This window comes from Pacificimonas aurantium (genome assembly GCF_020092905.1).
Classification (GTDB): domain Bacteria; phylum Pseudomonadota; class Alphaproteobacteria; order Sphingomonadales; family Sphingomonadaceae; genus Pacificimonas; species Pacificimonas aurantium.
The window spans coordinates 510196-737990 of record NZ_JAGSGB010000002.1 but is presented as its reverse complement, the minus strand read 5'-3'; the positions used below and the strand labels follow the sequence as shown (position 1 = coordinate 737990).

The 227795-nt window shown below is 63.0% G+C and carries 221 protein-coding genes, 1 tRNA gene and 1 pseudogene (2 of these 223 only partly in view); 137 read left to right on the top strand and 86 right to left on the bottom strand.

Going from position 1 to position 227795, the window contains the following annotated elements:
* Together mrdA and KCN53_RS10360 are read right to left on the bottom strand one after the other, a co-directional pair.
* Positions 1–799 carry the 5' end (the start) of a penicillin-binding protein 2 gene (gene mrdA, locus KCN53_RS10365; protein WP_224199598.1) on the bottom strand. 1079 nt of this gene lie to the left of the window's left edge, so 799 of the gene's 1878 nt are visible here — the first part of the coding sequence; its start codon is at positions 797–799; its stop codon lies beyond the left edge, outside the window.
* 285 nt (positions 800–1084) lie between these two features.
* Entirely contained in the window at positions 1085–1807 is a 723-nt protein-coding gene (locus KCN53_RS10360; protein ID WP_047822097.1) for a lysophospholipid acyltransferase family protein, read from the bottom strand.
* A 207-nt stretch (positions 1808–2014) separates the two neighbouring features.
* Here KCN53_RS10360 and KCN53_RS10355 point away from each other — a divergent pair, with 207 nt between their 5' ends.
* Together KCN53_RS10355 and cls are read left to right on the top strand one after the other, a co-directional pair.
* Positions 2015–2608 (top strand): RNA polymerase sigma factor, encoded by a 594-nt coding sequence (locus tag KCN53_RS10355; protein ID WP_088712497.1) that lies wholly within the window; start codon positions 2015–2017, stop codon positions 2606–2608.
* A gap of 288 nt (positions 2609–2896) precedes the next feature.
* Positions 2897–4318, top strand: coding sequence for a cardiolipin synthase (gene cls, locus KCN53_RS10350; RefSeq protein WP_172406228.1), 1422 nt, complete (start codon positions 2897–2899; stop codon positions 4316–4318).
* 109 nt (positions 4319–4427) lie between these two features.
* Here cls and KCN53_RS10345 read toward each other — a convergent pair whose 3' ends face one another.
* The 6 genes from KCN53_RS10345 to KCN53_RS10320 form a co-directional block, all read right to left on the bottom strand.
* Positions 4428–12647: a GH36-type glycosyl hydrolase domain-containing protein gene (locus KCN53_RS10345; protein ID WP_224199596.1), complete on the bottom strand. Its 8220-nt coding sequence runs from the start codon at positions 12645–12647 to the stop codon at positions 4428–4430.
* Positions 12647–13558 (bottom strand): universal stress protein, encoded by a 912-nt coding sequence (locus KCN53_RS10340; RefSeq protein WP_224199594.1) that lies wholly within the window; start codon positions 13556–13558, stop codon positions 12647–12649. The genes KCN53_RS10345 and KCN53_RS10340 overlap by 1 nt, the downstream gene beginning before the upstream one ends.
* A 474-nt stretch (positions 13559–14032) precedes the next feature.
* Positions 14033–14218 carry a YHS domain-containing protein gene (locus KCN53_RS16255; RefSeq protein WP_046904089.1) on the bottom strand — a complete coding sequence of 62 codons (186 nt, stop codon included), beginning with the start codon at positions 14216–14218 and terminating at the stop codon, positions 14033–14035.
* A gap of 2 nt (positions 14219–14220) precedes the next feature.
* Positions 14221–15336: an NAD(P)/FAD-dependent oxidoreductase gene (locus tag KCN53_RS10330; protein ID WP_082134958.1), complete on the bottom strand. Its 1116-nt coding sequence runs from the start codon at positions 15334–15336 to the stop codon at positions 14221–14223.
* A gap of 52 nt (positions 15337–15388) precedes the next feature.
* Positions 15389–16042 (bottom strand): methyltransferase family protein, encoded by a 654-nt coding sequence (locus KCN53_RS10325; protein WP_046904092.1) that lies wholly within the window; start codon positions 16040–16042, stop codon positions 15389–15391.
* Positions 16043–16044: 2 nt separating this feature from the next.
* Positions 16045–16326 carry a DUF2933 domain-containing protein gene (locus tag KCN53_RS10320; protein ID WP_224199591.1) on the bottom strand — a complete coding sequence of 94 codons (282 nt, stop codon included), beginning with the start codon at positions 16324–16326 and terminating at the stop codon, positions 16045–16047.
* Between the two features lie 249 nt (positions 16327–16575).
* On the opposite strand from KCN53_RS10320, the gene KCN53_RS10315 reads away from it, so the two are divergent.
* Positions 16576–17949 (top strand): SAM-dependent methyltransferase, encoded by a 1374-nt coding sequence (locus KCN53_RS10315; protein ID WP_082134960.1) that lies wholly within the window; start codon positions 16576–16578, stop codon positions 17947–17949.
* 260 nt (positions 17950–18209) lie between these two features.
* Here the strand turns inward: KCN53_RS10315 and KCN53_RS10310 are convergent, their stop codons facing one another.
* From KCN53_RS10310 to KCN53_RS10290, 5 genes are all read right to left on the bottom strand, one after another.
* Positions 18210–18860: a Bax inhibitor-1/YccA family protein gene (locus tag KCN53_RS10310; protein WP_082134961.1), complete on the bottom strand. Its 651-nt coding sequence runs from the start codon at positions 18858–18860 to the stop codon at positions 18210–18212.
* A gap of 141 nt (positions 18861–19001) precedes the next feature.
* Positions 19002–19529 (bottom strand): hypothetical protein, encoded by a 528-nt coding sequence (locus tag KCN53_RS10305; protein WP_047824225.1) that lies wholly within the window; start codon positions 19527–19529, stop codon positions 19002–19004.
* A 138-nt stretch (positions 19530–19667) separates the two neighbouring features.
* The gene (locus tag KCN53_RS10300) at positions 19668–21302 is read right to left on the bottom strand and encodes an alpha-D-glucose phosphate-specific phosphoglucomutase (RefSeq protein WP_088712499.1); all 1635 of its coding nucleotides are present in this window, start codon (positions 21300–21302) and stop codon (positions 19668–19670) included.
* A gap of 72 nt (positions 21303–21374) precedes the next feature.
* Positions 21375–23189, bottom strand: coding sequence for a phosphogluconate dehydratase (gene edd / locus KCN53_RS10295; RefSeq protein WP_088712500.1), 1815 nt, complete (start codon positions 23187–23189; stop codon positions 21375–21377).
* Between the two features lie 70 nt (positions 23190–23259).
* Positions 23260–24837: an ABC1 kinase family protein gene (locus tag KCN53_RS10290; RefSeq protein WP_207790607.1), complete on the bottom strand. Its 1578-nt coding sequence runs from the start codon at positions 24835–24837 to the stop codon at positions 23260–23262.
* Positions 24838–25125: 288 nt separating this feature from the next.
* Between KCN53_RS10290 and KCN53_RS10285 the strand changes: the two genes are divergently transcribed.
* Positions 25126–26031 (top strand): fructose bisphosphate aldolase, encoded by a 906-nt coding sequence (locus KCN53_RS10285; RefSeq protein ID WP_047822114.1) that lies wholly within the window; start codon positions 25126–25128, stop codon positions 26029–26031.
* 48 nt (positions 26032–26079) lie between these two features.
* Here the strand turns inward: KCN53_RS10285 and KCN53_RS10280 are convergent, their stop codons facing one another.
* The gene (locus tag KCN53_RS10280) at positions 26080–26895 is read right to left on the bottom strand and encodes a universal stress protein (RefSeq protein ID WP_158246583.1); all 816 of its coding nucleotides are present in this window, start codon (positions 26893–26895) and stop codon (positions 26080–26082) included.
* Positions 26896–27182: 287 nt separating this feature from the next.
* On the opposite strand from KCN53_RS10280, the gene KCN53_RS10275 reads away from it, so the two are divergent.
* A complete protein-coding gene (locus tag KCN53_RS10275) occupies positions 27183–28382 on the top strand; it encodes a phosphoglycerate kinase (RefSeq protein WP_047822117.1) in 1200 nt (399 codons plus the stop codon).
* A gap of 105 nt (positions 28383–28487) precedes the next feature.
* Entirely contained in the window at positions 28488–29000 is a 513-nt protein-coding gene (petA, locus tag KCN53_RS10270) for a ubiquinol-cytochrome c reductase iron-sulfur subunit (protein ID WP_199797721.1), read from the top strand.
* A gap of 256 nt (positions 29001–29256) precedes the next feature.
* Here petA and KCN53_RS10265 read toward each other — a convergent pair whose 3' ends face one another.
* Positions 29257–29925 (bottom strand): DUF6629 family protein, encoded by a 669-nt coding sequence (locus KCN53_RS10265; protein WP_088712504.1) that lies wholly within the window; start codon positions 29923–29925, stop codon positions 29257–29259.
* A 355-nt stretch (positions 29926–30280) separates the two neighbouring features.
* Between KCN53_RS10265 and KCN53_RS10260 the strand changes: the two genes are divergently transcribed.
* Positions 30281–31189, top strand: a complete 909-nt coding sequence (locus KCN53_RS10260; protein WP_047822741.1) for a DMT family transporter — start codon at positions 30281–30283, stop codon at positions 31187–31189.
* A gap of 80 nt (positions 31190–31269) precedes the next feature.
* On the opposite strand, the gene KCN53_RS10255 is transcribed toward KCN53_RS10260, so the two are convergent.
* From KCN53_RS10255 to KCN53_RS10215, 9 genes are all read right to left on the bottom strand, one after another.
* Positions 31270–32598: a type II toxin-antitoxin system HipA family toxin gene (locus KCN53_RS10255; RefSeq protein WP_047822743.1), complete on the bottom strand. Its 1329-nt coding sequence runs from the start codon at positions 32596–32598 to the stop codon at positions 31270–31272.
* The gene (locus KCN53_RS10250; RefSeq protein WP_046904105.1) at positions 32599–32847 is read right to left on the bottom strand and encodes a helix-turn-helix domain-containing protein; all 249 of its coding nucleotides are present in this window, start codon (positions 32845–32847) and stop codon (positions 32599–32601) included.
* Positions 32848–33042: 195 nt separating this feature from the next.
* Positions 33043–33750 carry a PepSY domain-containing protein gene (locus KCN53_RS10245; RefSeq protein WP_263435097.1) on the bottom strand — a complete coding sequence of 236 codons (708 nt, stop codon included), beginning with the start codon at positions 33748–33750 and terminating at the stop codon, positions 33043–33045.
* Positions 33751–33800: 50 nt separating this feature from the next.
* Positions 33801–34322 carry a YybH family protein gene (locus tag KCN53_RS10240; protein WP_082134994.1) on the bottom strand — a complete coding sequence of 174 codons (522 nt, stop codon included), beginning with the start codon at positions 34320–34322 and terminating at the stop codon, positions 33801–33803.
* A 21-nt stretch (positions 34323–34343) separates the two neighbouring features.
* Complete coding sequence (locus tag KCN53_RS10235) at positions 34344–35459, bottom strand: copper resistance protein B (RefSeq protein ID WP_046904107.1); 1116 nt, start codon at positions 35457–35459, stop codon at positions 34344–34346.
* Positions 35459–37297, bottom strand: a complete 1839-nt coding sequence (locus KCN53_RS10230; protein ID WP_047822751.1) for a copper resistance system multicopper oxidase — start codon at positions 37295–37297, stop codon at positions 35459–35461. The genes KCN53_RS10235 and KCN53_RS10230 overlap by 1 nt, the downstream gene beginning before the upstream one ends.
* Positions 37298–37353: 56 nt before the next feature.
* Positions 37354–37914, bottom strand: coding sequence for an RNA polymerase sigma factor (locus KCN53_RS10225; protein WP_047822753.1), 561 nt, complete (start codon positions 37912–37914; stop codon positions 37354–37356).
* Positions 37915–37920: 6 nt separating this feature from the next.
* On the bottom strand, positions 37921–38355 hold the full coding sequence (locus tag KCN53_RS10220; protein ID WP_047822755.1) for a periplasmic heavy metal sensor: 435 nt from the start codon (positions 38353–38355) through the stop codon (positions 37921–37923).
* A 3-nt stretch (positions 38356–38358) separates the two neighbouring features.
* Positions 38359–38655, bottom strand: coding sequence for a hypothetical protein (locus KCN53_RS10215; RefSeq protein ID WP_046904111.1), 297 nt, complete (start codon positions 38653–38655; stop codon positions 38359–38361).
* Between the two features lie 99 nt (positions 38656–38754).
* Between KCN53_RS10215 and KCN53_RS10210 the strand changes: the two genes are divergently transcribed.
* The 4 genes from KCN53_RS10210 to KCN53_RS10195 are packed head-to-tail and all read left to right on the top strand — an operon-like array spanning position 38755 to position 40897.
* Positions 38755–39429, top strand: coding sequence for a DUF2231 domain-containing protein (locus KCN53_RS10210; RefSeq protein ID WP_053059237.1), 675 nt, complete (start codon positions 38755–38757; stop codon positions 39427–39429).
* The gene (locus KCN53_RS10205) at positions 39430–40116 is read left to right on the top strand and encodes a class I SAM-dependent methyltransferase (protein ID WP_047822756.1); all 687 of its coding nucleotides are present in this window, start codon (positions 39430–39432) and stop codon (positions 40114–40116) included.
* Positions 40113–40580, top strand: coding sequence for a DUF411 domain-containing protein (locus KCN53_RS10200; RefSeq protein ID WP_046904113.1), 468 nt, complete (start codon positions 40113–40115; stop codon positions 40578–40580). The genes KCN53_RS10205 and KCN53_RS10200 overlap by 4 nt, the downstream gene beginning before the upstream one ends.
* 38 nt (positions 40581–40618) lie before the next feature.
* Positions 40619–40897, top strand: a complete 279-nt coding sequence (locus KCN53_RS10195; RefSeq protein WP_143712227.1) for a hypothetical protein — start codon at positions 40619–40621, stop codon at positions 40895–40897.
* 47 nt (positions 40898–40944) lie between these two features.
* Here the strand turns inward: KCN53_RS10195 and KCN53_RS10190 are convergent, their stop codons facing one another.
* Positions 40945–41229, bottom strand: a complete 285-nt coding sequence (locus KCN53_RS10190; RefSeq protein ID WP_047824403.1) for a metal-sensitive transcriptional regulator — start codon at positions 41227–41229, stop codon at positions 40945–40947.
* A gap of 104 nt (positions 41230–41333) precedes the next feature.
* On the opposite strand from KCN53_RS10190, the gene KCN53_RS10185 reads away from it, so the two are divergent.
* The 10 genes from KCN53_RS10185 to KCN53_RS10140 all read left to right on the top strand — a co-directional run bounded on the left by KCN53_RS10185 (position 41334) and on the right by KCN53_RS10140 (position 51035).
* Complete coding sequence (locus KCN53_RS10185; protein ID WP_047822760.1) at positions 41334–41606, top strand: hypothetical protein; 273 nt, start codon at positions 41334–41336, stop codon at positions 41604–41606.
* Positions 41607–41663: 57 nt separating this feature from the next.
* On the top strand, positions 41664–42503 hold the full coding sequence (locus KCN53_RS10180; protein ID WP_224199587.1) for an AlbA family DNA-binding domain-containing protein: 840 nt from the start codon (positions 41664–41666) through the stop codon (positions 42501–42503).
* 149 nt (positions 42504–42652) lie between these two features.
* Positions 42653–44863, top strand: coding sequence for a copper-transporting P-type ATPase (locus tag KCN53_RS10175; RefSeq protein ID WP_172406309.1), 2211 nt, complete (start codon positions 42653–42655; stop codon positions 44861–44863).
* A 118-nt stretch (positions 44864–44981) separates the two neighbouring features.
* Positions 44982–46355 carry an APC family permease gene (locus tag KCN53_RS10170; RefSeq protein ID WP_047822764.1) on the top strand — a complete coding sequence of 458 codons (1374 nt, stop codon included), beginning with the start codon at positions 44982–44984 and terminating at the stop codon, positions 46353–46355.
* Between the two features lie 295 nt (positions 46356–46650).
* Positions 46651–47394: a glutaredoxin family protein gene (locus KCN53_RS10165; RefSeq protein WP_047822768.1), complete on the top strand. Its 744-nt coding sequence runs from the start codon at positions 46651–46653 to the stop codon at positions 47392–47394.
* Positions 47391–47804 (top strand): ion channel, encoded by a 414-nt coding sequence (locus KCN53_RS10160; RefSeq protein WP_047822771.1) that lies wholly within the window; start codon positions 47391–47393, stop codon positions 47802–47804. The genes KCN53_RS10165 and KCN53_RS10160 overlap by 4 nt, the downstream gene beginning before the upstream one ends.
* Positions 47801–48328, top strand: a complete 528-nt coding sequence (locus tag KCN53_RS10155; protein ID WP_047822772.1) for a DUF305 domain-containing protein — start codon at positions 47801–47803, stop codon at positions 48326–48328. The genes KCN53_RS10160 and KCN53_RS10155 overlap by 4 nt, the downstream gene beginning before the upstream one ends.
* Entirely contained in the window at positions 48325–48813 is a 489-nt protein-coding gene (locus KCN53_RS10150) for a DUF6692 family protein (protein WP_088712507.1), read from the top strand. The genes KCN53_RS10155 and KCN53_RS10150 overlap by 4 nt, the downstream gene beginning before the upstream one ends.
* 93 nt (positions 48814–48906) lie before the next feature.
* On the top strand, positions 48907–49611 hold the full coding sequence (locus tag KCN53_RS10145) for an NAD(P)-dependent oxidoreductase (RefSeq protein ID WP_046904122.1): 705 nt from the start codon (positions 48907–48909) through the stop codon (positions 49609–49611).
* 71 nt (positions 49612–49682) lie between these two features.
* Positions 49683–51035, top strand: a complete 1353-nt coding sequence (locus tag KCN53_RS10140) for an MBL fold metallo-hydrolase (protein WP_047822776.1) — start codon at positions 49683–49685, stop codon at positions 51033–51035.
* 326 nt (positions 51036–51361) lie between these two features.
* Here the strand turns inward: KCN53_RS10140 and KCN53_RS10135 are convergent, their stop codons facing one another.
* Positions 51362–51586, bottom strand: a complete 225-nt coding sequence (locus tag KCN53_RS10135) for a hypothetical protein (RefSeq protein ID WP_156170874.1) — start codon at positions 51584–51586, stop codon at positions 51362–51364.
* A gap of 170 nt (positions 51587–51756) precedes the next feature.
* Here KCN53_RS10135 and KCN53_RS10130 point away from each other — a divergent pair, with 170 nt between their 5' ends.
* The 6 genes and pseudogenes from KCN53_RS10130 to KCN53_RS10105 form a co-directional block, all read left to right on the top strand.
* Entirely contained in the window at positions 51757–52992 is a 1236-nt protein-coding gene (locus KCN53_RS10130) for a TolC family protein (protein ID WP_088712508.1), read from the top strand.
* Positions 52989–54482, top strand: a complete 1494-nt coding sequence (locus KCN53_RS10125; RefSeq protein WP_047822781.1) for an efflux RND transporter periplasmic adaptor subunit — start codon at positions 52989–52991, stop codon at positions 54480–54482. The genes KCN53_RS10130 and KCN53_RS10125 overlap by 4 nt, the downstream gene beginning before the upstream one ends.
* The gene (locus KCN53_RS10120) at positions 54479–57646 is read left to right on the top strand and encodes an efflux RND transporter permease subunit (RefSeq protein ID WP_088712509.1); all 3168 of its coding nucleotides are present in this window, start codon (positions 54479–54481) and stop codon (positions 57644–57646) included. Before KCN53_RS10125 ends, KCN53_RS10120 begins: the two co-directional genes overlap by 4 nt.
* Positions 57625–58008, top strand: a complete 384-nt coding sequence (locus tag KCN53_RS10115) for a copper-binding protein (RefSeq protein WP_224199585.1) — start codon at positions 57625–57627, stop codon at positions 58006–58008. The genes KCN53_RS10120 and KCN53_RS10115 overlap by 22 nt, the downstream gene beginning before the upstream one ends.
* Positions 58009–58193: 185 nt before the next feature.
* Positions 58194–59594 carry a multicopper oxidase family protein gene (locus tag KCN53_RS10110; protein WP_224199581.1) on the top strand — a complete coding sequence of 467 codons (1401 nt, stop codon included), beginning with the start codon at positions 58194–58196 and terminating at the stop codon, positions 59592–59594.
* A 12-nt stretch (positions 59595–59606) separates the two neighbouring features.
* A pseudogene (locus KCN53_RS10105) lies at positions 59607–59822 on the top strand (YHS domain-containing protein); the annotation flags it as partial.
* Positions 59823–59858: 36 nt separating this feature from the next.
* On the opposite strand, the gene KCN53_RS10100 reads toward KCN53_RS10105, so the two are convergent.
* Together KCN53_RS10100 and KCN53_RS10095 are read right to left on the bottom strand one after the other, a co-directional pair.
* On the bottom strand, positions 59859–60365 hold the full coding sequence (locus KCN53_RS10100; protein ID WP_224199579.1) for a hypothetical protein: 507 nt from the start codon (positions 60363–60365) through the stop codon (positions 59859–59861).
* A 27-nt stretch (positions 60366–60392) separates the two neighbouring features.
* Complete coding sequence (locus tag KCN53_RS10095; RefSeq protein WP_047822791.1) at positions 60393–60680, bottom strand: hypothetical protein; 288 nt, start codon at positions 60678–60680, stop codon at positions 60393–60395.
* A 224-nt stretch (positions 60681–60904) separates the two neighbouring features.
* Between KCN53_RS10095 and KCN53_RS10090 the strand changes: the two genes are divergently transcribed.
* From KCN53_RS10090 to arsB, 15 genes are all read left to right on the top strand, one after another.
* Positions 60905–61294, top strand: coding sequence for a hypothetical protein (locus KCN53_RS10090; RefSeq protein ID WP_224199577.1), 390 nt, complete (start codon positions 60905–60907; stop codon positions 61292–61294).
* Between the two features lie 1074 nt (positions 61295–62368).
* Positions 62369–62707, top strand: coding sequence for a hypothetical protein (locus tag KCN53_RS10085; RefSeq protein WP_088712510.1), 339 nt, complete (start codon positions 62369–62371; stop codon positions 62705–62707).
* Positions 62708–62908: 201 nt separating this feature from the next.
* The gene (locus KCN53_RS10080) at positions 62909–63634 is read left to right on the top strand and encodes a helix-turn-helix domain-containing protein (RefSeq protein WP_088712511.1); all 726 of its coding nucleotides are present in this window, start codon (positions 62909–62911) and stop codon (positions 63632–63634) included.
* Between the two features lie 75 nt (positions 63635–63709).
* Positions 63710–64594, top strand: a complete 885-nt coding sequence (locus tag KCN53_RS10075) for a sterol desaturase family protein (protein WP_172406230.1) — start codon at positions 63710–63712, stop codon at positions 64592–64594.
* Positions 64594–65268: a class I SAM-dependent methyltransferase gene (locus KCN53_RS10070; RefSeq protein ID WP_088712513.1), complete on the top strand. Its 675-nt coding sequence runs from the start codon at positions 64594–64596 to the stop codon at positions 65266–65268. The genes KCN53_RS10075 and KCN53_RS10070 overlap by 1 nt, the downstream gene beginning before the upstream one ends.
* 74 nt (positions 65269–65342) lie before the next feature.
* Positions 65343–65705: a hypothetical protein gene (locus tag KCN53_RS10065; protein ID WP_143712228.1), complete on the top strand. Its 363-nt coding sequence runs from the start codon at positions 65343–65345 to the stop codon at positions 65703–65705.
* 354 nt (positions 65706–66059) lie between these two features.
* Positions 66060–66446, top strand: a complete 387-nt coding sequence (locus tag KCN53_RS10060; protein WP_088713434.1) for a single-stranded DNA-binding protein — start codon at positions 66060–66062, stop codon at positions 66444–66446.
* 400 nt (positions 66447–66846) lie between these two features.
* Positions 66847–67068, top strand: coding sequence for a hypothetical protein (locus KCN53_RS10055; RefSeq protein ID WP_010240235.1), 222 nt, complete (start codon positions 66847–66849; stop codon positions 67066–67068).
* Between the two features lie 571 nt (positions 67069–67639).
* The gene (locus tag KCN53_RS10050) at positions 67640–67912 is read left to right on the top strand and encodes a helix-turn-helix transcriptional regulator (protein WP_010240237.1); all 273 of its coding nucleotides are present in this window, start codon (positions 67640–67642) and stop codon (positions 67910–67912) included.
* A 9-nt stretch (positions 67913–67921) separates the two neighbouring features.
* Positions 67922–68803: a replication initiator protein A gene (locus KCN53_RS10045; protein WP_088712515.1), complete on the top strand. Its 882-nt coding sequence runs from the start codon at positions 67922–67924 to the stop codon at positions 68801–68803.
* 143 nt (positions 68804–68946) lie between these two features.
* A complete protein-coding gene (locus KCN53_RS10040) occupies positions 68947–69492 on the top strand; it encodes a DUF2840 domain-containing protein (RefSeq protein ID WP_369815381.1) in 546 nt (181 codons plus the stop codon).
* On the top strand, positions 69489–70070 hold the full coding sequence (locus KCN53_RS10035) for a S26 family signal peptidase (RefSeq protein ID WP_047822804.1): 582 nt from the start codon (positions 69489–69491) through the stop codon (positions 70068–70070). The genes KCN53_RS10040 and KCN53_RS10035 overlap by 4 nt, the downstream gene beginning before the upstream one ends.
* Complete coding sequence (locus tag KCN53_RS10030; RefSeq protein ID WP_047822807.1) at positions 70067–70399, top strand: DUF736 domain-containing protein; 333 nt, start codon at positions 70067–70069, stop codon at positions 70397–70399. Before KCN53_RS10035 ends, KCN53_RS10030 begins: the two co-directional genes overlap by 4 nt.
* A gap of 43 nt (positions 70400–70442) precedes the next feature.
* A complete protein-coding gene (locus KCN53_RS10025) occupies positions 70443–71084 on the top strand; it encodes a lytic transglycosylase domain-containing protein (RefSeq protein WP_053059304.1) in 642 nt (213 codons plus the stop codon).
* A gap of 240 nt (positions 71085–71324) precedes the next feature.
* On the top strand, positions 71325–73679 hold the full coding sequence (gene arsB, locus KCN53_RS10020) for an ACR3 family arsenite efflux transporter (protein WP_224199575.1): 2355 nt from the start codon (positions 71325–71327) through the stop codon (positions 73677–73679).
* A 9-nt stretch (positions 73680–73688) separates the two neighbouring features.
* Here the strand turns inward: arsB and KCN53_RS10015 are convergent, their stop codons facing one another.
* From KCN53_RS10015 to KCN53_RS10000, 5 genes are all read right to left on the bottom strand, one after another.
* A complete protein-coding gene (locus KCN53_RS10015) occupies positions 73689–74015 on the bottom strand; it encodes a YnfA family protein (RefSeq protein WP_088712516.1) in 327 nt (108 codons plus the stop codon).
* 80 nt (positions 74016–74095) lie between these two features.
* Complete coding sequence (locus KCN53_RS10010) at positions 74096–75493, bottom strand: dihydrolipoyl dehydrogenase family protein (RefSeq protein ID WP_088712517.1); 1398 nt, start codon at positions 75491–75493, stop codon at positions 74096–74098.
* Positions 75459–75689 (bottom strand): GDCCVxC domain-containing (seleno)protein, encoded by a 231-nt coding sequence (locus KCN53_RS16175; RefSeq protein WP_279379586.1) that lies wholly within the window; start codon positions 75687–75689, stop codon positions 75459–75461. Before KCN53_RS16175 ends, KCN53_RS10010 begins: the two co-directional genes overlap by 35 nt.
* Complete coding sequence (locus KCN53_RS10005; protein ID WP_088712518.1) at positions 75686–76027, bottom strand: heavy-metal-associated domain-containing protein; 342 nt, start codon at positions 76025–76027, stop codon at positions 75686–75688. The genes KCN53_RS16175 and KCN53_RS10005 overlap by 4 nt, the downstream gene beginning before the upstream one ends.
* A gap of 11 nt (positions 76028–76038) precedes the next feature.
* Complete coding sequence (locus KCN53_RS10000; RefSeq protein WP_088712519.1) at positions 76039–76401, bottom strand: mercuric transporter MerT family protein; 363 nt, start codon at positions 76399–76401, stop codon at positions 76039–76041.
* A 59-nt stretch (positions 76402–76460) separates the two neighbouring features.
* Between KCN53_RS10000 and KCN53_RS09995 the strand changes: the two genes are divergently transcribed.
* On the top strand, positions 76461–76886 hold the full coding sequence (locus KCN53_RS09995) for a MerR family transcriptional regulator (RefSeq protein ID WP_088712520.1): 426 nt from the start codon (positions 76461–76463) through the stop codon (positions 76884–76886).
* 136 nt (positions 76887–77022) lie between these two features.
* Complete coding sequence (locus tag KCN53_RS09990; protein WP_010240358.1) at positions 77023–77427, top strand: response regulator; 405 nt, start codon at positions 77023–77025, stop codon at positions 77425–77427.
* Here KCN53_RS09990 and KCN53_RS09985 read toward each other — a convergent pair.
* Positions 77420–78499, bottom strand: a complete 1080-nt coding sequence (locus KCN53_RS09985; protein ID WP_088712521.1) for a sensor histidine kinase — start codon at positions 78497–78499, stop codon at positions 77420–77422. The genes KCN53_RS09990 and KCN53_RS09985 overlap by 8 nt on opposite strands.
* 23 nt (positions 78500–78522) lie before the next feature.
* On the opposite strand from KCN53_RS09985, the gene KCN53_RS09980 reads away from it, so the two are divergent.
* The 3 genes from KCN53_RS09980 to KCN53_RS09970 are packed head-to-tail and all read left to right on the top strand — an operon-like array spanning position 78523 to position 80809.
* On the top strand, positions 78523–79344 hold the full coding sequence (locus KCN53_RS09980; protein ID WP_224199573.1) for an acyl-homoserine-lactone synthase: 822 nt from the start codon (positions 78523–78525) through the stop codon (positions 79342–79344).
* Positions 79341–80207 carry a phytanoyl-CoA dioxygenase family protein gene (locus tag KCN53_RS09975; protein ID WP_088712523.1) on the top strand — a complete coding sequence of 289 codons (867 nt, stop codon included), beginning with the start codon at positions 79341–79343 and terminating at the stop codon, positions 80205–80207. The genes KCN53_RS09980 and KCN53_RS09975 overlap by 4 nt, the downstream gene beginning before the upstream one ends.
* Positions 80204–80809 carry a GntR family transcriptional regulator gene (locus tag KCN53_RS09970; RefSeq protein ID WP_088712524.1) on the top strand — a complete coding sequence of 202 codons (606 nt, stop codon included), beginning with the start codon at positions 80204–80206 and terminating at the stop codon, positions 80807–80809. The genes KCN53_RS09975 and KCN53_RS09970 overlap by 4 nt, the downstream gene beginning before the upstream one ends.
* Before the next feature lie 14 nt (positions 80810–80823).
* Here the strand turns inward: KCN53_RS09970 and KCN53_RS09965 are convergent, their stop codons facing one another.
* Positions 80824–82038, bottom strand: coding sequence for a tyrosine-type recombinase/integrase (locus KCN53_RS09965; RefSeq protein ID WP_088712525.1), 1215 nt, complete (start codon positions 82036–82038; stop codon positions 80824–80826).
* 191 nt (positions 82039–82229) lie between these two features.
* Between KCN53_RS09965 and KCN53_RS09960 the strand changes: the two genes are divergently transcribed.
* The gene (locus KCN53_RS09960; protein WP_224199571.1) at positions 82230–82799 is read left to right on the top strand and encodes an ankyrin repeat domain-containing protein; all 570 of its coding nucleotides are present in this window, start codon (positions 82230–82232) and stop codon (positions 82797–82799) included.
* Positions 82800–82881: 82 nt separating this feature from the next.
* Positions 82882–84096 carry a 5-aminolevulinate synthase gene (gene hemA, locus KCN53_RS09955; protein ID WP_088713437.1) on the top strand — a complete coding sequence of 405 codons (1215 nt, stop codon included), beginning with the start codon at positions 82882–82884 and terminating at the stop codon, positions 84094–84096.
* An 11-nt stretch (positions 84097–84107) separates the two neighbouring features.
* Here the strand turns inward: hemA and KCN53_RS09950 are convergent, their stop codons facing one another.
* On the bottom strand, positions 84108–84974 hold the full coding sequence (locus KCN53_RS09950) for a DUF5694 domain-containing protein (protein ID WP_143712229.1): 867 nt from the start codon (positions 84972–84974) through the stop codon (positions 84108–84110).
* A gap of 120 nt (positions 84975–85094) precedes the next feature.
* Here KCN53_RS09950 and KCN53_RS09945 point away from each other — a divergent pair, with 120 nt between their 5' ends.
* From KCN53_RS09945 to KCN53_RS09925, 5 genes are all read left to right on the top strand, one after another.
* Positions 85095–86216: a phospholipase D-like domain-containing protein gene (locus tag KCN53_RS09945; protein ID WP_088712528.1), complete on the top strand. Its 1122-nt coding sequence runs from the start codon at positions 85095–85097 to the stop codon at positions 86214–86216.
* A gap of 64 nt (positions 86217–86280) precedes the next feature.
* Positions 86281–86721: a ribose 5-phosphate isomerase B gene (gene rpiB / locus KCN53_RS09940; protein WP_088712529.1), complete on the top strand. Its 441-nt coding sequence runs from the start codon at positions 86281–86283 to the stop codon at positions 86719–86721.
* Complete coding sequence (gene glyA / locus KCN53_RS09935; protein ID WP_088712530.1) at positions 86721–88025, top strand: serine hydroxymethyltransferase; 1305 nt, start codon at positions 86721–86723, stop codon at positions 88023–88025. The genes rpiB and glyA overlap by 1 nt, the downstream gene beginning before the upstream one ends.
* A 34-nt stretch (positions 88026–88059) precedes the next feature.
* The gene (gene nrdR / locus KCN53_RS09930; protein ID WP_088712531.1) at positions 88060–88554 is read left to right on the top strand and encodes a transcriptional regulator NrdR; all 495 of its coding nucleotides are present in this window, start codon (positions 88060–88062) and stop codon (positions 88552–88554) included.
* A 20-nt stretch (positions 88555–88574) separates the two neighbouring features.
* A complete protein-coding gene (locus KCN53_RS09925) occupies positions 88575–89264 on the top strand; it encodes an RNA methyltransferase (protein WP_243444646.1) in 690 nt (229 codons plus the stop codon).
* Here the strand turns inward: KCN53_RS09925 and KCN53_RS09920 are convergent.
* Complete coding sequence (locus KCN53_RS09920; RefSeq protein ID WP_143712230.1) at positions 89261–91246, bottom strand: alpha/beta hydrolase family protein; 1986 nt, start codon at positions 91244–91246, stop codon at positions 89261–89263. The two genes, KCN53_RS09925 and KCN53_RS09920, sit on opposite strands and share 4 nt — an antisense overlap.
* A 212-nt stretch (positions 91247–91458) precedes the next feature.
* On the opposite strand from KCN53_RS09920, the gene rpsD reads away from it, so the two are divergent.
* The gene (rpsD, locus tag KCN53_RS09915) at positions 91459–92073 is read left to right on the top strand and encodes a 30S ribosomal protein S4 (RefSeq protein ID WP_088712534.1); all 615 of its coding nucleotides are present in this window, start codon (positions 91459–91461) and stop codon (positions 92071–92073) included.
* Positions 92074–92167: 94 nt separating this feature from the next.
* Here the strand turns inward: rpsD and KCN53_RS09910 are convergent, their stop codons facing one another.
* Both KCN53_RS09910 and leuA read right to left on the bottom strand, forming a co-directional pair.
* Complete coding sequence (locus KCN53_RS09910; RefSeq protein ID WP_088712535.1) at positions 92168–92944, bottom strand: hypothetical protein; 777 nt, start codon at positions 92942–92944, stop codon at positions 92168–92170.
* Positions 92945–93029: 85 nt separating this feature from the next.
* Positions 93030–94691, bottom strand: coding sequence for a 2-isopropylmalate synthase (gene leuA / locus KCN53_RS09905; protein ID WP_088712536.1), 1662 nt, complete (start codon positions 94689–94691; stop codon positions 93030–93032).
* Positions 94692–95021: 330 nt separating this feature from the next.
* Here leuA and KCN53_RS09900 point away from each other — a divergent pair, with 330 nt between their 5' ends.
* Positions 95022–96083, top strand: coding sequence for a bifunctional transcriptional activator/DNA repair enzyme AdaA (locus KCN53_RS09900; RefSeq protein ID WP_224199569.1), 1062 nt, complete (start codon positions 95022–95024; stop codon positions 96081–96083).
* Positions 96080–96832: an isocitrate lyase/PEP mutase family protein gene (locus KCN53_RS09895; protein ID WP_088712538.1), complete on the top strand. Its 753-nt coding sequence runs from the start codon at positions 96080–96082 to the stop codon at positions 96830–96832. Before KCN53_RS09900 ends, KCN53_RS09895 begins: the two co-directional genes overlap by 4 nt.
* Before the next feature lie 101 nt (positions 96833–96933).
* Here KCN53_RS09895 and ctrA read toward each other — a convergent pair whose 3' ends face one another.
* On the bottom strand, positions 96934–97653 hold the full coding sequence (gene ctrA, locus KCN53_RS09890; RefSeq protein WP_088712539.1) for a response regulator transcription factor CtrA: 720 nt from the start codon (positions 97651–97653) through the stop codon (positions 96934–96936).
* A 361-nt stretch (positions 97654–98014) separates the two neighbouring features.
* Here ctrA and ruvB point away from each other — a divergent pair, with 361 nt between their 5' ends.
* The 7 genes from ruvB (at position 98015) to pal (ending at position 103416) form a co-directional block, all read left to right on the top strand.
* Complete coding sequence (ruvB, locus tag KCN53_RS09885; RefSeq protein ID WP_088712540.1) at positions 98015–99043, top strand: Holliday junction branch migration DNA helicase RuvB; 1029 nt, start codon at positions 98015–98017, stop codon at positions 99041–99043.
* Positions 99040–99504, top strand: a complete 465-nt coding sequence (locus KCN53_RS09880) for a YbgC/FadM family acyl-CoA thioesterase (RefSeq protein WP_088712541.1) — start codon at positions 99040–99042, stop codon at positions 99502–99504. The genes ruvB and KCN53_RS09880 overlap by 4 nt, the downstream gene beginning before the upstream one ends.
* 16 nt (positions 99505–99520) lie before the next feature.
* Positions 99521–100201, top strand: coding sequence for a protein TolQ (tolQ, locus tag KCN53_RS09875; RefSeq protein ID WP_224199567.1), 681 nt, complete (start codon positions 99521–99523; stop codon positions 100199–100201).
* Positions 100202–100207: 6 nt separating this feature from the next.
* On the top strand, positions 100208–100678 hold the full coding sequence (gene tolR / locus KCN53_RS09870) for a protein TolR (RefSeq protein ID WP_088712543.1): 471 nt from the start codon (positions 100208–100210) through the stop codon (positions 100676–100678).
* Positions 100675–101457: a hypothetical protein gene (locus KCN53_RS09865; protein ID WP_088712544.1), complete on the top strand. Its 783-nt coding sequence runs from the start codon at positions 100675–100677 to the stop codon at positions 101455–101457. The genes tolR and KCN53_RS09865 overlap by 4 nt, the downstream gene beginning before the upstream one ends.
* Positions 101458–102789, top strand: a complete 1332-nt coding sequence (tolB, locus tag KCN53_RS09860; RefSeq protein WP_088712545.1) for a Tol-Pal system beta propeller repeat protein TolB — start codon at positions 101458–101460, stop codon at positions 102787–102789.
* An 84-nt stretch (positions 102790–102873) separates the two neighbouring features.
* Positions 102874–103416 (top strand): peptidoglycan-associated lipoprotein Pal, encoded by a 543-nt coding sequence (gene pal, locus KCN53_RS09855; protein ID WP_088713438.1) that lies wholly within the window; start codon positions 102874–102876, stop codon positions 103414–103416.
* Positions 103417–103567: 151 nt separating this feature from the next.
* Here the strand turns inward: pal and KCN53_RS09850 are convergent, their stop codons facing one another.
* Entirely contained in the window at positions 103568–103948 is a 381-nt protein-coding gene (locus KCN53_RS09850) for a DUF1842 domain-containing protein (RefSeq protein ID WP_088712546.1), read from the bottom strand.
* Positions 103949–104139: 191 nt separating this feature from the next.
* On the opposite strand from KCN53_RS09850, the gene KCN53_RS09845 reads away from it, so the two are divergent.
* Together KCN53_RS09845 and ispG are read left to right on the top strand one after the other, a co-directional pair.
* Entirely contained in the window at positions 104140–104601 is a 462-nt protein-coding gene (locus KCN53_RS09845) for a GNAT family N-acetyltransferase (protein ID WP_088713439.1), read from the top strand.
* A gap of 315 nt (positions 104602–104916) precedes the next feature.
* Positions 104917–106047, top strand: a complete 1131-nt coding sequence (gene ispG / locus KCN53_RS09840; RefSeq protein WP_088712547.1) for a flavodoxin-dependent (E)-4-hydroxy-3-methylbut-2-enyl-diphosphate synthase — start codon at positions 104917–104919, stop codon at positions 106045–106047.
* A 132-nt stretch (positions 106048–106179) separates the two neighbouring features.
* Here the strand turns inward: ispG and KCN53_RS09835 are convergent, their stop codons facing one another.
* Both KCN53_RS09835 and ppa read right to left on the bottom strand, forming a co-directional pair.
* Positions 106180–107709, bottom strand: coding sequence for an amidase (locus tag KCN53_RS09835; RefSeq protein WP_088713440.1), 1530 nt, complete (start codon positions 107707–107709; stop codon positions 106180–106182).
* A 73-nt stretch (positions 107710–107782) separates the two neighbouring features.
* Complete coding sequence (ppa, locus tag KCN53_RS09830; protein WP_088713441.1) at positions 107783–108319, bottom strand: inorganic diphosphatase; 537 nt, start codon at positions 108317–108319, stop codon at positions 107783–107785.
* 102 nt (positions 108320–108421) lie between these two features.
* Between ppa and KCN53_RS09825 the strand changes: the two genes are divergently transcribed.
* The 4 genes from KCN53_RS09825 to KCN53_RS09810 are packed head-to-tail and all read left to right on the top strand — an operon-like array spanning position 108422 to position 113319.
* A complete protein-coding gene (locus KCN53_RS09825; RefSeq protein WP_088712548.1) occupies positions 108422–110608 on the top strand; it encodes a TonB-dependent receptor in 2187 nt (728 codons plus the stop codon).
* A gap of 53 nt (positions 110609–110661) precedes the next feature.
* The gene (locus KCN53_RS09820) at positions 110662–111408 is read left to right on the top strand and encodes a 3'-5' exonuclease (protein WP_088712549.1); all 747 of its coding nucleotides are present in this window, start codon (positions 110662–110664) and stop codon (positions 111406–111408) included.
* Between the two features lie 50 nt (positions 111409–111458).
* Positions 111459–112871 (top strand): magnesium transporter, encoded by a 1413-nt coding sequence (mgtE, locus tag KCN53_RS09815; RefSeq protein WP_088712550.1) that lies wholly within the window; start codon positions 111459–111461, stop codon positions 112869–112871.
* A 28-nt stretch (positions 112872–112899) separates the two neighbouring features.
* The gene (locus tag KCN53_RS09810; protein WP_088712551.1) at positions 112900–113319 is read left to right on the top strand and encodes a DUF1489 family protein; all 420 of its coding nucleotides are present in this window, start codon (positions 112900–112902) and stop codon (positions 113317–113319) included.
* On the opposite strand, the gene KCN53_RS09805 is transcribed toward KCN53_RS09810, so the two are convergent.
* Together KCN53_RS09805 and KCN53_RS09800 are read right to left on the bottom strand one after the other, a co-directional pair.
* Positions 113320–114033, bottom strand: coding sequence for a head GIN domain-containing protein (locus KCN53_RS09805; protein WP_088712552.1), 714 nt, complete (start codon positions 114031–114033; stop codon positions 113320–113322).
* Between the two features lie 50 nt (positions 114034–114083).
* Positions 114084–115175, bottom strand: a complete 1092-nt coding sequence (locus KCN53_RS09800) for a 6-phosphofructokinase (RefSeq protein ID WP_088712553.1) — start codon at positions 115173–115175, stop codon at positions 114084–114086.
* Positions 115176–115296: 121 nt separating this feature from the next.
* Here KCN53_RS09800 and KCN53_RS09795 point away from each other — a divergent pair, with 121 nt between their 5' ends.
* A complete protein-coding gene (locus KCN53_RS09795; protein ID WP_143712231.1) occupies positions 115297–116199 on the top strand; it encodes a TraB/GumN family protein in 903 nt (300 codons plus the stop codon).
* A gap of 21 nt (positions 116200–116220) precedes the next feature.
* Here the strand turns inward: KCN53_RS09795 and KCN53_RS09790 are convergent, their stop codons facing one another.
* Both KCN53_RS09790 and KCN53_RS09785 read right to left on the bottom strand, forming a co-directional pair.
* Complete coding sequence (locus KCN53_RS09790; RefSeq protein ID WP_088712555.1) at positions 116221–117735, bottom strand: acetyl-CoA acetyltransferase; 1515 nt, start codon at positions 117733–117735, stop codon at positions 116221–116223.
* A 155-nt stretch (positions 117736–117890) separates the two neighbouring features.
* Positions 117891–119174, bottom strand: a complete 1284-nt coding sequence (locus KCN53_RS09785) for an acyl-CoA dehydrogenase family protein (RefSeq protein ID WP_088712556.1) — start codon at positions 119172–119174, stop codon at positions 117891–117893.
* Positions 119175–119318: 144 nt separating this feature from the next.
* Between KCN53_RS09785 and KCN53_RS09780 the strand changes: the two genes are divergently transcribed.
* From KCN53_RS09780 to KCN53_RS09695, 18 genes are all read left to right on the top strand, one after another.
* A complete protein-coding gene (locus KCN53_RS09780) occupies positions 119319–119660 on the top strand; it encodes a hypothetical protein (RefSeq protein WP_088712557.1) in 342 nt (113 codons plus the stop codon).
* Between the two features lie 426 nt (positions 119661–120086).
* Positions 120087–120503, top strand: a complete 417-nt coding sequence (locus KCN53_RS09775; RefSeq protein ID WP_143712232.1) for a division/cell wall cluster transcriptional repressor MraZ — start codon at positions 120087–120089, stop codon at positions 120501–120503.
* Positions 120500–121444: a 16S rRNA (cytosine(1402)-N(4))-methyltransferase RsmH gene (gene rsmH, locus KCN53_RS09770; protein WP_088712559.1), complete on the top strand. Its 945-nt coding sequence runs from the start codon at positions 120500–120502 to the stop codon at positions 121442–121444. Before KCN53_RS09775 ends, rsmH begins: the two co-directional genes overlap by 4 nt.
* Positions 121441–122079, top strand: coding sequence for a hypothetical protein (locus KCN53_RS09765; protein WP_088712560.1), 639 nt, complete (start codon positions 121441–121443; stop codon positions 122077–122079). The genes rsmH and KCN53_RS09765 overlap by 4 nt, the downstream gene beginning before the upstream one ends.
* Positions 122076–123776, top strand: coding sequence for a peptidoglycan D,D-transpeptidase FtsI family protein (locus KCN53_RS09760; RefSeq protein WP_088712561.1), 1701 nt, complete (start codon positions 122076–122078; stop codon positions 123774–123776). Before KCN53_RS09765 ends, KCN53_RS09760 begins: the two co-directional genes overlap by 4 nt.
* A 12-nt stretch (positions 123777–123788) precedes the next feature.
* A complete protein-coding gene (locus tag KCN53_RS09755; RefSeq protein WP_088712562.1) occupies positions 123789–125216 on the top strand; it encodes a UDP-N-acetylmuramoyl-L-alanyl-D-glutamate--2,6-diaminopimelate ligase in 1428 nt (475 codons plus the stop codon).
* Positions 125213–126580, top strand: coding sequence for a UDP-N-acetylmuramoyl-tripeptide--D-alanyl-D-alanine ligase (locus KCN53_RS09750; protein WP_088712563.1), 1368 nt, complete (start codon positions 125213–125215; stop codon positions 126578–126580). Before KCN53_RS09755 ends, KCN53_RS09750 begins: the two co-directional genes overlap by 4 nt.
* A 1-nt stretch (position 126581) precedes the next feature.
* Entirely contained in the window at positions 126582–127652 is a 1071-nt protein-coding gene (mraY, locus tag KCN53_RS09745) for a phospho-N-acetylmuramoyl-pentapeptide-transferase (protein WP_088712564.1), read from the top strand.
* Complete coding sequence (gene murD / locus KCN53_RS09740) at positions 127649–128923, top strand: UDP-N-acetylmuramoyl-L-alanine--D-glutamate ligase (protein WP_088712565.1); 1275 nt, start codon at positions 127649–127651, stop codon at positions 128921–128923. Before mraY ends, murD begins: the two co-directional genes overlap by 4 nt.
* A 2-nt stretch (positions 128924–128925) precedes the next feature.
* On the top strand, positions 128926–130083 hold the full coding sequence (locus tag KCN53_RS09735; protein ID WP_317988417.1) for an FtsW/RodA/SpoVE family cell cycle protein: 1158 nt from the start codon (positions 128926–128928) through the stop codon (positions 130081–130083).
* Entirely contained in the window at positions 130080–131207 is a 1128-nt protein-coding gene (gene murG / locus KCN53_RS09730) for an undecaprenyldiphospho-muramoylpentapeptide beta-N-acetylglucosaminyltransferase (protein ID WP_088712567.1), read from the top strand. The genes KCN53_RS09735 and murG overlap by 4 nt, the downstream gene beginning before the upstream one ends.
* On the top strand, positions 131204–132637 hold the full coding sequence (murC, locus tag KCN53_RS09725; protein WP_088712568.1) for a UDP-N-acetylmuramate--L-alanine ligase: 1434 nt from the start codon (positions 131204–131206) through the stop codon (positions 132635–132637). Before murG ends, murC begins: the two co-directional genes overlap by 4 nt.
* A complete protein-coding gene (murB, locus tag KCN53_RS09720) occupies positions 132637–133533 on the top strand; it encodes a UDP-N-acetylmuramate dehydrogenase (protein ID WP_088712569.1) in 897 nt (298 codons plus the stop codon). The genes murC and murB overlap by 1 nt, the downstream gene beginning before the upstream one ends.
* Entirely contained in the window at positions 133530–134453 is a 924-nt protein-coding gene (locus KCN53_RS09715; protein WP_088712570.1) for a D-alanine--D-alanine ligase, read from the top strand. The genes murB and KCN53_RS09715 overlap by 4 nt, the downstream gene beginning before the upstream one ends.
* Positions 134454–134455: 2 nt before the next feature.
* Positions 134456–135316 carry a cell division protein FtsQ/DivIB gene (locus tag KCN53_RS09710; RefSeq protein WP_088712571.1) on the top strand — a complete coding sequence of 287 codons (861 nt, stop codon included), beginning with the start codon at positions 134456–134458 and terminating at the stop codon, positions 135314–135316.
* A gap of 2 nt (positions 135317–135318) precedes the next feature.
* On the top strand, positions 135319–136587 hold the full coding sequence (gene ftsA / locus KCN53_RS09705) for a cell division protein FtsA (protein WP_088712572.1): 1269 nt from the start codon (positions 135319–135321) through the stop codon (positions 136585–136587).
* Between the two features lie 111 nt (positions 136588–136698).
* The gene (ftsZ, locus tag KCN53_RS09700) at positions 136699–138324 is read left to right on the top strand and encodes a cell division protein FtsZ (RefSeq protein ID WP_088712573.1); all 1626 of its coding nucleotides are present in this window, start codon (positions 136699–136701) and stop codon (positions 138322–138324) included.
* A 128-nt stretch (positions 138325–138452) separates the two neighbouring features.
* Positions 138453–139574 carry a CaiB/BaiF CoA transferase family protein gene (locus tag KCN53_RS09695; protein WP_088712574.1) on the top strand — a complete coding sequence of 374 codons (1122 nt, stop codon included), beginning with the start codon at positions 138453–138455 and terminating at the stop codon, positions 139572–139574.
* On the opposite strand, the gene KCN53_RS09690 is transcribed toward KCN53_RS09695, so the two are convergent.
* From KCN53_RS09690 to KCN53_RS09650, 9 genes are all read right to left on the bottom strand, one after another.
* Positions 139571–140260, bottom strand: a complete 690-nt coding sequence (locus tag KCN53_RS09690; RefSeq protein ID WP_088712575.1) for an ATP12 family chaperone protein — start codon at positions 140258–140260, stop codon at positions 139571–139573. The genes KCN53_RS09695 and KCN53_RS09690 overlap by 4 nt on opposite strands.
* Positions 140257–140478, bottom strand: a complete 222-nt coding sequence (locus KCN53_RS09685) for a hypothetical protein (protein WP_088712576.1) — start codon at positions 140476–140478, stop codon at positions 140257–140259. The genes KCN53_RS09690 and KCN53_RS09685 overlap by 4 nt, the downstream gene beginning before the upstream one ends.
* A complete protein-coding gene (locus KCN53_RS09680) occupies positions 140471–141136 on the bottom strand; it encodes an HAD-IA family hydrolase (protein ID WP_088712577.1) in 666 nt (221 codons plus the stop codon). Before KCN53_RS09680 ends, KCN53_RS09685 begins: the two co-directional genes overlap by 8 nt.
* Positions 141133–142230 carry an RluA family pseudouridine synthase gene (locus KCN53_RS09675; RefSeq protein ID WP_088712578.1) on the bottom strand — a complete coding sequence of 366 codons (1098 nt, stop codon included), beginning with the start codon at positions 142228–142230 and terminating at the stop codon, positions 141133–141135. The genes KCN53_RS09680 and KCN53_RS09675 overlap by 4 nt, the downstream gene beginning before the upstream one ends.
* Positions 142231–142241: 11 nt before the next feature.
* Positions 142242–142649 carry a fluoride efflux transporter CrcB gene (gene crcB / locus KCN53_RS09670; protein WP_088712579.1) on the bottom strand — a complete coding sequence of 136 codons (408 nt, stop codon included), beginning with the start codon at positions 142647–142649 and terminating at the stop codon, positions 142242–142244.
* Between the two features lie 37 nt (positions 142650–142686).
* On the bottom strand, positions 142687–143574 hold the full coding sequence (locus KCN53_RS09665) for a hypothetical protein (RefSeq protein WP_088712580.1): 888 nt from the start codon (positions 143572–143574) through the stop codon (positions 142687–142689).
* Between the two features lie 10 nt (positions 143575–143584).
* A complete protein-coding gene (locus KCN53_RS09660; protein ID WP_224199563.1) occupies positions 143585–144949 on the bottom strand; it encodes a serine hydrolase domain-containing protein in 1365 nt (454 codons plus the stop codon).
* Between the two features lie 32 nt (positions 144950–144981).
* Positions 144982–145827: an AAA family ATPase gene (locus KCN53_RS09655; protein WP_088712581.1), complete on the bottom strand. Its 846-nt coding sequence runs from the start codon at positions 145825–145827 to the stop codon at positions 144982–144984.
* A 96-nt stretch (positions 145828–145923) separates the two neighbouring features.
* Positions 145924–146616 (bottom strand): DUF6975 family protein, encoded by a 693-nt coding sequence (locus KCN53_RS09650; protein WP_143712233.1) that lies wholly within the window; start codon positions 146614–146616, stop codon positions 145924–145926.
* A 127-nt stretch (positions 146617–146743) separates the two neighbouring features.
* On the opposite strand from KCN53_RS09650, the gene KCN53_RS09645 reads away from it, so the two are divergent.
* Entirely contained in the window at positions 146744–148423 is a 1680-nt protein-coding gene (locus KCN53_RS09645) for a M20/M25/M40 family metallo-hydrolase (RefSeq protein WP_088712583.1), read from the top strand.
* Positions 148424–148452: 29 nt separating this feature from the next.
* On the opposite strand, the gene rpoD is transcribed toward KCN53_RS09645, so the two are convergent.
* From rpoD to KCN53_RS09630, 3 genes are read right to left on the bottom strand one after another with little or no spacing between them, the layout of a single operon-like run.
* Entirely contained in the window at positions 148453–150444 is a 1992-nt protein-coding gene (rpoD, locus tag KCN53_RS09640) for an RNA polymerase sigma factor RpoD (RefSeq protein ID WP_088712584.1), read from the bottom strand.
* Between the two features lie 28 nt (positions 150445–150472).
* The gene (dnaG, locus tag KCN53_RS09635) at positions 150473–152296 is read right to left on the bottom strand and encodes a DNA primase (protein WP_088712585.1); all 1824 of its coding nucleotides are present in this window, start codon (positions 152294–152296) and stop codon (positions 150473–150475) included.
* Between the two features lie 26 nt (positions 152297–152322).
* Positions 152323–152775, bottom strand: coding sequence for a GatB/YqeY domain-containing protein (locus KCN53_RS09630; RefSeq protein WP_088712586.1), 453 nt, complete (start codon positions 152773–152775; stop codon positions 152323–152325).
* 181 nt (positions 152776–152956) lie between these two features.
* Here KCN53_RS09630 and carA point away from each other — a divergent pair, with 181 nt between their 5' ends.
* The 5 genes from carA to KCN53_RS09605 all read left to right on the top strand — a co-directional run bounded on the left by carA (position 152957) and on the right by KCN53_RS09605 (position 158950).
* Positions 152957–154090: a glutamine-hydrolyzing carbamoyl-phosphate synthase small subunit gene (gene carA / locus KCN53_RS09625; protein ID WP_224199561.1), complete on the top strand. Its 1134-nt coding sequence runs from the start codon at positions 152957–152959 to the stop codon at positions 154088–154090.
* Complete coding sequence (locus KCN53_RS09620) at positions 154087–154485, top strand: hypothetical protein (protein ID WP_088712587.1); 399 nt, start codon at positions 154087–154089, stop codon at positions 154483–154485. The genes carA and KCN53_RS09620 overlap by 4 nt, the downstream gene beginning before the upstream one ends.
* Entirely contained in the window at positions 154485–157742 is a 3258-nt protein-coding gene (carB, locus tag KCN53_RS09615; RefSeq protein ID WP_088712588.1) for a carbamoyl-phosphate synthase large subunit, read from the top strand. Before KCN53_RS09620 ends, carB begins: the two co-directional genes overlap by 1 nt.
* Positions 157743–157830: 88 nt before the next feature.
* A complete protein-coding gene (gene greA, locus KCN53_RS09610; RefSeq protein WP_088712589.1) occupies positions 157831–158310 on the top strand; it encodes a transcription elongation factor GreA in 480 nt (159 codons plus the stop codon).
* Positions 158297–158950, top strand: a complete 654-nt coding sequence (locus KCN53_RS09605; protein WP_143712234.1) for a rhomboid family intramembrane serine protease — start codon at positions 158297–158299, stop codon at positions 158948–158950. The genes greA and KCN53_RS09605 overlap by 14 nt, the downstream gene beginning before the upstream one ends.
* 19 nt (positions 158951–158969) lie before the next feature.
* Here the strand turns inward: KCN53_RS09605 and cysK are convergent, their stop codons facing one another.
* From cysK to KCN53_RS09580, 5 genes are read right to left on the bottom strand one after another with little or no spacing between them, the layout of a single operon-like run.
* Entirely contained in the window at positions 158970–159893 is a 924-nt protein-coding gene (cysK, locus tag KCN53_RS09600) for a cysteine synthase A (protein WP_088712591.1), read from the bottom strand.
* The gene (locus tag KCN53_RS09595; protein ID WP_088712592.1) at positions 159890–161203 is read right to left on the bottom strand and encodes an MFS transporter; all 1314 of its coding nucleotides are present in this window, start codon (positions 161201–161203) and stop codon (positions 159890–159892) included. The genes cysK and KCN53_RS09595 overlap by 4 nt, the downstream gene beginning before the upstream one ends.
* Before the next feature lie 57 nt (positions 161204–161260).
* On the bottom strand, positions 161261–161443 hold the full coding sequence (locus KCN53_RS09590) for a hypothetical protein (protein WP_088712593.1): 183 nt from the start codon (positions 161441–161443) through the stop codon (positions 161261–161263).
* Positions 161440–161646 (bottom strand): helix-turn-helix domain-containing protein, encoded by a 207-nt coding sequence (locus KCN53_RS09585; protein WP_088712594.1) that lies wholly within the window; start codon positions 161644–161646, stop codon positions 161440–161442. Before KCN53_RS09585 ends, KCN53_RS09590 begins: the two co-directional genes overlap by 4 nt.
* The gene (locus KCN53_RS09580; protein ID WP_088712595.1) at positions 161646–162182 is read right to left on the bottom strand and encodes a hypothetical protein; all 537 of its coding nucleotides are present in this window, start codon (positions 162180–162182) and stop codon (positions 161646–161648) included. The genes KCN53_RS09585 and KCN53_RS09580 overlap by 1 nt, the downstream gene beginning before the upstream one ends.
* Positions 162183–162284: 102 nt before the next feature.
* Here KCN53_RS09580 and KCN53_RS09575 point away from each other — a divergent pair, with 102 nt between their 5' ends.
* Positions 162285–162671, top strand: coding sequence for a hypothetical protein (locus KCN53_RS09575; protein WP_088712596.1), 387 nt, complete (start codon positions 162285–162287; stop codon positions 162669–162671).
* Positions 162672–162695: 24 nt separating this feature from the next.
* On the opposite strand, the gene phhA is transcribed toward KCN53_RS09575, so the two are convergent.
* Together phhA and KCN53_RS09565 are read right to left on the bottom strand one after the other, a co-directional pair.
* The gene (gene phhA, locus KCN53_RS09570) at positions 162696–163568 is read right to left on the bottom strand and encodes a phenylalanine 4-monooxygenase (protein ID WP_088712597.1); all 873 of its coding nucleotides are present in this window, start codon (positions 163566–163568) and stop codon (positions 162696–162698) included.
* A gap of 65 nt (positions 163569–163633) precedes the next feature.
* A complete protein-coding gene (locus KCN53_RS09565) occupies positions 163634–163918 on the bottom strand; it encodes a chorismate mutase (RefSeq protein ID WP_172406233.1) in 285 nt (94 codons plus the stop codon).
* Between the two features lie 94 nt (positions 163919–164012).
* Here KCN53_RS09565 and KCN53_RS09560 point away from each other — a divergent pair, with 94 nt between their 5' ends.
* From KCN53_RS09560 to KCN53_RS09520, 9 genes are all read left to right on the top strand, one after another.
* On the top strand, positions 164013–165029 hold the full coding sequence (locus tag KCN53_RS09560) for a polyprenyl synthetase family protein (protein ID WP_088712598.1): 1017 nt from the start codon (positions 164013–164015) through the stop codon (positions 165027–165029).
* A gap of 43 nt (positions 165030–165072) precedes the next feature.
* Positions 165073–165351: an ETC complex I subunit gene (locus tag KCN53_RS09555; protein ID WP_088712599.1), complete on the top strand. Its 279-nt coding sequence runs from the start codon at positions 165073–165075 to the stop codon at positions 165349–165351.
* A 64-nt stretch (positions 165352–165415) separates the two neighbouring features.
* Complete coding sequence (locus KCN53_RS09550; protein WP_088712600.1) at positions 165416–166957, top strand: class I adenylate-forming enzyme family protein; 1542 nt, start codon at positions 165416–165418, stop codon at positions 166955–166957.
* Between the two features lie 320 nt (positions 166958–167277).
* The gene (locus tag KCN53_RS09545; RefSeq protein WP_088712601.1) at positions 167278–169002 is read left to right on the top strand and encodes a cadherin-like domain-containing protein; all 1725 of its coding nucleotides are present in this window, start codon (positions 167278–167280) and stop codon (positions 169000–169002) included.
* Positions 169003–169039: 37 nt separating this feature from the next.
* Positions 169040–174013, top strand: a complete 4974-nt coding sequence (locus KCN53_RS09540) for a beta strand repeat-containing protein (protein WP_088712602.1) — start codon at positions 169040–169042, stop codon at positions 174011–174013.
* A gap of 99 nt (positions 174014–174112) precedes the next feature.
* Positions 174113–175480 carry a TolC family protein gene (locus tag KCN53_RS09535; protein ID WP_088712603.1) on the top strand — a complete coding sequence of 456 codons (1368 nt, stop codon included), beginning with the start codon at positions 174113–174115 and terminating at the stop codon, positions 175478–175480.
* Positions 175477–177573, top strand: coding sequence for an ATP-binding cassette domain-containing protein (locus KCN53_RS09530; RefSeq protein WP_088712604.1), 2097 nt, complete (start codon positions 175477–175479; stop codon positions 177571–177573). The genes KCN53_RS09535 and KCN53_RS09530 overlap by 4 nt, the downstream gene beginning before the upstream one ends.
* Positions 177574–177587: 14 nt before the next feature.
* Positions 177588–178739, top strand: coding sequence for an HlyD family type I secretion periplasmic adaptor subunit (locus KCN53_RS09525; protein WP_088712605.1), 1152 nt, complete (start codon positions 177588–177590; stop codon positions 178737–178739).
* Positions 178740–178788: 49 nt separating this feature from the next.
* Positions 178789–178865 (top strand) — tRNA-Arg (locus KCN53_RS09520).
* On the opposite strand, the gene KCN53_RS09515 is transcribed toward KCN53_RS09520, so the two are convergent.
* The 3 genes from KCN53_RS09515 to KCN53_RS09505 form a co-directional block, all read right to left on the bottom strand.
* Complete coding sequence (locus tag KCN53_RS09515) at positions 178824–180521, bottom strand: recombinase family protein (RefSeq protein ID WP_088713445.1); 1698 nt, start codon at positions 180519–180521, stop codon at positions 178824–178826. The genes KCN53_RS09520 and KCN53_RS09515 overlap by 42 nt on opposite strands.
* Positions 180522–180867: 346 nt before the next feature.
* Positions 180868–181290 carry a type II toxin-antitoxin system VapC family toxin gene (locus KCN53_RS09510; RefSeq protein WP_088712607.1) on the bottom strand — a complete coding sequence of 141 codons (423 nt, stop codon included), beginning with the start codon at positions 181288–181290 and terminating at the stop codon, positions 180868–180870.
* Positions 181287–181532: a FitA-like ribbon-helix-helix domain-containing protein gene (locus KCN53_RS09505; protein ID WP_088712608.1), complete on the bottom strand. Its 246-nt coding sequence runs from the start codon at positions 181530–181532 to the stop codon at positions 181287–181289. Before KCN53_RS09505 ends, KCN53_RS09510 begins: the two co-directional genes overlap by 4 nt.
* Before the next feature lie 458 nt (positions 181533–181990).
* On the opposite strand from KCN53_RS09505, the gene KCN53_RS09500 reads away from it, so the two are divergent.
* From KCN53_RS09500 to KCN53_RS09485, 4 genes are all read left to right on the top strand, one after another.
* Positions 181991–184051 carry a ParB/RepB/Spo0J family partition protein gene (locus KCN53_RS09500; protein WP_088712609.1) on the top strand — a complete coding sequence of 687 codons (2061 nt, stop codon included), beginning with the start codon at positions 181991–181993 and terminating at the stop codon, positions 184049–184051.
* 161 nt (positions 184052–184212) lie between these two features.
* Positions 184213–184956, top strand: coding sequence for a DCL family protein (locus KCN53_RS09495; protein WP_088712610.1), 744 nt, complete (start codon positions 184213–184215; stop codon positions 184954–184956).
* Positions 184957–185034: 78 nt separating this feature from the next.
* Positions 185035–187332, top strand: coding sequence for an AAA family ATPase (locus KCN53_RS09490; protein WP_088712611.1), 2298 nt, complete (start codon positions 185035–185037; stop codon positions 187330–187332).
* Between the two features lie 208 nt (positions 187333–187540).
* Positions 187541–187981, top strand: coding sequence for a DUF736 domain-containing protein (locus tag KCN53_RS09485; RefSeq protein ID WP_431768021.1), 441 nt, complete (start codon positions 187541–187543; stop codon positions 187979–187981).
* Between the two features lie 55 nt (positions 187982–188036).
* On the opposite strand, the gene KCN53_RS09480 is transcribed toward KCN53_RS09485, so the two are convergent.
* On the bottom strand, positions 188037–188366 hold the full coding sequence (locus KCN53_RS09480; RefSeq protein WP_088712612.1) for a hypothetical protein: 330 nt from the start codon (positions 188364–188366) through the stop codon (positions 188037–188039).
* Between the two features lie 257 nt (positions 188367–188623).
* Between KCN53_RS09480 and KCN53_RS09475 the strand changes: the two genes are divergently transcribed.
* The 23 genes from KCN53_RS09475 to KCN53_RS09365 all read left to right on the top strand — a co-directional run bounded on the left by KCN53_RS09475 (position 188624) and on the right by KCN53_RS09365 (position 207927).
* Positions 188624–189466, top strand: coding sequence for a DUF932 domain-containing protein (locus KCN53_RS09475; RefSeq protein WP_088712613.1), 843 nt, complete (start codon positions 188624–188626; stop codon positions 189464–189466).
* Between the two features lie 521 nt (positions 189467–189987).
* Positions 189988–190260 carry a DNA -binding domain-containing protein gene (locus KCN53_RS09470; RefSeq protein ID WP_088713447.1) on the top strand — a complete coding sequence of 91 codons (273 nt, stop codon included), beginning with the start codon at positions 189988–189990 and terminating at the stop codon, positions 190258–190260.
* Between the two features lie 133 nt (positions 190261–190393).
* Positions 190394–190615 (top strand): transcriptional regulator domain-containing protein, encoded by a 222-nt coding sequence (locus KCN53_RS09465; protein WP_088712614.1) that lies wholly within the window; start codon positions 190394–190396, stop codon positions 190613–190615.
* Positions 190554–191177, top strand: a complete 624-nt coding sequence (locus KCN53_RS09460; protein WP_210308524.1) for a DUF2285 domain-containing protein — start codon at positions 190554–190556, stop codon at positions 191175–191177. Before KCN53_RS09465 ends, KCN53_RS09460 begins: the two co-directional genes overlap by 62 nt.
* 128 nt (positions 191178–191305) lie before the next feature.
* On the top strand, positions 191306–191572 hold the full coding sequence (locus tag KCN53_RS09455; RefSeq protein WP_015459426.1) for a helix-turn-helix transcriptional regulator: 267 nt from the start codon (positions 191306–191308) through the stop codon (positions 191570–191572).
* Positions 191569–192075, top strand: coding sequence for a DUF2840 domain-containing protein (locus KCN53_RS09450; protein WP_088712615.1), 507 nt, complete (start codon positions 191569–191571; stop codon positions 192073–192075). The genes KCN53_RS09455 and KCN53_RS09450 overlap by 4 nt, the downstream gene beginning before the upstream one ends.
* Complete coding sequence (locus KCN53_RS09445; protein ID WP_088712616.1) at positions 192072–192617, top strand: S26 family signal peptidase; 546 nt, start codon at positions 192072–192074, stop codon at positions 192615–192617. The genes KCN53_RS09450 and KCN53_RS09445 overlap by 4 nt, the downstream gene beginning before the upstream one ends.
* A 35-nt stretch (positions 192618–192652) precedes the next feature.
* Complete coding sequence (locus KCN53_RS09440) at positions 192653–192988, top strand: DUF736 domain-containing protein (protein ID WP_088712617.1); 336 nt, start codon at positions 192653–192655, stop codon at positions 192986–192988.
* A gap of 133 nt (positions 192989–193121) precedes the next feature.
* A complete protein-coding gene (locus KCN53_RS09435) occupies positions 193122–193904 on the top strand; it encodes a lytic transglycosylase domain-containing protein (protein WP_224199559.1) in 783 nt (260 codons plus the stop codon).
* Between the two features lie 238 nt (positions 193905–194142).
* Positions 194143–195900 (top strand): relaxase/mobilization nuclease domain-containing protein, encoded by a 1758-nt coding sequence (locus KCN53_RS09430; RefSeq protein WP_054725789.1) that lies wholly within the window; start codon positions 194143–194145, stop codon positions 195898–195900.
* Between the two features lie 13 nt (positions 195901–195913).
* Positions 195914–197887 (top strand): conjugal transfer protein TraG, encoded by a 1974-nt coding sequence (locus tag KCN53_RS09425; RefSeq protein ID WP_054725794.1) that lies wholly within the window; start codon positions 195914–195916, stop codon positions 197885–197887.
* Between the two features lie 9 nt (positions 197888–197896).
* On the top strand, positions 197897–198325 hold the full coding sequence (locus tag KCN53_RS09420) for a ribbon-helix-helix domain-containing protein (RefSeq protein ID WP_054725797.1): 429 nt from the start codon (positions 197897–197899) through the stop codon (positions 198323–198325).
* Positions 198326–198497: 172 nt separating this feature from the next.
* Complete coding sequence (trbB, locus tag KCN53_RS09415; RefSeq protein WP_054725800.1) at positions 198498–199484, top strand: P-type conjugative transfer ATPase TrbB; 987 nt, start codon at positions 198498–198500, stop codon at positions 199482–199484.
* Entirely contained in the window at positions 199481–199813 is a 333-nt protein-coding gene (locus tag KCN53_RS09410; RefSeq protein ID WP_054725809.1) for a TrbC/VirB2 family protein, read from the top strand. The genes trbB and KCN53_RS09410 overlap by 4 nt, the downstream gene beginning before the upstream one ends.
* Positions 199813–200085, top strand: a complete 273-nt coding sequence (locus tag KCN53_RS09405) for a VirB3 family type IV secretion system protein (RefSeq protein ID WP_054725812.1) — start codon at positions 199813–199815, stop codon at positions 200083–200085. The genes KCN53_RS09410 and KCN53_RS09405 overlap by 1 nt, the downstream gene beginning before the upstream one ends.
* Complete coding sequence (trbE, locus tag KCN53_RS09400) at positions 200082–202517, top strand: conjugal transfer protein TrbE (protein WP_054725815.1); 2436 nt, start codon at positions 200082–200084, stop codon at positions 202515–202517. The genes KCN53_RS09405 and trbE overlap by 4 nt, the downstream gene beginning before the upstream one ends.
* The gene (gene trbJ / locus KCN53_RS09395) at positions 202514–203230 is read left to right on the top strand and encodes a P-type conjugative transfer protein TrbJ (RefSeq protein ID WP_054725818.1); all 717 of its coding nucleotides are present in this window, start codon (positions 202514–202516) and stop codon (positions 203228–203230) included. Before trbE ends, trbJ begins: the two co-directional genes overlap by 4 nt.
* A 4-nt stretch (positions 203231–203234) precedes the next feature.
* Positions 203235–203486, top strand: a complete 252-nt coding sequence (gene trbK-alt / locus KCN53_RS09390; protein ID WP_054725821.1) for a putative entry exclusion protein TrbK-alt — start codon at positions 203235–203237, stop codon at positions 203484–203486.
* Positions 203483–204787 (top strand): P-type conjugative transfer protein TrbL, encoded by a 1305-nt coding sequence (gene trbL, locus KCN53_RS09385; protein ID WP_088712619.1) that lies wholly within the window; start codon positions 203483–203485, stop codon positions 204785–204787. Before trbK-alt ends, trbL begins: the two co-directional genes overlap by 4 nt.
* A gap of 5 nt (positions 204788–204792) precedes the next feature.
* Complete coding sequence (trbF, locus tag KCN53_RS09380) at positions 204793–205476, top strand: conjugal transfer protein TrbF (protein ID WP_054725827.1); 684 nt, start codon at positions 204793–204795, stop codon at positions 205474–205476.
* Positions 205473–206489 (top strand): P-type conjugative transfer protein TrbG, encoded by a 1017-nt coding sequence (gene trbG / locus KCN53_RS09375; protein WP_054725830.1) that lies wholly within the window; start codon positions 205473–205475, stop codon positions 206487–206489. Before trbF ends, trbG begins: the two co-directional genes overlap by 4 nt.
* The gene (locus KCN53_RS09370) at positions 206486–207709 is read left to right on the top strand and encodes a TrbI/VirB10 family protein (RefSeq protein WP_088712620.1); all 1224 of its coding nucleotides are present in this window, start codon (positions 206486–206488) and stop codon (positions 207707–207709) included. The genes trbG and KCN53_RS09370 overlap by 4 nt, the downstream gene beginning before the upstream one ends.
* Positions 207706–207927, top strand: coding sequence for a DUF2274 domain-containing protein (locus tag KCN53_RS09365; RefSeq protein WP_054725836.1), 222 nt, complete (start codon positions 207706–207708; stop codon positions 207925–207927). Before KCN53_RS09370 ends, KCN53_RS09365 begins: the two co-directional genes overlap by 4 nt.
* Positions 207928–207942: 15 nt before the next feature.
* On the opposite strand, the gene KCN53_RS09360 is transcribed toward KCN53_RS09365, so the two are convergent.
* The 5 genes from KCN53_RS09360 to KCN53_RS09340 form a co-directional block, all read right to left on the bottom strand.
* On the bottom strand, positions 207943–208251 hold the full coding sequence (locus KCN53_RS09360; protein WP_054725841.1) for a hypothetical protein: 309 nt from the start codon (positions 208249–208251) through the stop codon (positions 207943–207945).
* Between the two features lie 32 nt (positions 208252–208283).
* Entirely contained in the window at positions 208284–209207 is a 924-nt protein-coding gene (locus tag KCN53_RS09355; RefSeq protein WP_158514424.1) for a LysR family transcriptional regulator, read from the bottom strand.
* 98 nt (positions 209208–209305) lie between these two features.
* On the bottom strand, positions 209306–209647 hold the full coding sequence (locus tag KCN53_RS16250; protein ID WP_224199557.1) for a Rap1a/Tai family immunity protein: 342 nt from the start codon (positions 209645–209647) through the stop codon (positions 209306–209308).
* Between the two features lie 72 nt (positions 209648–209719).
* Positions 209720–210067: a hypothetical protein gene (locus KCN53_RS09345; protein ID WP_054725844.1), complete on the bottom strand. Its 348-nt coding sequence runs from the start codon at positions 210065–210067 to the stop codon at positions 209720–209722.
* A gap of 74 nt (positions 210068–210141) precedes the next feature.
* Complete coding sequence (locus tag KCN53_RS09340; RefSeq protein WP_054725847.1) at positions 210142–211023, bottom strand: DUF1259 domain-containing protein; 882 nt, start codon at positions 211021–211023, stop codon at positions 210142–210144.
* Between the two features lie 259 nt (positions 211024–211282).
* Here KCN53_RS09340 and KCN53_RS09335 point away from each other — a divergent pair, with 259 nt between their 5' ends.
* Positions 211283–211951: a response regulator transcription factor gene (locus KCN53_RS09335; RefSeq protein WP_054733083.1), complete on the top strand. Its 669-nt coding sequence runs from the start codon at positions 211283–211285 to the stop codon at positions 211949–211951.
* Positions 211932–213332 (top strand): sensor histidine kinase, encoded by a 1401-nt coding sequence (locus tag KCN53_RS09330; protein WP_054725851.1) that lies wholly within the window; start codon positions 211932–211934, stop codon positions 213330–213332. Before KCN53_RS09335 ends, KCN53_RS09330 begins: the two co-directional genes overlap by 20 nt.
* Before the next feature lie 63 nt (positions 213333–213395).
* On the opposite strand, the gene KCN53_RS09325 is transcribed toward KCN53_RS09330, so the two are convergent.
* The 9 genes from KCN53_RS09325 to KCN53_RS09285 all read right to left on the bottom strand — a co-directional run bounded on the left by KCN53_RS09325 (position 213396) and on the right by KCN53_RS09285 (position 224050).
* Positions 213396–214484: a Cj0069 family protein gene (locus tag KCN53_RS09325; RefSeq protein WP_207790608.1), complete on the bottom strand. Its 1089-nt coding sequence runs from the start codon at positions 214482–214484 to the stop codon at positions 213396–213398.
* A gap of 41 nt (positions 214485–214525) precedes the next feature.
* Positions 214526–215197 (bottom strand): superoxide dismutase, encoded by a 672-nt coding sequence (locus tag KCN53_RS09320; RefSeq protein ID WP_153876138.1) that lies wholly within the window; start codon positions 215195–215197, stop codon positions 214526–214528.
* A gap of 120 nt (positions 215198–215317) precedes the next feature.
* A complete protein-coding gene (gene chrA / locus KCN53_RS09315) occupies positions 215318–216565 on the bottom strand; it encodes a chromate efflux transporter (protein WP_082395458.1) in 1248 nt (415 codons plus the stop codon).
* A gap of 71 nt (positions 216566–216636) precedes the next feature.
* The gene (locus KCN53_RS09310; protein ID WP_054725861.1) at positions 216637–217590 is read right to left on the bottom strand and encodes a chromate resistance protein ChrB domain-containing protein; all 954 of its coding nucleotides are present in this window, start codon (positions 217588–217590) and stop codon (positions 216637–216639) included.
* 337 nt (positions 217591–217927) lie between these two features.
* Entirely contained in the window at positions 217928–219343 is a 1416-nt protein-coding gene (locus KCN53_RS09305; protein ID WP_088712621.1) for an argonaute/piwi family protein, read from the bottom strand.
* Complete coding sequence (locus tag KCN53_RS09300; RefSeq protein ID WP_054725867.1) at positions 219340–221073, bottom strand: SIR2 family protein; 1734 nt, start codon at positions 221071–221073, stop codon at positions 219340–219342. Before KCN53_RS09300 ends, KCN53_RS09305 begins: the two co-directional genes overlap by 4 nt.
* A gap of 144 nt (positions 221074–221217) precedes the next feature.
* The gene (locus tag KCN53_RS09295) at positions 221218–221832 is read right to left on the bottom strand and encodes a hypothetical protein (protein ID WP_054725869.1); all 615 of its coding nucleotides are present in this window, start codon (positions 221830–221832) and stop codon (positions 221218–221220) included.
* A 3-nt stretch (positions 221833–221835) separates the two neighbouring features.
* Positions 221836–222768, bottom strand: coding sequence for a hypothetical protein (locus KCN53_RS09290; RefSeq protein ID WP_143712236.1), 933 nt, complete (start codon positions 222766–222768; stop codon positions 221836–221838).
* Positions 222769–223060: 292 nt separating this feature from the next.
* Entirely contained in the window at positions 223061–224050 is a 990-nt protein-coding gene (locus tag KCN53_RS09285) for a glucokinase (protein WP_088712623.1), read from the bottom strand.
* 115 nt (positions 224051–224165) lie between these two features.
* On the opposite strand from KCN53_RS09285, the gene KCN53_RS09280 reads away from it, so the two are divergent.
* Entirely contained in the window at positions 224166–224693 is a 528-nt protein-coding gene (locus KCN53_RS09280; RefSeq protein ID WP_088713449.1) for a gamma carbonic anhydrase family protein, read from the top strand.
* 15 nt (positions 224694–224708) lie between these two features.
* On the opposite strand, the gene hmgA is transcribed toward KCN53_RS09280, so the two are convergent.
* Both hmgA and hppD read right to left on the bottom strand, forming a co-directional pair.
* Positions 224709–226001: a homogentisate 1,2-dioxygenase gene (gene hmgA / locus KCN53_RS09275; RefSeq protein ID WP_088712624.1), complete on the bottom strand. Its 1293-nt coding sequence runs from the start codon at positions 225999–226001 to the stop codon at positions 224709–224711.
* Positions 225998–227095 carry a 4-hydroxyphenylpyruvate dioxygenase gene (gene hppD / locus KCN53_RS09270; RefSeq protein WP_088712625.1) on the bottom strand — a complete coding sequence of 366 codons (1098 nt, stop codon included), beginning with the start codon at positions 227093–227095 and terminating at the stop codon, positions 225998–226000. The genes hmgA and hppD overlap by 4 nt, the downstream gene beginning before the upstream one ends.
* A gap of 85 nt (positions 227096–227180) precedes the next feature.
* Between hppD and KCN53_RS09265 the strand changes: the two genes are divergently transcribed.
* Entirely contained in the window at positions 227181–227657 is a 477-nt protein-coding gene (locus KCN53_RS09265; protein ID WP_088712626.1) for a MarR family winged helix-turn-helix transcriptional regulator, read from the top strand.
* Positions 227654–227795, top strand: the 5' portion of a protein-coding gene (locus tag KCN53_RS09260; protein WP_224199554.1) for an SDR family NAD(P)-dependent oxidoreductase. Its footprint extends 641 nt past the window's final position; the window shows 142 of its 783 coding nt (coding positions 1–142); its start codon is at positions 227654–227656; its stop codon lies off the right edge, out of view. The genes KCN53_RS09265 and KCN53_RS09260 overlap by 4 nt, the downstream gene beginning before the upstream one ends.

The following is a 227795-nucleotide window of genomic DNA, read 5'->3' as shown; positions in this document are numbered from 1 at the left end:
CGCCGGTGACCGCGTCGAGCACCACGACCGAGCCGGACTGGGTGCCCAGTCGCCGCGACGCATAGGTTTGAAGCCCACCATCAATGGTCAATTGTACGCTTTTACCTATAGTGTCGGATCGGACCTCTAGCGCGCGTACGACCTTGCCCGTGGCTGTCACTTCGGCCCGGCGCGCGCCGGGCTTGCCCGTCAAATGCTCGTCGAGCGTCTTCTCGAGCATATCCTTGCCGACTTGCATGCCCGGAACCATTAGCAAGGGATCGCCGGTTTTTTCATACTCCTCGCGGCTTGGGGCTCCGACATAGCCGAGCAAGTGAGCTGTCGCGGCTCCTGCTGGATAGTGCCGCGAAAACCCTCTCATCGGGGATACGCCGGGGAGGTCGGGAAGGCGTACATTTACAGCGGCATATTGGTCCCACTCGACATCGCTCGCAACCCGCACGGGCTGGTGATCCAATGCTTGTTCGAGGTCGGTCTTGAGGCGGTCCGTCTCATCGGCGCTAAGATCGAGCAGCTCGGCAAGCTGCTTCACGACCTTATCGGCGTCCTCGAGGCGATCGGGCAGGAGATCGATCATGAAGACCGATTTGTTGCTGGCGAGGGGGACGCCCGTGCGATCAAGCAGCAATCCGCGCCTCGGCGGGATCAGGCTCAGCTGAAGCCGATTGCTCTCGGAGAGCAGTTGCCATTTTTGGTTTTCGGCGATCGCAAGCCAGGCGAGCCGGCCTGCCAACACACCGCCGAGACCGAGCTGCACCGCGCACAAGATTGTCGCCCGGCGAGAAAACTGCTGCTCCAATATCCTCTTGTTCGTTGGCGGTTTCGCCACACACACTGCTCCTTATTGCAAGACTCCCGGTTTTGATTGTCCGTCCAGACCGGCTCCTGGTGCGCGCTGGCCTGCCCGGGCGGCACCTCATTCGGATAAACAGACGCGGGGCGCGCTTGGTGATTACGAGAACGTCGCCGACGGCGAAGTTCAGAACAAATGGGTGTTGCCTCTCGCAATGAGATGCAAGATCATGTTCATGGGAGCGCAGGCCTCCTCATCCTCATAGGGATCCGGGCCCTTTCGGCGGTCAGTCTAGGCCTTGTTCAGATTGGCGACTTCGACCGCGAGGGACCGCTGTGCCTGCGCGACAAGAACTCCATGATCGGTAGCAGGTGGGATCGGCGGGAGTATCGAAACGGTAATCGATCCAGGATGCAGCCGCATGCCCTGCCGCCAGAGCCGGCCGGCATCGTGGGCAACGATTACTGGGGGTATCGCCAGATTTCGATAGAGCAGTTCCACTCCGCGCTTGAATTCGATCGGGCTTCCCGGCTGCTTGCGTGTGCCTTCGGGGAAAATGAGCACCGAGCGACCCGCCGCTACTTCCGCGCGGCAGGCCGCAAGCATTTCACGCAGCGCCCGCGCCGACTGAGCGCGATCGACCGGGATCATGGGGGAGTTCTTCAGGAACCATCCTATCACAGGCAGCGCCAGAAGCTCACGCTTGGTGACAATCGCCACGTCAGGGAAGAGAACGAGTGCGGCAAACGTTTCCCAGGCCGATTGATGGTTGGCGATGATGAGGACGGGACCCTCGGGCAGGTTAACGCGTCCCCTTTCCGTATAGCGGATTCCGGCCAGCGCAGCGAGGAGACAGAGAAGGCCGCGCGCCCAAATCCGGGTGAGCTGCCGAATGATCCGCGGCGGACGACCCAGAAGAACCAATAGCGGGATCAAGGGCGCAAAAAGGAGAGTCCACACCGCCGCCGACACTGCAAAGGCGAGACTTCGCATAGTGGTGATCAGGCGGCTCATCGGGTTTTCTCGTCTCGGTGCAGAGGATTTCTAAACGGGCTGAAACAAGAGACGGGGCACGGCAGCTCGGCTTACAGGACGAAGCGCATCAGCGCGTTGTTTCCCGGCCGGAACCTCTCATCATTCGCCGAAACACCAAAGAAATCTGAGGGGCGGGGCCTCTCCCTGCGTATTCCAAGTAGGTGGAACTTCGGTGGGGAAGAACTCATGCCATTATCTTACGCCGCACAATCAGAGGATATTGTTGCCGAAGAGCAGGAGCGTTCCGAACCTGAGAACCGGCGAGAGACGAACAGAGAGATTATTGAGCGGGTTCTTGTTGGCGATTATGTCATCTTCCGCCGGCTTGCTCTCAAGCGTCTGCGCGACCGCCTCGCGGCGGATGATGTCCTTCAGTCCTTCTGCGTCAAAGCGCTTGAGCGCGCGCATCAATTGCGTGATGAAAATGCCGTCCACGGATGGCTGCGGCGCCTCTTCGAGACGACGTTGCTCGACCATTACCGGGCCTCGGCGCGGCTCAACGCCAAAACGACCCCGCTTGAACCCGGCGGCCCACCCTTGGAAGAAATCTCGGGAGAGAGTTTGTCGGTCGATGAAAGCGAGGTGGTCGAGGAGGTATTGGCGACGCTTCGGCCAGCCTATACGCAAATCATCCGGCAAATGGACCTGGGGCGGGACGAGCCTTCAGTCATCTCTTCGCGCCTCCACATTTCGCCCAACAATCTCGCCGTAAGACTCCATCGTGCCCGCGGCGCATTTCGCGATGCTTTGGCCGACACCCCTATTGCTTTGCAAACTTGAGGAGCCGACGCGCTCGTGTGGGCGGGCAGAGACTATGTCATGCCTATTCAGTGAGACCGAAACGAGGTCTGCGCTGTAATAGCAGGCGCGCTCCCGCGTCTATGTACATGCATGCGAGCTCTAAGGGTCGAATTGTCGGGACCATTTGGCTGCGTAAAAGCCCGAACCCGCCAAGCTCGTTGCCGCGGCGATGCCTCCAACCCCGCGCCTCGGCAGTGCGGCACGCCGTGATCCTCCCCCCTCCTACGGCGTGCCGCCATTGCTTTCCGACAAGCGGGAGCAAGACCGGTGTCTGATACGCTCTTGCTATTCCTCACGCTGGATTGGCTCGCGCGGTTTGCTATCTTCGCGGTGATCATTTTCAGCCGACCAGCGGTTGGCGCACAGGGCTGGCTCGCGCTGGTTCTCGTCTTCCCCATTCCAGCCATTCTCGTTGTTCTCTGGGCGTTCCGTCCGCTGGCAACGGCGCGCAGGCGTGCGCGTTTTGCTGAAGCGCGCAGGCAGCTCAAGATTGCGCGCCGCCAGATCCTGATGTCGCAGCACTGCTCACCGCCGCAGCTTCCCGCGCATCTTGTTCGGGCAGCGCAGCTCATCGAGCGGGTCAATTTGTTCCCTGCGGTGGGTGGAAACAACATCGAAGCGCTAGCGGATTATCAGGAAGTGATCGACCGTCTCGTGGCCGACATTGGTACTGCCCGGCACCATGTTCATCTCACGACCTACATCTTCTCCGACGATGCTGTGGGCAACCAGATCATCGCGGCGCTCGTGGCTGCCGCAAGCCGCGGGATAGAATGCCGCGTTCTGATCGATGCGCTCGGTTCCTATTGGTGGTCCCGCCGGATCATTCGAAAACTCAGGAGCTGCGGGATAACGGTGCGCCGCGCGCTGCCCGTATCGCTAACGAACATGGAGGCCCTGCGGCCCGATCTGCGCAATCATCGCAAGCTCGCTGTGATCGACGGACGGCTCGGATATATCGGCTCGCAGAACGTCATCAGCCCCGAGCTACCGGGAGGTCAGCGCAGCAAGGAATTCGTGGTGAGGGTCAACGGACCCGTCGTGCTCCAGATGCAGGCGCTCTTTGCCAATGACTGGTTTTTGGAATCCGGCGATCTGTTGAGCGACGGGGCGCTCTTTCCGCATGAACGGTCCGCAGGGGCGGCGCGCGCACAATTGGTGGCTGGCGGACCCGAATATCGGCGCTCTGTCATCCGGCTGCTGCTCGATGCGCTGGTGCATACGGTCGAACACCGTCTGGTCATCACGACCCCCTACTTCGTGCCGGACGAAGCGCTCCTGCTCGCGCTCGAAGGGGCCGCCGCCCGCGGTGTCGAGGTCTGCTTGATTCTACCGAAGAAGGGCGACCATCGTCTGGTCGATCTGGCGCAGCGCTCTTTCTTCGATCGAATGCTGGAAGCGGGCATCGACATACACCTCTATCATCGCGGCTTCCTGCACGCCAAGCATGTAAGCGTCGACGATGACCTCGTCCTTGTCGGTTCGATGAACATCGATTTGCGCTCGCTGGAGTTGAACGGAGAAGCTGGCCTCCTCATCTATGATCAGGACACAACCGCGCGCCTGCGCGAAGAGGAGGCGCGCAACATTGCGGGGAGTGAGCGCTTGGTTCGCGCCGAATGGAATGCCAGACCTGCGCTTGCCCGCGCTGCGGAAAATGCAGCACGGCTCTTTAGCCCGCTATTATAGGATCAACTTTGCTTTGCACGGCAGACTTCGCGTCGCGCATCTTTGCCAAACACCCCGCCAGGATTTTCACGCGCTGGGAGGAGCGTTTGAATAGCTCCGGGCGGAATTCTCAGGCGGGGGAGGGGTGTTGTACATTGCGTCCAACAATGCGGACCCGAAGTTCGACTGTTTCGCCATTCTTCGGGAGTACAATCGCATTCCCGGCATGAGTTTTGCCATCAACGGTGAGTTCGACGTCAGCGCAGCCAAGCCCTTGCGGATCTTCGACTTTCACTGACACCAACCCGCCACCAACGCGCAGTGTCGCGCTGAAGCCGCCCCAGTTGGGCGGGATACAGGGATTGACGATGAGTTGGCCATCGATCTGTTGCAACCCCAGGATGCTTTTTGTGGCGAGCTGCCATGCCCAGCCAGCGGCCCCAGTATACCAGCTCCAGCCCCCTCTGCCCGTATGTTGCTTGCCCGCAGATATGTCTCCGGCGACGGCGTAGGGCTCCAGGCGATAATGCTCGGCCTTGGCGTGATCGTCAGAGCGACGGACGGGGTTGATCATGTTGAACAGGGCAAAGGCCTTCTCGGGGTCCTTCACCCGCGCAAAGGCCATGCCCAGCCACGCGGTCGCATGCGAATACTGACCCCCATTTTCGCGAATTCCCGGGGGATAGGCCTTTATGTAACCGGGATCGATCAAGCCTTCGTCAAACGCGGGCCAGAGCAGCCTGGCCAACTGGTCTTCCTGCGAAACAAGCATATCCCATGCGGACTGGAGAGCCTCGCTCACGCGCTCTTGATCAGCCGAGGCAAAGGCCGCCCATGACTGCGCGATCGAATCGATCCTGCATTCGTCGCTTTCTGCCGAGCCGATGGGCCGCCCGTCATCATCGAACGCGCGCAAGTACCATGAGCCATCCCACGCGCTTTCTTCCGCGCGCCGTCTTATCTCGGATGCCCGTTCTTCCCATTCTTTCGCCTCGTGCATCCGACCGGTCCGGCGGCAGATGTCGGCGAAGCCTTGCGCTGTGACCGTGATAAACCATGCCAACCAGACGCTTTCGCCATGGCCCTTCGCGCCGAGGCGGTCCATTCCATCATTCCAGTCCCCGGCGCCGATCAGCGGCAGTCCATGGGCCCCGACTGCCAGAGCGCGGTGCAGTGCGCGCTCGCAGTGCTCGAACAGCGAGCCGCGCCACTCGGTCGCATCGAATTGCGCATATCGATTGGCTTCGTCGGGGGCGAGTTCATCGGCATCGAGGAACGCGACTTCCTCGTCGAGGATATCAAGGTCACCGGTCGTCGTGACATAGATGCCGACAACATAAGGCAACCAGAGTAAATCGTCGGAAAAACGCGTTCGCACGCCGCGATCAGCAGGGGGGTGCCACCAGTGCAGAACATCGCCCTCTACGAATTGATGCTGCGCGCTTTCGAGGATGTGCGCGCGAGCGAGCGCCGGCGCGGTGTGGAGAAGCGCAAGAACGTCCTGCAATTGATCGCGAAAGCCGAAGGCCCCGCTCGACTGATAGAATCCCGTGCGCGCGAGAACACGGGACGACAGCGTCTGGTAGAGCAGCCAGCGGTTGACCATGACGTCGAAAGCAGGGTCCGGGGTTGAGACTTGAAGGGCGCCGAGTGTCTCATCCCAGAAATTCTCCAGCGCTATCATTGCCGTCTCTGCCTCGTCTGGCTCACGCCAGCGCTGGGCGAGTTCCATGGCCGCATGGTGGCCTAGCCCTTGGCCGAGCACGAACAGGATTTCTTCTTCCTCGCCCGGGCCAAGATCGAGGTGTATCTGATAGGCTCCGCATGTATCGCCGCCCGCGCATACGCTGTTGGTTAGACCCCATCGCCGAAGCGCCGCGGGATCCGCCGGGTCCCCACCCCTGCCGATGAATTCGCCGCGGTCGGTCGTGAAGCCGTGCGGTGGGCGGTTTGCCGTGAGAAACGCCACCTGTCCGGCAAAATCGCTGTTCCAGCGGTTCGTTGCCGTGATGGTCTGCGTCTCGGTGTCAAAGTCGCAGACTATGTGCGGGCGTGCGATACTGGGAAGAGAGCCGAGCAGCCACTCGGCATAATAGGTTGCGGTTACGCGCCGGTGCCGGTCTTCGCAGTTGCGGATCCGCAGCCGAACGATCTTCACCGATGCATCAAGCGGTACGAACATTGTGAGCTGATGGGCCAAGCCGGCGAACCGTTTTGACCATGTAGTGTAACCCGCGCCATGCCTGACTTCGCAGGCAGCGGCATCGCCAACAGGAGCAGGCGTTATGGTCCATACCTCGCCAGTTTCCTCATCACGCAGGTAGAGTGTTTCGGAGGGACGGTCCGTGACCGGGTCGTTCGACCATGTTGTGAGACGGTTCTCGCCGCTGTTTATTGCCCAAGTATACCCCCCGCCAGCTTCGCTTACGAGCGCGCCGAAGTCACGGTTGGCGAGAATGTTGCACCACGGAGCAGGCGTCGCCTGCCCGGGTTCGACGAAGATGACATATTCGCGGCCATCCGCCGTGAACCCACCCAGACCATTGTCGTAGAGAAGGTTCGCTGAACGTTCGAGCGATGTCATCGAGGGATGCTGCGCAGCCCTTGTTGCAGAAAACAGCGGCAAGCGGTTTGGCACATCGTGCGCTTCTTCCAGCTGTTCCTGCAAACTACCCCGTGCGTCGTCGAGGGTGACACGCGCCGTGCTCTCCAGAAGGCGCACCCGATCCGCACCGATCTGATCCGCGAAAACGATATGCACGCCGCCCTTGCGTCCAAGCAGCTCCGCCATCTTCGCGCGTTGCAGCGCCTCCCTGAGCTGGTCGAGCACCGGTTCGATGTAAGCTGAGCCGGCAAGCTGGAGGATCACCAGATCCACCTCTAGTCCGTGCCGCCGCCACAATCGATGGGCGGCGAGGAGGACGGGCAGCAGGGTCGTGGTCTCACCGGCAGACCGCAGCAGAAGGATGGGGTAATCGCCGGACACGCCCATCCCCCACAAATCCGCTTGTCCGAGACTGTTCTCGTTCTTGATCGTCCGCGCGCTCGATGGGGCGTTCTGCGGATAGATGAGAGCCGAAGCGAGCTGCTGCACGACGGGCAGGTGTTCGGCTTCGATGTTCATGTGAACCAGGGAGCGTGCATTTTCGGTTGCCGTATCGTGGAGCGCCCATTCGATCGAATCGAGAGACGAATGACGCTCGGCCAGCTCGACGGCGGTTTCGCGCGACGCGGCTGCGACTGTCAGGAAACAGATTTCCCTAATCTCGAACGGCTCCAGGTCGATGAGGTGTTGAAGAGCCATGACCGGGTCCAGGGTCCACCCTTGGGTGTTCTGCACGGCTTCGGTCGCTCCTGTTGGGGAGCGCAGGCTTTCATGACGCCTGATGAAGGCGCGCCGGTCGGTTTCGAAGCGGGCATTGCGAACCGGTCCCCCGCCATCGACCGCAAAATGAAGGAGCACCGGCGGCGTGTCCTGTGGCGCGCGCGCGCGGCGCTCGAACAGCAGACCACCAAGCGATGGGACATGCTCGCTCTTGATAAACAGTTTGCTGAATGCCGGGTGCCGCTCGTCCTCGAGCGGCTCGCCGAGCACGATCTCGGCATAGGTCGTCACGCGAAGCTTGCGGTGACGGGAACTCTCGTTGATGAGCCGCAAGCGCCGCACCTCGATGTCGCTTCCGGCAAGAACGCCAATCTCGAGACGCGATACAACGCCTTGATCGCGCCGGCGAATTACTGCCTGGTGCGCATGGCATGTGACCTCGTACTCTTCCGCTTCGGACCCGGTTGGTTCGAGCGTCGCCGACCATAGCCGTCCGGTGTCTTCATCGGCGATGTAGATCCAGTAACCGTCCGCGTCGTGAGTGGCGTCGGCCACGAAGCGTGTCAGCGCCCGGTGATGCCAGCGCAGTCCGCCGCTACCGCTATCAGAGAGCCACGTCGATAAAGGCCCGTTTCCAAGCAGGAGCATTTGCGGCACGGATGCTTCGCGCCTGGGTTGCCATGACGCAGGCAGAGTGACGGGCGTTCCCCGAACCATGGAAATCGTAGGGTCGGCAAGCCTGTCAATTTCTGGTGGAATCTCGCGTGGCACCCGTTCGCTCAACAACAACATCGTGGGCCGCATTCGTGGATCTTCGGCGAAACGGCTAGCGAACCGGTCTGAGAACAGCGCATTGACGATCGCCGACAGGAGCATGCCTTGGTGGTGTGCCATATAAGCATTAACGGTCCGGGGACCGCTGCCCGGGGACCGCTCAGGCGTGAAGTCGAGCGCTTCGACCAGGCCATATCGACCGCTGCCGCCCGATCGTGTCAGCAGCCTGAGGTTCGCTACTGCCTTCTTTGGTGCAACTGCCAGTGCAAGCGCAGTTGCGTAAGGCGCGACAACCATGTCCCGCGAGAGGCCCCGTTTCAAGCCAAGTTCGGGAACGCCGAACCCTTGATACCTGTAACGGTGTTCAGGATCGCGAGCGGAATATGCCGATTCCGAGATACCCCAGGGAACGCTCTGGGCTCGCCCGTAGCGCTCCTGGACGTCGACCACCATCCGCTCGCTCTCGCCCAGCAGCGTGCCGGTGTCCGGCTTGAGCAGCAGGCGCGGCATAAGATATTCGAACATCGAGCCGTTCCAGGAGATCAGCATCGCTCCACCCTCGACGCGCCGTAACGGGCGGCCCAGATGGAACCAGTGTTCTGGCGGAACATCGCCTTTTGCGATGGCGAAAAAGCTCGCTAGCCGTGCCTCGGAAGCGAGGAGGTCATAATAATGTGTATCGGGACGTCCCAGACTGACATTGATGCCAATGCGCAGGAGGCGCCGGTGCTCGTCATAGAGAGGCGCAAACTCCATTGAATAGGCCATCTCGATTGCTTGGTCTGCGAGGCTGGACAGTTGGTCAGCCGGGATACCGCCGTTCCCCAGGTCCCGGCACATCGAACGTATCTGGTACTGCAACCGATCGACGAGCACCTCGATGTCGACCAGATGGTTCGGCGCTGCCTTTTCGGACTGCTCGCCCAGACCAAGCGCTGCCTCCATCTCCGGGATCAATACCTCGCAGATATCCTGCAGGCCGGCCATCCAGTGGGCACGGTCTTCCTCGACACCCTCCAGGCGCGACCTTAGCTGGGTGATCCAACGAGGAAGCGCTGCATCCTCAGAGTTTTGCGCGACTTGTTCGATCAGATCGATCACATCGATCAGGCCGCGCCAGCGTTGCTCCTCCATACCTTCCGCACGCCGCGCCTCACGCAAGGAAGCAGCGTAGGCGAGCAGGGCCGCCGCGAGATTGCCGCTGTCCACCGTCGAGACATATCGAGGTTCCAGCGACGCGAGCGTTCTTGTGTCGTACCAATTGTAGAAATGTCCTCGATATCGTTCCAGGCGATCGAGCGTGGCGAAAAGGTTCGCCGTCCGCGCCGCGAGTTCCGAACGGCCGATGTAACCGAGGTCCCAGGCTGCGGCTGTCGATAGCATCAACATGCCGATATTCGTCGGTGACGTGCGCTGCGCGATTTCTGCATGCGGAGCGCCCTGGTAGTTGTCCGGGGGGAGCCAATTGTCTTCCGGACCAGCGAAGGTCTCGAAGAAGAGCCAGGTCCGCCTCGCCAGGCCCCGCAGGAAGCGCCGGTCATCCTCGGCAAGCGGTTCCGCATCTTCGCGGCGTTCGCGGGCCATCGCCCAAGTGATTTCCGGCGCGGCGATCCAAAGAATGAGCAGCGGAAGGGATGCGGCCAAAGCGTCAGGTTTGATGGCGGCAAGAAGCGCCGCGAGAGCGACCGAAATAGTCGGTCCCAACCACATCTTGCGCCATATGACACCTCGCGCTCGGTTCGAGCGGAGGTCGGTGGCGGAGTGCGCGGCGCTTGTCCATTCGAGGAGGTTGCGCCGGCTTGCAAAAAGCCTCCAGAGCGTGACCGCGATCGCACGCACCGACAATATGGCGTCATCGAGCAGATAGACGACGGCCAGAAACCAGCGGCCGGCCTGATCGCGCAATTGCGGCCCCAGGCTACGCGATGTCCCACGCCGCCGTCCTGTCGCCAATCCGGTCACCAGATCGGTGAATACCTGGCCCGCTGGCATGAAGAAGGCCAGCAGGCTCCAGAACCAGGCTTGTCCCGGCAGGATGAGCCAACCCGAGATCGCCAGCAAGATCGTTGCCGGGGCAACCAGACTCCGCCTCAGATTGTCAATAATTTTCCATCGGTCGATGGCGGCGATCGGATTTGGGGATCTTGTGCCATCTGATCGCCTCACCTTGCCTGCCAGCCATGGCAGGAGCTGCCAGTCCCCGCGGATCCAGCGATGCGCGCGCCGCGCATATTCGAGGTAGTTTCCGGGAAAGCCTTCGAACAGGACGATATCGCTGGCCAGACCAACCCGGCCATGGACACCTTCGAAGAGGTCATGGCTGAGAATGGAATTTTCGGGCACGCGCCCGGCAACGCTGCGGTGGAAAGCATGAAGGTCGTAAATGCCCTTACCGACAAAAATTCCCGCGCCAAACAGGTCCTGATAGACGTTCGAGACAGCCCGGCTGTAGATGTCGATTGACGTATCGCCGGCAAAGAGCCGTGCGAACAGCGTTCGCGATCCACTCTGGGGCGAAATCTCCACCCGAGGCTGGATGATCGTATAGCCTCCAAGCAACGTTCCAGTGTCCGGATCGAACTTGGCCTGGTTTAGTGGATGGGCAAGCGTGCCGACGAGCTTTCGCACAGTGCCTGTAGGCAAGGTGGTGTCCGCATCGAGAGTGACGACGAAGCGAATATTGCGGGGTATTTCGCGCGAGCCGACATGTCGATGGAATGCTCCACCATCGCCTTCGATGAGCATGTGATTGAGCTGCTCAAGCTTTCCGCGCTTGCGCTCCCATGCGAGCCAGCACCCTTGTGCTTCACAATACTGTCGAGGGCGCATCAGCAGGTGAAACGGCTCGCTTCCCTCGCTGCGATAGCGAGTGTTGAGCGCGAGAATCTCCCTTTCTAGTGCCTGCTCGATTTGCTTGTCCCCGGCAGTGCTTTCGCTCGCCGCGTCGGCGAGATCGGCCAGGAGCACTACGTCCACCATCGGCTCGCCGTTCGAAAGCCAGTGGTTCTCCAGCTTTTCGATCAGGAAAGGCACTTCGTCCTCGCGGGCGATCACGACCGGGACCGCAATCAGCGTAGCGCAGTCCTCCGGCAGCCCGTCACCAAAGTCGAGTTTGAAAAGAACTCGCGGTGGCAAGAGACGCGTGATCGACCAATGCAAGAAAGTGATCGCGACAACCGAGGCGGGAATGAGCGACAAGGACAAGCCGGCGAACCATCCCGTCGCGCCTGCGTCAGCGGCGTCGAGATATATCGCTGGCAGCAATAGGGCCCAGACAAGGAGCCCGATGAGCGAAACGAAGTAGACCGGGCCAGGATGGCGCAAGGCATAGTCCAGAAGCCGAACCCGAGCCGGGAATACCGCTCCCGTCTGTTGCCGGAATGCCCGGCGTCCTTCACCGGCGAGCCAGAATCCGACGTGATGAGATCGGTCGTCAGGCAAAGCAGCGCGGCTTGCTTGGATCGCCTCGAGTGCGACATCGGTCTCGGATAAATCGCCATATTCCGCCAGTTCTTCAACCGCGCGGCGATAGCGATCGCGGCTATCGAAATCCATCTGCCCGTAATATCCGGATGGGTCGTTTCGCAAGATCTGTTCTACCGGACTTACGTCGTCGAACAAATCCTCCCACGAGATGGCATCAAGGGTACTGAGATTGGCGATCGCGCGTGCGACCCGTTCATTTGCTTCCAGTGCATGCGCCTCGCCTGCCCATGAGGTGGTCGCGACGGGCACGTCGAGCTGATCGCACAGCAGGGTCGACAGGGTTTCCACGAGGATCTCGACGCAAGCGATGCGAAGCATGGCCGGGAACGCCCAGAGTTCTCCGATGCGGAGCGGCGCCGTGCGCTGATAAGCGATCAGGAACCGGCTCAGGGCCGATGCCGAAACCTGCATTCGGCTCAGTTCGAGAAAACGGTGCGCGAGCACGAAGGCACGCGGGAAGCCAATGGTTTCTTCACCCTCGAGGGCTGGCAGTTTGCTATAGAAGCCGGTCGGCAGATCCTGTTTGATCTGCCTCAGCGCGCGCTGGACCACATAGTCATTGTCGAGCAACCATTCCGCCGCCTTGCTGGCTTCGGCCCCAGCCTTGGCGCATGCCAGGCAAGCCGCACGCAGCCACTCGAGGATGGCATCGGTTCCCGTGCGAGCGGGAATCTCTTGCGCTGCTTGCGGGGATATCCGGTCCTCCTCGGCAAACTGGATTGCAGCATGATCGAGCGCCGAGAAATCGCTATTAATGTCCGACATCAGCTGGCGAATTCAGTTTCCGCAGCGAGGGCCTCGAACATGAAGCCAGAGCGGCCCGGTTTGGCCAATGGAATCCGAAGGTCCGGTTGGACGATGAATGTCGGGCAGGGCGCACTTTTCGCCAGAGCGCCGGCGACACTTCCGTAGGGCGCGCTGGCAAGGTTGGTCTGGCCATGGGAAGCGACCACAACAAGGTCGATTTCGAGGCGGGATGCGATCAGATTGAGCCGCTCGCACGTTTCGCTGTCGGTTCCGAAATACACGGTAGCGTCGATGCCTTGCCGCAGGAGCCTCAACTTCCATGTTTCGAGATAGTTGCGGGCGCGCGCGGAGGTATTGCTCCTATTGGAACCGGCCTGTGTTTCGAGTGAGGGCAACTCGGCGGTTGGAGAAACAATGTGCGCCAGGATCACTTGCGCTTCTAGCGACTGGGCAAGCCTTGTGACAACCGGCAGCACGCTCTCGGAATTGGGCGATCCATCAAGCGGCACCAGAAGTCTGCGGTACTCGGCCGAACATTTCCTTTCGCGTCCCGAAGGAAGTAGAAGCATGGATGCTGCGCCGCTTTTCAGCAGCCGGTCGGCGGTGGTGCCCAGGCCTGAATGTGGACCTCGCCCGCTATGCCGCGCGAGGACGAGGACCGACCCGCGATGACCCTCCGCCCAGTCTATCAGCCGTTCATGGGCGGTCCCCGGGAGAACAACGGGCAGCACATCCGAGACCGTCTCGCTTGCCTCCCCAATAAGCTCGCCTATGCCGTCGCGGCATTCGGTGAAGCGCAGGTTCCACTCGATCGGGTCGGCAGGAAGAACCCCATGCGGGGCCGTTTCAACGATCTGGGCAAAGCCAAGCTGCAGGTCGAGAGCTTTCGCGATTGCGCGCGCGTGCCGTGTCACTTCGAGGCGGTTCATGTCTTCGTCCAGACAAGCAAGAATTTGCGGCGCTTGGCTAGAAAAGCGGGTGCGTTCGTCTCCAACCGGCGACCTCAGCACCGTGCTGGCACGTGATCGGGTATTCGTCGACATGGCAGTACGCTCCGGCATCATCGTTTCGCCCAGGCAATCATGCCTGGTGCCCCCGCGAATGGATTTTATGGCACATCGACCATCAGACGCAGGAAGCACCGGCATGGTCTCACCAGCCTCATGCAGGGCAGCGAGACTTCTTCTCGAAAGCCGGCCGATCGGGGAAGGCCGACATATACTTGGACGCGAGCGGCACTGATCAATTACACCCGCACCATTGGTTCGCGTGCGGTCTCGCGTTCCAAGATCGAACCGGGATTATCGATCGGTGGAGGCTCTGGCCCGGCGGGGCATCTTGCTCACCAGACTGCGCGCAAGGGTCGATGCGCATTCGCCTCCAAGCGAAGAGGCTCTGCCCTGTCAGGGCTGCGCAATGTGCGCCGGCGGCCCGCCTTGCTGCCGATCAATGTATTTCTCGGGGCGCTGATCGAAGCGCCGCACGCACTGAGCCGAGCAGAAGAAATAAGACCATCCCAAAAATTCGCGGTGGGCCTCGACGGTCTCTAGCGGAATGCTACGCTGGCATACTGGATCGGTCACCTGCATCGTCAGAACGCCGTTCCATGTTCGCACCACACGCAATTGCAGTCCTGATGGTCGCAACTTGGGTCATGTAAGCCCCTGCGCAGGCGACGTTCTGCAGCGGGGAAGAGCATAGCGTGGAGAGATGATGCCGCATACAGCTTGTGCAGCCTCTCTCCCGTACTGGCTTGCATCAGTTTCGCTGTCACCCAATGGCGTCCTGTCGTTCCGATGCTGTTGAAGACAAAACGATTGACGATGCCCGCTTTCATTCTCGGTAAAAGCAAACGGCGCCACAATTGCTCATAGCTTCGATTTTCGAGGATGCTTTGTGCAGCGAGCGCGCCCGAAGTGATTGAATAGCGTAAACCAAACCCCGCAAGGGCATCTTGGAAACCAGCATGCTCGCCCGCAACCGGATGGCGCCCCTGGACTGCGCTTCTTGGGAGTCGCAGATTTCCATAACCGCCGAAGGCTTGTTCGTTACGCATCACGAGCCCGACTTTCTCCCGGAAGAAATCACAGGTTCGCTCGACAAATTCCTGTTGCCGTTTGAAGCCGCTAAAAAGACACGCTGCGATAGTCCCGCGGCCTTGATGGACGAGGAGATAGGCATAGCCTCGCGGTGCCAAACGGTCGTCGAAGGCAATGTAAGCTCCATCTTCACACTCGGTTTCGAATACATATCCCGAGGCGATAATATCGGCTTTGCGCGGTCCCCCGGCGAGGATCGTTTCTCCCTCGGTTTCGCGAACGCGACTCCCGAAATGGACCCGCACACCAAGCGCCTCTGCCTGCTTGAGGAGCCCATACTCGAGGCTTTGCACCGATCCGCCGCGCTCAACGAGATAATAGAGTGGGCGGCGCGCTGAAATCTCGTGCCGCCGTCCGCGCGCATCGAAACCCGTGCCTGTCCGGACTGGATGGGCCAGGAAGTTGATATCGATCCCCCAGCTTTGGAGTTCGCACAGCGTATCCTCGTCGCAGCTCCAGTTTTCAAGGCCCTGGAAATCGCCGTGAAACCGCGCCCCGACGTGGCGGTGCCATTCGTGAAGCTCGACATCCCTTCCGCCTTTGGCGAGCACGATCGCCGCGGCGAGACCCGCCGGACCTGCGCCGACCACTGTAACGGCTGCGCTCATTAGGTCAGGTCAGTCGCGAACCGCGCCCCGGCAGGAATGGAGCAAGTTATTGTCACCTCCCTGGCTTGGCGGAGACGAGCGTGCGAAACTTCGGGAAAAACCGGGGAACGCGTGCTGCGTACTGACGATAGCGTTCGCCGAACTCGGCGAGTGCCTCTCGCTCCTCCCGCAGCGACAGCCGCCAGTACATGAGGAGGAGGATCGGGAACATGGCCAGCGTAAGTATGGTCGGCCACTGAACCAGAAAGCCCAGCATGATGAGGACGAAACCGACATATTGCGGGTGGCGGATGCGAGCATAAGGTCCTTCGGTTGCAAGTGCCCCCCCCTTCTGTGCCTGATAGAGCACGCGCCACGCGGCCGACAAAAGGATGAAACCACCTCCGATCAATCCAAAACTGAGGAGGTGGAACGGACCGAAATGCGGATTGCCGCGCCAGCCAAACAGCATTTCGAGCAAATGACCGGAATCGTGCGCGAACCAGTCAACCGACGGATAATTGCTCTGCAGCCATCCGGACAGGAAGTAGATGGTAAGCGGGAAGCCGTACATCTCGGTGAAAAGCGCCACGAGAAAGGCGCTGAACGCCCCAAAGGAGCGCCAATCGCGGCCCGATTTCGGCTTGAAAAAGCTGAACGCAAAAAGAATGAAGATCGCCGAGTTGAAGGCGACCAATATCCAAAGTCCGTATGCGGAATCGTGCATCGTCAGCGCACTCCTCTTTCGTTGCCCGGCCGGTCATTAGCCGCATAGCGGGAGGCAGTTTTCTTGGACGCGCTATCGGTTGTCTGGTCATGTGCGCCATGGTGCCCGGAAGGTGGTGTATCGGCCTGGCCATGCCCGCCGTGTCCGCCATGCCCACCGTGCATGAAGAGGTGGATGCCCACGCAAAACGCCAGGATCAATCCGAGCAGATAATAGTCGCCGGGGATATGGGCCTGATGCTCGAACAGCAGCAGAAACCCGGCGGCGAGAAGAAACACGATCACCGTTATTCCCGCGCGCGTTCCAAAAAATGGCCGATCCGGACCACTTGTCCCCTTTCGCATAGTTATTCCTCCATCGCAGCGCCGCGCCTCGTTTGGCGGCGCTTCAAGAAGTAGACGCAGAGGCGGCCGCGTTCTTACAGAGAGGCTTTCTTATGGTGCCCGAAACCACCCACGCCGGACTTGGAAGTGTAAGTTGATCACCGACCGCTCGTCTTTGGGAACACAATCATTCAAGACCTGAGAGGCGGTATGACCCAGAGACAACGAGGAAAATCAGCGCGTCACGAACTTGGTTTGCGTGCATTGAAGCCGGCCTTGCGCGCCGTCGTGAAGGCTGGTCGACTTACAGTCATCGGTGCTCACGCGACGCGACTGGTCATCGATTCGGGTGCACCAGGGCCCTCGGTTGCGATCAAGCTTCATAGCGCTGCGCTGCCGTTCAAGCTTCTCTCGCGCCCCTCGCTTGCGCTCGGCGAGGCCTATATGGATGGGTCCCTCACTGTGGAGGGCGGATCCATTCGCGATCTCCTTGCAATTGTTACTTCCGGGCTCGACGGACTTGATGAATTGCCGATCGAACGCCTCCGCGCACCGCTCGCGCGCATAGCCACCCGTCTCACAGGCAACCGGCGCCGTAAAGCGGCCAGAAACGTCGCGCGTCATTACGACCTTTCGAACGAGTTCTATGCACTCTTCCTCGACGAAGACTGGCAATACTCGTGTGCCTATTTTTGCGAAGGTTGTTCCTCGCTAGAGGACGCTCAAGCCGCAAAGCGCTCCCATATTGGTCAAAAGCTGATGGTAGGTGAAGGCATGAGCGTCCTTGACATTGGCTGTGGCTGGGGCGGCCTCGCGATCGAATTGGCAAAGCAGGGCGCGGCCGAAGTGTTAGGCATCAGCCTTTCGCAAGAGCAACTGACGCTGGCGCGCCAGCGCGCCGAGGAGGCTGGGTTTGCAGAAGAGGCGCGGTTCGATTTCTGCGACTACCGCGACCTTCAGGGTGAATTCGATCGTATTGTCTCGGTAGGCATGTTCGAACATGTCGGTCCCGCCAGCTACGGGTCCTTTTTCAGAGCCATCGAAGAGCATCTTGCTCCGGACGGGGTCGCCGTCGTCCACTCGATCGGGAGAATGGCTCCCCCGGGCGGAAAGGATCCCTGGGTCGACAAGTACATCTTTCCCGGCGGCTACATCCCGTCGCTGTCAGAGACCCTGTCCGTCGTCGAGCGCATGGGCCTGTGGGTTACCGATATCGAGATCCTGAGGCTGCACTATGCGGAAACGCTGGCGCATTGGTACGAGCGCTTTCAATCGCGCCGCGAAAAGGCGCTCGAACTCTTCGACGAGCGCTTCTGCCGGATGTGGGAGTATTATCTCGCCGCCTGCGAAATGATGTTTCGCAATGGCAATCTTATGGTTTTCCAGCTCCAGCTTGCGCACAAGCGGGACGCGGTCCCGCTGACGCGTGAATATCTCTACGCCCCACGCGATCAAAGCGCCGTGCCGCGCGATGCAGGCGGGAACCATTTGCGCTGCAGCTGCTCAGCTCGCTCGCGTTTGCTTGGGACGTCGAACTCCGAAGGGGTTCCACCGATGCGCTACGATGGTTCGTCGACCAGCTGAGGTTGAACGGCAGAACAAAGGCACGTCCGGTAAGAGTCGAGCCGCTTGTGAGGGTGCAATTCGCAAGCGGTTGCGAAGCACAGCATCTGCGGTGCTGCCAGCGATGCGAAATTAATTGCTGATCGAAAGCATTTGTACGACCCGTCTGCGTAGTATCGCCGAGCCAACGGTTCGAAACGAACCCACGCTTCGGATCGCGCCCATCCGTGCCGTGCCTGTTCTGGCATTTGAACTGCTCGCACGAGCCGCGGCAGATTGCCTCAGCGGCGCTCTCCCATCAGGCGAAGCAGGAACAGGAACAGATTGATGAAATCGAGATAGAGCGTCAGGGCGCCCAGTACGATGGCCTTGCCGCGAAACTCGGTCTGCCCGACCTGGAAATAGATGTTTCTGATCTTCTGCGTGTCATAGGCAGTCAGGCCCGCGAAGATAAGCACGCCCAGACCGCTGACAATCAGGTCCATTGTCGAGGATTGGAGGAACATATTGACGACCAGGGCAACGAGCAGGCCGACAACCCCCATGATCAAAAAGGCGCCCCAGGCCGATAGATCTTTCTTGGTTGTATATCCCCACAGGCTCAGGCCGCCAAAGGCAGAGGCGGCGGCGAAAAAGGTCCGGGCGATGCTCACCCCGGTATAGGCGAGGAATACGGTCGATAGCGACACGCCCATGAGTGCCGCATAGCTCCAGAACAGCGTTTTCGCGGTCCTTTCCGAGAAACGATTGATCCCAAATCCCAAGGCAAAGACAATGGCCAGGGGTGCAAAGATGGCGATCCAGCCCAGCACCGTTGGCGCGCCGGTAGCGGAAAAGAAGATCTCGCGAATGCTGGCGGTATTCGCGACCCAAAGTCCGACGATACCGGTAAGAAGCAATCCGCTCGTCATGTAATTATAGACGCCGAGCATGTATGATCGCAGCCCCGCGTCAAACGTCCCCGAGGGAACCGATTGAGGGGTAGAGGCGCGATCAAAGCTTGTCGCGGATCGGTGGTCTTCCATAAGAAGAATTCCCTTTCTTGCGCGGATCGGCACCTCGCGGCCCGATCGTTAGTCGTGGGTATAGGTAAAGTGCGCCGTGACGGCGGGGACCCGGTGCATTCTTGGCGGCGTATTCTTGGACGGGGAGGATTGCATATGCGGGGGGCGTTCGACCTCGATCCCGATCCGGTATTTGATGCCGCGTTGGAATGTCGTGAAACCACCGAAAGTGAGCGCGCCGGCGACGGTCATGGGTTCCAGACGGATCGTTCGCTGCAAACCGCCGGGCTCGGTGATATGCGCCCTGACCTTCGCATCGGTTATCCGGGCGCCGGAAGCCTCGTCGAAAACGGCCGCAACGATATGCATGCTGTGCGAACCGGCGGGCACGCCGCCGTGCATCCTCGCTTCGGGGTGGCTCTTGGCGTGGCCGCGCACTGTCGCGGCAGGCACCACGCCCAGATACATCACTAACCCGTCCGCGGTCCTGACACCATCGACCACCCCTGCGTGACTGTTGGTCGGCGCCATGACCGCTGCGAACATACCTGCCGCTGCAACCAGCGCGATTGCTGACCGAATGTGTTTCGAAATCATATCGGGCTCCATTTGCGTGAAAGGTAAGACGCATGGGGAGGACGGAAATTACATCGCGCGGGCGAGCGGCATCGGGACTGCGGGGTCCGGAAAACGCGGTATCGCTCTTGCCCGCCTGCGCCAAGACGCGCTTGGGTCTCATGTTACAAGCGATGGACGTTCGCGCCCGAGGCGTGCCGGAATTTCGGCCAGACTGCCTGCGGCAAACGAAAGGTCGTTCAGTACTTTTCGGGCGTCTTTATCGTGCAACCACGCACGGGCCTCATACCGCTCCAGATAAATCCGCAATGTCGCACCCCCCGTTCCCGTGCCGGAGAGGCGGTAGACGATGCGAGAGCCGTCTTCGAGCAGGACCCTGATGCCCTGGCGTTCGGCCACGCTGCGGTCGACCGGATCGGTATAGCTGAAATCGTCGGCCGTGCTGACTATCGACCCGGCGAGCCGCTTGCCAGCCATGTCGCCGACCTGATCGCGCAAGGCGTCCATCAGCGAGTTCGCCGCGGCGGCGTCCACAGCTTCATAGTCGTGCCGCGCATAGAAATGACGCCCGTACCGAGCCCAATGATCCTTAATGATGCGGTGTACCGGCATGCCGCGAACGGCGATGATCGTGAGCCAGAACAACACCGCCCACAGGCCGTCCTTCTCCCGGACATGGTCAGACCCGGTCCCGAAGCTTTCTTCGCCGCACAGCGTGATCCTGCCGGTGTCGAGCAGACTGCCGAAATACTTCCACCCGGTCGGCGTTTCGAAACAGGGAATGGCGAGGTCTTGCGCGACACGATCGAGCGCGCGGCTCGTCGGCATGGAGCGCGCGACACCGGTGAGACCGCTGCTATAAGCCGGGACGATATGCGCATTTGCCGCAAGCACGGCGAGACTGTCGCTTGGCGTCACGAAGATTTTGCGACCCAGGATCATGTTGCGATCCCCGTCGCCATCCGAGGCGGCAGCAAAATTCACGGCGTCCTGCCCGAACATGAAGTCGACCAGGCTCCGGCTCCGCACAAGATTGGGGTCCGGTTTCGCCCCGCCAAAATCCGGTAAGGGCTTTCCATTGATGACGGTTCCGACCGGCGCACCGAGGCGCTCCTCGAGGATTGCTCGCGCATAAGGTCCGGTGATCGCGTGCATCGCGTCGAACCGCATTTTGAAACTGGTGCTCGTCAGCAATTCGGCGAGGCGCTCGAAATCGAACAGCGTCTCCATAAGTTCCGCGTAGTCCGACACCGGATCCACCACCTCGACCTCGGTCTCGCCAAGCGAGACCTTACCCAATCGATCGATGTCGATGTCGGGCTCGTCCACCAAGCGATAGGCGACTATCCGTTTGCTACGCGCGTAGATGGCCCGCGACAGAGTTTCCGAGGCAGGCCCTCCGTTCGCGGAGTTGTATTTGATCCCGAAATCACCTTCGGGTCCACCGGGATTATGGCTGGCCGAGAATATCAGCCCGCCATCGGCACCGCGCTTTCGGATAAGATGGGAAGCTGCCGGCGTGGACAGCAGGCCTGCTCGGCCAACGACGAGATGCTTGTAGCCATTCGCGGCCGCCATCCTGCTGGCTGTCTGGATAGCCTCGCGATTGAAGAAGCGGCCGTCTCCGCCGATGACAAGCGTCCGGTTCGCGCCTCCGCCGACCGTCTCAAAAATCGCCTGCAGGTAGTTCTCGAGATAATGCGGCTGCCTGAATATAGCCACCGGTTTTCGGAGCCCCGAAGTGCCTGGACGTTGATCATCGTAGGGGCGCGCGGGCATGGTCAGGACGTTCATCTGCGATCCTTGTAAAGCGGCGTTGAACCTAGAGCGGACGAGCGCTTTCCTGGAGTGCTCGCATTCACCGCGCTAAAGCCCCGCCAGTGCCAGCATTGCTGACGCGCCTTTTTCGGCCTCGTCGGCGTGCTGGCGCATCATCGCAAAGAGCTCACGGCCCAGCCCTTGCTCGTCCCGCGGCGGCAGGGCGGGTTCGCGGTCGTTCCAGTCTTTCTCGCTCACCAGGGCTTCGACCACGCCGTTATCCGCAGACAGCCGCACCACGTCGCCGTCGCGCAAGCGCGCGAGCGGACCACCAGCATGCGCTTCGGGCCAGACATGGATCGCCGCGGGCACCTTGCCCGAAGCCCCTGACATACGGCCGTCCGTGACAAGCCCGATGCTGAGCCCGCGGTCCTGAAGGACGCCCAAAGCCGGCATGAGCTTATGCAGTTCGGGCATCCCGTTCGCGCGCGGCCCCTGAAAACGCACGACGATCACCATGTCGCGGTCGATTTCCCCCGCCTCGAATGCGCGTAGCACGTGATCCTGGTCCGGGAAGACCCGCACCGGCGCCTCGATTGTCCAGCGTTCGGGGGCGACCGCGCTCGTCTTCATCACACAGCGACCGAGATTGCCGGTGAGGAGCCGGATCCCGCCATCGAGCGAAAACGGTGCCTGAGCGGTTCTCAAAATGCTTTCGTCGCGGCTTATTGTTTCACCGCTGCGCCATACAAGTTCATCGCCATCTAATGCCGGCTGCTTTGCATAGGCACCGAGATCGTTCTTCCAGACGGTCAGGACATCTTGGTGAAGCAAACCTGCCTCGAGGAGTTCGCGAATGACAAAGGCCATTCCGCCTGCCGCTTGGAAGTCGTTCACATCGGCACCGCCATTCGGATAAATCCGGGCCACGAGCGGGACGACCGTGCCCAACTCCTCAAAATCGCTCCAGTCGATCTCCAGGCCAGCGGCACGGGCGATGGCCGGCAGATGAATGGTGTGGTTGGTCGAGCCGCCGGTTGCGAGCAGACCCACGGCAGCATTGACGATCGCCTTTTCGTCGATGCAATGCGCTAGCGGACGGTAATCCTGGCCCTCAGATCCGATCTCGGTAATCCTGTGCACTGCAGCGCGCGTAAGTTGCTGCCGCAGCTTCGTGCCGGGATTGACAAACGCAGCGCCCGGCACGTGGAGGCCCATCACCTCCATCATCATCTGGTTGGAATTGGCGGTGCCGTAAAATGTGCAGGTGCCAGGGGCATGATAGGAGGCGCTCTCGGCTTCGAGTAGTTCGTCATGCCCGATCTTTCCTTCGGCGAAGAGCTGGCGAATGCGCGCCTTTTCGCGGTTTGGCAGTCCTGACGGCATCGGCCCGGCGGGCACGAGGATCGCAGGCAGATGTCCGAAACGGAGCATTCCGATCAACAAGCCAGGCACGATCTTGTCGCAAATGCCGAGGAGGAGCGCGCCTTCGAACATCGCGTGACTGAGCCCTACCGCGGTGGCGAGCGCGATTGTATCGCGGCTGAACAGCGAGAGCTCCATGCCGTCCTGGCCTTGGGTGACGCCGTCGCACATCGCCGGTGCGCCGCCCGCGATCTGCGCTGTCGCGCCGACCTCGCGGGCAAAAATCTTGATTTGTTCGGGGTAGCGATAATAGGGCGCATGCGCGGAGAGCATATCGTTATAGGCGGTGACCACTCCGATATTGATCGCATGGGCGCCCGCAATGGTCTGCTTGTCCTCGCCCGATGCGGCAAATGCGTGCGCCAGATTGCTGCACGAAAGCGCGCCTCGTCGCGGGCCGGCATCCCGCTGACGGTCAACGAAGGCGAGATAGGCGTCGCGTCGCCGCTTCGAACGGTTGGCAATACGGGCAGTAACGGCTTCGACGACAGGGTTCATGCGCGGTCCCTCCGGGACGTTTGGGAAATGCCATGAGCCGTGGCATGTGGTGTCTGGCTGTGCATTTCCTTCATTGCTGTTGCTCGCTTTGACGGCGCGACTGGATGAGGATTTGAATGGTCAGCAGGAGGGCCGCTGCAAGGATGATGGCTGCCGGAAGGGGAATATCGCCGAGCACTCGCGGACCCCGATCGGCCAGCATCAACGCTGCCGAGGCGAGGTAGCTGCCGAGCGCGGCAATTGCCAAGGCGACCTGCCTGACAGCATGGTCAAGCCCGCTTCCAGGGGCGAGAGATCCGATCGGATGCCCCGCCGCCCCGGCGGGAGCCCTTTGTAGCCACCCGGCGCCGATTGTGGGCGCCCGCCGGACCAATCGGGCGATTTCCCATTCGAGCCGGGGGGTATGGAGATTGCCGATAGCCGCGCTGCGTCGCTCTGCGAGCAACCGGTTTCCGGTCGCCTGCAATACAAGCAGCAGGTCCGCCTCGGGGTTGAGCTTGCGCAGGGTGCTTTCTGCCGTGAACACAGTACGGACCAGGGCGGCCAGATGCGGCGGCAAGCTGAGTGTCCTGTACCCCGACAACCGTCCGATATCGAGCATGGTCTTGGCAAGAGACCATTCCGACATGGCGGCGCCCTGCAGCTCCGCCAGGATACCGTCCACGCCGCGGGTAAGTGCCGCGCGGTCGGCAGTGACCGAAAGGAGACCGAGGTCGATCGCCGCATCGGTGAGCCATTCGGAATCGAGGTAAATGAACGCTGCCACAAAACCGAGCAGAGCCTCGCGGGTGCCAATGTCGAGCCTGCCGACAGCTCCGAAATCGTGCACGCACAGACGCCCGTCCGACATGATCAGCAAATTGCCCGGATGCGGGTCGGCATGAAAGGCACCAAGAACGAAAAACTGTTGCAGATAGAAATCGATGAAAGTCTCGGTGAGCGTATTGCCGCGCTCGATGGCCTCGCGCTCATCCAGCGGGGTGCCCATGCTGCGCTCCTGCGTAATGACGGAGGCGTCCGACATCTCGTCGACGACATCGGGAATGTAAACCGTCTCAGAATCAGCGAAAGCGCGGGCGAACAGGCGGATGTTGCGCGCTTCCTGCCGGAAATCGGTTTCCCTTTTCAGATTGTGCGAAAGCTCCTTCGCCAGTGCCGCCGCGCGGTGACGTCTCAGCGCAGGTATGACATGCTGAAACAGGTGCACCAATATGAGCAGAATGCGCATATCTCTTGCAATTTGCTCGCCCACTCCGGGCCGGAGGACCTTGACGACCACTTCGCGTCCGTCATGCAGCTTTGCGGCGTGGACCTGGGCTACCGAGCCCGCGGCCAGAGGGTCGCGTTCAAAACTGGCAAAGGCCGTTGCTGTGTTCGCGGCCAATGACTGCTCGATGATCCTTACCGCTGCATCGGCAGGGAAAGGAGCGGCCTTGCTTTGCAGGTTCGAGAGGCTCGCGGCCCAGTTCGCATCGAGGATATCGCGGCGCTCGCTCAGCGCCTGACCGAGCTTGGTGAAGGTCGGGCCGAGATTTTCGAGACGCCGCGTGGTCCTTTGCGGAAGCGTGGTCATGCGCCGACCGAACCCCATCCGATTCAGCATCATTGCGCTCAGCACATCCAGCAGGAGCCGGGTTGCTGTCCACATGATCTGAATTCCCCGGATTATCATAGCCCGCTCTGACCTCTTGTGTCCTCACCATGATTGGACGCTCGAAATGCGGGTGGATTACTGTGCGGGGCTGGCCTGAGAAGGAGAACCCGCGCGGCGAAGTTGCTTCACTGACCGAGGGGTATTGCCGCCCAAGGTCTGCTCGCCGGTAGCGGCGTTTGTAATCAAGCGCTGCCAAAGGCGTCCATTCTCTACGCATTGACGATATTATTCGCGGCCGCGTCGATCGGTCGCGTTTGCAAAGACTGGAGCCGGGGAGACCCCATGAAATATGCGGAAATGATGGCGCAGCTTGTGGGTGGTGCCGGTTTTGTAGCGGCCCTCGACCAGTCCGGCGGCTCGACACCTGCTGCCCTTCAGGCCTTCGGCATCGACGCGGACCGGTATTCCGGCGAGGACGAGATGTTCGCGCTTATCCATGGATTGCGCGTGCGGATCATGAAAGCCCCATGCATCGATGGGCGAAGGGTGCTTGGCGTCATCCTTTTCGAGCGCACTATGGATGCGCAGATTGACACCGTACCGGTGCCAGAGTTTCTCTGGCGGCGGGGGATCGTGTCCTTCGTCAAGATCGACCAAGGGTTGGAGAAAGACACAGGCGGCGTCCAGCTCATGAAACCCATGCCGGATCTCGAAAGCCTGCTGTCCCGGGCGCGCTCAAGGGCCGTTTTTGGCACCAAGATGCGTTCGGTGATCAACGTCGCATCGCACCAGGGGATCGGCGACGTCGTGCGCCAGCAATTCGAGCTGGCCAACCATGTCCTCGACCAGCGACTTGTGCCGATTATCGAACCGGAAGTGAATATCGCAAGTGCAACGCGCCAAGAGTGCGAGAGTATCCTTCTTGCCGAACTCAGTAATGCGCTCGATGGGCAAGCCTATGGCCGCCGTGTGGTACTGAAACTCTCGCTGCCGGTTTCGGACGGGCTTTACGCGCCCCTCGTTGCCCATCCCAGCTGCGCGCGGGTGCTCGCCCTTTCGGGTGGGCTCTCCCAGGATGCCGCTTGCGCCGCGCTCGAAAGAAACCGCGGGATGATCGCGAGCTTCAGCCGGGCTCTGTTGCAGGATTTGCGGGCGCACATGCAAGATCAGGAATTCAACGATGTGCTCGGGCGCGCCGTCGAGCGCATCTACCGGGCTTCGACAGTCAAGCGTTTGGCCGATCGATAAGACGCCGCCAGTCCAACACTAGCCTAGATCCCTTATGCCTATTCTGCTCTAGTGCGCGAGAATCATCGGGATCGGGCTGTGCAGGATCATCTCCCGGGTGACCCCACCGAGTATGGTTTCCCGGATACGCGAGTGCCCATAGGCGCCGAGCACGATGTAAGCCGCCCCAACATCGTTCGCCGCAGCCACCAACGCTTCAGAGATCGATGCATCTTCGGCGGGTTGCCGCCGGGTCTGCGCTTCGATGCCGTGTCGTGCAAGATATTGCGCAAGTTCGTCCGGCGACGAACCTTCTTTGTCCTCGCTGACGGTTACGATGTGGACCTCAGCAGCATCGCGCAAGAGTGATCGGCTCAAGCGAACGGCATGCCCGGCTTCGGCGGATCCATTCCACGCAATGATCGCATTCCCCCTGGGCGCGAACCGCTTTCCGCCGAGCGGTACGACGAGCGAAGGAGACTGGATATGAACGACAAGATCGGCGACGAGCGGCGCGGCTCGCGGCAGGACGGCATCTTTCTGCTCAGGCTGACTAATGACCACCAGATCGGCCAGCGTCGCGTGCGCAGCCAGCGCCTGTCCTGCGGAACCCTCGACGCGGCGCCATTCCCACTCAACGCCTTCTTGCGCCAGGCGGCTCTCGATCAATTGGCGATCTTCATTTTCCGCATCGCGAACCGATTGCAACGCTTCGGGCGAAATATAGCTTGCACCATACGGATCACCGATAAAAACATAGGAATTCCAGCTTGTGGCTTGCAGACAGATGAGGAGGCCCTTGTGATCTCGCACGAGATCGATCGCCGCAGCCAGGCGGCTGTCCTGTCCGGCGTCGCGATTGACGTGCAGCAGCACTGTTTTCATTTGTCTCATTCCCTTCCTGTAACCTTGCGAGCTTCGGCAAGCCGCCCGGCGCTCCGCTGGCGTGACGCATATCAGGCCACTCTTGGCAGATGCCTTGCGTTCGCCCCTGCTGGACCTGATCCAAAAGGACGCCGGAAGCCCGCGCGACTTACACTTTTCGGCGGCGCCTTTCGCTATCTCATTGCTGCTATGTAAGCCTTCGCGCGCCATTCCGTCCCTAATGGAGGGAAGCGCGCGCGGTTGAGCCGCGACTTCGCCCCATTCCTGCAGCAAGGAGCAATAGTCGCATGTCGGTTCCGCAAACCCTCGATGATCTGGGCGAAATCGCTGGCCAAATTGCGCTGGTCCGGGTCGACTTCAATGTACCAATCGGAAACGACGGCGCGGTCGGTGATGATACGCGCTTGCGAGCGAGCTTGCCAACGGTGATGGCGCTCAGAAGGCGCGGCGCGGTAATCCTTTTGCTCTCGCATCTTGGTCGTCCCAAAGGAAAACCGAACGCGGCATTCTCGCTCGCGCCGGTTGCCAAAACCTACAGCTCCCTGCTCGGAGACGAGGTTCATTTTCTCGAAGACTGGACTGGCCCGGGAGCGCAGCGCGCGGTTTCCGAGCTGGAGGCGGGCGATGTTGCCTTACTGGAAAACACCCGCTTCTACGCAGGCGAAGAAAGCAACGATCCCGAGCTTGCAAGCGCGATGGCCGACCTTGCGGATTTTTATGTCAACGATGCGTTCTCGGCCTCACACCGGGCGCATGCATCCACGGTGGGAGTGGCAAGACTGCTGCCGAGCTATATGGGCCGCGCCCTGGAAGACGAGATCGGGGCGTTGCAATCGGCGACCGGGCTCGGGCGGCGCCCTTCCACCGCGATTATCGGCGGCGCCAAGATCTCGAGCAAGCTCAACGTCCTCGAGCAGCTCAGCACGAAGGTGGATAACCTCATCATCGGCGGAGCGATGGCGAACACCTTTCTTGCCGCGCTGAACAAGCCAATCGGCAGATCGCTCGCCGAGCGGAACCTCGAGGATGCAGCGCTACGAATTCTGAAGAGTGCCAGTCAGGGAAAGTGCCAGATCCATCTGCCCCAGGACGTCATGGTAGGCAGGGAACTGACGCCGCATCCCCTTTCGCTGCGCACGGCCCTGGTCGAAGATGTCGCCGCCGATGAGATGATCCTTGATCTGGGGCCTCTCACTGTCGCGAAAACTCTGGACGTGCTGCGATCCTCGCAGCTGCTCATCTGGAATGGCCCGCTCGGTGCATTCGAGACGCCTCCTTTCGAGACATCGACTTTCGCGATCGCCCAGGCGGCCGCCGAGCTGACACGAAAGGGATCGCTGACCTCGCTTGCCGGTGGCGGTGACACAGTTGCGGCCCTCAACAACAGCGGTCTGACTGCGGACCTCACCCACGTGTCGACTGGAGGCGGCGCATTTCTCGAATGGGTAGCTGGCATCGCGCTGCCCGGTCTGCAGGTCCTTACCTGACTGGGCCTTGAGCGGTATCTGGGTTCGGCGATCTTCCAGCGGGATAGATGTCGAAACGGGACTGCGGCGAGCAACGGTGCTGACAAGGACGGCGGGACGGAAGGCGTGCGCCGGCGCGATTTTATCCATATCGCGCCCGTTGCGTTCGCGGGAACCGGTGCCGCAGCAGCCGTCTGGCCGCTTATCGACAGCATGAACCCATCGGCCGACGTGGTTGCACAAGCTACGATCGAAGTCGATTTGCAACCGATTGAGCCAGGTCAACGTATCACTGTGAGCTGGCGCGAGCAGCCGGTATTCATCGTGCGGCGCACAGCTGAAGAGATCGCGCGAGCCAGAGCCGACGATGCCTCTTCAGGGCTGATCGATCCAGAGACGGACGCTGCGCGCGTGCAGCGACCAGAGTGGCTTGTGGTGGTGGGCGTCTGCACGCATCTTGGCTGCATTCCGTTGGGACAGGGAGTGGGTGAAAATCGCGGAAGATATGGGGGATGGTTTTGTCCCTGCCACGGGTCAATATACGACAACTCCGGACGCGTGCGGAAAGGGCCGGCACCGAAGAACTTGGTCGTTCCGCAATACGTGATCAGCGACGATCTAAAGCTCTCGATCGGCTGATGAACTTGGGGGTGAGCCGGGCCGCATCGAATGCGAGCAAGAAATGCACCGACGACATCGGGGAACTTCGGAACTATGCAAAGTGCCCCGCATGCCAGGCAATGCACTTACACCTTTAGAGAATGCCCACCGTCCGTAGCCCCTTTTTCTCCAGTCTGCCTGCGCTGGTGCCGAGACGAGCGCGGACCAGGCTGAAAACCCTGAGCATCAATCCCCTTCGGTGAAACCATAGCAGCCAGCTCACCCTTCTTAAAAACTAGCGCACCGGCTCGCCCATTGGGGGGGAGGGTGAGACGGCGGTGTCTCTACGCAGAAAGAACATCAGGACGATCACGCTCATCGCCGCGGCAAAGAAGCACCAGACCGATATGAACCAAGTGAGATAGAACGCGCCTGCCGCAAGAAAGGAGACGATTGCTCCGACCCCAAACCAGTTGACCCAGCGATGGCTGGATAGCAGCGGGCTGACACAGGTGCCCAAGACATACAGTGTCATAACGATGCCAACGTAGAAGTGGGGGGATTCGTAGTCGATATGACCGTCGCCGGCTGTCGCGACGATTGGCAAGCGGATAAGGAAATAGAGCAAGTAGAGCCCAACCAGGGTTCCGCCAATCGCCGTCGCCATGAGGGCCTTTCGGCGCCAGGCTACCCTCTCGAGCATATAAACCGCCACCGGGACATAGATCGGCCACAGAACATGCGAAAAGATCGAATAGAGATAGGTCAGAACTGTCTTCAGCACCGGCGCCTTGTCAGGAAATGTCAGCCAAAGTGCGCCCTCGATCAATTGCTGGACGCCAAACAGAATCGGAATCAGCGCGTAGGGTCTCTCGCCGCTGTTGCGCGCCATTCGCATTGTGAAGGCACCGGTTGCCAACAGCACGGTGCCGGCGGCGAAACTCGCTGTGGCGGAAAAACACATACAATCTAACCTCGCTGATTGGACGCCCGAATATTTCTTCGTGCACCCATATTACACACGGGCCAAGTACCAAGCTTGCCGTGCGCTGTAAGTATGATTTCAGCTCGACCATGGTCTCGCTCGCAAGTACGGACGTTTGTGCACCGCGAGGTTTACAAGGCCCAGGGGAAAAAACGGCACACCGTACGCAGCGGTAGCTGCATAGGATGGCAAAAAAGCGCGAAGTAACAGAAGCATCGCTAGTCCGAAGGGGCGAGCAATCAGGTGGTAGCCAAGGCGCAGGAGTATCCCGTCGCTGGACCTGCGCATCCCACCATTGTGGGCACCGGGATGGAAGGCTATCGCTTAACCTACTATGCCAGCGCGTCTTTCCGCAATCTTTGTGATGCTTCTTTGGGCGTCCTGCTATCCGCTCATAACGGTCGGTCTCGATAGCGCGCCCCATCTCACCTTCGCCGTGCTGCGCGCGGTTCTTGCAGGCACCACGTTACTGGCGGTCGGTATCATTCTAAGAAAGCCCTTTCCGCGCGATGGAAGCATCTGGGGATGGATCATTCTTGCCGGTCTCGGCATGACGGGGCTGGGTTACTACGGGATGTTCCATGCTGCGGAGTTCGTTTCGCCCGGCCTTGCAACCGTCATCGCCAACAGCCAACCCCTCATCGCGGCAGGCCTTGCCTTTCTTTTTCTCCGTGAGCGCCTGTCTTCCAAGGGCTGGATCGGGTTATGGCTCGGCTTTGCGGGAATCCTCATCATTGCTGGCCCGCGAATTCTCCAAGGTCCGCTGGCGCTCTCAACCGGCTTTGCATATGTGCTGCTTGCGGCCTTCGGCGTTGCCGTGGGCAACATCGCCATCAAGAAGCTCTCGGGGCGCGCCGACGCAGCGATCGCCATGGGCCTTCAACTCCTCATCGGCGCTGTCCCGCTCGCGTTTCTGGCTTTGCTTACCGAAGATCAGGGCCAAATCGACTGGTCGCCGGTTTTCATCGCGAGCCTGCTTGGGTTGGCGATCCCAGGTACAGCCCTCGCATTCTGGCTGTGGCAATATACGCTCGGCAAAATCGAACTCTCGAAGGCTAATGTATTCAGCTTCCTGGTGCCCGTTTTCGGTTTAACGATCGGCGCTGCCTTCTTCGGTGAAAGGCTTACACCCCTGATCATCATGGGCACAGCAATTGCAACCGCGGGCGTATGGCTGACGACCATAAAGTCATCGAGTGACGTTCAGCCGAAAGCGAAAGGAGCGAGGGACGGGCGCGCATAAGGGATGCTCTTCGTGAAAAAATCAGGTGGCGATGGGCTGCAGCAAAGGGCGGGCGATGACTTCGTTGGCGGATGCTAAAGCTAAAACTCCTCAAGCGCGCTCGAAAGCCTGGGCAAACGCGTCGCCAGGGCCGCAGCTATGCAGTCATGAACAGGTTCGGCGAAGTCCACCGGCATCGCTTCGCGCGCTACCGTCGGCGCATCACGTGCGCGGTCCATCAGTTCGTTGATGGCTGCACGCATGAGGCCTTTGCCAAGCCCCGCTGACTTGCCCGACTGGACAAAATGCCGACCGGTCACCTCGTTCAGCCGGTAGTGACGGTTGGTGCCTGCGGACATCGCGAGCCGGAACCTGTTCTGCGCAATCTGGTCGGAGTCGACGGCCGGTTGGGCCGAGAGCACATCGTAGAAGGGGGTCAGGCTGTAGCGTCCGCCGGGCTTCAGGAAGATACTGAAATTCTTGGCGTGCCCGTCCGTTGCACCAATGAGCCAGAAGAGGATCTGGCTCTTGAAAAAGGCGGCTGCGTCGGCTTGCGGATCGTCAGCACCGCGCAACAGGCCGAAGATATCCTTCATGTTCGGGCCGCCATCGCTCTGATATTTGTGCGTGGGCGGATAGCCGAGTGCTTGGCAGCAGTCCTCTTGCGGCAGACGCAGGATTTGCTTGGCGTTGCGCCAGTGCCTGTCGAACCGTTCGACGACGAGAACTCGGCGCTGGCCGACGGTCGCGATCTCTGTCGCTGCGACCGACAGGCCGAACGCCTTCATCAGCGTCATGCAATAGTGCTCGTTGTCGACGCTGTTCGACATGTCGATCATCCCGTCGGCGATGGGTATCTGTCCAAGTTGCGGCTTCAGGATGTGAGTTGTCGGGGTCACACCGGCCGGTCGGTGCCATTTCCCATCGATTCGAAGCAGGGCCGTCTTCTCCTGCGCGCCGGCAACCGAGATCCTGAATTCCTGTTTCCGATCGACGCCAAGTGGAGCCCGTGCGAGATCGGCGAGAAGGGCCTCGACTTCGGTGTCGCTGACCGGTTCGCTTTCGATGTCGGTACTCTGCGCCTGATCTGCGCCTTCGGGCAGGAACTGCATGGCACCGACGCAGTCGCGTCCGATGGCTTCGAGTAGGCTGTAGAAGTCGGTGCCCTGAGCGCCCATGCGCTCGGCTACGCGGCGGCGTACTGCATCCCTGTCCGGGAGAAGATTGTCGAACACGGCGATGACCGGAGCGCCACGATAGGCCGCCGGGGTCAGAGGCAGCGAGAGCGACGCTGCGAAGCGGTGCTCCCAGGCCAGCCACTCTTCGGAATACCGGAAACTGATTGCACCGCTCGCCGCCTTTTCGAGGCGGCCGACCTGCCTGCCGTTGATAAGTACATCGAGGGGCGCATGGGTCTTTTTGCGCGCCATTTAGAAGACGTCCTCAATTGAGGCGCCGTCCTGCTGACGCGGCACGATCTGAAGATCGAGGCCGAGGACTGCGATGACACTGATGAGCGTGTCGAGCTTTGTTCCTTCGCTTCCGTTCTCTATTGCCGAGATGGTTTTCTGCTGCGTCCCGGCGAGTCTGGCGAGCTCGGTTTGGGTCAGGCCCTTGCCGAGGCGATGGGTCTGGATCACGGCTCCGAGTTGACTGGGAAGCCTGACGATCTGGCGCATAGCATACCTCCACGCTCCACTATACCGCCAAGGGTATAAAATGGCAATATACCTTTTGGGGAATAAATCGCCCTTATTCCCTGGGGGGTATGCTGCATCCGATCGCCACGAGAGATCCATCAATGGTGCCGGCCAGGCGAACCTCGCGTAGGAGAGAGGCGTCTTGAACAGGATGATCCGACCCGTGTCGGCGAGTCAGGAACCGGACTTTCGTTTCCCCCTAAGCCATCCGATCCTTGGTAGCCTGTTGGCCAGCAGAACAAATCCCGAAAGGGCAATGAACGTACCTACGATACCAAACAGGAGAAGCCACCAGCTGTTGATGCGGTCGCGCTGTGTCCAGTCCATGATGTGAAGGCCCCAGATGAAATCGAAGAGCCGCCAGGTATCGCTTCGCGCTGACAGGACCGTTCCGCTCGAGGCGTCGATATAGACGCGCGTCGCGTCGCGATCGTCATAGGTGATCTGCCAGGCCGGGAAGGGGCCCCTGAATTCGGTCCCGACGTCGCGTTCGACAAGCCGCGCGCCGGCGACCGAAGTCTCCGGGCCTATCCAGGCGCGGCGAGCGATCGCGCGCGCTGTCGCGGCCGAAATGGGGGACAACAAGCGTCCGCTATGCGGATCATGCAGCGTGACGCCGCCATCCGCTCGCCGCACTTCGGTCACCACCTTGCCGTCGAGAGCACGTGTGGCAACCGAAACCACATCATCTTGCCTTTCCAGCCATTCGGGTAACTCGGCCCCGGCAGGCAATATTTGCGCAGCGCGGGACACGATATGCTCCGAGCGTACCTCCTCCAGATCGAGAAAGGACATCAAGGCACCGGTGCCCATCCACAGCAGAACTTGCGCCCCGATCAGGAGCGCCAACCACTTGTGGAGCTTGCTGCTAAAGACATGCAAGCGCAGTTTGAGGGACCGCGAGGCCAACTGTCTCGCCGCTCCGTAGCGGGTCAGGGCCGCCGCGGCGCGCGCGAGGAGGAGTGGTACTGCACGATCTTCCAGCCCGATTCATCGTGCGAAAGGACCGAGGTCGCGACCCCGTCACGCTCGATCACGCGCCCGTCCTCGAGCTCGATCCGGTAGCCGTAGGTTTCGTAGCCATAGGCCATATGGCCCTTACGGGTCATCGTCAGCGTCGGGTCGGTGAAAGTAAAGCTCGTGATCGCATCGAGCTCGGGTCCGAGATGGTGCTCCATGTAATTGGCGAAACTCCCCTCGGACTTGCCGTTCTCGAAGATCGCGGAGGCTTCCGCGAACAGGGCCGACATGCCTTCGGCATCGCGCGACACCAATGCGGCGCGATAAGCCTCGAGAATATCTTCAGCGCCCGACACATCTTCGCTGGCCGAACCTGTCTTGTCGGAATGATGTGTCCCATGTCCGGAATGGTCCATGTCCTGCGCCGCAGCCGGCACTGGCGCCGCAGCAATAGCTAGCGCAACTACCGGCACTCGCAATAAAGTGTTCATCATGTCAGTTTCTTCTCCCTTGACCTAAAACCAGAACCTCACGCCGACGACGTAGTTCGTTACGCTGGGGTCCTCGCCGTCGGCCCTTGCGAAATCGCGGCTGTTGCCGATCTTCCATTCCTGGTCGATGCCGATATAGGGCGCGAATTCGCGCGCGAATTCGTAGCGCAGGCGAATGCCGACCTCGATCGTATCGATCCCCGAGCCGATCCCGAGTTCGGGAATGTCCTGTGCTGACAGCGCGATTTCGGCGCGCGGCTGCACGATCAGACGCTGTGTGATGAACTGATCGATTTCACCTTCAATTCGTGCGGTAAGATCGCCCTTGTTCGACAGAAATGCTGCTGCATCGACCTCGAACTCATAGGGAACGAGCCCTTGGATGCCCACAACCGCATGGGTGCGTTCAGGCCCAGTAAAATCCTGCCGCACGCCCGCCTGAAAATCGAAGAAAGGCGCAATGGCACGGCTCCAAAGCGCCTGCACTTCGGCGCTTTCAATGGTCTCGCCGAAGCTGCCTTCGCCTTCGGATTTGAACCAGAACTTGTTGTAGTCACCGCCATAATAACCCTGGACGTCCCACAAATAGCCGTCGTCGCCCTCGCGCAGGCGGTATTCGAGCCGGTCACCCTGAAACCAGAATACCGGCGTTCCGCTCACTTCCTTGGTGACGGCCGCCCGAGACGCAGCCATTTCCTCTGCGCCGACAAAGGCATCGGCGGCAAAGGCGGGGCCCTGTAGCGCTTCAGGCGGGGGAGGGCCTTCCGGGATCGCCATATGGTCGGCGGATGCTCCATGGCCCATCGCGGAATGATCCATTTGCGACATGCCGCCCTCATCCTCCTTGCCGGTCATGGGCATCGCGCCATGCTGGGCTGCCCCATGATCCATGTTCGAATGATCCATAACCTCCGGGTTCTCAACCTCCTCCTGAGGATGCTGCGTGCGGGAGTGATCCATCTGAGGTTGATCCGGCGCATGGTGATCGTGCGCCTCGCTCGCAGCCTCGTCGTCTTGAGCAGCTTGCCCGGCCTGGCTCTGCGGTTCGGCAGCCTGCGTGCCGTGATCATGCTGCTGTGCCCAGACTGCGCTCGGAAGTGCCAGCAGGGGGAGGGCGATCATCATGGTCGCGCGCTTCATTAGCCTTCTCCTCCCTCGAGCGGTCGGACAGTCACCACCTGAAACATTCCGTTATGCATGTGGTAAAAGAGGTGACAGTGAAAGGCCCAGTCGCCCCGTTCATTGGCGGTGAGGTCAAATTGCGCGCTGCCGCCTGGCTGGACCGTCAGCGTATGTTTGAGCGGCTGACGGTCGGCCGGAGCCCCGTTCACGAGTTCGAAGAAGTGTCCGTGCAAATGGATCGGATGCGCCATCATGGTGTTGTTGATCAGCTTGACGCGCACGCGCTCGTTATAAGCAAATTGAATCGGCTCGGTGATCTCGTCGAACTTCTTCCCATCGAACGACCACATATACCGCTCCATGTTGCCGGTAAGATGGATCGTCTTGAGCCGGCTCGGACGCCGGTTGTCGGTATTGGGCTTTGCGGCGACGAGCTGGTTGTAGTTGAGCACGCGGTGGCTCACATCGTCGAGCCCGAGGCCAGGAAAATCCATCCGGTCGATAGGGTTCATGGCAACCGAGTCGATCCCTGGACCAACTTTCACATTGGGTGGAAGCAGTGATGTGTCGCGCATGTTCATGCCCGACATTCCGGCCATCCCCGCCATGCCAGCCATTTCTGCGTCGCCGCTGGAACCATGATCCATTCCGGTCATGCTGCCCGCGCCTTGATCCATGCCCGCCGCGGCACCGGCCGAAGCTGCACCGTGCCCCGCATGCCCCTCTCCAGCAGCGCCTGCGCTATCGCCGTGCCCGGCCATGCCCATATCGGTCATGGTGAGAAGCGGCGGTTTGCGCAGAGGCGGGACGCTGGTCCGGGCGCCGGGGCGACTGGCAAGTGTCGCCACGCCCATGCCCGAGCGATCAATCGCCTCGGCGACGAGCGAATAGGCCTCGCCGCGCGGCTCGACGATCACGTCGTAGGTTTCAGCAACACCGATCTGGAACTCGTCGGTCTCGACCGGCTGTACGTTTTGGCCATCGGCCTGAACCACGGTCATCGGCAGGCCAGGGATGCGGATATTGAAATAGGTCATCGCGGCGCCGTTGATAAAGCGCAGGCGGACCCTCTCTCCCGGCTGGAAAAGGTATTCGAGATCGTCTTCCGGCCCGTGACCATTGATGAGGAAGGTGTAGGTCGCGCCGCTCACGTCGGAGATGTCGGTCGGCATCATCCGCATGCGCGCCCACATTCGGCGCTCTTCGCCGCTCATGTCGTAGTCGTCGGTCCAGGTGGTTTTGCCATAGTTGAAGTAGCCCTCGGCGACCTTGAGTTTCTTCATGATCGAATAGGGACTCATGGTCGACCAGTCGGACAGCATGACAACATAGTCGCGGTCGTATTCATATGGTTCGGGCTCGATCGGGTCGACGATCAGGGGGCCGTAATGGCCAAGCGGCTCCTGCAGCGTATGCGCGTGCCACCAATAGGTGCCCGACTGGCGGATGGGAAACTGGTAACGATAGGTATCGCCCGGCTCAACAGCCGCCATGCTCACCCCGGGTACACCGTCCATAAGGAAGGGTACGAGCAATCCGTGCCAGTGAATGGAAGTGCCATGCGAACTCCGATTGAGGAGGTCGACCGTCAGGTTCTGGCCTTCCTTGAGGCGCACCAAGGGACCTGGGATCGTGCCATTCACGGCAACACCCGGCCCGCGGCGCGAGCCAGTGGTGAAGGTCGTGTCGGCGACGCTCATTGTAAGATGTTCGCCGGACAGAACGTCGCTCCCGCGGCGCGCGATCGTGCCATCGAGACCTCCGCGTGCCCACGCGGGCATTGCACCGGCAAGGCCAAGCATTCCGACCCCGCTTGCGCTAGACCCCAGAAATTTACGGCGATTGATCGCGACCATCGAAAGCTCCTGTATGAACGATACACCCTCAACTACGAAGGGCCCGGTTCTACCCCTCAAAAATTTTCCAGGCGGTCGCGCAATTTTTGCCGGGCACGATAGATGCGGGTCTCGATTGCCTTTTCCGACACGCCGAGAAGTTCGGCGGCTTCCGCCTGGCTGCGTCCGTCGATACTGACCAATATGAGCGCTTCGCGAAGACGGATCGGAAGACGCTCGATTTGCTCCAGGAGCATCCGCAATTCCTGGCGCTGCATCGCGATCTCTTGCGGATCGGGGCTGTCGTCAACAATCGCCAGTGTTTCAGATTCCGCGCCCAATCCGAAAAAGCGCGCCGTTTTGCGTTTGCGCAGCCTGTCGCGGCATTTGTTGAGCACGACTGTTGTCAAAAAAGGGCCAACAGGACGGTCCGGGTCGAGGCGGTGCCGGGCGACCCAGACCGAAGCAAGCCCGTCCTGAACAGCGTCTTCGGCCTGATGCGGAGACGCAAGCATGCGTGTCGCCAAAGCAATAAGCCGCGCTATATGGGGTTCGACCAGCGTCCCATATGCTGCCTTGCTGCCCCTGCGGGCATCTTCGACCAGGGCGGTCTCGGACCGGCTTTGCGCCTGCGTCACGGAAGCCTAATTACGCGAATTGCTGGTGAGCGCCTCGGAGACCTTCCGATCGAACAGGCGCTGCTGCTCGGGCTCGAGTGTCTCGCGCATGTCGAAGACGTGTTGGACCGTGGCTTTCTGCAATTCGCCCATCCGTCCATGCACATCGTCAATCGCCGCGCTCACTTCGGGGCCATATTCGTGCTCGTCGGCCATCGCCCGAGCGAGCCTCGCATTTGCCGCGCGCAGCGATGACTCAAGTTCAGCACGCTCGACGGCGAAGCGGGCTTCCAGGGTCTCGAGGCGCGCGTTCTGGTCTTCGGTCAAAACCAGTTCCTCGTGCACGAACTGGTGCAGGCTGCCATTGTCTTCGTGGCTGAGCCAGCGATCAGCCGCGATCGCCCCCAAACATCCCGCGAGCCCGGCAAGAAGAACGGCAAGCAGGAGGCGTCCGTTCGTCAAAGTCTAGCTCCCGACATGCAGGAGAGCGGCGGGAGAAAGGTGCTCGTTCGACGCAAAATCATTATAGGCGGAACTCGCAGTTGAGCCCTGATTGTAGGGCATGATGGTCGTGCCGAAGCCTGCTCCAAGGCCGATGACGAACAGGCTGCAAAAGAGCGCGGCACGCCGGCGGCGATCGGCAACCTCGCCAAGCTGTCCGGCGCGCTGCCAGACACCATCCATGAAGTCTGACGGGTCATGCACAATATCATGCGCGGCCAGCTGTTTGAGCGAAGCATCGAGGGAAGGATAATCTGACATAGGCAACCTCTAACTATTGTAACTCCTTTACGCCACAGCCCGCCGAAGCCCTCAAAAAAATATTTGAGGGGTATGATATTCTCGCGCGTATCAAGGCATATGAGCATATTCACCCGCCTTGGCCTCGCCGCCCTCTTCGCAGCCTTTCTGCTTTCGGCACCCTTGCACGCGCATGAAGGGCATCAGGACAATATGTCCGACGCTGAAATGCTGGCGATGGAGGAGGGTATGGCCATGCCGGACGACGCCCATGCCGGCGAGCTTGCGCCGCCCGGGGAAGAGATGGACAGGCCGAACGCGCAGCAGTCCATGTCGCCTGAAGACATGATGCAGCAGAAAATCACGGAAAACCGCCTGACCTCGGCAGAGGACCTTCTGTCGCGCCTTCATCCGGTCGCGGCGCATTTCCCGATTGCGCTTCTCCTCGTCGCCGCACTCGCCGAACTCGCCTTGATGGTGCGCCCGACCTTGGGGCTTGAGACGACGATCCGGTTTCTCGTAGCCGGCGGCGCGATCGGGGCGGTCGTTGCGGCTTTGCTCGGATGGTTTGCGGGTGGATGGCGACTGCTGGACCGGTCGGAAAATCTCGCCATTCACCGCTGGAACGGCACGACGATTGCCATATTGAGCCTCCTCGCCTGGTGGGTTGCTGCGCGCGGAAAGGGGAGAGGCGCGCTGCGCCTGCTTCTGGCGCTGATCGCTGCGGCGCTCATCGTACAAGGCTATTTCGGCGGGGAGATGGTGCACGGGCCCAATCATATGGGCATCATGTAGGTGGGACGGGTAGCCGCTCCTCAAGGCGACCGAGCCTTCACGCCAGCCCTTGCCAAAGCCTGGCTGACCCCGGTCTATGACCTCACCAACGCCTTGTTTACGCGTGAGCGGACATGGCGGCGCGCGGTTGTCCGCGCCGCCAATCTTGCGCCCGGCGATCATCTTATCGATGTTGGGTGCGGAACCGGCACCTTGCTTCGCGATCTCATGATCAGCTGTCCGCAGGCGGGTCTCGCCGGCGTTGAGCCCGATCCGGCAGCACTGGCCATCGCGCGTCGCAAGTTTGGCGCCGGGGCGGATCTGATCCGTTGGCACAATGGCTTTCTCGATACCCTCGACCTGACCGCGCGATGGCAGCCGAACAAGATCGTCAGCAGCCTCGTCTTTCATCAGGTTCCGCTGGGTGAAAAGCGGGCAATCCTGGAGCAGATGCACGATCTGCTCCAGCCCGGAGGCATGGTGCTGATTGCCGACTATATGGCTCAGGACTCCGCCCTTATGCGCAAGCTTTTCCGCGCCACGGTGCAGCAGCTCGACGGTGTCGAAGACACGCAGCCCAATGCCGACGGTATCCTGGAGCGGCAGCTTGCCGAAATTTTCACCGACGCCGAAAGGCTTCACGTCTTCCCGACCGCCACCGGAGCGATATCGCTCTGGCACGGCTACAAGAAAGGTCCCCATACATGACCCGCACGTTTGCGCGAAAGCGCTTTCGCAACTCGTTCGCCGCAACAGCCCTCCTGGTAATTGCCGCCTGTTCGAACGTTGCCCAGGCGGCCACCTACACGATGTATCGCGATCCCGGCTGCGGCTGCTGCCTCAAATGGGCCAACCATTTCGAGAACGGCATGGACGCCGAGGTTGCGACTGTCGACACCACTGACATGGGTTCGGTGAAAGCCGACAAGGGCGTACCTTCCGATCTGTGGTCGTGCCATACGATGGTGATCGAGGGATATGTCATCGAAGGTCACGTCCCGGCAGAAGCAATCTCAAAATTGCTGCGCGAGCGCCCGGCAGGCGTTTCCGGACTTGCCGTTCCCGGCATGCCGCTGGGCTCACCTGGCATGGAATACGAGAACCGTGTGCAACCCTATGACGTCATCGCCTTTGGGCCCGGCGGCCGTACGGTTTTCGCAAGTTACCCCTGAACGGGCAAGAAAACGCCCCCAACTTTTGGAGAATAATGATGAAAATGATCCTCACCGTCGCTGGCGCGCTTGCTTTCTCGGCAAGCCCGGTCCTTGCTCAGGAGGCCCCTTCTGAAAAGCCCAAAATGTGCGAGATGATGCACGACGGAAAGAAGATGCAGGGCATGATGATGAAGGATAAGGACGGAAAAATGTCATGCCAGATGATGGACCACTCCAAGATGGACCATTCTAAAATGGAACATGGCCAGTCCGGCCATGGCGAGAAGAAGGCCGCCGAGGCTGAAAAGCCGCAGACCGAACACAAGCACGACTGACTTGATCTTGGCGTCTGGTGCCGACAACCCCATCCGGGGCCAGACGCCTAACGAGCCATGCGTTCGATAAGAGCGAGAAGCTCTGCGACTTTCTCTGATTGATCGGTCTTGTTGTTCGAGGCGAGCGCCTGTTCGATGCAGTGCTTGGTATGGATGTCGAGTACTTTGGTCCTGGCGGCGCGCGCGGCGGCTTCGAGCGCGAGGATCTGCTGCAGGATATCGACGCAATAGCGCTCTTCTTCCATCATTCTCGATATTCCTCGCGCCTGCCCCTCGATCTTGCGCATTCGGGTCAAGACATCACGGAACTTGGGGTTTTGATCATCGCTCATGCCGTTCTCTCCAGACGCCGAGTTCATTCCTGACTGCTTTTGACACAGTTGCAAAGCAGTTCGCAATACACTATACCCCCCTATAGTATACGACGGAGACAAAGATGACCGGTTCGACGACGAAAGGCTCGATACTTGCCTGGGGCTGGGCTCTCAGCTTCTTCCTCCTAATTTCCTATCTGCTCTGCGTGGCCTTCGGCCTGATCGCGCCTGAGACCTTCCATATGCACGAAGCATGGGCACCGTTGTTGCCGGGCTTCGATTGGTTGTCTTGGCCAGGCTTCTTCGCCGGGGCTATCGGCAGCTTCCTTTATGGCTGGTATATTGCGATCCTCGGGGTCCCGCTCGTCCGCTATTTCAGGAAAAGGATCGGGTGAAGAACCGGCGGTGTGATTTTATCTCCTGCCGCGAACTTCGCACAGGCCGTATAGCTCATGACAAAGTACAGCTTTCCCTCTTCCGGTTCGTCTTTCAGCAAGAAAAGCGATCCGGCCCTGCATACGGTTATCGGGGCAGTGCTGGGCGTCTTAATCCTTCATCCGCTCACGGCGCTCGTTTACGGGTCCGGAGGGGCAGGAGCGGCGAGCGTGCCATTTGCTGAGCAGTTGGGCCTGGCGGTCGATCGACTGGGCGCGGCATTTGAAATCGAAATGCTGCCCATGAGCCTGGTTTTCGCGGTGATCGGCGGCGCAATCGGCCTGGCTTTTGGTCTTTATCATCTGCGGCTGATGGCCGATCGCCAGACAATCCGCACTTTGGAGCACCAACTGGCCGAAGAGTTGCCGCTGCTTATCGCTCGCGGCGAGGGTGCGCAGCTGGAATTCAAATCATCGCTGCGCTGGGATACGCGCCAGCAGCGCGCAAATCGCAGCCTTCAGCAGGTCGTGGTCAGGACGATTGCCGGATTTCTCAACAATGATGGCGGTACGCTGCTCATCGGCATCGACGATAACGGACAGATCTTGGGAATCGAAGCGGATCTGAAGACTCTCAAACACCCCAATAGGGACGGGTTCGAGCGCGTGCTGATGGACGCGATACGATCAGGCCTGGGCGGTAATGCCTGCGCCTTGGTTCATTGCTATTTTCATGATCTCGATGGCCGAACCATTTGCCGGGTCATCGCTGAAAAGAGCTTCGAGCCGATCTATTTTCTCGACAATGGTGTGGCACGCTTCATGCTCCGCGCCGGCAACAGCACACGAGAGTTGGATGTGCGCGAAGCGCACGCTCACCTGTCACAGCGCGGGAAACAGCATGCGCGGCAGGCTTGAAATGATCCTCTGCCATAAATCGGCAGGTCGGGTTGACCTCGTTCCCCGTTTCACGCTGTCACTTTCAGTGGCGCACGCCGCCTGTCAGCTCGGTTCGGCCTTGTCGGCGGAACGTTGGCACACCTTTGGCCAGATCCAGGGAGACTATGATGGACCATTCTAATTGCAGCCATAGCGGCCACGGCGAGGCCGTTGCTGGCGATGATGGGCGCTACGATCTCGTTCCCGCTGGTTATGACGGACCGGTTTATACGTGCCCCATGCACCCGCAGGTCCGGCAGCCGAAGATGGGGTCGTGCCCGATCTGCGGCATGGGACTCGAACTCGAATCCGCGGCCATGGTCGATGACGGACCGAACCCGGAGCTCGTCGACTTCACGAGGCGTTTCTGGGTCGGCGCCATCCTCACCTTGCCGCTGCTTGTTCTCACGATGGGCCCCTATGTGGGCTGGCCGGGCGTGCGCGAAATATTCGGCGAGCGGACCACCTTGTGGATTGAACTGGTGCTCGGCACCCCGGTCGTGTTGTGGAGCGGATGGCCATTTCTCGAACGAGGCTGGAATTCGTTCCGCACCTGGAACCTCAACATGTTCTCGCTCATCGGCATGGGCGTTCTCGCCGCATGGATATTCAGTGTCGTCGCCGTCCTGGCACCGGACATCTTCCCCGACGGCTTTCGCGATCCGGAGGGGCATGTCGGCGTCTATTTCGAAGCTGCGGCCGTAATCGTCACGCTTGTGCTCCTCGGCCAAGTCATGGAGCTGCGCGCGCGTGAAGGCACCGGTAAGGCCATTCGCGCTCTCCTTGATCTTGCAGCCAAAACCGCGCGCGTCATCAGGGCAGACGGCACTGAAGAAGAAATCCCCCTTGAGCACGTGGCTGTTGGCGACCAATTGCGGGTCCGCCCAGGCGACAAGGTGCCCGTTGACGGTGTAGTGCTCAAAGGCCGCTCGTCGATCGACGAAAGCATGATCACCGGTGAACCAGTCCCGGTCGAAAAGGTCGAGGGCGACGCCGTGACCGGGGCAACGATCAACGGAACAGGCAGCCTGGTGATCGAAGCGAAACGTGTCGGATCAGACACCATGCTCGCGCAGATCGTGGAAATGGTTGCGGCCGCACAGCGCTCGCGCGCGCCGATCCAGAAGTACGCCGACAAGGTGGCCGGCATGTTCGTCCCCGCGGTTATCGGCATAGCCGTGCTCGCCTTCATCGCCTGGGCGATCTGGGGCCCCGCACCAGCGCTTGCCTATGCCCTCATTGCTGCAGTTGCGGTACTGATCATCGCCTGCCCCTGCGCTCTCGGTCTGGCGACGCCGATGTCGATCATGACCGCGACAGGAAGAGGGGCTCAAGCGGGCGTTTTGATCAAGAATGCCGAAGCGCTCGAGCGGTTCGAGAAAATCGACACGCTGATCGTCGACAAGACGGGTACGCTGACCGAGGGGCGCCCACGGCTCGTCGCGGTCATGCCCGAGGAGGGTCACGATGAAATCGAGGTGCTGAGCCTGGCGGCGTCGCTCGAACGCGGCTCTGAGCACCCGCTCGCAGAAGCGATCGTCCGCGGCGCCGAAGAACGCGGCGTCGCGATGGAAACCGCCAGCGAGTTCGAGGCCGTAACCGGCAAAGGCGTCATGGGCACGGTCTCCGGTAAACGCGTCGCGCTTGGCAACCTCGCGCTCCTGACAGACCTTGGTTTGGAAGGTGCCGCGCTCAGCGAAAAGGCGAATGCGCGCCGCGACGAAGGCGAAACCGTCATGTTCGTGATCGTTGCGGGCAAAATTGCCGGCCTCATCAGCGTTGCCGACCCGGTCAAGGAAACCACTCCAGCGGCCATCGCGGACCTCCACAAGCTCGGCCTTACAATCATCATGGCGACGGGCGACAATGAACGGACTGCGCAGGCGGTTGCCGCCCGGCTCGGTATCGACGACATCCGCGCGGGCGTGCTTCCCGAGGACAAGGCGCGGCTCATCCGCGAATTGCAGGAAGGCGGTGCAAAGGTGGCGATGGCCGGCGACGGGGTCAATGACGCTCCGGCGCTGGCCCAGGCCGATGTCGGCATTGCGATGGGAACCGGCGCGGACGTCGCGATCGAAAGTGCGGGGATCACGCTCGTCAAAGGCAATCTCGACGGGATCGTCCGGGCCCGCAAGCTTGCCCGGGCTACGATGCGCAATATTCGGCAAAATCTGTTTTTCGCACTGATCTACAACGCGTCGGGCGTGCCCGTCGCGGCCGGTGTCCTGTATCCTTTCTTCGGCATCCTGATTGGGCCGATGTTCGCCGCCTTCGCGATGAGTGCGTCCTCCATATCGGTGGTCCTGAACTCGCTCAGGCTTCGTAGCGCGAAGCTGTGAACATCCAGCAATCGACAGACACCATCCCTAAATTCTGCCCGAGCGCCTGCACGCTACGGCAGGCGCGGTCGCGGGCGGAAGATGTATCTGCGATGCAAGCCAAAGAAAGGATAACCGCATGGATACCCATTCGGCGCACGAAGACAGCCTGAACAAGGGCAGCATCACCCTGCTTGGCGGCGTTGCCATGGGGACCGGAGTCATGATCGGAGCCGGCATTTTTGCGCTCACCGGTCAGATCGCGGAGCTTGCCGGCCCTCTCTTCCCCCTCTCCTTCGTCGCAGGCGCGCTCATCACCGCGCTCGCATCATACAGCTACATCAAGATGTCGAATGCCTGGCCATCGTCGGGTGGCATCGCGATGATCCTGCAAAAGGCCTATGGTCCGGGTGTCGTCGCGGCCTCCGCATCAGTGCTGATGGCCATGTCGATGGTTATCAATGAGAGCCTGGTGGCGCGAACCTTCGCGACCTATGCGCTGCGTCCGTTTGGGCTCGAAGAAAACGCATTGCTGATATCGGGCTTGGCGCTGGGACTCATCGTTTTCGCCTATCTGGTCAACGCCGCGGGCAATAGATCGGTAAGCGGGTTTTCGCTCGTTATGTCGGCGATAAAGGTTGGCGGGATAGCGGTGTTCGCAGTTGCGGCGATCTGGGCCAGCGGACTGTTCGCAGGCGCCTTTACCGAGCCTGCTTCCTTGTCGAACGGCGAAGCATTGCTCGCTTCGGTGGCCTTCTCGATCCTTGCATTCAAGGGGTTTACAACCATCACCAACAGTGGCGGAGAAATCGTCGATCCGCACAAGAATGTCGGTCGCACAATCATGATCTCGATTGCCGTGTGCATCGTGGTTTATCTGCTCGTCGCCTTGGCCGTTGGCTCCAGTCTCAGCATCGGCGAGATCGTTCAGGCGCGTGACTATTCCCTGGCCGCGGCAGCGCGCCCCGCATTGGGAGATCTCGGGTTCTATTTCACCGTAGCGATTGCCATCTCGGCGACTACGTCGGGGGTCATTGCGAGCGTGTTCGCCGTCTCGCGGATGCTGACAATGCTGACCGAGATGAAGATGATCCCCCACAGCCATTTCGGAATGAAGGGCGGCATCCGTAGCCACATGCTGGTCTATACGGTCGTCATAGCCGGCACACTGGCGGTCCTGTTCGACCTTTCCCGCATCGCCTCGCTCGGCGCCTTCTTCTACCTTGTCATGGACATGCTCGTCCATTGGGGCGTGTTTCGCAGTCTTCGCAAAAAGATCGGCGCCCGCGCTTCCGTCCTGCTCACCGCGCTGGCGGCCGACGCCGTTGTGCTCGCCGCATTTACGGCCGCCAAACTCAAGAGCGATCCGGCCGTGGTTGCCTATGCGGTGATCGGAATCGCGGCCGTGTTCGTGGCGGAATGGATATTTCTGTCCGGCCAGCGCAGGGAGACGAACACAGATTCTATTGAAAACAAGGTCGAGAGCGGGAGCGGCGATCACGACCGTCCTTGAGCGCAACATTGGCTGTTTGGCAGCTCAGATAAATATTTTTGAGGCGGCGCCGTAATTTCGCGCCGCCCCGCCCGTCTTTATTCATTCGGCTGCAATCGGAATACCGGAAGTTTGTCCATCTTGTCCGTACCAGGCCGCGCGATCGACCGGCAGAAAGAGATTCGCGGGAGGAATGTCGGCGATTGCGACAAACATCGTTTCTCTTTCGAAGAACGATGAAACGAAAACGCGAAACGAACATTGGAATTGAACAAGCAGCCCCAGGCTGTGCGTGTGAACAAGGGGCTGTAAAGGCATGAAAACTGCGAGTGTTTACCGGATGGTGATGGAGGATCATGTCTGTCCCTATGGCATCAAAACGGTCGATCTTCTCAAGCGGCAAGGCTTCGAGGTCGACGATCATCACCTGACCAGCAGGGAGGAAACCGACGCGTTCAAGGACAAGCACGACGTCGAGACCACGCCGCAGACCTTTATGGAAGGCAAGCGCATTGGCGGCTATGACGATGTCCGCGAGTTCTTCGGCAAAAGCCGCTCGCAGCCCGAGGAAGGCGAAACCAGCTATCAGCCTGTCATTGCGATTTTCGCGGTCGCGCTGCTGCTCGCGCTCGGGCTGAGCTGGGCGTTTTTTGACGACCTCTTCACCGTTCGGGCCGCGGAGTGGTTCGTCAGCCTCTCGATGACCTTGCTCGCCGTCCAGAAGCTTCAGGACGTGCGCAGTTTCTCGACCATGTTCCTCAACTACGATCTACTCGCACGGCGCTGGGTGCCCTATGGCTTCGTCTATCCGTTCGGCGAAGCCGCTGCCGGCATTCTCATGACCGCGGGCGCACTGACCTGGCTTTCTGCCCCGCTGGCATTATTCATCGGCACCGTCGGCGCTGTCAGCGTCTTCAAGGCTGTCTACATCGACAAGCGTGAGCTCAAATGCGCTTGCGTCGGAGGTAGCAGCAACGTCCCGCTCGGTTTCGTCTCGCTGACAGAGAACCTGTTCATGATGGGGATGGGGCTCTGGATGGGTCTCAAGGTCTTTACATGATCCTCGGTTTAATCCTGGCGACCTCGCTGTTCCTGATATCGGTGGGCTCGCACCTCGTCATACTGAATGCGGGCCATACGCTGCTCGAGCAAAACTGCAGCCTTCTGCACAAGCTGGGCATCGCGCTGCTCGTTCTTTTCTCGCATCTGACCGTAGCGGCGTTCTTCGCCGCCGGCTTCTGGATCGGCGAGGAGCTGGGTCTGGGCGGCTTCCGGCAGGCCGGCGCGATGACCGCGATGGACTATTTCTATTTTTCTCTGATCAACGTGACGACGCTTGGTTTGGCGGACATTTTCCCAACCGAGCACCTGCGGGTTCTCGCCGGCGTCGAGGCCCTCACCGGCTTCGCTCTCATCAGCTGCTCGGCGCAGCTATTCTGGACCATGATGCACAAAGGAGAAGAAGCATGACCGAAAAGACGACCCACTCGGACAAGGGAGGGGGCGGCAACTACTGGCGGTTCATGGCCATGGTATCGACTTCGACCGTCATCATGTTCTTCCTGATGTATGCCAACACCTTCACCATTGACGATGTCTTCTGGAGTGAAACGCGCTTCTGGATGATGTTTGTCATGGGCGCGATGATGATGGTCGTCATGCTCCTCTTCATGTGGGGCATGTACAAGGACCGGACCAAGAATTTTATCATTCTGGGCGTCGGCGCCTTTGTGTTCGCGCTCGCACTTTGGCTGGTACGCAGCCAGACCACCGTCGACGACACCGAATATATGGCAGCGATGATCCCGCACCACTCGATCGCGATCATGACCAGCGAACGGGCGAGCCTGAAAGATCCGCGCGTTCGCGAACTCGCCAAGGCAATCATCGTCGCCCAGCGCCGCGAGATCGCCGAGATGAAATATCTCATAGACGATATCGAGCAGAACGGTCCTCGGACCGAAGAACGCCTGCCCGAGGAGATGCAGCCATGAACAAGATAGCTTTAACGGCGCTCATCGCGCTGCCGCTCGCCGCCTGCAATTCGAACACCGCTCCGGGCAACGACCGCGAAGCCCAGCTCGACCCGCCTGCCACTGCCGCGCCGATCGAGGACGCGGCCAGTGCACTGGCAAATGTTGACCCGGGCCTCATGCTTCCCGGGACTATGAATGACGCGGACCTTGCTGCTCTGGGCGCAGGACAGGCCTGCCAGTTTCGTCTGACCGAAGTAGCCTTTCCCTCGTTTGTATATGACGGCGACGGGGGCGGTGCGATCAAGATCAATGGCAAATTGATCCCCGTCACCGCCGATGGCCCCGGCAGCTATTCGAATGGCGAGCTTCGGATCAGGACCCGTGTACTGGATGATGAAGGCGATGCGGGTCTGCAAATGCAGGAGATGATCGTCGTCGGACCCCGGATGAAGGACGAGTTCGGGTTCTGGGGATATACCACCTGTCCGGCAGGCGGAGCCTGATACTGGCAGGGCGCATGGGCGGGCCGTTGGCTACCCCGTGCGCCCGCAGCTCCTCCGTTCGTCGCCCTCACCAGTCTTAACAGGAACAAGCAGATGACCGATACGAGGCCCATCGCTGTCTTCGGTGCAGGCGGGAAGACCGGCACCGAGCTATTGCGGCGTGCCCTTGCGCGGGACATACCGATCCGCGCCTTCGAACACACCGTGCCCGGGCCAGACGAGCGGGTGGGCGACTTCGAATATATCGAATGCGATGTGCTGTCGGATGATTTCGCGGGCGATCTCGATGGCTGCCGCGCGGTTATCTCGACGCTCGGTGTCGCTTTCGGTCCGGGCAATGCGATCGATCCACCGCCGCTCTATTCCGATGGCACGCGCAACCTGCTCGGGGCGATGGCACAAGCGAAGATCGACCGCATTGCCGTGATCTCCGCTGCCTTCGTCGAACATCAGTCGAGCGTTCCGGCGTGGTTTGAGCTCACCGCCAAGCCTGCATTGTTCAATATACTCGAGCAGATGCGCGCCATGGAAGCGATGCTCAGCGACGCCCAAGGCATCAAATGGACGGCCGCACGACCGGGCTGGCTCCTGGATGAGCCTTACACCGGCGATGCCGTCATTTCGGACGAACGCTTGGCAGAAGGCTGTTTCCGATGCCGTCATGCAGATCTCGCGGCAAGCCTCCTCGACTTCGTGTGCGAAGACATCTGGATCAACGCAAAACCTGCCATCGGCAGGCCCGAAGCCGAACAGTTCGAAAGTCCTGCCGCCATCAAGGCCGAACTCGGTATCGATTAAACGGCGTATCATTTTTCGACTTGTGACGGGCCCGCACGTTACAAGTTTTGAGCAACAGACAAGGAAGTCGTATGTTTCTGGAGAAGATCAAAACCCCCGGTCTCTCGCACCTCTCGTATATCATCGGCTCGGGCGGGCAGGCGGCGGTCATCGATCCGCGCCGGGACTGCGAGGTCTATGTCGAAAAGGCCCGGGCCGAAGGGCTGGAGATCACGCATATCTTCGAAACCCATCGCAATGAGGATCTGCTCAGCGGCTCGCCGATTTTGGCCGATTTGACAGGAGCCACGGTCTATCACGGGCCCAACGCGGCAGGCGAGATCGTTTTTGCCAATACCGCACGCGAGGGCGATTGTTTCGAGCTGGGTCAATTGCGGATCGAGGTGCTTGAAACACCTGGACACACCGACGATCATCTCGCTTTCGTCATCCATGACAGCGAATATTGCGAGGGACCGGTCGGCGTCTTTACCGGCGATGCGCTGTTCGTCGGCGATGTCGGGCGCACCGACTTCTATCCCGAGCGCAAGGAAGAAGTCGCGGGCCTTTTGTTCGATTCCCTGCAGAAACTTTGCGGCCTCGGCGATCAGGCGATTATCTACCCGGCGCATGGTGCGGGCTCGGTCTGCGGGTCGGGAATGGCGGACCGGGAATTCTCGACAATCGGCCACGAGCGATGCAACAACCCGCGACTGCGCATCTCCGACCGCGACGAGTTCATCAAGGCGAAGGTGGCAGAACACCACTACCAGCCGCCCTATTTCCGGCTGATGGAGCGGCTCAACCTCGAAGGGTCCGATGCCGCGCCGCGGATTATGCGGCCAAGGCGTCTGGGGCTGGAAGACCTTAGCAAGAGCGGCGCTGATCACCTGGTCGATGTGCGCGAGCCGCTCGCCTACGCTGCCGGCCATCTGCCGGGTGCCATGTGCCTTCCGGTGGGAATGATACCGGCCTTTGCCGGATGGTTCCTCGGTGAAGGCGACAGGATCGCGCTCGTCGCTTCCCAGGAAGACCAGCTAGCCCACGCCACGGCCCATCTGGTGCGCATCGGTCTCGATAATGTTGTCGGCGGCTATGTCGGCGTGGTTCCGGCCGCTGCTCAGGGCAAAGCGATGCGCAACATTCCCATGATCGGCACCGAGGAAATCGCGCGCAGGCTCAATCAGGACAGCCGTGAATGGACTTTGCTCGACGTGCGCGACGCGGACGAACGACAGGAAGCAAGCATCGACGGCTCAGAACATATCTATGTTGGCGAGCTCAACACGCGATGGAAAGAGCTCGACCGCAACCGACACTACACGCTGATGTGCGCGAGCGGCATGCGGGCGAGCGTTGCCGCAGGCTGGCTGGCGAGCCAGGGCTTCAAGCGCCTCGACATCTATCTCGGCTCCATGGGCGCTTGGAAGCAGCAAAGCTCGTAGACGATCACCGCGTTCATGTTTCTTTCAATCCCATATTTCCCCGAAGCTCCGCTGCCGGCGAGCCGTGATCTTCCAAAGTCTCAGGCTTGGCACGCACAGGGTGCATTGGTCGTAATACAGTCGATTGTCGGCCGAGACCGGCTCAGGCTAGAAAATCGCATATCACCAAGGCAATGGTTGCGCCTCTGTCCGCAGGTACATGCATCCTTGTCGATAAGCCGCAAAGTCTCTAGGCTCTCGACGATGGCTCGATTGCGTTCCTTTTTGCTGACAATGCTTTGCATTGGTTTCGTGATCCAATCACCCGTGCAGGCCATGCCAACGCCTCAATCGGAGAAGATGCTCGCTTCCGATTGTGCTGAAATGATGCACCACTCTGAGGGCGATGAACCAATGCACAGCCATAACGGCAATACTGACGCACCGTGTGAAGGCATGTCGGCTGATTGTTTGCTTGCAACCAACGCGGTTTCTCCCGTTTGGGTGGGGAGCGATGCGCCTTCGCATGTTGTTAAGCCGTTTTCCGACGGCCCTGTGTATTTGTCGAACATTACTTCACCTCTGCTCAGTCGCGCTTCTGCGCCCGATTACCCCCCTCCACGAATCTGACTTGATTGCATAACCTGAAGGCGAATTGCGCCTTCTGAATGCGTGGTCTTGACGCTGCAATGCACCGCCATTGCCGCCGGACCTCGGCACGCAAATCGAGTGAGAAATTCCCATGAAATGGTCCATAGGCGGTATCCTTGCCGCCGCGCTGATGCAGGCGCAGGTCGTACTCGCGCAGCCGGTTGGCTATGAAGAAGCCTTGCGGGCAGCGCGCGAGGATCAGCCGCTGCTCCATGCCGCGCAATTGCGTATCGATGGGACGCGAGATGTCTCGGATGCCGCAGATGAGCTGCCCGATCCTATCTTGCGTGGCGGGATTGCAAACCTGCCAATTACCGGGCCTGTGGCGATCGAGTTTGATCGCCAGCTTCCAACGCAGATTGCTGTTGGCATTGAGCAACCAATCCCAAACCTTGCAAAGCGCCGAGCGCGTCGAGGTGTGGCGAACTCAGATGTAGCCATCGCGCAAATGCGATTTGGGGTTGCGCAGCAACGGATCGACATCGCCACATCAGCGGCTTGGATCGACTTGTACTATGCCGAACAGAAGCTCGCCTTCGCCCATACGGCTCTCAGCGATCTGCGCAGGCTACAGCCGGTGGCAAACAGCGCTGTTGCATCCGGATCGGCCCGTCCTGCTGAAAGCCTCGCCATTCGCCGCGAGCTTCTGGTCATCGAAGATGCGATCACGCGAATAGAAGCCGAACGCGACGCTGCACGCGCTATGCTGGCCAGCTACGTTCGAACAGACAGTCCTACCATCGCGGGTGATGCGCCAGCAGCCAATGTCGACAGCGGCAGCCTCGAGCAAGCTCTGGACCTTAACCCCGTCATCCGTCTTGCCGATGCGGCCACCGGACGCGCAGAAGCGAACGCCGACCTCGCGCGCGCCGACTTGCGCCCCGACTTCGGAGTGAGCGTAAACTATGGCCGACGCGACCCTGCCTTCGGAGACGCATTCTCTGTCATGGGATCGGTTACCCTGCCCATCTTCACCGATCAACGTCAAAGGCCGCGCATTCGCGCCGCCGAGGCAGAAGCTGCTGCGGCGCAGGCAGAGCGCGATGATCGCTTGCGCGCGCTGCGTGTGCAATTCGAATCCGATCTCGCCTCATGGCGCAGTGCGAAGCGCCAATGGGAACGCGCCCGCGATGAATTGCTGCCGCTGGCCCGGCAAAGGGTTGAACTGGAAACGGCGAGCTTTGCTGCCGGAAACGCAGACCTGATCGATGTGATTGCAGCAAAGGCGGATCTGGCCTTGCTCGATCTTGAAATCTTTGAACGCGAAGCCGCGACCGTGGAATGGGCCGAGATGCTTCGCTTGACCTACGGGGAGCAGCAGCCATGAGCGATACAGTCGACAGCTCCGGCCCTTCAAAGCGAACCTATGCAATCATCGCGGCCGTCGCGCTTGTCAGCCTCGGCGCTGGATACGCGCTCTCGCTCGTAGGAGATGAGGGCGAGGGTGGGATGTCGGGCTCCTCCGAGACGGAGTGCGAAGAGGTGCTCTACTGGTACGATCCGATGGTTCCCGGACAGCGCTTTGACGAGCCTGGCAAGTCGCCCTTCATGGACATGATGCTGGTACCCAAATGCGCGGGAGAAGCCGCCGAAGCGGGCGTCCGGATTGATCCGGGCCTTGTCCAGAATTTCGGCATTCGCACCGCAGCGGCCGAGTTCGGAGTTCTCGAGCCGGAAATCACCGTGACGGGTGTCCTGGCATACAACAGCCGGGATGTTGCCATCGTCCAGCCAAGAGCGGGCGGTTATGTCCAACGCACCTATGGCCTTGCGCAGGACGATGTCGTGCGTCGCGGCGCTCCGATCGTCGATATCTTGGTCCCTGATTGGGGCGGCGCGCAGCGCGAGTACATTGCCGTGCTCGATACCGGCGATCAGGCACTTGCAGACGCGATGCGGCAGCGCATGCGCCTGCTCGGCATGACCGATGCGATGATCGCGTCGGTCGAACGCACCCGCCGCGTCCAGAACACGTTTACAGTCACCGCACCGGTGGGCGGCGCTGTAACAGTGCTGGGGGTGCGTCCAGGCATGACCGTGACGGAAGGCCAGACACTCGCGGAGATTACAGGCTTCTCGCCGATATGGCTGGAAGCTTCGGTTCCTGAAGTCCAGGCCGTAAATATCCGGCAGGGCCAACCCATCAGTGCGACCCTGGCAGCGTATCCTGATGAGCGATTTGCGGGACGAATTGTTGCCATCCTTCCTAGCGCCGATGCCGCGAGCCGAACCATCACCGTCCGGGCTGAGCTGCCGAACCCACGCGGCAGGTTGAAGCCAGGGATGTTTGCGCAGGTGTCGCTTTCACCCGACACACGGCGAGCCTTGCTGGTACCGTCGGAGGCGGTCATTCGAACCGGCCGCCGCAATCTTGTGATGCTCAAGCAGGATGAAGGCGCCTTTCTTCCAGCCGAGGTCGAAATCGGACGCGAGGCGAATGGCAGGACTGAGATCCTGGCAGGCCTTGCCGAAGGCGAAGAGGTCGTCACTTCCGGGCAGTTCCTGATCGACTCCGAGGCGAGTTTGGCCGGGATCGATATCAGGTCGATCGACGGAACCATGAGCATGGCATCCGATGGCTCAGCAAAGATGAGGACGTACACCGCCACGGGAAGAGTGACGAAAATCGCTGGTGCTTCGATCACTCTCAATCACGCGCCGGTTCCCGCCCTCGAATGGCCAAGCATGGTCATGCCCTTCGCCCTCGCCGACGCCGCTCTAGTTGACGGTATTGAACCGGGCGATACTGTCGAGTTCACCTTCTCGCAGCACGACACCGGTCCGCGCATCGAGTCTATCAGGAAGACCGAGCGATGATAGCGCGCATAATCGATGCATCGATCGCCAATCGGTTTTTCATCATTCTGGCGGCCATCGCGGTTACGCTCGCTGGCTTCTGGGCGGTGCGCGCAACGCCTGTCGATGCGATCCCCGATCTGTCTGATGTGCAGGTCGTGGTGCGGTCGAACTATCCTGGGCAAGCTCCGCGCATCGTTGAGGATCAGGTCACATACCCGCTTGCAACGACGATGCTCTCGGTGCCGGGCGCGGAAACTGTGCGCGGCTATTCGATGTTCGGCGACAGCTTCGTCTATGTGATCTTCGAGGATGGGACCGACCTCTACTGGGCGCGCTCGCGCGTGCTTGAATATCTCAACCAGGTGCAAAACGAATTGCCCGACGGAGTGACCAGCTCGCTCGGGCCGGACGCGACGGGCGTTGGCTGGATTTACGAATATGCGCTGGTTGACCGAACGGGGAACAGCGATCTCGCTGACCTTCGGAGCCTTCAGGACTGGTTCCTGCGTTTTGAGCTCCAGACTATTCCGGGCATAGCCGAGGTCGCCAGCGTCGGCGGCATGGTCAAGCAGTACCAGGTCGTGCTGGAACCCTACCGGATGGCTTCGCTTGGCGTCACTTACAGCGATGTCGTGCGTGCCATCCAGGCCTCCAATCAGGAAGCTGGAGGATCGGTTGTCGAAATGGGCGAGGCCGAGTTTATGGTCCGCGCATCAGGCTATCTCACGTCTCTCGACGACTTCAGGCAGATTCCGCTGAAATCGGTCGGTAACGGTATCCCCGTCACCTTGTCCGATGTCGCCACGATCCAGCTTGGGCCCGAAATGAGGCGCGGTATCGCCGAGCTCAATGGGGAAGGCGAGGTCGCGGGAGGTATTGTCGTGCTTAGACAGGGCGAGGATGCGCGGGCAACCATCGCGGCTGTCGAAGAGAAGCTCGACGTGCTCCAAGCTAGTCTTCCCGAAGGGGTCGAGATTGTCACGACCTATGATCGTTCGAAGCTGATCGACGCATCGATCGAAAACCTGACCGGCAAACTCATCGCCGAATTCATCATCGTTGCGATCGTATGCGCGTTATTCCTGTGGCACGTGAGATCGGCTTTCGTGGCCATCGTCACGCTCCCGCTAGGGGTTCTGGCCGCCTTTATCGTGATGCGTTTTCAGGGAGTCGATGCCAACATCATGTCCTTGGGCGGCATCGCCATCGCAATCGGCGCGATGGTCGACGCCGCCATCGTTATGATCGAGAACGCCCACAAGCATATCGAGCATTGGGAAGCGGATCATCCCGACGAGGAGATGTCCAGCGGCGAGCGCTGGAAGCTGATTGCGGAGGCGTCGAAAGAGGTGGGGCCAGCGCTCTTCTTCAGCCTTCTCATCATCACGCTCTCGTTCCTCCCGGTTTTTACTTTGCAGGCCCAGGAAGGGCGGCTCTTTTCGCCGCTGGCCTTTACCAAGACCTATGCGATGGCGGCGGCAGCGATACTGTCGGTGACACTGGTTCCTGTACTCATGGGCTGGCTGATCCGCGGCAAGATACCCAAGGAGGATACCAACCTCCTCAATCGTGTCCTGACCAAGGCCTACCGGCCCGGTCTCGATTGGGTGCTCAGCCGACCCAAGACCACTCTCGTCGTGGCAGGCCTCGTATTCCTGACAACGCTGGTCCCGTTCACCCGTCTGGGAGGGGAATTCCTGCCGCCGCTCGACGAAGGCGATCTCCTCTACATGCCGAGCGCTCTGCCTGGCCTGTCTCCTGGTGAAGCGTCCGCATTGCTTCAGCGGACCGACCGCCTGATCAAATCCGTGCCCGAAGTCGATACCGTGTTCGGGAAAGCGGGGCGGGCTGATACAGCGACCGACCCTGCGCCGCTCACGATGTTCGAAACAACGATCCGCTTCAAGCCGCGCGAGGAGTGGCGGCCGGGAATGACGCCAGAGAAGCTCGTCGAGGAGCTTGATCGTGCAGTGCAGGTGCCGGGACTCGCCAATGTCTGGGTGCCACCGATCCGCAACCGCATCGACATGCTCGCGACCGGTATCAAGAGCCCGATCGGCGTGAAAGTATCCGGCGAGGACCTTGCTGAGATCGAGCGCGTGGCGTTGCAGGTCGAGAACGTTGCCAAGCAGGTTCCCGGAGTCAGTTCCGCTTTGGCAGAGCGTCTTTCGGGAGGCCGCTATGTCGACGTGGACATCGACCGGGTCGCTGCGGCGCGTTTCGGATTGAACATCGCCGATGTTCAGCAGATTGTGTCAGGCGCGATCGGCGGGGCAAATATCGGCAGAACGGTCGAAGGACTGGCGCGATATCCCATCAATGTGCGCTATCCGCGCGAGATCCGCGACAGCCTCGCAGAACTGCGCGCGCTGCCTTTGCTAACCCCCTCTGGCCAGCAAATCACGCTTGGGACCGTAGCGCAGGTGAGCATCAGCGACGGTCCGCCGATGCTCAAGAATGAGCAAGGCCGTCTCATCAGCGTGGTCTATGTCGATACGCGCGGGCGCGATCTTACTTCGGTCGTAAGTGATCTTCAGGCGGCAGTGTCAGACGGCGTCGATCTGCCTGCCGGTGTGAGCATCTCTTACGCGGGCCAGTTTGAATATCTCACCCGCGCCAATGAGCGGTTGCAGGTCGTCGTTCCCGCGACGCTCGGCATCATTTTCGTTTTGCTCTATCTGATCTTCCGCCGCTTCGACGAAGCGCTACTTGTTATGGGCACGCTGCCCTTCGCCCTGACCGGCGGCTTCTGGCTGCTTTATCTGATGGGCTACAACCAGTCTGTTGCGACATCGGTGGGTTTTATTGCGCTTGCCGGTGTGTCTGCCGAGTTCGGCGTCATCATGCTGATCTACCTCAAGTCTGCGCTGGCCCGGCGCAGTGGTGCCCTCGATGCGGACGGTGTGGGCGAAGCCATCAGGGAGGGCGCACTCCTACGCGTCCGGCCCAAGGCGATGACCGTGGCCGTTATTCTGGCCGGTCTCTTCCCGATCCTGATTGGAACCGGCGCAGGTTCGGAAGTCATGAGCCGCATCGCCGCACCGATGGTGGGCGGCATGATCACCGCCCCGCTGCTTTCCATGTTCGTTATCCCCGCCGCATATTTGTTGATGCGGCGCCCCCGGCCCGAACGGCCAACCCAACCCCAAGGAGAAGAAGAATGCGAACCACAACCCTCATAACCCTATTGGCCGCGCCGCTGGCGCTGGCGGCCTGCGATTCTGGCCAGGACACTGCCGAGATGGAGGACATGCCGATGGCTGAAGATGCAATGATGATGGACGGCCAGGATATGCCAATGACGGACACTGGCAACGCAATGCAGTCCGCGAGTGCGCAAGGCACCGTCACCGCCATCGACGCCGAAGCGGGTACGATCACCGTCGACCACGGCCCGGTCCCCGCAATCGAATGGCCGGCGATGACCATGGCGTTCGAAGCCGATGAGCAACTGCGCAGCGAAGTAAGCGTCGGTGAGGGCATTGCCTTTGAATTTCGTACTGGTTCTGAAGGCAGTGTGATCACGTCGATCACGAAGGAATAAATCGGTCGGGTGGTGCCAGGCAAATCTGGCGCCGCCCATCGCGAAACAGGAGGAGCATGATCCGGACACCCCGCATCACCCATGCATTATCCGTAGACCGCCGAGGACTGATCAAAAGCGCAGGCTTTGCTGCTGCAGGCTTTGCCGCGTTCCCGCTTGCAGGATGCAAAGCGCAAGACGCATCGATGCTGGACAGCACTCCAGGGTCCAATCCGCTCGCTATACCGCCCTTGCAGAGTGGCGAGATAGAGCAGGGCACGCGGGTTTTCCGCCTGTCTTTGACACCAGGCCAGAAGGAATTCGTCCCCGGTGTTGCTTCGTCCACCATCGGCATCGACGCACCCTATCTGGGACCGACGCTGGAAATGCGCCGGGGCGAGCGGGTGCAGTTCCATATCGACAACAATCTGGCCGAAGGCGCTACGGTCCATTGGCATGGTTTCGAACTTCCTGCCGCAGCCGATGGCGGACCGCATCAGTTGATCCGTCCCGGTGAACGCTGGAGCCCCTCTTTCGAAGTTCGCCAGCGGGCCTCGCTCTACTGGTATCATTCGCACTTGGAGCGCAAAGCCGGGCCGCAGGTCTATGCCGGGCTCGCCGCGCCGATCTATGTTCGCGATGACGAGGAAGAGCGCCTCGACTTGCCGAGCGACTATGGCGTCGACGACATTCCGCTGATCGTGCAGGACCGCGTGATCGATGGGTTCGGCCGGTTGGTGTACCCGCTGAGCATGCACACGCGGATGATGGGCATGCGCGGGAACCGGATATTCGTCAACGGCACTGAGAATGCCGTGTTCGACGCACAGACAGGCCAATTACGGCTGCGCATCCTCAACGGATCGAACGCCCGCTTCTACGATTTCTCGCTCGAAGGTGATCGTTCGATGCAACTGATCGCGAGCGATGGCGGCTTGCTCGATCGTCCGCACATCGTCCGCTCGGTCAGGCTCGCACCGGGGGAGCGCGCGCAGGTAATTATCGATCTCTCGGAAGGACGCCCGCTTCGCCTTCTTGCCAGCAGTCCCGAAATCGCCATGGGCATGATGGGCGGACGCGGAATGATGGGTCGCGGCAATAGCGACGATGCTTCCGGAGACGTGTTTCAAATCCTCGATATCAGGCCGGCAAGTTCGGCCCAGCGCATCAGGGTGCCGACACAACTGGCATCGCTTGCGCCAACCGACCCGTCGTCAGCCGTCCGAACCCGGCGTTTCGTTCTCGACATGGGCATGATGGGCGGCGGAATGTCCATTAACGGTGCTGCGATGGACATGAATGTGATCAACGAACGTGTGCCGGTCGGCCAATGGGAAATCTGGGAGATCGCCAACCCTTCGATGATGACCCATCCGTTTCATATCCATAATGTCCAGTTTCGTGTGATCGACCGCGATGGCCGAGCGCCCCCACCACTGGAAACCGGTTTGAAGGATACCGTTATCGTCAACCCGCGCGAGCAGGTTCGCCTTCTCCTGCGTTTTGAAGAACACACTGACCCAGGGCTGCCCTACATGTATCACTGCCACATTCTCGAACACGAGGATGCTGGCATGATGGGGCAGTTCGTAGTCGTGCAGAGCTAGGAAGGACAGGCGATGAGCAAGGGCGAGAGCGTGATCGAGGGTACTGCGATCAACCCGGTATGCGGCATGAGCGTCGCGATCGAAGGAGCCGAGCACATCGCGACGCGTGAGGGCGCGAAACATTATTTCTGTTCGTCGCGCTGCCACGACCAGTTCATCAGCGATCCCGAGCTATATCTGTCGGGCGCGCATCCAGACGCCGTGGAGGATGTGCCCGAAGGCACAAACTAGACCTGTCCCACGCATCCTGAACGCGTTACTAAGTCAATCAGGCTCGACGTGCGCGAAGCGGACGAGAAGGATGGTTAGCGCGGGCACGATCGTCCACATCGCGATTGGTATCAGCGCCAGGCCCGTCACTGGCTCGTGCGGCATCAACTCGCTGTAGCGCCAGCTCAGGAAACTGTTTGCCGGAAGCGATGTGGCGATCATTTCGACGGCGATTGCGACGACGAGCCCGAAGCCGAAATAGATCGCATAGGGTAGTTTGTCTGACTGCCAGGGCCACGCATGCCCGCCGCGCAGTGCAGCAAGGCTATAAGCTGTGAGCAGGATCACGCCATCGCCCAGGCTTGCGATGCCGCAGCGAATGGTCTGCTCATAAGTCTCGAGATTGCCCGGCTTGAAAAACGGCATCTGGAAGATCTCCCAGACGAACGCGATCAGGCTCCCGCAAAAAAAGATCAGCCAATGGGTTCTGGTCATTCTGCAGGCACGCCCGAATAGTCTGCGCCAGCAAATAGCAAGCGGCCGGATTTCCATTTCCTGCATAGCGCCTTCGCTGCCCCAAAGCCTGGATCAGTCATGGTTTTCGCGGCCCTCCGCCTTGGCCATGCGAGCAGCGCGTTCGAGAAACTTCCGCATGTCACCTGCTGCCAGTTCGGTAAGCGGATGCCGGCTCGCCTCGGGGCGCGGTTCGATCATGTCCGCACGCTTTCTGATCTGGTCGATCTGTTCATCGCTGGCCCCGGACAAAAGGCCAAGAACTATGTTCTCGAGAGTAATGAGGCGAATGCGCATTTGCACCAGCTCGGCATGATCGGGCTCCGGAATATCCCAGCTGCCGTCCTCATTGACCGTGCTCATGACTGCTTCTCCGACGGCTCTATTGGCACCATGATATTCCCCATTCGTCTTTATCGATCTCTCTCAAAAAGGGTGGCCGAAAAACAGCATCGCTGCAACCGGCCGTGCTTCGGCCTACCCGCCCCACCGCTTCTGCGAATTGTTTGAGGGGAAGGGCCGTCTGCTGCGTATAGACAATGAATGCACATGGCATTCGCCGCAAAACCGACTAAGGGAATTCGACAATGAGACGCACAGTTCTGGCTTTCGCGCTCGCCACCGGCCTGACAGCCACTCCGGCATTGGCCCAGCAACAGCATGACCACGGAGCGAAAGCTACTGCACAGCAGCAGGGTCAGGCGGGCCACATGATGCAGGATTCGGAGGCCATGACGGCCCATCGCGCGAAGATGGATGAAATGCGCGCGCTTATGCAGCAGGCGCGCGCGACAAGCGATCCTGCCGAACGCCAGAGGCTGATGGCCGAACATCGTGCAAAAATGCAGGAGCACATGTCGGGCATGATGCAGGGCGGCAATGCCGATATGATGGCGGCCTGTCACCAGCGCATGATGATGATGCACGATATGATGGAGCAGATGGCTGCCCGTCAGGACTTGGCGCAAGACGACTAGCAAGTGGTGGTCCGGGCGAACGTTGCGATCATATTCGGTTCAAACCGTATCGGTCTCTGATTTGGCGGGGATAGCGCACGCAGGTTCATCGCTGGAATGGAATGCTGTTCGCCGGGCTCGGTCTGGCGATGGCCTATCTGGCGAGCCGGGCCTCCGATAGCCGGACTCCGCTTCGTACCGCAATCTTGATCATGGCGGCTCTCGACTTGTTCAGGAAGTTCTGGGCCGCGAACTTGAGCCTGGCCCAGACCACCTTGGTATCTCTTGGCTTTGAAGGATTGAATGATGCGTAGATCGAACTGGAGCGCGGTTGTCGCCCCTCTTGCTGCGGCGACACTGGCGATGGGGCTCGCCGCCTGTGATCAGACGCAGGATACAACAACTGAAGCGGATGCCTTGCCGCTGTATGCAGCTCCACCGACCAAGAGCACGGTCCCGGGCGAAGGCGAGAAAGACAACGCTGCTTCTGCCGCTAGAGAGGCCAATTCGAACCGGTCGGCTCAAGCTTCTCCTGCCGGGAGGCAACCAGACCGACCGGCAACCGCTCCGATGGGAGCGCCATCGCCTGCGACCGCACGCGCGCCGACGGATGCCCAGCCAACACAGGCACCCGATCCGCATGAGGGTCACGATATGCCATCGATGTCGGACCACGACATGGACGGGATGTGAGCGAGCATGGTCCCGTTTCAGAGAGTATGGACCGTCACAGGGGTCTCGTGATGCCCATAATCCGCCTCGAAGCTTTCATCACACGTTCCGGCATGCCGATGCCCGCTCGATGTATCGATTTTCAAGAAAGGCGAGCGTTCAGGTGAAGGGAACAACCGAGCCCGTTTCCCGGCCGGTTGTCGTCTCTTCACCAATAGAATGGCGGCCCCGTCTCCCCCCGAGCCCTGCGGGTCGCAGGTATCCCGGGGCCGTTCAGGAACCCCGCGCTTGACCCAACCCTAGGCGCGGGGTTCCGCTTTTCTGGTACACTGGGTCTCGAGCGCTGGTTTCGACTCGTTTTGGCGAAAAGGCTGCAGTGCCTTGCGGGCTTGGACACCACTGTCTCTGGAAGGAGGACTTGTTGTGACTGCAAGTAGGAAGGACACAGCGCTGTCCCGCTGGGAAGACGAAGGCGGAGCATTGCCATGCGGCCCCCAGGAAGCGCTCGCCGCTGCTTGCGAGGAAGAGGATATTCCCGCACTTTCGGATACCGAGCTGACCCAGCTGCGTATTCGGGTGATCGCTCTTGAAAACATTGTGCTCAGTCTGCTGTCGAAGGCAAGCGATGCGCAGCTTGAGCAGGTCGCTGCCATGGCCGACCTTATCACGCCGCGACCGGACGCCACGCAGCATCCCCTGACGATCCACGCAGCAACCCAGATGAACCAGCTGGTGGAGCGCGCTGGGCATTTTCGTTCCTGAGCCAAACTGGAACTCTCTGCGTCGAATAATTTCTCGGCAGGTCATGGCTAGATGTGTTGGTATGCCAGACCATACACTTGGCGCATTCGAATGCTGGAACGGCACTGAGTTCTGCGTTCGAGCGAATTTGGCGACCCGAAGCCTGCGCAGACCGAGGATACTGCCTAAATTGCCAAGCCGTTCGAGAGGAGTATTCCCGCTTTGAAGAAAACCGAGACCGAATGGACCGGCGAGATAATGCTTGGTGTAGGCTGGGCTCTGCTGGATGCACAGGTTGGCGACAACCGGCCCCACAGGCACGTGGCGCATCAAGTGAGTCTGGCGCTTGCAGGGACAGTCAGCGTCATTGGCACTGCTACGATGGATCTCGCAGAAGGTGCCGCAGTACTGGTGCCGGCGGGATTCGAGCATAGCCTACAGCCATCGGGGGCCGCCCTCCGCTCGCTGTATGTCGATCCAACCTTCCGCGGGGTACGCGACCTCGACCGGCTTACCGGCTTAATGACGCTGACGGCGGTTGAATCGAACTCTTTGGCAGCCATCCGATCTAGTCAGGATGCTCAACTTTGGATTGAAACCTTTCTGCGCAAAGGAGCCGTAACGCGGATTGATCACCGGCTTGGGCCAATTCTCGATAATCTGGACCCTGGTACTTCCCCGGCCGAGTTGGCGCGCATCTTGGGAATTTCGACAACCCGTTTGCGCGAAATCTCTGTTCGTGATTTTGGAGTACCGACGACCAAGCTCTTGCAATGGCTGCAGGTTCAAAAGGCAATCGAGGCCTTCGAGCTCTCCCACAATCTCGCCGAAGCAGCGGCGGCCGGAGGGTTTTCCGATCAGGCGCATTTTACGCGCCGCCTTGTTGAGTGGTTTGGTGTGACACCGTCGCGCGGCCTCGCAAAACTCAAGATAACGACATTTCGCTGATGATCATCAGCGAAACATTCAATACTGCGCACGCTTAGCCAGCGTAACTCACCATCAGACCTGATGGAGTTCTGCATGGCAATTTTTCGAACTTTATACGCACCTTTGTATTTCCTGGTTTTTCTAGGCAGCGCCACACTAATCATCTCAAATGGTGTGTCTCCAGCCTGGCTAATCCCTCTGTTTCTCGGTTCGGTTACCGTGTCCCTGCTCGCAGAGCGTATCGCGCCGTTCGATGATTGCTGGAACTCGAGCCATGGCGACTCGAGGCGAGATATAGCTCATGCGGTCGTGAATGAAGGGTCGATCCTCATCTTGGTGCTCTTGTTGCCCATTATCGCGAGCTTCGTTCCGTGGCCTTCGGTTTGGCCGGATGCATGGCCGTTCTGGACGCAGGTTGTGCTCGCAATCATCATTCTCGATGTTGGGATTACGCTCACGCATTATGCCAGTCATCGAAACGCGCTGTTATGGCGGTTCCACGCGGTCCACCATTCCGTGCGCCGGATGTACGGTTTCAATGGTTTTCTTAAACACCCTGTCCACCAATTGATCGAGATTTCAATCGGCGCTCTGCCATGGTTGTTGATGGGCATACCTACCGATGTTGCGGTAGTCGGAACGTTCGCTGTGGTAATCCAGCTGCAGCTCCAGCACTCCAATGTCGATATGCGGATTGGGCTGCTCAGATATGTCTGGGCCGTTGCGCCGGTGCACCGCCACCATCACCTCGCCTCCGAAACTGAGGGCGATGTCAATTTCGGCCTTTTCCTCACCATTTGGGATCTGCTTCTTGGCACAGGCAAATTTGCGTCGAGCACGCATATCAGATCCGGAACCGTGGGCCTCGCTGGCGTAGTGTCATATCCCGAGACGTACCTGGCTCAGCTAACCGAACCGTTCAGAACGCGGCAGCCGTCACATGTGACTCGCCCGGTACGAAACGAAGGGCAAGCGTGATGGCTGAGCAGATGAACTACACTCCACCTGCGGGTTACAGCTTCCTGACGCCAATTTACGACATTGGTGTCCGGCTCACGACCCGCGAGGTCAAATGGCGCAAGGCAATCGTCGGGCTCATTACGCCGAATGACAACGATGTTCTACTCGATGTCGGAGCCGGAACGGGCAGCCTGGCGCTGCTCATGGCGCAGGCCTATCCGGCGGTCACCTATTTGGGGATCGACCCGGATGATAATGCCATCGAGATTGCTCGTGCGAAAGCGCGGCGCGCGGGCATAGACGTCGAATTCAAGCGCGCGATGATGTCCGCAGATGCGGTCGCGGACTGGCCTACGCCGAATATCGCAACGCTTTGCCTCGTCCTCCATCAGGTGCCGCTCGCCGAGAAGATGCGGCTTCTCAGCGAGATCCATTCCGTGCTCAAACCGGGCGGTAGCCTGTTCGTTGCGGACTATGGAGAGCAAACCTCCTGGCTCATGCGCAAGCTCTTCAGAGCAACGATTCAGCAGCTGGATGGAATTGCAGATACGCAACCGAATGCGGATGGAGTGCTCATCCCGTTGATGTCCAGAGCCGGTTTCGTCGAGGTCCGGGAGCTCAGAAAATTCAACACGATCACCGGTTCGATATCGATAATCAGCGCGATGAAGCGAGCGGAAGAACCTTGTTAATCAAACAGGATTTTGGGCGAAGCAATGCGCTGTGACGGCAAGATTGGGCCTGTGCCCGCTTTGATCGCGTCGGCGTGACCGGAAGTGAAATGGGCAAGAAATTGAGATTGTTTTTGATTTTGCTGGCTTGGTCTGGCGCCATTGGCGGCATGATCGATGGATTGATTACGCTATATGCAGCGTGGGAGATCGCAAAGGATGCAAATATTGGCATCGGGGTTACCGTTGAAACCCACATCTCCATGCATTTGCCAATTCTGTATTTCCTCAAGGAGGTTGGCTACGCGCTTGCACCGAATGCGCTCATCGATTGGATCTTTGCCCTTCCGGCTCTCCTGTATTTCCCCTTTCGCGTGCTTGTGAATTTGCTCTTCGGTTGGATCATGCTGAAATGGGCGAACCGTCTGGAGGTTGCCGAAGGGGATCTTGCGGCGTGACTCTTCGAGCTCTGCGAGTACCTCTGTTGATGGAAACATGCCTGTGTCTCGAAGATCGCCCCGCGTAGACGAAAGGGCCGAAGGATAGACCGGCTCATCAACCGTCCTTCATGCCCGACCGTAAGCCAATCCGGCTTTCCTGAGCGAACCTGTCTGAACCAGGTCAGCTGAGGAACCGCAACCCGTTCCTTTCCGGCCGTGTTGCCCGCCTTGCGGGCTGCCCGCACCACCCGTCATGAACCGGTTTCCCTTGGCCCTGCCGGGCCCGCGGTGCAGTCCTCCCATGCCCTGCTTCTCATCGACGTTCGCAAGCCGGAAATGGTTTCCGGTTCGCAAGCTGAAGGAGAATTTATCATGACCAATCTCGTTATCCTCACCGGCCGCATTGCCCGCGACCCTGAAACTCGCGAAACCAAAGGCGGAACCAGCGTTACCGGGATCACTGTCGTCACCGATCGTCCTGCACGCGACAAGGACGGCAAGACCTACAAGGACGAGAACGGCTACACCGCCAAGGACAGCGAATTCCACCGTGTGACCTGCTTCAACGGCCTCGCCAAGACCGTCGGTCAGTACTGCTCGAAAGGCCAGCTGGTCTCGGTCCAGGGCCGCATCCACTACACGCAGTGGGAAGACCAGGACGGTGTGACGCGGTATGGCTCGGAGATCCTTGCCGACAAGGTCGATTTCCTCTCGCGGGCCAATGGCGGCGACAACCAGGACGCCCCTCCGATCGACTGATCCGGCGCCATCGAACCAGCCAAAGGAGGCTCTGCCGGAAACGGCAGGGCCTCTTTCGCTGTTCACCCTTCCTTTCGCTCGGTCTTTTCTCCGGGGAATAGCCAGGCGCTGCCCGGAGGGCCCGACCCCTTATGGCAGCGATCATCTGAAACGGTCGTTTGAGGTGGACTGGATTGGCCTGGCTTACCGCATTTCCAGCATGATGGTCCCGCGCCGCCCGCATCAAGGACGGCAGGGGCCCCACCATTTTGTCCGCCGCCGGATTGCATCCGGCACCGGACAAAACCGTTTCCCCCTGCGCCGCTTCGCGGTCGCCCTGTCAGGCGATCCTGTGACCCGGTCTGCCCGGGCCCATCGGCCAACCTCCTGTCGTCTCGCGACAGATTTCAGGAGGATTATCATGACCTATTTCACGAAATGCACACTGCCTTCGCGCAATTATTTCGAGGCTCTGGAAACAGCTGAGCAACGGGCCTTGCACAGCTTCTTCGACCAGCATGTTATCGAGGATGACGAACTCGGATATCGCGCGGTCGACGAAGGCGACTACAATGCGCTGCCCCCGCATCTTGCGATCCGGGTCGTTCATACCGTCCATGGCGGAATGCTCGACGAATTCTGAGGCATTCTGCAGGGCAGGGACCGGCAGCGGTTCCTGCCCTTTTCTCGTGTTTCCGTAGGTGAGCGCTAGGGTCAAGATGTCGATCCAGAAGAAACCGGCGTTTCTCCGAATATCAGCCTGGCCCACTGGCCTTCGGGATATGTCGAGCGGGGCTGGGGACGCACTCTGTCCCGCGCATCTGGCGATGCGCTCCTGAGGGTGCGGCATTATGCGTTCCGGGGCCCCGCACGCACTTGCGAACCGGCAGCGGGTCGGGCGAGCGGGAAGCTACGGCCGCGACAGGCCCCGCTTGCCTTGCTTCCCACAGGCCCTTGGCCGCTGCCTCTATCGCAGGTGCGGCATCTTTTTCGGACCTTTCGGCATTGCAGCCGAAAGTCTGCCGAGCGGCGCAATAGCGTCGGGCCCTGCACGGATGCCGCCCTTCCTCGATGCTGCCGAGCTCATGATCGGTAGGGGCGACAAATCCGAACGCAGCATCGTGTCGCTCCCCCCATCGCCAAGGCATGCGCCATCACCCTCCGCAATCAGCGGCAGTTAGCCGCAGCCACCCGAGCCTCTTGGAGCTAACCCCATGCCCGCCGTTCCCGATCCGGTCCGTCCCCGCTACCTGCGCACCCCAGATGCCGCGGTGCATCTGGGGCTTTCGCCGCGCACGCTCGAAAAGCACCGATGCTATGGAACAGGGCCGGTCTACCACAAGCTCGGCGGCCGCATCGTTTATCGGCCCGAAGATCTCGATGCCTGGGCCGAGCAGGGCTTGCGCCGTTCGACCAGCGATCCGGGCAAGGGCGTCGTTCATCCTGCCAAGCGGATCGACGGCTACACCGGTCCGGTCCGGCGCTGAGGCGATACCATGCGCTCCTTGAAGACATCGGACGGCGGGGCCGGACAGCTCGACCTGTTCGTCGGCGCGGGCAGCGACATCGCCGCGCGCGATGCGCAGGATCTGATGGCCTGGCCTTTCTTCAGCCTCGCCAAGTCGAAGCGAGTGAAGCCGATCGACTTTCGCATGGGCGAGGTCGCCATTCTGGTCGAAGCGACCGCCGAACATGGCATGGCCACCATCTGGGACGCCGATGTACTGATCTGGGTAGCGAGCCAGATCGTCGAGGCGCGCGATGCCGGCAAAGCCACCTCGCGCCTTATCGCGGCGACGCCCCATGAAATCCTTACCTTCACCCGGCGCGGAACCGGAAAGGCTGGCTACGAGCGCCTGAAGGCGGCGCTCGACCGCTTGCAGTCGACCAGCATTGCCACCTCCATCCGGCAGGCCGGGGCGCGACGACGCCGACGATTTTCCTGGATCAACGAATGGCGCGAACGGCTCGACGACAACGGGCGCGCGCTCGGCATCGAAATGATCGTGCCGGACTGGCTCTACGAGGGTGTGCTGGACCGTGCGCTCGTCCTGACCATCGACCCGGCCTATTTCGCGCTCACTGGCGGTCTCGAGCGCTGGCTCTATCGCATCGTACGCAAGCATGGCGGGAAGCAGAAGGGCGGGTGGAGTTTCGACATTTCGCACCTGCATTTGAAGTCCGGCGCGCTCTCGCCATTGAAGCGTTTCGCTTTCGAAGTGCGGGCCATCGTTCGCCGCCAGTCGCTCCCCGGCTACAATCTCGCTCTTGAGCACCAGTTCGGCCGCGAGCGGCTCCTGTTCGTTGCAGCGCCTGTCGATCCCTTCGCGTCCGCGCGGCGCCGTATCGGGCTGCCCCCTGTGGAAAAGGGTGCGTGATGTTCGGACTATCGGGAACCATGACGTTCGGACGATCGGGAACCCTATTCCCGGACTATCGGGAACCGGGAGCCTGCGCGACTCGCCGAAAACGCGGCGCCTGCGAAGCCCTTAACAATGCTAACAAGGAATCTTTCAGATTCCTGCTAACACAGCCACGCCTGTGCAAAAGCGCAGCGCGCGCTTCGCTTCCGCCTCCGGAACCGGTCGAGGCAGGTTCCGGTGATCCGCCACTTACGCATGTCACGCTGGTGTGGCGCGGCGGCGTGCAGGAAGACTGGCTTCGGTTCGGCAAGCCCGTTGCAGAGCGCATCCTCGATCGCCGGACGCGTATCGAAAGCTATGCTCCGGGACAGGTCTTTGCCTTGGTTCGGTGGGCTTCGAACGACTACGGGACCGTTGGCTCCACACTCACGATCGCCCAAGCCGCCGGTTTCGGCGAGCCGTTCACCACTCTGCCGCAGGTCGATCCTGGCGCGCAAATCCTGCTCTCGGTGCGAAGCTGGCCAAAGGTTCGCCAGGTCTTTGCGCTGATCGATGCGATCGAGGACGTTGGCATCGATCCCTGCGATGTAGCTCCCGACCACTGGCATCATGTCCACAACAGGCTGGCAGGGGGCATGCAAGTACGTTCCTATTCCCCTGCGCGCCATCGCGACTGGCTGCGGCGGCGAAAGCTGCAATCATGAGGCGGCGCACCGCCTTTCTGGCAGGCATGGTCGCGGCAGCGACACTGGCCAGCATCGCAATCCCGCTCTCGCGACTTTTGGTCTGGAACGTGACGGCCAGCGTGCCGGTTGGACTGTACTCAATCGGCGGAAAGACCGGTCTCCAGAGGGGCGACCGCGTCGCGATCGATCCTGCTTTCAGGCTGCAGAAATACCTCGCCTCGCGCGGCTATCTTCCTGCGGGCGTTCCGCTCATCAAGGAGGTTGCGGCGCTTGGCGGGGATACGGTCTGCCGGCGCGACCTGCTCATCGAGATCAATGGGACACCTGCGGGCTCGGCGCGTCGGCGCGACAGCCTTGGACGCGAACTGCCCGTCTGGAAAGGATGCCGGACTATCGCTGCGGATGAACTGTTCGTGATGAACAGGCGCGCCCCCGGCAGCTTTGACGGGCGTTATTTCGGCCCGGTCGCACGCGCCGATGTCATCGGGCGCGCGCGGCCCGTCTGGACCAACGAAGCGGGCGACGGGGACTATGTCCTGCTCGCCTCGCCCGCCGACTTTCCCATTCCCAACGTAAATGATGGAGACGCACAATGACCTGTATCGGCACTTTTGCAGCCACACCCGACGGCTTTGAAGGGCGGCTGCAAACCCTGACCATTGACGCACCGCTGACCCTGGTGGCCGCCGACCCCGGCGACACCGAGAACGCCCCTGACTATCGCATCATGGCAGGTGAAGGCGAGGAAACCTACGAGGTGGGTGCAGGCTGGAAACATGTCGGCGACAAGGCAGGCAGTTTTGTCACGCTCGTCATCGACGATCCGGTATTGCCTCGGCCCCTGCGCGCCAATCTGTTCAGTTCTGACGACCAGAACCATGTCCTTATATGGTCGCGCGGCGCGCGCCGCCCGGCAAAGGGCTGATTCCGTGCTCCGCCTGTATCTTCTGCAGGGACTCCTGGCCACCATGTGGGCGGCGAGTCCGGCACAGGTTTTTGCGCAATCGGAGCAGTTTGTCCGAGCTTCCCAGCGCGTCGAGATTGCAGCGCATGTCAGCGAAGCATCTCAGCAATTCGGCATTCCCGAGCACTGGATCTACGCGGTGATCCGCGCCGAAAGCGCGGGCCGGGTGCGGGCGGTTTCCAGAGCAGGAGCGATGGGTCTCATGCAGCTCATGCCCGGAACCTGGTCGCGGCAGCGCGCCCGGTTCTCGCTCGGGCAAGACCCGTTCGACCCGCGCGATAACATTCTGGCCGGCACGTCTTACCTGCGCGAAATGTATGATCGCTACGGCGCGCAAGGTTTCCTCGCGGCATACAATGCAGGTCCGGGACGCTACGAAGACTGGCTTGCCGGACGGCGTTCGCTGCCACTCGAAACGCGCCGCTATGTCGCCCGGATTGCGCCGCTGTTGCAGTCCGAGCGCATGTTTGCGGCGGCGCCTCTACAAGCCAGGAATGTTCCGGCTGGCGCCTTGCAGCCTCCCGGCGCAGCGCGAAAAGAGTTGGACGAGGTGGCTATGCCCGGCCCCGCGGCGAACCCCTTCGCGCGACCGGAACAAGCCGCGCACGATCTATTCGCGCCCGTCTCGACGGCTTCCTCCCAATGAAAGCGAGCCTCGCACCTTCGCGCAGCCATGCGTTCCCTGGCGAAAGCGGGCGAAGGACGGGAGGCTTGCGCACCAAAGGAAGGGAGGGATGGCGAGATAAAAGCAGCGCCGTCGGTCGGGCTGCAGGTGGTTGGTTTCGCGGGAAATTACGCGCCGTCTCTGCTGTAAGTCTGCAGGCGCTTGAACCGCAATCCTTAGGCTTTTCAATGCTGAAAGCGCCGTCTTCCGATTTTCTTGTCTGTGGCTGACGACGAATTCGACATCAGGCCGGGCCGGTCGAGAGACAGCGATGCGCGCGCCTATCGCAAGGCCGGTTCGCTGGTGGGACGCGTGCTGCAGGCCTCACGCCGGTCAGGCTATACACCGCTCGGGCGAGGCCGGGCAGGTGGCGGAACCGGTCACTTGGGGCGCGGCAAACATGCTGCGTTCAGAGGCAGCCCCCATGCTTTCCAGCGGCGGGTCATCATCAAGGCGCGCGTCGTTCGTCATGGCGGCAGCCGCTTCCGCTCTGCACCGCTCGCTCGCCACATCGCCTATCTCGAACGCGACGGCGTCACCCGTGACGGATCGGATGCCCAGATGTTCGATGCCTCGTCGGATGAGGTCGATGGCGATGCCTTCGCCGCGCGCTGCGAAGACGACCGGCATCACTTCCGCTTCATCGTGTCGCCGGAAGACGCGAGCGAGATGGCTGACCTGCGCGCTTTCACGCGCGAACTGCTTGAAGATATGGCGAGCGACCTCGACACCAGCCTCGACTGGGTGGCGGTCGATCACTGGAATACCGATAACCCGCACGTCCATGTTCTGGTCCGCGGAGTTGCCTCGGACGGCAGGGATCTGGTGATCGATCGCTCTTATATCAGCGAAGGCATGCGTGCCCGTGCCCAGGAGCGCGTCACTATCGAACTCGGGCCGCGCAGCGAGCGCGATATTCAGCTAGCGCTTCGCCGCGAGGTCGATGCCGAGCGCTGGACCTCACTCGACCGCCGGCTGCAAAAGCAACGCGACGATCTCGGCGTGGTCGATTTGTCCCCCGAAGTCGATGCGACACGGCGCAGCAACCGCGCATTCCTTATCGGCCGCGCACGAACGCTCGAACGCATGGGATTGGCCGAGCGGATCGGGGCGGCGCGCTGGACCTTGGCCGCAAATTGCGAACCGACCTTGCGCGCGCTTGGCGAGCGCGGCGACATCATCAAGACCTTGCACAAGGCGATGAGTGAACGGGGCGTACAAGTTGCCCCTGCAGCCTTCGCGCTGCATGGCGAAGACGAGAACCGCCGAGTCATCGGCAGGTTGGTCGAGCGCGGTTTCCATAACGAGCTGACAGGCGAGGCTTATGCGATCGTCGAAGGAGTGGACGGGCGTGCGCATTATCTGCGTTTTCCCGATCTGGACCAGACAAGCGATGCAGCACCCGGCGCCATCGTCGAAACAAGCGGATGGACCGACCGCAAGGGGCGGCGGCGCGAAAGCCTGCTGGTGCGTTCGGACCTGCCGCTCGAGCGGCAGATTGACGCGCGCGGGGCGACCTGGCTCGACCGGCAGCTGCTGTCGGCACGAGCCGCGTCGCTGGGAGGCGGCTTCGGCAATGAAGTCCGCAAGGCTCTTGACGAGCGCCGTGAATGGCTCGTCGATCAAGGTCTTGCGAAGCGACATGGTAGGAGCGTGACCTTGGTGCGCAATCTCGTCGTCGCAGTGCTGATCTGGGCGATGATCTTCCCGATGATGGTCGCGGTCGATTTCGGCGCGGTGCGCCGCGTAGGCGACAAGCCAAAGGGCCTCATCATCACGCTGGTGGTCAACTGGCTCATCAAGCCCTTCACGATGGCTGCACTCGGCGTGCTGTTCTTCGAGGTCGTCTTTGCCGACCTCATCGCGCCTACCGACGCACAGCAATACATCGCCGGACTGATCCTGCTGGGTGCGGCTCCTTGCACCGCGATGGTGTTCGTGTGGTCGCAGCTCACCAAGGGCGACCCGGCCTATACGCTGGTGCAGGTCGCGGCGAACGATCTTATCATGATCGTCGCCTTCGCGCCCATCGTCGCGCTGCTGCTGGGCGTGACCGACATTGCGGTGCCGTGGGAGACGCTGCTGCTTTCCGTCGCGCTCTATGTGGTTGTGCCGCTAGCAGCGGGAGCTTTCGTTCGGCATCGACTGCTGGGGACGCATGGCGGCGATGGAACGTCAGTGTCCGAGTTCACCGGACGCATGAAGCCGCTGTCGATCATCGGCCTGCTGCTGACGGTATTGCTGCTGTTCGGCTTCCAGGCGGAAACTATCGTAGCGCGCCCGCTGCTGATCGCGCTGATCGCTGCGCCGATCATTGTCCAAAGTTACGGAATCTTTTTCATCGCGTATGGTGCCGCCAAGGCCTGGAAAGTGCCTCATCCTGTTGCCGCGCCCTGTGCGCTGATCGGAACGTCCAACTTTTTCGAGCTGGCCGTCGCTGTAGCCATCGGTCTGTTTGGCATTGGCAGCGGTGCGGCATTGACGACGGTTGTGGGCGTACTTGTAGAAGTACCTGTCATGTTGTCGCTGGTAGCGATTGCCAATCGCACGCGTGGGATATTTCCTTCGGCCCCATAAGGATCTGCCTCATACCGGTCTGGGGGCGAGCAAGATAACGCCGGCGCCTACGAGGCAGATCGCCACGCCCAGAGAGTCCCACCGATCGGGCTTCACGCCTTCTGCGATCCAAAGCCACAATAACGCGGATAGGATGTAGACCCCGCCGTAGGCAGCGTAAGTCCGACCTGCATGCTCCGCATCGACGAGCGTAAGCAAATAGGCAAAAAGGACAAGTGAAGCCACGCCCGGAACAAGCCACCAAGCCGACTTGTCCATACGCAACCACGCCCAGAAAGCGAAACAGCCCGCGATTTCAGCAATTGCGGCACCGAGATATGCGAGGAAGGTCATCATCTGACCTCTATCGAGATTTCGACTGTCGATCGCAATCCGGATTACCCGGTGATGGCTTTACTGGACCAAGCGAGGCGCATCTATGATAGCATGGAGCCAAGATCGGAGCCAACGCTCGGATATACCGACACCATTTTCTTGAGATCGCTTGTTGTCAGTCCAAGTCGAATGGCCAAACCGAAGAAATTGATGATCTCGCCATACTCCGGTCCGAGCAAATGAGCGCCGAGGATGGTGTCGCTTTCGTTATCGATTATGACCTTGGTTGCAGCGCAGCTTTCGCCAACGCGAAGGTTGGAATACCAGTCGCCGGTGTCATTTTCGACGACGCGGATATCATGTCCGGCCTCTCGTGCTTCCTCTTCGAGCATGCCAACACGGGTTAGCTCTGGTACCGTAAATACAGCGCTCGGTACGCCTGCATAATCCGGCTTGGTGCGATTGCCCTTGAGCATATTGGACGCAGCTACCTTACCCTCGAAAACTGCGACAGGCGTAAGCGGCGCGCCTTGCGTGTCGGCCGCGTCGCCGGCAGCGTAGATTTTCGGGTTGGAGGTGCTTTGCAGGTAGGCGTTGACCGCAATACCCTTGTCACCTGCCTCGACATTGGCTGCGGCCAGGTCAAGCCGGTCGATTGCCGGGACGCGGCCCGCGCCGTGGACGACGAGATCGGCCCGAAAATCTTTCGTTTTGTTGTCAGTTTCTACCGTGACAAGAAAACCCGTCCCATCCTTCTCGATCGCTTTGAGTGACGTGCGTCGTCGCAGTTGGATCCCGACTTCCTCGCCCCGCGCAACGAGTCTTTCGACAAGATCGGCATCGAAACCCTTGAGCGGTCTCTCACCACGGTCGATGATGCACACCTTGCTGCCCGCGCGCGCTGCGATATGGCCAAACTCGAACGAGATGAAGCCGCCGCCGATGAACAGGATGCGTTTGGGCAGCGCATCGAGCCGCATGAACTCGGTGCTGTCGGCAAGGTGTTCGGAGCCGGGAACATCTATCGTCCGCGGCTTGGCACCCGTTGCGATCAGGAAATGGTTTGCCTGAAACTGCCCCTCGCCGTCGATTTCGATGGTGTCTTCGCCAACGAAGCGCGCCGTGCCGTGAAGGGTGGTGACGCCGTTGCTCTCCAGACCGTTTTCGATCCGACCGGGCATCTTGTCGGTGAACGTCTGCGTGAAGGCGACCAGATCGGGCCAGTTGATGGCGATGTCGTTCGGGTCGATGCCCTTGCCGTGCATGAGCCGCGCTGCGTCGATGATTTCCGCCCCGCGGCGAAGCATTTTCTTCGGATCGCAGCCGCGCAGGGCGCAGGTGCCTCCATAAGGCAGTTCGTCGACCACCGCGACCGACCAACCGGCTGAGGCGCATTTGTTGGCGGCACTTACGGCCGCCATGCCAACACCCAGCACTATAAGATCGAAGTTTCGCGTACTCACCTCATCGCCCTCCGCAACATATAGCGCCCGTGCCATCGGCACGCGCTTCCTGGATCGGCGGGCAGGGGATGGTGCCGAATGAGCAGAAGACACAGCAATCGCCCGCATTGGGGCGGAGTTTCACACCGCAACCATTGCAATCGTAGAAAAACCAGCAGGCATCCGTCGGCATTCTTTCGAGCTTCTTGTACCCGCAAGTAGGGCATGTGATCTCGGACTTCAGTTCGATCATAGCGCGCTCTCTGAAAGGATCGCCGGATATCCGGCCTCGGTCGACGCCGCGGCGATCGCGCTTGTGGTTGTTCGCTCAGGATCGAACTGCGCAGTCGCCGTCCTGGTCTCGTAATCGATAGTCACCTCGTGCACGCCTGCCACGCCTTCCATCGCGCGCCGAACCGTTATCGGGCAGGTCGCGCAGGTCATATTCTCGACCGCAAAACTTGCCGATTGCAGATGCGCGGAATTTTGTTGAACCCGTTCGTCGGAGTTTGGCGGAAACAAGGTCGCTGCCCAGATACCCGCTCCGGCCAGTCCCAGTATCACAACTGCGACGATCATCGTCTTCTTCATCTTTCGAACTCCTAGTAGAATTGCGGCGCCCACCACTCGACCGTGGACGAGGCAGCGACCAATACGGTCGCCAGCCACAGGGAGCTTTTGACGAGCAGGTTTGCTCCGGGCCGCGCGCAATATGTTCCGTCTTCGCAAGGTTCGGCTTGCCGAAAATAGACGTGCCGGAATCCAAGGGCCAAAAAGACAACCGCAATGGCGATAAATACCCATTTGTACGGTTCGAGCCCAGTGAGATTGCCGATCCACGCGCCGCTGATGCCAAGGCTCAGCAATAACAGCGGGGCAATACAGCAGGACGAGGCGAGTATCGCGCCGAGCGTCCCGCCGCTCGCCCATAAGCGCTGCGCGTTCTTATGCATTTGATCGACCATGGAAACCAATGTACCCCCTGTAGTAACTACAGGTTCAAGCACTAATTGGCATATGGCTCATGACAGCATCGCAAGTGATCAAACGGGGAGAACTGGCCAGACGGTCGGGCTGCAACCTTGAGACAATCCGCTACTACGAGAACATCGGTCTGCTTCAGCCTCCCGAGCGTACGGCAAGCGGGCACAGGCTCTATCCACCCGGCGACCAGGCGCGGCTCGGCTTTATCTTGCGCGGCCGCGATCTGGGTTTTTCGATCGAGGAGCTCAAAAGCCTGCTCAGCCTCGTTGATTCGCACCACTACAGCTGCGGCGAGGTTCAGGATCTGACCAATAACCATCTGGCCAGCGTTCGAGCCAAGATTGACGATTTAACCAGGTTGGAGCGCACGCTAGCCGATGTATCGGCCCACTGCGAAGGCGGGGATGTTCCGGAATGCCCCATCATAGATACGCTTTTTGGTCGTGGTCCTGTCGCCCGATCGTGAAGCAATGCCGTCGGAACGGGTGCGTATCTTGAAGCCATTTGGATCGAAGCCGGATGCAACGAGGCAAGGGAACGAATATGCGCCCTGTCCGTCCCCTCACTACAGAGCCTTATTATTTAACTTTTGATAGCCTTCCATGCCGACCACCATCCTGATTGTCGAAGACGAATTCCTCATAGCTGTCGAAATGGAGGCGGTGGTTCACGATCTCGGTCATGAATCCGCAGGCATAGCCGACGACATGCAATCGGCATTGGCAAAGGCTTCAGACGCGATCGATGTGGCGCTTGTCGATGTCAATCTGGCCGATGGAGCCACTGGTCCGAGGATTGGCGAGAAGCTTGCTGCGGATTTCGGGATCGAGGTTATTTTCGTAACCGCCAATCCCGCACAACTCGGCGAAGGGGTGAGCGGAACACTGGGCGCGCTGGAAAAACCGGTCGATCTTAGCATTCTCAAGCAGGTTCTCGACTATGTCATTGCGGTCCGGAAGGGCGAAAAAATCGATCCGCCAGCCCGTCTTAGGCTCTTCTTTAACTAGGCTCCTGCAACCTGCTTTTTCGGACATCCATGACGAGTTCAACGCCATCGTCATGCCAGGTTCTCTCGTAATTGCCTCCTAGCTGTTGCTTCACGGCCAACTCGATGAGGCGACTTCCGAAACCCGTTTGAGGCTCACTCGCCTTGTCGATGTAAGCTCCGTGTTCCCTCCAGCGGAAGCGGACCATCTCGTCCTCGGTTGAAAGGTCCAGCGAAATCCTTCCCTCGGGATTGGACAGAGCTCCGTACTTCATCGCGTTGGTAGCCAGCTCGTGGAACACCAATGCGACCGGCGTGGCGGCGCGGCTTTCGACCGCGATATCGGGGCCGGAAATAGCAGTCCTTCCTTCGGAAAAGGCAGGATAAGTCTCGAAGATCGTCGCAAGCAGCGTGGCGAGGGTCACTTCCTTGCCCTCGGGCTGGGACTTTTCGCTGTGCGGCCGGACGAATTCGTGCGCGCGCCCCAGCGCGGAAATCCGGCCTAGCAAATCGCGCGACGCTTCACCGAACGCTTCATTTGCGCGCGCTGTCAGGCTGATCAAACCGGAAACAATCGCGAAGATGTTCTTGATGCGATGGCTGAGCTCCTGGCTCAGGATTTCGTTTTGCAGGACGGTGCGCTTCTGCTCGTCGATATCCGTGCAAGTGCCGATCCAGCGCTGGATCTCACCCTGCTCGTTGAGGATCGGCAGCGCACGACCGATCATCCAGCGATAATCACCGCTGTGATGCCGCAGGCGATATTCAACCTCGTACGGTTCGCCGGTAGCGAGGCTGTGGTTCCATTTCTTCCATGCGTCGGCCTGGTCATCCTCATGGAACATCCCGGCCCATCCTTCGCCGTCGGTTGATCCGACAGGGACACCCGTGAATTCATACCAGCGCGCATTGTAATAATCGTGGGAGCCGTCGGGAAGAGTCGACCAAACCATCTGCGGCATGGTGTCGGCGAGCGCATGGAAAGCAGCTCCGGCGGATTGCAGCGCATGCTCTGTAGCCAGGGGCAAGACATCCGGCGCCGAGGAGGATTCGCGGCTGCCAAGCTGGAAATTCGTGATGACTTTTGCATTCATAGCCAGCTTGTGACCTTCTCGGGATGAACAGAATCGGACCGATAGGATACCTGTCGTATCTTGTTGATTTTCAAACGCTGAAGCTCATCGCACAGGTGGGGCGGTCAGTAAACTCGCCCTGTAGGGCGCCAGATGTGGCCCTCCCCAATTCTTGGTATGTCGCTGCCTATCCGGATTTGATGAGATGCGAGCAGTCATCAAGTTCACAGGTAATCTTCATGCAGCAAAGCAGCGGTATAAGTGGTGCAAGCCTGGTCGATCCGGCACTTCGCGCCATGTTCGAGGCGCGCAAGCGCGTGTTCGTGGATCTTCTTGGGTGGGACGTTCCGGTGCTCGACGAGACCTTTGAAATCGACCAGTTCGATACGCCCTCGGCCGCCTATCTCGTCCTCACCGGCGAAAATTGCGAGCATCGTGCATCGGCCCGGCTCCTGCGTTCTGATGGACCTCATATCTTGCGCGATCTCTTTCCACAGCTGTGCACCGGACCGGTTCCGCAGGATGAGACATTTCGCGAGATTACCCGTTTCTGTATCGATCCCACGTTGCCGCGCGCTGATCGCCGGGGTGTCCGCAACCAGCTTGTCTCCGCACTCGCCGATTTTGCGCTATCGGAAGGGATCTCTGGTTATTCGGCGGTCGCCCCGGTGCCCTGGTTCCGGCAGATCGCTCAGTTCGGCTGGCGCTGCCAGCAGCTGGGGCCGAACCTTTTCATCGATAGACAGGAGCTTGTCGCTCTTCGCATCGACATCGACCAGGATACACGCGCGCAACTCGCCAACGCAGGGATCTACTGCCGCAATCCTCAGCCGGAAGCCTATGGTGGTATGGAGCTGGCAGCATGACTGCGCCGAGCGAGGCGTATTGGCTCGATCAGCTGCAAGAGGATGGCTATTGCATCATTCCGCAGCTTGTCGCCGAGCAACAGATCGCCGCACTCGATGCCGACCTGGAAGCTGCGTTTGCGCAGGCGCCACTCGGCAAGGGAGACTTCTATGGGCATCGGACCAAACGGTTTGGAAGCCTCCTTCGCCGCTCGCAGGTCGCGGGCGATCTGGTCCTGCAGCCGCTAGTCCTATCGCTCGCCCGCGCAATTCTCGGCAGCGCCTGCGACCGGATACAGCTCAATGTCGCCCAGGCGATCGCGATCCATCCCGGCGAGATAGAACAGTTTCCGCATTGCGATCAGGATATGTGGGCAGGCCGCAAGGGCGATCACGAATATCTTCTCAACGTCATCTGGCCGCTGACCGAATTTACTCGCCTCAATGGCGCGACACGCATCTACCCCGGGACGCACAGGAAGCCTGTCGACAATCTCGAAAGTCTCGACGATCCCATAGTCGCAGTTTGCAAGCCCGGCGATGCCATCTGCTTTCTTGGCTCCACCGTCCATGGAGCGGGGCCAAACCAGACCGAGGATGTCCGCCGCGGTGTCGTAATCGGCTACAGTCTCGGCTGGCTCAAACCCTACGAGAATCTCTGGCTGGCCTATCCGCCAGCAGTAGCAAAAGAGTTCTCGCCCGAACTCGCCGAACTGGCCGGTTATGTGCAGCACCGCCCGAACCTGGGTAATTTCGAAGGGCAATGCCCGTCGGTTCTGCTGCGTGACGAGGTGCCCGAATTCCCGCAGGCAACCGATAGTCTGCGCCCCGACCAGAAAGAAGCGGTTCGTGAGTTCGCCGAGACGCGCCGCAGCGGGCGATGAGTCCCGCTCACGTCCTCGAGCCTACGTATAGGCGGCTTAAAAATGCATTGCTGGAAGGGCGCTTCCGGGCCGGTGCGAAGCTCGAGGCGATGCGACTGGCTGACGATTTCGGAGTGAGCATGACGCCGGTAAGAGACAGCCTGAACCAGCTTGTGGGTGAAGGGCTGGTCGACCTCACGCCCGGCGAAGGATTTCGCGTACCGCTGCTTACCGAACAGGCCTTGCGCGACATCCTGCAAGTCAACGCGCTGCTTTTGGAGCACACTTCCGACACCGACCGCAAATCACTGGAAATCGACGAAGGATCCAACGTCACTCAGGGTGCTTATGCCGACCGATTGGCGCACGTCTTCAGAGACATCGCGGCAAACTCAGGCAATCGGTTTCGCGTACATTTGGTCGAACGCATTAGCGACAGACTCCACCCGATACGTGAACTCGAGCCGGAGATTTGCCCTGGGGCGTCGCATGCCCTTGAGCAAATTGAGCGAACAGCTCAGCAGGGGTTGGATGGCTCAAACCGAGCGGTACGCGCATATCATCAACACATTGAGGCTCTGGTACCCGCTCTGGTCGGACGTTTGAACCAGCAGACCGCCTAGCCCTCGCCAATGAGTTAGGTCGTCTCTCCACTCGCGGACAGAACCGTCGCGAGGTGGTCATTCCAGGCATCGAGTGCCTCGCGCTTCTCATCCTTCCAATCGTGGCGCTGGTAGATGCCGGCGACTCCGGCACGAGATCCGCCGACGTGGTTGAGAACGGCTTCGGTGACTTCAAACCGAACGCCAAGCCGCTGGAAGTTCGTTGCGAGGGTTCGTCGTAGATCATGAAGGCGCCAGGCGTCGAGCGGCTCTTCGCGACGTTCCTCGATCAGGCTGTCGAGCTTCACTTTCCCCTTGGCGTATCCCGTAAAGCCCGCCCCACTAGCTGTCGCGAAAACACGGCCCTTGCGTGGCCACTTCTCGCCGCGAGCCTCCCGGTCGAGTTCGGCGATTGCAAGATCGTTGAGGGGAATGGAGTTTGGTTCTCCGTTCTTGGTTCGAGATCCGGGCAGGGTCCACAATCTTTCGCTGCGACTGAGCTCCTGCCAGTGCATTCCGGAGACTTCTTCACGGCGCTGTCCGGTCACGATCAGAAGCCTGACGATTGGACCAAAGCATCGATGACATTCCGGTGCCGCGTCCCAGATATGGCGGAGTTCGCCATCCTTGAGCCAGCGCTCTCGTGGCTTGACCGGAGGCGGCGTTTCCATGCCCTCCATCGGACTGCGATCAATATCTCCGCGACTCACGGCCCAGCGAAACAGGCGGCGCATAACGGCAAAGACATTTCGCCGGTTTGCCACCTGATTGGGCGGCATCTGATCGAGAACCGATACGACGTCAATCTTCGTAATCGCTGGCAGCGCCTTCATTCCGAATGTGGGCTTGAGGTAGAGGCGAATGGATCGCTCCACGAGGCGACGCCATCCCTCGCGTTTGCAGGAGCGAGTGAACAGGTCAGCGTAATTCGAAAAGGCGAGGTCGACAGCTTCCCGTCGGCGCTGCTTTTCCGCATCAACCGGATCAATGCCCTGCGCAACAATCACCAACAATCGCTCAGCCTCCAAGCGTGCAGTAGTCGGTGTCCAGGGCGATCCATGTGATCCGATCGTGAAACGACGGGTCTTCGCTTCTCGTCCGCCCATTCGGAACTGGATTATGTAACTGATTGATCCAGCAGCTGTAATCTTGACGCCAAAGCCCTTGAGATCGGTGTCCCAAAGATAGTTTTCCTTTGGTCCAACCGGGAGCGAATCGACCGTGCGCTTGCTGATTTTTCCTGTTGCCATGCGATACCTCGTGGCCTTTTTCTGGCAATCACCGGGTAATCACGCAAGCGGAAAAAGGGGCGAATTGGAGGCAATCCTGGCGTAGATGTTTTTGGCTAAGTCGTTGTTTTTACAACATCAGCGTAGTCTAGCGTCGCCTAAATCGAAAGTTCCCAGTTGCCGGCGCCGTCATCGCGGCGCTTCTCGCCGCTGTGCCCGGTCATGCACAGTCATCGAGCAGTATCGCGCCCGAGACCGTCCGCGCAGCCTTTTTCGATGCCGCGCGTAGCGGCGACACCGACCTTCTCAGCGGCCTCGTGGAGGCCGGAGCGCCCGTCGATGCGCGTACCGAGAGCGGAGCCACCGCCTTCATCCTCGCCGCCTATAATGGCCACATGGATGCCGTCGACACGCTGCTCGAGGCCGGGGCGGACCCCTGCGCCGGAGATGCGCGGGGAAATACCGCCCAGATGGGCGCGGCGTTCAAAGGGTATGACGAACTCGCCGCGAGGCTGTTGCAGACGGACTGCGACGTCGACCAGGTGAACGGCGCCCGGCAGACCGCGCTTATGCTCGCGGCCCTGTTCGGCCGCACGGCGCAGGCGGACATGCTCGTTGCGGCAGGCGCCGATCCGCTGTTGGCGGATGCGTCCGGAAATAGCGCGGCCGGCCTTGCGCGAGATCAAGGAAATGCCGCGCTGGCGGACCGAATGCTGTCCGCGTACCGGCACCGCCAGAGCACTGGCGGGTCTCTGTCAAAACATGCGAACGGTTCGCAGTAAGTTCTTGCGACAAAAGGGGGTGTTCAACGTGCCGCTCAGTCTCGTAAACCGGCCCACCATGAGTGAAGCAGCGAAGCCCTCCGTGGACTACGACCAGATTTTCTCGAAGGCGATCGAGCGTCTTCACGAGGAAGGTCGCTACCGCGTGTTCATCGACATCATGCGCAATCGCGGCCAGTTCCCGAACGCCCGCTGCTTTGCCGGTCACAATGGTCCGAAGCCGATCACGGTCTGGTGTTCGAACGACTATCTGGCCATGGGCCAGCATCCGAAGGTCGTGGAAGCCATGGAAGGTGCTTTGCACGACGTCGGCGCCGGCTCGGGCGGGACGCGCAACATCGGCGGCAACACGCATCTTCACGTGGAGCTGGAATCCGAACTGGCCAGCCTGCACGGCAAGGAGCAGGCCCTGCTGTTCACCTCGGGCTATGTGTCGAACGAGGCGACGCTGTCGACGCTCGCGAAGCTTTTGCCGGGGTGCATCGTCTATTCGGACGAGCTGAACCACGCGTCCATGATTGCCGGCATCCGCAATTCGGGCTGCGAGAAGCGCGTCTGGCGCCATAACGACCTGGCGCATCTCGAAGAGTTGCTTGCCGCCGACGATCCGGCGGCGCCGAAGCTGATCGCCTTCGAGAGCGTCTATTCGATGGACGGCGATGTCGCTCCCATCGCGGAAATCTGCGACCTTGCCGACCGGTATAATGCGCTCACCTATCTCGACGAGGTGCATGCGGTCGGCATGTACGGCGCGCATGGCGGCGGCATTTCCGAGCGCGACGATGTCGCAAGCCGCCTGACGATCATCGAGGGAACGCTCGGCAAGGCCTTCGGGGTCATGGGCGGTTACATCGCCGCGTCGAAGACCCTGATCGACGTCATTCGCAGCTATGCCCCCGGCTTCATCTTCACGACCAGCCTGTCGCCGGTTCTCGTCGCGGGCGCGCTTGCCAGCGTACGCCATCTGAAGGAATCGGCAGAGGAACGCGATGCGCAGCAGGCCGCGGCGTCGCGGCTGAAAGAATTGATGCTGGAGGCCGGTCTGCCGGTGATGCCCTCGGTCACGCACATCGTCCCCTTGCAGGTCGGCGATCCGGTGAAGGCGAAGCGCATCTCCGATGTGCTGCTGATGGAATATGGCATGTACGTCCAGCCCATCAACTATCCGACCGTTCCGCGCGGGACAGAGCGCCTGCGTTTCACGCCGGGTCCGCACCATGACGAGGCGATGATGAAGGACCTCGTAAAGGCGCTTGTCGAAGTCTGGGACAGGCTGGAGCTGCGGCTCGCCGCCTAGGCGCCCAGGGTTTAGTCCTTTGCGGCGCCCGCTTCCCCGAGCAGCGCGTCGGCCTTCTCCAGCCAGGGCACGGGACTGACCCGCGTATAGCCCGGCGTGTTCTCGGCCAGATAGGTCAGCCAATAGGCATGGCCTGCGCCGACGATGACCAGAACGCGCTCTTCCGGCTCCGCGATCTGCTGCAGCTTGGCGAACATCTTCGCATTGCGCATGAACCACATCGCGTTCAGCTCCGCACCGGGCAGGCGCGCCCTGTCGCCGATGAGGTTCAGGCCCAGATAGAAGCGCGAATGCTCTGCCGCCACGGTTTCTGCGGTGTTCATCAGGGCGAAGCTGGTTGCGATGGTTCGCTGGCCCTGCGTCTGTGTCATCCGCGCTGTCAGCGCATGGATATCGTCCATCCACGCTTCCAGTTCGGCCTCCTGGCCGGTGTCGGAGGCCACCTGCTGCACGGCGCCGAAGGGGAAATAGTCTGTGCCGCCTTCGCCGCGTTCGTCGAACCCGTAAACCGCCTCATGGCCCAGGCGGTCCGCTAGCCGAAAGCCGATCTGATAGTCTTCGGATCGTTCCGGCTCCCGCTCTCCCGCACGGTAGGCAGCATAGGCGGGGACGGCATAGTCGGCGGTATCGGGTGCGCGTTCGATCAGGACCCGGTCCGGCTGCCATGCAGACAGCGCCTCCACGATCGCTTCGATTTCCGCCTGCGGACCGGGCAGGAGGACATCCTCCACGTCCACATTCGCGATGTCCGCGCCGGGATTGGCGAAGTGGTAGGTCCCCAGCACCATCACTTCGACGGTAGGAGCGGGGCCTGCCCAGGCGGGAACAGACATGGTCACCGCCAGCGCAGCAAGCATGACCCGAAGTGATATAGTCATGTATGACACCATATACCGCCGACCGCCTCTGTCTAGGTCTCCATTTTTGCCTTTCGTTATCGCGACGGGCTGTCGCCGTCCTATTTTATCGGCTGAACCTTGTATTGTTCAGGAGTAGACATGGCGATCGGTCGAGTGGTCTTCGGCGGTCCGGACATGAAGCCGCGCCGGCTGCGCGATCTTCTGCAAAGCGAAATCGAGGCGGTTCCGCCGGGCGGCAGAATTGATTGGGCCACCTATTATTTCCGCGACCGCCGGTTGGCCCGCGCTCTAGTGGCGGCCCAGCGGCGCGGTGTGCAGGTTTGCATCACGATGGAGCGGACACCACGCCGGGCCGACGCGAATGCGTGCGTCGTCGATATCCTGCAACGTGGCGGCGTCGACAGGCTGACGGCGAGGCGCTGGTGGCCGGGCCGGCTTCACAGCAAGGTTTATGCTTTCTCTCATCCAGACCGTTGTTGGATCGGGTCGTTCAATCCCTCCGGCGATGAGGTAGATGACCCTGACATCCTCGCCGCCATCGGTGATCAGGATCGCGGCGACAATCTGCTTGTCGAACTGCGGGCACCGGAATTGGTGGAGGCCGGAAGGCGAACCGTGGAGATGCTTGGCCGCGGCGTGCCCCCGCTAGTCCGCTTCGACCGGCGCTACACGCGCGTTGCGCGCGCCCGAGGTACGCAGCTGTTCCGCTATCCGAGACTTGGGGCATCTCCGCTATCGCCGTCGCTCGCGAAGCTGGGCCCGGGTGACGAAGTTACTGCCGCAATTTCGCACCTGAAGCCGGGCCCTCTTCTGGCGGCGCTTGATGCGGGCGCGGCGCGTGGTGCCCACGTCATGCTGTTTGTACATGACAGCCAGCGCCGCGTACCCGCTTCCGTGCGTCGCTATTCTTCGCTCGAGCTTACCCGCGTCGGCGATACCGCAACTGCGCCGATGCATGCCAAAATGCTATACGCACGGATCGCAGGGCGCCGCCAGGTTTGGACGGGCAGTCTCAACTTCAACTTGCGCTCCCGCTATCTGAATGCAGAGACCTTACTCCTCAGCGACGACGAACGCTTTTGTGATATGGTCGAGAGCCGGCTTAACGAAATTGGCGCGCGCAGCCTTCCCGGTAAGCCTGGTTTTTCGACCGGCCTGCCGGTGCCGCCAAGGGACCGGGAAGCATATCCCGCGCCGGCCGGCCCTTCACGGAAGGGAGCCGGTAACAGGTTCATCCCGCCACCTGATCCGGGCGCCTGACCGACCGTTCATGCGACCATGTCTATGGTGGCGCCCGCAGCGTTGATCCACTAGATGCAGTGGCATGACGCAGCGCAAGATAGCCATCGCCTCCGATCATGCGGGCTTCGTTCTGAAATCCAAGGTAAAATCCTGGCTGGAAGAGGCCGGACATCAGGTCATCGACCTCGGCACCGACAGCGCCGAATCGGTCGACTGGTCCGACTATGGCCGAAAGCTCGGGGAAACGGTCGCCGCGGATGCCGAGATGCTGGGGGTCGCGATATGCGGGTCGGGCATCGGCATCGCGATTGCCGCGAACAAGGTGAAGGGCGCGCGCGCCGCGACCTGTATGAACGGCCTGATGGCGCGGCTTACCCGTGCCCACAACGATGCCAACATTCTCTCGCTGGGCGAGCGGCTGATCGGCGACGAGGTGGCGAAGGACTGCCTGCACCAGTTTCTGACAACCGAATTCGAAGGCGGACGCCACCAGCGCCGCGTCGACAAGCTGGAAAGCGATTGATGAGCACGAACCCCGAATTCGAATCCTACGATGGCTTCTTCACCGAAAGCCTGGAGGCTGCCGATCCGGAAGTCTTCTCCGGCATTCAGGACGAACTTCACCGGGAACAGACCGAGATCGAGCTGATCGCCTCGGAAAACATCGTGTCCGAAGCGGTGCTGGCAGCGCAGGGCTCCGTTCTGACGAACAAATATGCCGAGGGGTATCCGGGACGCCGCTACTATGCGGGCTGCGGTCCGTCGGACACGGTCGAGGACCTGGCCCGCGACCGGGCCAAGGCGCTGTTCGACTGCTCCTACGCCAACGTGCAGCCTCACTCCGGCGCGCAGGCAAACGGCGCGGTGATGCTGGCGCTGGTGAAGCCTGGCGACACGATCATGGGCATGAGCCTTGCCGCTGGTGGTCATCTGACCCACGGCGCGCCGCCGGCCCAGTCGGGAAAATGGTTCGATGCGGTTCAATACGGTGTCCGCGAAGACACCCACCTGATCGACTATGACGAGCTAGAAGCGCAGGCGGTTGAGGCGAAGCCGAAACTGATCATTGCCGGCGGCAGCGCCTATCCGCGCCATATCGATTTTGCGCGGTTCCGCGAGATCGCCGACAAGGTCGGCGCCTATCTGCATGTCGACATGGCCCATTTCGCAGGACTGGTTGCGGCCGGCGCGCATCCCAGCCCGCTGCCGCATGCGCATGTCGTCACGACGACGACGCACAAGACGCTGCGCGGACCGCGTGGTGGCATGATCCTCTCGAATGACGAGGCTCTCGGCAAGAAGCTGAACAGCGCCGTCTTCCCGGGCCTTCAGGGCGGACCTCTCATGCACGTGGTTGCAGCAAAGGCGGTCGCATTCGGAGAGGCGCTGCGTCCCGGATTTCGCGGTTATGCCGAGGCCGTCATCGCCAATGCGAAGATGCTTGCCTCCACGCTCGAAAGCCGCGGCTGCGACCTGGTATCGGGCGGCACGGACACGCATGTCGTGCTCGTCGACCTTCGTCCTATCGGCGTGACGGGCGCCGACGCGGAACAGTCTCTGGTGCGGGCAGGGATCACCTGCAACAAGAACGGCGTGCCCTTCGATCCGCTTCCGCCCGCAAAGACCAGCGGGGTTCGTCTCGGCACGCCCGCAGGGACCACACGCGGCTTCGGCCAGGCGGAGTTCAAGGAAATCGGCGAGATGATCGGCGATGTTCTCGACGGCCTGGCGGCGAACGGCGCGGACGGGAACACGGATGTCGAGCGCGCCGTGAAGCAACGGGTCGAAGCGCTGACGGCGCGCTTCCCGATCTACGCGGCGCGATAGGAGCGGGCTCCCGGAACCTCGGGGGCGGATCGACATGCGCTGCCCGTTCTGCATGAATCCCGACAGCCAGGTGAAGGATAGCCGGCCCACTGAAGACGGGTCGGCGATCCGCCGCCGGCGTCAATGCCCTGCCTGTGCGGCGCGGTTTACGACGTTCGAACGCGTTCAGCTTCGAGAGCTGCAAATCGTCAAGAAGTCCGGCGATAAGCAGCCTTTTGACCGGGAGAAGCTCGCCTCTTCGATCAGCATCGCCTGCCGCAAGCGCCCGGTTTCCGAGGACAAGATCGAACGGCTGGTCAGCGGCATCCAGCGTCAGCTGGAAGCGAGCGGGAAGGGCGAGATCAGTGCGGAGGACCTTGGCGAACTCGTCATGGAGGGGCTGCACGCGCTCGACGAAGTTGCCTATGTCCGCTTCGCCAGCGTCTACCGCGAATTCCGCGAGGCGCGCGATTTCGAAAAGCTCGTCACCGGCATGCCCGGCGGCGAGGAGGAAGACCCGGGCCCGGAGCCCAAGGATACGCTGTTCTGACGACCGAAGCCCTCAATCCGATCGTTGTGCTCGTCCGCCCGCAACTGGGCGAGAATATCGGCACGGCCGCGCGCGCCATGCTCAATTTCGGACTGACGCGGATGCGTCTGGTCTCTCCGCGCGACGGCTGGCCCAATCCCGATGCCGGCCCAGCGGCCAGCGGAGCCGATCTGGTTCTCGCGAATGCCGAGGTGTTTTCCTCCGTTGCGGATGCGGTTGCCGACTGCCGACACGTCTACGCTACGACGGTCAGGAAACGCGGGCTGATCAAGCGAGTGGTGACGCCGGCGGAAGCGGCAGAGGAAACGGTGGAGCGCAGCGTGCGGACCGCGATCCTCTTCGGCGCTGAAGCCACCGGTCTTGCCAATGACGAGGTCGGCCATGCTCAGGAAATCCTGACCGTGCCGGTAAACCCTGACTTTTCTTCGCTCAACCTCGCTCAGGCGGTGATCCTGTGCGCCTATGAATGGTCGCGCCATGCGGGCCTCCCTCGCGGGGAGGAACTGGACCTCCCGGCCCCTCAGGAGGAGGTGGACGGGCTTGTCCATCAGCTTGATGCGGCGCTTGAGACCTCGGGCTATTTCCGCGTCGAAAGCCGCATTGCCTCCGCCCGCCGTACGCTTCGCAGCCTCTTCACGCGTCCCGGCTATACCAGCCAGGAAATCCGCACCCTGCGCGGGATCGTCAGCTCGCTGACGCGCAGCACCTAGGGCGCTCCCAGCTCTCGCTTCAGGAAGCTTGCCGACTTTTCCAGCATCTCTATGCGCGCTTCGGACTGGGGCAGCTGGTGGTCCAGGTCGTCGAATTCGACATAGTCGACTGGCTTGCCCAGCTTCTCCAGCCGGTCCGCCATACGTCGCGAATGCGACACGAGAACGTTCGTGTCTTTCGTGCCGTGAAACAGCAGCACGGGCGCTTCGATATGCTCTGCCTGCCGCCGCGGCGACCCCTCGACCAGATGCGGACCTGTGCCGATACTCATGGCCCTCAGGTCATACTGCATGAAGCCGATCATATCGTCCTTCAGCTGCTGTAGGTCCGTGACCGGGGCAATGGCGACGACGGCCTGAAACAGGTCCGGATCTATCGCTGCGGACTGCAGGGCGGCGTAGCCGCCATAGCTCCAGCCCAGGATACCTGTCCTGTCCTGCGTGGTCAGCCCTTCCCCGATTGCCCAGCGAGCGGCGTCGGTAATGTCGCTGATGGCGATCTCCCAGTCCTGATAGGCGTTACGCCCGCTCCACTGCGCGCCGAAGCCTGTCGAGCCGCGATAATTCGGCTGGATGACCGCAAAGCCCTGTGCCGCGAAGGTCTGGGCCAGCCAGTCGAAACCCCAATAGTCGCGCGCGGAGGGGCCGCCATGGGGCATGACCAGAAGCGGCATCGGGCCGGCCTCCATCGTCTTGCCCGGCGGAAGCGTCAGATAGGCGGGGATCTCCGCGCCGTCGGCGGCGGGATAGGAGATCGGCTGCCGGCTTCCGAGGGCGACGTTCTTCAGCCACGGCCTGATGTCCATCAGCGGCCGCAGCTCGCCCGCCGACCGGTCGAAGAGATAATATGTGCCCGGCTTCGTATCCGAGGAGGCGACGAGCAGGATGCGCTGGCCGTCCCAGCTTTCGTCGATCAGCGACACCTCCATGTCGCCGCCGAGCGCCGCGATCAACGAATTCTGCAGCTGGGCGAGCTCTTGGTCGAAGAATTCGATATGATTGCCCTCGTCGGCCCAGGAGACGCCAACCGGCCTTTTGTTCGGCCCGAAGGTCACCAGCCCCCCGGCGTCGTAATTCGGGTTCGACCAGACGATCTCCGGTGCACGGCTGCCGTCGATGGGAAGCCGCGCAAGGGCGAGATGTCCCTCATAAGGGATACGCACATAGACTTCATCTCCGTCGGAGCTGAAGCCTTCGAACTCCAGCGCCGCATAGTCTGAGAGGCTGGTCTCCGCCAATCGGGTCCAGCCATGCCCGCCAGGCTCGCGTACATGCAGTTCCATCACCGGTCCGTAGCGCTGGTCGCTATGCCCAGAATATTCGCCGAAAATGCGGACTTCGCCCTTCGTGTCGGTGGCAAAGAAAGCTGCCCGGTCGATCGGTCCCACGACCTTCGCCATGCGATTATTGTCGACGTCGACGCGCTGAACCGTGAAGCCTTCCTCTTCGCTCCCGATCTGACTGCCCGTCCGGCTGGTACGCAGCTGCTCGAGGGACATCAGGATGTGCTCGGGATCGTCGGGCAGGATATCGATCAGCTGGCCGCCGAACTGGTTCAGGCCCACATGCCGGGCCGTTGCCCGCTGGCCCAGCTGGCGTGTGTTCTCGCCATTCTTGTCGATTGCCAGGAACCGCTGATAGCCGACAAGCTTTCCGTCGACGTTCGAGGAGCCCAGCATCTGGCAGCCAAGGCGATCGTTGTTCAGCCACAGGCAGCTCGTCATGCGCACCTCGCCGTCGGAGCGGATCAGCGGGATGATCTCACCCGTTTCCACATTGGCGATCTTTAGTCCCTCATAGCCTCGCGAATGGTCGATGAAGCTGACGTGCGTCCCGTCCGGGGACAGGCGCATCCCCGTGGCCGACGGCATGATCCCGAACCGGGCGTTGATGTCCTCCGGCTGGTCAGCCGCCAGGGCCGGCGTCAGTGCCGAAAACAGCGCGGCGAGTCCCCCCGCGCACCAGCGTGTAAACCTAGTCATGACAAGCGCTCCCTGCTTGCCGGCAGGGTGGGCTGCCTTTGCGGGGGCGTCAACGCCTTCGCTGAGCTTGACTTTCTCCGCTTTGGACGTCACATGGCGCGCTTCGCGATTGGTCCCGCATGCCGGTGAAGCGGTGACCGCGCTCCTGCAACGGGCAGGGCGGTGCGAATACCGGCACCAACGTTGTTCGCAGATTGAAAGGAGCGCCGACTATGTCGAAGCGCCAGAATTCCAAGTATAAACTCGATCGCCGCATGGGCGAGAACATCTGGGGGCGTCCGAAGTCCCCGGTCAACAAGCGTGAATATGGTCCCGGTCAGCACGGTCAGCGCCGCAAGGGCAAGATGTCGGACTTCGGCATCCAGCTGCGCGCAAAGCAGAAGCTGAAGGGCTATTACGGCGACGTCACCGAGAAGCAGTTCCAGAAATACTACACGCAGGCTGCGCGCATGAAGGGTGACACCTCGCAGAACCTGATCGGCATTCTGGAACGCCGTCTCGACATGATCGTCTACCGCGCCAAGTGGGCGCCGACGATCTTCGCTGCGCGCCAGCTTGTGAACCACGGTCACATCCGCGTGAACGGCGACAAGTGCAACATTCCCAGCCGCCTGGTGAAGCCTGGCGACACGCTCGCGCTTCGCGCCAAGGCAAAGGAAATGGCGCTCGTTCTCGAGGCCCAGGGCCTCGCCGAGCGCGAAATTCCCGAATATGTCCAGGTGAACGAGGACGGTACCGCGAACTATATGCGCGTTCCGACCCTCGACGAGGTTCCTTATCCGGTCCGCATGGAACCGAATTTGGTCGTAGAGTTCTACTCGCGCTAAGTCTGCTCCCGCTTATCCAGCTGCGGCTGGTTCCGGCGGAAGCGATATCGCATCGGAAAACAGGGGCGGTCCTCGCGGCCGCCCCTGTTTCGTGTCAGCCTGTCCGCTCCGCCGCGCGCAGGGCGAGGTAGACGGTCGGCGGTACGACGGCGATCAGCCCGTTGAACATCAGGCTGGAAAGCTCGACGATCCAGAAGCCGGGCCGCGTGATCGACAGCGCCGGCAGGGTCGCGGCGAGGTCCTCGCTGCCCTCCGCGGTCAGGGCGACCGGCCCATAGACGACGGCAAAGACCAGCATCGCGGGCAGCAGCAATATGGCGAACACGAGAAGCAGCAGGCCGAGGATCGGCCCTCTGTGGGTCTTCGTCATGCCGGCTGCGCGGCGCAGCGCCGACAGCGGCGGCAGCCTTTCTTCGATGGAGACGGGAATGGCCGGCAGCAGGCAGGCCAGCATGAACAGGATGGCCGGCAGGATCACGACCCGGCTCATCCCTCCGATGACCGCCCCGAGCAGCAGGTCGACGATGAGAAGGCCGAAGACCAGGGCGGCGAGTGTCAGAGCGGTCAGCAGCCCGGGCTGGGCCAGCTTCAGCGAGGCGAGCATATAGGTGCCCGGCCGTCTCGTCATGCCGGCCAGCCTCAGCATGGTGCCCGCGCTGACGGCACTGACGAACAGGGCGAAGGCGGCTGCCCGCGCCGTCTGGATCAGCGTCGCGGTACTGGGGTCCATGCTTCCCGAGACACCCATCAGGTGGATGACCAGTTCGGTCCCCGTCAGGATCAGCAGCCCCAGCATCGTAATCGGCGCAAAGTCCCGCCACCAGGTTTCGATGGTCGTGCGGAGGATCGGTTGGACGAAAATAGTCGGCATGCCCTTTCTCATCGACTGGCCAGCCTATCAGGCGGGCAGCCGGCTTTCCATCGGCGCCTCTCCACCGCGCGCGGCTCGGTTGCGCTCAGCTCCGTGAGGCAGCGCTGAGGACGGCGCGCACCGACGCGGTCGCTACATCTTCGTCGATGCCGACCCCCCAGACCGTCTCGCCCGACGGCAGCGCGCATTCCACATAGGCGGCCGCGCGCGCGCCGGATCCCTTGCCGATCGCATGCTCGCTGTACGTCTGCACGTCTAGGTCGACGCCGAAATCCGATTTCAGGGCGGCGATGACGCTCGACACGATCCCGTTACCGCGGCCCGCGACCGTCCTGACGGTTTCGCCGTCGCGTATCTTGCCGGTGAAGACCCGGTCGCCGTCGGCGCCGCGCTGCTCCTCATAATCGACGATGTCGAAGCGGCCGCTGCCGTCCAGGTGGAATTCGTCGCGGAAGGCCTGCCAGATGTCGCCAGACTGCAGTTCGCGGCTGCTCGAATCCGCCAGCGCCTGCACGGTTCGGCTGAACCGCGCCTGCAGTCGCTTCGGCAGTTTCAGGCCTTGGTCCTGCTGCAGGACCCAGGCCACGCCGCCCTTGCCGGACTGGGAATTGACGCGGATCACGGCCTCGTAATCCCGCCCGATGTCGCGCGGGTCGAGCGGCAGATAGGGAACCTGCCACAGCTCGTCATTGCGCTGCTCCTGCGCTTCGAAGCCCTTCTTGATGGCGTCCTGATGCGACCCGGAAAAGGCCGTGAATACCAGGTCCCCGGCATAGGGGTGACGCGGGTGCACCGGCAGCTGATTGCAATATTCCGCCGTCTTCACGATCTCGTCCATGTCCGAAAAGTCGAGCTTCGGATCGACGCCTTGCGTGTAGAGGTTCATCCCCAGGGTCACGAGGCAGACATTGCCCGTGCGTTCGCCATTGCCGAACAGGCAACCTTCAACCCGATCGGCGCCGGCCATCAGTCCCAGTTCTGCGGCTGCAACGCCCGTGCCCCGGTCATTGTGCGGGTGCAGGCTCAGAAGCACGCTGTCGCGGCGGCTGATATTGCGCCCGAACCATTCGATCTGGTCGGCATAGATGTTGGGCGTCGCGGCTTCGACGGTCGCCGGCAGGTTCAGGATCAGCGGCCGGTCGGGCGTCGGCTGAAGAATGTCCATGACCGCCTCGCAAACCTCCAGGGAGAAATCGAGTTCGGCTGTGGAAAAGGTCTCCGGCGAATATTCGAAATGCCACTCGGTATCAGGCTGTGCGGCGGCGTTGTCGCGCAGCAGCTTCGCCCCGTCGATCGCGATCTGCTTCACTTCCTCGCGGTCCATCTTGAAGACGATCTGCCGCCACGCCGGTGACACGGCGTTGTAGAGATGGACGATGGCCGTCTTCGCCCCGCGAAGGCTCTCGAACGTCGTATCGATCAGGTCCTTGCGCGATTGGGTCAGGACCTGGACGGTTACATCCTCGGGTATCGCCCCGGACTTCACGAGCCCGGAGATGAAGTCGAATTCGGTTGCCCCGGCGGACGGGAAGCCCACTTCGATCTCTTTCAGACCTATGCGCACCAGAAGGTCGAAGAAGCGCCGCTTCTTCTCCGAATCCATCGGGTCGATCAGCGACTGGTTGCCGTCGCGCATATCGGTGGACAGCCAGCGCGGCGGCGCGCTGATCTGCTGCGCCGGCCACTGCCGGTTGGGCAGGTCGACTTGCGGGAAGGGACGATATTTCTGGCTGGGATCGGTCAACATGGCGCGGGCCTACTCACTCGGCTTTGCGATCTAATATAGAGGGCGGATCGGGTTCCCCTAGGCCGGTCCGCGCACAACGCGCCGGATGCCGCCTAGGGGCGGATAAGTCGTAGCCCGAGTAGGGGGGCGCGCAGTTGATCGGCAAGCCGGGTCATGATGCGTCGGAACGTAGCCTGGCTGCCGGGGATGTAAAGCCCCGCTGTCCGCGCATTTTCGGGGGCCGTGCGTAGCGCGCCCGGTAGACGCTGCGCGAAATATAGGCGCATGAGAATCGCTGCCCGATTTTAGGCGGCGGCGATTCCGCCCGGCCGCTACATACAGGGAATGCTGATGCTGACCGACTTCGACGGCGACCGCCTCTACGCCGCTCTCCTCGCCCGCGATCCCTCCTATGAGGGGCACGCCTATGTGGGCGTGACGACGACCGGGATTTTCTGCCGGCTCACCTGTCCGGCGCGAAAGCCGAAGCGAGAGAATGTGGAGTTTTTCGGCGATCTCTCCGCTTGTCTCGATGCCGGCTACCGGCCGTGCAAACGGTGCCGGCCGCTCGATGCGCCGGACCATCCGCTCATCGGTCCGCTGATGGCGCGCATGGATGCAGAGCCCGAACGCCGCTGGCGTGAGAGCGATCTTGTGGAGCTGGGGTATGATCCGTCGACGGTGCGGCGGGTGTTCCGGCGCAAATTCGGCATGACGTTCCTTCAGGTGGCGCGGGCGCGCCGCCTGGGCACGGCAGCCAAACGATTGGCACGAGAGGAAGCCGTGATCGAGGCGCAGCTCGATGCCGGATATGAGAGCGGCAGCGGCTTTCGCGAGGCGTTCCGAAAGCTTATTGGCGCGGCGCCCCGGATGGCGAAGGGGCAGGGCGTTCTCGCTGCCGACTGGATCGATACGCCGATCGGACCGATGATCGCCATAGCCGACGAGGTGAGGCTGCATCTTCTCGAATTCAACGACAGGAAGGCGCTCCGGTCCGAGATCGACAGACTCGTCGAGCGGCAGGGGCGCCCCGTGGTTCATGCTCGAACCGAGCCCATCGAGACCATGGCCGCTGCGCTCAAAGCCTATTTTGCCGGTCAGGCGGGCCTTCCGGATCTTCCGGTCGGCGACCATGGAACGGCGTTTGAAAAGGATGTCTGGCGTGCGCTGGCGGGAATTCCGCTCGGCGATACGCGCACCTATGGCCAGATCGCGGCAGGACTGGGGCGGCCGACCGCGACGCGGGCCGTGGCCCGTGCCAATGGCAAGAACCAGCTCGCCCTCCTGCTGCCATGTCATCGGGTCATCGGCGCCGACGGCACTCTGACCGGCTATGCCGGCGGTCTCTGGCGCAAGAAGTGGCTGCTCGAACATGAGCGGCGCATGATCGCGAAGAAGGGCGGACAGGCATGATCGAGGCATTTCGGCAATTGCACAGGCCCGGCGACCCGCTGGTCCTCTTCAACATCTGGGACGCGGGCAGTGCGGCGGCGGTCGAGCAGGCGGGTGCCCGCGCGATCGCGACGGGCAGTCAGAGTGTTGCGGCGGCGCATGGCCGGTCGGACGGGGAAGACCTCTCCCTCGACCTGGTTCTTGAAAACGCCGCGCGGATCGTCGGGCGCGTAGGCGTGCCCGTTTCGATCGATTTTGAATCCGGCTATGCGGATGATCCGGACGGCGTCGCGGCAAATGCCGGCCGGCTTGCGCAGGTCGGCATTTCCGGGATCAATCTTGAAGATGGCACGATCGCCGCCGACGAGGCCGGGGACGGTCTGGATGCGCTCTACGATGTCGAAACGCAGCAGGCCCGGATCGCCGCCGTGCGGAAGGTTACACCGGTCTTCATAAATGCGCGCACGGACATTTTTCTGCGGTCGCCGGCCGATGACCATGAGCGCCATTTTTCCGCCGCACTTGCCCGGCTGGAGGCTTATGCCGAAGCCGGTGCGGACGGTTTTTTCGTGCCGGGGCTGCAGGATCGTCGTCTGATCGCACGGCTTTGTGAGGCCTCCGCCCTGCCGGTCAATATCATGATGGCTCCGGCCGGGCCGACGCGGAATGACCTTGCAGCACTCGGCGTGGCCCGCACCAGTCACGGGCCCTTTCCCTATCTGGAGGCGATGCAACGCCTGACCGATCAGGCGCGCGCCGCCTTGGGCTGACCCCCGAATAGCTTGGGGCCGCGCCTGTCTCGGACTGGCGCGGCCCCATCTATGTCTTCAACCCTTACGTCTTCGGGTCTTTGCGCTCGAAAAGACGGGGGTCAGGCGGCCGCCATTTCCGGCTCGTCGATATCCTCGGCGGCGCCTTCGGGATCGCGCAGAACATAACCGCGGCCCCAGACGGTCTCGATGTAATTGTCGCCTTCGCAGGCTGCCGACAGCTTCTTGCGCAGCTTGCAGATGAAGACGTCGATGATCTTCAGTTCCGGCTCGTCCATGCCGCCGTAAAGGTGGTTCAGGAACATTTCCTTGGTCAGCGTGGTGCCCTTTCGCAGCGAAAGGAGTTCCAGCATCGCATATTCCTTGCCGGTCAGGTGCACGCGGTTGCCGGCGACGTCGACGGTCTTCGTGTCGAGATTGACCGCCAGCTTGCCCGTGCGGATGATCGACTGGCTGTGCCCCTTGGAGCGGCGGACGACGGCCTGGATACGCGCGACCAGCTCTTCCTTGTGGAACGGCTTGGTCAGATAGTCGTCGGCCCCGAAGCCGAGGCCGCGGATCTTGGATTCGACTTCATTGGCTCCCGACAGGATCAGAACCGGCGTGGTTACCTTGGCCAGCCGCAGCTTCTTCAGTACGTCGTAGCCGTGCATGTCCGGCAGGCCCAGGTCGAGCAGGATGATGTCGTAATCGTATAGCTTGCCGAGATCGATTCCCTCTTCTCCGAGATCGGTGGAGAAGACGTTGAAGCCATGCCCCGAGAGCATCAGCTCGATCGCTTCGCAGGTATTCGCATCATCCTCGATCAGGAGTACGCGCATATCGTGGTCCCTTCGCTTTTGCTCCGGAGCGGCCCTTGGCCCCCGCTCCCATGTCCCATTAACCATGCCGCTTTACGGCTGAGAAAGTTAAAATGGCGTAAATGGTTAATTTTATAAGTTGGCGTCCCTCTCCTGTAGGAGGAGATGTGCCCTTTTTCGGTCAGGTCGTTGCGTTTCGTGGGCGATATGTTCGCCTGTTCGTCCGATCGGCGGCTTACGGGCAGTCTCGCCGTCCGGGGCCTTGCTCTCCCGAAACCCTCAGCCGGGGAATCGATGGGGGATAGCGGCGGTCGCCGGACTCACTGGATTCAGCGGACTCCCTAGATTCACAAGCGCCTTCCGGCCTGCTAGGCCGCGTGTCATGGAAGATGCCTCCCGCGTTCTGGATCCCGAACGCGCCCCCGAAGATGCGGATGCGGCGCTGCGGCCGCAGCGGCTCGACGAGTTTGTCGGGCAGGAGGCCGCACGGGGCAATCTGCGGGTTTTTATCGAGGCTGCAAAGGGCCGCGGCGAAGCGCTCGACCATGTTCTCTTTTTCGGGCCGCCGGGGCTCGGCAAGACGACGCTGGCGCAGATCATGGCGCGCGAACTCGGTGTGGGCTTTCGCGCGACCTCGGGCCCCGTGGTGGCGAAGGCCGGCGATCTTGCCGCGCTTCTCACCAATCTGGAGCCGAACGACGTCCTGTTCATCGACGAGATTCACCGCCTGTCCCCGGCGGTGGAGGAGGTTCTCTATCCTGCGATGGAGGACCGGTCGCTCGACATCATGATCGGCGAGGGCCCGTCGGCGCGCAGCGTGAAGATCGACCTGCCTCCCTTCACCCTCGTCGGCGCGACCACCCGCAGCGGGCTTTTGACCACCCCGCTTCGCGACCGGTTCGGCATTCCGGTTCGGCTTACCTTCTACACGCCCGCGGAATTGAAGCAGGTCGTGACCCGCGCCGCCGGGCTTCTCGGCATGGGCCTCACTGAGGACGGCGCCGAGGAAATCGCCAGGCGCAGCCGCGGCACGCCCCGGATCGCCGGGCGCCTACTGCGCCGGGTGCGCGACTTCTGCGCCGTGGCGGGCGAGGACCCGGTGGACCGGGCGGCATCGGACCGCGCGCTGTCCCGCCTCGAAGTGGATGCCATCGGCCTCGACGCCATGGACCGCCGCTACCTGCGCGTCATCGCCGAGGATTATGCGGGCGGACCGGTCGGCGTCGAAACGCTCGCGGCTGCGCTCTCCGAGCCGCGCGACACGATCGAGGATGTCATCGAACCCTATCTGATCCAGGTCGGCCTGGTGGCGCGGACAGCCCGCGGCCGCCAGCTCAACGCGAAGGGCTGGACCCATCTCGGCCTTGCGCCGCCGCAGGGCACGGCCGGCCAGCTGCCGCTCGACGAATGACCGACCCCGCTCCCCCATCAGGCGTGTTTTCGGGCGGCGTCCACCGCTTTCCGGTGCGGGTCTATTTCGAGGACACCGACCTTTCCGGCATCGTCTATCATGCGAACTATCTCCGCTTCATGGAGCGGGCGCGTTCCGACATGTTGAGGGTGGCGGGGATAGACCAGCGCGGTGCGTTCGAAGCCGGGAAGGGCGCCTATGCGGTGGCGGACCTTTCCATCTCCTATGCCCGGCCCGCCCGGCTCGACGACGTGCTGATCGTCGACAGCCGCGTTACCAATGTGAGGGCCGCGGCGACCGAGATCGTTCAGCGTATTTTCAGGGCCGGGGAACTCTGCTGTGAAGGCAAGGTTGTTGCGGCGCTGGTGTCTCCCTCCGGGAGGCCGCTTCGCCAACCGCCGGAGTGGCGAGAATTGTTCCTCGAACTGAAATCCCAGGCAGGGAGTGAAAATGCAGGTTGATCCCGTAGGCGTAAGCATGGCCGCTGCCACAGACCTGTCACCGCTTGCCCTGTTCATGGAGGCTGACATCGTCGTGAAGGCGGTGATGATCGGCCTGCTGCTCGCCTCCATCTGGTCATGGGCAATCATCTTCGACCGGATGCGCAAGCTCGGCCATGTCGAGAAACAGGCGAAATCCTTCGAAGACAGGTTCTGGCGGGCCGAGAGCCTGCAGGAGTTTCACGAGGCCCAGCGCAAGGTCTCGCACCCGGCCGCGAAAATCTTCGGCGCAGGCATGACCGAATGGAAGCGCTCGTCGCAGAATGGCCGCGTGGTGCGGCGCGAGGGGCTGCGCACGCGCATGTCCTCTTCGCTGCAGGTCGCCATCGACCGCGAGGTGGGGCTGCTGTCCGACCGGCTCAACATCCTCGCCACCATCGGGTCGGTAAGTCCGTTCGTCGGCCTGTTCGGCACGGTCTGGGGCATCATGCGCGCCTTCACCTCCATCGCGGCAACGCAGAACACGACGCTCGCGGTTGTCGCGCCCGGCATCGCGGAAGCGCTGTTCGCTACCGCGCTCGGCCTGTTCGCGGCCATCCCGGCGGTGATCGGCTATAACCGCCTGCTGCACCGGATCGGGTCGCTCGAGGGGCGGCTCATCGGCTTTTCGGAGGAATTCCAGAATCTCGTCTCGCGCGAGCTGGACGCGAAGGAGTAGGCCGGCATGGCCATGGGCCTTGGAACGTCGCAGCGCGGCGGTCGCCGCAGCCGCCAGGCACCGATGAGCGAGATCAACGTGACGCCGCTCGTCGACGTCATGCTGGTCCTCCTGATCATCTTCATGATTACCGCGCCGCTCCTCGTCGCCGGGGTTCCCATCGACCTGCCCGACAACCGCGCCGCGCCGCTGCAGTCCGACGATACGCCGATCCAGATCAGCGTCGACGAGGAGGGCCGCATTTTCATCGACGAGCAGGAACAGCAGGCTGACAGCTTTGCCGCGCGTCTCGGCGCCATCTACCAGGCGCGCCAGGGCGGGCCGGAAGAGCCGCGGGTCTACATCCGCGCCGACCGTGGCCTCGACTACGGCCTGGTCATGGGGGTTCTCGGAGAAGTGAACCGGGCCGGCTTTCGCCGGGTCGCTCTCGTCAGCGAGGGTACGGGAGAGGCGCCGGCGGCTTCGGGGGGCGAATGAGGGAACTCCGCGCGCTGACATTGTCGGGCGGGGCGCATCTTGCGCTCCTGGCTGCTCTGTCGCTGAGCTGGAGCCTCATGGCCGACGACGTGGTCCAGGTCGTCGAAGAGCCGCTTGAAGTCGATTTCGTAACGATAGCCGACGCGCCCACGGTAACCGAGCGTCCGCCGCCGTCACTCGAGGCTGCGCCGCGTGAACTTGTCGAGGCCGATCCGATCACCGAGCCCGATGAAGCGATCGCGCCGGAAACCATACCGGACCTCAGTATCCCGAACGATCCGCCGCCTCCCGAACCGAAGCCCGAGCCTCAACCGGACCCCAAACCCAAGCCTGCGCCGCCGAAGAAGCAGGAGCTGTCGACGCCGGTGGACAAGGAGGTCGCCGTTGCCGAGCGCGCCCGCGAAGAAGATGATTTCGCAGAGGCGATCACCGACTCGCTGCCCACGAAGGCGCAGCTTTCGCCGATCCAGCAGAACACGCTCGTCGGGTTGATCCGCGAACGCATCTACAAATGCTGGGACCCCAATGCCGGGGGGGCGAATGCCTCGGCGATCGTCACCACCCTGCGCGTCAAGGCGGCGAGGGACGGGACGATCATCGGCCGGCCCACCGTCGTGCGGCAGACCGGCAGCGCGTCGGAAAGCTTCAAGCGCACCGCACGGGACGCGGCGATCCGTGCCGTGCTCAATCCGCGATGCAGTCTCGAAGGCTTGCCGCCGGACCTGTATGAGGGCGGCTGGGAAGACTTTACCCTGAATTTCGATCCGAAGGACCTGTAGATGAGTATTCTCAAATCTCTCGGTGCCTGTTTGCTCGCTCTAGTGCTCGGCACGGCGGCAGCGGCGCAAAATCTTTCGGTCGACATCAATCAGGGTGTCTCGCGGCCGCTGCCCATCGCAATACCCGATTTCGCCACCCCGAGTTCCGCCTCGACGCCGGCGGGCGATACGGCTGCGCTGGGCGGGGACGTGGCCGAGGTCATTACCAACGACCTCGAATCCTCCGGCCTCTTCCGGCCGATCGACCCGCTTGCCTTCACGACCGACGTTGCGATGGCCGACGTGACCGCGCCGAGCTATCCCAATTGGCGGACCATCGGCGCCCAGGCGCTGGTGACGGGCTTCGTCGAGGCGCGCGAGGACGGTTCGATCACCGTGGGCTGCTACCTCTACGACGTGTTCTCGCAGCAGGCTCTGGTGCGGCAGGGTTTCAACACCCAGCCGCGCGCTTGGCGCCGCGCTGCGCACAAATGCGCCGACGCCGTCTATTCGCGGCTGACAGGCGAGACCGGCTATTTCGACAGCCGCATCGTCTATGTTTCGGAGACCGGCCCGGCCACGGCACGGATCAAGCGGCTCGCGATCATGGACCAGGACGGCGCCAATCACCGCTTCCTGACCAACGGACAGAATCTGGTGCTGACTCCGCGCTTCGCGCCGAACCGCGATACGCTGACCTATCTCAGCTATGCGCAGAACCGGCCGCGCATCTACCTCTACGATGTCGAAACGGGGCAGCAGCGCCTGGTTGGCGATTTCCCGAACATGAGCTTCGCGCCGCGCTTCTCGCCGGACGGGAACACTCTGGTCTTCAGCCAGGCGCGGGCGGGCAACACCGACATCTACACCATCGATGTAAGCAGCGGATCGGTAACGCGCCTGACCAGCGCGCCCGGCATCGACACTGCGCCCAGCTACTCACCCGACGGGCGGCGCATCACCTTCGAAAGCGACCGTGGTGGCAGCCAGCAGATCTACGTGATGAACGCCGACGGATCGGACCAGCGCCGCATCAGCTTCGGCGACGGCGCACGTTACGGAACGCCTGTCTGGAGTCCGCGCGGCGACCTGATCGCGTTCACGAAAATCGGCGGAGGACGCTTTCGCATCGGTGTCATGCGTCCGGACGGGTCGGGCGAGCGGCTGCTGACCGAAAGCTGGGCCGATGAGGGACCCACCTGGTCGCCCAATGGCCGGGTGATCATGTTCTTCCGCTCGCGCCGCGGCGGGGGGGCTGACCTCTACTCGATCGACCTGACGGGAGTGAACGAACGGCGTGTCCGGACTCCGCTCGACGGATCCGATCCCGCTTGGTCTCCGCTGCGGCCCTAAGTAAAAGGGGGAGCGGAACGAACTGCGCGTAGAAGCATTGCCGAAGGGGAGCGTCCCTCCGCGAACAAAGGGGAAATGATCAAGATGAAGAGTGCCCTGACCCGTTCTTTTGCTATTGGCCTGCTGCTTTCGGCAGCCGCCTGCGCCAAGAATGAAGAAGAACTGCCGCCGCCCCCGCCGCCGCAGCAGCCGACCGCAACTCCCACGCCGGCGCCCACGCCGACCCCGACGCCGGTCCGCGACACGGTCGTGCCGGGGTCCGAAGAGGATTTCATGCGCCAGGTCGGGTCCGACCGGGTTTTCTTCGCCTTCGATTCCTCGTCGCTCGATGCCGAGGCGCAGGATACGCTGCGCCGCCAGGCCGAATGGCTGAAGCAGTACACGAACGTCACGGTAACCATCGAGGGTCATGCCGACGAACGCGGTACGCGCGAATATAACCTCGCGCTTGGCGAACGCCGTGCGAATGCTGCTGCCACCTACCTGCAACAGCAGGGCGTGGCGCCCAGCCGCATTTCGACGATCAGCTACGGCAAGGAACGTCCGGCCGTCGAGGGATCGACCGAAGCGGCTTATGCGCAGAACCGCCGCGCGGTTACCGTGCTGTCTGGCGCTGCCGCCAGCTAAGCGAATTTCTTTTCGCGAAGATTGATGGCAAATAGGGGATCGTACGTTCGTACGATCCCCCTAAAGTTGCCCTTCGACTCCTTATGTCGAATGGCCGGCATCGGATCCCTGGTGCCCGGCGACCAGCGAGCCGACAGGGGATCTGAACCGGTTAGCTTTCGGCCGTCGCCTTGCAGTTCTTGATAAGGCCGTATTGATAGCCGAACAGCCCCTCCCCTTGGTCCTTCGCGATCTTGAAGGATGCGAAGAATATCTGTGGTGTGAGACTTACGGGAAAGGGGCCTTTCTCGGTAAATTCGTAGTATACGCCGTACAGAGCAAAAATTCGATCCTCACCATCGGGGATAACCGCGCCCTGGACTGAAGAAATTTTGATATCGTTCATATCAAGTGCTGCTGACTGGCAGATGTCGGCGGATCCGTTTACATGGTTATCGACCGCGTTGACCAACAGGTTCAGCTTGCACTCCGGTGATCCGAGGAGGTCGTTTTTCAGGGTTACTTTCAGATGGTACAGTCCGACATCAGGCATTTCAGAATCCTTTTTCTAGTGGTCTGAGAATGCTGAAACTTCGCCGCTTGTGACGCGAGGGTAACCTCGTTCACATTGGAGAGTGTTTTGGTTTTATTGTACCATATCAGTAGTAAACCGATTTGGTTTCCCCGTTCAGTTGCGAGTGGCTTCCCTGTTTTCCGCCGATGATCGAGGGCCTATCATGGCGCATGGCTTACGCGATCCGGCCCGACGACCCGCTGCGCGCAGAGGTAGCGCCGCTGGTCGAGATGCATCTGGCGGAGATGCACCGCTTCTCTCCCGCGTGCCATGTCCATGCCATGCCGGCTTCGCGGCTTGCTGAGTCCGATATCAGTTTCTTCACCATCTGGGACGGCGACCGGCTCGCCGGCTTCGGAGCTCTCAGGGAAGTCGAACCCTCTCACGGCGAGATCAAATCCATGCGCGCCGCATCGGCCTATCGCGGCAAGGGGGCGGGCCGTGCGCTTCTCGATCATCTGATCGCCGAGGCCCGCGCCCGGGGCTATTCGCGCCTAAGCCTCGAAACCGGGCGAACGGACGACTTTCGTCCGGCCATCAGCCTCTACGAACGGGCTGGCTTTTCCGAGTGCGAGCCATTTGCCGACTATGCGGCAAACGATTTCTCCATGTGCATGACGCTTCGGCTCTGAAGTCTGCGTTCCAGGCGGAAAGAAAATCAGGAAACGATTTTCCTCCATCCCGCCCAATGCCCTATACTCGCTGCCGATGACCTTCGCCGCGCCCCGATCCTGTCTCCGCGCTCTGCGGGCCCACCATGCCGCGGATTGTGCGCCGCCGTCAGCTGCCGTCGCCTCGCGCGTACGCGCGTATGTGCGTGCGCGTACGCCCGCCCGCGCGCGCCGAGGTGTGACCTACTGTGACCTATTCTCCCATTCGGGCGGGATCGCCGCACTTGCAATGCGCGGCGTTGGCCCCGACCTGCGGCGCGAAGGAGCCTGAATCGCATGTCCGTACGTCCTTGGCGCGACATAGAACGCCGCAAGTCCCGGCAGATCATGGTCGGTAGTGTTCCCGTAGGCGGGGACGCGCCCATTTCCGTCCAGACCATGACCAACACGCCGACCAGCGATGCGAAGGCGACGATCGACCAGATCCGGGCCTGCGAGGAAGTCGGCGCCGATATCGTCCGGGTTTCCTGTCCCGATGTCGACAGTACCGAGGCCTTCAGGCTGATCGCGAAGGCGGCTGCGGTACCGCTCGTGGCCGACATCCATTTTCACTACAAGCGCGCGCTCGAGGCGGCGGATGCGGGGGCGGCGTGCCTGCGCATCAATCCCGGCAATATCGGCTCGTCCGAACGTGTCGCCGAAGTCGTGCGGGCGGCAAAGGCGAATGGATGCTCGATCCGCATTGGCGTGAACGCCGGCTCGCTCGAGCGCGACCTTCTTGAAAAATATGGCGAGCCCTGTCCCGAAGCGCTGGTCGAAAGCGCGCTCGACCATATCAAGCTTCTTCAGGACCATGACTTTCACGAGTTCAAGGTGGCCGTGAAGGCGTCCGACGTCTTCCTGGCGGTGGCTGCCTATCAGCAGCTTGCCGAGACCGTGGACTGTCCGCTTCATCTCGGCATCACGGAAGCAGGCGGACTGGTCGGCGGAACGGTGAAGTCCGCGCTCGGGATCGGCAGCCTGCTCTGGTACGGCATCGGCGATACCATTCGCGTGTCGCTGTCGGCCGATCCGACCCAGGAAGTGAAGGTCGGGTTCGAAATCCTGAAGACGCTTGGCCTGCGCACGCGGGGTGTTCGCGTCGTGTCCTGTCCTTCCTGCGCCCGTCAGGGCTTCGATGTCATCAGGACCGTCGAGACCCTCGAGGCGCGGCTCGAGCACATCAAGACGCCCATGTCGCTTTCCGTTCTCGGCTGCGTCGTGAACGGCCCGGGGGAGGCGCGCGAAACCGACATCGGCCTTACGGGCGGCGGTAAGGGCAAGCATATGGTCTACCTGTCCGGCGTGACCGACCATCACGTCCAGGATGCGGACATGATCGACCATATCGTCTCTCTCGTGGAGAAACGTGCCGCCGAGATCGAGGCCGGCATGACCGATGCCGAGGTTGCCCAGGCGGCGGAATAGACGCGATCCCTCGGCTTCGCGGCCCGCGGTCTTTACGAAATCTTAAGCGGCTGCACTCGATGCTCAAAGGATGCTGAAGTCGATCTTCATCGCTATCTTAACTCTGGGTCCGCTCGCAGCCGAACTGGCCTTCTAGCGACGCGGGTCGAGGGCCGGATTTTCCAGCTCCAGCGACGGCCTGAATGCCGGCGTCAGCTCGATCGCCGCAGCCTCTTCATAAGCTGCACCGAGCGCGAGGATCTTCGCATCTTCCCACTTGGCGCCGATGAAGCTCAGCCCAACCGGCAGCCCTTTCACCAGCCCCATCGGGACAGTGAGGTGCGGATAACCGGAATGCGCGGCCAGATACCCTGCGCCGCCGCCGTGCCAGCTGTCGCCGTGGACGCTGTCGATCAGCATGGCGGGAGCGGTCGTCGGCCCGATCAAGGCGTCCAGCCGGTGTTCGGCCAGCAGCCGGTCGATCCCGTCGGGGCCGGAATAGGACGCCACCTCCGATCTGACCGCCTCATAGTCTGGTTCGTCCCGACCCTGTGTGTCTTCCGCCAGTTCGAGGATGTTCTGGCCGAACAGGCGCAGTTCCCGCTCGGACGCCTGATTGAAAGCGATCAGCTCAGCCAGCGACCTTGTCTCGGTCTGGCCCGGCGTACCGGCGAGATAGTCGTTCAGCTGCGACTTGAAGTCGAGCAGCAGCAGCCGAAAACTCGTCTCGTCATCGTCGAGGGCCGTACCGCGCTCCTCGATTTCGACGAGAACCGCCCCTTTGGACCGAAGCACCTCCAAAGCCTTGTCGAACAGGCCGCCGGTCTGGAAACCGGCCGCAAAGCGCATCACGCCGAGACGGGTGCCCTCAAGGCTGGCGGCGTTCACGGCGGCCACATAGTCCGCCCTGTAGTCGTCGGCCTTCGAAGTCGCCTCGTCGGCGGGATCGGTTCCGGCCATGGCGTTCAGCATCCTCGCCGCGTCGAGGACCGAGCGTGTCATCGGTCCGGCCGTGTCCTGAGCCGCGCTGATCGGAACGATATGTGTTCGGCTGACGAGCCCCACCGTCGGCTTGAACCCGACAATGCCGTTCATCGAGGCGGGGCAGGTGATCGAGCCGTTGGTTTCGGTGCCCACCGCCATGTCGGCCAGCCCCGCGGCAACCGCCGCGCCGCTGCCGGAGGAGGAACCGCACGGACTGCGATCGAGAGCATGAGGGTTGCGTGTTTGCCCGCCGACCGCGCTCCAGCCCGAAAGCGAATCGAAGGAGCGGAAATTGGCCCACTCGCTTAGGTTCGTCTTGCCGGCGATGACGGCCCCGGCTTCTCGCAGGCGCTCGACCAGCGGCGCGTCGCGGCCGGTCACATTACGGGAAAGGGCGAGGCTGCCTGCCGTGGTGGGCAGAAGCCCCTTCGCCTCGATATTGTCCTTCAGGAGGACGACCTCGCCGTAGAGCGGGCCCTTGCCGTCCGCCCTGTCGAGCGCACGTGCCTCGTCGATGGCGGTGGGCTCCACGGCGAGGACGGCATTCAGCTTGGGATCGTGCCGTTCGATGCGGACGAGTGCCTCTCGCAGGGCCTGCTCCGCCGGCCCGGGTTCGGACGCTTGCGCTGCCGCCGCGACCGACATTGCGGCGAGGCCCGCGAGCGCGCCGCGCCAAAACTGCCTGGTCGTAGTACGCATCGCCGCCATCCCCCTCTGCCTCGGCCGACGGTAGAGGGGGGAGGGATAGGCGGCAAGGTGGGGAGGCGCCCGGTCAGGCAGCCTCGGTCTTCGCCCGCTCGACCGATTCCATGATGATGCGCTCGGCGACCTTGCGGTCCTCCCATTTGCCGACGCGCACCCACTTCTCACTCTCCAGATCCTTGTAGTGGGTGAAGAAGTGCTCGATCTGCTGCATCACGATATGCGGCAGGTCGCTGCGCTCCCCGACATGGTTGTAATAGGGGAACATCTTGTCGTGCGGGACGCACAGGACCTTCTCGTCGCCGCCCTGTTCGTCCTCCAGCATCAGCACCGCGACCGGACGGCAGCGCACGACGCTGCCCGGGATGAAGGGGGACCGGGCGACCACCATGGCGTCCAGCGCATCGCCGTCCGGGGACAGGGTGTGCGGGATGAAGCCGTAGTTCGTCGGATAGCGCATCGGCGTATGCAGAATTCGGTCGACGAACATCGCGCCGGAGGCCTTATCGAACTCGTATTTCACGGGTTCGCCGCCCACGGGCACTTCGATGATGACGTTGACGTCGACTGGCGGCTCGCGCCCCGTAGAGATTTTCCTGATGTCCATGGCCGCGCTCATAGGACGGTGCGTTCGGCACGAAAAGTCCGCTGTTGCGATGCAGCGAATTTTCTGCATGCTATGTGACAACATCACATGAAACGAGGTTGTATGCGCCGCTCTGCCCTTCTCCTGTCCGCCGCCGTCACGCTCGCCGCTCCCGTCGCCGCTCAGAATGCCTCCCAGAGCGCCGAAGACGATTTTCACCAGACCCCGCCGACCATCGTCATCACGGGCCCGGGTGTCGGAAGCCTCGACGTTCTATCGGGAACGTCGGTCGTCGCGGGCGCCGAGCTGCAACGGGAAATGTCGGGCCAGGTGGGCGATATTCTCGCCGACCTTCCCGGGGTGAGCGCCACCAGCTTCTCCCCCGGCGCGTCCCGCCCGATCCTGCGCGGCTTTTCCGGGGAGCGCGTAAAGGTGCTGACCGACGGTCTCGGCAATCTGGATGCCTCCAATACGTCCGCCGACCATGCTGTCAGTCTTGATCCGCTGACGACCGAGCGGATCGAGGTGCTGCGCGGCCCCGCCGTGCTGCTTTACGGCAGCCAGGCCATCGGCGGCGCCGTGAACCTGATCGACAAGTGCATTCCGAGAGCCGTCCCCGACGAGGATGTCCATGTCGATGCTATCGGCAGCGTCAGTTCGGTGGACGACGGCCGCGAGATCGGTGGGTCGGTAGATATACGGCTCAGCGACATGGCGGCGCTCCACTTCGATGGGTCGTATCGGAAGACCGACGACATAGAGATTCCCGGCTTTGCCCTTTCCGAGGAACGTCGTGCCGATCTGCTGGCAGATGTCGCCGAGGAGTTAGAAGAGGGACACCTCGAAGAAGCCGAAGAGCTTCAAGAGGCGGCCAATCAGGACCGCTACCTACCCAATAGCGCGACGGAGACTCATTCATTCGGCGGCGGCCTGCTGATTGGTGACGCGAGCGATTATCTGGGCGTGTCCGTCAGCCGCTACGAAACCGATTATGGCATCCCCGGCGGGCCTGGAGGAGGTCATCATCATGGCGAGGAAGAAGACCACGACCATGAGGACGAAGATCACGAAGATGAGGATCACGAAGATGGCGACCATCACGAGGATGAAGATCACCACGACGAGGATGAGGGCCATGACCATGGCGAGGAGCCCGTCACCATCGGCCTGGAACAGACCCGCGCGGACATGCGCGCCGGCCTGTCGCTGGGCGGCATCTTCGAACGTGCGGACCTTCGCATCGGTTATTCCGACTATACACACACCGAATTCGAGGGCGAAGAGGTCGGTACGATCTTCGATGTGGAGGGCTTCGAAGGCCGGTTCGTCCTGACCCAGAAGGAAACCGCTCGCTGGAACGGCAGCGTCGGCGCGCAGGCCTATCATCGCGATTTCGAGGCCATCGGTGCCGAGGCGTTCGTGGCCCCGAACAAGACCGACCAATATGCTCTGTTCACCTTGCAGGAATTCGGCAACGCGCCATTCACGGTCGAGATCGCCGGACGTTACGAGCATACCGAGGTGGAAGCAGACGGGTTCACGGACCGCACCTTCGATGCGTTGTCGGGCGCGGTGAGCGCTGTATACCGCCCCAATCGGAATTTCCGCTTGGGCCTTACGGGATCGCGCGCCGAGCGCGCGCCGGGCGCCGAAGAGCTGTTCGCCAACGGACCCCACATCGCAACGCAGCAGTTCGAAATCGGCGATCCCGATCTGAAGACGGAAAAGGCATGGGGCGCAGAGGCGTTCGCTCGTGGTCAAGTCGGACCGGCAAGCATCGGCGTCTCAGCCTACGCCCAGTGGTTCGACGACTATATCTTCCTGATGGAAACCGGTGAAGAAGAGGACGAACTGCCCGTCTACCAGCAGATGCAGACCGACGCGAGCTATTACGGGTTCGAGGCCGAGGCCGTTATCGACCTGTACGACGGCGACCTGGTCGATCTGTCGACCGACCTGCGCGCGGACTATGTGCGCGCTGAGTTCGACGACGGATCGAATGTCCCGCGTATCCCGCCGCTTAGCCTGTTTGCGGCGCTCGATGCCGATGCGGACTATGTCGGCGGCCGCATCGAACTTGCCTATACGGCAGAGCAGGATGAGGTGACCGCGCTCGAGACGCCGACGGACGATTTCCTGTTCGTGAACGCGGCCGTGACCTGGCGCCCGCTGTTCAACCGGAACGTCACCTTCATCGCGCAGATGGACAATATCTTCGATGTCGAAGGGCGCCGGCATGCCAGCTTCACCAAAGATTATGTGCCGCTGCCCGGCCGCGATATCCGGGTCAGCGCCCGGCTGAGCTTCTAGACCTCGACCGGAGACCTTGAGCGAGGGCTGCAGGCGCGCCACATCGGCGACACATGCAGCCCATTCGCGTCGTCGACCTAGAAACAACAGGATCCCGCCCGCCCGCCCATGCCGTGTGCGAGGTCGGCTGGCAGGACCTGGTGCCGGCATCGGACGGCAGCTGGACGATCGCGGAGAGTTCGGGGGCCTTCCTGATCGATCCCGGTCGGGACATTCCGGCCGTCACGCAGGCTGTTCACCACATCACCGACGAAGATGTGCGCGGCGCCCCCCGCTGGGATGAAGCCGCGCCCTCCGTGCTCCAGCGCAGCGGCGGATTCCGCGCACTTGCGGCCCACCGGGCGTCGTTCGAACAGCAATTCTGCACCCCCCGGCTGACGCGCGGGGCGCAGTGGATCTGCACGTGGAAATGCGCATTGCGCCTCTGGCCGGACAGCCCGAGCTTCTCAAATCAGGGCCTGCGCTACTGGCACCGGCCCGAGGGGCTGGTGCGGGAAAAGGGACTGCCGGTGCACCGCGCCCTGCCTGACGCATATGTGTCCGCCCACCTGCTGCGCGATATGCTGGCGCTTGCATCGCCCGAGCAGCTGGTCGAATGGTCTGCGCTTCCCGGCCTGCTGCCACGGGTAAGGCGCGGGGATGATCGGGGTACGTCATTCGAGGAGTTGCCGAGCGACCGGCTGCGCCAGCTGGCGCGGGACCGCGACGGCGACGTGCGCTACACCGCGACCTGGCATCTGGAGCGGCGCGGCGAGGGCCGCTTGCCCCAACCCGCGGTGACGCAGCAGGATCTGTTCTAGTGTGTCACAAGCCGGTGGCGGGCCGTCCGCTGCCGGTTTAAGCGCGTAGCATGAGCGTAGCCGACGACAGCGACACGGACCAGGTTCTCGACCCCGCGCGGCAGGAGGCGCTGGAAGACGGCCAGTTGCGCGGCGAGTTCGTGCAGGAAGTCCGCGAAGCGCTGGAGGAAGGCGACGAACAGCGGGTTCAGGAGCTGGCCGAACCGCTGCATAATGCGGACATTGCCGACCTGATCGAGCAGTTCGCTCCCAGTGAGCGTCCGGATCTCGCCGCGGCCCTCGGCGACCAGCTAAGTCCCGAAGTCATTGCCGAGATGGACGACGAGGTCCGCGAGGACCTGGTCGACCTCCTCCCGCCCGAAGTCGTCGCCAGCGTCCTGAGCGAACTCGATACCGACGATGCCGTCGCCATCGTCGAGGATCTCGACGAAGAAGACCAGAAGGCGGTACTCCGCGCGCTGACGGCCGACGACCGGGCGGCGCTAGAGGAGGCTCTCGGCTATCCCGAGGAATCAGCCGGCCGCCTGATGCAGCGCGACCTGATTGCCGTCCCGCAGGACTGGGATGTCGGGCAGGTGATAGACTTCCTTCGCGCGGCCGAAACGGACGATCTGACGGAAGAGTTCTGGGAAATCTTCGTTGTCGATGCCCGCCATCATCCAGTGGGCACCCTGAAACTGTCGCATCTTCTGCGGGCCCCGCGGCCCACAAAGATTGCGGACATCATGCTGCGGGAGCAAACGCTGGTCCCGGTCGACATGGACCAGGAAGAAGTGGCGCTCCGCTTCCAGAAATATGCGCTGATCTCGGCTGCGGTGGTCGACGATGCGGAGCGCCTCGTCGGCATGATTACCGTGGACGACATCGTTCACGTCGTCCGGCAGGAGGCCGACGAGGATTTCCGCCGCTTGACCGGCGCCGAAGAGGGCGGCCTGAACGAACGCACGCGCGACATCGTGCGCCAGCGTCTCCGCTGGCTGGTCATCAATCTGGGAACAGCGGTCGCGGCTTCGATCGTGATCGGTGTTTTCTCGGATACCATCGAGCAGATCATCGCGCTCGCTATCCTGATGCCCATTGTTGCGTCTCTCGGCGGCAACGCGGCGACCCAGACCATGGCGGTGACGGTGCGTGCGCTGGCAACGGATGAACTGACCGTTTCCAACACCGGCCGGACCATTGTGAAGGAGCTTCGCGTGGCGCTGATCAACGGCGTCGCGATCGCTGCCCTGATCGGTATTGCCGCCGGCGTCTATTTTGCTCAGCCTCTGCTGGGCGTCGTGATCGCGGCGGCCATGCTCGGGAATATCGTGATTGCGGGGCTTGCCGGGCTGCTCATTCCGATTCTGCTGGACCGCGCCGATATCGATCCGGCGATCAGTTCCAGCGTCTTTGTGACGATGACGACGGACGTAATGGGCTTCCTGCTGTTTCTGGGCCTGGCCACCGCCGTCCTGTTGTGAGCGGCCCCGCGGCGCCTATCTCGGACCCATGCTCCACCTGACGAAAACCGCTGTGCAATGCGGACATGTCCAAGAGCTTGAGCAGCGCAACGAAGGGCGGCTCGGCAGCTATCTGGGCGTCCCGGCGGTACCGATCTACACGCGCTACCGCCCGACGCGCCACGCGGAACTGGTGGGTGGTTCGCTCTACTGGATCGTCGCTCACCAACTTCGCGTGCGGCAGGAAATTCTCGGCTTCGAGGAGGCGCAGACGGAGAAGGGGCAGCAGTGGCGAATCTGGCTGGGAGCCGAGATGATCCCGGTCGCCGCGCGGCGCAAGCGCGCCCATCAGGGCTGGCGCTATCTGGAAGACCGGGTGAAGCCGGCCGATATGGTGGGCGGCAGCGGCGATATCAGCGCGCTGCCACCCGCCCTCGTCAGGGAATTGGCGGAACTGTGCCTGATCTGATCAGGCGCCGCACTGTACCTCGCCCGAGCCGCTCACCTTGGTGGAGCAGCGTGCGCCGCCGCTGATGAAGACGTCGCCCGAACCGGCGATCTTCGCTGTCGCGGTATCGCTTGCGTGCGCATAGACGTCGCCGGAGCCGGCAATGCTGACGGTCAGCATCTTGCAGGCGAGGTCGCCCGCCTGGACTTCGCCCGATCCGGAAATCGAGATCGAGGCGGAATTGCACGCTCCGGCCGCCGAAATATCGCCCGAGCCCGACATCGCGATCTTCGCGCTTCCCGCGCGTACGGCGCCGACATTGATGTCGCCTGAGCCGGACATGGCGATCTTCACGTCGTCGCCGTCCATGCGGTCGACCACCAGGTCCCCCGACCCCGACAGGCTCGCCGCGTTCAGGCGTTCCGTGTTCACAAGCACCCGGACGTCGGCATCGTCACGCCCGCCGAACAGCCCGCTGAGGCCGCCGGATCGTTTGCTCGTGATGATCAGCCGGTCGCCGTCCGTCCGGATCTCCAGCCGTTCGAGAGCATCGTCCGACCCCTGCGCGCGTACCAGAGGCGAACCGCCCGTGGTCACGACGACGTCATAGGGGCCGCGCACTTCGATCTCGTCGAAGTCCGACGGGGTCCAGCTGCGCTCTGCGGCAAAAGCACTGGTCGCGAGAAGGGCGGCGGAAAAAGCTGCGGCGGAAAATGCGGTGACGGTACGGATCATAACGAGGTCTCCCTAACTGTGTTGGTATACCGATACACCCGCAGGGGAGATCAGTAAAGGAACATGGGCATACCCTCGACGGCGGACAGCTTCGCACGGAAGCGATTTTCGTCGTACAGTCGTTTTACATCGACGTGCCGCGGTCCGGTTTCGATGACTTCCAGCGGTTCGTGACAGTAGTTTCCGTCTTTCAAGGCAACAAGGCGCCCGAATTCCTTGCGCTCGACCAACTGCACTGCAAGCGCACCGAAGGCGAAGCCGACCATGCGGTCGAGGGCGTCGGGCTCGCCGGCGCGCATCAGATAGGCGAGTTGCTGCACGATGGTACGCTCGCTCGTCCGCTCTTCGATCAGCCGGGCGAGACGGAAGCCGACACCCTGATCGGCGCGGTTGGTGGCGCTGCCAGAGACGTCCGGCGCCGCCTCGCCAAGGAGGCGCGCACCCTCGGACACGACGAGCATCGCATAGCGGCCGGCATGGTCGGACTTGTCGACCGAGAGAAGTGGCATCAGCCGATCGGTGTCGACCGGGACTTCCGCGATCAGGGTCCGGTCCACCTGCGCCAGGAAGCCGGCCAGCAGAGCGGTCTCTCCGCTCTCGCGGCCGAACAGTTCGACGACGGCGATCCGCTCGTGGCTTTCCGCGGTCGTCCGCAGCGCATTGATGGCTTCGACGGAGCGCGAGATGGCAGTCGAAAACCCGATGCAGAAGTCGCTGCCGGGGACGTCATTGTCCATCGTCTTCGGAATGCCGACGACCGGGAATCCCTTCTTCGCGATATGGGTCGAGAAGCGCAGCGTTCCGTCGCCGCCCAGCGTGATCAGCGCATCGATACCCAGCGCCTGCAGGATGGACAGCACCTGATCCGTGCGGTCGCTCGGCCCGGTGCGTGGATCGAGCCGGGAGGTATGGAGGACGGTTCCGCCGATCCGGTCGAGCCCGCGAACATTGTGCCGGTTGAGGGCGACCGTATTGTCGGAGATCGAGCCGGAATCGCTCGGGTCGATGTCGAGAACGCCTGCCCAGCCTCGCCGGAAGCCGGTCACGCGCCATCCCCGGTCGTCCGCATTGAGGACAACCGAACGGATGCAGGGATTGAGGCCGGGGACGTCGCCGCCGCCCGTCAGGATTCCGATGTGCATGCGGGAAGGCATAGCCGCGGGTGGGCGCGCGTGCAAAATGAGAACCCGCTAGAAAGGTTTGGCCGTTACCGTTGGCGCCACGACGGGCGATCGAGCCGAGCTGCGGTTGAAAGGTATCAAGATGCGTAGATTGTTTCCCGTTATGCTGCTGGCCGTCCTGCCGGGGTGCGCCGCGCCGCAGCCCGTTCGGGCCGCGCCGCAGGAAACGGACGTCGCAGGGGATGCCGACCCGGCCCTGTTCGAAGTTTCTGACGAGGATACACGCATCTACTTGTTCGGGACGATCCACATCCTGACGGGGAGCGAAGGCTGGTTCGACGAGGCCGTTCGCGATGCGTTCGAAGCAAGCGACGAACTCGTCATCGAAACGCTCGAACCCACCCGGGAAGAACTCAGCCAGACCATGATGCTCGGCGTCGACCCGGCAGGAAAACCTCTCTCCCGGACGATCTCGCCCGACAGTTACGCGCTGCTGTCCGATGAACTGGTCGAAGCCGGCGTGGACCCGGCCGCCTTCGAACCGCTGGATCCATGGTTGGTTGCGATCAATCTGGCCGGGATCCAGTATCAGAAGCTTGGCATGACGCCCGATGCGGGCGCCGAGCGCCGCCTTATCGCAGCAGCCGAAGAGCGCGGCATGCCGGTCTCAGGCCTCGAAACGCTCGACTATCAGTTCCGGCTGTTCGACGACCTTCCGGAGGAGCACCAGGTCGAATTTCTGGAGCAGAGCATCGAGCAGCTGGATGATGCAGAGAGCTTTATCGGCCGGATGACCGAAGCGTGGGCTTCGGGCGATACCGCTGCCCTATCGGACGTCCTGAACGAGGAACTGGAGGATGATCCCGTCCTTTACGCCCGTCTGATCACCGACCGGAACCGCAACTGGGCCGCCTGGATCGAAGAGCGTCTAGACGAGCCCGGTACGGTCTTCGTCGCAGTTGGTGCCGGTCACCTCGGCGGGGAGGGCAGCGTCCAGTCTGAGCTGGAAAAGCGCGGCATTTCGGTCACGCGGATCGACTACTAGCGCTCAGGCGGCCAGACGGGGTCACAGCAGAACGGCCCTGTTGACCGGGTCGCCTGCTTCCACGCGAACCTTCCGCCCGACCATATTGTCCGCCATCAGCTCGTCCAGCCCCTCGGAAATCTGGGCAAGAAAGCGGGTGTCGCCCTTGCGGGCTATGATCGGCGCGACTTTCGCTCCCTTGCGGTCGAAAATCACGGTGTAGGCTTCGATCACCCCTTCGCCCGACGGTGTCTTGTCGAGCGCGGGAGAGGGCATCTCGTCGATGCGGCGCTGGTAGCTGGCGGGATCGGTTCGCTCGGAATAGCCGGGCTTCGCCGAATAGACGCCGAAACTGTGCTTGGTCAGGAACCCGCCATTGGCGAAGACGAAGGCGGTCTTGTCGGGCTGCGCGCGGCAGGCCTCGAAGATCTCCGCAATACCGTGCATCGAATAGGCGTTGCCGGCACCCCCGAAATAGGGAAGCCCGCCAGTCTGGGTCAGCCGCTTCGGATCGTCGGTGGAAAGGCCGATTTCCTTTGCCGCCAGCTCCACAGCGACCGGGAAGCATGAATATAGGTCGATGATGTCGAGCTGGTCCGGAGTGACGTTCGCTTGTTCGAGGGCATGAGCGGCGCCGACTTCGATGGCCGGGCACCGCGCATAGTCGGGGCGGTCGACCGGCAGCAGCTTTTCATGCGTATCCGCCGAACCATGGAGGTAGACGCGGCCGTCCTGCGGCACGCCAAGCTCGTCGGCCTTCCCGCTGGACATGAGAAGGACGGCGCCGGCCTGGTCGACAAACAGGTTGGAGACGAGGAATTTCGTATAGGGCCAGGATATCCACCGATTGTCACCCTGGGGCGTGACCAGTTCCTCGGCTGACCGCGCTTCGCGAACCTGGGCATAGGGATTGTCGCGCGCGACTTCGCTGAAGGGGGCCATAAGTTCGCCGATGCGGCGCATATGCTCGTCGAGCGACCAGCCCTCGGCCGCCCCGAAAGCCGTTTCGAAAGCGGGGTAGATGTTCACCGGCAGAAGGAAGCCGTGTTTCGCCTCGTGGCCGGATAGCATTGCCGGCACCGGGAAGGGATCCTCCGGCGCCGACGGAGCATCTTCGGACCAGTCGAGCTTCAGTCCGGCCTTCGCGGCACGCGCCTGGGTTCGCAGGGCTTCCCCGCCAGCGATCAGGCAGACTTCGGCTTCGCCGCGCCAGATCCGCTCTGCAAACTCGTTCACCAGCAACTGCGGCGAGTTTCCGCCGACCGGGCCGTAAATGAGGTGGGCGGGCTTCGCGCCGATCCTCTGGGCGACCGACCAGGGCAGGTTTCTCGCGCTGCCGAACGGCGAGGCGAAGGCGTCGGCGCCGGAGTCCGCGAACAGCCGGATGACGGCGAGCGTATCGATGGCGGCGGCGGCCTCTACGCCGCTGTCGGAGAGGGCGCGCCTCGCGACTTCTGCCAGCATATCCTGAGGGGAGAGTGCCTGCGCAGGGTCGTCCTCCCTGCCGACGAACTGTGCGGCTCCGACGAGTACGGGCGTGTTTGGCGCGACGGTCATTCCTGCCTCAATCTGTTGTGAAGGAGGCGATATGCCAATCCTGGCCCGCGGCGTCCTCCTCTCAATTGCGGTCAGTTCGTTCACCCAGCCTTGGGCGCCAGGTCACAAAAAAGGGGCCGCCGGGCAGGCGACCCCATATTCTGCGCCAAATCGGCTCAGCGGTTGCCGGGCACTTCCGTGTCCGGTTCCTCTGCGCCGCCGCTATTGCTGGCGATCTTCTTATACTCGAGCCGCGCGATGGTGCGGTTGTGCACTTCGTCCGGACCGTCGGCCAGGCGCATCGTGCGCATGCCGGCATATTGCCGGGCGAGGCCGTAGTCCTGGCTGACGCCGCCGCCGCCATGGGCCTGGATCGCATCGTCGATGATCTGCAGGGCCATGCGCGGCCCGGCGACCTTGATCATGGCGATCTCGCCGCGCGCTTCCTTGTTGCCGACGGTATCCATCATGGAGGCCGCCTTCAGGCAGAGCAGGCGGTTCATCTCGATATTGGTGCGCGCCTCGGCCACGCGCTGTTCCCACACGCTGTGGTCCGCGATGCGCTTGCCGAAGGCTTCGCGGCTAAGCAGCCGGGCGACCATTTTCTCAAGTGCCCGCTCGGCCCCGCCGATCGTGCGCATGCAGTGATGGATGCGGCCCGGCCCAAGGCGGCCCTGCGCGATTTCAAATCCGCGTCCCGGACCGAGGATGATGCTGTCCTTCGGCACCTTCACATTGTTGAGGATGACCTCGGCATGTCCGTGCGGCGCGTCGTCATAGCCGAAGACGTGCAGCATCCGCACGGTCTCGATACCCTCCGCGTCGAGCGGCACCAGGATCTGCGACTGCTGCAGATGGCGCGGCGCGGACGGGTCGGTCTTGCCCATCACGATCGCGACCTTGCAGCGCGGGTCGCCGACGCCCGACGACCACCATTTGCGGCCGTTGATCAGCCAGTGATCGCTCTTGTCTTCGATGCGCGTCTCGATGTTCGTCGCGTCCGACGACGCAACCTGCGGCTCGGTCATCAGGAAGGCGGAGCGAATTTCGCCGTTCGCCAGCGGCACGAGCCACTTTTCCTGCTGCTCTTTGGTACCGTACCGCGCCAGCACTTCCATATTGCCCGTGTCGGGAGCGGCGCAGTTGAAGACTTCCGATGACCAGCCGACGCGGCCCATCTGCTCGGCCAGCGGCGCATATTCCAGGTTGGTGAGCGGCGTGCCGTCGAATTCGAAATGGTGCACCGGCTCGCCGCCATGCGTCGGCGGGACGAACATGTTCCAAAGACCGGCTTCGCGCGCCTTCGGCTTCAGCTCCTCGATAACCGGTATGACTTTCCAGCGGTCGCCTTCTTCATGTTCGCGCGCGTAACGCTCTTCGTTCGGATAGATATGCTCGTCGAAGAAATCCCGCAGGCGCCCCAGCATTTCCTTGGTCTTGTCGGAATATTCGAAATCCATCCCCGTTCTCCTTGTCCTGGTGTCGGTTTCGGCGCGGACCATAGCGGCGGGCGGGCGCGTGTCACCCTCCCTCGTTCGCCAAGATGTTCGCAGGCTGCGGCAGGCCGAATTGGCGGCGGACCGCGATGCCACTATCTTTACGGGATGACGCGTGTTCGCTTCGGATTGACGGGCCTGGCCTTCGTGTTCCTGCTGGTGCTTTCGGCAGCGGCACTTCTCGGCAATTTGCCCGAGGGCCGCCTGCAGCCGACCGGGGGGGAGGATCCGCTTGCAACCCTGGGCGTGGCCCCTGGGATCGAGCATCCGCGCGAAAACCCGGTACCGCTCGAACCCCCGCGCGCCGAAGCGCCGCCGCTCGGCGAAGAGGAACTGGCGCCCTTGCCACCGTTCGACCCGGAACTTGCCGAGGATCCTCTCGACAGCATTCCGCAGCCCTCAGACGGGACGTCGGATGAGAAAAGCGGTCGCGAACTCGTCGAAATCTGATATTCCGGTCGCGTCTGACCGTGCGCCCCTAAGCGCCTGACTTCGACAGCAAACTCCCCCGGCCGCCCCTCCGCCTCGCGGGGATGAACCGCAAGTTCACCAACAGACTTATCCACAGGCTGCGGCGCGTCACGTTCGACTCCGCGGCTTTTTCGTTGCGTATAATATATCAAGAATTATCAATTTGTTACAGGAGATAAAGTTGAATTTCCCATAGTTGCCCATTGATTTCCCATGAAATCCCAGGCAGTGCTTATGCACATCGAAAGCGGGCGATGATCGGGGCACCCGGAAGCCTCCTTGTCGCAGGCGAAAAGCGGGCGGCCGGCGTCTGTTTTCGCTTTCGAAAAACGGGGATGGAGCGGTCCACTGGATACCGCGGTCTTTCAGGGCAATTGGCTGAACGCCGTCGACGCGAAGGGGCGGATGTCCATCCCTGCGCCGTTTCGCGATGTCGTGCAGCAGCGTGCCGGAGACCGGCGGGTGGTTCTGATGCCTCATCGGGGCGACTGGGACTGTCTCGAGGGTCAGACGACCACTCATGTCAGCCGGATCAACGAAGCTGCGAATGAGCGGTTCGCGCCGGATGACGTGTCCGTGGAAGAAGACATGGCGCGGCTGCGCGCCTTCTCGCTTTCCGTGCAGGTGCAGTATGAGGAGACAGGGCGCATCGTGCTGCCCGAGGATCTTCGCGAATTTGCCGAGATCGAGGGCGAGGTCCTGCTGGTCGGCCTCGGCGCGCATTTTCAGATCTGGAATCCCGACCTCTTCCTCGAACAGACCGGCGATGAGCGCCTGAAGAAGTTCATCCGGCGAAAGCTTGAGAAAGCACGGGCGAAATGATGTCGGCCGCTCATATGCCCGTTCTTCTCGAGGAGGTGATGGCGGCGGCGGCGCCGCTGGATGGAGCACTGGTCGTCGACGGCACGTTCGGGGCCGGCGGTTACTCGCGCGAGGCGCTGCGGCGCGGTGCGGCGAAAGTCTATGCCTTCGACCGTGATCCGGACGCCGCTTCGGCGGGGCGCGCTCTCGGGGTGGATGCGCTGGAAATCGTCGAGGCGTCTTTTTCCCGCATGGAAGAAGAGCTGGCCGCGCGCGGCGTCGAGGCGGTCGACGCCGTGATGCTGGATATCGGCGTTTCCTCCATGCAGCTGGATCAGGCGGAACGAGGGTTTTCATTCCGCGAGGATGGCCCGCTCGACATGCGCATGTCGCAGGCCGGTCGCAGTGCTGCCGACGTGGTGAACGAAACGGAGGAAGCGGAGCTTGCCGACCTCATCTACCTGTACGGTGAGGAGCGCCGCTCGCGCCAGGTTGCGCGTGCCCTTGTAGCGGCACGCCCGTTGACGCGAACCGCTGAGACGGCGGCCGTCGTGCGAAAGGCTGCCGGTCAGCGCCCCGGCCAGAAAACGGATGCGGCGACCAAGACCTTTCAGGCGCTGCGGATCGCCGTGAACGACGAACTCGGCGAGCTAGAGCGCGGCCTAGCCGCGGCAGAGCGGCTGCTTCGTCCGGAAGGGCGGCTCGTCGTCGTCAGCTTTCACTCGCTCGAGGATCGCATCGTGAAGCAGTTCCTGCGTGAGCGGAGCGGCGGAACTCCGGCAGGGTCGCGCCACCTGCCGGTGCAGGAGGCGGGGCCGAAAGCCACCTTTCGCAAACCCCGCAAGCAGGTGCGGGCGGGCAAGGACGAACTGGCGGGAAATCCCCGGTCGCGCTCGGCGACCTTGCGCTCGGCAGTGCGCACGAGCGCGCCGGCATGGAATGATGAAGGAGGGGCCCGATGACTGGTCATTTGAGAACATTCGGACTGGGCGTTACGGCGCTGTCCACGGCGATGGCGATGTATGTATCCGGGACCATCGTTTCCGCGGAGCGCGAGCAGATCGAGGATTTGCGGGTATCCATCGCCGCCGACCGCGACGAGATGGAGGAGCTGACCGCCGAGCTTGGCGTGCGCAGTTCGCTGGCGCGGCTGGAGCGGATGAACGAAAAATACTGGTCGCTGCGCGCACCGCAGGTCGGTCAGATCGTCAGGGGCGACCGCGAGCTGGCGCGCCTGCTCCAGCCCCGCCGCGAGCAGGAGTCCTCCGACGACCTGTTGCTGGCCAGCTACGAACCGGCAGCGCCCGGGTCTGCATCGGTGCAGCTTGCGGCGTCCGTTGAGCCCGCCGCGCCGGCGCAGCCGAAACTCATGCCCGCGGTGGTCCGCGCAGACCGAACGGAAACGCCGGTGCCACTCGCCGCCACCTCGGACGAAGGTGCTGCCGTGTCGGCGCCGAAGCCGCTTCAGGTGGCCTATCGCCAGCCCGTGCACGAGCCGGCCCGGCCGGACGTCGACCTCTTCTCTGATTCCTTCATGGCGGATATCGACACCGCTGCCGCTCTGGAACGCGCAAGCTACGGACCTGCCGTGCAATGAGCCCCGCCGCACTTCGCACCCACCGCGTGAAGCTTGCCGGACGGAGGCAGGCTTCGCTCGCGCGGGCGCGGCGGCGGTTGGTTCTGGCGATGGGCGCGTTTCTCTGCCTGACGCTCGTCACCACAATTCGGCTCGTCGAACTAGGCGCCGGGTTCGGGGCCAACGCGCGGATCAGTTACGCCGCTGCCGTCGATATCGGCCAGCGGGCCCCGATCGTCGACAGGAATGGGGCCGACCTGGCACGCTCCTTCCAGGCCTATTTTCTCGCCGTCCAGCCCCGCCGGGTCGTCGGGGACCGGAAGGAACTTGCAGCGGGCATTGCCGATATCCTCGGAGAGCGCGATCCGCAGGATTTGGAGCGGCTGCTGACCAGGGCCGGTAACTGGCGCTACATCCAGCGGCGCGTCCAGCCCGAGGACGCGGCACGGCTGAAGGCGCTGGGCGAACCGGGCCTGATCATCGAGCGGGAGTGGGAGCGGGTCTATCCGAACCGCACGCTCGCCGCACATACGCTCGGCTATGCGAATGTCGACGGGGTCGGGCAGGCAGGTCTGGAGCGCGAGCTCGACGAGCGGCTGACCGATCCGGCGCGGCTGGAAGAACCCGTCCAGCTGTCCCTCGATACCCGGGTTCAGCATGCGCTCGTTCAGGCCATTTCCAGGCAGATGGACAAGCATAGCGCGATCGGCGGCGGGGGTGTCGTCCTCGACGTGCGGACCGGCGAAGTTCTCGCGCTCACCTCTCAGCCGGTATTCGACCCGAATGCCGCCGGAGCCGGGACTGCGGACGCCCGCTTCAACCGCGCGACCTACGGCGTCTACGAGCTGGGTTCGACGTTCAAGGCCCTGACGATGGCGATGGCGCTCGACAGCGGGACGGTCACCTCGATGGCCCAGGCCTACGACGCGACGAAGCCGCTGAAGGTGGGCCGCTTCCGCATCCGGGATTCGCACCCGGAAAACCGCTGGCTGACGGTGCCCGAAATCTTCATGCACTCGTCGAACATCGGCACGTCGCAGATCGCGCTCGAAATCGGCGCCGAGCGTCAGAAAGAGTATCTGCGAGAGCTGGGAATGCTCGAGCGTCCCCATATCGAACTCGCCGAGCGCGGACGACCGCTCTACCCCGACACCTGGGGGGAGGTGTCCACGATGACGATCAGCTACGGCCATGGCATCGCCGTGACCCCGCTTCATATTGCAGCGGCTTATGCGGCACTCGTCAACGGAGGCATCTACCGCGATCCGACGCTTTTGAAGGTGGGTGCGGACGAAATGCGCGAGGGCCGGCGCGTCTTCTCCCAAGAGACATCGGACAGGATGAGGGAATTGCTGCGTCTCGTGGTCCTTGAGGGGACCGGGTCGAAGGCGGATGCCGAGGGATATAGGGTCGGCGGCAAGACGGGGACGGCGGAGAAGCCGCGAGCCGGCGGCTATGCCCGCAAATCGCTGGTGACGAACTTTGCCGGCGTATTCCCGATCGACGATCCGCGGTACGCGGTCATCGTCATGCTCGACGAACCCCAGGGCATCAAGGAAACCTATGGGTTCGCCGGCGCCGGCTGGACCGCAGCCCCGGTTGTGAAGGAGGTCGTGTCGCGCATCGCGCCGATTCTTGAAGTCGACCCCGATCCGGCGCGAGATATCGACTTGTCGGCGCTGCTCCAGCATGTTCATGACCGCGATGCCGGCGGTTGAGGAGTAGCGAGTATGCGGCTGGGAACGCTGATTGAAAACGATGCGGGGTCGCTGGCCGAGAAAACGGTGACCGGCTTTGCGCTCGACCACCGGAAAGTGGCGGCCGGCTGCGTGTTCGGAGCCTTTCAGGGCGCGCGCGTGAACGGCGAGGATTTCATCCCCGCCGCCGTCGAGAATGGCGCCCTGGCCGTGGTCGCCCGGGCCGAGGCCGAGGTCGACGGCGCGGTGCATATCGTATCGGAGGAGCCGCGCCGCCAATTTGCGCGCCTTGCCGCGAAATTCTACGGCCCGTTTCCTTCGACCACGGTCGCGATTACCGGCACGAACGGGAAGACCTCGACAGCGGAACTGACGCGTCAGCTCTGGCAGCTTGCCGGCCATCCGTCCGCATCCATCGGCACGCTTGGCGTCACCACCCGCCAGGGACAGGTTTCCACGGGCCTGACGACGCCCGACATCGTCACCTTCCTGTCGAACATGGCGGGGCTTGAGCGAGAAGGCGTCACCCACGCCAGTTTCGAGGCGTCGAGCCATGGCCTTGCCCAGTATCGTACCGAGGGATTGCCGGTCTCTGCAGCCGCCTTCACGAATCTCAGCCGCGACCATCTCGACTATCACAAGACGATGGAGGCCTATTTCGACGCGAAGATGCGTCTGTTCAGGGAGGTGGTCGATCCCGATGGGTCGGTCGTCGTCTGGATGGACGATCCGCACAGCGCGGAGGTCGTTGCAGCGGCACGCGACCGCGGGCTGAAGCTGCTGACGGTCGGACGTGGCGGGGACACGCTGAAACTCGCTGCTCAGGAGCCGACACATCTGGGGCAGACGCTGACGATCGAAGCATTTGGCGAGAGCTTCACGGTCAAGCTACCGCTGATCGGCGCCTATCAGGCAGCCAACGCTCTGGTGTCCGCCGGACTGGTCATTGCCACCGGCGGGGACACGGCCGAAACGCTTGGCCATCTGGCCCGGGTGGTTCCCGTCCGCGGCCGGCTCGAGCGGGTCGCCTTGTCGAAAGCGGGCGCACCGATCTACGTCGACTATGCGCACACCCCCGATGCTATCGAGGCAGCCTGCGAGGCGCTTCGTCCCCATACGAACGGAGACCTTCATATCGTCTTCGGGGCGGGCGGTGACCGTGACACTGGAAAGCGCAAGCCCATGGGCGAGACCGCGACACGCTGCGCCGACAAAATCTATGTGACCGACGACAATCCTAGGTCTGAGGATCCGGCCCGAATCCGCGCGGATGTTCTGGAGGGTGCGCCCGGTGCCCTGGAGATCGGTGACCGGCGCGAGGCTATATCCGCGGCCATTTCCGCTGCCGGACCCGAGGATGTCGTCCTGATCGCAGGAAAGGGACATGAGCAGGGGCAGATCGTCGGCGACCGGACACTGCCCTTCGACGATGTCGGCACCGCCCGGGAAGTGGCGGCGTGACGGCATTATGGACCTCCGCCGAGATCGCTGCGGCGAGCGGCGGACAGGAGACTGCGGAATTTTCCTGTGATGCCGTCACCTTCGACAGCCGCGAAGTGATGGGCGGCGAGCTGTTCGTGGCGATGAAAGGCGAGCAGGCCGATGGCCATGATTATCTGGACATGGCGTTCGACCGCGGTGCTGCCGGCGCATTGGTATCGCGGCCCAGCAATCACCCGCATGTCTTGGTTGAGGATGGCCTCGAAGGGCTAGAGGCCCTGGCGAAGGAGGCGCGGCTTCGCGCGAAAAACGCCTCGGTGATCGGGGTGACGGGCAGCGTCGGCAAGACGAGCGTCAAAGAGGCTATTCGTCATGCGCTTCAAGCAGCCGAGCCCGAGCGCACGCATTGGTCTGTCAAAAGCTATAACAATCATACCGGCGTCCCCCTGTCGCTTGCACGCATGCCGCGCGAGACCCGCTACGGGGTTTTCGAGATGGGCATGAACCACGCCGGTGAGCTGTCGCGGCTCACGCGGTTCGTCCGGCCTCATATCGCCATCGTGACCGCCATCGCGCCCGCCCATATCGAGTTCTTCGGAACCGAAGAGGCGATTGCCGATGCCAAGGCGGAGATTTTCGAAGGCCTGGAGCCGGGCGGCACGGCGATCCTGCCCGCTGACAGCCCGCATTTCGAACGCCTGAGAAGGGCGGCAACGCGCTACGCCGACCGTATTCTGACCTTCGGACTTTCCGAAGGGGCCGACATTCGTCCTCTCGGCGTCGAGCCGGGGGGCGAGGGGCGCGACATTACCGTGCAGGCGGGCGAGGAAAGAGTCCTGTTCCGGCTGATGCAACCCGGCGATCATTCCGTGCGCAATGCCATGGCCGCACTCGCCGCCGTCCATGCTGCCGGTGGCGACATCGCAGCAGCGGGACTTGGCCTCGCATCGCTTCGCGGCCTGGAAGGCAGGGGCGCCCAGTATCTGTTAGCCTGGGAAAGCGGCGAAGTTCGCCTGATCGACGAAAGCTACAATGCGAACAATGCAAGTATGGAGGCGGCGTTGTCCGTGCTTCGGGGTGCCGAGATTTCGGGCCGCCGGCTCGCTGTCCTCGGAGCTATGAAAGAACTCGGCGCGCGGTCGGATGAGTTGCATTTGGCTCTGGCGCGGCCCATCGAAGCGTCGAACGTCGACAGGGTCGCCCTTGTCGGTGAAGAAATGCGTCCGCTGGCCGAAGCGCTCGAAGCTCCCTTGTTCGACGCGGCTGCAGAGGCAGAGGCGTGGTTGCGTGATACGCTGGAGCCGGGCGACGCGGTTCTTCTCAAGGGGTCCAACAGCGTCGGCCTGTCGAAGATCGTTGCAGCGTTAAGGGGAGGGGCCGCCTGACATGTTTTATCACCTAGCCGAAATTTTCGACTTCGCAGGCGTCTGGAACCTGTTTCGCTATATCACTTTCCGCTCCGGGGCGGCGGCGATCACGGCGCTGGTTATCGGCCTGATGATCGGTCCGCGCATGATCGAATGGCTGCGCATGAAGCAGGGGAAGGGCCAGCCCATCCGCGAAGACGGGCCGGCCTCGCACTTGCTCACGAAACGCGGAACGCCCACCATGGGCGGGCTGATGATCCTGGTGTCGCTGACCGTTTCGACGCTTCTTTGGGCGCGCTTCGACAGTCTGTTCGTCTGGACCTGCCTGTTCGTCACCCTCGGCTTCGCCTTCATCGGCTTTACCGACGACTTCGCGAAGGTCTCGAAGGGGAATCACAAGGGGATTCCGGGGAAGGTTCGCCTCCTTCTCGAATTTCTCATCGCCGGTGTCGCAAGCTGGTTCATCGCCAATGCGACGGACACCGATCTTTATCTTCCGTTCGTGTCGTTCGGTCTGGAGCTGGGCGTGTTCTACATCGCCTTCGCCGCCTTCATCATCACCGGGTTCGGCAACGCGGTGAACCTGACCGACGGGCTGGACGGCCTGGCGACCATGCCGGTGATCATCGCGACCGTGACCTTTGCGCTGATTGCCTATTCGGTCGGCAATGTGCGCTTTTCCGACTATCTCGGCATTCTCTTCATCGACGGCGCCGGCGAGCTCGTGGTCTTCTGTTTCGCGATCATCGGCGCCTGCCTTGCCTTCCTGTGGTACAATGCGCCTCCTGCGGCCGTTTTCATGGGAGATACGGGAAGTCTGGCGCTCGGCGGGGCCCTTGGATCGATCGCGGTCGTCACCAATCACGAGCTTGTGCTGCTGGTCGTGGGCGGCCTTTTCGTGCTGGAAACGGTATCCGTCATCATGCAGGTGGCCAGCTTCAAATTGACGGGCAAGCGCGTCTTCAAAATGGCACCGATCCATCACCATTTCGAAGAGATGGGCTGGGCGGAATCGACCGTGGTCATCCGCTTCTGGATCGTGTCCATCGTTCTGGCCCTGGCAGGGCTAGCGACGTTGAAGCTGCGATGATCACCAGCGGCGCCTTTTCCGGACGCGCCTATCACGTCCTTGGTCTTGCCCGAACCGGCAAGAGCGTCGTCGACGCGCTGCTCGCAAGCGGCGCGGCGGTGGCCGCGTGGGACGACCGAGAGGAGGCGCGCGCCGCGACGCCCGACGAAGTGGAGATCGTCGATCCGCTGGACACTGATCTGTCGCGGTTCGATGCGCTGATCGTGTCGCCCGGCGTGCCGCTGAATACCCACCCCCTTGCCGCACGCGCTGCGGAGAGCGGCGTTCCGGTGATCGGCGACATCGAGCTGTTTGCTCAGGCCCGGGCGGCGCTTCCTGCCCACCGCGTCGTCGGCATTACCGGCACCAACGGGAAATCCACGACGACGGCCCTTGTTCATCATGCGCTGGACCAGGCAGGCATTCCGGCCCGGCTGGGCGGCAATATCGGCGCGCCGATCCTCAGTCAGGCGCCTCTTCCCGATGGCGGGGTCTATGTCCTCGAATTGTCGAGCTATCAGATCGACCTGACGAAGAGCCTGGCCTGCGACGTGGCGATCCTTCTCAACATCACACCCGATCACCTCGACCGCTATGACAACCATATGGAGGACTATGCTGCCGCAAAGGCGCGGCTGTTCGCCATGCAGGATGCAGACGGTGTGGCGGTGATCACCGGACGCGATCGCTGGTCCGAGGACGTCGATGCAAACCGGGCGGAGCTCTTCACCGGCGTGGCGGCGGATCAGCCGCAATGGCCGTCGCTTGCGGGGCCCCATAATCTTCAGAACGCGGTCGCTGCCGCTACGGCTTTGCGCACTCTTGGGCTAGCGGAAGAAGAGATCCTGTCAGGCTTCCGGAGCTTTTCCGGTCTCGCACACAGAATGGAGCGTCTCGGCGAGGTGGCCGGCGTCGAATATGTAAACGATTCCAAGGCCACAAATGCCGAGAGCGCCGCGCCGGCTCTTGCTGCTTTCCGCAATATCCACTGGATTATAGGCGGGCGGGCAAAGAGCGGCGATCTCAGCCAATGCGCCCCCTATTTCGGCCGGGTGAAGAGCGCGCTCCTGATCGGAGAGGCAGCCGACCTTTTCCGCGGCAGCCTGCAGAACGAACTTCCTCTTACGGAGCTTTGCGGGACGCTCGAGGCAGCCGTGTGCCGCGCCGCCGAACTTGCCGTTCCGGGTGATACGGTGCTGCTGTCCCCCGCCTGCGCGTCGTTCGATCAGTTTCGCGACTTCGAGGAGCGCGGGGAACGGTTCAGGACACTGGTCGGGGAGCTTTCGGGATGAGAATGCCGGGACGAGCCGACCGCACGGTTTTTGGCCGCTGGTTCTGGACCGTGGACCGGCCGCTTTTCATCCTTTTCCTCATCCTGATCTCGCTGGGACTGATCGCCGTTGCTGCGGCGTCGCCGGCGGCATCCCAGCGGCTGTCCGGCGCCAATTTCAAATTGCCCGAACTGTTTTTCCTGAAACGCCAGTTCATGTGGGTCGCGATCGGGCTTCCCGTCCTGATCGGCGTTTCCCTGCTGCCCAAGGACCTTGTCCGGCGCCTCGCGGTGCTGGGAACCGGGCTTGGACTGCTGCTTCTGGCATCGCTTCCCGTCATCGGGGCCGAAATCAACGGCGCGATCCGCTGGATCCAGTTTGGCGGATTCCAGCTGCAGCCCTCCGAATTTCTGAAACCGGCCTTCGTCGTGACGACCGCCTGGATCCTGTCGCTGCGCTTCGACGACGAGCAATTGCCCGTTTTTTCGCTGGCCGGTTCGCTTCTCGCCGTGACGGCGGGTCTGTTGGTGATCCAGCCCGACTATGGGCAGACCCTACTGATCGGAGCCGTCTGGGCCGGGCAGGCTCTGCTCGCGGGGCTCAGCCTGGCTTGGGTCGCGGCGCTCGGCGTTGCGGCCATCGCTGTTCTCGGGGCAGGCTACGTTTTCAGTCCGCACATTTCGGGGCGCATCGATCGCTTCCTGACCGGGGAAGGGGACACCTACCAGGCGGACCGCGCTCTCGACGCCCTGCGGTCCGGCGGGCTGTTCGGGACGGGGCCGGGGGGCGGGGAAGCGAAATATTCCCTGCCCGAGCCGCATACCGACTATATTTTCGCGGTGATCGGAGAGGAGTTCGGAATTCTCGCCTGTATCGCAGTGGCGGGGATCTTTCTCGCCATGGTCATCCGTGTGCTGTCCCAGCTGATCGAAGAGGAAGACCCGTTCGTCACGCTCGCGGCAAGCGGGCTTGCGGCCCAGATCGCGCTTCAGGCCTTCGTGAATATGGGCGTCGCGACCAGCCTTCTGCCCTCCAAGGGCATGACCCTCCCCTTCATCAGTCATGGCGGGTCGAGCTTTATCGCCCTCTGCCTGACCGCGGGGATGCTGCTCGCGCTGACGCGTCGCAACCGGTTCCTCAAGGCGTCCCCCTTCGGCGCGAAACTGCAGGCGGCCGAATGACGATCGCACCCGCAAATTTCCTCATCGCAGCCGGGGGAACGGGAGGGCATATGGTGCCGGCCCACGCCGTCGCGCGCGAGTTGGAACGGCGCGGCCATAGGGCGGTTCTCATCACCGATGAACGCGGTGCGAAAATTCCGGGGCTGTTCGAGGGAAATGAGGTCCATGTCATCGACGCGGCGACTCCGGGGAAGAACCCGCTGCGCTGGCCGAGGGCGGCGATGAAGATTCTCGCTGGCCGCCGCCAAGCACGGGAGGTCATCGGCGCCTTGCAGCCTGCCGCCGCGATCGGGTTCGGCGGCTATCCTGTCCTTCCCGCGATGATGGCGGCGACGAAGGGCGGGGTCCCTTCGCTTATCTGCGAACAGAATGCGGTTCTGGGGCGGGTCAACAGGCTGCTTGCACGCCGCGTCGACGCCATCGCCCTCAGCTTCCCCCAGACCGAACGCCTTTCGCATCCCGAAAAGGCTCATCTTACCGGCAATCCGGTCCGTTCCGATATCGCGGCCCTGGCCAATGCCCCATATCCGGAAGTCGACGGATTCTCGCCCTTGCGGATTCTTGTCCTCGGCGGGTCCCTCGGCGCGCGAATTCTCAGCCAGGTGGTGCCGCAGGCGCTCTCGCTGCTTCCCGATGCCTTGCGGCGGCGGCTTCAGGTCCTCCAGCAAGCGCGGGAGGAGGATTTCGAAACGGTCTCCGCGGCCTACCGGGAGGCAGGCATCCCGGCTGAAATCACGACATATCTCGAAGATGTACCGGCGGCGCTTGCCGACGCACATCTCTTCATCGGCAGGTCGGGGGCGTCGACGGTCACCGAGCTTGCGGCCGCGGGGCGCCCAGCCATCCTTGTCCCGTTGCCGATCGCGACCGACGACCATCAGGCCGCCAATACCCGCGAGATGGTTGCTGCCGGCGGTGCACGTATGATGCGCCAGGAGGAATTTACGCCCGAGGGGCTTTGCGCCCAGGTCGCATTGATGCTGGAGAAGCCGGAGACGCTGCGCAACGCCGCACGGCGTGCGAAGTCGACGGGCCGCCCCGACGCCACCCTGGCGGTGGCGGACCTGGCGGAACGCCTGGCCGGCTGTCCGGGCGGTACTGATGTAACAAGGGAAACGGAATGACCAAGCAGGCGGCGCACGCCACCTTTTCGAAGGCGCTCGGCACGATCCACTTCGTGGGGATAGGCGGCATCGGCATGTCCGGCATTGCCGAGGTGATGCACAATCTCGGCTTCAAGGTTCAGGGAAGCGACATTGCCGAGGGCTATGTCGTCGAGGGACTGCGCGAAAAGGGGATCGACGTCTACATCGGTCACGACGCTGCCAATGTCGAACATGCAAGCGTCGTCGTCGTGTCGACCGCCATCAAGCGCGGCAATCCGGAAGTCGAGGCGGCACTCGATCGCCGCATTCCGGTCGTACGGCGTGCCGAAATGCTTGCCGAACTGATGCGCCTCAAGTCGAACGTCGCGGTGGCGGGTACGCACGGCAAGACGACCACGACCTCGATGGTCGCCGCACTGCTCGATTCCGGCGGGCTGGACCCGACCGTCATCAATGGCGGCATCATCAACGTATACGGCACCAATGCCCGTCTCGGCACGTCGGATTGGATGGTGGTCGAGGCAGATGAAAGCGACGGCTCCTTCCTCCGCCTTCCTCCGACGCTCGCAATCGTCACCAACATCGATCCCGAGCATCTCGACCATTACGGCAGTTTCGATGCCATTAAACGGGCCTTCGTCGACTTTGTGGAATATGTGCCCTTCTACGGCGCGGCATTCCTTTGCATCGACGACGAGGACGTGCAGGCGGTGCTCCCTCAGGTGCGCGACCGGCGCGTCGTGCCATATGGCTTTTCCGCACAGGCCGACATCCGCGGCGAGAATGTGCGCCCGACGCCCGATGGGAACCGGTTCGACGTGCGGCTGCGGGACCGCGACGGGGAGGTTCGCAAGATTACCGATATCTTCCTGCCCATGCCCGGACGCCACAATGTCCAGAATGCGCTTGGCGCGATCGGCGTCGCCATCGAGCTTGGCATCGACGATCAGTCCATTCGGGAGGGCTTCGCAAGGTTCCGCGGGGTGAAACGCCGCTTCACCCGTGTGGGCGAAGTCGACGGTGCCATAGTCATCGATGACTACGGCCATCATCCGATTGAGATCAAAGCCGTTCTGCAGGCCGCGCGCGAAAGCGTGAAAGGCCGCGTCATCGCGGTGTGCCAGCCGCACCGGTATACGCGTCTGCGCGATCACATGCCCGAGTTCGCGACCGCCTTCAACGACGCCGACCGGGTCTATCTGACGCCCGTCTACGCGGCCGGCGAAGACCCCATCGACGGCATCTCCTCGGACGCATTGGCCGACAAGTTGCGCAAGGCGGGCCATCGTCATGTCGGGCTGGTCGACGATGCGGAGGACCTGGCCCGGACCTTGTCCGACGTCGTCGAACCGGACGACAGGATCATCTGCCTCGGCGCCGGAGATATCACCAAATGGGCGGCGGGCCTGGCCGACACGATCCGGCTTGTCAGGAGGGGCGATATTTGATGCCGCCACTTCCCGACGCGCGCGGAAAGCTGACCGAACAGGGGCGTCTCGACAATTTCACCTGGTTCCGCACCGGCGGACCGGCGGACTGGTTGTTCGAGCCGGCGGACGTTGAGGATCTCAGCGCCTTTCTGAAGGCCCTGCCGTCCGACTTGCCGGTGACGCCGATAGGCGTCGGGTCGAATATGATCATCCGCTCGGGCGGCGTGGCCGGGGTTGTGGTGCGTCTGTCCAAGGCCTTCGCGAAAGTGGAGGTCGAGGGGGAGTGCCGCATAAGGTCCGGCGGCCGTGCTATGGGGATTCAGACCGCAACGGCCGCGCGCGATGCCGGCATTGCCGGGCTGGAATTTCTTAGCGGAATTCCCGGCACAGCAGGCGGCGCCGTTCGTATGAATGCCGGTGCCTACGAACATGAAACGGCCGACATCCTCGTCGAAGCGACGATCGTTCGCCGCGACGGTACGGTCGCGGCTCTGAGCGCAGAAGAACTCGGCTTTCGCTACCGGCATTCCAATCTAGGCGAAGGCGATATCGTCGTGGAAGCGCTGTTCGAGGGGCGGCCCGGTGATCCCGTGGCCATCGGCGCGCGGATGGAGGAGATATCGGAAAAGCGCGAGGCCACGCAGCCGACCCGGACGCAGACGGGCGGCTCCACCTTTAAAAATCCAGAGGGCGGCAAGGCGTGGCAGCTTGTCGATGCCGCCGGCTGCCGCGGGTTCGAGATGAACGGAGCGCAGGTCAGCGAAAAACATACGAACTTCCTCATCAACACCGGCGCGGCGAGCGGCGACGATATCGAGACCCTGGGAGAGGAAGTGCGTCGGCGCGTGAAGGCGAATTCGGGTGTAGAGTTGGAATGGGAAATCGAGCGCATCGGACGGAGGGCGGCGGAATGAAAGTCGCCGTCCTGATGGGAGGCTGGTCCGCTGAACGCGAGGTGTCGCTGAGCTCGGGCCGCGGCATTGCCGAAGCGTGCCGCAAGCTGGGCCACGATACGGCCGAGATCGATATGGACCGGAATGTTGCGGCTGCGCTTGCCGAGGTTCGGCCCGACGTGGTGTTCAACGCGCTGCACGGCGTTCCAGGCGAAGACGGTTCGGTGCAGGGCCTGCTCGACCTGATGCAGATCCCCTATACCCATTCGGGCCTGGCGGCATCGGTTGTGGCGATCGACAAGGACCTGACGAAAAAGATCCTCGTCCCGGCGGGAATTCGGATGCCTGAGGGGCGCATCGTCGAGAGCGAAAGCCTGTTCGACGGCGATCCGCTGCCGCGGCCCTATGTGCTGAAGCCCGTCAATGAGGGATCCTCGGTCGGAATCGCGATCGTCACGGAGGATTCCAACTACGGGTCCCCGATCGGGCGTGATGTCCCCGGTCCCTGGCAGCAATTCGACAGGCTGCTGGCGGAGCCCTTTGTCGGGACACGCGAGCTAACCGTGTCGGTTCTGGCGGGCCGTCCGCTTGCCGTCACCGAGCTCACGCCGAAGCGCGGCTTTTACGACTATGAGGCAAAATATACCGATGGCATAACGGATCACCAATGCCCCGCGGCACTTCCGGACGAAGTCACCGAGGCCGCTCTCCAGTTGGCGCTGCAGGCGCACCGACAGCTCGGATGCCGGGGGGTCAGCAGATCCGACTTTCGCTACGATGACGGCGCCGGGCCGGACGGGCTTTGGCTTCTGGAAGTCAACACTCAGCCGGGAATGACACCGCTCAGCCTCGTCCCGGAACAGGCCCGCTATGTCGGCATCTCCTACGAGCAGCTGGTGCAGCAGATTATCGACAAGGCTTTGGAAGAGCGGAATAGCTGAGCGTGGCAGAGCGGGCCGTCTTGAAGCGGGGAAGCAGTAAGCCGGCAAAGCGCCGGACACCTGCGCGCCGAAAGGCGGCGAAGCCGCGCCGGGGCGCGAACCCGTTCGTCCTGCCGGGTGTTCTTATCCTTTTGGCGGTCGGCGCGCTCGGCGCGGCCTGGCTCTACCAGCTTCCCACCAAGCTCTGGTACGCGGCGGCAAACATCGTCGGAAGCGCCGGGTTCGAAGTTCGCGACGTCGATGTCCGGGGCGCCGAGCATCTGCAGAAGCTGCCGGTCTACACCGCCGCGCTGGACGGGGCCTCCAATTCCATGCTGCTCGTCGATCTCGACACGGTGAGGTCACGTCTGGAGGCGCTCCCCTGGATCAGGAGCGCGAGCGTGGGGCGTGTCCTGCCCGACCGGCTGGTCATCGACATCGAGGAACGCGAGCCCGCTGCCATCTGGCAGAACGAGGAACGGCACCGCCTGATCGACCGGGAGGGTCACGTGCTGCAGACGAGCGGGCTGGAAGCGTATTCCGGCTTGCCGCTGATCGTCGACGACGGAGCCGACCGCGAAGCCGGCCGGCTGCTCGACCTGCTCGAGGACTACCCTGCCGTTCGCGAGATGCTGCTTGCCGCCACATGGCGGAGCGGACGGCGCTGGGACTTCGATCTCAAGACCGGCGAGCGGCTCATGCTTCCCGAAGGAGACGCCGATATTCGCTGGGCGCTCACCACGTTCACCCGGTTGGAGCGGACGCCGGGTCTTACCGGGCGTGGATTCGCCACCATCGACTTCCGCGTTCCCGAACAGATGGTAGTGCGTGTCTCGAAGGAGCCGGGTGCCGGGTTCGAAACGCTGGAAGCCACGGAAATCTGACCATGTTCCAGCGCAAGGGAAAGACGAAGCACAAGGGCGAGCAGACGCTCGCCGCGCTCGATGTGGGCACGTCGAAAGTCGCCGCCGTCATCGCCATCCTCGACGAGGACCGCGAGGAGCCGCGCGTGATCGGCAGTCATCAGATGAGCTGTTCCGGCCTGAAAAACGGCATCGTCGTCGATCTGGCGGCGACGGAGGCCGCGATCCGCATGGTAATGGACCGGGCGGAGCGCGCTGCCGGCTCGGTCGTGCAGGATGTGGTGGTCGGCATCTCTGCGGGCGGGCTGGAAAGCGACGTCGTTCCTGTTGAGATCGAGATCGGCGGCCAGCGGATCGAGCCGGCCGACATCGACATGGTCCATCATCAGGCCCGCGCCGGCATCGATCCCGGCGAGCGCACGATTTTGCACGCCGAGCCCGCCCTTTACACGATCGACGGGCAGGGCGCGGTCATGAATCCGCTCGGCCTCCACGCCCGCACGCTTGGCGCGGCGATCCATGTCGTGTCGGCGGACACTGCGCCCTTGCGCAATCTCGACCGAGCCGTGCGCTCGGCCGACCTCGATGTCACGGCGATCGTGTCGGCGCCGGTCGCAAGTGCCAAGGCCGCCTTGTCCCGCGAGGAGCGCGAGGTCGGTATCGCCCTTGTCGAGATTGGCGCCGGCGTCACCAACATCGCCGTGTTCGCGCAGAACCTTCTCGCGGGCTTTTCGTCCATCCCCATGGGCGGCGCGGACATTACGGAGGATGTCGCGAACGCCCTTGGAACGCCGCGGCTTGCCGCCGAGCGCCTGAAGGCCCTCAAAGGGTCGGCAAGCTCACTCCCGCGGGACAATCACGAGCTTATCGATGTGCCGTGCATTTCGGGCGGGGAAGAGCAGCGCCGCCGCCCGCGGGCCGAACTCGTGCATGCCATTCGCAGCCGGCTCGATATCCTGTTCGACCTGATTGCCGACCGCTTCGAGGAAATCGGTTTCGTCGGTCCGCGCGCAAACCAGGTCGTGCTGACCGGGGGCGGTGCTGCGCTCTCCGGAATTGCCGACTATGCGGAATCGATGCTGGGACGCCAGGTCAGGATCGGCATGCCGCGGGGTCTTGCCGATTTGCCGGACGCGCAGCGCGGCAGTGCCTTCACGGCTCTTGCCGGTCTCCTCCTGGTGGCAGCCGAGGGACCGGAGAGCGACTGGAGTGCGGCGCAGTCACTGGCCATGCCCGGTACGGGAGGCTCCGCGCTGTCGCGCATGATCCAACTTTTGAAATCGAGCTTCTGACGATGCGCGCTCGTTCCATTTTCAAGAAATCCACAGAAATCTTTTCCGAAAGGGATTCACGGCGACTCGTGGACCCTGTACGCTTGTCCGAATACCGCTGGGAGTTTTGACATGGTTGCCTTCGAACGTCCTGAACTGACGGAGCTGAAACCCCGCATTACGGTAGTCGGCGTAGGCGGCGCGGGCGGCAATGCCGTTGCGAATATGATCGAGAGCAGCCTCGACGGTGTCGAGTTCGTTGTGGCGAATACCGACGCGCAGGCGCTTGCCACCTCGGCTGCGGGCACGCGCATCCAGCTAGGGCATAAGATCACACAGGGTCTCGGAGCAGGCGCGCGGCCGGAAATCGGCCGTGCTGCGGCCGAGGAAAACCACGGCGAGATCGAGGGCGCGCTTGAGGGATCGCACATGTGCTTCATCACCGCCGGCATGGGCGGCGGTACGGGTACCGGCGCGGCGCCCGTTATCGCACAGATCGCGCGCGAGCGGGGCATCCTCACGGTCGGCGTGGTCACGAAGCCGTTCAGTTTCGAGGGGGCGAAGCGCGCGAGGGCCGCGGAAAGCGGGATTGCCGAGCTTCAGAAGCATGTCGATACGCTGATCGTTATTCCGAACCAGAACCTGTTCCTGATCGCCGATCCGAAGACGACGTTCAAACAGGCGTTCGAACTCGCCGACCAGGTTCTGCATCAGGGCGTGCGGGGAATTACCGACCTGATGATGATGCCGGGCCTCATCAATCTCGACTTTGCCGATGTGCGCACGGTCATGTCCGAAATGGGCAAGGCGATGATGGGAACGGGCGAAGCGGAAGGCGACAACCGCGCGATCGAGGCGGCAAACAAGGCGGTTTCCAATCCGCTTCTGGACGAAGTCTCGCTGCGCGGAGCGAAGGCGCTTCTGATCAACATCACCGGCGGCGACGATATGGGCCTGATGGAGGTCGACGAGGCGGCGAACCACATTCGCGACATGGTGGACGCGGACGCGAACATCATCTTCGGCAGCGCCTTCAACCCCGACCTCGACGGCAAGCTGCGCGTGTCGGTGGTGGCCACCGGGATCGAAGCGAAGGGCGAGTCCGCTACTGGCGCTGAAGAGGAGCGCCCCAAGGCAACCTTCGGCACGGTCTCCAGCGGCTTCGGCGGCTTTGCCCCTGCGCCGCAGTCGCGCACCGAACCGAAGCCTGCCCCGGCTCCCGCTCCAGCACCCGAAGAGCAGGATCACGTCGCGCAGCATGACGTCGAAGAGCCGGCTCCTACCCTGGGCGCAGCATCCGAGGAAATTTCAGGTCCGGCTGAAGATGCCGATGTGGAGGAAGTTCGCACCTCGCTTCCGCTCGGCGACGCCGAGGAGCCCGAGCAGGCGGAATATTTCGAGCAGCCAGGCGAGCCGGAAGGCGCGGCCGGAGACGATAATGTGACGCCTCTCCACGCGCCCAGCGGAGCCGACGAGCTTCCGCCGGCCGAGATGGCCGAAGCGGAGGCGGACGAGGCCGACAGTGTGCCAGTACAGCCGGAACCTGCCTCCACCAGGGAAGGTGAGCCTCCCCAGGCGTCATCCGAGACCCAGCCGCGCGGTCCCAGCCTGTTCGAACGCATGACGGCGATCGGCCGCGGAACGCCCAAGGCGAAGAAAGCGCGCGAGGATCTGTTCGGCGAGGAAGACCGGGAAAATGGCGAAGAGGGCGATCCCATGGATATTCCCGCCTTCTTCAAACGCCAGGTAAACGATTGAATCCTGTGTCGGGGTGAGCCGCCCGACCGGGGGGCGCCGACTGCCGTGAGCCTAGCGCCCTCGCTAGTTGAAGCGTTCGCGCGCGACCTGCCTAAGGGACCCCAATCGTTTCACGAAGGGAGCTTTCTATGGCCGGACCGCTGGCAGGCCTGAAGATCATCGAAATGGCCGGAATCGGCCCCGGACCGTTTTGCGGCATGATGCTCGCAGATCACGGCGCGGAGGTCATTCGCATCGACCGTCCCGGTGCGCGCCCCGAACCCGTCCTCGGTCGCAGCCGCAAATCGGTTGTCTGCAACGTGAAGACGCCGGAAGGTATCGAGGTCGTGAAAAAGCTCGTCGCCGAGGCCGACGGATTTTTCGAGGGACTGCGTCCCGGTGTGATGGAGCGCCTCGGCCTAGGACCGGACGACCTGCTCGCGATCAATCCGAAGCTGGTCTACGGTCGCATGACCGGCTGGGGCCAGTTCGGTTCCTATTCGCAGGCGGCGGGCCACGACATCAATTATATCGCGCTGTCCGGCGCCCTTCATGCCTATGGTCGGCGCGGGGAGAAGCCGACGCCGCCGATCAACATGGTCGGAGATTTCGGCGGCGGCGGCATGATGCTGGCCTTTGGCATGGTATCGGCGCTTCTGCACGCCGCGAAAACGGGCGAGGGCCAGGTGATCGACTGTGCGATGACCGACGGTTCGGCCGTTCTGATGGGCATGATCTGGGGCATGTACGGCGCCGGGATCTGGAAGGACGAGCGCGGGGTCAATCTGCTCGATACAGGCGCCCACTTCTACGACACCTACGAGACGAAGGACGGCAAGCATGTCTCCATCGGCTCGATCGAGCCGCAATTCTACGCCGAGCTTCGCCGTTTGGCAGGCTTGGAAGACGACGCCTGGGACGCGCAGATGGATCCGGCGGGCTGGCCCGATCTGAAGGAGCGGATCGCGGAGGTATTCAAGACGAAGACTCGCGACGAATGGGATGACCTGATGGCGGCGACCGATGTCTGCTTCGCGCCCGTTTTGTCGATGTCGGAAGCGCCCTCTCATCCGCATAACAAGGAGCGGGAAACCTTCGTGGAGGTAGGCGGGATGATGAATCCTGCCCCCGCGCCGCGCTATTCGAAAACGTCCGCGGACCGGCCGACGGCCCCGCCGAAGACCGGCTCCGCGACCGACGACGTCCTGTCCGGCCTCGGCTATTCGGAGAGCGACATCGCGGCTCTGCGGGAGAAGAAGGCGGTCGCCTAACGCAGCTCGAGGAAGGCTGCCGCATCACCTAGCTGGCGTCGGCGGCGGGACAGGTCCTGCTGCGCTTCGTCGTCGATGCCCCAGGTGTCCTGTGCGTAGAGATCGTCCAGTTGCCCGGCCTCCCAGGCCATGTCGACGTCGATCTCGCGCTCGATGAGGGCCAGGGTGATGATCAGCGACCCTGTGATCGTCGTGATCGGCTGGGCGGCGGCGAGCGCGAAATCGTCCTGAGCATCGAGCGCAGCGCGCAGCGCGCCCAGCGTGGGCTCCGGCTGCGTGACGTGCATGATGCCGTCGGTCAGTTCGAAGGCGACGTCGAAGCGTTTGCGCGCCCAGTCCAGCAGCGGGTCCCAGACCTTGCACTGGCGCGCGACGAGCTTGTCCGGCGTAGAGGCCCGGTAGCAGAGCAGGTCGTTCTCGCCGAAAGCTGCAATGCCCGCCGCAAAGCCGGCGCGGTCGGCCGCGACATGGTCGATGGCCGCATTGGCGATCCCCGTGAAGGGCATTCCCGCCGGATCGATCATCTCGTCCTGCCGGTCCCATTCCTCGGCTATCGCACGCGCCATGGTCTCGGTTGGCAGCACCAGCGCTGCGCGCTGCGGTGTCCGGACCGGGCGGCCATCCAGCTCGATATGCCAGCCGCCGTCCTTCAGAACCGCTTTCGCCTCTTGGTAGAAGCGCTTCATCGGCCTTCGCGCCATTTGCGGCGTAGCAGCGCCGGGACCAGGAACATGAAGGCGAAACCGGCAACCGCGACCAGCTTTCCGGTCAGGTCGTCGTCGATACCGAAAGAGCCGCGCTGCCACATGGCAACACCGACGAGAACGAGTGCCATTCCGACGAGCCGCAGAAGGGCGAGAAATAAAAGCTGCCGCTTCGCGCGGGCCTCCTGAAAATCAGTCATGGCGGGTCAGATAGGCAGTCAGTTCCGGATAGTCATCCAGGACCGTCTCCGCTCCGGCATCCGTTAGCTCTTCCGGCCCATGATAGCCCCACGCGACACCGAGCGCGCGCACACGGGCATTGCGCGCCATCTCCATGTCGAACACCGTATCGCCGATCATGACGCTATCCTCGGGCATCGCGCCGGCGTCACGCATCGCCTGGTCGAGCATCGACGGGTGCGGCTTCGAGGCGTGGCGGTCGGCGGTTTGCAGGGTGACGAAGCGGTCACGAATGCCGTGAAACTCAAGCGCATGGTCGAGGCCGCGATCGGACTTTCCGGTGGCGATGCCGAGCAGCCAGCCCTTGGCCTCCAGCGCATCGAGCGCGTCGAGTGTGCCCTCGTAAAGCGGCTCGTGCGCAAGCGTCTCGTCGGCGCGCATCCGCTTGAAGCAGGTCTTGTAGTCCTCGGCCAGCTTGCCGTGGAAGTCGGTCTCTGCCTCGGGAAGAAGCATCGCCATTGCCTCGGGCAGCGACAGGCCCACGACGCGGCGTGTGCTGTGCGCGGGCGGGGGAGGGAGGCTGTTCATGTCGAAGCAGGCATCCATGGCGGCGATGATGTTCGCCTGCGAATCCATCAGGGTGCCGTCGCAGTCGAATATGGCGAGGCGAACGGTCACTGGCGCGGTCCGCCCTTACGGCGGCGTCGCGCCCGCCCGGCGTCGCGCTTCTGCCGGCGAATGTCGCGCGCCTTGTTCTTGCGGAGACGCGCCTTCGCGCCGGGATCGTCCACCTCTTCCTCGAGGGGGAGGTCGCCTGCATCCGCGTTGAAGCCCAGGCTGGCAAGAGACGAGGCGAAATGTTCGGGAGGATCGGCGATCACGTTCAGGATGCGCCCGGTCGGCAGTTCGATCTTCAGCCGCCGTGCATGCAGGTGGAGCTTGCGCGAAATGCCCCCCGTCAGAAAGCTTTCCTTGCCGCCATATTTGCCGTCGCCGACGATCGGGTGCCCGATGGCGGCGGTATGGACGCGAAGCTGGTGCGTCCGCCCGGTGAGCGGCTGCAATTCCAGCCATGCGGCGCTGTTCGCGGCCCGGTCGATCAGGCGGTAGCGGCTGATTGCGTGCTGGCCGCTTTCCATGTCGACATGCATCTTTTCGCCGCCGGTTCCCGGCTGTTTGGCAAGCGGCAGGTCGATCCGGCCGTCATGGATTTCCGGTACGCCCATTGTGATGGCCCAGTAGATCTTGCGAGCCGTGCGTCCCTTGAACGCCTTTGAGAAGTGCGCTGCGGCCTTCGCCGTACGGGCGAGCAGCAAAACGCCGGAGGTGTCCTTGTCGAGCCGGTGCACCAGCTTCGGCCGGTCATCCCGTTCGAACGACAGGGCATCCAGCAGCCCATCCACATGCGCGTGCTGCTTCGTGCCGCCTTGCGTGGCGAGCCCCGGCGGCTTGTTGATGACGATGGCGTTGGCGTCCTTGTGAATGACCAGGCTGCGCGCGAACTCGATCTGGTCGTCCGTAAGGGCCGGCCGCTCGCGCTTCACGGCCAGCGGACTCTTGTGCGCCGGTTCGAGCGGCGGAACGCGCAGCACCTGTCCGGCCTGGATGCGGTCGCCCGGCTTCGCGCGGGCACCGTCGACGCGTAGCTGTCCCGTGCGCGCCCATTTCGAGACCGTGGTGAAACTAGCCTCGGGCATGTGCCGCTTGAACCAGCGATCCAGCCGGATATCGTCGTCGTCGGCGGACACGGTGAACTGGCGGACGTCGCTCATATCTTTCCTTTTCATCGCGCCGCGCCCCTGCCGAGCATCATGACCAAAGAGGCACCGGCGAAGGTCGCAAGCACGCACAGGACGACCGAGCCCGCCCCGTAGCCCGCCGCCGCTCCATATCGCCTGTCGATCAGCAATTCGGTCATTTCGAAGGAGAAGGCGGAGAAGGTCGTGAAGCCGCCCAGAAACCCAGTCACCAGAAGCAGCCGCGTCTGGCTGTTGGAGGCATGTTCGAGCGTCCACATGATGACGGCTCCGATCAGGAAACTGCCGATAAGGTTGACCGTGAACGTACCCCAGGGAAGGCGGCCGTCCCACACGAGCTTGTTGGTCCAGTGCGCGGCCAGAAAGCGGGTAATCGCCCCTAGCCCGCCGCCGAGAAAGATCAGGCCCAGATGAGAAACAGGTATGGGAAGCATTGCAGGGGCTGTTTAGGCGCAAGCGGCGGCTACGTCATCACCGGACACCGAAGGTCCATCCCTCCGTTCGGGCGATGGATGGCGTCAGGGCCTGCGGCGTCCAGTTGTCCGGCTTTGCTGCGGCGTTCCTCAGCCAGGCGGCAGTGACCAGCGCATCGGCGCTATGGTCGTCGACGGGCCCTTCTCTGCCGAGTGGTGGGCTTCCCAGAGCCTGGAGTGCCGCGTCGATGTCTTCATGCCGTCGCATCTTTGCTCGTCCGGGACGCCGACCGGCGGCCATTGCAGCGATGGTCGTGTAGATTTCCACGATCGCGGACCCGGCCCGGGGCGCGGGATCGACCGGCCAGACGGGCAAGGTCCCGCGGAGGTGGTGCAGAACGCGCATGCCGGTCAGGCTGGATTTTCCGACCTGTGCGGCACCGACCAGGTTGAAGTTCGAATAGGGTTTGCAGCCCATTGCCTGCTGCCGAAGCTCGGTCACGCGGAACCGTCCGCGGCCATGTTCGGCGCCGTCGCAGCGGAAGCGCGTGCCCTCCCTGCCGCCATGGCGGCGGAAGAACTCCGCGAAGTCGGAATGGTCGACGAAGGTGCCTGCGCCCAGATGCGGATCGCCGCTGCAAATCCCGTCGACGAGGGCCCACAGAGCTTTGGCAGAGCCCGGAGATTGCGCCGCCCCGGGAAAGAAGGCGCCGCAATCCGCGTAGGGAAGGGAGATGCCGAGATCCATACCCACGAGCGTTCGCTGGGAAGCGGAGGCGAGGTCGCGCAGCCAGCGCAGCACGTCGGTTCGCGACCACGAACGGCCGGGCTCCAGCAGCGCCGGCGGGCCGCCGTTCGCATCGCACCAGGCGATGGCGATACCCTTGTGGCGCTCACCCTTCGCGCCCGACCAGTCAATCGCGGCATAGCGGTCGAACGGCGGCATCTTCGGCGGCTCAGGACCCGAGTTCGGCAATCACATCCCTGGTGAATTCGGTTATGTCGAACCCCTTGTCCTCGCCAATCGGGTCATAGCCCCGCCGGATCACGAGCAGATCATGTTCGGGAACGATGACGAGATACTGGCCGCGATTTCCCATGGCTGCAAAGGTCCCCTCGGGCAATCCGGTGTCCTCGCCCGCCACCCAGAAGGTGGCGCCATATTTCCACTCGCGGTCAGGTTGCGGTCCCGAGGGCGTCGAAACGAATTTGACGAAACCGCGCGGCAGCAGCCGTTCGCCGTTCCATACACCGTCGTTCAGATAGAGAAGGCCTAGGCGTGCGAGGTCGCGGGCCGTGGTCCAGACCTGGCTCGACATGACGAAGTCGCCGCGCCAGTCGGTCTCCAGAAACGTGTCGGTCATCCCCAGCTTCCACGTCAGTTCCTGAAAAGGCAGCGACAGATAACGGCGGTCGTTTCCGATAGCATGGCGCAGACCGTAAAGCGCCAGCAGCGTGTCGTTGTTCGCATAGCGGAACACCGATCCCGGGCGGTGAAGCAGCGGCTGTCCGGGGGCGCTGTCCGCGACCGCTGTTCCGCCGACATAGATGGCATCGGTTCGGTTGCCGGCAAAGGGACTGGTCAGGCCGGAGGACATGCGCATCAGCTGTTCTGTCGTGATGCGCTGTCGCGGATCGCCCCGCTCCTGCCATTCCGGAACCGGTGCCGGCGCGCGCAGGTCGATCAGGTCCTGGCGGGCGGCAACGCCAAGGACCGTCCCGGCAATCGATTTCGCCACCGACCATGTCCGCTGAGGCGTCGCTGCGTTGATCCCGCGGGCATAGCGTTCGGCGACGATACGACCCCGCCGCACGACCAGGATGCCGGACGTCCGCGAACCGGCGCCGTAGCTTCTGCTGTCGAACGCTGCCTGCACCAGCGGTGTCAGGCTGTCGTCGAGCTGGCGCCGAAGCGGCGTCCGGCCGACCGGGGCGTTCGCCGTCACGCCCGGCGGTAGATAGGGCAGGGCGGATGTTCCGAGGCTGCCGCCGATGGGCAGCTGGGCGCAGCCGAGATGTTCGCGCCAGGCTGCTACGCGGGGCGGCGCGCCCTCCTGATAGTCAACCGAAACATATTTGCCGCTGCGGGAAACCTGCGCGCGCAGGTTGCGCAGGTCTTCTCGATATTCGGAATAGACCCGGTCGAGTTCGTTGGACTGGATGTCGGCGGGACTGCGCCCCGCATTGAAGGTCGCCGAACAGGTGAAGGCGGCCTCGTAGCCGGCCGCCATTGCCCGCACATAATCATCGTCCGCTTGCTGTGCGGAGGCAGCGAGCGGGACGAACAGCGCAGCAAGCGCAGCGGCGATCAGGCGACCCATCGCCGCGTCTTTAGCAGGTCGCGCGCCGGCGTTCAGCCCTGTTCGCGCCGGTTGATGAACGCGAGCCGTTCGAACAGCATCACGTCCTGTTCGTTCTTCAGGAGCGCACCGTGCAGCGGCGGGATCAGCTTCTTCGGGTCGCGCGTTTTCAGCACGTCGAGGGGCAGGTCCTCGTGCATCAGGAGCTTGAGCCAATCGAGCAGTTCGGACGTCGAAGGTTTTTTCTTCAGCCCCGGAACTTCCCGCATGTCGAAGAAGATCGCCAGCGCCTCCTTCACCAGCTCCTTCTGAATGTCCGGGAAGTGTACGTCGACGATGTCCTTCATCGTCTCCTTGTCGGGGAACTTGATGTAGTGGAAGAAGCAGCGGCGCAGGAAGGCGTCCGGCAGTTCCTTCTCGTTGTTCGAGGTGATGATGATGATCGGCCGTTCTTTCGCCGTCACCGTCTCCCCGGTTTCGTAGACGTAGAACTCCATCCGGTCGAGTTCCTGAAGCAGGTCGTTCGGAAACTCGATGTCGGCCTTGTCGATCTCGTCGACCAGCAGGATCGGCGTCTTTTCGCTGGTGAAGGCTTCCCACAGCTTGCCGCGCTTGATGTAGTTGGAAATGTCGTTCACGCGCTCGTCGCCGAGCTGCGAATCCCGCAGGCGCGACACGGCGTCATATTCGTACAGGCCCTGCTGCGCCTTCGTGGTCGACTTGATGTGCCACTCGATCAGCGGCGCATCCATGGCCTTTGCCACTTCTGCGGCCAGCACGGTCTTTCCGGTTCCGGGTTCGCCCTTGATCAGCAGCGGCCGGCGCAGCGTGGCGGCGGCGTTCACGGCCACTTTCAGGTCTTCGGTGGCGACATAGTCTTGGGTGCCGTCAAATCGCATAATGGCGTGCGCATCCTTCCGCTTCGGGTATCAGTCCTTTGCCTGAACGCTAGGTGAGGCGCGCCCTACGGCACAACCTACTTTTTACGGAGGAGTTCAGGAACTGACGACGGAGTGCCCGCATCGGGCGTCGACCAGGCGCAGGAGCTGCGCATGGACCTGCAGCCATTGTCCGGCCCCGAACGAGACGGCGCGGGCGGTAGGAAGCGCGGCGAAGGCGCCCTCGACTTCGTCGAGCAGCGTGTGACGCGCACCTTGCGGCCATCCGGTTTCCGGAGACGGCCAGCCCGCCGAAAACGCAAGCGTTCCCGCAAGGTCGAGGGCTGCCCTCAGTTTCGGCCAGTCACTCAGCACACCCAGCGCGACCCCGAGGCCGCAGCCCTGACGCTGCGACTGGGCAAGCGTCATCATCGCAGTCCGGAGATTTCGCACCGCGAATTCGGATTCCGACAGGCCGGAGAGCTCCACCAGGTGGCCGGTTTTCACCGACAGCTGGGCAAGCCAGCGCCTGTCGGCGGAGAGCTGCGCGCAGGCCGCTTCCAGCCTTCGCGACAATTGCGGCGCCGAAGCGGCCACGATGTCGAGGACGCTCGGCGTTTCGCCGTGCAGCAGTCCAAGGAAATGGGAAAGTTCGGCCACATAGCGGTTGGGGTCTGCGCTATGCCCTTCGGCAACCCCTGCCAGCCCTTCCAGCGCCGTCTCGGCTCGCTCGTCGAGGAGTTCCAGAAGTGCGGACGCGGAATCGGGGCGCAGCACGACGGCTTCCATACGCAGGGCTGGCTGGGGCATTGGCGTCGGCTACTCCGGTGCGTTCTAGCCGGATGGCCATAAAGGAAACGCGTAAACGACCGCTTAAGTCGTCTGGCCCCGCTTCACAGCCTCGCTATGGTATTGCGGTCGACGAGGAGACGGACGAATGGCAAAGTTATGGGCGCCCGTGCTGGCGCTCCTGCTCGGTTTGCTCCTGGCGCTTTTCGGGACTGCGTCGTCGGTGCCTCAACCGGAAGATTCTCCGGCCTCCGGCTTCTCCAGCGGACGCGCCATGCGCGATGTCGGCCGCATTGCCTCCGAACCCCATGTCACCGCGTCCGAAGCGAACCTGCGCGTCGCAGAGTATCTTCAAGGCCGGCTGTCGTCGCTCGGCCTTACGGTGTCGACGCAGGTCTTCGAGCTTCCTGATCGTTCCAACGAGAAACTGCGCACGCTGTTTGGCAGCCCGGAAACCGCGATGCCTCCGACGAACATCATCGGGACGTGGGGCGACGTGAATGCCGGAAACGCCGTCTTGCTGATGGCCCATTATGACAGTGCGGGAGGGTCGCCCGGCGCGGCTGACGATGCGGCCGGGGTAGCGGCAATTCTGGAGACGCTTCGAGCCCTGTCGGAAAGCGGTGCTCCTCCGGAGCGCGGCCTGGTCGTCCTGTTCACCGATGCCGAGGAAATCGGGCTGGCCGGAGCGCGCAGCTTCTTCGCGGAGCATCCGCTTGCAGACCGGATCGAGGCGATCATCAACCTGGAAGCGCGCGGCAGCGGCGGGCGCGCCACGCTGTTCCAGACATCTGCGAGAAATGGAGAAGCGATCAGGCGCTACGCCGAGGGGGTCAGCCGCCCCGGTGCCTCCTCGGCGGCGGCGTTCGTCTATTCGCTCCTCCCGAACGACACCGACCTCACCCCGGCCCTCGAACGGGACTATACCGCCTATAACTTCGCCTTCATCGGCAGGCCGGGACTATATCATTCGCCTCTGGCGACGCCGGAGACGCTGGACGAGGGCTCGGTGCAGGATATGGGCGACCAGCTGCTCGCCCTCACGTGCGCGCTGCTCGATGCAAGACCGTTGCCGCCGAAAGCCGAGAACATCACCTTCTTCGACGCATTCGGCCTGTTCCTCATCCATTATCCGACATGGGCGGGCTGGGTGCTTCTGGTCTTGGCAGCGGGACTTCACCTTGCCGCGAACGAACGCGCGTCTGTTCGCGCAGCCGGTCGCCGTATGGCGGGGACCCTGGCGGTCGCGCTGGGGGGAGGCGGGATGATCTATCTGCTCAATCTCGTCTCCGGCGCGGACGGACCGGTGAACTATTACGACCGGCTGGCAGCGATTCCCGCGATCGAGGTCATGAGCCTGCTGGCGCTTCTGGCTGTCCTGGCGCTGTCGGTACGTCTCTGGAATGTGCGGGTGGCAAGCCTGGCGGGACTGGTCTGCGCGCTCGCGCTTCAGATTCTCGCCCCGACCGTCGCCTATTTCGCTGTCTGGCCGATGCTTCTGGGCGGCGCGGCCCTGGCGGCCACGAAATATCTGCCCGGGGCCGCTGGCCGGGGCGCGGCGGCCGTCTGTTCCGCTCTCGTTATCGGGTTTCTTCTCCAGAACGGGCACTGGCTGATGCAGGGAGTGGGACCGGACATGCCCTGGACCGCCGCTCTGCTGGCGGCCATGAGCCTGCCTGCGCTCGCCGCAGTCCTGCCGCCCGAGATGCCAAGCCGACCGCTAAGGCTGTTTGCAGGCCTGTGCCTTATTTTGGCACTGGGCATGGCGGTCTGGATTCGGCTCGACCCCATCGCGGAAACGGCGGCGGTCTACAGCAGGTTCGGCTAAGACCGGTCGGGAAGAGTTCGCATCAGACCTTAAACGTCGAGGAAGCTGCGCATCTTGCGGCTGCGGCTCGGATGTTTCAGCTTTCTCAGGGCCTTCGCTTCGATCTGCCGGATACGTTCGCGGGTCACGCTGAACTGCTGTCCGACCTCTTCCAGCGTATGGTCCGTGTTCATCCCGATACCGAAACGCATGCGCAGGACGCGCTCCTCGCGCGGTGTCAGTGACGCCAGAACGCGCGTGACCGTTTCCTTCAGGTTCGAATGCACGGCGGCATCGACCGGAATAATCGCGTTCTTGTCCTCGATGAAATCGCCGAGCTGCGAATCTTCCTCGTCGCCGATCGGCGTTTCCAGGCTGATCGGCTCCTTGGCAATCTTCATCACCTTGCGCACCTTGTCGAGCGGCATGCCGAGCCGCTCCGCCATTTCCTCCGGCGTCGGCTCGCGGCCGAATTCGTGCAGGAACTGGCGGCTCGTACGGACCAGCTTGTTGATCGTCTCGATCATGTGCACCGGGATGCGGATGGTGCGCGCCTGGTCGGCGATCGAGCGGGTGATCGCCTGCCGGATCCACCAGGTCGCATAGGTCGAGAATTTGTAGCCGCGGCGATACTCGAACTTGTCGACCGCCTTCATCAGGCCGATATTTCCCTCCTGGATCAGGTCCAGGAACTGCAGGCCGCGATTGGTATATTTCTTGGCGATGGAGATGACGAGGCGCAGGTTCGCCTCGACCATTTCCTTCTTGGCGATGCGCGCTTCGCGTTCGCCCTTCTGCACCATGTTCACGATGCGGCGGAATTCGTTCAGCTCGACACCGGTCTGCTGGGCGATGTCGGCAATCTGCAGCCGCACATTCTCGATCGCCTGCTGCTCGCCCTCCGCGAAGGCCTGCCATTTCGGGCCGCGATCCTTGACGCTGTCGGTCCAGCCCTCGTCCAGTTCGTTCCCCACATATACGTCGAGGAAGTCACGCCGGGGAATCTTGTAGCGCTCGGCAAGCCGCAGCATCTGGCCGCCCAGTGACATCAGGCGTTTGTTATAGCTGTACAGCTGCTCGACCAGGAACTCGATCTTGGCGTTGTTGAAAAAGACCGCTTCGACCTTGTCGGTCAGTTCCGTGCGCAGCTTCTGGTATTTCTTCTCGGCCTTTTCGTCATAATCTTCGCCGGCGTGCATCGCCTCCAGCCGCTCATCCTGCAGCTTCGCGAATTTCTTGTAGACCTTCTTGATCTCGTCGAACTGCTCGAGCGCCTGCGGCGTCAGCTGCTCTTCCATCTGTGCCAGGCTGAGGACGTTGTCGTCGTCGTCGTCCTTGCCTTCTTTTGCCTTGGGTTCGCCGTCTTCGTCCTCGTCGCCCTCTTCGGCTTCGGCGGCGTCGTCATCGTCTTCCTTCAACTCCACGCCCTTGGGCAGGTCGCTGTCGTCGTCGGCGTTGACTTCTTCCTCGGTCGGCCCCTGGTTCAGCATCGCTTCGAGATCGAGGATCTCGCGCAGCTGCATCTCGCCCTCCTTCACCGCTTCCGACCAGTAGATGATCGAGGAGAAGGTAAGGGGGCTTTCGCACAGGCCCATGATCATGGTGTCGCGGCCGGCCTCGATGCGCTTGGCGATGGCGATCTCGCCTTCGCGGCTCAGCAGTTCGACGGCGCCCATCTCGCGCAGGTACATGCGCACCGGGTCGTCGGTGCGGTCGAGCTTTTCCTTCGTACGGGTGGACACAAACTTCTGGTCGCCTTCGCCGTCCTTCTGGTCGGTCGGCTGCGGGCCCTGCTCTTCGTCGTCCTCATCCTCTTCGGACTCGGTGACGTTTATGCCCATTTCGGAGAGGGCCGACATGACGTCCTCGATCTGCTCCGAAGACATCTGGTCCTGCGGCAGCGCTTCGTTCAGCTCCTCGTAGGTGATGAAGCCACGCTTCTTGGCGCGGGCGATCATTTTCTTGATCGCCGCATCGTTCATGTCGATCAGCGGAGCATCCGCCTCGGTTTCGCCGTTGCCGGCCTTTCCGTTTTTCGCCATTCCGTCCACTTGTCCAAGTGTTTGGAGCCTAGAGCTCGCCTTCGGTTTCGCGCCGTCCCTGCGCCAGCTCGGCCAATTCTCGTTCCACCCGCGCCTTCTCCATCGAGAGAAACACGCGCCGCTCAAATTCCTCTTCCGTGAGCCAGTCTCCGCGCGAGCGGATTTCGGCTTGTTCGGCTTCGACGTGCGCCAGCGCCATAAGGTGCCCAGCGACACAAGCCAAGTCTTCGGCCGCAACTGCGGCGGGCGTCCGGGGCCGCGTGAAACTGAATGTCAGCCGATTGGAGTTGCTGACGTCGTCCGCGAGCTGACCGAGCCCTCGTCTCGATAGGTCGTCACGCAGCGCGTTTTTGTCAAGCTCCGGATCGGCTGCCGAGGCATGAAAAATCGCCGATCGCAGCCGCGCGAGGTCGGGGTCGGCGATTTCGAGCTCGGCCAGGGCATCGCCGGTTTCCGCGGCCAGTTCGGGCCGGGCGAGCAGCGCCGACAGCATGGCGACGATTTCGCGCTCGTAGGGAGACCGCTGAGCCGCCATCTTCATGCTGGCAGACGCGCCCGTCGCGAAGGCCGGCATTCGCTCGCCGCGCCGCTTGGGCGCGAACAGGGCATCGAAACGGCTCTTGAACTCGGCGCGGTAGAGCTGGGCTATTCCCTCGTCCGCAATCTCGCCCGCATGGGCGTAGAGATTCTTGCGGACGTTCGCGCGCCGTTCGGGGGTGTCCATCTCCACCCCTTCGGTTTCCATCCGCCACAGATGGTCGATCAGGCTTTCGGCCGTGTCGATCAGCCGTTCGAAGGCGGAAAGGCCTGCCTGCTTGACCAGATCGTCGGGATCCTGACCCTCCGGCAACAGGGCAAAGCGTACCGACTTACCCGGTTGCAGCAAGGGAAGCGCTCTCAGGGCGGCGCGGTTCGCCGCGCGAATGCCTGCATTGTCGCCGTCGAAGCAGAGCACCGGCTCCGGGGCCGCGCGCCAGGCTAGCTGCATCTGCTCTTCGGTCAGCGCGGTTCCCATCGGCGCGACCGCTTCGGGAAAGCCCGCCTGCGCCAGCGCGATGACGTCCATATAGCCTTCGACCACCGCCAGCCGGGAGGACTTGCGCGCTGCGGGCGCCGCCTTGTCGAGATTGTAAAGCAGGCGCCCCTTGTCGAAGAGTGGGCCGTCGGGAGAATTCAGATATTTCGGTTCGCCCTCGCCGAAGATGCGCCCCCCGAACCCGACCGTCCGGCCGCGCTGGTCGCGAATGGGAAACATGATGCGGCTGCGGAACCGATCATAGGCGTCGCGGGCCGGGTCGTCGGGCTGCACGAGAAGGCCTGCCGCGATCAGCTTGTCCCGCGGCGCATCGAGGGCGGAAGCGATCGCACCTCGGCCGCCCGGTGCGAAGCCGATGGCGAAGTCGCGGACCGTGTCGCCGCTGAGGCCGCGCCGTTCGAGATACTGCCGCGCCTCCGCGCCGCCGGCCTCGTGCAGCTTCTTCTGGAACCAGGCGGCGGCGAGGCCCGCCACGTCGTGCAGTCCCTGCGCCGCCTTTGCGCGTGCCCGCGCCTCGGGGCTTTCCTGCGGCATGTCGAGGCCGGCCTGCACCGCCAGCGTCTCCACGGCATCGCGGAACTCCATGCCCTCCTGATCGATCAGGAAGCTGACGACGTCGCCATGCGCGCCGCAGCCGAAGCAGTGATAGAAGGCCTTGTCGTCGTTGACGTAGAAGCTGGGTGTCTTCTCGTTGTGAAACGGGCAGCAGGCCTTGAATTCGCGCCCCGCCCGGATCAGCTTCACGCGCCGTCCGACGATCTCCGACACCGGTACGCGGTTGCGAAGTTCCTCCAGGAATTGCGGCGGGATGCTCATCTAGGGGCGGGGGCGGAGACGGGCGGTCAGGCCGACAGTTCCTGCTTCACCAGGCCGCTGGCCGACTTCATGTCCATCGATCCGGCATGTCGCTCCTTCAGCAGGGCCATGACCTTGCCCATGTCCTTCGGACCTTCCGCGCCGGTTTCGGCGATGGCCTTGCGGATCTCGGCGCGCGCCTCGTCTTCGGACATCTGCGCGGGCATGAACTCCTCGATGACGGCGAGTTCGAAACGCTCCTTGTCGGCCAGTTCCGTACGGCCGGCCTCGTCGTACATGTCGATCGACTCGCGGCGCTGCTTCGCCATCTTGGTCAGCACGTCGGCGATCAGCGGGTCGTCGGCATTGCCCGCGCCGACACCGGAATCGATTTCCTTGTTCTTGACTGCCGCGATGATCAGGCGCGTCGCCGCCACCCGGTCCTTCTCGCCCGACTTCATTGCCGCGATCTGCGCCGCCTTGATCTGGTCCCGGATCATGGGAACCCTCCATCTTCGTGTGGGGAAAGAAAACAAGATAAGGTGCCCGGAAGCGCTTTAACAGAATTGACGCGAATCCACCCCGGGCCTACGAGGGCCGCCTAGCCGACAATTGAATCACACCCCTAGCAGGAGCGCCCCCAGCGTGGCCCAATCCGATCCGCTGTGCGCAGGAAATCGCGTGCCCGAAACCGCAACGGGGGCGCTGATTCTGGCTAGCGGCGACGTCATCTGGGGCCGGGGCTTCGGCGCCGAGGGGCACGCCGTCGGCGAGGTTTGCTTCAATACCTCGATGACTGGCTATCAGGAGGTGATGACCGATCCCTCCTATGCCGGCCAGATCGTCACCTTTACCTTTCCCCATATCGGCAATGTCGGGGTGAACGAGGAGGATGTGGAGGCCGACACGCCGCACGCGCTGGGCTGCATCGTGCGCGAGGATGTGACTGCGCCGTCCAACTTCCGTTCGGTGGGCCGCTTCGACGAGTGGCTGAAGGACAATGGTCGAATTGGCCTTGCCGGGATCGATACGCGCGCGCTAACCCGGCGCATCCGCGAACAGGGTGCGCCCAATGCCGTGATCGCGCACAATGCCCAAGGCCGTTTCGACATCGATGCGCTTGTCGCGGCCGCGCGCGGCTGGTCGGGTCTCGAGGGCCTCGATCTTGCGAAGGACGTGACGCGTGAGGAGACGGACGGCTGGAATGGCGGCCCTTGGCAGCTCGGCGTCGGCTACGGCCAGGGCGTGGGCGAGGGGCCGCACGTCGTCGCCATCGACTATGGCACCAAGAAGAATATCCTTCGGCGCCTGGTAAATGCCGGCGCGCGCGTCACCGTCGTTCCCGCTACGGCCAGCTATGACGAGATCATGGCGCTGAAGCCTGACGGCGTGTTCCTGTCGAACGGGCCCGGCGATCCGGCCGCCACGGGATCCTACGCCATTCCCGTCATCCGGCAGCTTCTGGACGCGCAGATGCCCATCTTCGGCATCTGCCTCGGCCACCAGCTTCTCGGCCTCGCGGCAGGCGCGAAAACGGCCAAGATGTTTCAGGGCCACCGCGGCGCCAATCATCCGGTGAAGCGCCTGTCCGACGGGCGCGTCGAGATTACGGCGATGAACCACGGTTTCGCGGTCGACGCGGACAGCCTGCCGGAGGGCGTGAAGGCGACCCATGTCAGTCTGTTCGACGGCACCCTGTGCGGTCTCGAACTAACCGGGCGCCGCGCCTTCGGTGTCCAGTATCACCCAGAGGCCAGTCCCGGGCCGATGGACAGCGACTATCTGTTCCAAAGCTTCGTGCGGGGCCTGGCGTGAAAGCGATTGCGGTCGCCGCATCGCTAGTTTTCGTGGCGGTGGCTGCGGAAGCTAGCGAAAGCACAGCAGTTGCCGACGCGCCGGTTTCCGACATCGATCATGTGCGTGTCGCGATCGAGGCCGACCGTAGCGCGGCCCTCTACGACATCGCGCAGCCGCTCGGCTGGACTGTCGAGCCGGCGGAGGCTCCTGCACCGGACGATGACCGCTACGGCATCGACGTCGGCGCTCCTGAGGGCGAGCAGTCCTGGTTCACGCTGACGCGCCCCGACTGCTGCGACCTGCTCGCTTTCCACCAGCTGCAGCACGTCTGGGAAGCACAGGACGGCGACCCTTATTTCCGCATCGAATTTCTGAACGCCGCAGGCGTGCCCCTCGGCCAGCAGGACCAGTAATGCCCAAACGCACCGACATCGATTCCATTCTCATCATCGGCGCCGGGCCGATCATCATCGGCCAGGCCTGCGAATTCGACTATTCGGGCACGCAGGCCGTGAAGGCGCTGAAGGAGGAGGGCTACCGCATCGTCCTCGTGAATTCGAACCCGGCGACGATCATGACCGATCCCGATCTCGCCCACGCCACCTATGTGGAGCCGATCACGCCCGAAATGGTCGCGAAGGTGATCGAGAAAGAACGCGCCGCGCATCCGGACGAGACGATGGTGGTGCTGCCGACGATGGGCGGCCAGACTGCGCTCAACACGGCGCTGGCCCTTGCGCAGAATGGGACGCTGGAACGCCTCGGCGTCGAGCTGATCGGCGCCAATGCCGAGGCGATCGACAAGGCGGAGGACCGGCTGAAATTCCGCTCCGCCATGGACAAGATCGGCCTGGAGAGCCCGCGTTCCGAAATCGCCCATTCGATGGACGAGGCGATGGAAGCGCTGGAAAAGATCGGCCTGCCGGTCATCATTCGTCCTTCCTTCACGCTCGGCGGCACGGGCGGCGGCGTGGCACACAACAAGGAGGATTTCCGCGACATCGTGCGCGGCGGCCTCGACGCGTCGCCGACGACCGAGGTCCTGATCGAGGAATCGGTCCTCGGCTGGAAGGAATATGAGATGGAGGTGGTCCGCGACCGGGCGGACAATGCCATCATCATCTGCTCGATCGAGAATGTCGATCCAATGGGCGTCCATACCGGCGACAGCGTCACGGTCGCGCCCGCGCTGACGCTGACCGACAAGGAATATCAGATCATGCGCTCGGCCTCGATCGCCGTGCTGCGCGAGATCGGCGTCGAAACGGGCGGGTCGAACGTGCAGTTCGCGGTCAATCCCGACGATGGCCGCCTGGTCGTGATCGAGATGAACCCGCGCGTCTCGCGGTCCTCCGCGCTCGCGTCCAAGGCGACGGGCTTTCCCATTGCGAAGGTCGCCGCCAAACTGGCTGTCGGCTATACGCTCGACGAGATCGAGAACGACATTACCGGCGCGACGCCTGCCAGCTTCGAGCCGACGATCGACTACGTCGTGACGAAGATCCCCCGTTTCGCCTTCGAGAAGTTCCGCGGCGCGAAGGACGACCTGAGCACGGCGATGAAGTCGGTCGGCGAGGTGATGGCCATCGGCCGCAATTTCGGCGAAAGCCTGCAAAAGGCGCTGCGCGGCCTCGAAACCGGTTTGTCCGGTCTCGATCCGATGCCCGAGCTGGAACTGGAAGGGCTGGGGGGCATCGCCTACCGGCTCGCCAATCCGAAGCCCGACCGCCTGCTTGTCGTCGCCGAGGCGATGCGCCGCGGCATCGACGATGCGGAAATCCACCGCCTGTCCAACTACGATCCCTGGTTCCTCGCGCGGATCCGCGAACTGGTCGAAGCCGAGCAGCAGGTTGAGGCGAGCGGCCTGCCCGGCGACCGCGCCGCCATGCGCCAGCTGAAGGCGCTGGGCTTCTCCGACGCGCGGCTGGCGGCCCTGACGGACCAGTCTGAAGCGGAGGTGCGCGCGCATCGCCGCAAGCTCGGAGTTCGTCCCGTGTTCAAGCGCATCGATACCTGCGCAGCCGAGTTCGCCGCCAAGACCCCCTATATGTATTCGACCTATGAGGCGCCGATCTTCGGTGAGCCCGAGGACGAGTCCGACCCTACCGACCGCAAGAAAGTCGTCATCCTTGGCGGCGGCCCAAACCGCATTGGTCAGGGCATCGAATTCGACTATTGCTGCTGCCACGCCGCCTTTGCTCTGGAGGATGCCGGCTACGAAACCGTCATGGTCAATTGCAATCCGGAGACGGTTTCCACCGACTATGACACGTCCGACCGGCTCTATTTCGAACCGCTGACGGCCGAGGACGTGCTCGAAGTCCTAGCGAAGGAGCAGGAGAACGGCACACTGCACGGCGTCATCGTACAGTTCGGCGGGCAGACGCCGCTGAAGCTTGCGCCGGCGCTCGAGGCGGCCGGCATTCCCATTCTCGGTACGCCGCCGTCAGCCATCGACGAAGCCGAGGACCGTGAGCGCTTCGCCGCCCTCGTCAATCGCCTCGGTTTGAAACAGCCGGCGAACGGCACTGCGCGCAGCCTCGACGAGGCGCGCAAGGTCGCGTCGACCGTGGGCTATCCGGTGCTTCTGCGACCCTCGAACGTTCTTGGCGGACGGGGCATGGAAGTGGTCGATTCCGAGAAGCAGCTGGAGGCCTATATCCAGACCGCCGTCGACGTGTCGGAAGGTGCGCCGGTTCTGGTCGACCAGTATCTGCGCGATGCCATCGAAATGGACGTGGACGCGCTGTGCGACGGGAAGAGCGTACAGGTTGCGGGCGTGCTGCAGCATATCGAGGAAGCGGGCGTTCATTCGGGCGACAGCGCCTGCTCCATCCCGCCCTATACCCTGTCCGACGATGTCATCGAGGAAATCGAGCGTCAGACCGAGGCGCTGGCGCTCGCGCTCGGTGTGCGCGGCCTGATGAACGTTCAATATGCGGTGAAGGACGGTGAGGTGTACCTGATCGAAGTGAATCCGCGCGCCAGCCGCACCGTACCGTTCGTCGCGAAGGCCAAGGGTACGCCGATCGCGAAGATCGCAGCGCGGGTCATGGCCGGTGAAATGCTGTCCGACTTCGACATGCCGCCCCGGCGGACCGACCACATCGCCGTGAAGGAGGCCATCTTCCCCTGGGGCCGCTTCCCGGGCACCGATCCCGTCCTCGGTCCCGAAATGAAGTCGACCGGCGAGGTAATGGGCATCGACATGGACTTCGCGACCGCCTTCGCAAAGTCGCAGATGGCCGTGCAGACGAACCTGCCGCAGGCGGGCTGCGTGTTCCTCTCGCTGAAGGACAGCGACAAGCCGCATATGCTCGATGCGGCGCGCAAACTCGTCGACCTTGGCTTTTCGCTGGTCGCGACGAGTGGGACGGCCAGCTATCTGGAGGGGCAGGGCTTGTCGGTCCGGCCGGTCAACAAGGTGCTGGAGGGAAGCCCGCACATCGTCGACCTGATCAAGAACGGTGAAGTCGACCTCGTCTTCAATACCACCGAGGGCGCGCAGTCGCTGAAGGACTCCAAGTCCATCCGGTCGTCAGCGGTTGAGGGGCGCATCCCCTATTACACCACGGCGGCGGCCAGTCGCGCGGCGGTCGAAGCCATTGCTGCGGTGCGGGAGCGACCCCTTGAAGTCCGGTCCCTGCAATCTTACAATTTCGCCTCCTAGGAGATTTTTCCGGACAGGACTGGCTCGGGGACGGTGACCTTGTCGCCGTGAGGACAGCTTTTCCTGCTCAGACATAGAAGGACGAGAGATGGCGACGCTCGAGAAGCTGCCGATGCTGCGCGAAGGCTATGACCGCATGCAGGTCGAGCTGAACAGGCTCAAGAACAAGGAGCGCCACGAGGTGGTGACGGCCATCGAAGAAGCCCGTGCGCACGGTGATCTTTCGGAGAATGCCGAATATCACGCCGCCAAGGAGCGCCAGGGGCAGATCGAGGCGACCATCACCGATCTGGAGGACAAGATCAGCCGCGCCCAGATCATCGATCCTGCCGACCTGTCGGGCGACAAGATCGTCTTTGGGGCGACGGTGAAGATGCTCGACGAGGACGACAATGAGAAGGTCTACCAGATCGTCGGCCCGTACGAGGCCGACGCCAAGGGCGGCCGGATCTCTTACACGTCGCCGCTCGGCCGTGCGCTGATCGGCCGCCGCGAAGGCGACGAGGTCGAAGTTTCGACCCCCTCGGGCGAAAAATATTACGAAATCAGCGAGATTGTCTTCAAGTAACCCAAGCGGACAGCCGCCGGCGCTGCATCAGCTGGCGCCGGCTACCGCGGCGATTGCCGCGCTATGCGTGCTGTTCTGGCTGGCGGAGTTTCTGTTCCCCGAGTTCATTGGCGTGGGGATGGCGCTTATCCCCGCCCGCCTTACGGGATATCTGACGCTTGTCGACGCGGCCGTTCCGGCAATCCTGACGCCGCTCAGCATGACCTTCGTTCATGGCGGTTTCGGGCATCTTGCGCTCAATATGGTGTTTCTGGTCTTCGTGGGGCGGTTCGTGGAGCCCCTCCTCGGAACGGCGCGCTTCCTTACCCTCTACTTCGTCAGTGCGGTAGCGGGCGCGATGCTCGAAACGGCGCTGGCGCCCGAGAGCGTCGTTCCGCACGTGGGCGCCTCCGGCGCCATTTCGGGCGTCTTCGCGGCGCATGCCATGATTTTCGGGCGCCGCCGGGGAAACCAGACGGAGCGCAACCGCGCGCTGCAGCTTGCCGCAGTGTGGATCGGCCTGCAGCTTCTGATCGGCTTCGTGTTCAATTCGGGAGCCGACGGCACCGGCGGAATCGCCATCTGGGCGCATGTCGGCGGCTTCGTGGCCGGGCTCATACTCGCCCTCCCGCTGGCGCGCGCGGCGATCGCCGCGCGCTGACCCAGCCGGATTGGTGGGGCTATTCTTCCGGCAGGAAGTCGGGAACGCTGAGATACCGCTCGCCGGTGTCATAGCAGAAGCCCAGCACCTTTTTCGGGCCATCTCCCTTCTCCAGGTGCTGCTTGATGGCCGCGAGCGTCGCGCCCGAGGAAATGCCGACGAGCATCCCCTCTTCGGAGGCGGCGCGGCGCGCCATTTCCTTCGCATCCTCCGGATCGACCTGGATCGCGCCGTCGATGGACTTGGTGTGGAGATTGTCGGGAATGAAGCCGGCGCCGATGCCCTGAATGGGGTGTGGGCCTGGCTGTCCACCTGAGATGACCGGCGAGAGCGAGGGCTCCACCGCCCACACCTCGAGACCCGGTAGTTCGGGCTTCAGCACCTCGGCGCAGCCCGTGATGTGCCCGCCCGTGCCGACGCCGGTAATGATTGCGTCGAGCCCTTTCGGCTTGAAGTCCTGCAGGATTTCCTGCGCCGTCGTGCGGACGTGAACGTCGACATTCGCGGGGTTGTCGAACTGCTGCGGCATCCACGCGCCGTCAGTTTCGTCGACCAGCTCCTGCGCCCGCTCGATCGCGCCCTTCATGCCCTTCGCCTTGTCGGTCAGGTCGAAGGTGGCGCCATAGGCCAGCATCAGCCGCCGACGCTCGACCGACATCGACTCCGGCATGACGAGGACGAGCTTGTAGCCCTTTACGGCGGCGACCATGGCGAGGCCGACGCCCGTGTTGCCGGAGGTGGGTTCGATGATCGTTCCGCCCGGCTTCAGCTTGCCGCTGCGTTCGGCGTCCTCGACCATCGAGAGGGCGATACGGTCCTTGATCGAGCCGCCGGGATTGGCGCGCTCCATCTTGATCCAGACCTCGTGATTCCCGCCGAACAGGCGGTTCACCTTCACGTGGGGCGTATTGCCAATCGTTTCGAGAATGGAATCGGCGATCATGGAATATTCTCCTCCAAGGTCTCTTCGGGAAGTTCTCTATCCAATTCGCGGGGCGGATCGAAGGTCCGTGCCCGCCTGAGATCGGGAAACAAAATCGTCCACAGCCCGGTTATCGCCAGCGCGCCTGCACCGCCCGCCACCACCGCGGCCACCGGTCCGATGAGGAAGGCTAGGCTGCCGGAAAAGAAGTCACCGAACTCGTTCGATGCGGAAATGGTCAGTAGCGACACCGATGACACGCGGCCCCGCTTTTCGTCCGGCGTATGGAGCTGGATCAGCGACTGGCGGATGTAGACCGAAAACATGTCCGCCGCGCCGACGAAAAAGAGCGCGGCAAGAGAGAGCGGCATGGTTTTCGACATGCCGAAGACGATCGTGGCCACGGCGAACAGCGCGACCGCGCCGAGCATCTTCGGACCCACATTGGTTTTCAGCGGACGAAAGGAGAAGAACAGCGCGGTGAGCGCGGCGCCCACTGCCGGTGCGGCGGCGAGCTGCGAGAGGCCGGGTGCCCCTACCTCCAGGATATCGCGGGCATATACGGGGAAAAGCGCCGTGGCCCCGGCAAGAAAGACGGCAAACAAATCTAGGGTGATCGAACCCAGGACCACCTTGTTGTGAACGACATAGCGCAGGCCGTCGATCACCTGGCCGATGGGCCGCTGGGCGCCGGTTATCGGGCTGCGCGGCACCTCTCCGATCAGGCTGAGGCAGACGAGCGAGATACAGAACAGACCGGCGACGGCGGCATAGGGCAGGGCGGGCGCGGCCTCGTAGAGATAGCCGCCGATGGCCGGTCCGACGATCATGCCCGTCTGCCAGGCGATCGACGACAGGGCGATGGCGTTGGGCAAGACGGCCCTCGGTACCAGGTTCGGGGCGAGCGCCGACAGCGCCGGGCCGGCAAAAGCCCGTCCGATGCCGAGCAGGACGGCGATCCCGAACAGCACGGTCAGGCTGATCGTATCCTGCCAGGTGAACCATGCCAGGATTCCGGCGCAGAGAATCTGCAGCGCGACCATGGAGCGGGCAACGGTCTTCCGGTTCAGCCGGTCGGCCGCAAGACCGGAAAATGGCGTCAGCACGAACAGCGGCAGGAACTGGAGCAGGCCGATCAGCGCAAGCTGGCCCGATGCCTCGCCCACATCCATGCCGCCGTCGCGCGCCAGGTTGTAGGTCTGCCAGCCTATGATCAGCAGCATGGCATATTGGCCCAGCGTCATGGTCAGGCGCGACAGCCAATAGGCGCGGAAGTTGGCAATCCTGAACGGATGGGGGGCGGGGGACTCGGCGGAAGGGGAAGCGTCCATGCGGGCGCCATAGGGGCTCGCCGCGCAGGCGTTAAGCCGGAAAGGCTTGTCGACGGCCTAGCCCGGCTTCTTGAACAGCACGTCGGTTTCGTCCACCGGGCATTGGTCGCCCGTCGCCGTTTCCCCGCCGGGGCAGGTGCAGCTTGCGTGGCCCGAGCGGCACATGCTTCTCGCCCATCGTTCGCCGCCCTCGCGCCAGCCCAGCGTATCGCAGCCGCTGGTCAGCAAAAGAAGAGTCATGGCCGCCGAAAGTGAAGCAGGTCGCCGGGTTCGCAGTCCAGATAGTCGCATATCTTCTCCAGAGTCTCGAAGCGCACGCCTTTCACCTTGCCTTGGCGAAGGAGGGAAAGATTGGCCTCCGTTATGCCGACATGGTTCGCCAGCTCGCGGCCCGATACACCGCGCTCCGCCAGCAAAACGGCAAGGCGGACCTCGATCGGCATCAGACGAACTGACGGTTTTCGGCTTCGATCTCGGCGGCTTCCCCCAAAATCCAGCCTAGGATCCAGACGCCGGCAGCCAGCAACATGGGAAAGATATTCGGCGTGCCGATGCGGATCGACAGCGAAGCTTCGTCCGCGACTGCGAACAGGGCTAGCCCCGCGGCCGGCGATGCCAAAATTCCCGCGAGCGCGCCAAGAAACAGCAGCGCGGCGAAGCGCTTGAGCGCCTTGAAGGCGGGAGGGCTGAAAAATGCGCCGGCGGCAAAACGGCGGAACAACCCTGCCAGCGTCAGCAGGGCCCCGGCGGTCAGAAGCGAGGGGAGGAGAAGAACCAGGTTGGCTGCCATCCTGACAGGCACAGGCATTGGCTGACTGGCGGCCTGAGGCACGCCCGCACCCTGCGCCAGTTCGGCTGCCGGCATGAGGAAAATCGAGGCCCCTGCTGCAAGGGGAAGCAGCAGCGAGAGAGCGACCAGCGCATAGGCCATCGCAGTGGAGGCTGCCGCAATGCGGCGGCGGCGTGCTTCGGGAGTCATAGTCGCGCTTCCGTCCATCGACCGGGCTTGCTGAACATTGACCCCCTTTTAGCGAAAGTTTACTACAAAACAATAATGATTCGTTGTTTTGGAGAAATTCCCGTGGGCGCTACCTTTCGTGCCGCGATCCTCATTCTCGCTGTCTGCGGTTTCACGACGTCGCCTCCGCCCGCACAAGCTGCTGAGCCCACCCCGGAGGGCAGGATCAGCGCGGCGCAGCTTATCGAGGTCATCGAACGTGCACCCGTAGACGAGCGGGCGAGAGAAACCCTCGCGACCTATGCCCGAGCCGTCGTGGAAGGCGCGATGGCGGCTGGAGAACGGTCGGGCAATCCGGTCATCTGTGCAGCGCCCGGCAAGGGCCGTTTCGACGGCGAGGAAATTCGCAGGGTTCTACTTCGGAAAGCGCCCACGCCGGAGCGGCAGGCGCAGCTTGCAGCCACCCCCGTCGTCATCGCCCACCTTTCCCGGCGGCATCCCTGTACCTAGATCGGGAAACCCTTCTCGGAGTAGCTATTCGGCCGCGGCCTGGGCAGCGGCGTAGCTCTGGGTGCCGCGCGTGATCACATCATCCTCAGGCAGGATGGTCGTCACCGGCAAGTCGGACTTCGTTTCCAGCCGGGAATAGAGCGGGGCGAAATCGGTGTTTTGCGTCGTTTCCAGGAGCTCTTCGAAGCTGTCGATAACGATGTAGGTCTGCTGGTAATCGTCGATCCGGTACTCGGTCCGCATCACCCGTTCAAGGTCGAAGCCGATCCGGTTGGGGCTGTCGCTGTCGAGCGAAAAGACGCTTTCGCCGTGGCTCGATACGATGCCCGCGCCGTAAATGCGTAGTCCTCCCGGCTGGCGGATCAGGCCGAACTCCACGGTGTACCAGTAGAGCCGCGCGAGCTTGTGGATGGCACCGAATTCCATGCTACGCAGGCCGCCTTCGCCATAAGCCTGCATATAGTCCGCGAAGACGGGGTCCGCGAGCATCGGGACATGACCGAAGACATCGTGAAAGACGTCGGGTTCCTGCAAATAGTCGAGCTGGTCGCGCCGGCGGATGAAGTTCCCGGCAGGAAAGCGCCGATTGGCGAGATGCTCGAAGAACACCTCGTCGGGAACGAGTCCGGGCACGGCGACGACCGACCAGCCGGTTTCCTCGCCCAGCCGGTTCGAAAGCTCCCTGAAATGCGGAATGCCGGGCCGCGACAGCTGCAGAACATCGAGGCCCTGCAGGAATTCTTCAGCCGCCCGGCCGGGAAGCTGTTCGGACTGGCGCTCGAACAGAAGGTCCCAGACGCTATGCTCCTCTTCGGAAAAGGCGTCCCAGTTCTGCGGAACCGTCCAATCCCGGGCGGCGCCTTCGGGCTTTTCTAACTTCGGCGAGCCTGTATCCATGCAAACCCATCTATGCCTTCACGAACGGGTTTCAAAGCCTTGACGCCGCGAATTGCCGTGAATTCTCAGGATCGTGCCTGTTCGTGGTGACGGATTACCTCGGCCACGATGAAGCGCAGGAACTTCTCGGAAAATTCGGGATCGAGATTCGCACTTTCGGCGAGCCGCCGCAGCCGTTCGATCTGTTCGGCCTCGCGCGCCTTGTCGGCGGGCGGCAGTCCGTGCTTCGCCTTGTAGGCGCCGACAGCCTTGGTGATCCGGAACCGCTCCGCCAGGATGTGAATAAGGGCCGCATCGATATTGTCGATGCTGGAGCGAAACTGGGCAAGGTCTGCGGGCTGGTCCATCATAGGTTGCGATCCTTTGCGTCCAAATGTGCCAGTGACAAGCCCGTCCAAATGACGGAAGAGGCGTCGCCGTGCAGAAAGAGAGTCCAGAGAAGTCATGAGTGCGTCGGTTCACGCGCTGCGAACGGCCGGTCGGGAGCCCTCCATCGAGCCCCTGATGCAGCTCGTCGCGCCCGCCCTCAACAGCGTCAACGAAATCATCCTTGCGCGCATGCAGTCCGATGTTTCCGTAATTCCTGCCCTTGCCGGACATCTGATTTCCGGCGGCGGCAAGCGGCTAAGGCCGATGCTCACGCTCGCCAGTGCGCGCCTCCTCGACTATGAAGGGACCCGTCACCACAAGCTGTCGGCGGCGGTCGAGTTCATTCATACGGCCACCCTGCTTCACGACGATGTGGTCGACGGGTCAGAGCAGCGCCGCGGGAAAAAGGCTGCCAACCTCATCTGGGGAAACCAGGCCACGGTGCTGGTCGGCGATTTCCTGTTCAGCCGTGCCTTCGAACTCATGGTCGAGGATGGCAGCCTGAAAGTCCTCAAGATCCTCTCCGGCGCGTCGGCTGTCATCGCGCAGGGCGAGGTCGACCAGCTGCAGACGCAGCGGCGTATCGACACGACCGAAGAACGCTACTTGCAGGTCATCACCGCCAAAACGGCCGTTCTGTTCGCGGCGGCATGCCAGATCGCCGGCGTCGTTTCGGAGCGGGGGGAGGAAGTGGAGGCGAAGCTTGAAAGCTTCGGCCGCAATCTCGGCATCGCCTTCCAGCTCGTCGACGATGCCATCGACTATGCGGGCAACGAAGCGGAAATGGGCAAGGATGCGGGCGACGACTTCCGCGAAGGCAAGCTCACACTGCCGGTGATCCTTGCGTACAAGCGGGGCGATGCCGCCGCGAAACGCTTCTGGGAGCGCGCCATCGGCAGCGGTGACGGCAGCGATGACGACCTGGCGGAAGCGATCGCCCATATGCGCGCCGCCGACGCGATTTCCGATACGCTCGAACGCGCACGGCACTATGGCAGGCTCGCCATCGATGCGATCGCGGATTTTCCCGCGGGGAAGGCAAAAGATGCGTTGACCGAAACGGTCGCGTTCGCGGTTGCCAGGGGCTATTGAGCCGCGCTTGATCTTTCGCGCTGTCGAACGCATGGGAAGCCCTATGACTGCACGTATCTATCAGCGTCCCCTGTCCGCCATGTCTTCGGGCAAGGCGAGAGGCGAGGAATGGGTCCTGGAATATGAGCCCGATAGCCGGCAGGTGCATGATCCGCTGACCGGCTGGTATGGATCGAGCGATACGCGCCGGCAGGTAAAGCTTCGCTTCGAGAGCGAAGAGGGCGCGGTCGCCTATGCACGTACGAAGGGCCTCGACTATTCGGTCGAACCGCCGCGCGTTCACAGGCTGAAGCTGCAGTCTTACTCCGACAATTTCCGGTAGCTTGCTCGCCGGGCTTTTCGCGCTCTAAAGCGCGCGAAACGAAAAAGCCTTGGGAGTGAGTAAAATGCCAACTGCGAGCGAAATGCTGTCCGCCGACTTCGGTTCGGTGCCCGGAGTGGTTCGCCAGCTCGCATCCGAAGACCCGCAGCACCTCGCCCTCGTCGTCGATGACCGGCAGTTGACGCGCGCGCAATTCGACCAGCTTGTCGACCGCGTCGCCGCTGCCCTTCAGCGCGACGGCGTGCGCCAGGGCGAGGCGGTGTCCGTATGTGCCGGAACGTCGGTCGAATATGCCGTCCTTTATATAGGCGTGCTGAGAGCGGGCGCGGCCGTGGCCCCAATCGCGCCCAGCGTCACGGGCGAGCAGATGGCTGCCATGATCGGCGACTCCGGGTCTCGTCTGGTCTTTCTCGACCGCGACGCGCATGCGACGCTTGGCGAGCGAGCGGCAGAGCTCGATGCGCGGATCGTGGCTCTCGACGGATCCGGCGTCGGCCAGGACTGGTCCGACTGGCTTGCGGCTGCGGGAAGCGAGCCCAAGCCGGTCGAAATCCGGCCGGAGGACCCGTTCAACATCATCTACTCCTCTGGGACGACCGGGGTCCCCAAGGGGATCGTTCATTCCAACATGATGCGCTGGCGGCAGGTCGCGATGGGCGGCAACCCTGCCTATGCCGAGGCCGTCACCCTGATATCGACCCCGCTCTACTCGAACACGACGCTTGTCAGTTTTCTGCCGACGGTCGCGCAGGGCGGGACTGCCGTCCTGATGAGGAAGTTCGACGCCCGCGCCTATCTCGAACTTGCCGAGCGCACGCGCGCGACGCACACCATGCTGGTTCCGGTCCAGTACAAGCGCATCATGGCCGTCCCGGAGTTCGACAGGTTCGACCTCTCTAGTTTCGTCCTGAAGACCTGCACATCGGCACCCTTCGCGGCAGAACTGAAACGCGACATCCTCGTTCGCTGGCCCGGCCAGCTGGTGGAATATTATGGCATGACCGAGGGCGGCTGCTCATTCATGCTGAAGGCGCACGAGCATCCCGACAAGCTGCATACGGTGGGGCAGGCGATGCCGGGACATGAGGCGATCCTGATCGACGACGACGGCAAGCCCGTGGCAGCCGGGGAGGCGGGGGAGATCGTCGGCCGCTCTCCGACCATGTCGAAGGGCTATCTCAACCGCGACGACAAGACCCGCGAGATGCAATGGTACGATGAGGACGGGAACCTCTGGTATCGCCACGGCGACGTCGGCCGGTTCGATGCCGACGGCTTCCTGATCCTGACCGACCGGAAAAAGGACATGATCATTTCCGGCGGGTTCAACATCTTCCCGAGCGATATCGAGGCGGTGGCGAAGGACTGCCCGCAAGTGGAGGATGTTTCGGTCGTGGGGGTTCCGTCCGAACAGTGGGGGGAGACGCCCGTCGCCTTCTATGTCGGCGCAGCCGACCCGCGGTCGGTGGTGGAGTTCACCAACAGCCGCGTAGGGAAGACGCAGCGGCTCGCGGATGCCATCAGGGTCGAAGACCTGCCCCGCAGCGCGATCGGCAAAGTGCTGAAGCGTGAGTTACGGGAGGCATATGAGATTCGCTCCCGGTGATCCGGTCGCATGGCGGCGGACGCGCATTGTGAAATTTTTATGCGTGCCGGCCCCACCAGGCATGAGCCGCCCTATACCGCACGATTTTCAGCGAAAACACTGTCTTGACCCCTTCCGGGCGCGCCAAATGTTCATTGACAGTTCAGGAGCCCTCCCGTTAGCGGGCAAATCCATGGCGGAGAGCGGCTTTTTTGCTGGCAAAGAAACCGTTGCGCCGTCAGGGCAATTGGCTAAGAACATGGGAGCCAGCGAGGCTCCGAGCCTAGCGTACGTGTCTTGGAACCGCGAAGCGGGGCCGTCAGAAAAGGGAGCAAAATCCGATGACTTTCAATGAGGATGCCGCGGGCGTTCTGCCTGAAGCAACCGATGTCGACGGGGCGGACAATGGTCGCGTCCTGCCTTCCGAACTCGCAGCCCTGGCCGAGGCCGCCCTCGCCGAGGCGCCCGCCGAAACTGATGCCGAAGCGCTCGTCGCGTCCGTGACGCCGGGTGTGACGGTTGCCGACTCGGCCCAGGCCGTCGAAGGCGAACTTGCTTCCGATCTGATCGCCGCGGACACGGCCGCCAGCTTCGAGCCGGTCGTCCTTGAGATGGCTGATGCCGAAGCCGACGCCGGCGACGTTGAAACCACGGTTTATGCCCAGGCCGACGACTATGGCACCGACTACACCGCGCTGTACGTCATCGGCGGCGTTCTCGTCCTCGGTGGCCTGATCGCCATTCTCGCGGACGACGATGACGACGATGACGAAGAGCCTGTCACGCCGCCTCCGCCTCCGCCTGCGAACCGCGCTCCCGAGTTCGAAGACGATACCCAGGAGGTTGAGGTCGACGAGGACGGCTCCGTCGATGTCACGGTCGAGGCGACCGATGCCGATGGCGACGATCTGACGTACGAAGTCAGCGACGTTGTCGGTGGCGCGGTCGTCGATAATGGCGACGGTACCTTCACTTACACGCCCGATGCCGACTTCAGTGGCGACGGCAGCTTTGTCGTGACGGCGACCGATCCTGACGGCGAAACGGCGACGCAGACCGTCAATGTCACGATCAACCCCGTGAACGACGCTCCGGAAATCGGCGATATCGACCCGGTCGACACCTTCTCCGGTGCGACCTTCACGATCACGCCGACCGTCACGGACATCGAGGGCGATGACTTCACCCTCACGACCACCGACGGCGACGGCGTCACGACGACGATCACCGACGGTGTCGTTACCGTTGAGATCGACGACGACTTCACCGGCGACACCTTCTTCGATCTTACGGCGACGGACGAAAACGGCGATGCGACGACCCGCCGTATCGAGCTGACCGTCGCGGATGGTCCGGAGTTCGTCAGCCTCGACGTTGATGGCGACGGCAACATCAACACGGCCGAGGCGTTCGATGCGTCCGGTGCCGACGTTGCCTATTTCGATGATGTTGCGATTGCCAACAACGCCCTGATCACGGACTTCGGTGCCGGCGACAGCATCACGGTCGACGGCGATGTCGATGACTACTCCTTCTCGAACTTCGGCGGTGATATTGTCATCACGTCGAACGTCGACGGCGTTGTCAGCGAGATCACGATCGATGCCGACGTTGCCGACTTCGTGTTCGACGAAGCGACCGCAGAGGCGGCGCTTGGCTTCGACTTCTTCCAGTTCACCGATGGTGGTGGCAGCACGCCTCCGCCGCCCCCGCCGCCCCCGCCGGCGGGTACGGTTGATCTGGACGTCGACAGTGACGGAGACCCGCTTACGCCGGAGACCTTCGACGCTGCCGACTTGTCAGCGACTTTCCAGGACGATACTGACGTTGCCAGCACGGTCATCATCGACAATTTCTCGGACGACGATCTGCTGCAGGTGCTCAACGAAGGATCCGATGGTGTTTCCTTCTCGAGCGAGGGTACGGACCTTACGATCTCATTCCGTTCAGATGGGGGGACGGTGAACTCGGTCAGACTCACGGACGTTGTGGACGCCAGCGACTTCGTTTTCGACGAAGCAACTGCGGAAGCGGCTGTTGGCTTCGACTTCTTCTCGGTCGGCTGAATCACGGATTAAAGTTTTCATTGGAGGATAATACACAATGGCACGCGTAATTCTTTCCGCAGGTGATGAATTCACCGCGGCTAGCAGCAACCTCCAGATCTTCGGTACGCGTACCGGATCTGAGACGGTTACGATTTTCCCGGGGGCGGAAGTTGAGCTCGATCCTTCGTTCAACCAGGGTGGCGACACGATCGTGTTCAACGCCTCGACGGACGGCTACACGGTAACGCGCTCCGGCTCGTCCGTAATCATCACGGGCACTGATGGCACGTCGGTTACCGTTCCGGTTGGCACCGCCGGCACGTCGGTTCAGTTTGACGATGCGACCTTCGACCTCGCCTTCAACACCGAGACGAGCGAGATCGAGCTCGGCGACATCGTCGTCGACACCGACGGCGAAGCGATCGGCGATCCGGGCACGGGCGGCGGCGACGACGTCGAGCTGACCGTTTCGAACCCGACGGTCACCGAAGGTGCGGGCAACCTGTCGTTCCAGTTCGACCTGTCCGAAGCGCGCGACGTCGACACGACGATCCTCGTGTCCACCGGCGGTGACTTCGACACGGCCACGCCCGGCGCCGACTACACGCCGGTCTCCACGACCGTCACCATTCCGGCGGGTGCGACCCGCGCGTTCCTGACGGTCACCGTGTTCAATGACTCGGTTGCCGGCGAAGGCGACGAAACCGTTACGCTCAACGTGACGCCGCCTGCGGGCGTCGAGCTCGTGAACGAGGGCGACATCACCGGCACCATCATCGATGATGAGCCGATCCCCGAGTACGACCTGACCAACGGTGCCGACACGATCGTCGGTACGGCTGACGACAACCGCATCGTCGGCGTTCAGACGCAGGACGAGGTTGGCAAGCTTCTTTCCGAGGCTGACAGCATCAACGGCAATGACGGTACGGACACGATCCAGCTGATCAACGCTTACACGGTCGTGAACCCGGTCGACACGAACATCATCGAAGATGAAGACTTCACGAACGTGATCTCGGTCGAGCGCCTTCTGACCAACTACCAGACGGTCACGCTCGCTGCTGAGGCCAGCCAGGCCGGTATCGCCTTCATCGACACGTCCTTCCAGGACACGGCCCGTCCGGGCGGCACCACGCTGGACATTTCCAGCGACATGTACCTTCAGGACGCCACGGTGATCATGGCGGACGACGATTCCGACACGATCCTGATCGACCTGTCGGCCAACTCCGACACGATCGACACGGGTTCGGACGCCGGCATCCAGGACTTCGTTGGCGTTTCGCCCGATGGCGATGTCAGCGTCATGCTCGACTCTTCGGCGATCGGCGACGGCACGGTTGATACGGTCAGCCTCTCGCTTGACGGCGGCCCGGTCAGCACGGTCGACGACGAAGGCACGTCGCTCTACTTCACCGGCGCCGGTAGCTCCTTCGTTGTCACCGACGGTGAGACCGAAGTCGGCACGTTCGGTGCGGTCGATCTGGGTACTTCGGGCGGCGATACGCTCGGCTACTTCGGCGGCAATCCGATCGGCGGCGCGCTTTACGCCGTCGGCGGTGCCGGCGACGACACGATCAGCGGTACGGAACTGATCGACGTTCTGCAGGGCGGTCTTGGCGACGACACCTATGTCTATGACACGGGTGAGTTCGTGGCAGAGGAAGCTCTGTCCGATGTCGGCGGCACGGACACGATCCGCGTCAGCAGCCTGACGGCGATCACCGACGACATGTTCGCCAACAAGGAAGGTATCGAAGTCGCCGTGTTCGACGTCGAGACCGATGTTGTCGGTGAAGAAGTCATTCTCGGCGCCAATGCCGAGGCGGCAGGTATCAGCTCCGTGGTCGTCGAAGACGGCGAGCTGGACGCCTCCGCGTTCGAAGGTGATCTGAACGCGACGGTGGCCGACAATGCTTCGACGGGCGCCGGTGACGACAATGTGTTCGTCTCCGAGAACGCCGTCGCGACGCAGACCATCGAGACCAACGCCGGTGACGACACCATCTACTTCTATGATGAGTTCGACAACACGGACGAGGTTGACGGCGGCGACGGCACCGACACGATCGTGGTTGGCGGTGAAACGCCCAATGGCACCGACATCGACGGTGTCCAGGCGCGCGGCTACACGATCGACGGCGACCTCGTTTCCATCGAACGCATGGTGCTGAACTCGGGTGAGCGGGCGACCGCCGTTCTCGGTACCGCGAATGACGATGATGGTGCCGCGTTCCAGTACACCGTGAACGTCACCAATGCAGGCGTAGCTGCCGACGGCGAGCTTGAAATCGACGGTTCCGCGCTTCGCACGGACATTCGCGCCGATCTGGGCGCCGATGGTGAGATCGGCGGCGGTGACGACACGGTCGCCGACGAAACGCTGGTTGTTAACGCGTCCGGTCTGACGGGTGGCCGTTCGGTGAACGTCACCGGCGGTGCTGCCGACGACACGCTCATCGGCGGTGCAGGTGCCGATACGCTGACGGGCGGTGCCGGAGACGACACGCTCGAAGGCAATGCCGGCGTCGACACGCTTGATGGCCAGGAAGGCGAGGACACCTACGTCTTCACCGGAACCGAGTTCGCCGAAGGTGAAACCATCGCGGACTCCGGTACGGACGCCGACGATGTCGACACCATCCAGATCACCAACAATACGGGCGATCTGACCGACGCTGCGTTCGCCGACATCTCCGGTATCGAGGCTCTTAACGTCTCTGTCGCTGGTGCCGGTGGCACGGTGACGGTCGGTGAAGAGGCCGAGGAAGCTGGGATCCGCACGATCGTTGCCGACGACGAGGATGTCGACGCGACGGGTTACACCGAAGGCGTGACCATCACGACCGAGGCCGACATCGAAGGCGGTGAGGGCAGCGACACGCTTCTCTCCACGCAGGGCGGCGACATCGACGGCAACGGCGGTGACGACGTGATCTCGCTGGCCAACGGCTTCAATCAGGAAATCGACGGCGGCGAAGGCGACGACGTGATCGTCGGTCGTTACTTCGTGAACGGCGGTGACACGATCGAAGGTGGGGCCGGCACGGACTCGCTGACGCTCGACCTCTTCTGGACCGACGCGACGGGCGCCGTTGCGCCGAACTCTTTCGGGGTTGGTGCCGACTCCTCCTACAACCCGAACCTTACCGGCGTTTCCGGAATTGAAGTCATCACCGTGGGTGCCGGCTTCGAGGAAGGTGAAGTCACCGGCAGCACCTTCGGTAGTGCTGCGAGTTACGGGCTGACCGTGACCGATGCGAACATCGAGGACGGCGACACGCTGACCATCGACGGTTCTGCTCTTCGCGAAGGCGTTGCTATCAATGCAGCAACCGATGCGGACGAGAATCTGTTTGTCAACGCATCGGGCCTGACCGATGATCGTTCGGTCGTCGTGACGGGCGGCGCTGCCGACGACACGCTGACGGGCGGCGAAGGTGACGATACGCTCAACGGCGGCGCCGGGAACGACGTTCTCAGCGGCGGTGCAGGCGACGATGTCATCAACGCCGGCGCGGGCTCGGATACGGTTCAGGTCACTGCTGCCGAGTTCGAAACGACGGCGGACCAGGACGATCTCGACGGTGGCGCGGGCGCGGATACGCTCGAAGTCATCGGAACCGGCGGTGCGGTGACGCTTGCGGACCTTCAGTTCCGTGACGACATCACCAACTTCGAGACCCTTCAGCTCTCGAACGGCGTGTTCACGTTCAACCCCGCCACGAACTTCCAGAATGGAGGCTTCGAGCGGATTGTCATTGCTCCGAACACGGCGACGGGCATCATCAATGCCTTCAACCTGTCTTCGGGCGTGGAAATCCGCGGCGGTAACAACGCCGACACGCTGACCGGTTCGGACTTCGATGACATCATCACCGACGGTCTTGCCGGTGACAGTTCGGACGACACGATCGAGGGCCGCGCTGGTGCTGACACGATCATCCTCAACGGTCTGTCCGGTGACGACACGGTTCTCGCTGGTGCGGGCAACGACATCATCGTCTCGAACAACAGCGTGAACGAGAACCTTGATGACGGCGACGTGATCAATGGCGGTGGCGGTACCGACACGCTGCAGCTGGCCGGTTCCGAAACCACCAACGACCAGGTTCTGGTGACCTTCGATGCCGACATCATCAGCATCGAGAATGTCGAGCTGGTTGCCGGTGCCGATGCAGTGGCGGTCACCGGTGCGGCCAACGACACGGCCGGATCGACCAACAGCTACAGCCTGCAGCTGACCGATGCGTCCTTCCCGGGTACGGGCGGAACGCTGACGATCGACGGTTCCGACCTCACCTCGCACATCGTCGCACTTGGCGGCGACGGTGAGATCGGTGGCGGCGACGACACGACGGCCACGGACAACCTCATCGTCAACGGCGATGCCCTGTCCGCGTCGAACCTTCTGGTCGTGACCGGCGGTGACGGTACGGACAGCCTGACGGGCGGTGCCGGCGCGGATATCCTCCGCGGTGGCAACGGCAGCGACTTCCTCGATGGTAATGCGGGTCTCGACACGCTGAACATCGAAGAGGACGTGGCGGCTCGCGACTATATCATCGTCGAAGACGGTGACTCGGGTCGTGCGCAGTTCGACACGGTTGTCGGCTTCGATATCGATAGCGATCTCGCGGATGGCATCGACGCCGATGTCGACGTGATGAACGTGACGGGCGAAAGCCAGATCGTTGCCGACGTGACGGATGTTGTCGAGGATGGTGTCATCATCGGGACGCTTGCCGATGCGATCTCGACCTCCACGTCGCTGCTCGCGGCAGTCCAGCTCATCGAGCAGGAATTCCAGAGCACGTCGTCGCCGGGTGACCAGGACGGTGTTGTTGCCTTCGAATATCAGGGTAACACCTACCTGGCCTCGATCGATGATGGCGGTGCAGCCGCTGGCTTCCAGGAGACGGTCAGCGACCTGATCCAGCTTCAGGGCGTCACGGGTGTGACCGACCTGCAGCTTGCCGGCGACCCGAACACCGCCACCGGCATCGACGTGGTGTTCTTCGGCTAAGGCTGAGGACATACGCAAACGGCTTGGGGCTCCCTTCGGGGGGCCCCAATCTGTTTTGGGGGACTTGGAATTTCCCCTACGTCTCTTCATGCGAAAGCGATGATGTTGATTCCCGGTCTGGCAAGCGCGGCGCTTCGGTTAAGTGGTCTTGTCGCCATCTTCCTCGTTGCCGCGTTCCAGGCGGCCCTCGCGACGGCGCAGTCCGACACCGACGTGGCGTCGGCTCCGCAAGTTGGCCCCCCAGTACCGCCGAACCTTCAACGCCCGTCGATCGAGACGGCATTCATGCCGGCAGAGCTTGAGACCGTCATGTCTGAGGCGCTCGCTGAGGCTCCTGAGATTCGCTCTTCCCGGACGCTCAGGCGCGCGGCGGATGCTGAGCTCGACGCTGCGCGCTGGCTGCGCTTCCCATCGATTTCCGTGAATGGCAATGCGTTCGGCGTCGGCGGCAATGGCGCCGGCGATACGTTCGCCAGTGAGCTGCAGATTGACCAGCCGATCTGGGCTGGCGGCCGGATTGGTGCCGGCATACGCCGCGCGCGCGCAGCGCAGGATCTTGCAAATGCTGAGATCCGGCAGGTCCGCTATCAGGTCGCGGAAACTGCCATCAATGTGTATTTCCAGGCTGTCGGTGCGCTGGCGCAAATCCGTATCCTCGACGACAGTCTCGAACAGCATCGCGCTCTCGTCGATCGGATCGGCCGCCGCGTAGAGGGAGGCGTCAGTCCCGTTTCGGATCTGAATCTCGCTCAGTCGCGGACAGCGCAGGTCGAGCAGAATTTGGCCTTCGCGCGCGCTGAACTCGGGACTGCCGAGGCGCGGCTTTCCGAACTGTTGCGGCAGCCCGATTTTGCAGTCGAGCATGTCCCGCCGTACCGTCCGATCTACCATCCTCCCGCCGAAGGTCTTGTCGATCGGGCGGTGGCCTGTGATCCGGAGCTTGAGATTCTCGCCGCCCGTATCGACGTGGCCGAGGCGGACGCGGCGGTGGCGCGTGCAGAGATCATGCCGCGCCTGAGCGCGCAATACTCACGCAGCGAGATTTTCGGCGACCGGGTCGGGCTGTCCCTCAGCGCCGCGACACAGGGCGGTCTCTCACCGCTTGCCCTCGCCAGCGCGGCACGCCAACGCGCGGAGGCGAACCGTCTAGATGTCCTGACGCGCCAGCGGACGCTGCGCGAGGATATTGCGTCCGACCTTGTCGCCAACCGCTCAGCGCAGAACCGCATCGCGACCGGGATCGATGCGGCACGGCTGTCGGAAGCCGTGCGCGAATCCTATTTCCGTCAATATGTTGCCGGTCGCCGGACCTGGCTCGACCTGATGAACGCCGTTCGTGAGGCCGCGTCGGCGGACGAGGCGCGTGCGCAGGCCGAAATTACCGCGATCGAAACGTCTTCCAGGCTCGCCTTGCGGGCCTGTCAGGTGATAGGCTTTGCCGCGCCCGACCTGGCAGATGACGAATGAACTTCTCTCTTTACGATATTCTTCCCGCCTACGCACATCTGTCTAAGGCGGATCTCGACCCGAATTGGGTGCTTGCCGCGCGGCGCGAAAATGAAACGCTGACCGACGAGCGCGCGCTCGAGCGGGTTGCCGAGCTGAATGGCTGGACGCCGCCCGAGCGTATCTCGAAGAAGCCGAGAGCGAATGCGTTTCCTCTGCTTGTGCACACCGGCGCCTTTGGCTGGGCGGTGGCGGAGCAGTGGCACAGCCGCAACGAAATCCAGTTGTTCGGCGGCGGCACCATGGCCTGGGACGACGTCAAGCTTGCCTATCGTCAGAAACTCCCCGGCGCCGGAAATCTTGAAAGCTCGGAAACAGCATTCGCGGTGTTTCGGGATGCGTTCATGGCGCGGAAGCCGCTGATCGTTGCGGCGATCATCGCCACCGTCACGATCAACCTGATTGCCGTCGCGACGTCGCTATATTCCATGCAGGTCTATGACCGCGTGATCCCGTTGGCGAGCTATCCGACGCTGACGGTCCTGACCGTCGGCGTGCTGGGCGCACTGCTCCTGGACTTCCTGCTCCGCTCTGCGCGGGCGCTTTTGCTCGAGCGCGAAGCGGCCGAGATGGATGTGGAGATTTCCGAGTTCTTCTTCTCCCGCGCACAGGCGATCCGCATGGACGCCCGCCCGCCGGGAGTGGGCACATTCGCGGCGCAGTTCCGCGGGTTGGAACAGGTGCGCAGCCTCCTGTCGTTCGGGTCGCTGTTCGCGGTGGCCGACCTTCCCTTTGCGGCATTTTTCGTGGCGGTCATCTGGTGGATTGCCGGACCCACCGTCGCGCTCGTGCCCATCGTGATCTTTCCGCTTTCGCTGCTTCTTGCCTTTCTGTTCGCCTGGAAAATCCGCAAGCAGAGTGCGGCGGCCATGGTCACCGGGCACCAGAAGAACGGCCTGCTCGTGGAGGCGTTCGATGCGGCTGAAACCCTCAAGGCTGCGCATGGCCGCTGGCATTTCGCCGCGCGCTGGAGCCGCTTGGTGGACGAAGTCCTCGGGCAGGAGGACAGCGTCAAGACCTGGTCGGCCGTCGCCTCGTCGCTCTTTGCTGTCCTCAGCCAGACGTCTTACGTTCTGATCGTCTGCGTCGGCGCCGTTCAGGCTGCACAGAACGAGATTACCATCGGTGCCCTGATCGCCTGCTCGATCCTCTCCAGCCGGATCAACGGCCCGCTCATCGGTCAGTTGCCCAGCCTGATCGTGCAGGCGAGCTACGCGCGGTCTTCACTCGCCCTTCTCGACGGCCTGCTTGCCCTGCCGGTCGAGCGCGAAGGCGCGCAAGGTGTACGCGCGGAGTCGCTGGAAGGCCCGCTGGAGCTAGAATATTGCCGCTTCGCCTATCCCGGCGGGGCTGCGGTCGTCGACATCGAACGGCTGCGGATCGAACCTGGCGAGACCGTCGCGCTGATCGGGGGCATCGGCTCGGGCAAGTCGACTCTCTTGCGCCTGCTTGCCGGCATCTATTCGCCGACGCAGGGTGCGGCCCGGGTAGGCGGGCTAGACATGTCGCAGATCGCCGACGAGCAGCTCCGCCGGCATATGGGCTACCTGCCTCAGGACTACAGGCTCGTGAACGGCACCTTGCGCGAAAATCTCGTGCTCGGCCTTCCCGATCCCGGCGACGAGGCGATTATCGCGGCGGCCCGCAAGACCGGCCTTATCCACATGGTCACAGACCATCCGCTTGGCCTGTCCCGGCCCATTTCGGAGGGGGGGCGTGGCCTCTCCGGCGGACAGCGGACGCTGACCGGCCTGACGCGTCTCTTCCTGATGCAGCCCTCGGTCTGGCTGCTCGACGAGCCGACCTCCAACCTGGACGCGACGACCGAAACGCGGGTGCTGCAAGGACTTCAGCAGAGCATGAAGTCGGGCGACAGTTTTGTTATGGTGACGCACAAGATGGCGCTCCTGTCGATGGTGCGCCGCGTAATCGTGCTGGCGAAGGGCCGCGTCTGGATGGACGGCACACCGCACGACGTGCTCGGCGAACTGAAGGAAAAGGCGAAGGAGCAAAAGGCCATCGCCCGCGAACAGGGGCGCATCAGCGCCGGATGATCGGTTGATCTGTCATGAAGTTGTTTAGACCCTCTATCCTCATCATCGCCATCAGCGCATTGTCGCTGTTCGGCTTCATTGCCTGGGCGAACTGGGCCGAGCTCGACCAGATCGCGCGGGCGCAGGGCGAGGTCATTCCCGTTGGGCGCATCCAGCTGCTGCAGTCCTCCGAAGGCGGAGTCATCACGGAGATTCTCGTGCGCGAAGGCGACGAGGTCGAAGAGGGCGAGCTTCTCATGCGGCTCGACGATGTGAAGCCGGCCGCCGGTGTCGAGGAAACGCGCGCGGCCACGGCGGCGCTGACGGCCACGGTCGCGCGGCTGCGCGCCGAGGCATTCGACCAGCCTCTCGTTTTCCCTCCGGAGGTCGAGGCCTATCCGGAATTCGCGGCGAACCAGCGACAACTCTATGCCAAGCGGCGGCAGGCCCTGCGCGAGCAGGTGAGCACGCTGCGCAGCCAGTTGAGTCTGGCCGAGGAAGAGCTCGCTCTGAACGAACCACTCGTCGACAGTGGTGACGTCGCCGCCGTCGATGTCATCCGCATGCAGCGTCAGGTCGCGGACCTACGCGGCCAGATCGTCAACGCCGAGAATGAGTATTTCCGGGAGGTGCAGACCGAATTGTCGTCGGCGCAGGAGGAACTGGTAGCCGCGCAGCAGCAGCTTGCCCAGCGCGTCGACGTGCTCGAGGATACGGAGATCTACGCCCCCGTCGCCGGCATCGTGAAGAATATCAGGCTGACGACCATCGGAGGCGTTCTCCAGCCGGGTGACGAGATCATGCAGATCGTCCCCACCGAGGATGAACTGATCGTCGAGGCGAAGGTCTCACCGGTCGACGTAGCCTTCGTGAATCTTGGTCAGGAGGCCTCGATCCGCTTCGACGCTTATGACAGTTCGATTTACGGCCGTGGCCGGGGCGAAGTGGTGTTCATCAGTCCCGACACGCTCAGCGAGAAGGGACCGAGCGGCCAGGAAGTCGTTTATTACCGCGTTCACCTGAAGCTCGATACGTCATCGATGCGCACGCGCTATCGCGGGGAGACGATCGAGCTCCAACCCGGTATGACGGCCACCGCCGACATTCTGACGGGCGAAAACACGGTCTTTGCCTATCTGACAAAGCCGATCACGAAGACGGTCGAGGATTCTCTTGGGGAGAGATAGCCGCACCGCTTGACGCCGCGAACCCTTCTCGCGCAACAGGCAGGGGCAGGCGCCCGTAGCTCAGCTGGATAGAGCGCGAGACTTCTAATCTTGAGGCCGCAGGTTCGAATCCTGCCGGGCGCGCCATTTCGGTTCAAAGGCACGAACGCCTAGCACCGCCGCCTCTACGCCAGAGGCGGCGGTTAGCGTTCGGAGCAGTTCGCTCCGCAGCCCACGGATGCGGACCTCCTTTCGGCTCACCACTTCAACCCGCTGCGCGACCGCGCGAATCTGATCGCGGGCGAACGTCCCATCGCCGTTCCGCAGCTTCTTGCGCAGGGCCGCCGCAAACGCCCGGAGGGTTTCCGGCGTGATCGCTGGGCCGATCTTTACGATATGCGCCAAGGCGCGTTCGGAATCGCCCTTAGCCTGGTCGCGCGTCGCGGTCAGCTCGGTGATGCGATCCTTGAGCGACGGGTCGTTCACGTCGATCACGCCATTCTCGATCGCGTCATAGAGGCGCTTGAGCTTCGCTTCGGCCTCGGTCGCGCGCCGTTCAAGATCGGCGACATGCTCGCGGCGCTGGTTCACCCACTCGTCGCGCCGTTCGAGGATCTGATCCATCAGAGCTTCGAGCCGCGCCGGGTCGAGCAACCGGGCTTCGAGATGATCGACCACGGCCTCATTGAGCCGATCCATCGGCACGGTGATGCCGGGACAGCCGGTCGCTCCCTGCCGCGCCTTCGTCGAACAGGTGTAGTAGCGGTATTCCCGCCCGACGCTGCTGGTGCCGGTGCGCAGCGTCATCGCGCCGCCGCAGCACGCGCAGAAGCAGATGCCGGTGAGCAGCGTCGGGCCGCCCACCGCCATCGGCGGCATCATCTTCGGGCTGCGCGCCTTGAGCGACCGCTGGACAGCCTCGAACTCCGCTTCCGAGACAATCGCCGGCACTTCCATGACGGCATGTTCGCTCTCCGGCTTCGGCGTCTTCGTCTTGTGATCGCGGGTATTGAAGCGGTGCTGGCCGATATAGGTCGTCCGGGTGAGCACCTGATGCACCGCACCCAAGCCCCAGCGCCCGCCGTCGCGGGTGCGGATGTTGTTTTCATTGAGCCATGTGGCGATCGACTTGAGACCCATCGGCCCTTTGTTATCGACGCCGTTCAATGCCATGCGATAGATGCGCCGCACCGTCTCGGCCTGGATTGGGTCGATCTCCAGCTTCTTCTTGATCTTCGCTCCGCGCTCTCCGGCCGCGACCACGCGATAGCCGATCGGCGCACGCGCGCCGTTCCAGAAGCCTTGCCGCGCGTTCTCCTTCATCGCCCGCAACGTGTGCTTGCCGTTCTCCTTCGACTGATACTCGTCGAACAGCGTCATGATCTGGCGCATCATCACGCTCATGGGATCGTCGCCCAGGTCTTGCGTGATCGAGATGAGCTTCACCCCGTTCTTTGCCAGCTTGCGAACGTAGAACTCGAACTGGAACTGGTCGCGGAAGAACCGCGAGAAGCTGTGGACGAGGATGATGTTGAACGGCGACGGCTTTTGCATCGCCGCGTCGATCATCGCCTGGAAAGCGGGGCGACGATCGTCGGTCGCCGTGTTGCCCGGCTCGACGAACTCGGCCGTGACCTCCCAGCCGCGAGACAGGCAATAGCCCTCGATCTGGCGGCGCTGGTCCGGGATCGACAGATCGCTATCGGCTTGGCGGCCGGTCGAAACGCGCAGGTAGAGCGCCGCGCGGGCGGTCGCCACAACCGGTGCCCCATCCTCATCTCGTCGCAGGGCGGCGCTGGTCATGACGCTTCACTCCTCACTTCACGGCAGCGGTCCGAACAGCTTGTCCAGCGCTTGCCGCATGTGGCCTTCAATCGCGCGCAACTCGGCGTCGCCGATCGGAACTTGCTCCGGCCAGTCATCGGTGACGACGACCGGCCCATCATCTTCGCGCAACCGACGCGAAGCGCGGCGGGGTGCAAGCTGACTTGTGTAGTCGTGTAGGTCATCCGGGCACTCGGCCCAGCGACGAGGCGTGCGGCGGCGGAGCTTGCGAGGAAGGGCCATTCCAACAGGCTGCCTCGCACCCGCGCCTTGCACAAAGTTTCTGTCGCGTCGTAGCGCAGATAAGGGCGTGCTGCGGCGGACGTCATGCTTCCCCCCAAGGATCGACAACGGTGATGCCGCAGTCGGTGAAATCGCGGACATTGCGAGTCGCCAATCGTGCGCCGCGCGAGCGCACGATGGCGGCGATTTGCGCATCAATCTGGCTGATCGGCTTGCCGCCCTGTTTCCGCCCGGCGGCGATCTCTGGATAGGCGCCGGCCGCGTCGGTATCGAACGGCAGCACGCGTCCGGCAAGATCGACATCGAACATGGGGCGCGCCGCTGCCAGCAGGTCATCGCGGCGGCGTCCCTCGGGAAGCAGCGCCAGACCGTAGAAGATTTCCGCCTGCGTCAGCGTCGTCGTGAACACGCCTGCCATCGGCTGCTCGGCGATCCACGCCATGACCCTCGGGTCAGGCTCGCGCCGCATCAACTCGGAAATGACGTTGGTGTCGAGAACGATCATTCGCCGAAGTCCACCGCCCGGATCGGCTCGCGGGGCCGGTCAGGCAGATCGACGCCGCCCAGCGCGCCAAAGCGTTCATGGATCGCCTGGCCCAGATTGCGAGGCCGCGGGATTTCGGTCGAGAGCGCCGAACGCAGGATGTCACGGGCCTCATCTTCCATCGACCGGCCGTGCATCGCCGCGCGCAGGCGCAGGCGATTTTTGATCGCGTCGTCGATGTTTCGGATCGTCATGACCGCCATTACGCACCTCCATAAGTCATTGACTGCATGTTAGTCGATGAAGTGGGAAATTGCAAGGTTAGGGTTGGCGCCTCCCTACGGGACCGCCGCTCTATCTTCGCTTCGCTCCGACCGAGCCCCTGACGGGTCTCGTCCCTGCCGGGTGACGATCAGCATGGCGGAGCGGCGCTGGCGCGCCGGTCGGTCAATCCGCCCTGCGGATTGCGGGGTCGTTCGAGCTGCGGAGATCGGGCCAGGGCTGCGCCGGCCCGATCGCATTGTTTGTAGCTCTCCCCGTCGGTGGGGTGGGCGACGCTTCCCTCTAGGCCCGCCGCGCCGGGCCGCAACGCGCGTACCGCGCTTACCTCCTCTGCGTTCCGGCCCTGCGGGTGCTGCCCGGCTCCGCCGGCGGGCCTGCCGGTCCGCTCCTTCGCCGCCCACCCCATTCCGGGGTGAGTGCGGTTTGAAGGAGAAGTGTGATGAACGCTGTTACCGAAACCGTTGCCGCCGAGCCTGTGTCGGGCGTCGAGCTTTCCGTGCCTCTCGCTAAGCTCAAGAAGTCCCCCCGCAATGCCCGCAAGGTGCCGCATGGGGAGGCCGCTATCGAGGCGCTGGCCGCTTCGATCCAGCACAAGGGGCTGATCCAGAACCTTGTCGTGGAGCCGGAAACCAAGGAGGACGGAACCCCGACCGGCTATTATCTCGTCACCGCTGGCGAGGGCCGCAGGCTGGCGATGCTGCTGCGCGCCAAGCGCAAGCAGATCAAGAAATCGGAGCCCGTGCGCTGCTGGCTCGATACGGCGAACGACCCGTCCGAGATCAGTTTGGACGAGAACGTGACCCGGACCCCGATGCACCCCGCCGATCAGTTCGAGCGGTTCCGCGAGCTTGCGGACGGCAAGGGCTGGGGCGCGGAGGAAATCGGCGCGCGGTTCGGCGTGTCGGCTTCCGTGGTGAAGCAGCGGCTTCGCCTTGGCGCGGTCAGCCCCAAGCTGTTGCAGGTCTATCGGGAGGACGGCCTTACGCTCGATCAGCTTATGGCCTTCGCCATCACTGAGGACCATGCTCGGCAGGAGCAGGTTTTCGAGGGTCTGCATCACAACCGCGAACCGTGGATCATCCGGCGCGACATGACCGCTGCCAACGTCCCGGCGACCGACCGGCGCGCGGTGTTCGTCGGAGCCGACGCCTATGTGGAGGCGGGCGGCAGCATCATCCGCGACCTGTTCAGCGAGGACCGGGGCGGGTTCTTCGAGGATGCGGGCTTGCTCGATACGCTAACCACCGAGAAGCTGCGGGAGGTTGCCGAGCAGGTGCAAGCCGAGGGCTGGAAATGGGCCGAGGCGCATATCGACTATCCCCACGCCCACGGGATGCGCCGGTTCTATCCGCAGTCGGTTCCGCTGTCCGACGAGGACGAGGCGCGGCTGGAGGCGCTGTCCACCGAGCATGACGAGCTTGCCGAAGGCTATTCGTCCTATGACGATATGCCCGAGGACGTGGCGACGAAGCTGGAGGCGGTGTCCGACGAGATCGACGCCATTTCCGAGAAGCGCCATGCCTACGACGCCAACGTGGTCGCGTATGGCGGCGCGTTCGTGGTGCTTCACTATGACGGCAGTGTCAGGGTCGAGCGCGGTTTCGTCCGTCTTGAGGACGAGGCGCTGGCGGACCCGCAGCCCGAACCGGAAGCCAAAGGCGATGCGCCCGAACCGCAGGCCGGGGAGGACGAGCAGCCGGAGGACGGCGACGAGGACGTGCGGGAAATCGAGGAGGAGGACGAGGAACCGGGCAAGCCCATTTCCGACAGCCTCACCCGCGACCTGTCCGCCTATCGGACGCTGGCGCTTCGCGTGGCGTTGGCCGACCAGCCGGACACGGCGTTGGTCGCGCTGACCCACACGCTCACCGCGCAACTGTTCTACAGCTATGCGGAGGCGGGTTGCCTTGAGGTCCGTCCGACCGTGACCCCCTTGGGGAGCCACGCGGACGGGATCGAGGATACGCCCTTGGCGGCGCGGTCGAGCGAGCAGCACGAGGCTTGGGCCGAGCGGATGCCGCGTGACATCGCGGGCCTGTGGGACTTCATCGTCGGACTGGACGAGGCGAAGCGGCTGGCGTTGCTGGCGCATTGCGCGGCTCGCACCGTCAACGCCCTGCGGCTGCCGTGGGACCGCAAGCCCCGGACGCTACAAACCGCCGACCGGCTGGCAAGCGCGCTGGCGCTGGACGTGGCGAAGGACTGGACGCCTACCGTGGACAGCTACCTTGGCCGCGTTACCAAGGCGCACATCGTCGAGGCCGTGACCGAAGGCGTGTCCGAGGATGCCGCCCGCCGTATCGCGGACATGAAGAAGCCGGACATGGCGCAAGCCGCCGAGCAGCTTCTGGCCGGGACCGGCTGGCTGCCTGCCGTGCTGCGGACGCCAACGCCGGAGGCCGAGCAGCCCGCGACCATCGAGGTCGACGACACCGAGGCCGTGGAGCAGCCGTCCGAAACGGAGGACGGCGAAGCGTTCTACGCCGTCGCCGCCGAGTAGCGGCACCGGGCCGGGGCCGCGCGAGCGGTCCCGGCCTTGCTCTCACCCTAAAAAAATCGGCCGCGCGCGGGCGCGCGGCCGACCTTGTTGCGTGTCGCCTTGCGTCGAACCATCCTCGCCGATAGCCAGCTTGGCAGGCGGAACGGGGATACGGGGTAGCAGTGGCAAAGGCGATCGATCTGTCGAACGGCAGAGCATGGAAGACCCAAAGCGCCGCCTTGGCTCATTTCAAGGATATGCTCGCCCGCTATTCCGATGAGGACGTGGTCGAAGACCGTGCCGACCATGACGACCTGATTGCCCTTCTCGAACGCTATGATGCCGTGATCGTCGATGGCCCCTCGAAGATCGGCGACGGGGTGGACTCCTTTTTCCGGCGCCGGAACACCGGCGACGGCTACTCGACGCCCGGTTTCTGGGTGCGGCGCGTTGACGGGAGTGAGACGGATTTCAGCTATCTGGCGGCCGTTCGGGGAGCCCCGAAATCAAACGCCCAGGAGTTCTATGACGCCTGCCGGGCGGCGGTGGCCGCAGATTTGAAAGCCGCCAAAGCCCGGCACTTCAAGACCTACGGCGACGAACTCGGCCGCGTTCCCTGCGAGCTGACCGATGAGCTTATCACCATCGACGCGGCTCATATCGACCACGCCTATCCGACATTCGGCCAACTGGTCCTGAGCTTTCGCGCCGCGCGGGGATGGCAGCACGAAGTGCCCCCCGGCACCGTCACCGTCCCGGCAGACAGCCAAACCACGACGACATTCGTCGATCCGGCCGTTGTCGCCGCGTTCCGGCAATTCCATCATGGCGCCGCCATTCTGAGAATCGTGGCCCGGACCCGCAATCTGGCGATGTCGGCCGGGCAGCGCAGGCCAAAGGTTCGCAGGCCGGTGGTTTTGACCTGAATCATCGCTGACCCTCGCGACGGAGAGCTTATGGTTGTGCCATCCATAGTATAGTGGCGGACCAAGGGGGGATTCGGCGTGGTCCAGGCAATTCAACTACTGCGGAATATTGGCCAGTTCGATTCGGTGAACGCTGGCGCTCAGATTCCGTTCGCGAAGCTCACGGTTGTCTATGGCGAGAATGGGCGCGGGAAGACGACGCTCACCGCCATCCTGCGCTCCCTCGCAACGGGGGCCGCCGCGCCGATCAGCGATCGGCATCGTCTCGGCGCCGCCAATCCCCCGCATGTGGTGATCGGCTTGGCCGCCGGAGCGCCCGCCGTCTTCGAAAACGGCGCCTGGTCCCGAACCGAGCCCAATGTCGCCGTTTTCGACGATGAGTTCGTTGCGCAGAACGTGTGCTCGGGCATTGAGGTTATTCCCGGCAATCGCCAGAACCTGCATGAGTTGATCGTCGGGAGCCAGGGTGTCGCGCTGAACGCCGCCGTGCAAACGCATGTCGATCGGATCGAGCAGCACAACCGTGATCTCCGCGCCAAGGCCGATGCGATTCCCGCCGCGCGGCGCGGCGGGCTCGACGCCGAGGCATTCTGCGCGCTGCAACCGATCCCCGACCTCGACCGGGAATTGGCCGACGCAGAAAAGCGCCTGGCCGCAGCGCGGTCGTCGGAGGTGGTCGCGACGGCAGCGATATTTCCAGCGCTCTCCCTGCCAGCCTTCGACCTCGACGCCTTGGACGGGCTTCTCGGCCGAGATTTGCCGGGTCTGGAAGAGGCGGCGGCCGAGCGGGTGCAGGCCCATATCGCGCTGCTTGCCCGTGGCGGTGAGCGCTGGATTGGCGAAGGGCTGACGCACGCCGACCATGCCGCGGCGGCAGGCCCGGCCATCTGTCCGTTCTGCGCCCAGGATCTCGCCGGCTCTTCCGTGATCGGGCACTACCGCGCCTATTTCGGTGACGCCTACAACGACTTGAAGCGCGACATCGCCAACGCGATCCAAGCCCTCACGACCACCCATGCCGGCGACGTGCCGGCCGCCTTCGAGCGCACCGTGCGCGAAGCGATCGAGCGCCGCGAATTTTGGCAGGCTTTCACGGAAGTCCCCGCCATCCAGATCGACACCGCGGAAATTGCGCGCGCCTGGAAAGCCGCCCGCGACGGCATCATGGAGCGTTTGAAAGCCAAGCAGGCCGCCCCGCTGGAGCCCTTGGCGCTAGGCGACGACGTGCGCGCCGCCGTCGCGACCTATGAGGAACAGCGGGTGGGCCTTGATCGGGTTGCTGCGGTCTTGGTGCAGGCGAATGAGGCTCTGGCACTCGTCAAGGAAGAAGCGCGCGCGGCCAACGTCGCCGCGCTTGCCGCCGATCTGACGCGGCTTCGCGCTGTCGAGGCCCGACATCAGCCGGACATGGCCGCGCTCTGCACCGCCTATGTTGACGAGCGCGATGAGAAGGGCCGGACCGAGACCGCGCGGGACCAAGCCCGCGAGGCGCTGAACCAATATCGTCAGAACGTCTTCCCGGCCTACCAAGACGCGGTGAACGACTATCTGCGTCGTTTCAACGCCGGCTTTCGCTTGGGCAACGTCGCCCCCGTGAACAATCGCGGCGGATCGGCCGCCAACTACAATGTGCTCATCAACAATATCGCCGTGGGGCTCAACGCTGCCGAGGGACCGTGTTTCCGGACCGCGCTGAGTGCTGGCGACCGCAACACCTTGGCGCTCGCCTTCTTTTTCGCCACGCTCGAACGTGACCAGGCGCTCGCGCAGAAGATTGTCGTGATCGACGATCCTATGAGCAGCCTTGATGAGCACCGCACCCTGCACACCGTGCAAGAGATTCACCGTCTCGCGGGCGCCGTGGGGCAGGTCATCGTCCTCTCGCACTCGAAGCCGTTCATCCTCAATGTCTGGGAAAAGTGCGGCGCGCTCCCGCGCGCCTCGCTCCAGGTTGTGCGCGCGCAGCAGGGCTCGACGCTGGTGGCCTGGGACGTCACCGGCGACATGATTACGCTGCACGACAAGAGACACGCCGATGCGCTCGCCTATCTCCAAGCGGCGGACCCGGCCGTCGAGCGCAAGATCGCGGAGTCGCTTCGCCCGATGCTCGAAACCTTTGTCCGCGTCGCCTTCCCCGCGCAGTTCAGGCCCGGCGGTAAGCTCGGTCAGTTCGCAGATATTTGCCGTCAACGGCTCGGAACGGCCGACGAGATACTGGGGCCAAACGACACCGCCGAGCTACGGGCGCTTCTCGACTTCGGCAACCGCTATCACCACGATGAGAACCCGGCTTACCAAACCGAGGCGATTAACGATCGCGAGCTGGCCGACTTCACGAGGCGAACGCTCGCCTTCGCTTCACGTCCTCGGCAGTGATGATCGCCCGGCCAAGCGGGGGACCGGCTAACGCCCGCTGATGCTCTTGGCCCGCGTGAGGCATGGCGCCGTCGATGCCATGTTCCGCCCCGATATTTGCCGACCACCCCGCACAGCCTCGTAATGGCCTGATCTGATCGGAGGACGCCTCCGTCTCGATCGTCTTGGCGCAACGGCGTCGCACGGCTTTTTTCCGCCGCCTCCGGCTTTGCATCGCGATCCAAAAAAGCCGCCCGCCGCCGTCCTGCACTTCGTTCCGGCCGCCCACGGTGCGCAGCCGCTCGCCACCGATCCGTCGATCGCCATCGAGGCCGCGATGGGCGTGGCTCGAGCAAATGGAGATTACGACATGGCTACGATCGGCACCTTCACCGCCAATGACAAGGGCGAGTTCAACGGCGTCATCAAGACGCTCACCCTCAACACCAAGGCCGTCTTCCGCCCGATTGAGAGGAATGGCGACAAGTCTCCCGACTTCCGCGTCACCGTCGGCAACCTCGACATTGGGGCCGCCTGGAAGAAGACCAGCCGCGAGGATCGCGCCTACTTCTCGGTCAAGCTCGACGATCCGACCTTCCCGGCACCGATCTACGCCACCCTCTCAGAGACCGATACCGCCGGCGAGTACGCGCTGATCTGGTCTCGCTGATCCGCCGCAGCGCCCCGCTCCACGGAGCGGGGCGCCTCTTGTCGGGAAAAGTTGGCTAGCCGGGCAGCGAATCGAACAGCGGAAGCGGCATCGGTGCGCGCTCCGGCAGCGCGCCGGCATCGTAGGGCGCAATCGCCACCCATTCGACAGCCCAGTCCAGCGTCAGCTTGCCGGGGCCGATGCGCGAGAAACCGGCACCGTCCACCACGACTCGGAAATCGAAGCGATCCTCCTCGGCTTCGAGGCGACCTTCGATCAGCGAACCGTCGCTTGCCGCCAGCAGGAAACGCTCCTCAACCGCGTCATAGGGCACGCGTAGCGTCTTGGTGATGTCGCCCGCGACCGCGATGCGCCGGCCGGGCTGTCCCGTGATCGTGATGCTCATACCGACTCCTTGCCGCCGGTTTGGATCAAAACAGGAACAAATGGCAAGGGCTGTTTGCTGGCGCCGCAGAGCGGCGCGGTGCTTGGGGCTCTGCCCCCGGCGCACTGCAAGCGGCTTCCGCCCAGCTTCCCTCGCTTCGCTCAGTGCAGCCGGTTCCCCGCGAAGCCGCCTTCCGTTTGCACCCCCGGTCTCGCCGACGGGCAGGGTTTCAGCGCGGCGCTCCGCTGCGCGGAAACCCAAGCTCAAGGAGTTCAGCCATGTATCATCAACTTGCCACGCGGTTTGGCCGGAACGCCCATCAGATCAGCGGTCGGGAGCCGCTCGACAACGAGGCGCTTTATCGGCACGTCCCGTCCATCTTCGCCCGTGAGGCGCACGACAGCCGTTCGGAGCGGTATGTTTATGTGCCCACTATCGACATTGTGGAGGGACTGCGCCGTGAAGGATGGTTCCCCTTCTTCGCTGTCCAGTCGGTGCCGCGTGATGGAAGCCGCCACGGCCACGCCAAGCATATGCTGCGCCTGCGCCGGGACGAGGGCATCGGCAAGGCCGAGGCCGCCGAAGTCATCATCGTGAACAGCCATGACGGGACCAGCGCCTATCAGATGTTCGCCGGGATGCTGCGGTTCGTTTGCACCAACAGCATGATCGCGGGCGAGCGGTTCGAGGAGGTCCGCGTTCCGCACAAGGGCAACATCGAGCACGACATTATCGAGGGCGTCTATGCCGTCGCCGAGGACTTCCCCCGGCTGATCGACGCCAGCGAGTCGATGAAGTCCATCCAGCTTTCCGAGGACGAGCGGCGGTTGCTCGGCGAGGTTAGCCTTGTCGCTCGCTACGGAGAGGATGAAAGCCCGCTGCGGCCCGAGCAGATCATCGAGCCGCGCCGGCGCGAGGATGTGGACCGCAGCTTGTGGACCACATTCAATGTCATTCAGGAGAATGTCATTCGGGGCGGATTGCAGGGCCGCAAGCGCAACGCCGAGGGCCGTATCCGCCGCGCACAGACTCGCGCGATCAACGGCATCGACCAGAATGTGACGCTGAACCGCGCGCTCTGGACGCTCGCCGAGGGAATGCAGCGCCTCAAGGCAGCCTAAGGTTCGCCGCCGCAGGGTCGAAGTTCCGGCCCTGCGGCTTCCGCGATTTCGCGCCGATCCGCTTCACCGGATCGGCGGCAGGCGCGCGCCCCATAGGTCCGCGCGACTGCAATGGCGCGCTCGCCGGGCTGGCGCCCGGCTCGCGCTGGGTAGTGGTAAAATCCCTGCCGCTGTCCTAAAAGGACAGCGGGCCGCTACGCGGCGGCCTGGGGTTGGTAGCCCCACGTTTAGCGGTTTGGTGTCGGCCGAAACGACGCCGCGAATCCTTGACCATGCGGTCGGGGAGCCTGCGACGTATGTCCAGGCGCTCCGGTGCTAAAGGTCGTAGGGCCGACTAAACGCGGTTTACCACTCCCCGATCACGGGTTCAGGAGCTGTTTGCGGGGGCGCACCGCAAACCAGCAGCTCCGTGAGTGATTGTCGAGCAATGCGGATTGCGCACCTAGTTATGCTGAGCAAGCGCATCGAAAATGCTTCGCCGAGGGTCTATTGGTTAACGCGGGCCAAGACGTGAGGGCATGATGGGCAACAACCATTTTCATGACCGAGCGCCTGATTCGCCGCAACTCACCGAGTACGACGAAGGCCATTTGACCGCTTATCTTCGCCTGCTCGATGCTGACGCAGAAGGGACCGACTGGCGGGAGATTGCCGCCGCTATTTTCGGCATCGACGTGGGCGCGGAACCCCATCGCGCCAAGGCGATGCACGAGAGTCATCTTGCCCGCGCGCGGTGGATGACAGAGATTGGATATGCGCATCTGCTCGGCTGCAACCGGCCGCTAAATCGTTAAGATTGAACCCCAAATTGGAAGTATTCGCGCCGCCTTCGCCGCACGGTTGATCGCTATCTTTGCGCTATAATAGCCAGGACAACCGGAAGATGTTGCGCTCCTGACGCGCGCTAAGCGCGGTTGGGAGGATGCAATGCCGACGCCGCCAAGGCGTCGCCAGCGGCGCGCCGACGGACTGTCCGGCGCCCTCGGGCGCGCCGATTTCGCCGCTGAGTTTCTACGCCGAAACCGCACCTATCGCGCCGAACACAAGCAGATGCAGCAGCGCATCGCAAGCGGCGCCGTCGCGCAAAGTGCCGCCGAGATGGCCTTCGCGCGGCGATGGGGGTTGTCCTTTCGCTACGGCGCCGGATGACCTCTCAGAGCCGGTCCCCTGGCGCCCGGAACTGACCGCCGTCACGGTCATCCTCGACGCAGCGCCGGAAGGATTCGACAGCGCTTCGCCGGTCGATCCTCGCGCACTCGGCGGGCTGCTCGCCGACCTAGCCGGCATCGACGGACGCCATGTCATCGTCGCCGACGCGGCGGGTGAGCATCGGCTGTGGCTGCGCGATCCGCAGCCCGGCCGGCCGCTCGCTGCCGTCATCCCGCTCGACAAGGATTTTGTCACCCGCATCGCCAGCTTGCTGCGCTTCCATCGCCGCCTGCTCGGCCGCGCCGCCGGGCCGCTGCCGCGCGGCTGGCCGCTGACCGCCTATCGGCTCGCCCGGCTCGACCTGATGCTCCGCGCGCTCGACCTGCGCGACGGCGGCGCGACCTATCGCGAGATCGCGGTGGCGCTCGGGCGCGACGAGGCGGCGCGGCTGTCCGCGAGCGATTGGAAGATGTCCGCCGCGCGGTCGTTCGTCGTCCGGCTGGTCCGCGACGGCATCGCCATGATGAACGGCGACTACCGCAAGCTGCTCCGCATCCGCTGATCCGCTCCCCGCTGCCACCCCGCGCGGGGGGGGGCACATCCGTGCAGCCGCACATCTTCATACCCCACCCGGCCGCCTCCCTTCTGACAATTACGCCTCCTGCCGCCACCGCCCGCAGGAGCCGTCACTTGTCCGATACGCCCACCAACCTGCCGCCCCGCTTTCTGCGCACGCCGGAAGCCGCGCGCTTTCTCGGCCTCTCCGGCCGCACCCTTGAGAAGCACCGCTATTTTGGGACCGGGCCGGCCTACCGCCGCATCGGCGGCCGGGTGGTTTATTCGGTCGATGACCTGCGCGCCTGGGCCGACATCGGCATCAAGCATTCGACCTCCGATCCGGGACAGGACGACCTCATGCCGCGCGCGGACTCGGCCATCGCCCGGAGCCGGCGATGACCGTCCCCCTGTCCCCGATGCGTCATCGCCAGCCGTCCGACGACGGTATGACTCGCGTCGAGTTGACCTGGATCGAGAAGCGGATTGAGCACTGGATCAGGTTCGGGCGCGTCGCCGTTGACGAGATCGTCGACCGCCGCCGCCGCATCGTCCGCTTCCGTCCCGGCGCCATCTTCGCGTTCGTCCGCTGGGCCGCCAACGACTACGGCACGGTCAGCTCGCGCATCGACATCGTGCGCGCGGTCGGCGTGGGCGAGCCGTTCACGACGCTGCCGTTCGTGCGGCCCGGCGGCGACATCCTGCTCAAGATCGAGGGCTGGCCGAAGGTCAGCCAAGTGCTCGCCGCAATCGACGCGGCCGAGGCCGCGGGCGTCGATCCCTGCGATGCCGCGCCCGATCATTGGCGACACGTCGCCAACCGCATCGCCGCCGGACATCAGCCGCGCCCCTATACGCTGGAGCGTCATCGCGCCTGGCTCAAGCGCCGGGAGATCGAAGGATGACGCGCCGTGGATGGACCATCGCGACGGCTTCCGCCGCGTCGCTGTTCGCCGTGTCGTTCACCGCCGTCGCGGTATTCGACCCGCTGCCGCGCGTCATCTGGAACGCCAGCGCGAGCGCGCCGCTCGGCCTCTACCGCATCGAGCCCGACCGCGATCCCGCTATCGGCGCGCTGGTCGCCGTGACGCCGCCCGCGCCGCTGGCGCGGTGGCTGGCCGAGCGCGGCTATCTCGGCGAGCGCGTGCCGCTGTTGAAGCATGTCGCGGCTAAGGCCGGGCAGCGCGTGTGCCGGATCGGCGCCGTGGTGAGCGTCGATGCACGGCCGGTCGTCGTCGCCTTGGCGCGTGATGGACGAGGCCGGTCGCTGCCTGTCTGGCAGGGCTGCCGCACGCTGCGCGCCGGCGAGCTGCTGATGCTCAATCCCGATCACGCCGACAGCATGGACGGCCGCTATTTCGGGCCGCTGCCGGCCTCGACCGTGCTCGGCCGCGCCATGCCCGTGCTCACCCGCGACACCCCGAACGCGCCGCTCGCGTGGCGCTGAACCCGCTTGTCCCTGCCAACCCTAAGGAGAGTCCCATGCAGATCGGCAGCTTTTTCCGTACCGCCAGCGGCTACGAAGGCATCATCGAGACGGCGACGCTCGACATCCGCATCTCGATCGTCCCGGCCGAGGCGAGCGACGCCGACAAGGCGCCGGACTGGCGCGTTCATCGCGGCGACGGCGGCGAAGGGCCAGAGATCGGCGCGGGCTGGAACGAGACCGGCGAACGCGCCGGGGACTACGTCTCGCTGCGCATCGACGATCCCGCCTTCGCGCAGCCGCTCCGCGCCGCGCTGTTCCAGAACACCGGCGACAAGTCGGCCTGGTCGCTGCGCTGGAACCGCCAGCCGAAGTCGCGCGAGCAGGACTGATCCGGTGCGCTTGTCCATCATCCCTTTGTTCGCGGGAAAGCCGTCTCATCCCTCCGTCCCGCTCGGTCGCAGGCCGGCCGGGGCGCGCAGCGAAGGTCAAGGGCGGCCGCAGGCCGGCGCAGCGCGCGCACCCTTGAGCGTAGCGAGCACGCTGGCAGGCTGGCGGCGGAGTGGAGTCGGATCGGCGTTGGCATTGGCCGTCGCGCTGCTGTCCGGCGGGGCTGCGCCGGTCGCGGCGACGGCGCAGGATTTGCCGGCCGCGCGATCGGCGGCGGTTCATCCCTACGCCGGCCACGTCGCCGATGCCGCGCGGCGGTTCGGCATCCCCGAGGCATGGATATGGGCGGTGATGCGCGTCGAGAGCGGCGGCAACTCGCGCGCCGTCTCGCGCGCGGGTGCGATGGGATTGATGCAGATCATGCCCGCGACCTGGACCGATCTTCGCGCGCGATATGGCCTCGGCGCTGACCCGTTCGACGTGCGCGACAACATCATGGCGGGCGCGGCCTATCTGCGCGCGATGCACGACCGATACGGCAACGCGAGCGCGATGCTGGCGGCCTATAATGCGGGACCGGGCCGCTACGACGACTTCGTGTCGCACGGCCGCCCGCTGCCGCCCGAGACGGTCGGCTACCTCGCCCAGCTCACCGCCGCCATCGGCACGTCGGGCGCTGCGGAGGTGGCGGTTAGCGCGCCGCCCGATCCGTTCGCCTGGCGACGTGCCGCACTGTTCGTCCGCACCGCGAGCGCCGCGTCCGAGGGCGTCTCCGTGCAGTCGGACGATGAAGAACCCGCGCCCGAACTGCCGACCGATGGGGCGACATCCGGCGACGTTAGCGCCGTCGCTCTTCCTGCCAGCGAGCCGGCGGACACGCTGTTCGTCCCCCGCGCCCGCGCGGGCCGACCGCAATGATCCGCGCGTCATCCCCATCATCCGTCCCGAGCAGGAAAGTGGCTGGGGAGGGAGAAAACGGCAGGGACAGACGAGGGCAAGATATAAGCCGCACCCCGTTTCGCCGAAAAGCCAAGGCTTTTCCGTGGCTTCATGCGGGGGCGTCGGTCGGCGCGCGTGCCGCGCGGAAGGGAAAAGCAAGCAAAATCAACGTCTCGAATGGCACCACGGGCCATTTACGGCCGAAAGCGGCCCGGCCGTGAGCGAGGACAGTGAGTTCCGCGTTCGGCCGGGCAAGGCCAAGCGCAGCAAGGCGCAGGGCCGCAATGCGCGCGGCCTGGTGGCCGAGGTGCTGCGCGTGGCCGCGATCCACAGCGGAGGCCGGCGCACCGGGGGCGGCTCGCGCCGAGGTCGCCAATCCAGTTTCGGGCGGGGACGAACAGCATTTGCCCGCAGCCGGTTATTCGGATCGGGCCGTCGAGTGATGGTGAAGGCGCTACCCGTGAACCATCGCAGTCGCGGGGGCCGACGCATGGCGCCGCTGTCCGCGCACGTCGCCTATTTGAAGCGCGAAGGCGTCACCCGTGACCGTTCCCCGACGCGCATGTTCGACGCGGCCGGAGACAATGCCGACGATCGCGCATTCACCGAGCGGTGCAAGGATGACCGGCATCATTTCCGCATCATCGTCTCGCCGGAGGATGCGGCCGAGCTGACCGACCTACGCGAATACACCCGCGATCTCGTGCGGCAGATGGAAACGGATTTGGGGACGCGGCTCGATTGGGTCGCGGTCGATCATTGGAACACCGACAACCCGCACGTTCATATGCTCGTGCGCGGTGTCACCGACACCGGCACCGATCTCGTCATGGCGCGGGACTATATCAGCCACAACCTGCGCTCCCACGCCGAGGAGCTGGCGCAGGCCGAACTTGGGCCGAAGCCTGAGCATGAAGTGCAGCGCGCGCTCGACCGAGAAGTGACGGCCGAGCGCTGGACGCGGCTCGATACCGAGATCGGCCGCGCGGCCGACGAACTGGGGGTCATCGACCTGCGCCCCGAGCGGCCCGGTCCGGCCGATCCGCGCCTCCGCCGGTTAATGGTCGGCCGCTTGCAGCATCTGGAGACGATGGGGCTCGCCGCTGAGGGTGAGCCCGGACAGTGGGCGGTTGCCGAAGGCGCGCAAGGCAAGCTGCGCGAGCTGGCCGCGCGCGGCGACATTATCCGCACCATCGGACAGGCTCTGAAAGATCACGGGCAGGACCGGCCGCTGGAAAGCTACGCGGTTGTGAGCGGCGCGCCGGAAAAGCCAATCGTCGGCCGGCTGATCGACAAGGGGTTGCACGACGAGCTGTATGGCGCGGCCTATGCCGTGATCGACGGCACGGACGGCCGCACCCATCATGTGCGGCTGCCCGGAATTGAAGCGCTGGAGCAAAGCCCGACGCTCGGCGGGATCGTCGAGCTGCGCGCTATAGGCAAGCCGGGCGAGCCGAAGCCCACCCTGATCCTCGCCACGCGATCGGACCTCGACCTCGCCGCGCAGGTGAAGGCGCCCGGCGCGACCTGGCTTGACCATCGGCTGATCGAGCGCGGCACGGGTGTCGCGGATGGCGGGTTCGGTGCGGAGGTGTGCCGTGCGATGGACGCGCGCACCGATCATCTTGTCCGCGAGGGGCTGGCGCGCCGCTATGGCCAACGCGCGGTGTTCGAGCGCGGCTTGCTCGACACGCTGCGCAAGCGCGAGCTGGACGCCGTTGGCGCGAAGATCGCGGGCGAAACGGGCCTTGCGTATCGCCCGACCACCTCCGGCGAGAAGATTGCCGGCGTAGTCCGCCAGCGCCTCGCACTCGCCTCCGGTCGCTTCGCCATGATCGACGACGGGCTCGGCTTCCGTCTCGTGCCCTGGGCCAGCGCGCTCGAACAGCAGCTCGGTCGCCAAGTGTCCGGTGTCGTTCGCGCTGGTGGCGGCATCGACCTAGCGCTCGGCCGCAAGCGCGGCCTCGGCCTCTGACAAGGAAACAGCCATGTCCGCGACGAAAATCCTGTGGGGCCAGATCATCGCTGTCTTTCTGATCGTGCTCGCAGGTGTGTGGGGCGCGACGCAATGGACCGCCGCGGCCTTGGCCTATCAACCCGAGCTGGGGCCGCCCTGGTTCATCGTCGGCGGCTGGCGTGTCTATCCGCCGCCGGCCTTCTTTTGGTGGTGGTTCTCGTTCGACGCATACGCGCCAGCCATCTTCAAGACCGGCGCATTCATCGCCGCGTCGGGCGGGTTCGTGTCAATCGCCGTCGCCATTGGAATGTCTGTGTGGCGTGCGCGCGAGTTGAAGAACGCCGAGACCTACGGCTCGGCACGCTGGGCGACAACGCGCGAGGTTCGGGCGGCCGGGCTGCTGGGCGCGAACGGCGTCGTGCTCGGCAGACTCGACCGGGACTATCTGCGCCACGATGGCCCCGAGCATGTGCTGTGCTTCGCTCCGACGCGGAGCGGCAAGGGCGTCGGGTTGGTTGTGCCGTCGCTACTCACCTGGCCGGCCTCCGCGATCGTCCACGACATAAAAGGCGAGAACTGGTCGCTGACCTCGGGCTTCCGCGCGCGACACGGCCGCGTGCTGCTGTTCGATCCGACCAATGCCGCATCGGCTGCCTACAACCCGTTGCTGGAAGTGCGGCGCGGCCAATGGGAGGTGCGCGATGTGCAGAATGTGGCGGACGTGCTGGTCGATCCCGAAGGCAGCCTGGAGCGCCGGAACCATTGGGAAAAAACGTCGCACTCGCTGCTGGTCGGCGCGATCCTTCACGTCCTCTATGCCGAGCCGGACAAGACGTTGGCCGGCGTCGCGTCGTACCTCTCCGATCCATCTCGCACGATCGAGCAGACGCTGGCCGCGATGATGGCGACGCCGCACCTTGGCGAAGCCGGCGTTCATCCCGTCGTCGCCAGCGCGGCGCGAGAGCTGCTGAACAAGTCGGATAACGAGCGGTCGGGCGTGCTCAGCACGGCCATGTCGTTCCTCGGTCTCTACCGCGATCCTGTTGTGGCGCAGGTCACGCGGGCCTGCCAGTGGCGCATATCGGATCTGGTGGGGGGCGAACGGCCGGCGACGCTCTATCTGGTCGTGCCGCCCAGCGACATATCGCGCACCAAGCCACTCATCCGCCTCATCCTCAACCAGATCGGGCGCCGTTTGACCGAGGAGCTGACCCCGAAGGGCAACCGCCACCGCGTGCTCCTGATGCTCGACGAGTTTCCCGCCTTAGGCCGGCTCGACTTCTTCGAGTCTGCCTTGGCGTTCATGGCCGGCTACGGGCTCAAGGCGTTCCTGATCGCGCAGAGCCTCAATCAGATCGAGAAGGCTTACGGCCCGAACAACGCGATCCTCGACAACTGCCACGTCCGCGTGAGCTTCGCCACCAACGATGAGCGGACCGCCAAGCGCGTCTCGGACGCGCTCGGCACCGCGACCGAGATGCGGGCGATGAAGAACTATGCGGGTCACAGGCTTTCGCCCTGGCTCGGGCATCTGATGGTGTCGCGGTCAGAGACCGCTCGCCAGCTCCTCACGCCGGGCGAGGTGATGCAGCTGCCGCCCGATGACGAGATCGTCATGGTGGCGGGCGTCCATCCGATCCGGGCGAAGAAGGCCCGCTACTACCGCGACGCACGGTTCGCCGAACGTATCATGTCCGCGCCCACCCCTGACGCCGCCCAGGTCCGGCGCGATGACTGGACGGGCCGCGCCGTCATCGCCGATCCCGCCGCCGTGGCGCAGATCGTCCGTTCGGCGGAGGACGCGGCGAACGGCGGATTGCGCCGCGAACCCGAACTGCCGGAGCATGTCGCCATCGCGCCCGAGACCTCGCCACCGCCCGCGCAGGAGTTTGCGATCATGGACGACGAACCCGACGACGCCGCGCGGCAGGCGGCGGTGCGGCGCCGGATGCAGGGGCTCGCGCGGCAAGCGTCGCTCGACCCCGGCGATGGTATCGAGCTGTAGGCGGCGATCATGCGCGTCCGGCTCAATGTCTATTTTCCGCCAGCGCTCGCCAAGCAGGTTGACGAGCTGGCGATCCGCCGCCGCATCTCTCGCTCGGCAATCGTGGAGGCGGCGGTCGCCTCCTACCTCTCGCCGGACGGCGCCGACCGGATGGAGGCGGCGTTCGCTCGACGGCTCGATCGCTTGTCGCGTCAGGTCCAGCGGCTTGAGCGCGACACCGGACTCACGATTGAGGCACTGACGTTGTTTGTGCGGTTCTGGCTGACGGTGACGCCGCCATTGCCCGACGAGGATCAAGCGGCCGCGCAGGTGAAGGGACGCAAGCGCTACGAGGGTTTCGTCGAGACGCTCGGCCGGCGCTTCGCCAGCGGCAAGAGCTTGAGGGACGAGATACCGGAAGATGTCTGGCCGCGCTCCACTTCGACTGAGTCGGACTGAATAGACACGCCAACCACCGCGTAGTCGAAAAGCAATTCCGCCGCCGACCACGTATCTGCCGCCCCCTCTACTACGCCAGCAAGTAGCTGTTGCGGCAGAAGTATTTATGCGTCTCTTGCTGTGCCCCGACAGCCGGGCGGCGGTTCGCCCGGCCCTTCGCAGGGCCAGTTCCTTGACCGTTCATCCGATCCGATCCGAGGCCAAGACGCGCGGCGCGCGGATGCTGCGCACCGCGCTCGGGCCGTCGATCTCGGCATGGCTGGACGACCCGACCGTGATCGAGGTGATGCTAAACCCGGACGGGAGGTTGTGGCTCGATCGGCTCGGCGAAGGCGTTAGCGATACCGGCGAGACGCTGACCGCCGCCGATGGCGAACGCATCGTGCGCCTGGTCGCTCATCATGTCGGCGTCGAGGTTCATGCGCGCAGTCCCCGCGTGTCGGCAGAACTGCCCGAGGGCGGCGAACGATTCGAGGGCTTGCTGCCGCCTGTCGTAGCGGCTCCCGCCTTCGCTATCCGCAAGCCCGCCGTCGCGGTGTTCACGCTTGACGACTACGCCACCGCCGGGATCATGTCGGCCGACGCGGCGACGGCGCTGCGCGAAGGCGTATCGGCTCGCGCCAACATTCTCGTCGCCGGCGGCACCGGCAGCGGCAAGACCACGCTGGTCAACGCGCTCTTGGCCGAAGTCGCCAAGACGACCGACCGCATCGTTCTGATCGAAGACACGCGCGAGCTGCAATGCGCTGCGCCCAACCTCGTCGCCATGCGGACGAAGGACGGCGTGGTGTCGCTGTCCGAGCTGGTCCGTTCGTCGTTACGGCTTAGGCCGGATCGCATCCCGATCGGAGAGGTGCGCGGCGCCGAGGCGCTCGACCTCATCAAAGCCTGGGGCACCGGCCATCCGGGCGGCATCGGAACCATTCACGCCGGCACCGCACTTGGCGCGCTCCGCCGCATGGAGCAACTCGTTCAAGAGGCGGTCGTGACAGTCCCTCGCGCGCTGATCGCCGAGACCATCGACCTGATCGCCGTGCTGGTCCGTGACGCGCACGGCCGGCGTCTCGCCGAGCTGGCCCGCGTCGAAGGACTCGACGCCGCGACCGGCGACTACCGCCTTACCCTGCTTCCCAAACCCCAGCCCGGAGACCTGCCATGATCCATGCCATTCGGCATGGCGCGCGTCGCGCCATGCTCGCCACCACCGCCAGCGTCGTCGCGCTGACCTTTGCCGTTCCGGCCCACGCGGGCGGATCGTCGATGCCGTGGGAAGCGCCGCTGCAAAGCATCCTCGAAAGCATCGAGGGGCCGGTGGCGAAAATCGTCGCGGTCATCATCATCATCGTGACCGGCCTGACGCTGGCTTTCGGCGATACTTCCGGCGGCTTCCGCCGGCTGATCCAGATCGTGTTCGGTCTCAGCATCGCCTTTGCCGCGTCGAGCTTCTTCCTGTCGTTCTTCTCGTTCGGCGGCGGGGCGCTCGTCTGATGCAGGACGCAGCCGAACCGATCGCGGGCTTCTATGCCCCCGTCCACCGGGCGCTGACCGAGCCGATTTTGCTCGGCGGCGCGCCGCGGTCGCTCGCCATCGTCAACGGGACGCTGGCCGGCGCGATCGGGCTCGGCCTGCGTCTCTGGATCGCCGGCCTGGTCATCTGGGCGATCGGCCACGCGCTTTCCGTATGGGTTGCACGACGCGATCCGCAGTTCGTGGACGTGGCCCGGCGCCATCTCCGCTTCCCGACATGGATGCAGCCATGATGAGCTTGCGCGAATATCGCAGCAAGGCCGCGTACCTTGCGGACTTCCTGCCTTGGGCCGCGTTGGTCGGCGAAGGTGTCGTGCTCAACAAGGACGGTTCGTTCCAGCGCACCGCACGCTTCCGCGGCCCTGATCTCGACAGTGCGACGCCGGCCGAGCTGGTCGCCACCACGGCACGCTTGAACAGTTCACTCCGGCGCCTGGGCTCCGGTTGGGCGATCTTCGTGGAGGCGCAGCGCAGTCCCGCGCTCGATTACCCCGAGTCCGAGTTTCCCGATCCCGTTTCTGCGCTGGTCGATATGGAGCGCCGCGAACAGTTCCGTGAGGAAGGCGCGCATTTCGAGAGCGCCTATTTCCTGACGTTGCTGTGGATGCCGCCGGCCGAGGACGCCGCGCGGGCCGAAGGCTGGCTTTACGAGGGCCGGTCCACCACCGGCGTCGATCCGTGGGAGCTGCTCAAAGGCTTCACCGATCGTAGCGACCGCGTGCTCAATTTGGTCGAGGGTTTCGTGCCCGAGGTCCGCTGGCTCGATGACGGCGAGACGCTGACCTACCTCCACTCGACGATCTCGACGCGGCGACAGCGTGTGCGCGTGCCGGAAACCCCGATGCACCTCGACGCGCTGCTCGCCGATGAGCCGTTGACCGGCGGGCTGGAACCTTGCCTGGGCGACCATCATCTCCGCATCCTCACCATTACCGGCTTTCCCAGCTCGACGTTTCCGGGGCTGCTCGACGAGCTGAACCGACTGGCGTTCGGCTATCGCTGGTCCACCCGCGCGATCATGCTCGACAAGACCGACGCGACGAAGCTGCTTACCCGCATCCGTCGCCAGTGGTTCGCCAAGCGCAAATCCGTCGCCGCCATCTTGAAGGAGGTGATGACCAACGAGGCGAGCACGCTGCTCGACAGCGACGCCTCGAACAAGGCCGCCGACGCCGACACCGCCTTGCAGGAGCTGGGCGCCGACTATGCCGGCATGGCCTATGTCACCGCCACGGTGACGGTGTGGGACCGCGATCCCGCCATCGCGGCCGAGAAGCTGAGGCTCGTCGAGAAGGTTATTCAGGGCCGCGATTTCACCGTCATTCCCGAGGGCATGAACGCGATCGAGGCGTGGCTGGGCAGCCTTCCCGGCCACACCTACGCCAATGTTCGCCAGCCCCCGATTTCCACCATCAATCTCGCCCACCTGATCCCCCTGTCAGCAGTATGGGCGGGGCCGGAACGGGACGAGCATTTCGGTGCAGCCCCCTTGCTCTACGCAAGAACCGAAGGCTCGACCCCGTTCCGGTTTTCCCTTCACGTCGGCGATGTCGGCCACACGCTGATTGTCGGCCCGACCGGCGCCGGCAAATCGGTCCTGCTCGCGCTGATGGCGATGCAGTTCCGCCGTTACGAGAACAGCCAGGTCTTTGCCTTCGACTTCGGCGGCAGCATCCGCGCCGCCTCGATCGGCATGGGCGGCGACTGGCAGGATCTCGGCGGAATGCTTGCCGACGAAACCGGCGACGGGGTGCAGCTCCAACCGCTCGCCCGCATCGACGATCCGGCCGAGCGAGCGTGGGCGGCGGAATGGCTGGCGGCGATCCTCGCGTCCGAAGGCGTCGCGGTCGATCCGCAGGCTAAGGAGCATATCTGGTCGGCGCTCAACTCCCTGGCGTCGGCGCCGGTTAGCGAACGCACGCTGACCGGCCTTGCCGTGCTGTTGCAGAACCAGCAGCTCAAACAGGCGCTCGCCTCGTATTGCATCGGCGGGCCGTGGGGCCGGCTTCTCGACGCCGAGGACGAGCGCTTGGGCGAAGCCGCCGTGCAGGCGTTCGAGACCGAAGGACTGGTCGGCGCCGGCTCCGCCGCCGCCGTTTTGTCCTACCTGTTCCACCGGATCGGCGGGCGGCTGGACGGCTCGCCCACACTCATCATCATCGACGAGGGCTGGCTGGTTCTCGACAGCCCGGACTTCGCAGCGCAGCTCCGCGAGTGGCTGAAGACCCTTCGCAAGAAGAACGCCAGCGTCGTCTTTGCCACGCAGAGCCTTGCGGACATCGAAACGTCGAGCATCGCCCCGGCCATCATCGAAAGCTGCCCGACGCGCATCTTCCTGCCGAACGAGCGCGCCGCCGAGCCGCAGATCGCCGCCATCTACGAGCGGTTCGGGCTTAACGCCCGCCAGATCGAAATCCTCAGCCGGGCGATACCCAAGCGCGACTATTATTGCCAGTCGCGGCGCGGCAACCGGCTGTTCGAGCTGGGGCTGGGCGAGGTCGCGCTGGCCTTCGCCGCCGCGTCGGCCAAGGCCGATCAGCTCCGCATCGCCGACATCATCGAGACTCACGGCCAAACCGCATTCGCGGCCGAATGGCTGCGCCATCGCGGCTGCGCCTGGGCGATCGAGCTTCTTCCCCCCCGCCAGCAGGAGTTACCGCTATGACCCGACTTCCCCTGCGCCGCGCCATTCTGGCCGGCGTCCTCGCCACCGCGACCATCGCGCCGATCGCGGCGCCCGTGCCGGCCTACGCGCAGTTCGGCGGGATCGTCTATGACCCGACCAACTATGCGCAGAACGTGCTGACCGCCGCGCGCACGCTGGAGCAGATCAACAATCAGATTCGCCAGATACAGAATCAGGCGACTTCGTTGCTCAACGAGGCCCGCAATCTGGCGAGCCTCCCGCAATCCTCGCTCGCCGAGTTGCAGGGCCAGGTGCGCCAGACCCAGCAGTTGCTCGGCCAGGCGCAGCGCATCGCCTATGACTTGGGCCAGATCGACCAGGCTTTCACCAGCCGATACACAGCCGGCGCCATGTCGGTCCCGCAACGGCAGCTCGTCGCAAATGCGCGCGAGCGGTGGGAGACCAGCGTAGGCGCGTTTCAGGACGCGCTCCGCGTTCAGGCCGGCGTCGTTGGAAATATCGACGGCTCGCGCGCGACGATGAACCGCCTCGTGTCGGCGAGCCAATCATCTCAAGGCGCGCTCCAAGCGGCTCAGGCCGGCAACCAGCTTCTCGCGCTGCAATCGCAGCAGCTCGCCGACATCGCGGCGTTGCTGGCCGCTCAAGGCCGAGCGCAATCGCTGGAGGCGGCGCGAAATGCAGCCGCCGAAGCCGAGGGGCGCGAGCGCCTCCGCCGCTTCCTCGGCAACTGAGCCGATGTCGGCAGCCGTCAAGATCGCCGGCGTCGCCACGCTGGCAGGGCTCATGATGACGGTGGCGGTGATCGCCGCCGTCACCGAGCCGCGCGTGCCGGAGGCGGCCAACGCCGTGGCGGCACGCGCCGAGCGCGATCCCTTAGCGGCGGAACTCGCGCGTTGCCGCGCGCTCACCATGCCGGATTCCGGCTGCGAGGCGGCATGGGCGGCGCATCAACGCCGGTTCTTCGGCAGGGAAGGCAATCAGCGGTGAACGACACCGGCATCATCGACAACTTCCTACAGGTTTTCACGACCTACATCGACAGCGGGTTCGGACTGCTCGGCGGCGAGATCGCGTTCCTTTCGACCACGCTGATCGCCATCGACCTGACGATTGCCGGTCTGTTCTGGGCATGGGGCGCCGACGAGGACGTGCTTCAGCGCCTCATCAAAAAGACGCTCTACATCGGCGTCTTTGCCTTCATCATCGGCAATTTCTCGACACTGGCGACGATCGTGTTCCAGTCTTTCGCCGGGCTGGGCTTGAAGGCGACGGGCGATGCCATGAGCATCGCCGACTTCATGCGCCCCGGCTTCATCGCCGCGACCGGCTTGGATGCGGGTGAGCCGCTGGTCGTTGCTGCGGGCGAGCTGGTCGGTCCAATCTCATTCTTCACCAACTTCGTTCAGATCGTCGTGTTGCTGCTCGCTTGGGCGCTTGTCGTCATCGCCTTCTTCATCCTGGCGATCCAGATTTTCGTGACGCTGATCGAGTTCAAGCTGGTGACGCTCGCCGGCTTCGTGCTGTTGCCGTTCGCCTTCTTCAGCAAGACCGCCTTCATGGCCGAGAAGGTGTTGGGCCATGTCGTCTCCACCGGCATCAAAGTTCTCGTGCTCGCCGTCATCACCGGCATCGGCACGACGTTGTTCAGTCAATTCACCGCCGCCGCTGGCCCAGAGCCCACGCTGGAGCAAGCGATGTCGATCGCGCTCGGCGCGCTGTCGCTGCTTGGCTTGGCGATCTTCGGCCCCGGCGTAGCGAACGGCATCGTCTCAGGCGGGCCGGCCCTCGGCGCGGGCGCAGCCGCCGGGACCGCGCTGGCCGCAAGCGGCGCGCTGGTTGGCGGTGCAGCCGCCGCACGCCTCGGCGCCGGCGCGGCTGCAAGCGCGATCGGCGGCGCGGCACGAGGGAGCGCCTTTGCTTCCGGCGCCGCCAGCAGCGCCTATGCGCTCGGCTCGGCAGGCAAGACCGGCGCAGCCGCCGTCGCGGGTGGCGCGGCCGGTGTCGGCCAAGCGGCGGCGGGTGCGGCGATTTCCCCGCTACGGAAAGCCGCCGCGTCCCTGAAAGACAGCTATCGCGCCGGCGGTCGCGCAGCAGTCACCGCGACGCGAGGCACGATTTCAGGAGGTGCTTCGCCATCGGCACCAGCCTCCGACGACAGGCCCGCTTGGGCATCGGCCATGAAGCGCCGCCAGACCATGACCCACGGCGCGACGATCGCCGCCCACACCCTACGTTCCGGCGACGGCGGGGGAAGCGGCTCGTCCGTCGATCTCCATCAGAAGGACTAGCTGCCATGTTCCGACGACCGACCATCCGCTACGGCCAGACCCCCGAACCGACCACGCCCTATCAGCGCGCCGCCCAAGCCTGGGACGACAGGATCGGTTCGGCGCGCGTGCAGGCGAAGAACTGGCGTCTCGCATTTTTCGGCACGCTCGCCCTTTCGGGCGGCCTGGCTGGCGGCCTCGTCTGGCAATCGGCCCGTGGCCATATCGTCCCTTGGGTGGTGCAGGTCGATCGGCTCGGCGAGGCGCAGGCGGTCGCGCCGGCCGAGGCCGGCTATCGCCCGACCGATCCGCAGATCGCGTTCCATCTCGCCCGCTTCATCGAGCAAGTCAGGAGCGTGCCGGCCGATCCGGTCATCGTTCGTCAGAACTGGCTTCGCGCCTATGACTTCACCACCGATCGGGGCGCGGTCGCGCTCAACGATTACGCTCGCGCCAACGACCCGTTCGCCAACGTCGGGCGGGTGCAGGTGGCGGTGGACGTATCAAGCGTCATCCGCGCGTCACCGGACAGCTTCCGCGTCGCCTGGACGGAGCGACGCTATCAGGACGGCAGCCTCGCCGCCACCGAACGCTGGTCGGCGATCCTCACCATCGTCGTGCAGCCGCCTCGCACGCCGGACGCACTCCGCAAGAATCCGCTCGGTGTGTTCGTCAATGCCCTCAACTGGTCAAAGGAGCTGTCGCAATGATCGGCATTCCCTTCCGGCGCGCCGTCACCGCCGCGCTGCTCGTTTCCGCCTCCGCGCTCGCCGGCTGTGCCACTACTTCCGCTCGGCCGCCCGCTATCGCATATGACGATCCACCGCGCGAAGTCGCCGCGACGCCGGCCGCCGAGCCGCCGCGCCCGGTGGAGATCGTTACGATTCCTGAACCGTTGCCGCTTCCCGGTCAGCTCAAGCCATTGCCGGATGCCCCTCGCGTGTCAGAGCCTGCCGATCCCCGTAGGCGCGTCGGCGATGCAAACGCCGCCGCGCGGGTGCAGCCGGCCCGTGACGGCTTCCTCAACGCCATCCAGCAATATCCCTGGACGGACGGCGCGCTCTATCAGATCTATACCGCGCCCGGCCAAGTGACGGACATCGCCTTACAGGAGGGCGAGCAGCTCGTTGGGCCGGGGCCGGTAGCAGCCGGCGACACCGTGCGCTGGATCATCGGCGATACTATCAGCGGCGGCGGGCCGGCAGCGCGAGTGCATATCCTCGTCAAACCGACGAGGCCGGACCTCGCCACCAACCTCGTCATCAACACCGATCGGCGCACCTATCATCTGGAGCTGCGCGCGACACCTGCGACCTACATGGCCTCAGTGTCGTGGACCTACCCGCAAGATCAGCTCATCGCGCTACGCGGCGGCAACATCGCCGCTGCGACGGTCGCGCCGGCCGCGACCGGCGTGGATGTGACTTCGCTCAATTTCCGTTATCGCATCGAGGGCGACCGCGCCCCGTGGCGTCCCATTCGTGCGTTCGACGACTCCCGGCAGGTGTTCATCGAGTTTCCGGCGGGGATCTCGCAGGGCGAGATGCCGCCGCTGTTCGTTACCGGCGCGGCCGGGGACGCCGAGCTAGTCAATTATCGCGTGCAGGGCCGCTACATGGTGGTGGACCGGCTGTTCGCCGCCGCCGAACTGCGCCTGGGCGATCGGCGCAATGAACAGCGCGTCCGCATCGTGCGCGACGACGGACGGGAGCGGCGGCCGTGAACGATCGCACCGACATTCCCTCCGCCGAGCCGGCCGCGCCGCAGCCCCTTCCCGCCGATCCAAAGCCATTCCAGCTTCGACGCGATCCGCCCCGCGTCATGCGTCTGTCCCGCAAGGCGCTGACAGTCATAGGCGTGGCCGCCGGCCTCGGTATCGGCGGCTCGCTGATCTACGCGCTCAAACCGGCTGGTGAACGGCAGGCGGAAGAACTCTACAACACCGAGAGCCGCGCCACGGCCGAGACCATCACCTCGGGACCGAGGGACTATGCTCAAGCGCCGCGCCTTGGGCCACCACTTCCCGGCGACCTCGGCGGCCCGATCGTGTCCGCCCAGCAGCGCGGCGAGAACGTGCCCGTGCCGCCGATCGGCACGCAGCCGGCCCAACCCGATCCGCGCGCGCAGGCCGAGGAGGCTGCGCGCCAGCGCGCCCAGCAGGAACGTGACGCTGCCCGAATGAGTGGCGTATTCCTCGGCGGCAACGCGGGCAACGCCGGAACGGCGCCGGCCCCGTCGCTGATCTTGCCCGACCAAGCCGCGCAGCTAACGCAGCAGGCGAGCGCAGCGCAGGGCGATCAAGCTGGCCGGCGCGCTTTCATGGCGCAAGCCTCGAACCAGCGAACGGTGAGCGCGGAGCGGCTGATCGCACCCCCGTCGCCCAACATCGTGCAGGCCGGAAGCATCATCCCGGCCGCGCTCATCACCGGGATCAGGTCCGATCTTCCCGGCCAGATAACGGCGCAGGTTACGCAGAACGTCTATGACAGCCCGACAGGCCGCATCTTGCTCATCCCGCAAGGTGCCCGGCTGATCGGCGAATACGACAGCGAGATCACCGCCGGGCAGACCCGTGTTCTCCTCGCCTGGGACCGGCTCATCATGCCGGACGGGCGCTCGATCGTTCTCGAGCGCCAGCCAGGCGCGGACGGCGCTGGGTTCGCCGGCCTACAGGATCGCGTGAATCAGCATTGGGGCAATCTGCTCAGGGCGGCGGCCGTCTCGACTCTGCTCGGCGTCGGCGCCGAGTTGGGCGCGGACAGCGAGGATGACTTGACCCGCGCGTTACGGCGCGGCTCGCAGGACACGATCAATCAGACCGGCCAGCAGATCGTTCGGCGGCAGCTCAACGTGCAGCCGACCCTTACCATCCGGCCGGGCCATCCGCTGCGCGTGGTCATCACCCGCGACCTAGTGCTCGAACCTTTGGGAGCGTCACGATGACGAAATTGAAGCTGGGGCCATTGGTGGACGATCGGCCTGTCAAACTGACGGTGGAGCTACCCGCCGGGGTCCACCGCGATCTTGTAGCCTACGCCGCCGCGCTCGCGGCGGAGACCGGCCAGCAACCTATGCCGCCTGAAAAGCTGGTGGCGCCTATGCTTGCGCGCTTCATGGACACCGACCGCGGCTTTCGTCGCCACCGCGCGCAAGGCAGTTAAGGGGTTCCCGGCTTCTCAGTTGCCGGTGAAACGCTTGAAGCGATCGCGGCTATCGGCCTCGATAACTGCCTGCTCGGCGTTGGCGCATTCATCACCGCGCACCGAACCGTCTCGACACGCTGCTACGATCTGCCGAGCCTCGTCGATATTGGCCGCAAAATACTGCGTCCCGCGCGCTGCGGTCGGCTGCGGCGCGGCCGGGGCCGGACTGACGGCGACGGCTGTTTGGCTAAGGGGGGCGATGACCGGCCGCAAGACAAAGCCGCCTGCGAAGCCGATGACCAAAGTGACAAGCACGATGATGATGGTCCTGCCTTGCGACATCAAAAATTTACTCCACCGACTGGCCGCCTAATTTACTGGAATCTTGGCGAGAAATCAAAAGAGAGCGCATAGCGGGCCTTGATAAATCCAAGAAAGCGCCGCAACGCTGGATTGCGATTGTCGTCTCGCCAGCAACCCGAGTATCCGGTCAGTGCCGGTCCTTGTTCGCCATGAATCGGCCGATAGACGACACTAGGATAGGTCGCTCCGGTCGATCCCTCGCAGACAATGGTAACACCCGAGTTGACGCCGAGGATGCTCAGCACGGTCTCACGGCTCGCCCGCGACATTCGGATGTCAGGCTTACCGCCCGAGATTGGAAGTCTGCCAAGCAACATGTCGCGGATTTCAGGGCCGGGATCGGCCGCGGGCAGAAGGAAGTGCTCGCCCCGAAGATCCGTCCAGTGAATTATGTCCCGTCTAGCCAACGGATGCGAGGCGGGCAACGCGGCTAGCATCCGCTCGCTCCATAGCGGCTCGCAGCGAAATCCGTTGTGGCTGGGCGTCCCCATCAGGATCGCTACGTCGATTTCGCCCGTGTCGAGCCCAGCGAGCAGAACGCTGCGATCAGCCTCGACGCATTCCAGTTCGACGTCAGGATGCGCCTCGCGCCAGCTAATGAGGGTCGCCCGGAGATTGCCGGCGGAGACCGAGCTATTGTACCCGAGCAATAGACCGCCAGCGCGGCCCTGGCCGGCTGCGAGCATCATGGTGACTAGCTTATCTGCCGTTGCCACCATTGGTCGCGCGCCACGAATGAACGCGGCTCCGGCCAGCGTCGTTTTGACCCCAGCCCGCGACCGCTCGAAGATAGACATTCCGATCGAGCGCTCCAACTTCGAGATGGAGCGACTGAGGGTCGATTGTTCAATATCAAGTGCCCGGGCGGCTCTGTAAAAACTACCATGGTCCGCCGCGGCGATAGCATAACAAAGCTGGCGGATTTCAAATGGCAAGCAGAACTCCTTACTCCGTTCGGTGATACCAGCTACCTGCCAGAAACAATTCCTATCTGAGCGCCGCTGTGGAGCGATTGGGATGATGCAACTTCTTCCTATCGTCGCGGCGCGCAAGGCCAAGCTTCAGCCAATGCTTGTTCGGCGCCAGCAACCATGTGAACGTCCATGAAGTAGCTGTTGTCTTCTGCCCAGCGCAGATAGGCTGAACGCAATCTATTCCGATCGTAACGCGGCGCCCCACACTCGCTACCCCGCGCCACTATCATCATGTCCAGCACGCCTTGAAGGTATGCGCCGCACGCTGGGTTGTTGGCGCGACAGCTTGCAACGAGTTCAGAGCCGTTTGTGTGAATCGGTTGTTCTTGCGCATAACTCGAAGCAGCGAGCACGACGGATGATACACACGCTCCGATGCAATAACCGACAGTCCTAAACATATTTGATCCTCGGATGGTGTTTTCAAAGAATGGGCCTTACCCCCATTCAGGCCCATTCAGACGACTGAGAGTTCAGTCGCCATCCTCATCGCTGTCGTTTTCATTCCCGAGGATTTGGCCTGTCGGCGTAACGAACAGCTCCACGTTCTTGCCAGCCTGATCCTTGCCTTCGATCTCGTAGAGCGTGCTGCCGTCCGCCTTTCTGGTTACCAGCTCGGCTTCGCGGACAGACGCGAGTCGTGTGCGCGCGGCGTTCATCGCGGCCACCGGCACCTGGTCGAGTGCGACTTCCTTCTCGCTATGCTCGCCGATAATGCGGTTCTCGTTCGCCTCATGGTTCTGCTGCGCCGCGAGCGCCACGCCTGCCACCGTCAACACAGCAGCGCTGGCTCCGATGACGAGAGTTCGTTTGCTAGCCATGTTCCGTTCCACTTCCTTCGGGGCCGGGGGATGAACGGGCGGCGGTCGCGGCCCGACTGGCCGTCGTCCGATTCTTAGTTTTTTCGATTGTTCATTGTGTCGAGTGCCGAGCGGAGACCGCGCGCCAGCTTTGCCGCGTCGTCATTGGCCCAGAAGTGCAGGAAGAACAGGCGCGGCTCGTCGTTCAACATATGGTTGTGAAGCGCTGTGACTTCGATGTCGTTCGCTCGAAGCGCTCGAAGGACGCGGTCTACTTCGCTCGCGATGAGGACGAAATCGCCCGTGATCGCCGCCTTGCCGCCGCCGGTGGGCTGAAAATTGATTGCGGTCGCAGTTCCCATTGATTGAGGCGTCACCATGCCGCCATCCATGAGCCGCTCCGCACGGGGAATACTGTATTGCAGAACGCCACCATTGACCCTGCCTTCGGCTCCCATCAGCTCGTCCAGAGCATCGGAGTTTAGATTGAGGCGAGACGGTGCTCCCGCTCCAAGAGACGGTGGAGAGATCGGTGTGCGGCTTGCGGAAATGGCTTGGCGCAGCGCCGCCGCCAGCCTTACCGGATCGCCATGCGCAGCTATGTGCATGTACATGGTGCCGGGCGCGGACCGCAGCAGGTGATTGTGGAGCGCGGTGATGGTGTATCCACCTTGCAAAAGGCGCGTCATCACAGGGTTCACTTCCTCGTGCGTGAGCACAAGATCGCCCATTACCATCACTTCGTCCCCCATAGGCTGAAACGCGGCCCAGGAGCCGAGCGCCAGCGAAGGCTCTATCGATACGCCATCCAGAACAACGCGCAGGTCGGAGCGAGGAAATCCGTAGCGACGAACTCCGTCCGGCTGCTCGACGCCGGGGCGTCCCAGCGCGGCGTCAACCTTCGCCCAGTCCGGTGCCGCCCAAGCAGGTGCGGCTAGTAGCAGCGTGGCCAACCCCGATAACAGCACCGTCCGCATAGTTTTGCTTCAACTCCTGATGCATAATGAGATCATGGTCGATGCCTCCTCGGGCACGCCAAAGCTGCGACACTCATGCATCGGCGCCGACCGCAAGGCACCTTGTAGATTCACAAGGTCCGCTGGCGGCATTCTGCACTAGAAGGCGATCGAACTCTTGTGCGAACGCAGCCGTCGGCAAACGACATTGGCGCACTGTCGGCACTGCTCGCACGCGGCTATGGTCGGCGCAAACAACAGAGGAGATGCCTCGGGCATTATGCGCCTACTACTGATCGAGGACGACGAGGACACGGGGAGCGCCGTTGTTGAAGCGCTGCGTGCTCGCGGTCACGCCGTCGATTGGGAGGACGACGGAAAAAGCGGACTTGATCGCGCCGTGAGCGGTGCTCACGCGTTGCTGATCGTTGACCGAATGCTGCCAGAGATGGATGGGCTATCGGTTGTCACCGAGCTGCGCCGTCGCCAAGTCGTAGCACCCGTGCTGATGCTCACGGCGCTAGGCTCCGTGGGCCAACGAGTCGAAGGTCTTGAAGGTGGAGCCGACGACTATCTTGTCAAACCGTTCGCGATCGCCGAACTGGTCGCGCGCGTTGAAGCGCTGCAGCGCCGGGCGGCCGGCCCGCCCAGCATCCTCTCGCTGGGCGATCTGACACTCGACCGTCTCGCTCGGACGGTGCGGAGAGGCAACACGCCCATCGAACTAATCCCACGCGAGTTCCAGCTTCTCGAACTACTGATGCTGAACTCGCCGGCCGTGCTTACGCGGTTGATGCTGCTGGAGACCGTGTGGAAGTTCCGTTTCGATCCTGGCAGGAACCTCGTCGAAAGCCACATCAGTCGGCTGCGGGCAAAGATCGATCGCGGTGACGATCCCCCCCTGATCCATACCGTGCGTGGGGAAGGCTATGCCGCTTGGAGTGATTAGCCGGCTGTTGCGCTCGACGGTGTCCCGTCTTGTTGCGCTCAACGCGCTGCTGCTCGTCATCAGCATGGTCGCCGGCGCGCTCGGCGGCTGGATCGCAACGCGCGGGGTGGTTGAGCGCGAGGCTCGAAATCGCATCGAGCTGGAGTCGCACGTGATCGCCCTCGAAGCGCAACGGGGAGGCCTTGATCGCGCACTGGAAATAATTCGAGCGAAGGCCGAGCGGCCGGGGTCGCCCGAGTATTATTTAGTTGGGCCAGATGGACGCACGCTGATCGGCGACATCCAAATTGTACCGCGAAAGGTCGGTTGGCACTTTATCGACCAGCCTCCGCCGCAACCCGGCGTCGAGGGCGTCCATCTGCTGGCGATGACGCGACGCCTTCCCGATGGATCCCTTCTCATCGTTGGAGAGGATATGGAGCGAAGCGAAGCAATCCGCGACGCTGTTTTCGGGGCCATTCTGACCGCTGGCGGAATCGCGTTGGTGTTCGGCATCATCGCAGGCCTCTTCGCCACGCGGCAGACGCTGCGCCAGATGAAGCGGATCAACGTTACCGTCCGAGCAGTCGAGCGTGGCGATCTCTCGGCGCGGACCGGCGCTCCGGTCGATGCGCGCACCGATCTTGATCAACTCGCGTTGGCCATCGACCGTATGCTCGATCGGATTGACACGCTGGTAGCCACGATCCGTCGCGTGTCGGCGGAGGTCGCCCACGACCTGCGCACGCCGCTCACGCGGGTGAGGCACTCTGTTGAATTGGCGTTGGCACAGCACGATGAAGAGCTCAGGTCTGCGGCGCTGGGTGAGGCGTTGGCCGGGCTGGACGAGGCGCTTCGGCTGTTCAGTGCGGTGCTGGATCTAGCGGAGATTGATGCCGGTAACGCGCGCGCGCGATTTCAGCCTATCGACCTGGCAGAGATCGTTGACCGGGTGGTGGATGCCTATCGTGCAGAGATCGAGGCTTCCGGCCGCAACATCTCTGTGAGCTTAGCGCGAGAAGCGCTGGTCGCCGGTGACGCCGACCTGCTGGCGCGTGCGCTCGCCAACCTGATTGAGAACGCGCTCAAATACTCCGGTGAGCACGCTCGTATCGATGTTTCGGTCACCGAGCAGGCCGACACGTTGACGATGGCGGTCGCCGACGACGGTCCCGGCGTATCCGATTGCGAGGTCTCCGAGATGCTGCGCCCGTTCGGGCGCTTGGACCGAGCGCGGCGTGCATCCGGCAACGGCCTTGGCCTCGCCATCGCCGACGCCGTTGCCCGACTGCACCGTGGAGCGCTGGCCTTTGCGCGGCTCCAGCCAGGGCTGGCGGTCGAAATCAGATTGCCGCGGGCACCGGCGGTGACGGCGGCTCGAATACTGGATCAAGTTGACTGAGCGTGACGAAAGGCGCTTCGCTGGTCCAGCGACCGACTAACGTATCCCGGAACGTGCGAACGTTTATGCCGGCGAAGCCGTGGTTCCTCGGCCGGCGACACGGCGTTCGTGCGCCGCGACCGCGCGACGGTATGCGGCATCCGCCACCTGTCGCACGGCGCTGGGCGGAAACGGCGCGACCGAACTGACGTTGATCTCGCACAAGACATAGCTGTCCGAGCCGCGATCGTCTTTCGGCCCGTAGAGGAAGTCCGCGTCCCACAGGAGCGGCAGCTCGTCATGCTCGATGGCGAGGATGTGCTGCAACCCGGGAATCCACGACTGTTCCATATCGTCTCTGAGCGACTGGAAAGCGCCGGCGTCGGCAGGCTGCATGACCCGCGGCCCCGGCTGCGCCTTCGGAGAATCGACCCCTTCCGCGGGTAGCGGCAATAGCGCGCGGATCAGTTGGTGGCCGAAACCGACGACCGTGCCCTCGCTCACATAGCAGCGGATCATGCCGTCCCCGAGCCGCGGTTGGAACGGTTGGTCGATGAGGCATTCGCCGCGCTCAAAATAGGGTGCGAACCGAGCGATCAGGGCATCGAGGGGGATCTTGAACGGAACGCTGTCCCGCGCGGCGTGAAGGACCGAAACGATCGGTTGGGCGCCACCCCCCCGGTCAGCAACTTCGACCCGCCACACGCCCCGGCCGCCATTGCTCCGATTTTCCTTGAGCACACGCGGCCCGGAAGCCAGGCGTTCAAGAAGCAGCGCGCGCAGTTCCTCCAGATCGGCGTAGCGGTGTGTGTCGGTGCCCCAACCCAGCGCCCGCGTGGCGTGAAGCACGCTTTTCACGCCCATTTTCGCGATGATATCGGGATGCGCGCTGATCGAGACGCCCGCCGCCGCGGCCTCGCGCAAAATCGGATCGAGCCTTGAGCGGTCACCGGCGTCGCTGATCGGGTCGGCCCAGACCATCACGCCATCGCACGTCAGCAGACGGTCGCGCGTTGTACCAGCCGTCTCGTCGGCATATCCAATCGCCTCGACCTCACCGCCCAACTCACGCAGCGCTGCCATGATCGGCCACTGGCGCGCGCTTTGCACGTCCAGAGGGCTGGTGGGGAGGTCGGTTCGCCACAACAGGCCGATCTTGGGGCAAGTGGTCAAGGCCGACTTCACTCGCCTCCCGTTCATCGCCGCTCTCCAACTCAGGCGCTGGCGGTGGCGATCGCCTGCGCATAACGGCGGTCGGTCGCTTCCCAGTCGAGGTTCTTGAACCACGCGTCGATATACCTGGCGGCTTGGGTGCCGTAATCCATGTGAAAGCTGTGTTCATACATATCGAGCGCGAGCAGCGGTATGCCGGCCGCAGCGCCGTGCATGTGATCCCAAGCCCAATGATTGTTGAGCGAGCGCGTGTGGACGTTGTAAGCGAGGATTGTCCAGCCAGAGCCGCCCGCAAGGCTCATGCCGGTGCGGCGGAATTCCGCCTCCCATGTCGCGAACGAGCCGAAGGCGGCGTCAATGGCGTCGCGGACCGAACCGGCCGCCCGGCCGTCGCCGCCCAACCCGTCGAAGTAGATTTCATGCAGCACCACCGAGCCGGTACGGTGCAGTTCCTCGCGTTTGAGGCCGCCGTAGATGGCAGGCGGCGCTTCGGTATCGGCGAGCGCGGCGGCCAGCCGTGGCCGCAATGCGTTCAGCGTCTTGACCGAGCCGGCATAGTTGTTCTCGTGGTGCGACGTGATCAATCGCTCGGACAAGCCCTCAAGCCTGGCCGGATCGAACTTGAGCGGCTTGATTTGATGGTTGCCGGCAAAGGCGGGGACGGTCGACGGCGTGGCGACCGGCGTCCGGGCGGAGGCTTCGTTGATCGTCATGGCGGCGGCTCCTATGCCTAGGGTTGCGATTGCACTGCGTCGGGAGAGATTGTCGATCGTCACATTCGGTCCTTTCCAATATGATTGATTAGGCTGCGTAAGAGTGACGGTGCGTCGCGATCATCCGAACAGGACGAGGCCCGCCCCCGCCGCGGCGAGAACAACCCACAGGATCGTCGTTTTGGCCTTGAACACGTAAAGGAGCGCGAGGGCGACGGCGAAGATCGCGAGCGGGATCACCACGCCGGGCACGTTCACGAGAGTCTTTTGCCCTAGTTCCAGCGTCGTGGCGGCGATCAGCCCGACGACCGCTGCTGATATTCCCTCTAGGAAGGTCTTGATCTTTTCGTTGTCCACCAGCCGTTCAAGCTGGTCATGAAAGAACAGAGAAAAGCTGAATGCCGGCAGGAAGATGCCGATCGTCATCACGATCGCTCCGAGTGGGCCGCCGCCGAAATATCCGATGAACGTCGAGAAGATGATCAGGGGTGCCGGCAGAATCCCCGATAGGGCGAGCCCGTCGAGGAACTGCGCATCCGTCATCCATCCATTGCCAACCGCATCGGCACGCAGGAACGGGATGACTGTGTAGGCCCCGCCAAAGGTGAGGAGCCCGGCCTTGAGGCCCGAGATGAAAAGATCCAGCAGCGACGGTTCTTGGTTTGCGACGGGTTGCGCCGAGACCGCATCTCCACCAACCGGACCGGCGAAAGTGACCCAGGCGAAGTAGAGCCCGAGCCCGACGAGCACGGCCATGAGCAGGCCGGCCGTCACCCGCTGACGGCGCGTCGCGAACATATAGACGAGGCCCGCGATCGGCAGGGTGAGCCAGAACGGCGTGCCGACGAGGGCCGCTAGGCCGGCGACGCCCGCGATACCCCAAAGCCAGCGGTCGAGCAGGATGTGACCGCCAATCCGGTGCACGGCGCGCACGATCAGGGCGATGACGGCCGGTTGCACTCCGAGAAATGCCGCGGTTGCGGCGGCAGTCTGCATGATCCCGGTGGAGAGATACAGCCAGGACAGCGCGAACATTAGGACAAAGCCCGGCATCATGAATCCCAGGCCTGCAAGAAGACCGCCGAGCTTTCCTTTAGGAAGCGTGCCGAAGAAGACGCATAGCTCGTGAGCCTCCGGACCGGGGAGCACCTGATACACGGCTAGGATGCGGTTGAACCTGGCACTTGAGACCCAGTGTTCCTCGTCGACCAACTCGCGGCGGATCATGGCGATTTGGGCGATCGGGCCACCCCATGCCAGGAAACCGAACCGCAAGAACTTGGCGAAGATCTGTGCATACGAAAGCTGCGGCAAAATGCCTTGACCTTCCGCAGAACCTACAGCCTCGCTCGGTACATTTGTCTGCATTCACCACGTTCCTCAAGCTATAACAGTCATCTCTCGGCCGAGGGCCGAGTGCCTTGCGCTGACTCCCGACTTCACGGGTTTTGCCGGGTGAAGTAGGCGTAGAAGCCATCGAGCGCGTCGCCGGCACCGGCGATGCGCTGGAGATCGTCATCGAACGTCGCGCACACGCCTGACAGCATCGCGCTGAGTCCCGGCGTTTCCGGCCGCTCAAACTTGTCGTCGCCGATGTCGAGGTCGTGGATGATCTCCCCGATCGCGGCTAATCCCGGATCGCCGTCCAGCTCGGCGCGTAGCAGCAGGGTCTCGAAGCTGCACCGATCGCCCTCATGGGTGAACTCGGCATCGGTCATATCGAAGCGCAGCTCGCCGGCATCGGACGTGTAGCTCCTGCCATCGACGAACTTGAAGCTCGCGTGGGGGTCGATGAATCGTCGGATCAGCCAAGCGCAGGCGATGCGATCGACGTGGACGCCGCGCCGCGTCACCCAGACGCGATGCTTGAGGTCAGCGGGCGACACCGCAGCCGCTTCGCCTGTGCGGCCGACGTCGGGATGGGCGTAACGCTTCTCGTCCAAATCCCGCAGCGCCGCCTCGGCACCTTGACGACCGTGCGCGCCAAAGAAGTCGAGCCGGACAATCTCAGAAAGCCGTCGCTGGAGTTTTGAGATCTCGGTCCCCGACGCCGGCCCAGTGTCGAGCAACTGCCGTGCGGCTTGGGCCAGCTCGTCATAATCGGCATCCCGCGCAGCGTCGAAAAGCTGGCGGAGCTCAACGTCGCTCTGGCCTTCGATCATCTGCGCGTCGATCAGCACCGCCTCGCCGCCGCTGGTCGTGATCTCTGCCAGCAGGTCGCGAAATGCGGTTTCGTTCTCCTCGCGACGGGGGAGCACATGAACAGCGTTCTTGAGCGGCACTGCGCCAATCGCCTGCAAGCGGCGCCAGATTTTCACACGCAGATAGGGCGGCTTCGCAGGGATTTGGTGCAGCAATGCTAGCCAATGCTCGGAGTCTTGCGAAGCGTCCATAACGCATATGTATCATTTCCGATGTTGAAATGAAACACGTATATCTCCATCCTGCAACGGTTCAGGAAGGGTGCGGATTGCGGGCGAAGCGCAAGCGACGTTCGACGGCGACGATCGCTGGCTCGTTTCGGTGTTTGGCGGCGCTACGGTAGTAGGAACAACGGGATGTATTCGTTATGTTTATCCTGCACGGGGCACCAAATTCCGCCGCCGGCCGCCGTTTGTGCGCGTCAGCCGCACAGGCTACGATCAGCGAAAACTCAGTGTTAACACGATCGTAGGCACGGCGGCCATCGACGGCAAAAAGTTCGAATCCTGTGGGTGCAACGAACTTTCACTACATGAAGAATCGGAATTGGTAGGGTGTGCTGCCTAGATTCGTCATGCGCTTGAGGACGCGCGCCAGCACCTTCGCATAACTCATCGTTACGGGTAGCGGATCATACAGCCCGTCATTGTTCCAGTTCATCTTCGACAAGGCGAGCGCCGCGCGGGCGCTGTCGTCCCACGTGCCGTGCCCGGCATGGCGGACAAGTCGGATCGGACGCGGCGTGCCGCGCTGACCCTGAAAATAGGTTTTCGGTCCCAAAGTCTCCACGGCACCGTGCATCCACAGTAGTGCCTCGCGCTCGCCAAGCCCGATCAGTGAGCCACGCTTAATTGGAAACGCCGCCGCCTTACCTCCCGAATTGGCTTGGTCGCGTTCCCAACGCGCGCCGCGCCAGCCCACATCCTCGACCACCTGAATCAAATCGACCGCCTCGCACAGCGGTAGTGCCTCGAAGCAGCCGAGCACTTCTGCGTCTTTGAACTCGGTCGATTTGTGGACCATGACCCGGCGCGGCGAGCGTCCGCCATGCCGGTGACGATACAGCGTCATCGACCGCGTGATGACACGGAACATCTCAGCCTGCGATAAAAAGGGATTATCGCGTTGCACCTGCACGTCGGCGGTATCGTAGGCGATAAACTCCAAGCCGGCGCCCTCCGCGTCGAACACCTGGCTGCAACAAGTCACAAATCGCGGTTTGTCGGCACCGTTCGACCGCACCGCATAGGAAATGCCGACATAGGCTGTTTCTGGGTCCACGTCGGCTAGCTTCCAGGGAACGCCGCCGGCCTTGGCATACAGCGCCAGCCCGACTCGCCACATCACGCTCGCACGGCAGCGATAAGCGAGCGCCTTGTCTTCGCGCACGATCTGGATCGGCATCCCGCGCGCGGCCGTATAGGCTTTGAGATGATCGTGGAGATCGAAATCGTCCCCCGCGCCGTAGAAGCCACGCTCCCACCGCTGCGGTAGGTAGATGAACAAGACATCGAAGTCGCTGCGGAACGCCTCAAGGGGCTGGATCGCACGAACGAGCTGTTCGGCGAGCAACACGTGCGGCATCGCCGATTGTGCCATCTCGCTCTCAAACGATCCGTCCAGCTCGACACGGCATTTCTTGGTTGCCGCCGTCACGCGCATGTCGAACACGGTATTGAAGCCCGGCCAATCCGGCAGATAGTCGGTTCGCTCGACCGGGCGCACGCTCTGGCTCAGCTCACGCATGAATGCGAACAGTCGCTCGGACTCGCCCTTCGGGGCCAGCGTCGCTACCCGGATCGGCGATTGCACCAATCCGCGCGAATGGGGGCCGAACCGCTTGAGCCCGCGCAGCGGATGAATGTCCCGCTCGCTCGTTCGCTCGGGATGGAACACCAGCTCGGGTTCGGGATACCATATGGTCGGGGCGATCTCGCTCGTCATGGCTGCACCAGCTTGGAGAAGGCCGTGTTCTTCCCGACTGCGAAGCGAGCATCGATCCCGTCGCCAATCGACAGCGCCAGAAGCGCTTCGCCGGCAAGGCGCTTTGCCCAAAAATCGATAAGCCGATCGAGATCACGATTATAGCGCTTCACCGTCCGTTCGCGCGCGAAGTCGGCGGTGATCGCTTTGGTCGCGTCCGTGACACCCTCAAACACGATCTTTGGATCAAGCAGCAGCCAAAGACCGTCGTCTGCCCAGTCAAGCCGGACCCCGACCCCCTCGTGCCATTTCAGGTCCGGGTGTTTGGGCACGGTGCCAGTCGTCTGATGAGTTATCGCGCGAAGCCCATCCCATGCGCTGTCGGCGGGATCTACTGGCACGAGCAAATCAGCGCTGCGGCGGCGGATCGCACGAACATTCTTGGCGGCACACAGCGCCTCTACCAAGGCATCGCGTAGCAGGCCGCGTTCGCCGGACTCATAGCGCAGGCGCCGCTTCTCGAAGGTGGCCAGATCGAACGCAGTGATTCCGAACGGGTCGAACACTCGACGGAACTCGGCATCGCTGCCGAAACCGAGCACGCCCGCTTGCGTGCGCGTCACGATCAGGCGCGCGTTCGCCTCGGCGACCGCCGAACGCGCCGCTGCGACACCCTCGATCGTGCATACCAGCTTGCGGCAATTGGCCGGGATGGTGACGGCAAGCCCGTTGAGCCGAATGAGGGGCCAGCCCCGCTGGCCCGAGGGCTCGGGAGCGCCCGACACGCGCGACCGTCCTGTTGCCAGCGCGTTGAGAGCGGATGTGTCGAGCGCGGGCAGCAGCCGCACGAGATCACGTAATATCTCATCGAAGCTCTCAATCCGCACCAGCCCGCACTCAACGCCCGCGTCGCTGGCGCGCTGGAGAAGTCGGATGACCCGCCCGAGCGGTGGATCGCTACCGCGATGCAGCCAGAACAGTCCGCCAGGATAACCGCCCGGCTGATTGAGCGCCGTTTCAAGCGCGTCCATCACTGAATCGTCGCGTCCGCTGTAGCCGGCGACTACGAGGCCGGATCGTCGGCAGGCATCCACGAGCTGCTGACGAAGCGCCGCATCCTGCTGGCGCAGCTCATCGGTCGTGTTCTTAAGCCGACGCGAGCGGAAATCGCCGTGCAGCTTCACTGCGATGGGCCATTTTTGCGCGCCGATCAATTGCCCCGCCAGTTCCGGAGCGTCGAGTGCAACGACGCTCAACGTGCCCGTTGTGCCATACGTTCTCGCGCAGGCATCTTCGATCAAGTGGTCGAAATTGGTCGTCCAGACGAGCTGAGTGTGGCCCGCTTTTAGAAGCGAGGCGAGGGCAAGATGGCCATAGGCCAGCTTCGCGCCGCTAATCATGCCTTGAATAAAAGTCGTGCGATCGCGCTCCACCGGGTAGGTTGCTTCGAAGAGCGCCGCGTATTCATCCGGTGAACCCGGCGACGGTAGTCGCTCGGAACTCGCAATGTGCGAGTCTAACAGCGCGCGGATCGCAGGATTACCGAGATCGGCGACACTCTGCGGCGACGCCTTGCGTTGGGCAACGAACAACGTTTGCTTGAATTGCCAGATCATATCCCAAGCGCTGGGGATGCCGGCTGAAACCGACGCACCCGCGCCAAGGAGCCACATTAATTGGCCGGGGCGCAGCGCGAAGCGCCGCACAAAGTCATCGCTCGATAGCTCGCTCGGGCTCGTTATGCTCTCCATCCGCCCATGCCTAACCGATCCACAAGCCTTCGCCAGCAGATTTTGTTCTCTAATGGTTCTCTAGGCTCAACCTTGTGATCGGCAGGTGCGGGAAGCGACGCCACCGTTGTAAGCGCCTGGGCTTCCGAGCAGCCGTAGCGCAGGTCATTCGGGGGGTGGTGGCAGCAGAGGCGGCGCCTCGTAGGCTTCTAGCTGCCACGGCCCCTGGTAGTTCTCAATGATGCCTTCGGTCGGCACGGGCATGCCGGCAATGAGCGCGATCTGCCCGAGACACCGGCTCAGGTGTCCGCGTAAGATTTCGAGGCCGTCGAAATAGGCTTGGCGCACGTCCGGCGGTCGATGAAACTCGCCGAAACGTGGATGCGGGGGCGCATCCTTGTCGCGCCGCAACAGCTCCTCGTAAGTCATAAACTGTCGAATACCAGTCGCCATCGCATCGAGCAGAAGGAACAGCGGTCCGTCCTGCAACTCGGCGAGTTCCACCTCTTTGTCGACGATCAACTGGCGGATTTCCTTGAGCGAAGTGAGAGCTCTCTCGATGCAATCGTCGCAACATTCCCACGCAGATAGGACGCGCCGATCGCGCAAACGGAGGACGATCTCGCGCGCCACACGGCGCTCGCGATCTTTAGGGCTGACCGCAATGCTGATGAAAGGCAAGTTCAAGGTGACGTCACCTATCCGGCCAGCGACTTGGCGGCGAGCGCGGGCGAGGAGATCGGTCAGATCGAACTTGAAGGGGATATCGCCACTTCGCACGGCTCAGGCCTCGCCCGGCAGGGTAATTGATGCAGCGAGAGCCGCCCCAATGGGCCCCGATCGGCGTTCGAGGAAATAGCGGACGCGATCGTCATTGCTGTCATCGAACTGCTGTCCAACCTGACAGGTCAGCAGCAGATCGGCAGCCCAGGTTTCGAGCGGCCAATCCCGCCCGACGCAGGCGGATTTCAGCAGGCTGAAGGTGGGAGATTGGCCGTCATTGAGTTCGACAAGAGCGCGGTGGAGGTTGTCGGCATCGACCACCCGATTTCCGACCGGCATGTCGCCAACGCGGATTCGTTTTCGCAGGGGGTAGGTAACTGCGTAGGGAAGCTCAGGCGGTGCGTAGAGCAGGTAGAAGACGGCCTTGCCGAAATCCCGATTGAGCGTGTCGATCAGTTCGACCTGTCGGTGTCCAGCCTGAATTGCGGCGAAGGTGCAGGTTTCGTCGAAGCTGTAGGTTCGGTGGAGTGCGGCGGCTGCTTGCTGCCCATCGCGGCGGATGAACGCATTCATGCCATGAAGGAAACCAATTTCATCTTCGTCTTCGACATCATGGTTAGTCGGAAAGAGACGTTTGGATTGGAGCAGGCCAATCTTCTTCGCCACCAGCTTGTCTTGTCGATAGACGAAGACGAGGATCGCAATATCCGCCGTTTCCCAACGCCGGCGTTGCGGAAAATCCCAATCCCAATGGGGAGCGCCTAGGCGCCGCAAACCACCGATGTTGTGAGTATCCATGCGGATGATCGCGCCCGAAGGCAGGAGCGTCGGCGCACTGTTGGGGATCAGCGCTTCAATCAATCCGTCATCGAGCGATGTCTCGCGGATATTGGGGAGATTGGCCAGGCGCTCACATACGTGGCGGTTTGCGTCCGCGAAGACGCCACGGAACCAGGCAACAACGTCGGCGGGTATCACTGGCCAAGGATTCAATCGCGTTCCCCTCATCTGCCGAGGTAATTGCACTACGCAATCCGACCAAGCGGTATCTACGGCGGCGGCAGAGGCAACTTGCCATCGGGAGGCTCGAAAGTGTGGGCCGTTGATCCTACCCCCGATGCTTCTCGAATAATCAGCGGCGTCGCACTACGCCATAGGGCGGCTACAGGCGCGCGGCGGCGGTTCTATAGGAGTGCAAACGGCGATGTGTATTCGTTATGTTTATCCAGGGCGGGGCGCCATCTTCAGGTCGGTTCGTCGGGGGGCTCGCGCCACCCCACCTGCGTCATGTTTTGGTCGGCGTCTGGTTCAAGCGATGGTCCCGATAGGCCACCGCCGCGCCCAGCAATCCCGGTTCGGGGTGGGCAATGAGATAGACCGGCTGATCCTTCATCATCTTCGCATAGCGCCCCTTCGCCGCGAACCTCTCGCCAAAGCGCGAGGATGCAATATGCGGCGCAAGCCGCTGGCCCAGCCCGCCGGCGAGAATGACGGGACCCGGCCCATGGGTCAGGGCAATGTCGCCGCAGACCGTGCCGAGAATAGCAAGGAACCGGCCGAGAGCATCTCGCGCGAAGTCTGTGTCGCCGTTTAGGGCGCTCGCCCACAGATCGCGGTCGTTTCCTGCGGGCGCGGGTTCACCGCGTTCGCTGGCAAGAATCTCCATGATCGGTCGCATGGCCATGCCGGAGGTAACGCGCTCGACACTGACACGGTCATGATTTTTGCGAAGATGGTGCAGCAGCCGATCCTCGAACTCGTCGACGGGGGCGAAGCCCGAATGCCCGCCTTCGGTCGGCAGGGCATGCCGCCGCCCGTTCTCACGGTAGAGCATCGCGACCCCGAGCCCCGTGCCGACCCCGACGACCGTCGAGACGCCTTTTTCGCCCCTCGGTTCCGATTGCGGGCCGGCCAGGTGGACAAGGTCAGGGCCCGTCACCTCGTCTACGGCATAGGCGGCCGCGACGAGATCATTGATGAGGACATGGCTGCTCAGACGTAGCTGGTCCGCAATGCGGACCGGCTCGACCACCCAGTCGCTGTTGGGAAACTCAATTCGTGACCCTCGTACGGGGGCGGCGATTGCCAGGCCCGCCGCCTCGGGCAGCGGTTCGTCCTGCTGCGCTGCAAAGGCGGCAGCGGCTTCACCGAGCGCGCGATAGTCAACCGAGGGGAAACGCTGATCCTTCCCTAGGGCAATGGCGCCGTCTTCGCCGATATCGGCGATGGCGAAGCGAGCATTTGTCCCGCCGATATCCGCTACCAGGATGCGCATGAAAAGGGCTTAGCAAGGCGCGCGCGTCCCCGTCACCTCCCTTGCTGGACGATTTGCCGACCGGCTGGCGAACGCCTAAGTCGCTTCGCAACAAGTGGATATCGAGGGGACGATCATGGCGCGCTACGAATTTCAGGGTCAGGAACCGAAGTTGGGCAGCGGCGCGTGGGTGGCGCCGTCGGCCGACGTGATCGGCGAGGTCGAGCTTTCCGCCGAGGTGACCGTCTGGTTCGGCGCGGTCATTCGCGCGGACAATACGAAGATTTCGGTCGGCGAACGGTCGAACGTGCAGGAGGGTGCGATGCTGCACTCGGACCCGGGCGTGCCGCTTGTGGTGGGAGAGGATGTGACGGTGGGTCATCACGCCATCCTTCATGGCTGTACCATCGGCGACCGAACGCTCGTCGGCATGGGCGCAACGGTCATGAACCATGCGAAGATCGGCGAAGAGTGCATCATCGCTGCGGGCGCCCTCGTTACCGAAGGCAAGGAGTTTCCGCCGCGCAGTCTGATCGTCGGCGCGCCGGCAAAGGCGATCCGGACACTCGACGACAATGCGGTGCAGATGTTGAAGGCGAGTGCGGCGAGCTATGTGCAGAAGGGCAGGGAGTTCGGCGAGGGCCTAAGGAAGGTCGCGGATTAGACGCCCACGGACCGCCTAAGGCAGCTTCGCTTTCTCGAAGCCGGCCCAGGCCTCGTCATAGTCGGGCTGACAGCCGGGCAGGCGGAGCGCTTCGGCGGTCGTCCGGAACACGAGATTCGATTCGAACATGAAAGCCATCGTGTCCTCGATCTTCACCGGTTCGAGCGCCGCGACGACGGCTTTGTCATAGCTGGCCCGGTCGGGGCCATGTCCCGACATCTGATTGTGCAGCGACGCGCCGCCCGGCGCGAAGCCTCCTTCCTTCGCATCATAGGCGCCGTGGATCAGGCCCATGAACTCGCTCATGACGTTGCGATGGAACCAGGGCGGGCGGAACGTGTCTTCCGCGACCATCCAGCGCGGGGGAAAGATGACGAAATCGCAATTCGCCGTTCCCGCCACCGCGCTCGGCGATGTCAGAACGGTGAAAATCGACGGATCGGGGTGATCGAAGCTGACCGTTCCGATCGTGTTGAAGCGGCTGAGGTCGTAGCGATAGGGGGCAAGATTGCCGTGCCAGGCCGCGACGTCGAACGGCGAATGGTCGAGCTCGCTGCGCCATAGCGCGCCCTGAAATTTCTGTACGATCTCAAACGGCTCGTCACGGTCTTCGAACCAGGCTGCGGGTGTTTCGAAATCGCGCGGGTTGGCGAGCCCGTTCGCGCCGATGGGGCCGAGGTCGGGCAGCCGGAACGGCAAGCCGTAATTTTCACACACATAACCCCGGGCCTTGCCGTCCTGCAGGCGTATGCGAAACCGCACACCGCGCGGGATGACGCCGACATGCAGCGGGGGGAGCTCCATTCTGCCGAACTCGGTGTCGACCTGCAGCATGCCATGCTGGGGCACGATCAGCATCTCTCCGTCGGCGTTGAAGAACGCCTTCCGGTCCATGTCCGCCGTTGCGCAGAACAGGTGAATGCCTGTGCCGACTCCCGTATGCGCATCGCCATTGGTGGCATAGCTGGTCAGGCCGTCCACGAAATCGGTCGCCTCTTTCGGGTAGGGCAGGGGGTCCCAACGCAAACGGTTCGGCGTCAACTCGGCTCTGGGGTCGGGGGCAGTGGCCAGCCGGGATGTCTCTTTCAGAGGCTCGAACGGCCTATGCGTTGCGGTCGGCCGCAGCCGGTACAGCCAGGACCGCCGGTTTTCGGAACGCGGCGCGGTAAAGGCCGTACCCGACAGCTGTTCGGCATAGAGCCCGAACGGCGCTTGCTGCGGCGAGTTGCGGCCCACCGGAAGTGCGCCGGGGACCGCTTCGCTGGCGAACTCGTTGCCGAATCCGGTTAGGTAGCTGAGGCCGCTCACGCCGCTTCGACCGTCTCCGCATCCTCCACCTTCAGGACGCCGCGCTGGACCTGGTCGCGCTCGATGGATTCGAACAACGCGCGGAAATTCCCTTCGCCGAAACCTTCATCCTTCTTGCGCTGGATGATTTCGAAGAAAACAGGGCCCATCAGATTGCCCGTGAAAATCTGAAGGAGGAGGCGCGGGTCATCATCCTCGGTCGACCCGTCGAGCAGGAGTCCGCGCGCCTTCATCTCGTCCACGGGCTCGCCGTGACCGGGCAGACGCTCTTCCAGCATCTCATAGTAGGTCTCGGGCGGCGGCGTCATGAAGGGCAGGCCGTTCTCGCGCAGCTGGTCGATGGTCTTGTAGATGTCCGGGGTCGCGAGGGCGATGTGCTGGATGCCCTCGCCGTTGAACTCCAGCAGGAACTCCTCGATCTGGCCGCCGCCCTGTTTCGACTCCTCGTTCAGGGGAATGCGGATCTTGCCATCGGGGGCCGTCATCGCCTTCGACGTCAGGCCGGTATACTCGCCCTTGATGTCGAAGTAGCGGATCTCGCGGAAATTGAAGAGCTTCTCGTAGAACTCCGCCCAGAACTTCATCCGCCCGCGATAGACATTGTGGGTCAGGTGATCGATGATCTGCAAATTCGCGCCGACCGGATCACGGTCGACTCCTTCGAAGAATTCGAAGTCGATATCGTAGATCGTACCATCGTCGCCGAAGCGGTCGATGAAATAGATCAGCGATCCGCCAATTCCCTTGATAGCCGGCAGCTTCAATTCCATCCAGCCGGTTTCCAGCCGCGCCGGTTCGGCGCCTTTCTCGATGGCCTGCTCATAGGCAGCTGCGGCGTCGGCCACGCGCCAGCCCATCGCACAGGCGCCCTCATTATGCTCTTCGACGAAATAGGACGCGTGCGAGCGCGGTTCGCTGTTCAGCAGAAAGTTGATGCCGTTCTGCCGGTAGAGGGTGACGTCCTTCGACCGGTGCTTCGCCACCGCGGTGAACCCCAGCTGGCGGAACATCTTGTCCAGCTTGTCTCTGTCGCCGGCGAATTCCAGAAATTCGAAGCCGTCGAGCCCGGCCGGGTTAGAGCTGTGATCGGTCATGAATGCCTCCGGCGTGAAATAGTTACGATTGAAACTTTATCGCCGCGGATAGACTTCGCCGGCGCGAGCGTCAATCATGGGATCAATGAACGAACCCCTGCGAAAGCTCCGTCTCGACGAGTTCATCCCCTATCGTCTTTCCTATGTCTCGAATCTCGTTTCGGACGCGATTGCAGAGACTTACCGATCCCTCTTCGGGCTTCGCATTCCCGAATGGAGGTTGGTTGCCGTCATAGCGGAGGGGCCCATGACCCAGCAGCAGCTCTGCGCGCGCACCCATATGGACAAGGTCACCGTCAGCAGGGCGGCGGCGGCCCTTGTCGGCCGCGGCCTGCTCGAGCGCCGGGCGAACGATGCTGATCGCCGCTCCCATCATCTGCAGCTTACCGCGGCGGGTACCGACCTCTACGAACGGATCGCACCGAAGGCGTTGCAGCTCGAGGCCGAGATTTTCGGCGGCTTCGACGAGCATGAACTAAAGACAATGGAGCGGCTGCTCGACAGGGTGGAGCAAGCTGCCAGCGCCGCCGCACGGCGTCAGGAACAGGGGGAGGACAAGTGACCTATACGAAACTCAGCAGGTCGATCGCGGGCCGGACGGCGATCGTTACGGGCGCGGCAAGCGGCATGGGGCGGGCCACGGCGCATCTGTTCGCTTCGGAGGGCGCGAACGTTGCGGTGACCGACCTCGACGAACAGA

Coding starts and splice junctions, on each gene's coding strand:
- KCN53_RS10360 (WP_047822097.1), bottom strand. CDS start 1,807: ATGAGCCGCCTGATCACCACTATGCGAAGTCTCGCCTTTGCAGTGTCG.
- KCN53_RS10355 (WP_088712497.1), top strand. CDS start 2,015: ATGCCATTATCTTACGCCGCACAATCAGAGGATATTGTTGCCGAAGAG.
- KCN53_RS10345 (WP_224199596.1), bottom strand. CDS start 12,647: ATGTCGGACATTAATAGCGATTTCTCGGCGCTCGATCATGCTGCAATC.
- KCN53_RS10340 (WP_224199594.1), bottom strand. CDS start 13,558: ATGAACCGCCTCGAAGTGACACGGCACGCGCGCGCAATCGCGAAAGCT.
- KCN53_RS16255 (WP_046904089.1), bottom strand. CDS start 14,218: ATGCAGGTGACCGATCCAGTATGCCAGCGTAGCATTCCGCTAGAGACC.
- KCN53_RS10330 (WP_082134958.1), bottom strand. CDS start 15,336: ATGAGCGCAGCCGTTACAGTGGTCGGCGCAGGTCCGGCGGGTCTCGCC.
- KCN53_RS10325 (WP_046904092.1), bottom strand. CDS start 16,042: ATGCACGATTCCGCATACGGACTTTGGATATTGGTCGCCTTCAACTCG.
- KCN53_RS10315 (WP_082134960.1), top strand. CDS start 16,576: ATGACCCAGAGACAACGAGGAAAATCAGCGCGTCACGAACTTGGTTTG.
- KCN53_RS10310 (WP_082134961.1), bottom strand. CDS start 18,860: ATGCTCGGCGTCTATAATTACATGACGAGCGGATTGCTTCTTACCGGT.
- KCN53_RS10305 (WP_047824225.1), bottom strand. CDS start 19,529: ATGATTTCGAAACACATTCGGTCAGCAATCGCGCTGGTTGCAGCGGCA.
- KCN53_RS10300 (WP_088712499.1), bottom strand. CDS start 21,302: ATGAACGTCCTGACCATGCCCGCGCGCCCCTACGATGATCAACGTCCA.
- edd (WP_088712500.1), bottom strand. CDS start 23,189: ATGAACCCTGTCGTCGAAGCCGTTACTGCCCGTATTGCCAACCGTTCG.
- KCN53_RS10290 (WP_207790607.1), bottom strand. CDS start 24,837: ATGTGGACAGCAACCCGGCTCCTGCTGGATGTGCTGAGCGCAATGATG.
- KCN53_RS10285 (WP_047822114.1), top strand. CDS start 25,126: ATGAAATATGCGGAAATGATGGCGCAGCTTGTGGGTGGTGCCGGTTTT.
- KCN53_RS10280 (WP_158246583.1), bottom strand. CDS start 26,895: ATGAAAACAGTGCTGCTGCACGTCAATCGCGACGCCGGACAGGACAGC.
- KCN53_RS10275 (WP_047822117.1), top strand. CDS start 27,183: ATGTCGGTTCCGCAAACCCTCGATGATCTGGGCGAAATCGCTGGCCAA.
- KCN53_RS10265 (WP_088712504.1), bottom strand. CDS start 29,925: ATGTGTTTTTCCGCCACAGCGAGTTTCGCCGCCGGCACCGTGCTGTTG.
- KCN53_RS10260 (WP_047822741.1), top strand. CDS start 30,281: ATGCCAGCGCGTCTTTCCGCAATCTTTGTGATGCTTCTTTGGGCGTCC.
- KCN53_RS10255 (WP_047822743.1), bottom strand. CDS start 32,598: ATGGCGCGCAAAAAGACCCATGCGCCCCTCGATGTACTTATCAACGGC.
- KCN53_RS10250 (WP_046904105.1), bottom strand. CDS start 32,847: ATGCGCCAGATCGTCAGGCTTCCCAGTCAACTCGGAGCCGTGATCCAG.
- KCN53_RS10240 (WP_082134994.1), bottom strand. CDS start 34,322: ATGATGAACACTTTATTGCGAGTGCCGGTAGTTGCGCTAGCTATTGCT.
- KCN53_RS10235 (WP_046904107.1), bottom strand. CDS start 35,459: ATGAAGCGCGCGACCATGATGATCGCCCTCCCCCTGCTGGCACTTCCG.
- KCN53_RS10230 (WP_047822751.1), bottom strand. CDS start 37,297: ATGGTCGCGATCAATCGCCGTAAATTTCTGGGGTCTAGCGCAAGCGGG.
- KCN53_RS10215 (WP_046904111.1), bottom strand. CDS start 38,655: ATGTCAGATTATCCTTCCCTCGATGCTTCGCTCAAACAGCTGGCCGCG.
- KCN53_RS10210 (WP_053059237.1), top strand. CDS start 38,755: ATGAGCATATTCACCCGCCTTGGCCTCGCCGCCCTCTTCGCAGCCTTT.
- KCN53_RS10200 (WP_046904113.1), top strand. CDS start 40,113: ATGACCCGCACGTTTGCGCGAAAGCGCTTTCGCAACTCGTTCGCCGCA.
- KCN53_RS10195 (WP_143712227.1), top strand. CDS start 40,619: ATGAAAATGATCCTCACCGTCGCTGGCGCGCTTGCTTTCTCGGCAAGC.
- KCN53_RS10190 (WP_047824403.1), bottom strand. CDS start 41,229: ATGAGCGATGATCAAAACCCCAAGTTCCGTGATGTCTTGACCCGAATG.
- KCN53_RS10185 (WP_047822760.1), top strand. CDS start 41,334: ATGACCGGTTCGACGACGAAAGGCTCGATACTTGCCTGGGGCTGGGCT.
- KCN53_RS10180 (WP_224199587.1), top strand. CDS start 41,664: ATGACAAAGTACAGCTTTCCCTCTTCCGGTTCGTCTTTCAGCAAGAAA.
- KCN53_RS10175 (WP_172406309.1), top strand. CDS start 42,653: ATGGACCATTCTAATTGCAGCCATAGCGGCCACGGCGAGGCCGTTGCT.
- KCN53_RS10170 (WP_047822764.1), top strand. CDS start 44,982: ATGGATACCCATTCGGCGCACGAAGACAGCCTGAACAAGGGCAGCATC.
- KCN53_RS10165 (WP_047822768.1), top strand. CDS start 46,651: ATGAAAACTGCGAGTGTTTACCGGATGGTGATGGAGGATCATGTCTGT.
- KCN53_RS10160 (WP_047822771.1), top strand. CDS start 47,391: ATGATCCTCGGTTTAATCCTGGCGACCTCGCTGTTCCTGATATCGGTG.
- KCN53_RS10155 (WP_047822772.1), top strand. CDS start 47,801: ATGACCGAAAAGACGACCCACTCGGACAAGGGAGGGGGCGGCAACTAC.
- KCN53_RS10150 (WP_088712507.1), top strand. CDS start 48,325: ATGAACAAGATAGCTTTAACGGCGCTCATCGCGCTGCCGCTCGCCGCC.
- KCN53_RS10145 (WP_046904122.1), top strand. CDS start 48,907: ATGACCGATACGAGGCCCATCGCTGTCTTCGGTGCAGGCGGGAAGACC.
- KCN53_RS10140 (WP_047822776.1), top strand. CDS start 49,683: ATGTTTCTGGAGAAGATCAAAACCCCCGGTCTCTCGCACCTCTCGTAT.
- KCN53_RS10135 (WP_156170874.1), bottom strand. CDS start 51,586: ATGTTCGACAAATACACAGGGCCGTCGGAAAACGGCTTAACAACATGC.
- KCN53_RS10130 (WP_088712508.1), top strand. CDS start 51,757: ATGAAATGGTCCATAGGCGGTATCCTTGCCGCCGCGCTGATGCAGGCG.
- KCN53_RS10125 (WP_047822781.1), top strand. CDS start 52,989: ATGAGCGATACAGTCGACAGCTCCGGCCCTTCAAAGCGAACCTATGCA.
- KCN53_RS10120 (WP_088712509.1), top strand. CDS start 54,479: ATGATAGCGCGCATAATCGATGCATCGATCGCCAATCGGTTTTTCATC.
- KCN53_RS10115 (WP_224199585.1), top strand. CDS start 57,625: ATGCGAACCACAACCCTCATAACCCTATTGGCCGCGCCGCTGGCGCTG.
- KCN53_RS10110 (WP_224199581.1), top strand. CDS start 58,194: ATGCTGGACAGCACTCCAGGGTCCAATCCGCTCGCTATACCGCCCTTG.
- KCN53_RS10100 (WP_224199579.1), bottom strand. CDS start 60,365: ATGCAGGAAATGGAAATCCGGCCGCTTGCTATTTGCTGGCGCAGACTA.
- KCN53_RS10095 (WP_047822791.1), bottom strand. CDS start 60,680: ATGAGCACGGTCAATGAGGACGGCAGCTGGGATATTCCGGAGCCCGAT.
- KCN53_RS10090 (WP_224199577.1), top strand. CDS start 60,905: ATGAGACGCACAGTTCTGGCTTTCGCGCTCGCCACCGGCCTGACAGCC.
- KCN53_RS10075 (WP_172406230.1), top strand. CDS start 63,710: ATGGCAATTTTTCGAACTTTATACGCACCTTTGTATTTCCTGGTTTTT.
- KCN53_RS10070 (WP_088712513.1), top strand. CDS start 64,594: ATGGCTGAGCAGATGAACTACACTCCACCTGCGGGTTACAGCTTCCTG.
- KCN53_RS10060 (WP_088713434.1), top strand. CDS start 66,060: ATGACCAATCTCGTTATCCTCACCGGCCGCATTGCCCGCGACCCTGAA.
- KCN53_RS10055 (WP_010240235.1), top strand. CDS start 66,847: ATGACCTATTTCACGAAATGCACACTGCCTTCGCGCAATTATTTCGAG.
- KCN53_RS10050 (WP_010240237.1), top strand. CDS start 67,640: ATGCCCGCCGTTCCCGATCCGGTCCGTCCCCGCTACCTGCGCACCCCA.
- KCN53_RS10045 (WP_088712515.1), top strand. CDS start 67,922: ATGCGCTCCTTGAAGACATCGGACGGCGGGGCCGGACAGCTCGACCTG.
- KCN53_RS10035 (WP_047822804.1), top strand. CDS start 69,489: ATGAGGCGGCGCACCGCCTTTCTGGCAGGCATGGTCGCGGCAGCGACA.
- KCN53_RS10030 (WP_047822807.1), top strand. CDS start 70,067: ATGACCTGTATCGGCACTTTTGCAGCCACACCCGACGGCTTTGAAGGG.
- KCN53_RS10025 (WP_053059304.1), top strand. CDS start 70,443: ATGTGGGCGGCGAGTCCGGCACAGGTTTTTGCGCAATCGGAGCAGTTT.
- KCN53_RS10015 (WP_088712516.1), bottom strand. CDS start 74,015: ATGATGACCTTCCTCGCATATCTCGGTGCCGCAATTGCTGAAATCGCG.
- KCN53_RS10010 (WP_088712517.1), bottom strand. CDS start 75,493: ATGGCACGGGCGCTATATGTTGCGGAGGGCGATGAGGTGAGTACGCGA.
- KCN53_RS16175 (WP_279379586.1), bottom strand. CDS start 75,689: ATGATCGAACTGAAGTCCGAGATCACATGCCCTACTTGCGGGTACAAG.
- KCN53_RS10005 (WP_088712518.1), bottom strand. CDS start 76,027: ATGAAGAAGACGATGATCGTCGCAGTTGTGATACTGGGACTGGCCGGA.
- KCN53_RS10000 (WP_088712519.1), bottom strand. CDS start 76,401: ATGGTCGATCAAATGCATAAGAACGCGCAGCGCTTATGGGCGAGCGGC.
- KCN53_RS09995 (WP_088712520.1), top strand. CDS start 76,461: ATGACAGCATCGCAAGTGATCAAACGGGGAGAACTGGCCAGACGGTCG.
- KCN53_RS09990 (WP_010240358.1), top strand. CDS start 77,023: ATGCCGACCACCATCCTGATTGTCGAAGACGAATTCCTCATAGCTGTC.
- KCN53_RS09985 (WP_088712521.1), bottom strand. CDS start 78,499: ATGAATGCAAAAGTCATCACGAATTTCCAGCTTGGCAGCCGCGAATCC.
- KCN53_RS09980 (WP_224199573.1), top strand. CDS start 78,523: ATGAACAGAATCGGACCGATAGGATACCTGTCGTATCTTGTTGATTTT.
- KCN53_RS09975 (WP_088712523.1), top strand. CDS start 79,341: ATGACTGCGCCGAGCGAGGCGTATTGGCTCGATCAGCTGCAAGAGGAT.
- KCN53_RS09970 (WP_088712524.1), top strand. CDS start 80,204: ATGAGTCCCGCTCACGTCCTCGAGCCTACGTATAGGCGGCTTAAAAAT.
- KCN53_RS09965 (WP_088712525.1), bottom strand. CDS start 82,038: ATGGCAACAGGAAAAATCAGCAAGCGCACGGTCGATTCGCTCCCGGTT.
- KCN53_RS09950 (WP_143712229.1), bottom strand. CDS start 84,974: ATGACTATATCACTTCGGGTCATGCTTGCTGCGCTGGCGGTGACCATG.
- KCN53_RS09945 (WP_088712528.1), top strand. CDS start 85,095: ATGGCGATCGGTCGAGTGGTCTTCGGCGGTCCGGACATGAAGCCGCGC.
- rpiB (WP_088712529.1), top strand. CDS start 86,281: ATGACGCAGCGCAAGATAGCCATCGCCTCCGATCATGCGGGCTTCGTT.
- glyA (WP_088712530.1), top strand. CDS start 86,721: ATGAGCACGAACCCCGAATTCGAATCCTACGATGGCTTCTTCACCGAA.
- nrdR (WP_088712531.1), top strand. CDS start 88,060: ATGCGCTGCCCGTTCTGCATGAATCCCGACAGCCAGGTGAAGGATAGC.
- KCN53_RS09920 (WP_143712230.1), bottom strand. CDS start 91,246: ATGACTAGGTTTACACGCTGGTGCGCGGGGGGACTCGCCGCGCTGTTT.
- rpsD (WP_088712534.1), top strand. CDS start 91,459: ATGTCGAAGCGCCAGAATTCCAAGTATAAACTCGATCGCCGCATGGGC.
- KCN53_RS09910 (WP_088712535.1), bottom strand. CDS start 92,944: ATGCCGACTATTTTCGTCCAACCGATCCTCCGCACGACCATCGAAACC.
- leuA (WP_088712536.1), bottom strand. CDS start 94,691: ATGTTGACCGATCCCAGCCAGAAATATCGTCCCTTCCCGCAAGTCGAC.
- KCN53_RS09900 (WP_224199569.1), top strand. CDS start 95,022: ATGCTGACCGACTTCGACGGCGACCGCCTCTACGCCGCTCTCCTCGCC.
- KCN53_RS09895 (WP_088712538.1), top strand. CDS start 96,080: ATGATCGAGGCATTTCGGCAATTGCACAGGCCCGGCGACCCGCTGGTC.
- ctrA (WP_088712539.1), bottom strand. CDS start 97,653: ATGCGCGTACTCCTGATCGAGGATGATGCGAATACCTGCGAAGCGATC.
- ruvB (WP_088712540.1), top strand. CDS start 98,015: ATGGAAGATGCCTCCCGCGTTCTGGATCCCGAACGCGCCCCCGAAGAT.
- KCN53_RS09880 (WP_088712541.1), top strand. CDS start 99,040: ATGACCGACCCCGCTCCCCCATCAGGCGTGTTTTCGGGCGGCGTCCAC.
- tolQ (WP_224199567.1), top strand. CDS start 99,521: ATGGCCGCTGCCACAGACCTGTCACCGCTTGCCCTGTTCATGGAGGCT.
- tolR (WP_088712543.1), top strand. CDS start 100,208: ATGGCCATGGGCCTTGGAACGTCGCAGCGCGGCGGTCGCCGCAGCCGC.
- KCN53_RS09865 (WP_088712544.1), top strand. CDS start 100,675: ATGAGGGAACTCCGCGCGCTGACATTGTCGGGCGGGGCGCATCTTGCG.
- tolB (WP_088712545.1), top strand. CDS start 101,458: ATGAGTATTCTCAAATCTCTCGGTGCCTGTTTGCTCGCTCTAGTGCTC.
- pal (WP_088713438.1), top strand. CDS start 102,874: ATGAAGAGTGCCCTGACCCGTTCTTTTGCTATTGGCCTGCTGCTTTCG.
- KCN53_RS09850 (WP_088712546.1), bottom strand. CDS start 103,948: ATGCCTGATGTCGGACTGTACCATCTGAAAGTAACCCTGAAAAACGAC.
- KCN53_RS09845 (WP_088713439.1), top strand. CDS start 104,140: ATGGCTTACGCGATCCGGCCCGACGACCCGCTGCGCGCAGAGGTAGCG.
- ispG (WP_088712547.1), top strand. CDS start 104,917: ATGTCCGTACGTCCTTGGCGCGACATAGAACGCCGCAAGTCCCGGCAG.
- KCN53_RS09835 (WP_088713440.1), bottom strand. CDS start 107,709: ATGCGTACTACGACCAGGCAGTTTTGGCGCGGCGCGCTCGCGGGCCTC.
- ppa (WP_088713441.1), bottom strand. CDS start 108,319: ATGGACATCAGGAAAATCTCTACGGGGCGCGAGCCGCCAGTCGACGTC.
- KCN53_RS09825 (WP_088712548.1), top strand. CDS start 108,422: ATGCGCCGCTCTGCCCTTCTCCTGTCCGCCGCCGTCACGCTCGCCGCT.
- KCN53_RS09820 (WP_088712549.1), top strand. CDS start 110,662: ATGCAGCCCATTCGCGTCGTCGACCTAGAAACAACAGGATCCCGCCCG.
- mgtE (WP_088712550.1), top strand. CDS start 111,459: ATGAGCGTAGCCGACGACAGCGACACGGACCAGGTTCTCGACCCCGCG.
- KCN53_RS09810 (WP_088712551.1), top strand. CDS start 112,900: ATGCTCCACCTGACGAAAACCGCTGTGCAATGCGGACATGTCCAAGAG.
- KCN53_RS09805 (WP_088712552.1), bottom strand. CDS start 114,033: ATGATCCGTACCGTCACCGCATTTTCCGCCGCAGCTTTTTCCGCCGCC.
- KCN53_RS09800 (WP_088712553.1), bottom strand. CDS start 115,175: ATGCACATCGGAATCCTGACGGGCGGCGGCGACGTCCCCGGCCTCAAT.
- KCN53_RS09795 (WP_143712231.1), top strand. CDS start 115,297: ATGCGTAGATTGTTTCCCGTTATGCTGCTGGCCGTCCTGCCGGGGTGC.
- KCN53_RS09790 (WP_088712555.1), bottom strand. CDS start 117,735: ATGACCGTCGCGCCAAACACGCCCGTACTCGTCGGAGCCGCACAGTTC.
- KCN53_RS09785 (WP_088712556.1), bottom strand. CDS start 119,174: ATGGATTTCGAATATTCCGACAAGACCAAGGAAATGCTGGGGCGCCTG.
- KCN53_RS09780 (WP_088712557.1), top strand. CDS start 119,319: ATGACGCGTGTTCGCTTCGGATTGACGGGCCTGGCCTTCGTGTTCCTG.
- KCN53_RS09775 (WP_143712232.1), top strand. CDS start 120,087: ATGTCCATCCCTGCGCCGTTTCGCGATGTCGTGCAGCAGCGTGCCGGA.
- rsmH (WP_088712559.1), top strand. CDS start 120,500: ATGATGTCGGCCGCTCATATGCCCGTTCTTCTCGAGGAGGTGATGGCG.
- KCN53_RS09765 (WP_088712560.1), top strand. CDS start 121,441: ATGACTGGTCATTTGAGAACATTCGGACTGGGCGTTACGGCGCTGTCC.
- KCN53_RS09760 (WP_088712561.1), top strand. CDS start 122,076: ATGAGCCCCGCCGCACTTCGCACCCACCGCGTGAAGCTTGCCGGACGG.
- KCN53_RS09755 (WP_088712562.1), top strand. CDS start 123,789: ATGCGGCTGGGAACGCTGATTGAAAACGATGCGGGGTCGCTGGCCGAG.
- mraY (WP_088712564.1), top strand. CDS start 126,582: ATGTTTTATCACCTAGCCGAAATTTTCGACTTCGCAGGCGTCTGGAAC.
- murD (WP_088712565.1), top strand. CDS start 127,649: ATGATCACCAGCGGCGCCTTTTCCGGACGCGCCTATCACGTCCTTGGT.
- KCN53_RS09735 (WP_317988417.1), top strand. CDS start 128,926: ATGCCGGGACGAGCCGACCGCACGGTTTTTGGCCGCTGGTTCTGGACC.
- murG (WP_088712567.1), top strand. CDS start 130,080: ATGACGATCGCACCCGCAAATTTCCTCATCGCAGCCGGGGGAACGGGA.
- murC (WP_088712568.1), top strand. CDS start 131,204: ATGACCAAGCAGGCGGCGCACGCCACCTTTTCGAAGGCGCTCGGCACG.
- murB (WP_088712569.1), top strand. CDS start 132,637: ATGCCGCCACTTCCCGACGCGCGCGGAAAGCTGACCGAACAGGGGCGT.
- KCN53_RS09715 (WP_088712570.1), top strand. CDS start 133,530: ATGAAAGTCGCCGTCCTGATGGGAGGCTGGTCCGCTGAACGCGAGGTG.
- ftsA (WP_088712572.1), top strand. CDS start 135,319: ATGTTCCAGCGCAAGGGAAAGACGAAGCACAAGGGCGAGCAGACGCTC.
- ftsZ (WP_088712573.1), top strand. CDS start 136,699: ATGGTTGCCTTCGAACGTCCTGAACTGACGGAGCTGAAACCCCGCATT.
- KCN53_RS09695 (WP_088712574.1), top strand. CDS start 138,453: ATGGCCGGACCGCTGGCAGGCCTGAAGATCATCGAAATGGCCGGAATC.
- KCN53_RS09690 (WP_088712575.1), bottom strand. CDS start 140,260: ATGAAGCGCTTCTACCAAGAGGCGAAAGCGGTTCTGAAGGACGGCGGC.
- KCN53_RS09685 (WP_088712576.1), bottom strand. CDS start 140,478: ATGACTGATTTTCAGGAGGCCCGCGCGAAGCGGCAGCTTTTATTTCTC.
- KCN53_RS09675 (WP_088712578.1), bottom strand. CDS start 142,230: ATGAGCGACGTCCGCCAGTTCACCGTGTCCGCCGACGACGACGATATC.
- crcB (WP_088712579.1), bottom strand. CDS start 142,649: ATGCTTCCCATACCTGTTTCTCATCTGGGCCTGATCTTTCTCGGCGGC.
- KCN53_RS09665 (WP_088712580.1), bottom strand. CDS start 143,574: ATGCCGCCGTTCGACCGCTATGCCGCGATTGACTGGTCGGGCGCGAAG.
- KCN53_RS09660 (WP_224199563.1), bottom strand. CDS start 144,949: ATGGGTCGCCTGATCGCCGCTGCGCTTGCTGCGCTGTTCGTCCCGCTC.
- KCN53_RS09655 (WP_088712581.1), bottom strand. CDS start 145,827: ATGCGATTTGACGGCACCCAAGACTATGTCGCCACCGAAGACCTGAAA.
- KCN53_RS09650 (WP_143712233.1), bottom strand. CDS start 146,616: ATGCCCCAGCCAGCCCTGCGTATGGAAGCCGTCGTGCTGCGCCCCGAT.
- KCN53_RS09645 (WP_088712583.1), top strand. CDS start 146,744: ATGGCAAAGTTATGGGCGCCCGTGCTGGCGCTCCTGCTCGGTTTGCTC.
- rpoD (WP_088712584.1), bottom strand. CDS start 150,444: ATGGCGAAAAACGGAAAGGCCGGCAACGGCGAAACCGAGGCGGATGCT.
- dnaG (WP_088712585.1), bottom strand. CDS start 152,296: ATGAGCATCCCGCCGCAATTCCTGGAGGAACTTCGCAACCGCGTACCG.
- KCN53_RS09630 (WP_088712586.1), bottom strand. CDS start 152,775: ATGATCCGGGACCAGATCAAGGCGGCGCAGATCGCGGCAATGAAGTCG.
- carB (WP_088712588.1), top strand. CDS start 154,485: ATGCCCAAACGCACCGACATCGATTCCATTCTCATCATCGGCGCCGGG.
- greA (WP_088712589.1), top strand. CDS start 157,831: ATGGCGACGCTCGAGAAGCTGCCGATGCTGCGCGAAGGCTATGACCGC.
- cysK (WP_088712591.1), bottom strand. CDS start 159,893: ATGATCGCCGATTCCATTCTCGAAACGATTGGCAATACGCCCCACGTG.
- KCN53_RS09595 (WP_088712592.1), bottom strand. CDS start 161,203: ATGGACGCTTCCCCTTCCGCCGAGTCCCCCGCCCCCCATCCGTTCAGG.
- KCN53_RS09590 (WP_088712593.1), bottom strand. CDS start 161,443: ATGACTCTTCTTTTGCTGACCAGCGGCTGCGATACGCTGGGCTGGCGC.
- KCN53_RS09585 (WP_088712594.1), bottom strand. CDS start 161,646: ATGCCGATCGAGGTCCGCCTTGCCGTTTTGCTGGCGGAGCGCGGTGTA.
- KCN53_RS09580 (WP_088712595.1), bottom strand. CDS start 162,182: ATGACTCCCGAAGCACGCCGCCGCCGCATTGCGGCAGCCTCCACTGCG.
- phhA (WP_088712597.1), bottom strand. CDS start 163,568: ATGGATACAGGCTCGCCGAAGTTAGAAAAGCCCGAAGGCGCCGCCCGG.
- KCN53_RS09565 (WP_172406233.1), bottom strand. CDS start 163,918: ATGATGGACCAGCCCGCAGACCTTGCCCAGTTTCGCTCCAGCATCGAC.
- KCN53_RS09560 (WP_088712598.1), top strand. CDS start 164,013: ATGAGTGCGTCGGTTCACGCGCTGCGAACGGCCGGTCGGGAGCCCTCC.
- KCN53_RS09555 (WP_088712599.1), top strand. CDS start 165,073: ATGACTGCACGTATCTATCAGCGTCCCCTGTCCGCCATGTCTTCGGGC.
- KCN53_RS09550 (WP_088712600.1), top strand. CDS start 165,416: ATGCCAACTGCGAGCGAAATGCTGTCCGCCGACTTCGGTTCGGTGCCC.
- KCN53_RS09545 (WP_088712601.1), top strand. CDS start 167,278: ATGACTTTCAATGAGGATGCCGCGGGCGTTCTGCCTGAAGCAACCGAT.
- KCN53_RS09540 (WP_088712602.1), top strand. CDS start 169,040: ATGGCACGCGTAATTCTTTCCGCAGGTGATGAATTCACCGCGGCTAGC.
- KCN53_RS09535 (WP_088712603.1), top strand. CDS start 174,113: ATGATGTTGATTCCCGGTCTGGCAAGCGCGGCGCTTCGGTTAAGTGGT.
- KCN53_RS09530 (WP_088712604.1), top strand. CDS start 175,477: ATGAACTTCTCTCTTTACGATATTCTTCCCGCCTACGCACATCTGTCT.
- KCN53_RS09525 (WP_088712605.1), top strand. CDS start 177,588: ATGAAGTTGTTTAGACCCTCTATCCTCATCATCGCCATCAGCGCATTG.
- KCN53_RS09515 (WP_088713445.1), bottom strand. CDS start 180,521: ATGACCAGCGCCGCCCTGCGACGAGATGAGGATGGGGCACCGGTTGTG.
- KCN53_RS09510 (WP_088712607.1), bottom strand. CDS start 181,290: ATGATCGTTCTCGACACCAACGTCATTTCCGAGTTGATGCGGCGCGAG.
- KCN53_RS09505 (WP_088712608.1), bottom strand. CDS start 181,532: ATGGCGGTCATGACGATCCGAAACATCGACGACGCGATCAAAAATCGC.
- KCN53_RS09500 (WP_088712609.1), top strand. CDS start 181,991: ATGAACGCTGTTACCGAAACCGTTGCCGCCGAGCCTGTGTCGGGCGTC.
- KCN53_RS09480 (WP_088712612.1), bottom strand. CDS start 188,366: ATGAGCATCACGATCACGGGACAGCCCGGCCGGCGCATCGCGGTCGCG.
- KCN53_RS09475 (WP_088712613.1), top strand. CDS start 188,624: ATGTATCATCAACTTGCCACGCGGTTTGGCCGGAACGCCCATCAGATC.
- KCN53_RS09470 (WP_088713447.1), top strand. CDS start 189,988: ATGGGCAACAACCATTTTCATGACCGAGCGCCTGATTCGCCGCAACTC.
- KCN53_RS09465 (WP_088712614.1), top strand. CDS start 190,394: ATGCCGACGCCGCCAAGGCGTCGCCAGCGGCGCGCCGACGGACTGTCC.
- KCN53_RS09450 (WP_088712615.1), top strand. CDS start 191,569: ATGACCGTCCCCCTGTCCCCGATGCGTCATCGCCAGCCGTCCGACGAC.
- KCN53_RS09445 (WP_088712616.1), top strand. CDS start 192,072: ATGACGCGCCGTGGATGGACCATCGCGACGGCTTCCGCCGCGTCGCTG.
- KCN53_RS09440 (WP_088712617.1), top strand. CDS start 192,653: ATGCAGATCGGCAGCTTTTTCCGTACCGCCAGCGGCTACGAAGGCATC.
- KCN53_RS09425 (WP_054725794.1), top strand. CDS start 195,914: ATGTCCGCGACGAAAATCCTGTGGGGCCAGATCATCGCTGTCTTTCTG.
- KCN53_RS09420 (WP_054725797.1), top strand. CDS start 197,897: ATGCGCGTCCGGCTCAATGTCTATTTTCCGCCAGCGCTCGCCAAGCAG.
- KCN53_RS09410 (WP_054725809.1), top strand. CDS start 199,481: ATGATCCATGCCATTCGGCATGGCGCGCGTCGCGCCATGCTCGCCACC.
- KCN53_RS09405 (WP_054725812.1), top strand. CDS start 199,813: ATGCAGGACGCAGCCGAACCGATCGCGGGCTTCTATGCCCCCGTCCAC.
- trbE (WP_054725815.1), top strand. CDS start 200,082: ATGATGAGCTTGCGCGAATATCGCAGCAAGGCCGCGTACCTTGCGGAC.
- trbJ (WP_054725818.1), top strand. CDS start 202,514: ATGACCCGACTTCCCCTGCGCCGCGCCATTCTGGCCGGCGTCCTCGCC.
- trbK-alt (WP_054725821.1), top strand. CDS start 203,235: ATGTCGGCAGCCGTCAAGATCGCCGGCGTCGCCACGCTGGCAGGGCTC.
- trbF (WP_054725827.1), top strand. CDS start 204,793: ATGTTCCGACGACCGACCATCCGCTACGGCCAGACCCCCGAACCGACC.
- trbG (WP_054725830.1), top strand. CDS start 205,473: ATGATCGGCATTCCCTTCCGGCGCGCCGTCACCGCCGCGCTGCTCGTT.
- KCN53_RS09365 (WP_054725836.1), top strand. CDS start 207,706: ATGACGAAATTGAAGCTGGGGCCATTGGTGGACGATCGGCCTGTCAAA.
- KCN53_RS09360 (WP_054725841.1), bottom strand. CDS start 208,251: ATGTCGCAAGGCAGGACCATCATCATCGTGCTTGTCACTTTGGTCATC.
- KCN53_RS16250 (WP_224199557.1), bottom strand. CDS start 209,647: ATGTTTAGGACTGTCGGTTATTGCATCGGAGCGTGTGTATCATCCGTC.
- KCN53_RS09345 (WP_054725844.1), bottom strand. CDS start 210,067: ATGGCTAGCAAACGAACTCTCGTCATCGGAGCCAGCGCTGCTGTGTTG.
- KCN53_RS09340 (WP_054725847.1), bottom strand. CDS start 211,023: ATGCGGACGGTGCTGTTATCGGGGTTGGCCACGCTGCTACTAGCCGCA.
- KCN53_RS09335 (WP_054733083.1), top strand. CDS start 211,283: ATGCGCCTACTACTGATCGAGGACGACGAGGACACGGGGAGCGCCGTT.
- KCN53_RS09330 (WP_054725851.1), top strand. CDS start 211,932: ATGCCGCTTGGAGTGATTAGCCGGCTGTTGCGCTCGACGGTGTCCCGT.
- KCN53_RS09320 (WP_153876138.1), bottom strand. CDS start 215,197: ATGACGATCAACGAAGCCTCCGCCCGGACGCCGGTCGCCACGCCGTCG.
- chrA (WP_082395458.1), bottom strand. CDS start 216,565: ATGCAGACAAATGTACCGAGCGAGGCTGTAGGTTCTGCGGAAGGTCAA.
- KCN53_RS09310 (WP_054725861.1), bottom strand. CDS start 217,590: ATGGACGCTTCGCAAGACTCCGAGCATTGGCTAGCATTGCTGCACCAA.
- KCN53_RS09305 (WP_088712621.1), bottom strand. CDS start 219,343: ATGACGAGCGAGATCGCCCCGACCATATGGTATCCCGAACCCGAGCTG.
- KCN53_RS09300 (WP_054725867.1), bottom strand. CDS start 221,073: ATGGAGAGCATAACGAGCCCGAGCGAGCTATCGAGCGATGACTTTGTG.
- KCN53_RS09285 (WP_088712623.1), bottom strand. CDS start 224,050: ATGCGCATCCTGGTAGCGGATATCGGCGGGACAAATGCTCGCTTCGCC.
- KCN53_RS09280 (WP_088713449.1), top strand. CDS start 224,166: ATGGCGCGCTACGAATTTCAGGGTCAGGAACCGAAGTTGGGCAGCGGC.
- hppD (WP_088712625.1), bottom strand. CDS start 227,095: ATGACCGATCACAGCTCTAACCCGGCCGGGCTCGACGGCTTCGAATTT.
- KCN53_RS09265 (WP_088712626.1), top strand. CDS start 227,181: ATGAACGAACCCCTGCGAAAGCTCCGTCTCGACGAGTTCATCCCCTAT.